General features: G+C 35.8%; 173 protein-coding genes (1 of these 173 cut by a window edge). 114 read left to right on the forward strand and 59 right to left on the reverse strand.

Annotated elements, in window-relative coordinates; translation table 11 throughout:
- Positions 1-449, forward strand: partial view of an agmatinase family protein gene (locus tag ACUTSE_RS01235; RefSeq protein ID WP_259187808.1) — the end only. It extends 634 nt beyond the left edge of the window; 449 of the gene's 1083 nt are visible here — the last part of the coding sequence; its start codon lies beyond the left edge, outside the window; the stop codon is at positions 447-449.
- A 23-nt stretch (positions 450-472) separates the two neighbouring features.
- On the opposite strand, the gene ACUTSE_RS01240 is transcribed toward ACUTSE_RS01235, so the two are convergent.
- A complete protein-coding gene (locus ACUTSE_RS01240) occupies positions 473-634 on the reverse strand; it encodes a hypothetical protein (RefSeq protein ID WP_002990098.1) in 162 nt (53 codons plus the stop codon).
- A 108-nt stretch (positions 635-742) separates the two neighbouring features.
- Here ACUTSE_RS01240 and ACUTSE_RS01245 point away from each other — a divergent pair, with 108 nt between their 5' ends.
- On the forward strand, positions 743-2089 hold the full coding sequence (locus ACUTSE_RS01245) for an FAD-dependent oxidoreductase (RefSeq protein WP_445638928.1): 1347 nt from the start codon (positions 743-745) through the stop codon (positions 2087-2089).
- A gap of 4 nt (positions 2090-2093) precedes the next feature.
- Here the strand turns inward: ACUTSE_RS01245 and ACUTSE_RS01250 are convergent, their stop codons facing one another.
- Entirely contained in the window at positions 2094-3653 is a 1560-nt protein-coding gene (locus tag ACUTSE_RS01250; protein WP_445638929.1) for a helicase HerA-like domain-containing protein, read from the reverse strand.
- 336 nt (positions 3654-3989) lie between these two features.
- Between ACUTSE_RS01250 and ACUTSE_RS01255 the strand changes: the two genes are divergently transcribed.
- From ACUTSE_RS01255 to ACUTSE_RS01265, 3 genes are read left to right on the forward strand one after another with little or no spacing between them, the layout of a single operon-like run.
- Positions 3990-4826 (forward strand): MotA/TolQ/ExbB proton channel family protein, encoded by an 837-nt coding sequence (locus ACUTSE_RS01255; protein ID WP_002990105.1) that lies wholly within the window; start codon positions 3990-3992, stop codon positions 4824-4826.
- Positions 4827-4886: 60 nt separating this feature from the next.
- Complete coding sequence (locus tag ACUTSE_RS01260; protein ID WP_445638930.1) at positions 4887-5516, forward strand: biopolymer transporter ExbD; 630 nt, start codon at positions 4887-4889, stop codon at positions 5514-5516.
- A 22-nt stretch (positions 5517-5538) separates the two neighbouring features.
- Positions 5539-6084, forward strand: a complete 546-nt coding sequence (locus ACUTSE_RS01265; protein WP_002990108.1) for an ExbD/TolR family protein — start codon at positions 5539-5541, stop codon at positions 6082-6084.
- A 103-nt stretch (positions 6085-6187) separates the two neighbouring features.
- Here the strand turns inward: ACUTSE_RS01265 and ACUTSE_RS01270 are convergent, their stop codons facing one another.
- A complete protein-coding gene (locus ACUTSE_RS01270) occupies positions 6188-6664 on the reverse strand; it encodes a glycine-rich domain-containing protein (protein ID WP_445638931.1) in 477 nt (158 codons plus the stop codon).
- A gap of 118 nt (positions 6665-6782) precedes the next feature.
- Between ACUTSE_RS01270 and ACUTSE_RS01275 the strand changes: the two genes are divergently transcribed.
- From ACUTSE_RS01275 to ACUTSE_RS01305, 7 genes are all read left to right on the forward strand, one after another.
- Complete coding sequence (locus ACUTSE_RS01275; protein WP_445639044.1) at positions 6783-6965, forward strand: energy transducer TonB; 183 nt, start codon at positions 6783-6785, stop codon at positions 6963-6965.
- Between the two features lie 371 nt (positions 6966-7336).
- A complete protein-coding gene (locus ACUTSE_RS01280) occupies positions 7337-8290 on the forward strand; it encodes a PstS family phosphate ABC transporter substrate-binding protein (protein ID WP_445638932.1) in 954 nt (317 codons plus the stop codon).
- Positions 8291-8326: 36 nt separating this feature from the next.
- The gene (locus ACUTSE_RS01285; protein ID WP_445638933.1) at positions 8327-10009 is read left to right on the forward strand and encodes a tetratricopeptide repeat protein; all 1683 of its coding nucleotides are present in this window, start codon (positions 8327-8329) and stop codon (positions 10007-10009) included.
- Positions 10010-10111: 102 nt separating this feature from the next.
- Positions 10112-11281, forward strand: coding sequence for a glycosyltransferase family 2 protein (locus ACUTSE_RS01290; protein WP_445638934.1), 1170 nt, complete (start codon positions 10112-10114; stop codon positions 11279-11281).
- 83 nt (positions 11282-11364) lie between these two features.
- Positions 11365-12669 (forward strand): dihydrolipoamide acetyltransferase family protein, encoded by a 1305-nt coding sequence (locus ACUTSE_RS01295; protein WP_445638935.1) that lies wholly within the window; start codon positions 11365-11367, stop codon positions 12667-12669.
- Between the two features lie 185 nt (positions 12670-12854).
- Positions 12855-13241 (forward strand): hypothetical protein, encoded by a 387-nt coding sequence (locus ACUTSE_RS01300; RefSeq protein WP_445638936.1) that lies wholly within the window; start codon positions 12855-12857, stop codon positions 13239-13241.
- A gap of 18 nt (positions 13242-13259) precedes the next feature.
- Positions 13260-13817: a hypothetical protein gene (locus ACUTSE_RS01305; protein ID WP_445638937.1), complete on the forward strand. Its 558-nt coding sequence runs from the start codon at positions 13260-13262 to the stop codon at positions 13815-13817.
- A 32-nt stretch (positions 13818-13849) separates the two neighbouring features.
- Here the strand turns inward: ACUTSE_RS01305 and ACUTSE_RS01310 are convergent, their stop codons facing one another.
- Positions 13850-14356, reverse strand: coding sequence for a DUF1648 domain-containing protein (locus ACUTSE_RS01310; RefSeq protein ID WP_445638938.1), 507 nt, complete (start codon positions 14354-14356; stop codon positions 13850-13852).
- Between the two features lie 182 nt (positions 14357-14538).
- On the opposite strand from ACUTSE_RS01310, the gene ACUTSE_RS01315 reads away from it, so the two are divergent.
- Positions 14539-15459 carry a hypothetical protein gene (locus tag ACUTSE_RS01315; RefSeq protein ID WP_445638939.1) on the forward strand — a complete coding sequence of 307 codons (921 nt, stop codon included), beginning with the start codon at positions 14539-14541 and terminating at the stop codon, positions 15457-15459.
- A gap of 21 nt (positions 15460-15480) precedes the next feature.
- On the opposite strand, the gene ACUTSE_RS01320 is transcribed toward ACUTSE_RS01315, so the two are convergent.
- Positions 15481-16500 carry a helix-turn-helix transcriptional regulator gene (locus ACUTSE_RS01320; protein WP_002990132.1) on the reverse strand — a complete coding sequence of 340 codons (1020 nt, stop codon included), beginning with the start codon at positions 16498-16500 and terminating at the stop codon, positions 15481-15483.
- A gap of 732 nt (positions 16501-17232) precedes the next feature.
- On the opposite strand from ACUTSE_RS01320, the gene ACUTSE_RS01325 reads away from it, so the two are divergent.
- The 4 genes from ACUTSE_RS01325 to ACUTSE_RS01340 all read left to right on the forward strand — a co-directional run bounded on the left by ACUTSE_RS01325 (position 17233) and on the right by ACUTSE_RS01340 (position 23082).
- Positions 17233-18327 carry a slipin family protein gene (locus ACUTSE_RS01325; protein WP_445638940.1) on the forward strand — a complete coding sequence of 365 codons (1095 nt, stop codon included), beginning with the start codon at positions 17233-17235 and terminating at the stop codon, positions 18325-18327.
- A 283-nt stretch (positions 18328-18610) separates the two neighbouring features.
- Positions 18611-20824 (forward strand): hypothetical protein, encoded by a 2214-nt coding sequence (locus ACUTSE_RS01330; RefSeq protein WP_445638941.1) that lies wholly within the window; start codon positions 18611-18613, stop codon positions 20822-20824.
- Between the two features lie 15 nt (positions 20825-20839).
- Positions 20840-22270, forward strand: coding sequence for an RtcB family protein (locus tag ACUTSE_RS01335; protein ID WP_445638942.1), 1431 nt, complete (start codon positions 20840-20842; stop codon positions 22268-22270).
- A gap of 185 nt (positions 22271-22455) precedes the next feature.
- Positions 22456-23082, forward strand: a complete 627-nt coding sequence (locus tag ACUTSE_RS01340; protein ID WP_445638943.1) for a GNAT family N-acetyltransferase — start codon at positions 22456-22458, stop codon at positions 23080-23082.
- 36 nt (positions 23083-23118) lie between these two features.
- Here the strand turns inward: ACUTSE_RS01340 and ACUTSE_RS01345 are convergent, their stop codons facing one another.
- The 6 genes from ACUTSE_RS01345 to ACUTSE_RS01370 all read right to left on the reverse strand — a co-directional run bounded on the left by ACUTSE_RS01345 (position 23119) and on the right by ACUTSE_RS01370 (position 27360).
- Complete coding sequence (locus tag ACUTSE_RS01345; RefSeq protein ID WP_002990143.1) at positions 23119-23628, reverse strand: YfbM family protein; 510 nt, start codon at positions 23626-23628, stop codon at positions 23119-23121.
- Between the two features lie 66 nt (positions 23629-23694).
- Entirely contained in the window at positions 23695-24342 is a 648-nt protein-coding gene (locus ACUTSE_RS01350) for a DUF4272 domain-containing protein (RefSeq protein ID WP_445638944.1), read from the reverse strand.
- 48 nt (positions 24343-24390) lie between these two features.
- Positions 24391-25272 (reverse strand): alpha/beta fold hydrolase, encoded by an 882-nt coding sequence (locus ACUTSE_RS01355; RefSeq protein WP_445638945.1) that lies wholly within the window; start codon positions 25270-25272, stop codon positions 24391-24393.
- Positions 25273-25311: 39 nt separating this feature from the next.
- Positions 25312-25734, reverse strand: a complete 423-nt coding sequence (locus ACUTSE_RS01360) for a MarR family winged helix-turn-helix transcriptional regulator (protein WP_002990148.1) — start codon at positions 25732-25734, stop codon at positions 25312-25314.
- Positions 25735-25867: 133 nt separating this feature from the next.
- Complete coding sequence (locus tag ACUTSE_RS01365) at positions 25868-26800, reverse strand: M48 family metallopeptidase (RefSeq protein ID WP_445638946.1); 933 nt, start codon at positions 26798-26800, stop codon at positions 25868-25870.
- Entirely contained in the window at positions 26800-27360 is a 561-nt protein-coding gene (locus tag ACUTSE_RS01370) for a LemA family protein (RefSeq protein ID WP_002990152.1), read from the reverse strand. Before ACUTSE_RS01370 ends, ACUTSE_RS01365 begins: the two co-directional genes overlap by 1 nt.
- 202 nt (positions 27361-27562) lie before the next feature.
- Here ACUTSE_RS01370 and ACUTSE_RS01375 point away from each other — a divergent pair, with 202 nt between their 5' ends.
- From ACUTSE_RS01375 to ACUTSE_RS01385, 3 genes are all read left to right on the forward strand, one after another.
- Positions 27563-27892: an ArsR/SmtB family transcription factor gene (locus ACUTSE_RS01375; RefSeq protein WP_353100548.1), complete on the forward strand. Its 330-nt coding sequence runs from the start codon at positions 27563-27565 to the stop codon at positions 27890-27892.
- 56 nt (positions 27893-27948) lie between these two features.
- Positions 27949-28404 carry a DUF6428 family protein gene (locus ACUTSE_RS01380; RefSeq protein ID WP_445638947.1) on the forward strand — a complete coding sequence of 152 codons (456 nt, stop codon included), beginning with the start codon at positions 27949-27951 and terminating at the stop codon, positions 28402-28404.
- Between the two features lie 209 nt (positions 28405-28613).
- On the forward strand, positions 28614-29066 hold the full coding sequence (locus tag ACUTSE_RS01385; protein ID WP_445638948.1) for a hypothetical protein: 453 nt from the start codon (positions 28614-28616) through the stop codon (positions 29064-29066).
- 10 nt (positions 29067-29076) lie between these two features.
- Here ACUTSE_RS01385 and ACUTSE_RS01390 read toward each other — a convergent pair whose 3' ends face one another.
- Positions 29077-29727, reverse strand: a complete 651-nt coding sequence (locus tag ACUTSE_RS01390) for a DUF6266 family protein (protein WP_445638949.1) — start codon at positions 29725-29727, stop codon at positions 29077-29079.
- A gap of 557 nt (positions 29728-30284) precedes the next feature.
- Here ACUTSE_RS01390 and ACUTSE_RS01395 point away from each other — a divergent pair.
- From ACUTSE_RS01395 to ACUTSE_RS01415, 5 genes are all read left to right on the forward strand, one after another.
- Complete coding sequence (locus tag ACUTSE_RS01395; RefSeq protein WP_115092552.1) at positions 30285-30680, forward strand: (deoxy)nucleoside triphosphate pyrophosphohydrolase; 396 nt, start codon at positions 30285-30287, stop codon at positions 30678-30680.
- Complete coding sequence (locus ACUTSE_RS01400; RefSeq protein WP_445638950.1) at positions 30673-33567, forward strand: DUF3427 domain-containing protein; 2895 nt, start codon at positions 30673-30675, stop codon at positions 33565-33567. Before ACUTSE_RS01395 ends, ACUTSE_RS01400 begins: the two co-directional genes overlap by 8 nt.
- A gap of 57 nt (positions 33568-33624) precedes the next feature.
- Positions 33625-34461 (forward strand): tetratricopeptide repeat protein, encoded by an 837-nt coding sequence (locus tag ACUTSE_RS01405; protein ID WP_445638951.1) that lies wholly within the window; start codon positions 33625-33627, stop codon positions 34459-34461.
- Positions 34462-34506: 45 nt separating this feature from the next.
- On the forward strand, positions 34507-34917 hold the full coding sequence (locus tag ACUTSE_RS01410) for a cytochrome c (protein WP_445638952.1): 411 nt from the start codon (positions 34507-34509) through the stop codon (positions 34915-34917).
- A 141-nt stretch (positions 34918-35058) separates the two neighbouring features.
- Positions 35059-35598 (forward strand): hypothetical protein, encoded by a 540-nt coding sequence (locus tag ACUTSE_RS01415; RefSeq protein ID WP_445638953.1) that lies wholly within the window; start codon positions 35059-35061, stop codon positions 35596-35598.
- An 877-nt stretch (positions 35599-36475) separates the two neighbouring features.
- Here the strand turns inward: ACUTSE_RS01415 and ACUTSE_RS01420 are convergent.
- The 4 genes from ACUTSE_RS01420 to ACUTSE_RS01435 all read right to left on the reverse strand — a co-directional run bounded on the left by ACUTSE_RS01420 (position 36476) and on the right by ACUTSE_RS01435 (position 43043).
- A complete protein-coding gene (locus ACUTSE_RS01420; protein WP_445638954.1) occupies positions 36476-37846 on the reverse strand; it encodes a RagB/SusD family nutrient uptake outer membrane protein in 1371 nt (456 codons plus the stop codon).
- Between the two features lie 12 nt (positions 37847-37858).
- Positions 37859-40900: a SusC/RagA family TonB-linked outer membrane protein gene (locus ACUTSE_RS01425; RefSeq protein ID WP_445638955.1), complete on the reverse strand. Its 3042-nt coding sequence runs from the start codon at positions 40898-40900 to the stop codon at positions 37859-37861.
- 98 nt (positions 40901-40998) lie between these two features.
- Complete coding sequence (locus ACUTSE_RS01430; protein WP_445638956.1) at positions 40999-42369, reverse strand: ATP-binding protein; 1371 nt, start codon at positions 42367-42369, stop codon at positions 40999-41001.
- The gene (locus ACUTSE_RS01435; protein ID WP_445638957.1) at positions 42366-43043 is read right to left on the reverse strand and encodes a response regulator transcription factor; all 678 of its coding nucleotides are present in this window, start codon (positions 43041-43043) and stop codon (positions 42366-42368) included. Before ACUTSE_RS01435 ends, ACUTSE_RS01430 begins: the two co-directional genes overlap by 4 nt.
- A 164-nt stretch (positions 43044-43207) precedes the next feature.
- On the opposite strand from ACUTSE_RS01435, the gene ACUTSE_RS01440 reads away from it, so the two are divergent.
- A complete protein-coding gene (locus tag ACUTSE_RS01440; protein ID WP_445638958.1) occupies positions 43208-43600 on the forward strand; it encodes a VOC family protein in 393 nt (130 codons plus the stop codon).
- A gap of 97 nt (positions 43601-43697) precedes the next feature.
- On the opposite strand, the gene ACUTSE_RS01445 is transcribed toward ACUTSE_RS01440, so the two are convergent.
- The 3 genes from ACUTSE_RS01445 to ACUTSE_RS01455 form a co-directional block, all read right to left on the reverse strand.
- Positions 43698-43856, reverse strand: coding sequence for a hypothetical protein (locus ACUTSE_RS01445; protein WP_002990180.1), 159 nt, complete (start codon positions 43854-43856; stop codon positions 43698-43700).
- Positions 43857-43983: 127 nt separating this feature from the next.
- The gene (locus ACUTSE_RS01450; protein ID WP_445638959.1) at positions 43984-44508 is read right to left on the reverse strand and encodes a DUF4252 domain-containing protein; all 525 of its coding nucleotides are present in this window, start codon (positions 44506-44508) and stop codon (positions 43984-43986) included.
- Positions 44509-44857: 349 nt separating this feature from the next.
- Positions 44858-45886 (reverse strand): YncE family protein, encoded by a 1029-nt coding sequence (locus ACUTSE_RS01455; protein WP_445638960.1) that lies wholly within the window; start codon positions 45884-45886, stop codon positions 44858-44860.
- A 787-nt stretch (positions 45887-46673) separates the two neighbouring features.
- Between ACUTSE_RS01455 and ACUTSE_RS01460 the strand changes: the two genes are divergently transcribed.
- The 8 genes from ACUTSE_RS01460 (at position 46674) to dnaB (ending at position 55744) form a co-directional block, all read left to right on the forward strand.
- Positions 46674-47459, forward strand: coding sequence for a lipopolysaccharide kinase InaA family protein (locus ACUTSE_RS01460; protein WP_445638961.1), 786 nt, complete (start codon positions 46674-46676; stop codon positions 47457-47459).
- A gap of 232 nt (positions 47460-47691) precedes the next feature.
- Complete coding sequence (locus ACUTSE_RS01465; RefSeq protein ID WP_445638962.1) at positions 47692-48831, forward strand: ABC transporter substrate-binding protein; 1140 nt, start codon at positions 47692-47694, stop codon at positions 48829-48831.
- A complete protein-coding gene (locus tag ACUTSE_RS01470; RefSeq protein ID WP_445638963.1) occupies positions 48832-49845 on the forward strand; it encodes a FecCD family ABC transporter permease in 1014 nt (337 codons plus the stop codon).
- A 74-nt stretch (positions 49846-49919) separates the two neighbouring features.
- The gene (gene tgt / locus ACUTSE_RS01475; protein ID WP_445638964.1) at positions 49920-51050 is read left to right on the forward strand and encodes a tRNA guanosine(34) transglycosylase Tgt; all 1131 of its coding nucleotides are present in this window, start codon (positions 49920-49922) and stop codon (positions 51048-51050) included.
- A 37-nt stretch (positions 51051-51087) separates the two neighbouring features.
- Entirely contained in the window at positions 51088-52161 is a 1074-nt protein-coding gene (locus tag ACUTSE_RS01480) for an LptF/LptG family permease (RefSeq protein WP_445638965.1), read from the forward strand.
- A complete protein-coding gene (locus tag ACUTSE_RS01485; RefSeq protein ID WP_002990198.1) occupies positions 52148-53041 on the forward strand; it encodes a DMT family transporter in 894 nt (297 codons plus the stop codon). Before ACUTSE_RS01480 ends, ACUTSE_RS01485 begins: the two co-directional genes overlap by 14 nt.
- Before the next feature lie 64 nt (positions 53042-53105).
- A complete protein-coding gene (locus tag ACUTSE_RS01490) occupies positions 53106-54059 on the forward strand; it encodes an acetyl-CoA carboxylase carboxyltransferase subunit alpha (RefSeq protein WP_283829527.1) in 954 nt (317 codons plus the stop codon).
- A gap of 149 nt (positions 54060-54208) precedes the next feature.
- On the forward strand, positions 54209-55744 hold the full coding sequence (gene dnaB, locus ACUTSE_RS01495) for a replicative DNA helicase (protein WP_002990202.1): 1536 nt from the start codon (positions 54209-54211) through the stop codon (positions 55742-55744).
- 259 nt (positions 55745-56003) lie between these two features.
- Here the strand turns inward: dnaB and ACUTSE_RS01500 are convergent, their stop codons facing one another.
- The 7 genes from ACUTSE_RS01500 to rsfS form a co-directional block, all read right to left on the reverse strand.
- On the reverse strand, positions 56004-56762 hold the full coding sequence (locus ACUTSE_RS01500) for a superoxide dismutase (RefSeq protein ID WP_445638966.1): 759 nt from the start codon (positions 56760-56762) through the stop codon (positions 56004-56006).
- Entirely contained in the window at positions 56759-57028 is a 270-nt protein-coding gene (locus ACUTSE_RS01505; protein WP_002990207.1) for an acyl-CoA-binding protein, read from the reverse strand. The genes ACUTSE_RS01500 and ACUTSE_RS01505 overlap by 4 nt, the downstream gene beginning before the upstream one ends.
- Positions 57028-57681: a phosphatidylserine decarboxylase family protein gene (locus ACUTSE_RS01510; RefSeq protein ID WP_002990209.1), complete on the reverse strand. Its 654-nt coding sequence runs from the start codon at positions 57679-57681 to the stop codon at positions 57028-57030. The genes ACUTSE_RS01505 and ACUTSE_RS01510 overlap by 1 nt, the downstream gene beginning before the upstream one ends.
- Positions 57682-57684: 3 nt before the next feature.
- The gene (locus ACUTSE_RS01515; protein ID WP_445638967.1) at positions 57685-58473 is read right to left on the reverse strand and encodes a phosphatidate cytidylyltransferase; all 789 of its coding nucleotides are present in this window, start codon (positions 58471-58473) and stop codon (positions 57685-57687) included.
- Between the two features lie 2 nt (positions 58474-58475).
- Positions 58476-59048, reverse strand: a complete 573-nt coding sequence (locus tag ACUTSE_RS01520) for an LUD domain-containing protein (protein ID WP_445638968.1) — start codon at positions 59046-59048, stop codon at positions 58476-58478.
- Between the two features lie 143 nt (positions 59049-59191).
- Positions 59192-61156: an ATP-dependent zinc metalloprotease FtsH gene (ftsH, locus tag ACUTSE_RS01525; RefSeq protein WP_002990214.1), complete on the reverse strand. Its 1965-nt coding sequence runs from the start codon at positions 61154-61156 to the stop codon at positions 59192-59194.
- A 19-nt stretch (positions 61157-61175) separates the two neighbouring features.
- A complete protein-coding gene (rsfS, locus tag ACUTSE_RS01530; protein ID WP_002990216.1) occupies positions 61176-61547 on the reverse strand; it encodes a ribosome silencing factor in 372 nt (123 codons plus the stop codon).
- 102 nt (positions 61548-61649) lie between these two features.
- Between rsfS and ACUTSE_RS01535 the strand changes: the two genes are divergently transcribed.
- A complete protein-coding gene (locus tag ACUTSE_RS01535; RefSeq protein WP_445638969.1) occupies positions 61650-62381 on the forward strand; it encodes a biotin--[acetyl-CoA-carboxylase] ligase in 732 nt (243 codons plus the stop codon).
- Between the two features lie 37 nt (positions 62382-62418).
- Here the strand turns inward: ACUTSE_RS01535 and msrB are convergent, their stop codons facing one another.
- Together msrB and ACUTSE_RS01545 are read right to left on the reverse strand one after the other, a co-directional pair.
- A complete protein-coding gene (gene msrB, locus ACUTSE_RS01540; RefSeq protein ID WP_002990221.1) occupies positions 62419-62811 on the reverse strand; it encodes a peptide-methionine (R)-S-oxide reductase MsrB in 393 nt (130 codons plus the stop codon).
- A 25-nt stretch (positions 62812-62836) separates the two neighbouring features.
- Complete coding sequence (locus ACUTSE_RS01545) at positions 62837-63709, reverse strand: alpha/beta fold hydrolase (RefSeq protein ID WP_002990223.1); 873 nt, start codon at positions 63707-63709, stop codon at positions 62837-62839.
- A 323-nt stretch (positions 63710-64032) separates the two neighbouring features.
- On the opposite strand from ACUTSE_RS01545, the gene ACUTSE_RS01550 reads away from it, so the two are divergent.
- The 23 genes from ACUTSE_RS01550 (at position 64033) to ACUTSE_RS01660 (ending at position 91257) form a co-directional block, all read left to right on the forward strand.
- Positions 64033-64842, forward strand: a complete 810-nt coding sequence (locus ACUTSE_RS01550; RefSeq protein WP_002990227.1) for a M48 family metalloprotease — start codon at positions 64033-64035, stop codon at positions 64840-64842.
- A gap of 70 nt (positions 64843-64912) precedes the next feature.
- On the forward strand, positions 64913-66214 hold the full coding sequence (locus ACUTSE_RS01555) for an MFS transporter (protein WP_445638970.1): 1302 nt from the start codon (positions 64913-64915) through the stop codon (positions 66212-66214).
- Between the two features lie 92 nt (positions 66215-66306).
- Complete coding sequence (locus ACUTSE_RS01560) at positions 66307-67314, forward strand: hypothetical protein (protein ID WP_445638971.1); 1008 nt, start codon at positions 66307-66309, stop codon at positions 67312-67314.
- A 188-nt stretch (positions 67315-67502) separates the two neighbouring features.
- Entirely contained in the window at positions 67503-69974 is a 2472-nt protein-coding gene (lon, locus tag ACUTSE_RS01565) for an endopeptidase La (protein WP_002990232.1), read from the forward strand.
- A 211-nt stretch (positions 69975-70185) separates the two neighbouring features.
- Positions 70186-71208 (forward strand): type IX secretion system protein PorQ, encoded by a 1023-nt coding sequence (porQ, locus tag ACUTSE_RS01570; protein WP_002990234.1) that lies wholly within the window; start codon positions 70186-70188, stop codon positions 71206-71208.
- A 17-nt stretch (positions 71209-71225) separates the two neighbouring features.
- The gene (cmk, locus tag ACUTSE_RS01575; protein WP_002990236.1) at positions 71226-71909 is read left to right on the forward strand and encodes a (d)CMP kinase; all 684 of its coding nucleotides are present in this window, start codon (positions 71226-71228) and stop codon (positions 71907-71909) included.
- Positions 71910-71981: 72 nt separating this feature from the next.
- Positions 71982-73316: an MFS transporter gene (locus ACUTSE_RS01580; protein ID WP_445638972.1), complete on the forward strand. Its 1335-nt coding sequence runs from the start codon at positions 71982-71984 to the stop codon at positions 73314-73316.
- A gap of 457 nt (positions 73317-73773) precedes the next feature.
- The gene (locus ACUTSE_RS01585; protein WP_445638973.1) at positions 73774-74352 is read left to right on the forward strand and encodes a T9SS type A sorting domain-containing protein; all 579 of its coding nucleotides are present in this window, start codon (positions 73774-73776) and stop codon (positions 74350-74352) included.
- A 4-nt stretch (positions 74353-74356) separates the two neighbouring features.
- Positions 74357-81475 carry an RHS repeat-associated core domain-containing protein gene (locus tag ACUTSE_RS01590; protein ID WP_445638974.1) on the forward strand — a complete coding sequence of 2373 codons (7119 nt, stop codon included), beginning with the start codon at positions 74357-74359 and terminating at the stop codon, positions 81473-81475.
- A gap of 35 nt (positions 81476-81510) precedes the next feature.
- The gene (locus ACUTSE_RS01595) at positions 81511-82113 is read left to right on the forward strand and encodes a hypothetical protein (protein WP_445638975.1); all 603 of its coding nucleotides are present in this window, start codon (positions 81511-81513) and stop codon (positions 82111-82113) included.
- Between the two features lie 38 nt (positions 82114-82151).
- The gene (locus ACUTSE_RS01600; protein WP_445638976.1) at positions 82152-82379 is read left to right on the forward strand and encodes a hypothetical protein; all 228 of its coding nucleotides are present in this window, start codon (positions 82152-82154) and stop codon (positions 82377-82379) included.
- Between the two features lie 4 nt (positions 82380-82383).
- Positions 82384-83019: a hypothetical protein gene (locus tag ACUTSE_RS01605; protein WP_445638977.1), complete on the forward strand. Its 636-nt coding sequence runs from the start codon at positions 82384-82386 to the stop codon at positions 83017-83019.
- A 182-nt stretch (positions 83020-83201) separates the two neighbouring features.
- Positions 83202-84053: a hypothetical protein gene (locus tag ACUTSE_RS01610; protein WP_445638978.1), complete on the forward strand. Its 852-nt coding sequence runs from the start codon at positions 83202-83204 to the stop codon at positions 84051-84053.
- A gap of 402 nt (positions 84054-84455) precedes the next feature.
- On the forward strand, positions 84456-84941 hold the full coding sequence (locus ACUTSE_RS01615; protein WP_445638979.1) for a hypothetical protein: 486 nt from the start codon (positions 84456-84458) through the stop codon (positions 84939-84941).
- Positions 84942-84966: 25 nt separating this feature from the next.
- A complete protein-coding gene (locus tag ACUTSE_RS01620) occupies positions 84967-85089 on the forward strand; it encodes a hypothetical protein (RefSeq protein WP_445638980.1) in 123 nt (40 codons plus the stop codon).
- A 354-nt stretch (positions 85090-85443) separates the two neighbouring features.
- Positions 85444-86100, forward strand: a complete 657-nt coding sequence (locus ACUTSE_RS01625; protein WP_445638981.1) for a hypothetical protein — start codon at positions 85444-85446, stop codon at positions 86098-86100.
- A gap of 185 nt (positions 86101-86285) precedes the next feature.
- A complete protein-coding gene (locus tag ACUTSE_RS01630) occupies positions 86286-86633 on the forward strand; it encodes a toxin C-terminal domain-containing protein (protein WP_445638982.1) in 348 nt (115 codons plus the stop codon).
- Positions 86630-87070, forward strand: a complete 441-nt coding sequence (locus ACUTSE_RS01635) for a DUF3885 domain-containing protein (RefSeq protein WP_445638983.1) — start codon at positions 86630-86632, stop codon at positions 87068-87070. The genes ACUTSE_RS01630 and ACUTSE_RS01635 overlap by 4 nt, the downstream gene beginning before the upstream one ends.
- A 389-nt stretch (positions 87071-87459) precedes the next feature.
- Positions 87460-88086, forward strand: coding sequence for a hypothetical protein (locus ACUTSE_RS01640; RefSeq protein ID WP_445638984.1), 627 nt, complete (start codon positions 87460-87462; stop codon positions 88084-88086).
- Positions 88074-88739 carry a hypothetical protein gene (locus tag ACUTSE_RS01645; RefSeq protein ID WP_445638985.1) on the forward strand — a complete coding sequence of 222 codons (666 nt, stop codon included), beginning with the start codon at positions 88074-88076 and terminating at the stop codon, positions 88737-88739. Before ACUTSE_RS01640 ends, ACUTSE_RS01645 begins: the two co-directional genes overlap by 13 nt.
- Positions 88740-88848: 109 nt before the next feature.
- Positions 88849-89475, forward strand: coding sequence for a hypothetical protein (locus ACUTSE_RS01650; protein WP_445638986.1), 627 nt, complete (start codon positions 88849-88851; stop codon positions 89473-89475).
- A gap of 355 nt (positions 89476-89830) precedes the next feature.
- On the forward strand, positions 89831-90352 hold the full coding sequence (locus ACUTSE_RS01655; protein ID WP_445638987.1) for a hypothetical protein: 522 nt from the start codon (positions 89831-89833) through the stop codon (positions 90350-90352).
- A 278-nt stretch (positions 90353-90630) separates the two neighbouring features.
- A complete protein-coding gene (locus ACUTSE_RS01660) occupies positions 90631-91257 on the forward strand; it encodes a hypothetical protein (protein ID WP_445638988.1) in 627 nt (208 codons plus the stop codon).
- Between the two features lie 285 nt (positions 91258-91542).
- On the opposite strand, the gene fumC is transcribed toward ACUTSE_RS01660, so the two are convergent.
- Positions 91543-92934, reverse strand: a complete 1392-nt coding sequence (gene fumC / locus ACUTSE_RS01665) for a class II fumarate hydratase (RefSeq protein ID WP_002990250.1) — start codon at positions 92932-92934, stop codon at positions 91543-91545.
- A gap of 143 nt (positions 92935-93077) precedes the next feature.
- On the opposite strand from fumC, the gene ACUTSE_RS01670 reads away from it, so the two are divergent.
- The 11 genes from ACUTSE_RS01670 to ACUTSE_RS01720 all read left to right on the forward strand — a co-directional run bounded on the left by ACUTSE_RS01670 (position 93078) and on the right by ACUTSE_RS01720 (position 105733).
- Positions 93078-93254 (forward strand): hypothetical protein, encoded by a 177-nt coding sequence (locus tag ACUTSE_RS01670; protein WP_172462211.1) that lies wholly within the window; start codon positions 93078-93080, stop codon positions 93252-93254.
- A 423-nt stretch (positions 93255-93677) separates the two neighbouring features.
- Positions 93678-96515, forward strand: a complete 2838-nt coding sequence (locus ACUTSE_RS01675) for a TonB-dependent receptor (RefSeq protein ID WP_445638989.1) — start codon at positions 93678-93680, stop codon at positions 96513-96515.
- A gap of 67 nt (positions 96516-96582) precedes the next feature.
- The gene (locus tag ACUTSE_RS01680; protein ID WP_445638990.1) at positions 96583-97581 is read left to right on the forward strand and encodes a metallophosphoesterase; all 999 of its coding nucleotides are present in this window, start codon (positions 96583-96585) and stop codon (positions 97579-97581) included.
- Positions 97581-98648, forward strand: a complete 1068-nt coding sequence (locus ACUTSE_RS01685; RefSeq protein WP_445638991.1) for a phytase — start codon at positions 97581-97583, stop codon at positions 98646-98648. Before ACUTSE_RS01680 ends, ACUTSE_RS01685 begins: the two co-directional genes overlap by 1 nt.
- A 784-nt stretch (positions 98649-99432) precedes the next feature.
- Entirely contained in the window at positions 99433-100305 is an 873-nt protein-coding gene (locus ACUTSE_RS01690; RefSeq protein WP_445638992.1) for an SDR family oxidoreductase, read from the forward strand.
- Positions 100306-100479: 174 nt separating this feature from the next.
- Entirely contained in the window at positions 100480-101244 is a 765-nt protein-coding gene (locus ACUTSE_RS01695) for a ParA family protein (RefSeq protein ID WP_002990263.1), read from the forward strand.
- A 24-nt stretch (positions 101245-101268) separates the two neighbouring features.
- A complete protein-coding gene (locus ACUTSE_RS01700) occupies positions 101269-102171 on the forward strand; it encodes a ParB/RepB/Spo0J family partition protein (RefSeq protein ID WP_445638993.1) in 903 nt (300 codons plus the stop codon).
- Between the two features lie 23 nt (positions 102172-102194).
- A complete protein-coding gene (locus ACUTSE_RS01705) occupies positions 102195-102767 on the forward strand; it encodes a DUF5683 domain-containing protein (RefSeq protein ID WP_002990266.1) in 573 nt (190 codons plus the stop codon).
- Between the two features lie 14 nt (positions 102768-102781).
- Positions 102782-103489 carry a 4-hydroxy-tetrahydrodipicolinate reductase gene (gene dapB / locus ACUTSE_RS01710; protein ID WP_445638994.1) on the forward strand — a complete coding sequence of 236 codons (708 nt, stop codon included), beginning with the start codon at positions 102782-102784 and terminating at the stop codon, positions 103487-103489.
- Between the two features lie 28 nt (positions 103490-103517).
- Complete coding sequence (gene lepB / locus ACUTSE_RS01715; protein WP_445638995.1) at positions 103518-105104, forward strand: signal peptidase I; 1587 nt, start codon at positions 103518-103520, stop codon at positions 105102-105104.
- Between the two features lie 2 nt (positions 105105-105106).
- Positions 105107-105733 (forward strand): WbqC family protein, encoded by a 627-nt coding sequence (locus tag ACUTSE_RS01720; protein ID WP_445638996.1) that lies wholly within the window; start codon positions 105107-105109, stop codon positions 105731-105733.
- Positions 105734-105873: 140 nt separating this feature from the next.
- On the opposite strand, the gene ACUTSE_RS01725 is transcribed toward ACUTSE_RS01720, so the two are convergent.
- From ACUTSE_RS01725 to ACUTSE_RS01740, 4 genes are all read right to left on the reverse strand, one after another.
- The gene (locus tag ACUTSE_RS01725) at positions 105874-106962 is read right to left on the reverse strand and encodes a peptidylprolyl isomerase (RefSeq protein ID WP_445638997.1); all 1089 of its coding nucleotides are present in this window, start codon (positions 106960-106962) and stop codon (positions 105874-105876) included.
- Between the two features lie 5 nt (positions 106963-106967).
- Complete coding sequence (gene gldI / locus ACUTSE_RS01730) at positions 106968-107519, reverse strand: gliding motility-associated peptidyl-prolyl isomerase GldI (RefSeq protein ID WP_002990275.1); 552 nt, start codon at positions 107517-107519, stop codon at positions 106968-106970.
- Complete coding sequence (locus ACUTSE_RS01735) at positions 107512-108534, reverse strand: DHH family phosphoesterase (RefSeq protein WP_445638998.1); 1023 nt, start codon at positions 108532-108534, stop codon at positions 107512-107514. The genes gldI and ACUTSE_RS01735 overlap by 8 nt, the downstream gene beginning before the upstream one ends.
- Before the next feature lie 78 nt (positions 108535-108612).
- Complete coding sequence (locus ACUTSE_RS01740; RefSeq protein WP_115092594.1) at positions 108613-109296, reverse strand: Crp/Fnr family transcriptional regulator; 684 nt, start codon at positions 109294-109296, stop codon at positions 108613-108615.
- A 129-nt stretch (positions 109297-109425) separates the two neighbouring features.
- On the opposite strand from ACUTSE_RS01740, the gene ACUTSE_RS01745 reads away from it, so the two are divergent.
- The 9 genes from ACUTSE_RS01745 (at position 109426) to ACUTSE_RS01785 (ending at position 119124) form a co-directional block, all read left to right on the forward strand.
- Positions 109426-111807 carry a heavy metal translocating P-type ATPase gene (locus ACUTSE_RS01745; RefSeq protein ID WP_445638999.1) on the forward strand — a complete coding sequence of 794 codons (2382 nt, stop codon included), beginning with the start codon at positions 109426-109428 and terminating at the stop codon, positions 111805-111807.
- 85 nt (positions 111808-111892) lie between these two features.
- The gene (ccoS, locus tag ACUTSE_RS01750; RefSeq protein ID WP_002990283.1) at positions 111893-112099 is read left to right on the forward strand and encodes a cbb3-type cytochrome oxidase assembly protein CcoS; all 207 of its coding nucleotides are present in this window, start codon (positions 111893-111895) and stop codon (positions 112097-112099) included.
- A gap of 6 nt (positions 112100-112105) precedes the next feature.
- Positions 112106-114289 (forward strand): cytochrome-c oxidase, cbb3-type subunit I, encoded by a 2184-nt coding sequence (gene ccoN, locus ACUTSE_RS01755; RefSeq protein WP_445639000.1) that lies wholly within the window; start codon positions 112106-112108, stop codon positions 114287-114289.
- A gap of 15 nt (positions 114290-114304) precedes the next feature.
- A complete protein-coding gene (locus ACUTSE_RS01760; protein WP_002990287.1) occupies positions 114305-114511 on the forward strand; it encodes a cbb3-type cytochrome oxidase subunit 3 in 207 nt (68 codons plus the stop codon).
- Positions 114508-115494 (forward strand): cbb3-type cytochrome c oxidase N-terminal domain-containing protein, encoded by a 987-nt coding sequence (locus tag ACUTSE_RS01765; RefSeq protein ID WP_445639001.1) that lies wholly within the window; start codon positions 114508-114510, stop codon positions 115492-115494. Before ACUTSE_RS01760 ends, ACUTSE_RS01765 begins: the two co-directional genes overlap by 4 nt.
- Positions 115495-115595: 101 nt before the next feature.
- Positions 115596-117017 carry a cytochrome c oxidase accessory protein CcoG gene (gene ccoG / locus ACUTSE_RS01770; protein WP_445639002.1) on the forward strand — a complete coding sequence of 474 codons (1422 nt, stop codon included), beginning with the start codon at positions 115596-115598 and terminating at the stop codon, positions 117015-117017.
- Between the two features lie 20 nt (positions 117018-117037).
- On the forward strand, positions 117038-117487 hold the full coding sequence (locus tag ACUTSE_RS01775) for a FixH family protein (protein ID WP_002990292.1): 450 nt from the start codon (positions 117038-117040) through the stop codon (positions 117485-117487).
- 7 nt (positions 117488-117494) lie between these two features.
- Positions 117495-118190 carry a sulfite exporter TauE/SafE family protein gene (locus tag ACUTSE_RS01780; RefSeq protein ID WP_445639003.1) on the forward strand — a complete coding sequence of 232 codons (696 nt, stop codon included), beginning with the start codon at positions 117495-117497 and terminating at the stop codon, positions 118188-118190.
- Positions 118191-118725: 535 nt separating this feature from the next.
- A complete protein-coding gene (locus ACUTSE_RS01785) occupies positions 118726-119124 on the forward strand; it encodes a hypothetical protein (protein ID WP_006264885.1) in 399 nt (132 codons plus the stop codon).
- A gap of 129 nt (positions 119125-119253) precedes the next feature.
- Here ACUTSE_RS01785 and ACUTSE_RS01790 read toward each other — a convergent pair whose 3' ends face one another.
- Positions 119254-119700, reverse strand: coding sequence for a hypothetical protein (locus ACUTSE_RS01790; RefSeq protein ID WP_445639004.1), 447 nt, complete (start codon positions 119698-119700; stop codon positions 119254-119256).
- A gap of 268 nt (positions 119701-119968) precedes the next feature.
- Between ACUTSE_RS01790 and ACUTSE_RS01795 the strand changes: the two genes are divergently transcribed.
- From ACUTSE_RS01795 to ACUTSE_RS01865, 15 genes are all read left to right on the forward strand, one after another.
- Positions 119969-120958, forward strand: coding sequence for a cytochrome-c peroxidase (locus ACUTSE_RS01795; protein WP_394358321.1), 990 nt, complete (start codon positions 119969-119971; stop codon positions 120956-120958).
- Between the two features lie 205 nt (positions 120959-121163).
- Positions 121164-121937 carry a 3'-5' exonuclease gene (locus ACUTSE_RS01800; protein WP_002990300.1) on the forward strand — a complete coding sequence of 258 codons (774 nt, stop codon included), beginning with the start codon at positions 121164-121166 and terminating at the stop codon, positions 121935-121937.
- A 15-nt stretch (positions 121938-121952) separates the two neighbouring features.
- The gene (locus ACUTSE_RS01805) at positions 121953-122564 is read left to right on the forward strand and encodes a fumarylacetoacetate hydrolase family protein (protein WP_445639005.1); all 612 of its coding nucleotides are present in this window, start codon (positions 121953-121955) and stop codon (positions 122562-122564) included.
- 39 nt (positions 122565-122603) lie between these two features.
- Complete coding sequence (locus ACUTSE_RS01810) at positions 122604-122924, forward strand: hypothetical protein (protein ID WP_230848058.1); 321 nt, start codon at positions 122604-122606, stop codon at positions 122922-122924.
- A complete protein-coding gene (locus tag ACUTSE_RS01815) occupies positions 122921-124165 on the forward strand; it encodes a CinA family nicotinamide mononucleotide deamidase-related protein (protein WP_445639006.1) in 1245 nt (414 codons plus the stop codon). The genes ACUTSE_RS01810 and ACUTSE_RS01815 overlap by 4 nt, the downstream gene beginning before the upstream one ends.
- Positions 124166-124245: 80 nt before the next feature.
- Positions 124246-124482 carry a 50S ribosomal protein L28 gene (gene rpmB / locus ACUTSE_RS01820; protein WP_002990304.1) on the forward strand — a complete coding sequence of 79 codons (237 nt, stop codon included), beginning with the start codon at positions 124246-124248 and terminating at the stop codon, positions 124480-124482.
- A 27-nt stretch (positions 124483-124509) separates the two neighbouring features.
- Positions 124510-124692 carry a 50S ribosomal protein L33 gene (gene rpmG / locus ACUTSE_RS01825; protein ID WP_002990305.1) on the forward strand — a complete coding sequence of 61 codons (183 nt, stop codon included), beginning with the start codon at positions 124510-124512 and terminating at the stop codon, positions 124690-124692.
- A 7-nt stretch (positions 124693-124699) separates the two neighbouring features.
- Positions 124700-124852, forward strand: a complete 153-nt coding sequence (locus ACUTSE_RS01830; RefSeq protein ID WP_002990306.1) for a DUF4295 domain-containing protein — start codon at positions 124700-124702, stop codon at positions 124850-124852.
- Between the two features lie 135 nt (positions 124853-124987).
- A complete protein-coding gene (gene ftsY, locus ACUTSE_RS01835) occupies positions 124988-125941 on the forward strand; it encodes a signal recognition particle-docking protein FtsY (RefSeq protein ID WP_002990307.1) in 954 nt (317 codons plus the stop codon).
- A gap of 8 nt (positions 125942-125949) precedes the next feature.
- Complete coding sequence (locus tag ACUTSE_RS01840) at positions 125950-126384, forward strand: hypothetical protein (RefSeq protein WP_445639007.1); 435 nt, start codon at positions 125950-125952, stop codon at positions 126382-126384.
- A 2-nt stretch (positions 126385-126386) separates the two neighbouring features.
- Positions 126387-126716, forward strand: coding sequence for a DUF721 domain-containing protein (locus tag ACUTSE_RS01845; RefSeq protein ID WP_002990309.1), 330 nt, complete (start codon positions 126387-126389; stop codon positions 126714-126716).
- A gap of 116 nt (positions 126717-126832) precedes the next feature.
- A complete protein-coding gene (locus tag ACUTSE_RS01850) occupies positions 126833-127267 on the forward strand; it encodes an RrF2 family transcriptional regulator (RefSeq protein WP_115092611.1) in 435 nt (144 codons plus the stop codon).
- A 71-nt stretch (positions 127268-127338) separates the two neighbouring features.
- Positions 127339-129585, forward strand: coding sequence for a nitric-oxide reductase large subunit (locus ACUTSE_RS01855; protein ID WP_445639008.1), 2247 nt, complete (start codon positions 127339-127341; stop codon positions 129583-129585).
- On the forward strand, positions 129575-130288 hold the full coding sequence (gene ric / locus ACUTSE_RS01860; RefSeq protein WP_445639009.1) for an iron-sulfur cluster repair di-iron protein: 714 nt from the start codon (positions 129575-129577) through the stop codon (positions 130286-130288). The genes ACUTSE_RS01855 and ric overlap by 11 nt, the downstream gene beginning before the upstream one ends.
- A 113-nt stretch (positions 130289-130401) precedes the next feature.
- A complete protein-coding gene (locus ACUTSE_RS01865) occupies positions 130402-130857 on the forward strand; it encodes a CopD family protein (RefSeq protein WP_002990313.1) in 456 nt (151 codons plus the stop codon).
- Between the two features lie 4 nt (positions 130858-130861).
- Here ACUTSE_RS01865 and ACUTSE_RS01870 read toward each other — a convergent pair whose 3' ends face one another.
- Positions 130862-131233, reverse strand: coding sequence for a winged helix-turn-helix transcriptional regulator (locus ACUTSE_RS01870; RefSeq protein ID WP_002990314.1), 372 nt, complete (start codon positions 131231-131233; stop codon positions 130862-130864).
- A gap of 139 nt (positions 131234-131372) precedes the next feature.
- On the opposite strand from ACUTSE_RS01870, the gene ACUTSE_RS01875 reads away from it, so the two are divergent.
- Complete coding sequence (locus ACUTSE_RS01875; protein ID WP_445639010.1) at positions 131373-132515, forward strand: MFS transporter; 1143 nt, start codon at positions 131373-131375, stop codon at positions 132513-132515.
- A gap of 66 nt (positions 132516-132581) precedes the next feature.
- On the opposite strand, the gene ACUTSE_RS01880 is transcribed toward ACUTSE_RS01875, so the two are convergent.
- From ACUTSE_RS01880 to recF, 7 genes are all read right to left on the reverse strand, one after another.
- The gene (locus tag ACUTSE_RS01880) at positions 132582-133208 is read right to left on the reverse strand and encodes an SCO family protein (protein ID WP_445639011.1); all 627 of its coding nucleotides are present in this window, start codon (positions 133206-133208) and stop codon (positions 132582-132584) included.
- A gap of 11 nt (positions 133209-133219) precedes the next feature.
- Positions 133220-133999, reverse strand: a complete 780-nt coding sequence (locus tag ACUTSE_RS01885) for a formylglycine-generating enzyme family protein (RefSeq protein WP_445639012.1) — start codon at positions 133997-133999, stop codon at positions 133220-133222.
- Position 134000: 1 nt separating this feature from the next.
- On the reverse strand, positions 134001-135473 hold the full coding sequence (gene nirK / locus ACUTSE_RS01890) for a copper-containing nitrite reductase (RefSeq protein ID WP_445639013.1): 1473 nt from the start codon (positions 135471-135473) through the stop codon (positions 134001-134003).
- 291 nt (positions 135474-135764) lie between these two features.
- Positions 135765-136340 (reverse strand): RNA polymerase sigma factor, encoded by a 576-nt coding sequence (locus tag ACUTSE_RS01895; RefSeq protein WP_002990320.1) that lies wholly within the window; start codon positions 136338-136340, stop codon positions 135765-135767.
- The gene (locus tag ACUTSE_RS01900; RefSeq protein WP_002990321.1) at positions 136337-137443 is read right to left on the reverse strand and encodes a glycosyltransferase; all 1107 of its coding nucleotides are present in this window, start codon (positions 137441-137443) and stop codon (positions 136337-136339) included. Before ACUTSE_RS01900 ends, ACUTSE_RS01895 begins: the two co-directional genes overlap by 4 nt.
- A gap of 63 nt (positions 137444-137506) precedes the next feature.
- Positions 137507-138517 (reverse strand): UDP-N-acetylmuramate dehydrogenase, encoded by a 1011-nt coding sequence (gene murB / locus ACUTSE_RS01905; protein WP_002990322.1) that lies wholly within the window; start codon positions 138515-138517, stop codon positions 137507-137509.
- A 24-nt stretch (positions 138518-138541) separates the two neighbouring features.
- Entirely contained in the window at positions 138542-139624 is a 1083-nt protein-coding gene (gene recF / locus ACUTSE_RS01910) for a DNA replication/repair protein RecF (RefSeq protein ID WP_445639014.1), read from the reverse strand.
- 134 nt (positions 139625-139758) lie between these two features.
- On the opposite strand from recF, the gene ACUTSE_RS01915 reads away from it, so the two are divergent.
- From ACUTSE_RS01915 to ACUTSE_RS01940, 6 genes are all read left to right on the forward strand, one after another.
- Positions 139759-140547: a tetratricopeptide repeat protein gene (locus ACUTSE_RS01915; RefSeq protein ID WP_445639015.1), complete on the forward strand. Its 789-nt coding sequence runs from the start codon at positions 139759-139761 to the stop codon at positions 140545-140547.
- A 1-nt stretch (position 140548) separates the two neighbouring features.
- A complete protein-coding gene (gene ribH / locus ACUTSE_RS01920; RefSeq protein WP_002990325.1) occupies positions 140549-141037 on the forward strand; it encodes a 6,7-dimethyl-8-ribityllumazine synthase in 489 nt (162 codons plus the stop codon).
- Between the two features lie 154 nt (positions 141038-141191).
- Complete coding sequence (gene mutL, locus ACUTSE_RS01925; protein ID WP_445639016.1) at positions 141192-143318, forward strand: DNA mismatch repair endonuclease MutL; 2127 nt, start codon at positions 141192-141194, stop codon at positions 143316-143318.
- The gene (locus ACUTSE_RS01930; protein WP_002990327.1) at positions 143318-144067 is read left to right on the forward strand and encodes a rhomboid family intramembrane serine protease; all 750 of its coding nucleotides are present in this window, start codon (positions 143318-143320) and stop codon (positions 144065-144067) included. The genes mutL and ACUTSE_RS01930 overlap by 1 nt, the downstream gene beginning before the upstream one ends.
- Before the next feature lies 1 nt (position 144068).
- Positions 144069-144893, forward strand: coding sequence for a rhomboid family intramembrane serine protease (locus ACUTSE_RS01935; protein ID WP_445639017.1), 825 nt, complete (start codon positions 144069-144071; stop codon positions 144891-144893).
- 2 nt (positions 144894-144895) lie between these two features.
- A complete protein-coding gene (locus ACUTSE_RS01940; RefSeq protein WP_259190845.1) occupies positions 144896-145930 on the forward strand; it encodes an endonuclease/exonuclease/phosphatase family protein in 1035 nt (344 codons plus the stop codon).
- On the opposite strand, the gene ACUTSE_RS01945 is transcribed toward ACUTSE_RS01940, so the two are convergent.
- Entirely contained in the window at positions 145931-147070 is a 1140-nt protein-coding gene (locus ACUTSE_RS01945) for a multidrug effflux MFS transporter (RefSeq protein ID WP_445639018.1), read from the reverse strand.
- 88 nt (positions 147071-147158) lie between these two features.
- Between ACUTSE_RS01945 and ACUTSE_RS01950 the strand changes: the two genes are divergently transcribed.
- Entirely contained in the window at positions 147159-147932 is a 774-nt protein-coding gene (locus ACUTSE_RS01950) for an AraC family transcriptional regulator (protein WP_445639019.1), read from the forward strand.
- A 220-nt stretch (positions 147933-148152) separates the two neighbouring features.
- On the opposite strand, the gene ACUTSE_RS01955 is transcribed toward ACUTSE_RS01950, so the two are convergent.
- Both ACUTSE_RS01955 and ACUTSE_RS01960 read right to left on the reverse strand, forming a co-directional pair.
- Positions 148153-149328, reverse strand: coding sequence for an MFS transporter (locus ACUTSE_RS01955; RefSeq protein WP_445639020.1), 1176 nt, complete (start codon positions 149326-149328; stop codon positions 148153-148155).
- Positions 149329-149735: 407 nt separating this feature from the next.
- Positions 149736-150224 carry a GNAT family N-acetyltransferase gene (locus ACUTSE_RS01960; RefSeq protein ID WP_445639021.1) on the reverse strand — a complete coding sequence of 163 codons (489 nt, stop codon included), beginning with the start codon at positions 150222-150224 and terminating at the stop codon, positions 149736-149738.
- Between the two features lie 360 nt (positions 150225-150584).
- On the opposite strand from ACUTSE_RS01960, the gene ACUTSE_RS01965 reads away from it, so the two are divergent.
- Together ACUTSE_RS01965 and ACUTSE_RS01970 are read left to right on the forward strand one after the other, a co-directional pair.
- Positions 150585-151148, forward strand: coding sequence for a DUF1572 family protein (locus tag ACUTSE_RS01965; RefSeq protein ID WP_002990334.1), 564 nt, complete (start codon positions 150585-150587; stop codon positions 151146-151148).
- Positions 151149-151245: 97 nt separating this feature from the next.
- Positions 151246-153279 (forward strand): dipeptidyl-peptidase 3 family protein, encoded by a 2034-nt coding sequence (locus ACUTSE_RS01970; RefSeq protein WP_445639022.1) that lies wholly within the window; start codon positions 151246-151248, stop codon positions 153277-153279.
- A gap of 48 nt (positions 153280-153327) precedes the next feature.
- Here the strand turns inward: ACUTSE_RS01970 and ACUTSE_RS01975 are convergent, their stop codons facing one another.
- A complete protein-coding gene (locus ACUTSE_RS01975) occupies positions 153328-154107 on the reverse strand; it encodes an AraC family transcriptional regulator (protein ID WP_445639023.1) in 780 nt (259 codons plus the stop codon).
- An 88-nt stretch (positions 154108-154195) separates the two neighbouring features.
- Between ACUTSE_RS01975 and ACUTSE_RS01980 the strand changes: the two genes are divergently transcribed.
- Entirely contained in the window at positions 154196-155404 is a 1209-nt protein-coding gene (locus ACUTSE_RS01980; RefSeq protein ID WP_002990339.1) for a CynX/NimT family MFS transporter, read from the forward strand.
- 185 nt (positions 155405-155589) lie between these two features.
- Here the strand turns inward: ACUTSE_RS01980 and ACUTSE_RS01985 are convergent, their stop codons facing one another.
- Positions 155590-156834: a T9SS type A sorting domain-containing protein gene (locus tag ACUTSE_RS01985; RefSeq protein ID WP_445639024.1), complete on the reverse strand. Its 1245-nt coding sequence runs from the start codon at positions 156832-156834 to the stop codon at positions 155590-155592.
- A gap of 231 nt (positions 156835-157065) precedes the next feature.
- Here ACUTSE_RS01985 and ACUTSE_RS01990 point away from each other — a divergent pair, with 231 nt between their 5' ends.
- Both ACUTSE_RS01990 and ACUTSE_RS01995 read left to right on the forward strand, forming a co-directional pair.
- Positions 157066-157770 carry a DsbA family oxidoreductase gene (locus ACUTSE_RS01990; RefSeq protein WP_445639025.1) on the forward strand — a complete coding sequence of 235 codons (705 nt, stop codon included), beginning with the start codon at positions 157066-157068 and terminating at the stop codon, positions 157768-157770.
- Between the two features lie 113 nt (positions 157771-157883).
- Positions 157884-158621 (forward strand): toxin-antitoxin system YwqK family antitoxin, encoded by a 738-nt coding sequence (locus ACUTSE_RS01995; protein WP_445639026.1) that lies wholly within the window; start codon positions 157884-157886, stop codon positions 158619-158621.
- A gap of 123 nt (positions 158622-158744) precedes the next feature.
- Here the strand turns inward: ACUTSE_RS01995 and ACUTSE_RS02000 are convergent, their stop codons facing one another.
- Positions 158745-159428 carry a hypothetical protein gene (locus ACUTSE_RS02000; protein WP_445639027.1) on the reverse strand — a complete coding sequence of 228 codons (684 nt, stop codon included), beginning with the start codon at positions 159426-159428 and terminating at the stop codon, positions 158745-158747.
- 168 nt (positions 159429-159596) lie between these two features.
- Here ACUTSE_RS02000 and ACUTSE_RS02005 point away from each other — a divergent pair, with 168 nt between their 5' ends.
- The 3 genes from ACUTSE_RS02005 to ACUTSE_RS02015 all read left to right on the forward strand — a co-directional run bounded on the left by ACUTSE_RS02005 (position 159597) and on the right by ACUTSE_RS02015 (position 164901).
- On the forward strand, positions 159597-160814 hold the full coding sequence (locus ACUTSE_RS02005) for a metallophosphoesterase family protein (protein ID WP_445639028.1): 1218 nt from the start codon (positions 159597-159599) through the stop codon (positions 160812-160814).
- Positions 160815-160822: 8 nt separating this feature from the next.
- On the forward strand, positions 160823-163864 hold the full coding sequence (locus ACUTSE_RS02010) for an AAA family ATPase (RefSeq protein ID WP_445639029.1): 3042 nt from the start codon (positions 160823-160825) through the stop codon (positions 163862-163864).
- A gap of 182 nt (positions 163865-164046) precedes the next feature.
- Positions 164047-164901: an energy transducer TonB gene (locus ACUTSE_RS02015; protein WP_236594061.1), complete on the forward strand. Its 855-nt coding sequence runs from the start codon at positions 164047-164049 to the stop codon at positions 164899-164901.
- A gap of 33 nt (positions 164902-164934) precedes the next feature.
- On the opposite strand, the gene ACUTSE_RS02020 is transcribed toward ACUTSE_RS02015, so the two are convergent.
- From ACUTSE_RS02020 to ACUTSE_RS02065, 10 genes are all read right to left on the reverse strand, one after another.
- Positions 164935-165330, reverse strand: a complete 396-nt coding sequence (locus ACUTSE_RS02020) for an ExbD/TolR family protein (RefSeq protein ID WP_036462946.1) — start codon at positions 165328-165330, stop codon at positions 164935-164937.
- On the reverse strand, positions 165311-166021 hold the full coding sequence (locus tag ACUTSE_RS02025) for a MotA/TolQ/ExbB proton channel family protein (RefSeq protein ID WP_002990356.1): 711 nt from the start codon (positions 166019-166021) through the stop codon (positions 165311-165313). Before ACUTSE_RS02025 ends, ACUTSE_RS02020 begins: the two co-directional genes overlap by 20 nt.
- A 90-nt stretch (positions 166022-166111) precedes the next feature.
- Positions 166112-167263, reverse strand: a complete 1152-nt coding sequence (locus ACUTSE_RS02030; RefSeq protein WP_445639030.1) for an MFS transporter — start codon at positions 167261-167263, stop codon at positions 166112-166114.
- Between the two features lie 122 nt (positions 167264-167385).
- Positions 167386-168363: an ankyrin repeat domain-containing protein gene (locus ACUTSE_RS02035; RefSeq protein ID WP_445639031.1), complete on the reverse strand. Its 978-nt coding sequence runs from the start codon at positions 168361-168363 to the stop codon at positions 167386-167388.
- A 21-nt stretch (positions 168364-168384) separates the two neighbouring features.
- On the reverse strand, positions 168385-169836 hold the full coding sequence (locus tag ACUTSE_RS02040) for an ankyrin repeat domain-containing protein (protein ID WP_445639032.1): 1452 nt from the start codon (positions 169834-169836) through the stop codon (positions 168385-168387).
- Positions 169833-170348, reverse strand: coding sequence for a hypothetical protein (locus ACUTSE_RS02045; RefSeq protein WP_445639033.1), 516 nt, complete (start codon positions 170346-170348; stop codon positions 169833-169835). The genes ACUTSE_RS02040 and ACUTSE_RS02045 overlap by 4 nt, the downstream gene beginning before the upstream one ends.
- Before the next feature lie 161 nt (positions 170349-170509).
- The gene (locus ACUTSE_RS02050) at positions 170510-175354 is read right to left on the reverse strand and encodes a DNA repair ATPase (RefSeq protein WP_445639034.1); all 4845 of its coding nucleotides are present in this window, start codon (positions 175352-175354) and stop codon (positions 170510-170512) included.
- A gap of 118 nt (positions 175355-175472) precedes the next feature.
- Complete coding sequence (locus ACUTSE_RS02055) at positions 175473-177545, reverse strand: flotillin family protein (protein ID WP_445639035.1); 2073 nt, start codon at positions 177543-177545, stop codon at positions 175473-175475.
- A 30-nt stretch (positions 177546-177575) separates the two neighbouring features.
- A complete protein-coding gene (locus ACUTSE_RS02060; protein ID WP_445639036.1) occupies positions 177576-178289 on the reverse strand; it encodes a hypothetical protein in 714 nt (237 codons plus the stop codon).
- A 211-nt stretch (positions 178290-178500) separates the two neighbouring features.
- Positions 178501-180168, reverse strand: coding sequence for a formate--tetrahydrofolate ligase (locus ACUTSE_RS02065; protein WP_445639037.1), 1668 nt, complete (start codon positions 180166-180168; stop codon positions 178501-178503).
- Between the two features lie 1029 nt (positions 180169-181197).
- On the opposite strand from ACUTSE_RS02065, the gene ACUTSE_RS02070 reads away from it, so the two are divergent.
- Positions 181198-181779: a PhnA domain-containing protein gene (locus ACUTSE_RS02070; RefSeq protein WP_445639038.1), complete on the forward strand. Its 582-nt coding sequence runs from the start codon at positions 181198-181200 to the stop codon at positions 181777-181779.
- Positions 181780-181801: 22 nt separating this feature from the next.
- Here ACUTSE_RS02070 and ACUTSE_RS02075 read toward each other — a convergent pair whose 3' ends face one another.
- The gene (locus ACUTSE_RS02075) at positions 181802-182221 is read right to left on the reverse strand and encodes an NUDIX hydrolase (protein ID WP_445639039.1); all 420 of its coding nucleotides are present in this window, start codon (positions 182219-182221) and stop codon (positions 181802-181804) included.
- Between the two features lie 313 nt (positions 182222-182534).
- On the opposite strand from ACUTSE_RS02075, the gene ACUTSE_RS02080 reads away from it, so the two are divergent.
- The 4 genes from ACUTSE_RS02080 to ACUTSE_RS02095 all read left to right on the forward strand — a co-directional run bounded on the left by ACUTSE_RS02080 (position 182535) and on the right by ACUTSE_RS02095 (position 186169).
- A complete protein-coding gene (locus ACUTSE_RS02080; protein ID WP_445639040.1) occupies positions 182535-183128 on the forward strand; it encodes a cell wall assembly protein in 594 nt (197 codons plus the stop codon).
- Positions 183129-183168: 40 nt separating this feature from the next.
- Positions 183169-183546, forward strand: coding sequence for a CD225/dispanin family protein (locus tag ACUTSE_RS02085; protein WP_115092651.1), 378 nt, complete (start codon positions 183169-183171; stop codon positions 183544-183546).
- 10 nt (positions 183547-183556) lie between these two features.
- Positions 183557-183928 carry a DUF2752 domain-containing protein gene (locus ACUTSE_RS02090; protein ID WP_445639041.1) on the forward strand — a complete coding sequence of 124 codons (372 nt, stop codon included), beginning with the start codon at positions 183557-183559 and terminating at the stop codon, positions 183926-183928.
- Positions 183929-184150: 222 nt separating this feature from the next.
- On the forward strand, positions 184151-186169 hold the full coding sequence (locus tag ACUTSE_RS02095; RefSeq protein ID WP_445639042.1) for a S8 family serine peptidase: 2019 nt from the start codon (positions 184151-184153) through the stop codon (positions 186167-186169).
- The last annotated feature ends 414 nt before the right edge of the window (positions 186170-186583 follow it).

A 186583-nucleotide genomic window follows, 5' to 3' on the forward strand; every position in this document is an offset into this window, starting at 1 on the left:
AAAAAATTGTTCAAGTAGGGATTCGCGATTTCTGTGAACAAGAAGTGGATGTAGTGAAAGCATCAGGACGCGTTTTAGTTCATACGGATGCAGATTTGAAAAAAGATGAATTTGAAGGCATGAGCTGGAAAGTAAAATGTGATCAAATTATAGCTTCTCTACCACAAAAAGTAGTGATTAGTTTTGATATTGATGCGTTGTTGCCTTGGTATTGTCCTAACACCGGTACACCAGTACCAGGAGGATTGACGTTTGAGCAAGCGACGTATTTAATCACTAGACTTTCAGAAACCAATAAAGAAATTATTGGAATGGATTTAGTAGAAGTTGCGCCAGGAGAAGATGATTGGGATGGAAATGTTGGAGCAAGACTTTTGTTCCATATGTGCGGAGCATTCGCAAAATCACAAGGATTGGCAGTAGGAAAGGAATTAACATTTGAGAAATAAAAAAATAATCCCTTTTAAAGGGATTATTTTTTTTGATTTTCTTTTACAAAGAAGTTGATTAAGGTTAAAATGATGGCTAATGTAAGTAAGCTATAGACGTACAAGCCACCGAAATCAAAAACAAACTGACAGATATACCAACAACCTGTCAGGAGAATAACGATAATCCAAATTAAATTTTTCATTACTGTTAAGAGTGTGGTTTAAAAGTAGTCGATAATACGTAGAGCTAAAAACACTATTCAAATATTAATTAGGTAATTATAATAAAGATTCAAATATTGAAAGGGGATATGGGGAAAAGTATTGCAATTGTAGGGAGTGGTTTGGTAGGAACTGTGTTGGCGATTGCGCTAAAACAAGAAGGGCATCAAGTGTTTATATATGAAAAAGGAGATGATATTCGCACCATAGATTTTTCAGGACGTTCAATTAATTTAGCTCTTTCTGAGCGCGGATGGAAAATGCTGAAACGCGTCGGACTTGAAGAGAAGGTTCGTCAGTTTGGAATACCAATGCACCAACGCGCAATTCACCATGTTAATCGAGAAGAACACCAACCTTATGGAATCCACGGTGAGGCTATTTGGGCTGTTTCTCGTGGTGGATTAAATAAGAAATTAGTAGAATGGGCAGAAGAAGTAGGGGTTCAGTTTGTATTCAATACGCCGATTTGGAGTGTAGATACGAAAAGAGGTGTGCTGTATACGAGTGAATCTGAATATCAAGAATGGAAAGAGATTCAGCACGATGTGGTTTTTGGAGCTGATGGCGCTTATTCTAAAGTGAGAAGTTGCTTACAAAGACGCAGTAGATTTGAATACCAGCAATCCTATCTACCTATTGGTTATAAAGAATTGGTTATTCCTGCAAAAGCAGCGGGTGTTTTTGCTATGGATGAGCATTCTTTCCACATTTGGCCAAGAAAAGATTTCATGTTAATCGCCTTACCCAATATGGATGGTTCGTTTACTTGTACATTATTTATGCCCTATCAAGGGGAAGTGTCGTTTGAAGCCATCAAAACCCAAGAGCAAGTGATAGCCTTTTTTCAAACCTATTTTCCCGACGCAATGCAATTGATGCCGGATTTAGTGGAATTGTATACTGCAAATCCAGTAAATTCACTTGTTACCACCACTTGTTTTCCTTGGGTGTATAAAGATAAGGTAGCCTTGATTGGAGATGCAGCACATGCTGTTGTGCCTTTTTATGGACAAGGACTTAATGCAGGGTTAGAAGATGTTGATGTTTTATTGGATTGTTTACAGCGAAATCCAGAAAATTGGATGGAAGCATTAAATCAATACCAATACTCTCGTAAGGTTAATGCTGATGCAATTGCCGAATTATCGTACCGCAACTTTAGAGAAATGAGTGAGCTAACAGCAAATCCGTTGTTTTTGTTGCGCAAAAAAATAGAAAGCAAGTTCGCTAAAAAATATCCAGATTTATGGTTGCCTTTATATGATCGAGTAACGTTTAGTAAAGGTAGTTACCAAGAAGCTCTGGCAATTGGCGATGAACAAGCCGCTATTATGGATGTGATTATGGAAACTGAACAAATAGAAGCTGTTTGGGATAGCCCTGAAATAGAAGAAAAATTAAAACAATTGATAAACGAAAATAGAGGATTTTAATCCTCTATTTTCGTTTTTTAGTTGAAGTATTTCGTGTTGATTTGGAAGAACTACTCGATCCATTCATTACTTTACTCAGTAAACTAAAGGCTCCTTTGATAAAAGTAGCACTCGTTATCACTTTTAAGATACTTTTCGTAACTGTACTGTCTTCTTTTTTAGAAGAGGAACTAGATTTCGGCGTTGGAGCTTCTTCTTGCTCTTTGTCTTTTATAGCAGAAACTCGTTCTTCTATTTTTTCAAAAGCACTGGCTGAATCTATCGTTTGATTGTATTTGGATACTAATTTTGAACGAGATAAAATAGCAACAATTTCCCCTTCAGAAAGCACATCCATTCTACTCATCGGTGCTCGCATGGTGCAAACAACTAAAGGAGTTGGTGTTCCTTTTTCATTTAATGCTGTGACTAATGCTTCTCCTGTTCCGAGCTGTGTGATAATCTCATTGGTGGTATAATAGGAGGTAGAAGGGAAGTTTTCCGAAGCAGCTTTGATTGCTTTTCTGTCTTTTTCAGTGAATGCACGCAGCGCATGCTGGATTTTTAACCCTAATTGTGCTAAAACACCATTGGGAATATCCGTTGGATTCTGTGTAATAAAGTAAATTCCCACTCCTTTCGAGCGAATTAACTTAACAATAGTTTCAATTTGGCTTAATAAAGCTTTGCTTGCCTCATTGAAAATCAAATGCGCTTCGTCAATAAAAATCACCAATTCGGGTTGCCCGCTATCCCCTTGTTCAGGCATTTTATTGTAAACTTGAGTCAAGAGATTCAACATAAAAGTGGAGAATAATTTAGGTTTGTCTTGAATATCAGTCAAGCGCAAAATATTGACGTACCCTTTTCCATTCTCGTCATAACGCATCAAATCACTAATGTCAAATGAAGGTTCTCCAAAGAATAAATCAGCTCCTTGTTGTTCTAATTCAATGACTTTTCTCAAAATAGCATTCATAGAAGCTGGAGAGATTTGTCCATATTCGCTTTCAATTTCTTTTTTGCCTTCGTTTGTTAGGTACTGAAGAGTTCGTTTAAAGTCTTTTAAATTGAATAATTCCAGGTTTTCGTCCGCAGCATATTTGAATAACATCGCAACAATTCCGCTTTGTGTATCGTTGAGTTCGAGTATTCGACTCAGTAATATAGGGCCGAATTCGGAGATAGTCGCACGTAAACGCACACCATTTTGTTCTGAAAGTGTGAGTAATTCAACAGGAAATCCACTTGGTTCAAAAGGAATATTCATTTGTTCGTGGCGATTTTTGATAAAATCATTCAAGGTTCCTGGTTCGGCAATACCGCTAAAATCTCCTTTAATATCCATCATGAGCACGGGAATCCCTTTGGCAGAGAGCTGTTCCGATAAAACTTGTATCGTTTTTGTCTTTCCCGTACCCGTCGCTCCAGCAATTAAACCATGGCGATTTAATGTTTTTAAGGGTAGATTTACAAAAGTGTCTGGAACAATTTTTTGATCCAGATTTGCACAGCCAATGGTAATAAAATCACTTTTATGACTATAACCATTAATGATGTCAGTTTTAAAAATCTCTAGGCTCATTTTATATATTTTATATAATTAAAGGTGATTTTGAATCAAATACACAAGTAAACATGAAGAAATACTATAAATATCAAATGTTAAATGTATCTGGCTTGATGAAATAAAGATAGTAAAATTCATTTAGACTTATTATCTTTACCACTGCTTACTATTTTTTAAAAGTTAAGGTAAGTATAAAAAAGTCTTATGTTAAGTCAAGGTTAGCTTATTTTAAAAAAATGAATTTTAATTTTTTTATTTCATCTAAAAACATAAATTTGCGACACTGATGACTTTAAAAAAGTAAAAAAGTAATAAGTAATAATTGAAAAAAAAGAATTAAATTTTAAAAAGATGACAAACGTATCAAACGAATCAGTTGAAAAAGTAGGGTCAAGCTCAGGAGCAAGTAGATTATTTGCATCGTTAGCTGTAGTATTATGTATTGTTTTTGGATACCTTATTTGGCAATTCGTAATGGGTAACCCAGCGAACTTTGAGAATGGAGATCCAGCAGGACATCCACTACCAGGTAACTTTATGGGAATGGTTTATAAAGGGGGACCTGTTGTTGCTGTGTTAATTGGATTATTAACTATGACAATTGTTTTCTCAATCGAGAGATTTTTAGTAATCTCTAAAGCTTCTGGAAAAGGAGATGTTGGGAAATTCGTTAAAGAAATCCAAGTTTCTATCAATGAAGGAAGAATCGAAGAAGCTATGGAAGCTTGTGATGCTCAAAAAGGGTCAGTTGCTAACGTTGTTAGAGCTGGTTTAGTGAAGTATCAACAAATGAAAAAAGAAGGATACAATAGCGAAGAAGCTACTGAAGCTATCCAAAAAGAAATCGAAGAGGCTACAACTCTTGAGATGCCAATGTTAGAGAAAAACATGATTGTATTGGCGACATTAGTATCAATCGGTACATTATGTGGATTATTAGGAACAGTAACAGGGATGATTAAAGCGTTCTCAGCTTTAGCAACTTCTGGTACTCCTGACTCTGCTGCATTAGCAACTGGTATTTCTGAAGCATTAGTTTGTACTGCTACAGGTATTGGTACTTCAACATTAGCGATTGTAATGTATAACTCATTTACTACAAAAATTGATAGATTAACTTATTCAATTGATGAAGCTGGATTTGCTATTACTCAAGCATACAGAAGATTCAAAGGATTAGTAAAATAATTTTAGAATAAGTATTAATTATCTTATATTGAAAAATATAGGAGTTAAAAAGATTTATCAATGGCTAAAGGTAAAATGAAAAAGAAGAGTATGAGCGTAGATATGACCGCAATGTGTGACGTGTCATTCTTACTCTTAACATTCTTCGTATTAACATCGACAGCAAAGCTTCCGGAGCCATTACCAGTAGATACACCCAATTCAACCGTTCAAACGAAATTGCCAGAAAGTAACTTAGCAACAGTTACAATTGGAGGAGAACCAGGTGAAGAAAAGGTTTTCTTCGGAGTTTTAGGTAAAGAAGATCGTATTGCTACGCTTGAAAAAATGGGTAGTCGTTATCAGATTGAGTTTAGTGATAAAGAAAAAGAAGTATTTGCTTATACTGAAGGTATCGGAACTCCTATTAACGAATTGAAGAAATTTTTAAATCTACCTCCAGATGTTAGAAACAAGGTTGGTGCAGACGAACCAGGAATTCCAACAGACTCTGTGAACAATCAATTGAAAGATTGGGTAGAGATGGCACGTATAGTTGCAAAAGAGAGAAATAACAAAGTGTTAGACGTTGCAATTAAGGGAGATGCTGAGGCAAACTATCCTGCAGTGAAAAACGTGATTGATATCTTACAAGCACAACGTGTAAATAAATTCTTCTTAGTTACAGGACTTAGAAACGAAGATTTTTAATCATTAAAAAATTAAACTGTAAATGGCTGAATTAAATACAGGCGGCGGAGGCAATAAGGACAAAAAAGTAAGAAGTAAGAAACAAAATGCCGGAGTAGATTTAACTGCGATGGTGGATTTAGCGTTCTTATTGATTACGTTCTTTATGTTGACCACATCTATGAATAAGCCTCAGTCTATGAATCTTGCGATGCCGGATAAAGAAGCTCCGGAAGATGAGCCAGATACAAAGACCAAGGTAGATGAGAACCGCACAATGACCATATTAATTGGCGGGGACAATAAAGTGAAATGGTATATGGGTATGGTTAACAACCCATTAGAAGGACCAACAGATCAAACGTATGGTAAAGCAGGTATTCGTCAAGTATTGTTAGAGAAAGACAAAGCAGCTTTAGCCTATTCTGGGAAACCAGATCAAGGTTTGATCGTGATCATTAGAGCAAGTGAAAAAGCTACATATCGCAACTTAGTTGATATTTTAGATGAGATGGCTATCTCAGGTATTAAATCATATGCATTAGTAGATATCACGCCTGAAGATCTTGAAATATTAGGTGAGAAGTAGTTAACGTTCTGAGAAATTAAGAAATTATGTCAAAATTAAATATCTTTAAAAAGGATTGGGTTGATATTATCTTCGAAGGACGTAACAAGTCTTACGGAGCATATCAATTGAGATCTGAAAACCCAAAAGTAACAACTGTAGCATTGTTCTCAGGAATTGCTTTGTTCGGTTTAGCATTGGTTTCACCAATGTTAATCGATATGGCAAAGGGTACTTTTGGAAATAATAAGGTGGATAAGTTGGATAAGGTTATCGAAATGGAAAATTTAAATTTACCAGATAACACACCACCCCCTCCACCACCACCACCAGAGGATGTACCACCACCTCCACCACCTCCACCAGCAGATGAGGTAAAATCAATAAACGATACGAAAAAGTTTACTGAACCTGAAATTGCTAAAAAAGAGGAAGTGAAAGAAGAAATCGCTAAACAAGATGACTTCAAAGAAGCAGAGGTAGGTAAAAAAGACCTTAAAGGTGATAAGGATAAAGGAGAAATCAAAATCACTGAGAAAACAGGTGAAGCGGACAAAGGAACAGGTTCAGGTGGAGACGGAGATGGAAACGAAGTTTTCATTGCTGTACAAGTACCAGCTGAATATCCTGGAGGTATGCAAGCGTTTAATAAACAATTTATTCAACGTTTTAGAACTCCAGACATCGATTCAGGTGTGAAATCTATCCGTGTTATCGTTATGTTTATCGTTGAGAAAGATGGTTCTTTAACTGATATCAAAGTTGTACGTGACCCAGGTTACGGAGCTGGAAAAGAAGCAGTACGTGTGTTATCTAACATGCCGAAGTGGAAACCAGCAGTACAAAATGGAAAAACAGTTCGATCACAGTTTACATTACCTATTACAATTCAAGTTCAATAGTAATGTTTAACAATAAATTCAAACAAAAATCGCTAATACAGCGATTTTTGTTCTTTTTTGGACTATTGTTTTTTCTTCTTTATTTGTTTTGTGGGATTGCACTTATCGTTAGTAAGTCATTGCCCTTTCAAATGGAAGACAATCACCGAATCTTATTCGGTGTAGTATTAATAGTCTATGGGTTTTTTAGATTCTACCGTTTGTGGAATACTAATATGGGAAAAGATTAAAGAAGCTCCGAGGTATTCGGAGCTTTTTTTATTCCTAGTTTTTATGTTAAAAACAACTTTTATTTTTTCCTTCTTACAAAGAATATCTATCTTAGACGAAAGAAAATGAGCAAACTAAGTTTTGCTCTAAATTTGTTTTATATGATTCAAAGAAGAAGCGCTGCTAGAATTGGAATTTTAGTTGGTGTTTTAGCAACAACGAGTTTATTCTTTCAATGTAAAGATAAAAACACAACGACTGCTGATACAAATACAGAAGTAGTTTCTCAAGAAGAAACTTTATTAAGCGGCACACTAACCATGGGAGTAGACGAATCTGTTTTTCCAATCGTTGAAGATGTGGCTATTCTTTTTGAAAATGAATATAAAAGAGCCAAATTAAATCTACTGCCTAAATCGGAACGCGAGGTATTGAACTTGTTGTTCTCTGATTCTATTCGCGTGGCGGTTTTGCCGCGTTTGATGACGGAGGAAGAGGTGGAACATTATAAAGGAGTAGTGGCACCAAAGCAAACGCATTTTGCAAGTGATGCAATTGTTTTTGTAATAAGTAAAACGGCTACAGATTCTATTGTTGACTATACTGCTATCTTAAAGCAATTGGAACAAGGTCGCGTGAAAGAAGGCGATTCATTCCTTGTGTTTGATAATTACAATTCAAGCGTTTCTGCCGCATTTAGAAAAGCGACAGGATTTGATTCCTTTCCTAAAGATTATGCATATTTCTTGAATACAACAGAAGAAGTGATTGACTATGTGGTTAAGAACCCTAAAGCAATTGGGGTAATTGGCTTGAATTGGTTGACACAGCCTAATGAAGCGATTCAAAAGCATATTGATGCTGTTAAAGTATTAGCTGTAAAGAATGATGCAGATAAACAATACTACAAACCAAGTCAAAATAACATTGCGGAAGGTACGTATCCTTTAATCCGCAAACTATATGTATGGGATATGCAAGGTAAAAATGGTCTTGGTACCGGATTTGCTTCGTATATTGCTGGATATAAAGGACAGCGCATTGTATTAAAATCAGGATTATTTCCTTTTAATACGCCACCAAGAGAAATTGTAGTGACCAAGGAAATTAAATAATAAAACCACATACTTATAAAACAATAACGATATATTATGAATAAAAAGTATTCTATTTCATTGTTAGCTTTAGCTTTAAGTAGTTCTTTTGCTTTTGCTCAAAGTATTAATGAAGCAAAAACGGCTATCAATGCAGAACAATTTGATAAAGCGAAAGAGATTTTAAAAGATTTAATTGGGAAGAAACCAGCTGATGGGGTTAACTACTTCTATTTAGGAGATGTATTTTTAAAAGAAGATCAATCAGATTCAGCACGTTATTATTTTGATCAAGGACTTTTAGCTAAAACAAAAGGTTCATTAAACTATATTGGTTTAGGTCAAATTGAATTAGACAATAATCGTTCTGCTGAAGCAGTAGCTAATTTCAAAAAAGCAGAAAAAGATATCAAGAAGAAAGATTACAATGAGCAATTGTTAGTTGCAGCGGCGTATTTGAATTCTAAAATGCCAAATGCAAAAGAAGCACAGACAATTGCTGCTGATGTAGTAGCAAAGGATTATAGCAACCCAATGGGACATTTGCTTTTAGGTCGTGCGTTCTTAGAGCAAAAGAATTTAAATGATGCTTTCGCATCTTTTAGAAACGCTTATGATTTAGACAATACTTTAGTAGAGGCTAAATTGCAAATGGCGATGATTACAAAGCGCGCAAGAGCGTATGCGGATGCAATCAAAGCTTGTGAGGAAATCTTAGCTACAACGCCAGGTTATGCACCTGCATATAGAGAAATTGCTGAAATTTCATATATGTGGTCAAAAGCAAATGCACCAAGAGAGAAAGAATTAATTGCTCAAGCAGGAGAGAACTATAAAAAGTTTATCAAAGCAACAGATAATTCAATTGATTCTCAAATGAGATATGCTGATTTCTTAGTGAAGACAGAGAACTATCCTGAACTAGAAAGAGTAGCAACTCAGATGAAAGATATTAAAGGTGTAAATCCACGTATCCACAGATATTTAGGATATGCAGCTTATGAAAACAAAAACTACCAAGTAAGTGTTGATGCTTTAGATAAGTTCTTAAAAGTATACTTGAAAGAGTCAAAAAGCTTAAATGCAATTGGTAGAGATTATATGTATTTAGGTTTGTCTGAAATCGGATTGTCAAACGATGGAGAGAATAAAGAATTATACAACAAAGGATTGAACCATTTGAAAGATGCAATCAATGTTGAAATTGCAATTGCAGGTGAATTCAATCGTTTTGGTTTAGATTTATTTAGAGCTAAAAAATACCAAAATGTAATTGATATTTTGAGTATTTCTGCTGACGTTAAAGAGTCATCAGGGTATATCTACGATAACTACTATGTTGGATATTCTTACTACTTATTGGGATCAACAGATCGTCCAGATAGTGAAGACTTATTGAAAAAAGCAGATGAGTATTTAGCTAAAACAATCGAAGCTTCTCCTTTAACACAAGAAGCTTATTTCTATAGAGCTCGTGCGAATCGCTATATTGATCACGTAGATGCGTATGATAGAATGTTTGAATCATACCAAGGGTTCTTGAAAGTATTAGGAGAGAAGAATGAATTGAAAGATGCTGCAAACAAAGAACAAGTAATTGAGGCACATACTTCAATTGCTACGTATTATGCGAATAAAAACAGAAATGCGGAAGCAGTAGAAGAGTTCAAAAAAGTATTAAATTTAGATCCTACGAATAGTTTTGCTAAAAAAACAATAGAAGCAATCAATAAAGGATAAGGAATTATAATAAAGAAGTAAAAGGCTGAATATCTATAGGTATTCAGCCTTTTTTTTGTGTTATTTCTATTGTTATTTTCTTAATCCTACTATATTTGCCGGATGCAATTATCTATAATTATTTTAAACTACAATGTTCGGTACTTTTTAGAGCAATGTATTAAATCCGTGCAATCCGCGATCGAAGGGATTGAGGCGGAAATTATAGTAGTTGATAATAATTCGCAAGACGATAGTGCGGAGATGATGCAAGCCTTGTTTCCAGAGATGCTCTATTTAGCGAATAAGGAGAATCTCGGTTTTCCCAAAGGCAATAATATTGGAGTAAAACATGCAAAGGGAAAATACATTTGTATACTCAATCCCGATACAGTTATAGCAGAAGATACCTTTCATCAATTGATTGCTCTTTTTGAGCGAAAAGAAAAGTTGGGTATTGTGGGGTGTCGATTGATTGATGGACGTGGAAAATTTCTACCTGAATCCAAAAGAGGAATTCCAACCTATTGGCGTTCTTTGATGAAGATTACAGGATTTTATAAACTATTTCCTTCTCGATCTTTTGCAAATGGCTATTATGCCTCTCATTTACCTCAACATCAAAATGGAACGGTAGAGATATTAGTTGGCGCGTTTATGTTTATGACTCGTGCTTTATACGAAGAATTAGGCGGTTTTGACGAACGATTTTTTATGTATGTAGAAGATACCGATTTATCCTATTCTAGCTTAAAATTGGGGTATGAAAACTATTATTTGGCGGATACGGCAGTTATTCACTACAAAGGAGAAAGCACCAATAAAGATATTGAATACGTCAAGCGATTTCATCACGGAACACAGATTTTTTATGAAAAGCACTTTCGAAAATCCTATGTTTTTGAAGTAATGATGCGCATGGTTACCTTGACATTTTTGTTTGCCAAACAAAAAAAGAAAAGTCCCGTATTAGATGTTGTTGCAGCAACTTGGGTAATCAGCCAAAGTAAAACGTTGAAACAGCAAATTGAAACAGCGTTACAAAAGACTATTTACCAATTCGAAGACCTGGATCAACTGCAAGAAAAAGTGAATCAAATAGGTGAAAGGAATGGAGATTTAATAGAAATTATCTTTGATGGGGATTATTTAACTAATAAAGAGATCATTACCTTTATGCGTGAAAATTATAGATCAGAAATAATTTATAAAATTAAACCTGTAAATTCTTTGTTTTTGATTGGTAGTAATGATAGTAATAGTAAAGGATCCGTGATAATTTTAGAAGAATGATAATTTTATCTTTACGTGGAAAAAGTCCGAAATATTATTAAATTTGTAATCTGAATTAAGAAACACAACCTTAGGTTATAAATATGGCAAAGTTCGAATTGAAATTACCCAAAATGGGAGAAAGTGTTGCGGAAGCAACCATTACAAACTGGTTGAAGAATGTAGGGGATCGCATTGAGGCTGATGAGACAGTATTAGAAATCGCAACGGATAAAGTTGACAGTGAAGTTCCATCAGAAGTAGAGGGAACTTTGGTTGAAATATTATTTCAAGTAGACGATGTTGTTCAAGTAGGACAAACTATCGCTATCATTGAAACTGAAGGAGGAGAAGTTGCTTCAACTCCAGCTGCTACATCAACTCCAACAGTGGCAGCCGTAGAACAAACAGTAAATGTAGCACAAGAAGCTGCTGCACCAGTAGATTTTTCATCTTCTGAGAAATTCTTTTCACCTTTAGTTAAAAATATCGCAAAAGAAGAGGGAATCTCTTTAAGTGAGTTGGAAGCTATCCAAGGAACAGGAAAAGAAGGAAGAGTAACGAAAAATGATATTTTAGCTTATGTTGAACAAAGAGGTTCTCAACCACAAGCAGCAGCTCCAGTAGCTAAAGCAGAGGTTGCTAAACCTACAGCTGCACCAGCGGCTGCAGCTAAAGCAGTACCTGTTTCTGTAAATGGAGGAGACGAAATTGTTGAAATGGATCGTATGCGTAAACTGATTTCAGGTTACATGGTACAATCGGTTCAGACTTCTGCTCACGTACAATCATTTATCGAAGTAGACGTTACGAATATCGTAAAATGGAGAGATAAAGTAAAAGGAGCTTTCGAAAAGAGAGAAGGTGAAAAATTAACGTTCACACCAATCTTCATGGAAGCTGTTGCTAAAGCATTAAAAGATTTCCCAGGAATGAATATTTCTGTTGATGGTGATTTCATCATCAAGAAAAAGAATATCAACTTAGGAATGGCTGCTGCATTACCAAACGGAAACTTAATTGTACCTGTAATCAAAAATGCAGATCAATTGAATTTAGTAGGTATGGCTAAAGCAGTTAATGACTTAGGAAACCGTGCAAAAGCTGGAAAATTAAAACCAGACGATACACAAGGAGGTACATATACAGTTACAAACGTGGGTACTTTTGGTAGTGTATTCGGTACGCCAATCATCAATCAACCACAAGTAGGTATTTTAGCTTTAGGAGCTATTCGCAAAGTACCAGCGGTTATTGAAACACCAGAAGGTGACTTCATCGGTATCCGTCAAAAAATGTTCTTATCACACAGTTATGATCACCGTGTAGTAGATGGAGCATTAGGAGGTTCTTTCGTTAAGCGTGTAGCTGACATTTTAGAAGCTTGGGATATCAATAGAGAAATATAATCTATCCTATATAGAGCAAAAAGGCTTGTCTTTCGACAAGCCTTTTTTTATGGAATAAACCTTGTGGCGCAGAAATATGAGATGAGAAATATCTTTCGAAGTGATGTATTGCTTAACAAATGTTAAAATTAGTTTTTTTAAGATTGTAATATTCTTTATTTTTGATTTTAATTGATATAAAATAAGTGAATTTGGATAAGATAAAGTCAATCAGTAAGACAGGCTTCTGGTTTGTTTTTTTGCCCTTGTTGTTGGGGAGTTTGATTTATGTTATGGCTAGAGATTCATCGATTTATTTTTTACAGTTCCTTCCTGTTAAGTGGAATAAAATTGAATTGCCCTATTGGGTGCAGTATCATCTACCGGATGGTTTATGGGCTTTTGCCTTTTCTTCGCTTGTAGCGATTGTATGGGAAGATGTTCGATCAACGGGATATTATGTTTGGCTGGGGGTGTTGGTGGTTGTATCGATTGGTCTAGAGGTTTTTTATGGCACATTCGATTGGTATGACCTTGTGTTTATTTTGGTCGGAATAGGTGGAGCTTATTGGATTTTTAAAAGAAAGAAATAGAAATTAATATCTAGATATATGAAAAAGAATTTATTTTCGGCTCTTGCAGTCGCTTTTATGTTGGTAATTGCCCTTGCTTCTGGAGGCGATAAATCGGATAAAGCTGATACCACTACGGATCAAATAATGGAAGATGGTACTACAGTTAAATCAAAATGGAAGTATTCAGAGGAGGTTGATAAAATGGAAGGTACCACAACCTATTTTGCAGAATTAACCTCTACAAATAAGATTAATTTTCAGTTCCCATATAAGGGCGGATCAAGACTAGCAATAAATTTACGCAATAAAGGGGCAGGAAATGAAGTTTTTCTTTATTTAGATAAAGGACAAATCATGCCAAGTCTTATGGGAGAAAAGACAATGAAGTTTAAGTTTGATGATGAGAATACAGTTAATTACGCGTATACGACTGCTTCAGGTGCAGCAAATAATTATGTGTTCATTGACAAGAAAAATGAAGTGATAAAGAAACTTTTAAAGGCGAAAAAAGCAATGATTGAGATTGAAGCTTATAATGAAGGCCTAGTTGTATTTGAATATGATACAGAAGGTTTAGTTTGGGATAAAAAATAAAGTAAAAAGGCTTGTCGAAAGACAAGCCTTTTTTATTTAGATGTAATTTGTTTCTTTTTGGTGGGGAGTAAAAAAAGTAAAGGCAAGAGCGAAACTAGTAAGATAATCACTGTAAAATAGGAACCTAACCCTTCACTAGTCCCCAAAGCAGTTTGAATGGTTTGGTATTGGAGATAAAAGAAAATTAGAATAGTAGCTAGGTTTAAAAAACGCATCATTTTAGTCGCTTTGCTGTAGTGTTCTAGAGCATTCTCTTCCGTTATTGTTGTTGGATAGTTGTAGAGATGGGGTTTGTCCTTGAAGACCAACAATAAGACGTAAATGAAGACCGCTATCCCTGTAAATAAAAATATAGAGGATTTAGCTCCAAAGGCATCTGGTTGCCCTGATGCATTAAAATGCGTAGGAATCGTTTCAGGCAATTGATTGTAGTAGTAAAATGTAGTGCCCAAAAGAGTGAGTAAGAGTAGGAAACTAATTCCGTCAATACAACGATCTAGTGGAGTGGGGTGAATTTTTAAAATAGGTTTTTTGGTCATAATGGTGAATATATTTTAATTTTATTAAATTCAAATATAATATAATTAATATATGTTTTAATAAAATTTAAAAAAATGGCAGTATAAGTAAGATGTTATATTTCTTATATGAGGTGTTATTTTGATTTATCTCAGAATGTGGTATCTTGGAATCGTATTTTTTGTTTTTAATTTGAAATCCCATGAAAAAGCATTTGTTTTTGATTCTTGTGATTATGTTATGGGGAAGTTGTGCTTCGTTGTGGGCTTTTCCTATTTATCCACGCACAATAAGTGATGTGTACAAAGAAGCTGATTATGTGGTTTATGGAAAAGTAGTCGGATTTATCGCTGATAGTCCTCCAACTTCAAAAGAAGGTGTCCCACCACCTCCTAGTATGCACGATGGGTTTGCGGTAATTGTTATACACGAAGAATTAAAAGGAGAGATTAAAGAAACTCAAATCTGTATTGCAGATCAACGTTCTTTTATGTGTCCTGAACCTTTTCATTTTGAAGAAGGACAAGAAATACTTTTGTTTTTAAATAAAGATCGGAAAGCAAATTTTTATTGGACGTTTGCCATGTCTTATGGTGGTAAAGAAGTAACTGCGGAGGAGTATTCGTTGTACAAAAAGAAATTACTGGATTTACAAGCTATTTTAGATCAATCAAATCAAGAAATACAAGAACAACAGTATATTGATTGGGTTGTGAATTGCATCAAAGAACCATTAACTCGTTGGGATGGAGTTTTTGATTTGCTCAATGAAAAGGAAGGCGCAAATAAAGAACTTGTGGCTAACCCTTATGTATTAACTCAAAAGCAAAAAGAGGCACTATGCCTGGATCTTTATCAACAACAAGAATTGCGTGTTATGGATTTTAAGTTGATTCCTCATATTAGAGGAACTCAGGATTCAGTACTACTTCAGTTTTTGTTGAACAAAATGAAAAAATTGCCAAATACAGCGGATACAGATGACTTGTTTCTGGATGCAGCCAGCGTTATAGCAGATTTATCTTCTAGAGCCGATTTGAAAAAGCTAAGCAATCAGATTGAAGAAGAAAAACTTTCAAAGAAAGGACGGGCATTGATTCGTCAATTCAGGCAAATCATGTAGATGCCATAGTAGCTTAGTCAGTTATTCCTCTTTCAAATACTGTTGATGCATTTTCTCTACGCGTTTAGCAATCTGTCGTTGTAAATGACGAGGAGAGAGTACGATTATCGCTTCACCAAAACCTAAGATTTCACGTTCTAATTCAAAATTCAACACCACATCCAAACGAATCTTGATTCCTTTTTCATTTTCCTCTAGCAGTTGTTGTGAACTGTGTAGCGGTTTTGTTTTGACATAAGGCGCATGGTATTGATTTACCCATAGAATAACTTTCTGTGCTCGGTCTTGCTCTGTTTTTGTTACACCTAAGGTATCTTCGAAATATCGATCAAAATTAACGCCTTGGTATTCTTTGTAAGGTTCGTTGGCAAGCGCATATACATTGGTAATTCGATCCAGGGCCAAAGTAAGTAAATGCTTTCCTTTGCTGCTACGTGTGATCAAGAACCAACGATTGCGGTATTCTTTCAGTAAATAAGGGTAGTAGAAATTCTTAGACGCTTCTTTTGATTTAAAAGATTTGTATTCAATCAGCAACGTTTGTTTATTCTTTATGGCTTCATATAAAGGGCTAATAAATTTAATTCCCTTCAATAAAGGATTGCCTTCCATCTGAATGTAATTCGGAGCTTGTGTACTACGTGTGAGTAAACTATTGTCTAGTTTTGCAATCACTTCGCTCATTTCATCTACCTGACTAAATCCGTTCAAATGCTTTAATATAGCTACAACTTCTTTGAGCTTTTCCATATCAGCATCGTTAATCGGAGAGTTTTTGATGCTGTATTGTGGGTCTTCATAGGTGTAATATTTGCGGTCCACAACCACAATAGGAGCGTTATATCCCAAGCTATCGCTACGCATGGTTTGTATGTCCATTTGTATGGTACGTTTGCTGATTCCTGTATCAATTCCTTCGTATTCATATAATCCATCAGCAACTTTTTCAATTAAGTCATCTAACGTCCACTTTCTGAATCGATTTTGCAAACATTCATCAAGAATGCGGTAGCGCAATAATGCAAGTTTGTTTGTTGCCATGTAATTTTCTAGTTGGATTATACTTCAAATATAATGTTTTTCTCTTTAACTACGCAGTATATATGCGTAGTAATAAAAAGTACAAAATATTTTTGTTTTTAAATTATTGGTATTTAGTGTTTTATAAAAATATTGAAAAATATTTTAAACTGCGCAGTTTGTTTGCGTAGTTGGGTATGCATCTTTGTACTGTTCGAAAGATACAAACCTTGGAAGCGTTTCAGTATAGCGCGGAAGTAAGGGACAATCGTTTACCTTATCCTGTTTGGTCAAGTAGAATATTGAGGTTCGACTCCTCACTTCCTTTAGATGGATGACTAGTGGTTTAGTATGTATTTGTGTCGTAGGTTCGAATCCTACTATTGCAGTAGCAATATAGCTTAGCTGGTTAGAGCAAGATACCAATTGCCTTAAAAGCAATCTTTAGGTGAAGAAGGAGAACTTCAATAAAAAATCTCCTCTATAAAAAGTTCAGTCAAATAGTGTTTCAGTTTTTAGGTTGGAAGTCTCCGGACAACCCACATAAAAACACCCGATCAACGCTTGTAAAAACAAGTCACGGTGCGAAAGAAGAATCAGGGATGATATAGACAGAATCACTTGCTTGCTGAGTGATCCTAGGTTATACACAAATGATTCAACTTCAAAGCGTACTTCTTTTTCCGCCTAGTGAAGGGAAACCTATTTAGACTGTTCTTATTCAAAATGATTTAAAAAATAAAAAATATAGTTATGAAAAAGTTACAAGTAAAAACAAATCACGTTGCTCTAGTTTTTAACCAAGGAGAGTTGCAAAAAGTATATACCACAGGTCAGTATTGGTTGTGGGGAAATAAAGAAGTAGTAGAGTACAATAAAGCAGAACTATTTCCTATGCGTAGGGATATGGATGCTTTGTTGAAAAATGAAGAGTTATCGGCGATGTTGGAAGTAATCGATGTATTGGATAACGAAATTGTCTTGGTGTATAAAAACCAAGTGTTTCATACCGCATTAAGTGCAGGGCGTTACATCTACTGGAAAGAAGCACAAATGTATGCTTTCGAACGCTTTACAACTACAGAGTTGGAAGTTCCTGCAGCTATTTCGCGTACGATTAGAGGGAAAGGCAACTTGCCTAATTTCTTGAGAATGTATGCGGTTGGGGCAAATGAAAAAGGATTGTTGTTTATCGATGAGCAATTTCAAGGCATCTTGGATGCGGGAGATTATTGTTTTTGGAGAAATGAAATCAAAGTACAGATCATTTTTGTTGATGTACGTCAACAAACGATGGATATGAATGGACAAGAAATTTTGACTAAAGACAAAGTGCAGTTGCGTATCAACTTTAACATCGTGTACCAAGTACGTGATTTACTACTAGCGTATGTAGAAAATAAAGAAGTAGAAAAACAAATGTACAATGCGATTCAATTGATCTTAAGAGAAAAGGTTGGGCGTATGTCTTTTGATGAGTTGATGGAAAACAAAGAAAATGTTTCTCAAGCAATATTGGAAGGGGTACAGAAAGAAGTTGCTGCTTTGGGAATTGCTCTAAAAACCTGCGGAATCAAAGATATTATCCTACCAGGAGATATTCGAGAAATCATGAATCAGGTATTGATCGCCGAGAAAAAAGCACAAGCGAACATGATTACCAGAAGAGAAGAAACAGCAGCTACCCGTAGCTTGTTGAATACAGCTAAATTGATGGAAGAAAATGATATGTTGATGCGATTGAAAGAAATGGAATACATCGAGAAAATTGCAGATAAGGTTGGTGAAATTAGCTTGTCTGGTGGTGGTAATGTATTGAAACAATTGAAAGAAATGTTTGGAAGGTAGTTGATGGTTAAGGGTTAAGGGTTAAGGGGCAACATAACCTATTACTCATAACATAATCAATCGCCACTCCTAACAAAAAATAATAAAAATCAAGGTCAAGTGGGTTTTACTTCTTACACTTTTTGGATAGTCTTTAAACCCACGATTACCTGATTTAAAAACGAATAAGGTTTGCCTTTTCCTATGAATAAAGATAAAAAACTAATTGAGGTCAAACGTGTTTTACTTCCTAGAACCATTTAAATATTAGAAAGACGTGATTACCTAATTAAAATTTAAAAAAATGAAAGCGAATAAGATACAAGTAGCGATTAGAAATCAAGCAATTTATGTTGATAAAACACAACAAACACAAAGCTATAATCCACAAGTATTTGAATTAGTGGAAAATATTAGAAAGTTGGGTTTTGGATTAAGTGAAGAATTATTAACGGTTTTAAAAACAGTAGAATCTTCTTATTATCAAGTGATTTATCAAACGCTACAAAATATATTAGGCACTAAACATAATTGGACTCCTTTAATCAAAGATTGGATAGAACCAACGAATAGAGTTAAACGAAATGCATACTTAACTTTTATAATGAGTTGGTTTGCGACTAAAAAAGATGGAGTTGTTTTAGCTTGTGGACATAGTATTCCTAAGCATACATTTCCATTAGAACGTTACAATGGGTGTCCGTTGTGTGGGACTCCTTTCAAATTTGAACAATTAGCATTACAAGGAGCTGGAAGTAAAATAAAAGTATTGAATTTATGGCAAGAAGAAGAGATAGAAGCTTACTTTACAAGTTTACTACAAGCCAAAACGGCTTTAGATGTCACACAAATTGATTCGCTGCAATTGTTGTTAGATACTTGTGAATTACCCACTGTGACTATTGCCATGAGAGAGACAAAAATGATTGTTATTGATCATTTAATTACAAGAGAAGAAGTGGATCATGCAGGACGATTTTTTCAATCCCCAACAGATATTCTACGTTACTTGTGGTACAAGAAAACGGGCTTTTTACAACTCGTTAAACCTAAAACAATAATCACGCGTGAAGGGAGTAATCATAAGAATTTGAGATACAGTTTAGGCACACAGCGAGAAACTGAACACAAAGTAAAGAACGAATTAAAATTAAAGTATTCCCGTAAAGACTCGATTAAGGTTGCTATTTGGTTAAATACAATGGCATTAGATGTTGAGGAAATGTGCGAAAATATGCATCCCAGAAGAGAAATGTGGGTTCGATTTATTCGAGCTTTACGTCTAGCAGAATACAGTAAGCGAAAGGGATTCGAAAAACTCGCAGAATTAATAGATACTTTTTATAATCAAAGGTATACAGTTATCGCTGGAAGAATTGAATATTATCGATTGAAAGAAATGGATGCGGAACAGACTTTTGTTTTGTTAAAACAACGTCCTGGATTATTTGCCCGTTCTTTATTTTCTAACATGTTGTTCTTTGGTGGAGAAGTTACACTGAATCATTTTGAAGAAGTAGTTCATCAAGTACCTCTAAGATTGCTATTGACTTTACAGATGTATGCTGAAATCTACTTTGATCCAACTGCAAATAGAGTAGTAAAACCATTAGGAGGAGTTAGTAAAATAATTCCAGTGAATCAATTGGTGAAAGTTTTTGATCAAGTTTATTTAGCTTCAATGATTGAACAAGTCACTAGGTTTACTATGGCTGAATTAACAAGGCGATACGCTGCGGAAAAAACAACTGCAAAAACAATGTTTATTGATCCAGTTTTATTCCATATTCCTTTAAGTATTGGAGATAGAAGTGATACCGTTCAAGACTTACCAGTTGCTATAATGGGAACAAAATTTCCATTAGAAGAAAAACAAATTCGTTTGTTTATGCAATGGGGCGCTGGTTTAGAAGCCCAACATTTAGATATGGACTTAAGCTGTCATATTGCGTATGAAAATACAGTTCGATTGTGTAGTTATTTTAATTTAACTACCACAGGATGCAAACACAGTGGTGATATTCAGTTTATTCCGAATCGAATAGGAACGGCTGAATATATTAATATAGATGTTGAAACGTTGCAAAAGGCAGGTGCTAAGTATGTTACATTTACTTGTAATGCATACAGTAATGGTGCAATTACACCTAATTTAGTAGTAGGATGGATGGATTCAAAAAATCCGATGAAAGTGACAAAAAGAACAGGAGTTGCTTATGATCCATCGGCTGTGATTCACCAAGTTAGAATAGTGAATAAATTAAATAAAGGGTTGGTTTTTGGCGTGTTAGATGTTCAAAAAGAAGAGATTATCTGGTTGGAATTAGCTTTTGGAGGGCAGAATATAAAAACGTTAGATGCTGATACAGTGATGACCTTATTAAACAAATTAAAAGTAAAAATGAAAATCGGAGATCTCTTACAGATAAAAGCACAGGCACAAGAAATGGAAATTGTCGATTCAAAAGACAAAGCAGATGAGGTTTACGATGAAGGGTGGAGATGGAATGGGAATTAATTAGAAGAAAGAAAAATGAAACAAAATACACAAATAAACGGAAACGATTTAATCGCATTAGGATACCCAGAAACAGCTTTGTTGGGTATTGCATTAAAAATAAATAAAAAGCGAACAGGGTTAACAAAAGTGGAGATGTTGGCGCACTATAAAATGGTTTTAACTCAGGCTGAGGATTATATCAACCACAAAGTGTTTGGAAAGCTAGCCACTGCCATTATCGAAGGGGTTGGACAACACGTAGAGGAAGAGGTGATCCCGTTAAGAGAAGAGGCTGTTGGATATAGTGTCTATGGATCAGATTATATTGAAGAAGGGGCCATTCGACAAATGGAAACAGCAGTGAAATTACCTGTGGCAGTTGCTGGAGCGTTGATGCCCGATGCGCACCAAGGATATGGATTGCCTATTGGAGGAGTATTAGCAATAGAAAATGCCGTTATCCCTTATGGTGTGGGCGTTGATATTGGATGTCGAATGGCGTTGTCTATTTTTGATATCAAGGGAATTGAATTCTACGGAATGGAAGCCTTATTAAAAGAACAATTGGTGAAACACACGAAGTTTGGTGCAGGACATGGATTCCACGGTCAATACAAGGCGGAACATGATATTCTGGATCGTGGGGAATTCAATTTGAATCCCTTCATTAAGAATTTACAAGATAAAGCATGGGAACAGTTGGGGTCTTCTGGTGGTGGAAATCACTTTGTTGAATGGGGATTGATGGAGTTCATGGAACGTGATGAGGTGTTGAATATCGAAAAAGGAACCTATTTAGCGCTGTTAACACACTCAGGATCTCGAGGAATGGGAGCAACGATTGCAGGACGTTATACGCAGATTGCTAAAGAACAATGCAAATTACCGTATGAAGCAAAGAACTTGGCTTATTTGGATATGAACTCTGAAGCCGGACAAGAATATTGGGCTTTGATGAATCTCGCAGGAGATTATGCATCGGCTTGTCATGAGGTGATTCACGCTAAATTAACCCAAGCCATTGGGGCTGAAGTATTAGCTAAAATTGAAAACCACCATAATTTTGCATGGAAAGAAATGTACCAAGGAAAAGAGGTGATTGTGCACCGTAAAGGAGCTACACCTGCGAGTAAAGGTGTGATGGGAATTATTCCAGGATCGATGACTGCACCCGGATTTTTAGTTCGCGGAAAAGGAGAAGAAGAGGCTTTAAACTCAGCATCACATGGAGCAGGACGACAAATGAGCCGAACACAAGCGATTAAAACGCTAAAATCAAGCGATATTAAAGCCGTTTTATCCGATCACGGTGTAGAACTCATCGGAGCAGGAAAAGACGAAGCACCGATGGCGTATAAAGATATTCATCAGGTGATGGCCGCTCAAGGTGATTTAGTAGAGGTGGTTGCCATGTTTACACCCAAAATTGTCCGTATGGCTGATGACGGAAGTAGAGAGGATTAGTTGATTGTTATGGGGGATCAGTTAAAGGTTAAGGGGAGAATTTCCTGATTTAAGTAATCCTTCTTTAAACGAAAATCCCATCACAAAGAGTAAACCTCACAAAGCACAAATATCACCAAGAAACTCATTTCTCAATTTGTATGTTTTAATTTAGCGCGCTTATTGAAAGTAATAATGTAATCGAAATGAAAATGAATGATAAGCAAGAAACCCCTTGGATTGCATATCCCACTATTTTAGAAGGAGAACAGATTCGACTTATTCCCTTAGAGCTCCAACATTTAGAAGATTTATATCAAAAAGCCGCAGATCGAAAATTGTGGGAATTAGTTCCGACTGATTGTTCTCAACGCGAAATATTTTTTGATAATTATACGCAAGCGATAGCAGCAAGAGATAAGGGAATACAATATCCCTTTGTTATTCAACATAAACAAACAGGGGAAATTATTGGTTCTACCCGTTTTTTTGAGCTGTATCCAGCAGATAAAAAATTAGAAATTGGCTGGACCTGGATTACACAGGAATACTGGGGGACAATCGCCAACTTAGAAAGTAAACTCCTATTGATGAGCTTTTGTTTTGAAGTTTTAGGAGTGAATCGCGTTCAATTAAAAACAAAAGATACCAATATCCGCTCTAGAAAAGCGATTGAAAAAATTGGAGGTATCTTTGAGGGGATTTTGAGAAAAGATAAAATACAAGCAGATGGAACAACTCGTAACGCTGCTTATTACAGTATTCTAGATGACGAATGGAAAAAAGTGAAGTCTAATTTAGAAGCGTTGATAGCACATAAAAAAAATAATTAAAAAACAACAAGCCACTTAATTAAGTGGCTTGTTGTTTTAATTTAAATATGTAATCATAGCTTCTTTGCGATCTGCTGCAGTTTGATAGGCCTTTCGAAGGAGTTGAAGGTGATCTGAAATATAGTCCCATAAATCATTTGCATCTTCTTCCAACCAAAAAGAAGGATAGATATCATTCGCTTCGCATTCTTCAGGTGAAAAGCGTTTTCTCATTTCTTCATCTGTGATTTGATTTAGTGCTTGATTCAACTCTTGTACTTCGGCTACTGTCAAATAACGTGCAGGACCATAGCCTACATCTTGATCTTCATCCAAAGTATGCCGACCAAAAACGAGATGTGCCATCTTTTGATCTTCGTATTCTTTGTGTTTTCCTCCTAAGAGAAAAGCTAGTACATTCCATGTCTTATCTAAATCCACATAAGCCTCATCGATATTGTTTTCATCAAAATCGCTGTAAATGCGTGTTTCAAATAGACTGCTGTCTTGGAGGTAACTTGTTAATTCTACTTCAGTCACACGAAGTAAATTGCCAATCATGCTCATAATTATGTTTTTTGGTGGTTGTGATATTTTGTTATCGAGTTCAGACTTTCAATAGAACGTTCATGCTTAGGTTCCCATTTCGATTTCATCCCAATTCGTCTCTTTGTTTATTAACCATTCTAAAGCACGACGGCGTTCATAAACAAGACCTTCATTGATGGCTGCTTCTTGTCCTTTTAGGCGTTCATCCACACAATACCAATGCAAGCGATAGTAGAAATCCAGCATCGTATAAATATCTTCAGTGGTGTGCATCGTCGTTACTTCTTGTAATCGATGATTGTCTTCTCCTTCTTCTAAATTAGGTAACATCGAGGCCATTGATTCTTCATTCCATTGGGTTTCATCCAGATGAGGAATCATTTTCGTTGCCCACATCAAAGCCCATAACGCTTCCAAATACCAACGAAGGGTATTAATCTCATATTGATCTAAATCCGCTTGTGTTTTAGTTAGGATTTCTTTTTCCCAATCGGATAGATGAGCAGTAAGCTGATTTGCTTCAATCCATTGTTTAATTATTTCTACCGGAGCTTCGAATGAGATATTAATCAGGGCGTTCATCACTGACATGCGACCAATTAATTCGTCTTGGCTGCGCAAATTGGGGTTCTCTAAAATAGGTAACCAATCAATGTAGCGGTAGTTCTTTTTTGCAATACGCGCAATATTAGCTTCTTTGATTGCGATACGCTGTTCTTCCGTAAGATTCATAGCAGTTGTTTTTGTTTGTGATAAAGATAAAAGAAATAAGAAACTTTACTATCCCTGATTTTGGCTAAAAGCATCCAATAGGAGTGCATATCGATCAGCGTGTAAATCGTGTCCCATATTTTCGACCAACATCAATTTTGAATGAGGGATAGCCGCGTGTAAATCCAAACCATGTGCTGGAGGAAAAATAGGGTCAATTGTTCCATGCATCACTAATACGGGGCATTGGATACCCGCTGTAATAGCAGGATTATACGGGGTAAAACCAACAGCTGCTACATGCAGTAAAGTTTGGTTGGGTTTTGGATTTCGATTGAAATCCTCTTCAATTAATTCCTTTTCTTCTTCTGCGTTGAAGGGTACATCCGTACTTGAAATACGTTGAATAAACGCCAGTCTTGCTGCAAGATGATCCGCTTTAGCAGTAGAATAAGAAGGTAGCGGGCTCATCATTTGTTGCATCACTGCTGCCTCCGTTTGTGGTAAAGTTGGGTTGAGCGATGTTGACATGATAATCACCAAAGACAACACACGTTCTTTATGTTGACTTCCTAAAATTTGTGCGACAATTCCACCCATAGAACGCCCCATGAGGTGTGCCTTTTCAATGTGCAAGTGGTCGAGGAGTTGAATCGCATCTTGCGCTAAATCATATAGCGAATAAAAAGGAGGTTCCATTTTTCCCTTTTGTAAAGCAGTCATGAGTTCACCAGGATCCGTAATCGCTGGAGTGGTAAAAGTAGAACAACCCGTATCACGATGATCATATCGAATCACGTAAAACCCACGTTGAGCAAGTTGCTGACAAAAAGGAACGGTCCATCGGGTCATTGAGGTTCCTAAACCGCCAATTAAGAGCACACAAGGATCTTTTGGAGATCCAAAATCTTGGTAGCAAAGGGTTAATTGTGGAGTTTGTATGTTTTTCATTTTTTTATATAAAATTCTAAGTGAGTGTTCATCCTCTCTTTATTTCCCATCAGCAATTTGTCTAAACAAGTCCATAATCGCTTGCAGTTGATTGGCTTTTAGTTTGGGAAGTAATTCCAAGGCAACAGCCTCTGCAGTTACTTTTGCTTCAATGTAAACGCGTTGTCCTGTTTCAGTTAGCACGACATAACTAACACGAGCATCTCGTGCATTGCTCTCTCTTCCCACTAAACCATTTTTTTCCAACGGACTCAGTAAGCGCGTCACCCCTGATGGTGTAAGTCCTATGCGACTCGCCAAGTCAATTCTCCTCGTTTTACCTTCTGCATCGGAGGCAAGCAAATGGAGCAACATAAAATCGGTATAGCTCAAACCGTGTACACTCAAACGATCAAATTTTCGTTGAAGGATGGATTGGGTTTTTGTCAGGTTGAACAACAGTTGTAGTGATTCGTTTATCATTTGAAATATGTTTGAGTAGTCAAATACTTTGCGAAGGTATAAAAAAAATCTACTGGAGTGAAAGCCAAGTAGATTTTTTTTATTTACAACACCTAGGATTGGTGATTTATCTCATGTTGTGATTGGATAAAAATTACATTTTTTCCAAAAAGTCGATGCGTTTTTCGATGGGTGGGTGGGTACTGAAAATAGAACCTATTTCTCCCAGGAATCCCTTGCTATTTGATTTATCGCTATTGTCAATAAAGAGTTCTCTTACTTCGTTATTGGTCGTTTCTAATTTAGAATTACCACTGATTTTGCGCAGGGCACTAGCTAGGGCATGTGCATCTTTGGTCATGCTAACTGCACCAGCGTCGGCCATATATTCTCGACTTCTCGATAGGGCGAATTTAAAAACCATGGAGAAAAAGTAGATGACAAAAGTAACCACCAAAATAACGATAATGATAGCTCCTCCATTGCCTTTTCCTCCTCGTCTTCGTCCTAAACCATTGAATAATCCGCGGAGTAATAAATTCAGAATAACGCCCAAAATTCCCACAAATACAATGGTTACGATGAGTAATCGCACATCGTTATTTCGGATGTGCATGAGTTCATGCGCAATAACACCTTCCAATTCTTTATCATCTAATTTGTCAATAATCCCTCGAGTTAACGTAACCGAATATGATTTCTCATTGATTCCTGATGCAAAAGCATTTAAGGTATCTGTTTCGATAATAAAGAGTTTGGGCATGGGCATTCCCACAGACATGCATAGGTTTTCTGTCAGATTATATACCCGCATATTGTCCTTTCGTTCCAACGGTTTTGCATGTGTTGCCCGTTGAATCATTTGGTTGTGAAAAAAATAAGAAATAACAAACCAAATCCCAACAACTACAAAAACAATTGGAGTTACTTGTAAAATAGGATCATAGGCCATTTCCCAATTCCAGCTAGATAGGTAGCCCAAAATAAAGACAATCCCCAATAGAATTAATAAGGGAAAAGCAAATAAAAGTAGAATTGACTTGGTGTTATTTCGTCTTATTTGTGTATGTAAACCAACGTATGCCATTAAAATTTAATCTCTGGAGCTACGTCAAGTTGAGCTCTTTGTTCTACACCTAATTCAAAGAAAGGTTGTCTGGTCATGTTTTTCATCCCAGCTATAATATTCGAAGGAATTGATTCAATCGCAGTATTTAATTCCTTTGTTGCCGAGTTAAAGTAACGACGAACAGCAGCTAATTTATTTTCAATATCTGAAATTTCGTTTTGCAGTTGCAAGAAGTTCGTATTCGCTTTAAGATCTGGATAAGCTTCTACTGCTACGCGTAATCCTGATAAGGCAGAAGAAAGTTGTTGCTCCGCTTGAATCTTCGTATTGATATCACCTGCTTGCATCGCAGCTGTACGTGCTTGAGTTAATTTTTCCAGTGTATTCGCCTCGTGTTCCATATAACCTTTTACAGATGAAACTAATTGAGGAATCAAGTCATGACGCTGTTTTAATTGTACATCAATATCTGCAAAGGCATTCTCGCGATTGTTTTTTAAAGCGACTAATTTATTATTTGTTGCAATGAACCAAATGACAAGCAATACAATAATTCCAATTCCAATAAAAATTCCCATAGTTTATAATTTTTTGTCTAATGTACGACTTATTAGTTTTTTTTAACTGTTTTAGATGGTAGATAAAGGTATTTTAATGAATAAAATTAGAAGGAATAGAAGTAAAAGCAACACTGCCGAAAGAAAATATTTTTTTTTGGTGTTATAAAAAAATAAATATCTTTGCATCGTAATATTGCGATGATATAAATAAGAGAGACAAATGGGAATTACAAAATCAGAATTATTTAGCGACAAGAAAAACCGCTTAGCAGCCATGTTTAAAGTATTGGGGCATCCTGCACGTTTGGCAATCTTGCAATACATCATCAATCAAAAAGCCTGTATCTGCAGTGATTTAGTAGACGAACTCGGATTAGCGCAAGCGACCATCTCTCAGCATTTAAAAGAATTAAAAACCATCGGACTCTTACAAGGTACAGTAGAAGGAAAATCCGTTTGCTATTGTATTGACGAGGAGGTTTGGAAAGAATTTGAAACGGAATTTGCCGCTTTCTTCGGGCAATCCACGCATATTGACAAATGCTGTTAAGGCATTTTTTTAAAGTAATGTATCGTAATATTGCGATGTAATATAAAACAGAAATTATGAAATTATCAGAAGTAAAACAAGTATTAGCCGGATTGGAAAAAGTAGATTTTCAATTGGAAGATGGGAGTTTTGTACCAGAACATTTTCACGTAACGGAAGTAGGGCAAGTAGATAAAAAGTACATCGACTGTGGTGGCGTGATTCGCACCGAGAAAAAAGTGAGCTTTCAACTGTGGAATGCCAACGATTTTGAACATCGACTAAAAGCAGGAAAGTTGTTGGGAATTATACGATTGTCTGAAAATAAATTAGGTATTGAAGATGGAGAAGTAGAGGTAGAATTCCAAGGTAAAACAACCATTGGCAAATATAATTTAGCTTTTAACGGTACCCATTTTATCTTGGTGAATACCATCACTGCTTGTTTAGCGGAAGATGCTTGTGGGATCAAGCCAGAAGATGTACCACAAACAGCAAGTACTTGTTGTGATCCTAATGGTGGTTGTTGTTAAGGTGAGGGGATTGTGGTTATGAGTGATGGATTATGGGGTACACATTGACATTGTTTAAAAAGAATGACCTTTGATAGAAAATTAGTGCTTTAAAAGAGGGGAATGCTTTATCTTTCATAAGTATTCTCCTTCTTTAATTGAGAGCCATAAAAAAGCAAAAATCAAATCGTATCTTCGTTTCGAATTAAAACAGCCAATCGTCATTATACATGAATCACCCAACTCCTAAACGATCACCGTGGACCACTTACTTTTTACAAGGAATACTCTTTGTGATTTTAGGGTATATCCAAGCGATTCTAGCGATGACTCCATTTAAGGAACAACCATCGAGCAACCTTTCCTTTGACTTTTATACGGATGTCTTCTGGGCCGTTGGTATTACTAGTATACTGTATCTGCTTTTGCTACTTCTGATACAGCGAATCAACCAACAACTGATCCAATTGATCCTCCATGGTTTACTTGTTGCTCTCCTTTGGTTTTGGATCGATTGGGGAATTTTTGAAGATCGAGAAGCAGGCTGGAGTACGTATACCACCAAAGAATCCCTTTACGCAACAGCAGGGTATAGCCTTTGGTGGGTGCTAGGCGGTTGTGGTTTGTTTTTGTTGGGGAGTTGGGGGATTCAGCAAGCCTTGAAAAACAAAATTTCCCTATAAGTGAAACAACTTATGCTTCCCGCATTAGCAAATGATATTGACTGGAACTGTTTCTTTTGTTCGCTGTAGATACCCAAATACTCCAAAGGTGAATGCGTTTATTTTCCCAAGTACTAGGGAGCTGAATTTGACATTGTCCCTCTTGACGTTTGCCGATGTTAAGATAAATAGTACTTGCATCACACACATCATCATAGAGGACAAGGGTTAACTCATCTTCATTATGGGCGAGTATATTCACCAATGCCGAGTCCCAAGTTATGAGTAAGCTATTGTTATCTTGTTGTTGAAGAACCTCAACTGTTGCTGCAGGTAGTGTTCCGATGGCTAGTAACACCCGTTCAATAACAAGATGAGGAACTTGATCTATGACCTCAAGCCCCTGTTTCATTAACAGGGAAATCAATTGTTCTCTACCCGTTATTTTTTTGTTGTTTACGATCGCTTCAGGATAGTAAAGGGTAACCACATTACGCATTTTACTGACAAAGCTAGAAACCAAGCGAAGCTTATCTTGCTGGAGTTGCTGAAGGGGAGAAGCTTTTCGAGGGGGACGATTCGATTTTATGCGCAATAAATCCCTACCTCTCCATTTTACGCCTACAAGGTTGCCAATTTTTCCAGATACTCCCCCTAATATTCCATCTTTTAATTCTGCCATAGCTTGTATTTTTAGCTTGACAAGATAGGGAGAAGCACGATAAAAAAAGTTCACGTATCAAAGGGGATGAAAAAAAATAACAGGTTTATTTGTAGGTGGTTAACTTGGGTTTAAAATGAAAATAGTTGTAATTTTAAAGTAGAAGTGTATACAGATGAGAAAGAAGACAACCTCATCAAAGTAACATCGTTAGGCTTTCTTGGAGTATGGGAGGACATTCCTAGGAGTATCCTTCGACAAAAAGGGTGTTTTGCCTAGTATTCTCCAAGGAATGTCCAAGGAAAGTCGAAGGAAGGGAGGAGGAGAATAAGGAAAAAGAGAAAGGTGTAAGTCGATTACTAATGAAAAAACGAATTAATCCAATATTTTTCTAAGTTAGAAAGAAGAGTATGGTGTTTTTATTAGTGAGGATAAAATGGTATGTTAATTAAATATGTCTAAATTTGATTTATAGAATTCAAATTAATATCTGAAAGAAAGGTCATAATATTTTTTGATTACTTAATTTTATGCGTAGTCTTCTGAATTAAGTAATCAAAAGAGATAAGTTAAATAGTATGAAAAAAGTAGAAGTGGTTGCAGCTATATTAATGCATAATGATGAAATACTTTGTGCACAAAGAGCTGAAAACAAGTTAGAGTATATCTCAAAAAAGTTTGAATTTCCTGGGGGGAAAATTGAAGCAGGAGAAACTCATCAAGAAGCTTTAAAAAGAGAATTACAAGAAGAACTAGATATAAATCCTGAAATCAATGAGCTTTATCTTACCGTAGTCCATCAGTATCCAGATTTTGAATTGACAATGCATAGTTTTGTATGTAAAATGCCTAATAGAAAAATCACTCTAAAAGAACATATTTCATATGTATGGTTAAAGAAAGAAGATTTCTTAGAATTAGATTGGGCTGCTGCGGATTTACCTATTGTGTATAAAATGATGCAAGATGAATGAAAATCTACGCCTTGATTTTATTGAAGGGGTTCATAAAGGGTTTTTGGATAAAAATATCGTGTCTAATTCTACGAATATTCCTAGGCTTTTAACGAATAAAGAGATTCCTAAAGAAAAAGTATTATCTACATTATTACAAGAATTAGATACTTGTAAAGAATTTTTTATTTCTGTTGCCTTTGCTACAACAAGTGGTATTGCTGTATTATTTAATACGCTTATTGCATTAGAAAAAAGAAATATAAAGGGGAAAGTCTTAGTATCTCAATATTTAAATTTCACTCAACCTGAGGCGCTCAAAAAGCTAAAAGCTTTTAGAAATATAGAACTTAAAATTTCTACGGAGAATAATACACATACAAAAGGGTATATTTTCAGAAAAGAAGATCATCATACTATTATTATAGGTAGTAGTAATTTAACAGCTAATGCCCTAACTGTAAATAAGGAATGGAATCTTAAAATATCGGGTTTACATGCGAGTGGTATTGTAAATGATGTTTTGGATGAGTTTCATCGTAATTTTGAAGAGGCTTTAGTGGTAACAGAGAAATATATTGCTTCTTATGAGGAACTATATATTAAACAAAGAGTTATTAATCGATTAGAGTTAAATGAGGCTAAAAGTGAAGTAGTTGTTAAGCCGAATAAAATGCAACAGGCTGCTTTAGAAAATTTAAATAAATTAAGGTTAGCAAACAAAAATAAAGGATTGATAATTTCCGCCACTGGGACAGGAAAAACATATCTATCTGCATTTGATGTGAAAAATTTTAATCCTAAAAAGATGCTATTTGTAGTACATCGTTTAAATATTGCAAATGATGCTCTGAATACATTTAGAACATTATTAGGTGATACTAGAACGTATGGACTTTTTTCTGGTGATCAACGTGCTTTAGATGCAGATTTTATTTTTTCAACAATCCAGACAATATGTAAAGAGGAAAATCTGTTGAAGTTTAAAAAGACGCATTTTGATTACATTATAATTGATGAATCTCATCGTTCAGGTGGAGATTCATATTTACGACTATTGGATTATTTTAGCCCTAAGTTTTTATTAGGAATGACTGCAACGCCTGAACGTACTGATGGGTTTGATATTTTTGGTCTTTTTGATCATAATATTGCTTACGAGATAAGGCTACATACAGCAATGCAAGAAAAGATGTTGAGTGATTTTCATTACTATGGAATTTCTGATTTGTTAGTTGATGATAAGTATAGAGAAGATACTAGAGATTTTAATTTGTTATCGGATAGTGAAAGAGTAAATAAAATTATATTTAACGCTAAACGTTTTGGAAGTGACAGTGGTATCATTAGAGGTTTAGTGTTTTGTTCAAGTAATGTTGAAGCCGCATTTTTATCATTAAGATTTAATGAAAATGGATTTAAAACCCTTGCATTATCAGGTAAAAGTACTGAGTTAGAACGCGTGCAAGCTATTGCTAGATTGGAATCTGAGGACAGTATTGAAAAATTAGATTATATTTTTACTGTAGATATTTTTAATGAAGGAATAGATATACCCAAGATAAATCAAATACTGATGATTAGACCTACTGAGTCTGCAATTGTTTTTGTACAGCAATTAGGTCGTGGGTTGAGAAAAGCAGAAAATAAAGAATTTCTAACTATCGTTGATTTCATAGGGAATTATAAAAATAATTATTTAATTCCTATTGCATTATATGGGGATACTTCTTTTAATAAGGATACCTTGAGAAAACTTATTTCTGAAGGTAGTAAACAGTTGCCAGGAGCCTCTACAATTAATTTTGATGAGATAACAAAAGAAAAAATTTATGAATCGATTGCTACGGTAAATATGACTACGTTAGCTGATTTAAAGAAAGATTATCAATTATTAAAATTTAGATTGGGAAGAATACCTTGGATGGTCGATTTTCTAAAATATGAATCTCGAGATCCATATCAGTTTGTCATTTATTCTAAAAGATCATATTATGATTTTGTTTTTAAGGTTGATGATAGTTTTGATAATGTATTAGATAAGGCTAAATCTGATTTACTCGCTTTGTTTTCAAAAGAAATTAATAATGCAAAAAGAGTTGAGGAAAGCTTTCTGCTGCTAAAAATAATTGAACAGGGTGAAATAGAAATAACAACATTTAAAGAATTAATTCAAAAAGAATTTCAATACTTAGTATCAGATGAAACTATAGAATCATGTATTCGAAATATTAATTTTGAGTTTTATCTTAGACCTAAAAGTTCATTAATCATTCCAACTCCTTGTAATATCTTATTGAAGCATAATGGATCATTTAGATTTAGCAATATGTTTAAGGAGATGTTGAACGATGTATGTTTTAAAGATTTTCTATTAGATTCTATTAACTATTCGATACAAGTCTTTAAAGAAAATTATAAAATAGAGAATTTTAGAGATGGACTAATTTTGTACAATAAGTATAGTCGAAAAGATGTTTGTCGTATTCTTAATTGGACTAAAGATATCAGTAGTACTTTATATGGCTATAGAACAGTAAATGAAATTACCCCTTGTTTTGTAACGTATCATAAATCAAATGATATTGAGGAAACAATTAAGTATAATGATCATTTTATTAATCCTTCAGTTTTTGCATGGGAATCAAGATCTAGACTGAAATTAGAAAGTATTGAAATAAAAAAGATTCTAGATTCTAAGAGAATTCTATTGTTTGTAAAGAAGGAAGACGGTGAAGGAACAGATTTTTATTATATGGGAGATGTAAGAATAATTGAAGGTTCCGTAAAACAAAGTTATATGTCAGATTCAGAATTACCAGTTGTTCATTTTAATTTTCAGTTAGAGCAACCAGTAATTGAGGAGTTGTATGATTATATCACATCTGGATCAGTAAAGGAAAAATAAGTAACGAAGATTGATATAAGTTTTTCATTCGATATTACCCTAACATTTAATAAAAACATGAAATACCTCCCATTTATCCTATTGCTCTTCATCAGTTGTCAACAGATTCAAGGCCAGCAAGACTTGAAACAACCTCCGCTTACTCCAGAGCAAAAGGCCAAGCAAGACAGCATTATAGAGACTTATGCGACGAATAAAGCTCACCGCTATAACTATACCTTAAATCTGAAAGAATGGCAAGATGCCTTGAATGAAGGATTAGCACAAGATTCGACCATTGCCTATTTGTGGCAGCAGAAAGCCATGCCTTATTTTAAAAGTAGAAAATATGAAGTGGGAATGGAGTATATCGATAAAGCGGTACAGTATGACCCAGAGCGTTATTTGGGCTACCGCGCTTTTATCAAATGTGTATTTTCAAAAAACTATCGCGATGCCATTGCTGATTTCGAAACTTGTATGGCCAATTGGGGTGATCGCTATGAGATGGATCACACCTATACTTTTTACATTGGCTTATCGTATTTGCAATTGAATGAATTCGATAAAGCCGAAACCTATTTTAAACGGGCGGTAGCCAAGCAGAAAGAAGTATTCCCCGATGTACATCACTTGGAACTCTTCTATTTGGGTATTGTTTGTTATGAACAAGAGCGCTTTACAGAAGCTATCGCTTATTTTGAACAAGCTGTAGTTAACTACAAAGAATTTTCAGATGCTTATTATTATAAGGGATTGAGTCAGTGGAAAATGAAAGAATCAGAGGCAAAAATCAAAGCAACTTCAGATTTATTTTTCATGTATAACCAACAGGGGTTTTCAATTAATGAAGCCAATGCTATTTATGAACGATATCCGTATCAAATACCTAAACAACAACCTATTTCGGATTAAAAAACAAAAAGTTTAACGTATCTTAGTGGGACGCAATAGCTGTATATGAAGACGAATCGGAAGTATATTGTACAATTTGTTTGGGGTGTTTCGGGCATCCTGATTATGGCTTTGATTTTATTTGGCGGACTTTTTTATTTAGGGGAACAGGAGAGAACACCTGTGGTGATAAATGAAAGTGGTTTTTGCGGAGTCCCGAATCTACCTGAAGACATGCAAAGAGGAAAAGAATTATTTGATCAAAATTGCTTGGCGTGTCATAAACTAGAGATTAACGTACTTGGACCTGCACTAAAAAATACAGACCATTTGGTTGTACATACGTGGTTGTTTGTTGAACCAAATAAAAAAGATCAAGTAGAATATGGATGGATGTTTCATGTTCAAACATTTAAAGACCGAATATCAGAAGCGGAAAGTTTAGCGATTAGTTCCTATTTGAATCAGACAAACTAACAAGACGAAAAGGAGGGGGGCTGAAGAAAAGGAAACTATTTATAAACGTGATTTGGATTAGCTGCCAAAACAGCGCGTAAATTACAAGAACCGTATTAATTTTCACGCCAGAAATACTACCTTTGTAGTAAACCGACTCACATGAAAAAACTATTGACATTAGCCATCGTATGCTTGTTTACCCTAGCGTGTAAACAAAATACACAACAAGAAGCACCTGCCCATCAAGCAACAACCAAAGAAGAGGTTGCCAAAGCGTTTGAAAGTACGGCTGCATTGAAAAAGATAAGCAGCGAATTGCTTGTTCCCATGGAGATTGTTGAACCCGCTTCTAAAGACGTAACAACCAAATACGGATTGGAGTTTGGAGGAAACTGTTATGCATGTGATGTGGTGAACATCTTAATCGATGGAGAGATGATTAATTTGATGAATGCGTGTGATTTACACAGTCAGGTTTCGTATACCATAGAATCAGTGGAAGAAAAAGGCAAGCAAATTAGCATTCGTACCCAATCTCATACGTTTGTATTTGAACAAGTAGATGACTATCCAGTATATAGTTTGAAGGTTATTGGGGAAGAAATTGACGAATCGATGTTTAGAGAAGCTTCTTTTTATACGTTGCGCAGTTTGTTAGAAACATTTGAAGTACACGATTGTGGAGATTTTGAAGGATAAAGAATTATAAAATATAAAAAGCCCTTAGTGAACACTAAGGGCTTTTTATATTTTGCTTTTTTGTTTTTTTGAAGAATTGTCGATTAAAGAAAGAATGCTCTTAACCCATCACCCATCACTCATACCATAAACCTCCCAAATCAATTGGAGAGGAGAAAGTAGAAAAGAGAGAGAAGTAAATTTTCGATTAAAACAGCGTTACTTCTTTAATCGATAAATCTTACGATTTCACAAAAAACAAACCTCACAAAGAACAAGGCTTTCTTTTTTAAAGGGCAAAAAAGAAACAAAAAACCCTTCAACTAACCTAAATAAAGGTCAAATTAGTTTTCAAGGCTGAAAATAAAAGAACTCGCTGTGCTCAAACACCTTTTATTTTTACAGCCTTTTCAAACATTTGACGCTCTTTATTTGACTTGCGTTGGGGTTAGATTATCTTTTATAAAGGTGTTTTTTGCTTTTAAGTAAATTTGTTTTTTGAAGGATTCTCACAAAGTACAAACCTCACAAAGAACAAGGCTTTCTTTTTTAAAGGGTAAAAAAGAAACAAAAAACCCTTCAACTAACTCAAATAAAGGTCAAATTAGTTTTCAAGGCTGAAAATAAAAGAACTCGCTGTGCTCAAACACCTTTTATTTTTACAGCCTTTTCAAACATTTGACGCTCTTTATTTGACTTGCGTTGGGGGTAGATTGTCTTTTATAAAGGTGTTTTTTGCTTTTAAGTAAATTTGTTTTTTTGAAGGATTCTCACAAAGTACAAACCTCACAAAACACAAACCTCACAAAGTGCAAACCTCACAAAGTACAAACCTCACAAAGTACAAACCTCACAAAGCACAAACCTCACAAAGCACAAATCTCACAAAGCACAAACCTCACAAATTAGGATTACTCTGTACTTCTTTCAAGGGAATAGGCAATTGATATAATGGGCTACCAAAAAGCAGTTGTTTACTATCCGTAGCGGCGGCTAAATCTTCTGTATTTCGTTCTAGTGGTTGCCCTAATCGCTTTAAGTCAAAGTAACGATGTCCTTCAAAGGCTAATTCCTTGAATCGCTCCGTTAAAATAACAGATTCATCCAATTCCGTTATCGTGATTTCTTCTCCCATTCGTGCCTCTATTAACGCTTGCATATCGCGTATTCCCAACGCAGTAGCACCTGTTCGGAAATAGGCTTCTGCGCGAATCAGATATACTTCTGCTAGGCGAAATACGGGTAAATCACTGATGCGATTCTCATTTCCTTCCCCGGAGTATTTGGCAATTTGATTCGCCTGCTCTTCTCCAAAGAAAAGTGAGAAACGCACGTCTTCTTCCTCATAGGATTGGATTAGTTTCGTTGAACCATAAAACAAACTCTTTCCCGTATTGAAGTTGTACCATAAGGTATTGGGACGAAGGTCATCTTCATTGTTTCTTGCCAATTTGAAAATCACTTCTGCCGTTTGATTGGCTCTCCATAAGGCGGTGTACTGCTCCTTTGTGGCTAAGGTATATTGTGTCATGACTTTTGTTGCATAGGTAATCGCTCGAGGATACTCTTTTTGGTAAAGGGCAACTCGTGCAGCTAAAGCATAAGTAGCGTCTAGTGAAAATCGAGTCGGTGCATGCGTATTCGTCAAGTGTTCTTCTGCAGCTTGTAGGTCTTTCCATACGAGAGTATAAAAGTCAGCTAGGGGTGTTTTTCCTGGTTTTTGAAATAAATCGGTACTCGTAACATAAGGAATAGTCAAAGCTTGTCCCTTTTTTGCATCAGAATCACCAAAGATGCGATGTAGTTCAAAGTGAACCATAGCACGCAATCCTTTTAATTCTCCTTCCAATATCGCCATGGCTTCCTTATCTTCTGCAGATTCTTGTGGTACGCGATCTTTATTTTCTAATAGTGTATTGATTTTATAAAGGGCATGATAGTAATCCTTCCATGTTTCATGAAGGATTTCATCATCTGAGCTATAGGTCCATCGGTTCAGGTGAACGGCATAACCGTCTACTCCTGTATTCTCACTACTCAATTTACATTCATCTGCCATAATGGATCCCAATAAGGTGGAGTTTTCTAAGTGTAAGTTGTTGTAAATCCCGACTACACCATATTCAAAGTAGCGTACGGATTTGTAAATCTGATCGGAATCCACATTTTCCTTCGGATCAAGGTCTAACATGCGATCACAACTCGTCAAAAAGACAAGTGCGAGTAGAAGAAGGAAGCTGTTTTTTAGGGTATATGTTGTTGTATGCATCTGTATTATCTTTTAGAAAATTACTTTTAAACCTGCTGTGATGGTGCGGGGAAGAGGATATTCATATTGGTACCAATTGTTGTCATCTTCAGGATCTTGTCCTTTCCATTTGGTCCAGGTAATTAAATTCGACCCTTGTGCAAAGACATTCACTTCTTTGATGAATTTACCCGCTCGACCTAAATCAGTGAATTTGTAGTTGACGTTTAAATTTCTCAGTTTCAGATAATCTGCACGTTGTAGCTCACGATCAGTTAAGTATCTGGTATGGCTTGGATGTGGATTACTGCTTTCATCTCCGGGTTTTTGCCAGAAATCTAACATGCTAGTCGATTGGTTGTAAATGCGGTAATTCGGATCCGCTGAGGTACGATAGAACTCTCCCGTATTCAAACGATACATTCCTTTGATGAACGAAAATAACGCACTTACTTCTACGTTCTTGTATCGGAAACTCGTCGTGATTCCACCTTTCCAAGAGGGATCAAAACTCCCTTTCACTAAAACAGCATTTTCTGGATCATAAACATCCGTAATATTGCCTTCTTTGTCTAAATATTGAGGTGCTCCTGTTTGAGTGTTTACACCTGCCCAACGCACCATATAAAAGTGGCCCAATGATTTTCCTACCTGATGGATGGAGTAATCTTCAGTGACGATATCGTCTTCTTCTCCTAAGCTGAGGATTTTATTCTTGTTGAAAGCAAGGTTCAGCCCCATATTCCAAGTGAAATCCCCCTGTCTAATAATATCTCCAGCGATTTTGAACTCTACTCCTCGGTTGCGAATTTTTCCTAGATTTGAAGGAAGGGATTCAAAACCAGAAGTCATAGATAAGGTGCGGTCAATAAATAAATCACTCGTAATTCGGTTGTAGAAATCAATTTCTGCAACGAGGCGATTTTTAAAGAATCCCACTTCAAGACCCAGATCGAAAATGCGATTCATCTCCCAATTGTAGTTGGCATTCCCTGGTGTTGTTGGCACCAATCCCGTTTGTCCATTGTATTGCCCTGGGCCATATAAACGACGGTAACCAAAATCACTAGCGAACCCATTAGCATTTCCAGTTAATCCGTAACTAATGCGCATTCTTGCAGTCGAGATTACTTCGTTGTCAATAAGGAAATCTTCGTATTTCATGTTCCAATTTCCGCCTAATGCATAGAAATACTTGTAGCGATTTGCTGAGGGAACACGAGAAGAACCATCGCGTCTTACACTACCACTCAGGGTGTATTTGTTTTCATACGAATAGCGCAATAAGGCGATTTGAGAAACCAAAAGGTTTTCTGATGCACCACCTTCTACTTTGGGAATAAAATCGTTTTCTGGTGTTCCTGGTGTAATACCTGAAGGGGTTTGATCCAATCCGTGAATTAATCCAAATCCAGTAAATCCGTGGTAATCGTATTTATAGCGATTCATCTCTACTAATCCAATGGCTTCTATTTCATGTTTGTCCCATTGGGTTCGATAATTAAAACCAAAATTACTCATCGTACTGATTTTATTTTGATCGCCTTGGCTGTACATCCCTTGCCCACCTTCTTCAACTAATTCACCAAAATAAGTATCGGGTTTGATGATGTGGGTATTGGAGTATTTGCTATAATCCACCCCAAGCGTTGAGGTTAATTTCAATTCATCCGTTAAGGCATAAGAGAAATTCCCAGAGAGCACTCCTTTTAAACCAATCGTTTTTCGATTCACATCTTGATACATGGCCAATGCATTTGTACCGAATCGATTAGCACCTGGTTGCAATTGCCCATTTTCATCATAAGGATTTTCATAAGGCAAAGCAAAGTAAAGAGAGGCTACAGGGTTGGTTTCGCTGACGTCAAAATCCGATTCCGACTCTTTACTGTTGCTTTGTGCCAAGTTGATAAAAAAATCGGCTTTAAATCGTTTACTTTGGTGGTGAATATTGGAGTTAATATTAAATCGTTCTAAGCCTGAATTATACAAAACACCTTCTTGCTTGTAATAATTGAAAGCAGTATAGTGTTGTGTTTTTTCATTTCCACTGGTTAAACTCAAGGCGTGAGATTGAATAATCCCTTTGCGCAAAATCTTTTTACGCCAATCGATATTGGTTTGTCTGATTTGATTCAACCGTTGTGCATCATTTATATAATCTTCATCCGTTTTGGCAACGGTTGTGCCATTCACTATTTTGTATGGATTTTTTTGAGAATACGCCCAACCTGGTAAATCAGGATCTTGTAATAGTTCCTCAAATTCCAAGCGTTGGTTGGTATTCATCATATCCCATTTGCTGTTGTTGGCTTGTGCAAAACCATATTGGGTTTGATAGGTTACTTGTAAAGGGGTATTGGCCATCCCTTTTTTTGAAGTAATCACAATAACACCATTGGCTCCTCTAGAACCGTATTGAGCAGTCGCAGCTGCATCCTTTAAAACCGTAATATCCTCAAAGTCTTCGGGAGGAAGAGAGGTAAAGGTTTCTGGCGAAATAGGCATGCCATTTAAGATGTAAAGCGGATTGGTATTTTCATCTTGTAAGGACCCAATTCCGCGGATGGTAACACGGCCTGGTGTGCCAGGTTGCCCGGATGGCGAAGCAACATACAAACCTGGAACTTGTCCTTGTAAGGCTTGATCCATTGAGCTAACCTGTAATTGATTGAGCGCTTTTGCTTCAATTTTCCCAACAGCACCTGTTGTTCTTCCTTTTGATTGTTTGGTATATCCCGTTATGATAATGCCGTCTAAGACGTTTTCTTCAATAAGTAAATCGATAGTTTCAGGTAGGCTAGTCCCGTCAATGGTGATGAATTGCTCTTGATACCCCAAATAGGACAATCGCAATTGGATGGTTTCTTTTTCTTCTACTTGTAGATCAAAGGAACCATCCTCTAAAGTGAAACTATATTCTTTTTTGCTCATATTCTCAATCGTCACTCCTGGTAAAGGGAGTAAAGTTTCGGCATCTCGCACTAAAATAGGCGTTTTTTTATCGTGTGCTTGTGCACTCAATAAGCTGAAACAAAAGAGTAAGGTGGCTAAGAGTCTTTTTGTTTTACGCATTGTGGTTTGCAATTAAATTAGAAGACAAACCTAATAGGACGAGATTAAAAGGACTTTAAACCGAGATAAAGGAGAGATTAAAATGAGATTAAAAAAAATTAATCTGTTGCTTTCATTTGTTTGGGTAGGCGGATGGTCACGGTTGTTCCTTGGTGTAGAATCGACTGAACCGTTAAACTACCCTGGTGTAATTCAATAATTTTATAAGCCAAAGACAACCCTAATCCAGTTCCTTTAATCCCTAAAGCATTAGGAGAACGGAAAAAAGGAAGGAATAACTTATCCAAATCCTCTTTGTGGATGCCAATTCCTTGATCTTCAATAAGAATAAGAATATCGTTTGCTGTGGTTTTCAAGGTCAATTGGATGGGAGCTTGATGAGAAAATTTATGGGCATTGAGGATGATATTGGAAAGTGCGAGCTCAAGCAAATGAGAATTTCCATTAAAGTACAACGCATATAATTCTTCTTGTGTTTCTATGGCTAGGTTGAGGTTTACATCCTTTTGGGTAGCAACCAAATGATCGATTAAGGTCCACCAAAAAGCCTCAAAAGACGTTTCTTGCAGCGAATAACGCGCGTTATTTAATTGGGATAACGTCAATAAATTATTGATGATGCGATTGATGTGACTGGCATCTTTGACTATACCTGCCAATACTTCTTGGTATTCGGCTTCTGTACGCGGACTGCGCAACGCAATTTCTGCATTGCCCATCATAGAAGCAATTGGCGTTTTGAGCTCATGAGAGGCATGAGAAACAAAAGATTGCTGATTGTCAAAAGAAGTATGCAAACGCAAAAACAACGTATTGATGGTGTCGCTTAAGGTTTTAATTTCATCCTTGGACATATGGTCAACGGGAATAGGTTGAACTAAATTTTCTACGTCTTTATCCTGAACGTGATTGATGATGCTCTTGATGGGGTTTAATAGGGAATTTGAGAAAATGCGCGATAGTATAAACGTAATGATTAAAGCAATCAAAAGACTAAAAAGCATGATGCTGCGCAATTGTTGCAGCGCTTTTTCTCCATTGTCATTGGTCGCTTTGGCCACTATAATATAGTTTCCGGAATTATCCTCATAGAAAATCCCTACAATGAAATCCCCTTCTTGTTGAAATTGTACTTTTTTATGGGTGTAAATTTGTTGCAGGAGTGCTTTGTCCCAGCGCAATTCTTGTTCAGCAATATAGGTGGGTTCAAAAGAAGAGGTATAAATGCGAATTTGCTCTTTGGGTAAGGTACGTGGAAATTTGCGTAGTACCTCATCGTATTCAGCCTTGGTGAAATTGTCTTCCGCTAAATAATTATGCCCTACAGTAATGGCGCGATCTTCTAATTGGCGAAAGAAATTCTTTTTCCATTGGGTAGCGACAACAAAGTAAATAGAAGTCAGTACCCCTAAAAGCAAGATGGCAAATAAGCCAATAAATTGTAAGGAGAGTCGGGTTCTTATTTTCATTGTTCGTCTTTTAAAATGTACCCCATCCCAATGACGGTTTGAATCAGTGTTGTCTCTTGGTTTTTGTTTAGTTTTCTTCTCAGGTAATTGATGTATACATCGATGAGGTTGGTTCCTCGATCAAAGTCAATACCCCATACTGCCTCTGCAATTTGCGCGCGACTCAAGACGCGGTTTTTGTTGAGGAGAAAGTATTCCAATAAATGATATTCTTTTTGGGTTAAGTTGATTTCAACCTGATCGCGGTATACTTTTTTCTGAAAGCAATTCATAACCAAATTATCAACGGTGTATTCTAAACTGGGAACAGCCATCTTCATGCGACGAGTCAAGGCATTGATGCGCAGTAAAAGTTCTTCATAATGAAAAGGTTTTGTCAAGTAATCATCCGCTCCCATATTGAAACCTTTGATTTTATCATGTAGAGTAGAAAGGGCTGTCAGCATTAATATAGGCGTATCTGATTTGTGTTTTTTGATTTCCTGACAGAGATCAAACCCATTGATGTTTGGGAGAATCACATCTAAAATAATAAGGTCAAATTCGTGTTCCATTGCTAATTTTAGTCCCATGAAACCCTCATAAGCCAAGGTTACTTTATGTTGACTCTCTTCTAATCCTTTGCGAATAAAATTAGACACATTTGCCTCATCTTCAACCAATAATATGTTCATAACTTGTGCATTTTACAACAAAAGTAAAACTTATAAGTGTTTGAAAATTAACATTAAAGAAATTTAATGCTAGGTTAGAAAACGATAAGAATGAGAAAAAATCGGTTTTTTTGTGATTTTAATGCTAGAATCTAGTTGTATCTTTGAGTAGAAAAAGACTAAAAATGATTAAGTACAGCTATACCATTATGTATGTAAAACAGGTTGAAGTAACCGTTGCATTTTACGAAAGTGCTTTTGGATTTGAACGCAAGTTCATTACCCCAGAAGGAGATTATGCCGAATTAATTTCAGGAGATACTACTTTGGCCTTTGCAGCAGAGGAATTGGCACAGACTAATTTATCCAAAGGATTTACAGCTGTGAGTAAAGACCGTGTAATGGGAATCGAGTTGGGGTTTGTAGTAGAAGATGTTGAGCAAGCAGTACAACGCGCAGTAGCGGCTGGCGCTTCACTATATGAGCCAGTAAAGGTGAAACCATGGGGGCAAACAGTGGCCTATGTCACAGATTGCAACGGTTTCTTAATTGAACTGTGTACTGCAATACAAGTATAAAAAGGCAAGGCAATTAACTTGCTATGCGCTGAAAAAGAAATTGTGATGGTCGCACATCACAATTTTTTTTTCACGTGAATGGTATATCGTCTTTCTTTTAGTCTAGTTTGTTTTCTTCTTCTTCATCTTCCTTTTTTGGGCTTCCTCCCATAAACATGAAGATTGCTACGACAAGTCCCACACATACTAATCCAAAGATAATGATCATAAATGTGCCATTAGCAAAATTGTACAGAGGTAAATTCATTAAGTTCATAATACGTGTTTATTTATGTTATTCTGTACTAATTTATGAAAAATAATATTAATATAGTCTGATAAATGTCAGTTGTTTATTGTAAATAATAAAAAAACGCCCCTTTGTTTAAAAGGAGCGTCTGTTTTTATAGCTTGTCTAGGGTATTTCCTAGTGGTAAATTCATTTTCTTGGTTAAGGAGGAAAGTTCTTTTAAACTGAAATTTCCTGTGATGAGAACTAAAACGGTTTCTTTAGTTGGATCCACACTGTCATTGTACATTACCAGTTCTGAAATATTTTGGTTCGTTCCTGTTTGGTCAATGTAAATGATAATTTTAGAATCACTGTCTTTTTTGTTTACTAATTCTTTGAGATTTTTGTCTTTCACATAATCATTGATGGTCGACGTCATCTCTTTTTTTACTTCTTGCGTCTTGGTATTAAAAACGCGTAAGCTGGTTAGTTTCTTGATTAAATCAAAATAGAGCTTTTCTTCGGTGTTCGTTGCTTCTACTTTTACGTTAGCCATCATTTCAAACATCTTCTTGTTGACTACAACATTGTTGATGTTTTTGTTTTTTTCAAATTTTGAAAAGCTGTCCTGACCTAATGTTAGTTGTGCTGAAAGTAACATCAAACAACAGATCAAATAAGGTACGATTCGTTTCATGGTATTCTAATTAGTTGTATCGCTAGTATTTAAGGCTCTCGAAACTTCAGATAAAATAGTTTTACATTCTTGATAAGCAACTTCTGGATTAGAAAAAGTGCCGAGATTGGTTTCTGAAGGTGGTGCTTGTGTTGTTTTGAGATACTGGGATTGTATGACCAATACAAGTAAGCTAACAATCAGTATACCGCCAATGAAGTAAGTGAAATTTTTTTTGTTCTTCATTATTTCTTGCGAACTAAATTAATATTATAGTAAAAATAGAAAATATAATGGAACAATTATAGCTTTTTTGAAATATAATGGAAATAGGGGGAAATAAAAAAGAGTCCCGAAGGACTCTTTGCTATTATTTGTAGTTAGCGTAGAAATTACTTGTTAAGATTCCCGCTGTAAAACTTTGAATCATTTTACCATTTTGGTAGATGGAAACTTTACTTGGATCCATCATATCTCCTGCATCTCCAATGTAAATTGTATTTTTAATTACGTTGAAACCATAGAAGGTAGAAGCCGCATTATAATCTTTTTCTGGAATAGTCAAGACAGGTGCAACTTGTACATTTGTATCATGTGGATTCCATTTGTAAACAGAGTTATTACTTGTGTAGTACAAATCATTATTGTCTAAACGCAAGTTCTTTGCCGCTGAATTTCTCGTAGAGAAGAATTCAGTTACTTTCGTGTCCGTTTGTGCGTCTATTTTATAGAAGAATGATTTATCACTTGTACTTGAAATAGCAAAAACAAAATCACCTAAAGTAACAAGGTCTTTCAACTCTTTTTCTACCGGAATTGTTTTTGTAATGTTCGAGTTTGCGTCAATAACAGCTATCTCACTTTTATCTGCAGAAATATTCTTTTGTACATACAATTTGGTATGCCAAGCTAAAATTTGAGCTATTGGCGCATTGATTTTAATGTCACTAAGGAATTTGTAGTTTGCATCATATATACTAACCGATTGTGTTTCCTCATTCGTAACATATATTTTGTTGTTCGCAAAAGCAATGTACAAAGGCATATTTAAACCTTCTGTAATGGTTCCTTCGTGTTTAAATGTATAGCGATTGAAAATTTCAACTTTATTAGACCCTTTTAATACAACAAATGCTTTGTTGTCTTTGAAAGACATACTGTGAGCTTGATCTCCTAATACTTTGTCTGCGGTTTGTGCAATATTAGCATGATATTTATCGTAAGCAAAACTTGAAAATCCTATGGATGCATCATTAAACTGTAAACCTCCTTGATTTAAAATAAGTAAACCATTGTCAAGGTTTGGCACTTGTGGTACTTCTACAAATGGATCATCCGATGTACTACAAGATGTTGAAAGGATTGATAATGATAGTGCTAGAAATAAAAGTTTTTTCATATTTAGTTGCATAGTATTAGTATTACACAAAAGTGAAAGTTTAATAAAATGTTAATTTTTATCTTTCTCAAAATTAGTTTTTATTCTGAAATAAACAAGAGGTAATCCGTAAAATTTATCGGTCAACTCCTTAATTAACATTGAAATCGCTCATTCTATGTGATTCATTTACTGTAGAAGCGCGTTAGCTATTCGTTTTATACCCAGAAAACTTGTTTTTTAAAGGTGTTATTTTCTACTATTCTCTTAACGCAAATAATAGGATTGTAGTATAAAAGAACAAGAAAATTATTTGATGAAGTTGTCAAAATAGGTTTTTTATTTAACTGTTTTTAACAATATCTCTTCCTTTGCGTGTGAAGAAGGTAGAAAGGATACAAAAGTATTTATTTTACTTTTTAGTTCGGAATGTTTCAAACTAAAGATGTGTTAATGGCAAGGAAGTGTGAAATTAATCACGAAAAACAAATGCTTAGGATTAAAAAAGAATGATATCCGTAAAAGTGAACGAAACGCAAGAGAGGCTAAAAAGAAGAGATGAAGAATGAATAAGATTTATTAAAAAGGATTAAAATAGAGGGTAAGTTTAAGTAAATGAGTGATTTGTAAATGTTAAGTAGAAGGATTTCTTAATTTAATGGTAGAAATTAAAAAAGGATAAAATATAAATTGGGGCTTTTTTTATTTTGTAACTAGTTGTATTGTAGGTGTTTGTGTTGTTTTTGGAGTGAAAACGGGTGTCCTAGAATAGCCGTATCTTAGTATAGAATTAAAAATCAATTAAATTATGACTCAACTAAGGGTAAATCAACGTATTCACCCCTTATATCAAAACCAACAAGAAGAATTAACAAACCTAATTGAAAACTATGATGCATTAACTACGTATCTTTTTAAAGGAAGTAGAAACTCAATTAAACTAGCAACCTTATCTACTGGTCAACGAGTAGCTATTAAATCTTTTAAAATTCCCAATGAATTTAATAAACGCGTGTATAAGTTTTTTAGAAAACCCAAAGGATTGCGATCGTTTGAGCACGCTGAAAAGCTAAAGGAATTGGGAGTAGCTAACCCACAAGCGGTAGCGTATTTTGAATATAGTACGGCCACAACGATTCGGAATACCTATTATATTTCGGAACTCGTCGAGGCGGAAATTACCTATCGCGATTTAATTATGCAAAAGAACTATCCTGATCGGGATGTTATTTTGGAAGAATTTGTTCGTTTTTCTTATGGTTTACATGAAAAGGGAATTAAGTTTTTAGATCATTCGCCAGGAAACACACTGATTAAAAAACAACCAGATGGAACCTATACGTTTTATTTGGTCGATTTAAATCGAATGAAATTTGATCAGGAAATGTCGTTTTCGCATCGCATGAAAAACTTAGCACATCTAACCACCAATATTAATGATATTGAAAAGATGGCAGAGCACTATGCTCGATTAATTGGAAAAAACTCCAAAGAAGTTTTTATTCGTTTATGGTTAGAAACGATCAAGTTCCAATTTAGATTTTACAAAAAGAAAGACATAAAGTTTAAGATTAAACGACTTTATATTAATTAACGTTTCTGGTTTCGGCTATCCTTTTATTTGAAAGGATAGCTTTTTTTTGTGAGGTGGTGAGATTGGTGGGTGGTGAGGTTGGTGGGTGGTGAGGCGGTGAGGTCGACAGCTCTACAGCTCCACACCCTCACACCCTCACACCCTCTCACCCTCTCACCACCTCCACAAAAAAAAACCTTCGCCTTCCAATCGAATAAATAAGTTTATTTTTGCGTAGTAAACACAAGTGTAAATGAAAAAAATAGCTTTTTATTGTTTGGGATTAACCTTGTTGCTTTTGTTCACTGAATGCAAAGACAAGACGGCAGCACAAGTAGAGCAATCCACACCACAATCTCTTATTACGTATGCTAAGGGATTCACCCTAAAAGCCTATGATGGTATCTATGTGGTTCAAATCACCCAACCTTGGGCATCAGCAAAGGAGCAGTTTACTTATGTTTTGAAAAGAGAACAAGCGCAAGTGCCTGATTCTCTCAAACAGTATACACAAATTCAAATTCCCATTCAAACCATTGCTTGTACATCGACTACACATATTCCAGCTATTTCAACGCTAGATGAAGTGCAATCGCTTATTGGTTTTGCAGGACTGGATTATATCTCTACTGAATCCATTCGACAAGAGATTGACCGCGGGCATATCCGTGAATTAGGACAAAATGAAACACTGAATGTAGAAGTGATTGTCGATGCTGCACCTGATGTATTCATGGCATTTGCCATGGACAATGGAAATAAAGCCTTACATACAATTGAACAAGCTGGTATTCCTGTCTTATACAATGGGGATTGGACAGAACAAAATCCTTTAGGCAAAGCAGAATGGATCAAGTTGTTTGGTGTTTTATATGACAAAGAAAAGGAAGCCAATCAATTTTTTGAGGGTATTGTGACAGATTATACGGCAGCTTTAGAACTTGTGAAAAATGAAAAAAGTCAACCGACTGTAGTCAGTGGAGTAATGTATTCTGATGTTTGGTATTTGCCAGAAGGGAATAGCTGGGCAGCTGTGTATTTTAAAGATGCAAAAGCAGATTATCTGTGGAAAGATACACCAGGAGTAGGGAGTTTAGCGCTATCTTTTGAACAGGTGCTTGAAAAAGGACAACACGCTGATTTTTGGATTAATCCAGGACATTATGAATCGTTGAGTGATTTGGCAGCGGCTAATCCACACTATAAAGAATTTGAGGCATTCAAAAAAGGCAATGTATATTCTTTTGCTCCAACGAAAGGAAAAACAGGGGGAGCGCTCTTTTATGAGTGGGGACCGCTTCGACCTGATTTGGTTTTAAAAGACCTCATTCAAATAGTACATCCAGAACTATTACCAGATTATCAACCGTTTTTTTATCGACAATTGCAGTAAATGAGCATACCAAAAGTAAGTTGGGGATTGGGAATTGTATTGGTCGTATTCCTATTGATTGTAAATCTTTCTTGGGGCAGTGTACACATCCCTTTTAAAGAGGTCATTCGCATTCTCACAGGGCAAGAAGGAACTAAAGCCTCATGGGAGTATATTGTGTTGCATTATCGTTTACCCAAGGCTTTTGTCGCTATTTTGGTTGGTATCGCCTTAGCGTTAAGTGGTTTGTTGATGCAAACATTGTTTCGCAATCCTATGGCCGAGTCCTATGTATTGGGAATTAGCGCAGGTGCAGGACTAGGGGTAGCTTTAGTGTTGATGGGAGGTGCACTACTTCCAGCATTTATCGCGCCTTATTTAATGTCTAGTTATACCTTACTTAGTACTGCTATTATAGGGAGTTTACTTTTGTTACTACTTATTTTAGCCGTATCGCATCGAGTAAAAAGTTCTGTTACAGTGCTAATTGTTGGGTTAATGTTTGGAAGTTTTGCCAATGCCATTATAGCGATACTGACCTATTTTAGTGAAGCGGATCAGCTAAAAAAATATGTTGTGTGGATGTCGGGAAGTTTGGGGAATTTAACCCAAGAAATGATACTACTTTTTTTATTTGTTGTTAGTATAGGTGTCGGATTATCCCTATTTTTAATCCGAAGATTGGATGCCTTATTGTTAGGAGATGCGTATGCAGCTTCCTTGGGAATAAACGTGAAGCAAACGAGAAATTTAATTATTATCACCACGAGTTTATTGGCGGGTGGAGCAACAGCCTTTGTCGGGCCTATTGCCTTTATTGGATTAGCTGTACCGCATATGGCGCGTATGCTGTGGAAAACAAACACACATCGTACGTTAATTGGCGCTTGTATGTTGTTGGGGAGTATTTTGCTTTTACTCTGTGATATGCTTACACAAGTACACGCACAGGCGATTTTGCCTATTAATGCCATTACCGCTATTTTTGGTGCTCCAATCGTTATTGCTTTACTATTGAAATACCGTGTTTTTTAGAAAATAGAAAAAAATATTAAAACTAGGCTTGATGACTAGTTTTAAATTATCTTTGCAAGCTGTAAATAGACAATATGAAGTTCGAATTATTACATACTGATGTTCAGTCACGTGCGCGTGCTGGAAAAATTACGACGGATCACGGTGTTATTGAAACGCCTATTTTCATGCCCGTTGGAACGGTAGCAACAGTAAAAGGAGTGCACCAACGTGAGCTAAAAGAAGAAATTAATCCTGATATTATTCTAGGAAATACCTATCATTTATATCTACGACCAAAAGTAGAAATCTTAAAGCAAGCAGGTGGTTTGCATAAATTCATGAATTGGGACCGCAATATTCTAACAGATAGTGGGGGATTCCAAGTATATTCGCTTTCTGCTAACAGAAAAATCAAGGAAGAAGGAGTGAAATTTAAATCACACATTGATGGATCGTATCACTTTTTCTCTCCAGAAAATGTAATGGAAGTTCAACGTGCGATTGGAGCGGATATCATCATGGCTTTTGATGAGTGTACGCCTTATCCATGTGATTACCGTTATGCAAAACGCTCGATGCACATGACGCACCGTTGGTTAGATCGTTGTGTGACACATTTTAATAAAACACCGGAACTATACGGATATTCGCAAGCCTTATTTCCAATTGTTCAAGGAAGTACATATAAAGATTTACGCCAACAATCAGCAGAGTATATTGCTAATGTTGGAGCAGAAGGAAATGCCATCGGAGGATTATCTGTAGGGGAACCTGCAGAAGAAATGTACGCAATGACTGATGTGGTTACTTCTATTTTACCTGAAGATAAACCAAGATATTTAATGGGGGTTGGTACGCCAATTAATATCTTAGAAAATATTGCCTTGGGTATTGATATGTTTGACTGTGTAATGCCAACGCGTAATGCGAGAAATGGAATGTTGTTTACATCTGAAGGAATTATCAATATCAAAAATAAAAAATGGGAGGATGATTTCTCTCCAATTGATGCAATGGGACATACATGGGTAGATACAGAATACTCAAAAGCCTATTTACGTCACTTATTTGCGGCTAACGAATCGCTAGGAAAACAAATTGCGTCTATTCACAATTTAGGTTTCTATATGTGGTTGGTTCGTGAAGCACGTCAACAAATCTTAGCTGGTACATTTGCCACTTGGAAAAATAAAATGGTGAAACAATTGGGGGAAAGATTGTAAAAATCAACAAACGTCAAATAGCAAAAGTAGGGTACAGATGAAAATTATAGACTGGTATATTTTAAAGCGATATTTAGCCACTTTTTTTGTGATGCTCTTGCTATTTGTACCTATTGGTATTGTCATTGACGTTTCTGAAAAGATCAATAAAATCCTAGAGAACAAGGTGCCTATTCAAGCAACCATGATGTACTACTTGGATTTTACGGTCTATTTCGCCAATATGTTATTTCCTATATTCCTGTTTATTTCCATTATTTGGTTTACCTCCAAACTGGCAAATAACACAGAAATTGTGGCTATTTTAAGTTCTGGAATATCTTTTACTCGATTTCTACGTCCGTATTTGATTGGAGCGACTTTAATTTCGTTCTTAGCACTAGCTATGTCCATGTATATCGTGCCTAAAGCAAGTGCCGGATATAATGATTTCCGTTATAAGTACCTGAAGAGAGACGAGGTTCGGGAAAGCCAGAACGTATTCAAACAAATCAATGCCAACGAATTTATCTTTGTAAGTAACTTTAATTATAGTACAAATACGGGGTATAATTTCACCATTGAAGAGTTTGATGGCAATAAATTAGTTTCAAAAATCGACGCTAAACGCATTGAATGGAATGAAGAAACGAAAATGTATGCCTTGTATGACTATTTCAAGAGAGAAGTAGGGGATGCGGGGGATGTTTTAGAGTTTGCTGATTCCAAAGAATTGCATTTGGAATTCGATATTGATGATTTGAGTCCTGTCGTATATGCAGCAGAAACCATGACTTTAGGTCAACTAAAGAGATTTATTGAAAAAGAACGCATGCGCGGATCTTCTAATATCAATGTGCATTTGGTGGTGTTGTATAAAAAATACAGTGTGCCTGTATCGGCCTTTATTTTGACGATTATCGCCGTATCTGTGTCTTCGATGAAACGAAGAGGAGGTATGGGAATTAACTTAGCTATCGGTATTGCGTTAGCTTTTATCTATGTTTTCTTTGATAAGATTTTTAGTGTGTTAGCAGAAGCTTCTAGTATGTCACCGTTGGTGGCCGTGTGGATTCCTAACGTCACGTTCTCAATTTTAGCTATATTTTTATTACGAAATGCTCGCAGATAATGTAAAGAGTAATTTACTGTTACACCTCATTGTTTTCGTTTGGGGGTTTACAGCTATTTTAGGTAATTTAATTACACTAGATGCTCTACCTTTGGTGTGGTACAGAATTGTTATTGCTGTAATCACCTTACTTTTGTTATTCGCTTTTAAACGACAAACATTAAAAGACAGTAAAAAAAATATTACTCAGTTTTTGGCTGCAGGAATTGTTATTGCCTTGCATTGGCTGACTTTTTTCTGGGCCATCAAGGTTTCTAATGTATCTGTAACCTTGGCTTGTTTGTCAACAGGCGCCTTTTTTACTTCCATTCTAGAACCGATTTTCTATAAACGCAAGATTATTGCCTATGAAGTTTTCTTTGGTTTTATCGTTGTTTGTGCATTAGGCTTGATTTTTAGTGTGAGTACGGAATATGTAGAGGGAATTTTATTAGCCTTAAGTGCTGCTTGTTTATCCGCCGTTTTTTCAATTATCAACGGTAAATTTGCACAGCATTCTTCCGCTTCTATTATTACCTTTTATGAAATGGTCGGCGGATTGTTGATTCTTTCTTTATATCTTTTGTTTAGCGGTGGATTTACGGTAGAATTCTTTACCGTTACAACAACAGATTGGCTGTGGTTGTTGGTTTTAGGTACATTTTGTACCGCTTTTGCCTTTATCGGATCGGTGTATGTTATGAAGTATATAACACCGTTTACCGTGATGCTAACCATCAATCTAGAACCTGTCTATGGGATTCTATTAGCCATTTTAATTTTTAAAGACAGTGAAAAAATGAGCCCCGAATTTTATGTCGGTGCCTTGTTAATATTAAGCACAGTAGTACTAAATGCTATTGTTAAAAACAGGAAAAAGATAAAACTTGCCAAAATATAGTATGTCTATATAGAGGAAAATTTTATCTTTGTGATTAGTAATTGAAACTAAAATTTATTCATAAATGGAATATTTAGATTTTGAGCTTCCTATTAAAGAACTTGAGGAGCAGTTAAAAAAATGTACGTTAATCGGGGAAGAATCTGATGTAGATGTATCGACGACTTGCTCACAAATCGAGAAGAAATTAGAAGAGACAAAGAAAACGATATATAAGAATTTGACTCCTTGGCAACGTGTACAATTGTCAAGACACCCAAACAGACCTTATACTGTTGATTATATTAAAGCACTTTGTGGTGATACATTTTTAGAATTATTTGGTGATAGAAATGTAAAAGACGACAAAGCAATGATCGGTGGTTTAGGAAAAATTGGAGATCAAAGTTTTATGTTCGTAGGACAGCAAAAAGGATTCAACACAAAGACAAGACAGTATAGAAACTTCGGGATGGCAAATCCGGAAGGATACAGAAAAGCTTTGCGTTTGATGCAAATGGCTGAGAAATTTAATATTCCAATCGTTACTTTGATTGATACTCCAGGTGCATACCCAGGATTAGAAGCAGAGGAAAGAGGACAAGGAGAAGCTATTGCACGTAATATTTATGAAATGTTCCGTATTAAAGTGCCTATCATCTGTATTATTATTGGTGAAGGAGCTTCAGGTGGAGCATTGGGTATTGGTGTGGGTGACCGCGTAACCATGTTAGAAAATACATGGTATTCTGTAATTTCACCAGAATCATGTTCTTCGATTTTATGGAGAAGCTGGGAATTTAAAGAACAAGCGGCAGATGCATTAAAATTGACTTCTTATGATATGAAAAAGAATAAGTTAGTTGATGATATTATCGCTGAACCATTAGGAGGAGCACACTCAGATAGAGAAGCTACTTTTAATTCAGTGAGAACGTATATTGAAAAAACATACAAAGAATTGGCTAAAACTCCACTAGACAAGTTACTGAACCAACGCATGGAAAAGTACTTCGAAATGGGAGAGTACAAAAGCTAAATGACAAGATAAGAAAAATTAAAAATCCGAGTTTACACTCGGATTTTTTGTGCTTCAATATTTCTGGAATCAAATGAAAATAGTTTATTTTTATTGATTGTAAAGTGAATACGCGAACAGCATATTAAAAAAAGAGTTATTTTCGCATTATGGAAAAAGCAAAAGATATACGTACCTACGCCAGCTCTTTTACTAAAGATGTTATTGCTTTAGAAAAAGGGAAATTACCACCTCAAGTTACTGATTTTGAGGAGGCTGTGCTGGGTGCAATGATGATTGACAAAAAGGGGATTGACGAAGTAATCGATATACTTCAACCAGAAGCTTTTTATAAGGAAGGACACAAGTATATTTTTGAAGCAATTGATCAATTATTCGTTGGGAACCAACCTATTGACTTGTTAACTGTATCGGCTCAACTCCGCAAAAATGCCAAATTAGATATGGCTGGAGGGGATGCCTACCTAGTTAGTTTAACACAAAAGATCAGTTCTTCTGCGCATATTGAATTCCACTCGCGTGTAATCCTGCAAAAGTTTATTCAACGTAGTTTGATTCGTATTTCCAATGAAATTATCGAAGATGCCTACGATGAAACAACCGATGTTTTCGATTTATTAGATAAAGCGGAGGCTAAATTGTATGAGGTTACACAAGGAAATATTAAAAAGAGTTCGGAGACGGCGCAAAGCTTAGTGGCGCAAGCCAAAAAGCGTATTGAAGAGATTAGTACCAAAGAAGGATTGAGTGGGTTACCTACTGGTTTCCATAAATTGGATGAATTAACTTCAGGATGGCAGCCGAGTGACTTGATTATTATTGCTGCACGTCCCGGGATGGGAAAAACGGCATTTGTATTATCGATGGCACGTAATATTGCTATTGAAGCAGGAGCGGGTGTAGCGTTTTTCTCCTTAGAGATGTCTTCCGTACAGTTAATCACGCGTTTGATTTCGTCAGAAACAGGTTTGTCTTCGGAGAAATTGCGTACAGGTAAACTAGAAAAACACGAATGGGAGCAATTGAACGTAAAAGTAAAAGATTTAGAACGTGCACCGTTGTTTATTGACGATACACCTTCCTTGTCTATTTTCGATTTACGTGCAAAAGCAAGACGTTTGGCCTCTCAATATGGAATTAAACTTATCGTAATTGATTACTTGCAGTTAATGACAGCGGGAGGAAGTCAAAAAGGAGGAGGAAACCGTGAACAAGAGATTTCTACTATTTCTCGTAACTTAAAAGCCTTAGCGAAAGAGTTGGATATACCCGTAATTGCCTTATCTCAGTTATCGCGTGCGGTAGAGACTAGGGGAACGTCTAAAAGGCCTTTATTATCCGATTTAAGGGAGTCTGGAGCTATTGAGCAAGATGCGGATATCGTATCGTTTATTTATCGTCCAGAGTACTATAAAATTGAAGAATGGGATGATGAGTTCCGTTCTCCTACAGCAGGACAAGCGGAATTTATCGTAGCAAAACACAGAAATGGTGGATTGGACAATATCCGTCTGAAGTTCTTAGGAATGTACGGTAAGTTTGACAACTTGGATGAAGATGCCCGCATGGAAGGTTTCGCAGGTGGAGATGGCGTATATTCTTCTGCAATTAACGAAGGAGCAAATATGACCCAACATTTACCACCAGCACGTGATGTGTTTAATGATGATGATGTTCCTTTTTAAGGGGTAAGGAGTTATGAGTTACGGGGTATGGGTTATTGGTGATGGTGTGATAGGTGATGGTGTGATGGGTGATGGTGAAAATCGCGTAGTGGCAAATGGCAATTTGCCATAACAGGATAACCTTTTGATTAAAAATACATCAAAAAAGAGAACTTCTTGAATCAGATCAGAAATTTCTGAATCAAACATATAATACAAAAAAGGCGAAAGAATATTCTTTCGCCTTTTTTGTATATATTATTATTTTATGCTTTACTATCTAATCATTCAATCTCTGATTAGCAAATTCCCAATTCAAATGAGGAAGTAACGCTTTGATGTATTTCTCTTTGTCATTTTTATAGGTAGGCAAGTAAGCATGCTCCCATAAATCAATCACTAATAAAGGTTTTCCTAATCGCATAGAAATTGGATTTCCGTTGTTTTCTGTAGTGACCAATGTCAAATTATTGCGATGATCTACTAATAACCACAACCATCCAGAACCTTCAAATTCAACGGCAATTCTCGTTATCTCAGCTTTTAAATTAGCGTAGGAACCAAAACTAGATGAAATTAAGGCAGATAAGCCTGTATTTGGGCTAGTTGTTGTATTCTTGTTGATAGACTGCCAAAAGAAATTATGGTTGTAATAGGCGCCTGCTAAATTCGTTATTTCAGCCTGTGCTGGGGTAACTTTAGTTAAGATAGCAGTTAAACTATCAGTAACGTATGGTGTACCGTGAATAGCTGTGTTTAAACGATTCGCATAATCCAAATGAATAGTCCCATAGTGGAGTGCTAAATCTTCAGGTTTAAACAAGTTTTCAATCTCTTCGTATTGAAAAGAAAGCGAATGCATCTCAAAAGGACCCTGTTTCGTTTTGACTTTTTCTTGACCAAGAACTGATTTCTTCTCTACAACAAAAGTCTCTCTTTTAGGAATCTCAACTTCAATGAGTTCATTTTTCTTTCTACAAGACGATGTCACAAGGACAAGAAAGAGAAACACGAGGTTTACTAACGTACTGTTTTTCATCCTTCGCTTAAAATAGATTGAGCAAGTTTGATATATTCAGCTTTCGCTTGATCTGTGGATAGGTGACTCACCTGAGTCCAGGCATTGAATTTAAATGCTTTTTTCAAATCATGAGACATGTGTTCAAAGTCTTGATGACTTAAACCATTTGTCGCTTGTTTGTAGTACGCGTAAATCCGCAGCATAACATCTGGAGCCAAATTTCTAGCTTCCTTTGAAATTCGGTTGTAGGCTTCTAAAAAGTCTTTATCTAGTTGTTCGCTCATTATTGTTTTTTTGCAATTACCGTTTTGTTTCCAATAGCTTTTTGGTTTAATACCACATCTACTTTTGTTCCAATCGGTAAATATAAATCCACTCTAGATCCAAATTTAATGAAACCAGCATCCGTTCCTTGAATCGCTTGCATACCCGGTTTAGCATAGTTTATAATACGCTTCGCTAATGCACCTGCAATTTGACGGTACATTACTTCTCCGAAAACCTTATTTTCAATAACAACTGTTGTTCTTTCATTTTCTTCACTTGCCTTAGGATGCCAAGCTACTAGGTATTTTCCTGCGTGATATTGACTGTATTTAATCAATCCACTCAAGCCATAACGCGTAACGTGTACATTAATCGGCGACATAAAGATAGAAACCATTAAACGGTTATCTTTAAAATACTCAGGCTCATAAACTTCTTCTATTACAACTACTTTTCCATCAACAGGCGCTACAATAACGTGGTCGTTAGGGGTAATGCTTCTGTTTGGATTTCTAAAGAATTGCAATACTAAGATTAGCAGTGCTAGAATAATAGATGACAAGGTCATTCTTAACCAATCAATCGTTATAACATAATCTAATACTACAATAAAGATTACAGCTACTACTAACGAGAAAAAAATAATTTTAGTTCCTTCTTTATGAAACATGACTTATAAAATTTGAAAAATGATATACAAAAATGGTGAGATAAATAAGATGCTGTCTAAGCGATCTAAGATACCTCCGTGTCCTGGCATGATTTTGCCACTATCTTTAACACCGGCTTCTCTTTTGAAATGAGATTCAATTAAGTCCCCAAGTGTTCCAAATAATCCTACAAAAATAGCACTTGCAATCCAAATATACACATTTAATGATGTAAAAAAGTGATTTAGTACTAGTGATGCAATAATTGCGAATACAATTCCACCTAGTAAACCTTCGATAGTTTTTTTAGGAGAAATGCGCTCGAATAGCTTGTGTTTACCGAATTTCTTCCCCACAATATAAGCAAAGGTATCGTTGGTCCAGACCAAAATTAAAATACCGATAACAATTTGAGGTTGATATCCTTCGGGAGTATAGGGAAGGTGTAAAAAAGCTAAAAAAGTTCCTAGAATATAACCTAGGAATAGAATAATTTTAATTGGTAAGCTTCGATTGGGTTTACGTGTGGTGAATAATTCTGCCGTAATGGCTAGTAAAATTAAAAATGTGATAATCACCAACGTTTGAACTGGAAGCGCTATACGGTCTTGAAAAATAGCTGCTACAGCAACTAAACTCAAACCCACGCAAAGGTATTTTGATAGCTGAATCAATTTAGCAAATTCATAAGCAGCTACAATCATAAAAAATCCAAATAGTATTTTGAAAGTTAGTGCATCATACAAAGTTGCACTTAGAAGCAGAACAATATAGATTACTCCGGATATTGTTCTTTTAACGGTTTCAGACATAATTATAGATCTTCTAATAAAAGTAAATATAAGTTTTTAGGGGATCTGCCATAACTTAAGAAATCTTGATTGGCAGAAGGCTTAAAGCAATTGATTGCTGTAATATTAGTAGGCAATGAACTGCTGTATTTTCTTTTTATTTCACGAAGCCCATCGCTTTTAGTGCGTGTAATTTGGCTTGTTGCCGCAATGATGATAACATTGTCGGGAATTTCATGTGGTTTAAAATCTTTGAGTTGTCTGTCGCAAAATAAAATAGCACCATCATCAGCGATTAAACTTTCACAAGAAGAAACAAAGAAAACGGGTTGTTTGGAATTGACAAAGCGAATGTTGTTGTCTTTCAATAACGAGTGAAATTGGTTTTCATTCGTTAAAGCTTCTTTTTCAAACCAATCATTTTCTAGTAAAACATTGACGAAAGTTTCTTGTAATTCTGTTTGAGTATCACAGTATAAAAACTTACCGCCGTTATTCTTAAAGTTAACAGTGAATAGGTCATCAACAGGCATAACAGTTTCTGGAAGATATTGGCTTCTTTGATCATCAGCCTCTTCGTTGCTTTGTTTTGACATAAATCCGCTAATTAACTTCTTTAGAAAGCTCATACGCTAAGTGTCGTAATGTATAAATTTTATTATTTTCAAAGATAAAAAAAATCTTAACTTAAATGAGTCTTTAAGTTAAGATTTTTATATTGATTCTCAGCAATGCTTGATTAAGCGATTGTGTTTTCTGTATCCGTTTGAGGTTGAATCGTATTTTCCTCTGTTTCTGACTTGTCAAAAGGACGTTTACCAAAGATATTTTCTAAATCTTGTTGGAAAATCACCTCTTTCTCACAAAGTAAATCAGCCAATTGGATTAACTTATCTTTGTGTTCAGTTAAGATTGCTTGCGCACGCTCATATTGACCTTCGATTAATTTTGAAATTTCTTCATCAATAACCTTCGCTGTATCTTCTGAGTATGGTTTGCTGAAGTTGTATTCATTTTGACCCGATGAATCGTAGTATGTAATGTTTCCTAACTTTTCATTTAAACCATAGATGGTAACCATTGCTCTAGCTTGTTTTGCTACTTTTTCAAGGTCACTTAAAGCACCCGTTGAAATTTTGTCAAAAACAATCTTTTCTGCAGCACGTCCACCCATAGTAGCACACATCTCATCTAACATCTGTTCTGTGCGTACAATTTGGCGTTCTGCTGGTAAGTACCAAGCAGCTCCTAAACTTTGTCCACGAGGAACAATAGTTACTTTTACAAGTGGTGCCGCGTGTTCACACATCCAGCTTACCGTAGCGTGACCAGCTTCGTGAATTGCAATTGCATATTTCTCTTCTACTGTAATGATTTTGTTTTTCTTCTCAAGACCACCAATGATTCGATCTACTGCATCCAAGAAGTCTTGCATATCTACTTCTTTTTTGTCTTTACGAGCTGCTGTTAAAGCGGCTTCGTTACAAACGTTTGCAATATCAGCACCAGAGAATCCCGGTGTTTGTTTTGCTAAGAAATCGATATCTAAGTTGTCTACTCGTTTAATGTTGCGTAAGTGAACATTGAAAATAGCCTCTCTTTCCTTAACGTCTGGAAGATCAACATAAATTTGTCTGTCAAAACGTCCTGCACGTAAAAGCGCTTTATCTAAGATTTCTGCGCGGTTCGTTGCAGCTAATACAATCACATTAGTATGAGAACCAAAACCATCCATTTCAGTCAGTAATTGGTTCAATGTATTTTCTCTCTCATCATTTGATCCAGAGAAATTACTTTTTCCACGGGCTCTACCTACAGCATCAATCTCATCAATGAAAATAATTGCTGGCGATTTCTCTTTTGCTTGTTTGAATAAGTCACGTACACGTGATGCTCCAACTCCAACAAACATCTCTACGAAATCAGAACCTGATAAAGAGAAGAAAGGCACTTTTGCCTCACCCGCAACTGCTTTTGCTAGTAACGTTTTACCTGTTCCTGGAGGTCCTACTAAAAGGGCTCCTTTTGGTATTTTACCTCCAATAGAGGTATATTTTTCTGGGTTCTTTAAGAACTCCACAATTTCTACGATTTCTTCTTTCGCTCCTTCTAATCCAGCTACATCGCTAAAAGTTACTTTGATGTCATTCTTCTCATCAAATAGCTTCGCTTTAGATTTTCCAATAGAGAAAATCTGTCCGCCTCCGCCAGCACCACCGCCACCAGTCATTCTTCTCATCATGAATAACCAGAATCCGATGATAATGATAATCGGAAGGAAACTAATAAAATAATCTCCCCAATTGCTTTCAGCTTCAGATTTGTACTCCACTAGTTTACCTTCTCCAGCAGCCTCATCTAATTTCTTTTGAAAAATTTCTGAGTTACCAATTTCAGTTACAAATTGTGGACCTGTACTTTCTTTGCCTAGGATTGATTTTCGTTGTAATTCTTCAAAATCTTTACTCTGTAAAGCATCTTTCGTTAAATATACCTTAGCAACAGAACGATTAAATTCTACTTTTTCTACTTTACCTTCTTTCAGGTAATCGAAAAATTTAGAAAGACTCAGCTGTTTGGAATCTCCAACACCGCTGCCGTTCGATAAAAAGTTTATAACCAATACGATAACCACAATGCTCGCGTACAAAATCCACGGGCTAAATTTGGGTTTGTTTTGGTTTGGTTTTATGTTTCCCGCCATGAAGAATAAATTTTAAAGTTTAGTATTGGCTGTTGATATTCGTAATCTTTGCGTCTCCCCACAAGCTCTCTAAGTTGTAAAATTCGCGGATAGATTTTTGGAACACGTGTACTACAACGTTGATATAGTCCATTAAAATCCATTCTGCGTTAATCTCACCTTCAACATGCCAAGGTTTGTCGTGTAATTCTTTTGATACAATTTTTTGAACGGAACCTGCAATCGCATTGACTTGCGTATTCGAATTCCCATCGCATATAATGAAATAATCACAAGGTGTGTTATCTATTTCTCTTAAATCTAAAATCGTCGTATTTTCCCCTTTTACAGCTTCAATTCCTTTGATAATATTAGCAATCAATTCGTCGTTGTTGATAGTTTTGTTTGTCATTTATTGATTTTATCTAAATTTCTTCAAGTTAACAAAAATATGTTTCCTAATTTTGGGTTCAAATATAGTGAATCGCTTCTGATTAGACTACAATAATTTTATATGAATATCATCAAACTCGATGCCACTGCATCCACAAACGCCTATTTAAGAGAGATGTTAACAAATTGCGATTTGGAAAACTTCACGACAATTGTCACAGAAAATCAATTTGCTGGCAAAGGACAAAGAGGAACAAGTTGGATTTCGGAAGCGGGTAGTAATCTGACTTTTAGTGTGTTGATGAAGAGTGAACCTGATAGTCTTCAAGGGGTTTTTGATCTGAATGTGATGATTGCATTGAGCGTTGTAAGCACCTTGAAAAAAATAACAAATCTGCCATTTTTTATCAAATGGCCGAATGACATTTTGTCTGTAAATAAGAAAATTAGTGGCATATTAATCGAAAATATCATCAAAGCTAAGGGTGAAATATTTTCAATTGTGGGAATTGGTATTAATGTCAATCAACACTATTTCCCGGAGATGAGTAAGGCTAGTTCTTTAGCATTACTAGCAGGAGAGCAATTTGATAAGGATATAATATTACACGCGTTGCTTTTGGAATTAAAAGAGGGGTATGATGCTTTGCAACAGGGTAATGCAGATGCCTTATGGGAAGCGTATAAAACCCATCTGTTTCGAAAAGATAAGATTTCTGCCTTTGAAACTCCAAATGGAGCGCGTTTCAATGGGATAATTCGAGATGTAACGCCTTATGGGAAATTAGTCGTTGAGACGGAAAATCAAGGAGAATTAGCCTTTGGACTAAAGGAAATTCAATTGTTGTATTAGCTCAGAATCAGATTCATCTTATTCTGAGCCTTTGTTTTTATTTTTGATGCGTAATAGAAACGGAGTTGATACAATAACGATGCCCTGTTGTTTCTTGAGGACCATCAGGAAATACATGCCCTAAATGCCCCTGACAATTTGAACAGACCACTTCTACGCGAACCATTCCGTGCGATAAATCCTTGATATACTCAACACTTCCTTCAATAGCTTGATCAAATGAAGGCCAGCCACAATGAGAATTAAACTTCGTTTGGGCATCAAATAAAAGTTGACCACAACCCGCACATGCATATTGTCCAGCTTCGTAAAAGTCGGTATAAGCTCCAGTAAAAGGACGCTCTGTTCCTTTTTCTCTTAAAACGTAGAATTGCTCCTCTGTCAGGATTTCTTTCCACTCTTGTTCTGTTGTATTTTTGTCTTTGTTCATAAGATTTGAATTGATGGTGTTGTGTTTATTCTTGAGTGAAATCTCGAATGCGCTCGATGACTTTTTTATCTCCTAATACCTTGCGATGCCCTAATCCAGAGGTAACCATTAATTGACTGTTTACCGCGTGTTTCTTGATTTGATAAGCCGCTTTAATTGGAACATCAATATCATCTTCGTCGTGTATAATTAACAAAGGGATGTCAATTTGTTCCGCAGCAGTGTGTACACAATAGCTATCCATGGTACGATTGAATTGTTTTTCAAAACGCATTTTGATGATGTCTGCAATTTGTGGTTTCAGCTGAAGTTGTTTGATAAAATCTTCAATAACATCTTGTACAACATCACCACTGCCAATGATAACAGCTTTCTTTGCTTTGAGTCCATCGCGTAAAGCATTCATCGTGGTCATTCCACCTAAAGAATGTCCGACAACTAAATCAAAAGGACCGAATTGTTTTTCAATCTCAAAAGCAGCAGCAATAAATTCTGTTAGATTCGTTTTTGTTTTAGGAGAAAAGCCATGACCTGGTGCGTCAAAACTTACAATATCATATCCTTGTCGAATTAAAATATTGGCAATTGTTACCAATTGCGTACCACGACCATTCCAACCGTGAATCAACAAAGCCTTTTTGTTTGCTTTTTTATTGATACCATACTCATACATTACAATGTCCTTTTTGATGGCATTGACGTATAATTTACTGCGCTTACTTTTGGTAAGCATCTCTTTCTCTCGTTTAGGTGTTTTGAATTTTATAGGAGTGATAAAGAGATTTTGTGCAAATTTAGCCGCTAAGGGAAGCGAAAAAAACTGTAAGAATTTTCCTGTCCAAATAATGGACTTAGGAACTTCTAAGGAATGTTTTGCTTTTTTAGAATTGTCTTGCATGAGTTAAAAACATTTAAAGCAAAAGTACAAAATATATTGGGAGAGGTCTTTTTGGGGAAGTTTTTTTATCTCACTAGGTTTATATTTTGTTTTGGTGTTCGATGAATCTCCACTTCGTTTCGATTTGTTTTTTTTTGTAGGTTGTATTTTCGTAAGATGTTTCTTTAAATATAAAATTTCTCTTTTGTTGAAAGAAAATTTACCGAAGTAGTATGAAGTTCAACAAAAAGCAACTAGCGAAAAAGCAAAAAAGCTTTCCAACAAAAGCTGCTGCTAATTTGTTAAACATAAAAGAATAGTTTTATTTTTGAAGAAAAAATAGAATGAAAAAACTAGTTTTAACTTTAGGCGTTCTTCTTTTGCTAAGTGGTTGTAAGACAAATCCATTTAGTGGAAAAAGTACCATGGCTTTTGTGTCCGATGCTTCTTTATTCCCATCGTCTTTTCAGCAGTATGGAGAGTTCTTGAAAGAGCACAAAGTAATTAAGGGAACAAAAGATGCGAAGCGTATTGAAGATATTGGGAATAAAATTCGAATAGCAGCTGAAAAATGGTTGACAGCGAATGGATATCCTACCTATTTACAAGATTACCGTTGGGAGTACAATTTAGTAGATGATAAAGAGGTAAACGCTTGGTGTATGCCAGGAGGGAAGATTGTGTTCTTCACGGGGATTTTGCCGATTTGTCAAACAGATGCTGGAATTGCAACCGTTATGGGACATGAGGTATCGCATGCTTTGGCAAACCACGGACAACAGCGAATGAGTGCTGCAATGCTGCAACAAGCTGCTGCTTTAGGATTAGATGCTGCTACAGCAAATAGTAAAGAAGGAACAAAACAAGCATTGGGTATGGCCTTTGGTTTGGGGAGCCAGTATGGTGTTATGCTACCTTTTAGTAGAAGCAACGAAACGGAAGCTGATAAAATTGGATTGACGTTAATGGCAATTGCTGGTTATAATCCAGACGAAGCGGTTTCTTTTTGGAGCCGTATGGCTGCAAATAGCGGTGGAGGCGGAGGATCTTCTTTTACGAGCACGCACCCTTCCAATCAAGAACGTATTGATAATCTGAAGAAATTAATTCCGGAAGCTAAAGCAGAAGCTGCAAAATTTGGAGTTACATTTTAAAATAAAATAGAAAAAGCGACCGACTATAGGTGGCTTTTTCTATTTTAGCGAGCTATTTATATTCAACAAGATGAAAAACTTCCAAAAGGGAGATCCTAAACTATTAAATGCATGGGCCTTTTATGATTGGGCCAATTCGGTTTATGCGTTAGTCATCTCTTCTTCTATTTTTCCCTTATATTATGGGATGCTATTCCGTGCGAGAGCTATTAATAGCTATTCGTTTTTTGGCATAGAGATGAACAGTGAGAGCATCATTAGTTACATCACCGCTTTGGGCTTTCTATTGATTGCTATTATATCTCCTTTGCTTTCGGGGATTGCCGATTACCTCGGTACAAAGAAGTTTTTTATGAAACTCTTTTGTGCTATTGGTGCTACTTCCTGTATGCTTCTCTATTTCTTTAGCTTGGACTATTTTGGTTGGAGTTTGCTGATTTATATGATGGGATTGATTGGCTTCTGGGGAAGTTTAGTTTTTTATAATTCCTATTTACCTGATATTGCTTTTGAAGAACAACAAGATCGAATCAGTGCCAAAGGATATGCGCTTGGTTATATCGGAAGTGTACTTTTATTGGTTATCAACCTTGGTTTGGTGATGAATGCTGAAAAGTTGGGATTTGAAGATGCGACTCAAGCCATGCGAATGTCCTTTATTTTAGTTGGGGTTTGGTGGATTGCTTTTAGCCAGATTACCTTTAGAAAATTACCTGATTTTAAAAACGATAAGAAACTAACTCGAGAGATTTTCTTTAAAGGATTTAGAGAATTAAAGAAAGTATGGGGACTTTTGCAGGAACACACGATACTAAAACGCTATTTAGTTGCGTTCTTTGTATATAGTATGGCGGTACAGACCGTGATGATTATTGCTGCTTTCTTTGGAGAAAAGGAAATTGCATGGGCCGATGATCAACAGCGAAGCATGGGATTAATCGTCAGTATCATGCTGATTCAGATTATTGCTATCCTTGGAGCTTTTGCTACCTCTAGCTTGTCTAAGCGCATTGGCAATATTCGAACATTGTGTGTCTTGAATGTACTTTGGGTTTTTATTTGTATCTATGCTTATACTATTATTACGCCCAATGAATTTTATGTAGCTGCGGCTTTTGTTGGTTTAGTGATGGGCGGGATACAATCGCTTTCACGCTCTACCTATGCTAAGCTTTTACCTGAAACAACGGATACAACTTCTTTTTTTAGTTTTTATGATGTGACAGAAAAAATTGGAATTGTGGTAGGGATGTCTATTTATGGGTTGATCAGTGATTTGACAGGGAAGATGCAAAATGCAATTTTGTTTTTAATTCTGTTTTTTATCGTTGGTTTTTTCCTATTATTGCGTGTAAAAGACAAGAAGAATTAAAAAGAAGATTTTTTGTTAATTTATTTTTGTTAAAAAATATTTAAAATCTATTAAAATATATATATTTGAATCTGTAATTAGAATATTAAATTATGAAGAGAATTTATTCGATATTGTTTGGTGCAAGTTTGTTAGCCTTATGTGGTGTTGGAGTTTCGTCATGTAGTAGTTCAGATGATGATTTTGTTGATCCAGAATTCAGAGTACCAGCCTATTTTACAGTTACACTTCCAGATACAACGTTTGTTAAGAAAGAGAAGTTTAATGCATATGTTGATGAAAATGGTGAATTTCAATTCTATATTGATGATTTGATGCAAGGTCATTTTTTTGATATGAAAATTTTGAAATTCCAAGTAGGGAACTTTCCAACAAACATCAATACCTTAGACTATACCTATAGTATTGGCGATAACGGTTTTGAATTTTTCAATTCTACAGACTTAGCAAATCCAAAACGCAATAACGGAATAATTAAGATTACAAATATCGATCGCAATGATATGTTGGTTAGTGGAAACTTCAGCAGTTTATTATTGCCATCACCATTAAATCAATACTTGAAAGAATCGTTTAGAATTACAGGAAAGTTTGAGAATATCCCATACGAGCGTATTGGAACCAATGAAGCGGGTTATATTTTTACCAACATCAATGGAGAAGATATTAAAGATATGGACGTGTTTTCAAAATTTGAAGGCGATATTCTAAACGGTAAGATTGTAATGAATGCAAGAAGTAAATCGATGCGTAAGCGTATGCTAAAGATTAGCTTCGACAAAACACTTCCTATTGGTAATTACGATTATTCAAAAGTAGGCGTAGAATATACCTCAGAAAATGGAGTGGTTTACGTTTCAGATGAGAAAGATGCAGCGTTAGCAGGAAGTTATTTTAAAATCGATAAGATTGAAAACTTAACGATTGACAACAAAAAAACGTACGCAGGTAAATTTACGTTTAAATTAAAATCAAAAGAAGGACAAGTGATTACATTGAACTTTGGGGATTACAAAGCGAAGTTATCCATGAAAGAAGTAATTATCACTGATCCAGGAACAGGAGGCCCAGGAACAGATCCAGGTATCCCAGAACTATAATATTTGATAAATATATAAACTGACATAAGACCTTGCTTTATGCAAGGTTTTTTTATGGCATAAAGATTGAACTACTAAGGTAGTATAAAACTAATAAGTAGCTGAAATGACTGATAGTAAACGACTTGTGTTTTTTGTTGTTTACAGTAATATAGTGGCTACTGACATAATGACGTGATATTTATAATATGGCAAACCAAAAAATAATAACATTAGATAATTTGATGCTTGATGATTTCTTAGACGGTGATTCTGAGTTCATTCCTCTGTTAAGTCAGGAAGATGAAGAAGAAATGAATAATGAGGAACTACCGGTTGAATTGCCAATTTTGCCTTTGCGTAATATGGTTTTATTTCCTGGAGTGGTGATTCCAATTACCGCAGGAAGAGATAAATCAATTAAATTAATTGAAGCAGCAAATAAAAAGGGAAAAAGCATTGGGGTGGTTGCTCAAGTAAATGAGGATATTGAAGATCCAGGTTTACAAGATATTCACCAACAAGGAACCGTAGCGCGAATTATTAAGGTTTTAAAATTACCTGATGGAAACGTAACCGTAATCTTACAGGGAAAAAAGCGATTTGAAATTGTTGAGCTAGTTTCAGAAAACCCATACTTAACTGCAACAGTAAAAGAATGCGATGAAATACGCCCAGAAGGGGATGATCAAGAGTTTTCAGCAGTTGTAGATTCCATTAAAGAATTAGCGGTTGAGATTATCAAAGAAAACCCAAATATTCCTTCAGAGGCTTCTTTTGCAGTAAAAAACATTGAGAGCAATTCGTTCTTAATCAATTTTGTATCTTCTAACCTCAACTTGACGGTAGAAGATAAACAGCGCTTGTTGCGTATCAACGATTTAAAAGAACGCGCGTATGAAACGTTGCGTTTAATGAATGTTGAATTGCAAAAGTTACAGCTGAAAAATACGATTCAAACTAAAGTGCGCATCGACTTAGATCAGCAGCAAAAAGAGTATTTCTTACACCAACAAATGAAGACCATCCAAGAAGAATTAGGAGGCTTTTCAAATGAGGAGGAATTTGAAGAAATGCGCAAAAAAGGCAAAGAGAAAAAGTGGAATAAAGAGGTACGTGAGCGTTTCGACAAAGAATTGATGAAATGGCAACGCATGAATCCGCAGGTAGCTGAATTTGGTATTCAACGTAACTATTTAGAGCTTTTATTAGAATTACCTTGGAGTAAATACTCGGAAGATAAATTTGATTTAAAACGCTCGCAAAAGATTTTAGATAAAGATCATTACGGAATCGAAGATGTAAAGAAAAGAGTTTTAGAACATATGGCAGTTTTAAAATTGCGCAATGATTTAAAAGCTCCAATTCTATGTTTATATGGACCTCCAGGTGTTGGGAAAACATCGATTGGAAAGTCAATCGCCAAAGCACTAGGTCGTGAATACGTGCGTATTTCACTAGGTGGTTTACGCGATGAGGCTGAAATTAGAGGACACAGAAAAACATATATCGGTGCGATGCCAGGGCGAATTATTCAAAGTTTGAAAAAAGCTGGAACATCAAACCCTGTTTTCTTGTTAGATGAAATTGACAAATTATCTGTAAGTAATAATGGAGACCCTTCTTCAGCTTTATTGGAAGTATTGGATCCAGAACAAAATAGCGATTTCTATGATAACTTCTTAGAAATGGGATATGACTTGTCTAAAGTGATGTTCATTGCTACTTCAAATAGCTTGTCAACGATTCAACCTGCTTTGAGAGATCGTATGGAAATCATTGAAATGACAGGGTATACGATTGAAGAAAAAGTAGAAATCGGAAAACAACATTTGTTGCCAAAACAATTGGAAGAACACGGCTTAACAGCGAAGGATTTAACCATTGGGAAAAAACAAATGGAGTTCATCGTAACGCATTATACACGTGAGTCTGGAGTACGTGGATTGAATAAACAATTGGCCCACGTAGCGAGAGGAATTGCAAAACGCATTGTTTTAGAAGAAGAGTATAATCCAAAGGTAACGGAAGATGATATCCGTAAAATCTTAGGTACGCCTCGTTTTGAAGCTGATAAATATGAGAATAACGACGTAGCTGGTGTAGTTACAGGTTTAGCTTGGACAAGTGTAGGTGGTGATATCTTGTATATTGAATCTATTATTTCAAAAGGAAAAGGAGGATTGAGTATTACTGGAAACTTAGGTACAGTAATGAAAGAATCTGCTACAATTGCTCTAGAATATATTAAAGCACATGCAGATGAGTTAGGGATTGATTCAGATGTATTTGAACAGTATAAGATTCACATTCACGTACCAGAAGGTGCAACACCAAAAGATGGACCAAGTGCCGGAATTACGATGTTGACTTCGATGGTTTCTTCCTTTACTCAACGCAAGGTGAAAAAGAATTTAGCCATGACAGGTGAAATTACCCTAAGAGGAAAAGTATTACCTGTAGGGGGAATCAAAGAAAAAATTCTTGCAGCGAAACGCGCTAATATCAAGGAAATTATCTTGTGTAAAGAAAATAGAAAAGATATTGAAGAAATCAAAGAAGACTATGTAAAAGGGTTAACCTTCCATTATGTCGACCGCATGGAAGAAGTATTGGAGATTGCCTTGTTGGAAGAAAAAGTGAAAAAAGCGAAAGATTTCAGCATAGAAAAAGCGAAGTAAGCAGATAGCTTCTCCTTTTATAAAAAGAATAGAAAAGCAGTAGGACTAGTGACTACTGCTTTTTTTATATCCTTGAATGTCCTTAAGTAAGGTTGACGTTTTAAACTTGACCTAAGAGTAAATCGCCAAACTCCTATAAAAAGCTTAGGCTTCCTTTTTTGCGATTGTTTTTGAAAATGTAATATATTAGCAACATAATACCAATGGCTAAATGAAGCATTCAATCGTATGGATTTGTTTACTTGTCTTCCACTTACTGTCGCTAGAGGCGCATAGTCAAGTAGGAGCAGACTATACCTATCAGTTTTTGAATTTACCCTCTTCCCCTAGACAAGCTGCTTTAGGAGGAAAAAACTATGCCTTTACTGAACAGGTGAGTCAAGCCTTTTGGAATCCAGCCGTGATCAATGAAACGATGGATAATCAGCTTGATTTGAGTTTTAGTAAGGTTTATGGCGTTGCCAATTATGGTTCATTAGGGTATTCCAAAACCTTTCGTTCCAAGCGAAATCTATTTGTTGGAGTAAACTTCATCAACTATGGCGATATGGAAGGATATGATGAGTTTGGAAGTTATACCGGAAGTTTTAAAGGAAATGAAGTGGCTTTGACTGTAGGGTCTTCCTATCAAATCGAACAATCCGATTGGTATGTAGGAGCAAATGTCAAGTTTGTGTTCTCTTCGATGGAATCTTATCAGTCTATTGGAGCAGCTATTGATCTAGGTGTACTCTATAAAGACGAAATTGGGCAATGGGACTTTGCCTTAACTGCCAGAAACTTAGGGGCTCAACTGCAAACGTATGCAGATTATCGAGAAAAATTACCATTAGATGTCGCAATTTCTCTTTCGAAAGAATTAGAAAACGTACCTTTGCGATGGCACATTACAATAGATAATTTACAACAATGGGATTTGTCCTTTTCAAACCCCAATAGGGGAACTACGTCTATAGACGAAGAATTCAAAGAAGAAAAGGTCGGATTTTTTAATAATGCACTACGACATTTCATTGTTGGAGTAGAACTTTTTCCGAGAAAGAAGTTTCAAATCCGATTGGGTTATAACTTCCGTAAAGGAGAGGAATTGCGAATTGTTGACAACAGACATTTCGCAGGGATAACTGCGGGCGTTGGTTTACAACTGAAACGCTTTAAATTCGACTATTCTTATGCACGCCAAACCACAGCAGCAAACACTAGTATGTTTGGTGTTCGTATTGATATGAATTAATTGTAAATTTTTCAAATTTGAAAAAGATAACTATAGCGATTGACGGTTTTTCCTCTACTGGAAAAAGTACGTTAGCAAAAGCATTGGCCAAGTCATTAGGCTACATCTATATCGACACCGGTGCCATGTATCGCGCAGTGACACTTTTTGCCATGCGCAAAGGTTTAATCTCCTCTAAGTCTTTTGACGAAGAACGCTTGATTGAACTACTAGATACCTTTGATGTACACTTTGAATACAATGTGTCCAAAGGATATGCTGATATCTACCTGAATGATGAAAATGTGGAAGAGCTGATTCGCACCTTAGAAGTATCTCGATTTGTGAGTCAGATTGCAGCGGTTTCAGCCGTGCGAAAAAAACTAGTAGAACAACAGCAAATTTTAGGTAAAGCAAAAGGAGTTGTTATGGATGGTAGGGATATTGGAACTGTAGTTTTTCCCGATGCAGAATTGAAAATTTTCATGACTGCTACGCCTGAGATTCGCGCAGAAAGACGCTTCAAAGAATTACAAGAAAAAAACAGCACTGTGGTATATGAAGAAGTATTTCGCAATGTGGTAGAACGTGATCAAATTGATACTTCACGCAAAGATTCGCCTTTAGTAAAAGCGGAAGATGCGGTAGAAATAGACAATTCAAACTTGTCAAGAGAAGAACAATTTGATTTAATCCTGCAATTAGTAAAAGAAAGAATTTAAAATGACCCATGAAAAAACGCGCATGGGGCATACGCATGCGGTTTGTTTCTATACACTACACACGAAATAATTATGAATGTAAAACTTAAACTAACGTTTATGAACTTCCTCGAATTTGCGGTTTGGGGAGCGTATCTAACGTCAATGGGAAACTATTTAGGATCTATAGGATTAGGGCCTAAAATTGGTTCGTTTTATGCCATGCAAGGGATTGTGTCTATATTTATGCCTGCTATTATGGGAATCGTGGCAGATCGATGGATCCCAGTTCAACGTTTATTGGGAATTAACCACCTATTAGCGGCACTCTTTATGTTTGCGACGGGGTATTATGGTTATGTTTCGGGTAGTAACGTAGATTTTACAACGATCTTTACCTTATACAGTATTAGCGTAGCGTTTTTTATGCCTACGATTGCTTTATCCAACTCTACGGCTTATACCGTATTGAAGCAAAATCAGTTGGATGTTATTAAAGCCTTTCCTCCGATACGTACATTCGGAACCATTGGTTTTATCATCGCTATGTTATTTGTGAATTTCTTCGGATATACAGATGGAACTTTAGGATTTAACTTCAGTAGTAGCCCTGATTTTATCAGTTTTCAACAAGACTACCACCAGTTTTATATCTCTGGAATTTTAGGCGTAATCCTGTTTTTATACAGCTTTGCATTACCAAACTGTCCAGTGAATAAATCAGATGAAAAGCGCACCTTGGCAGATGCCTTTGGTTTAAAAGCGTTCGCTTTATTCAAGCAAAAGAAAATGGCTATTTTCTTTATTTTCTCTATGTTATTGGGGGTATCTCTTCAAATCACCAACGGATATGCCAATCCTTTTATTACGACATTTAAGCAAATTCCGGAGTATGCAGGTACTTGGGGAGCTAGTAATGCCAATGCGTTAATCTCGCTTTCTCAAATCTCAGAAACCCTGTGTATTTTGTTGATTCCATTTTTCTTGAAGCGCTTTGGAATTAAAGTGGTGATGTTGATGTCGATGATTGCTTGGGTACTGCGCTTTGGATTGTTTGGATTAGGAGATCCTGGAAATGGCGTATGGATGTTTATCTTATCGATGATTGTATATGGTATCGCTTTTGATTTCTTCAATGTATCTGGATCTTTATATGTCGATAATGAAACAAGTGAAGATATCCGTTCGTCTGCTCAAGGAGTATTCATGATGATGACTAACGGTTTCGGAGCAACCATCGGTATGTTCTTAGCACAAGCGGTAGTGAATCACTATGTATACAGCCAAGAAGATTTGGTACTACAAGTAGAAGGATGGAGGCATTCGTGGATTATTTTCGCATTGTTCTCTTTAGTGGTGACTATTTTATTCGCGATTATTTTTAAATACAAACACAAACCAGAAGATGTGAAAAATATTTCACATTAGAGGGATATAACTCGTAAAAAAAAGGAGGTTTCAGTACACTGAAACCTCCTTTTTTTGTTTCAATAAGTTATTGATTAAAAATTCAAAAAATAAACAGAATACCCGTGATAAATAATGTAAATCAAGAATAGGTGTTGTTGTTTAATCCTTATTACTGTTTGATTTTTGTTGAAAAATAAAATTATGTTATACGAAATTAACACTACGTAAATCAGTAATATTGAGTTAAAACAGAGTTAAATTTTGTTATTTTATTATTTTTTAATTGCGTTTACGGTTTTGTATTTTACTTTTAATTTAATAATATATAAAAAATATATTAAATATTATATGTATTGATTGTTAATTAAGCTTAACTTAAGAGCTGTTTTTTAACTTGTTTGCTTACAGCTTTTTAAGTTAATTTTTATATAAGACATTTGCGGGTAATTTACAATGCTAACATATTGTCTTAAAAATGAATAAATTAAGTATTTGGTTGGTTGCCTTTCTTTTTTTTGTCATGGGCCATCAACGGAGTTTTAGTCAAGACTTGGCTAACCTCAAAGGAAAAGAACAAGTCGATAAACTACTGAATCAGACTTGTCCTGCAGATATTCCTACTGTCCAACAATTGAACAGATTTTTTTTACCCAAGGGAGAATTGTGTTTTGAATATGATGCCTCTGGAAATTATATTGGACTCAAAGAATGTCCTGCTTTAGAAGTAGTAAAACCTCCGATTTTCAAGCCCTCAGCAATGAATATGGAAGAGGAAACACAGGAACTAACGTTAGAAGATATCAAGAGCTTGATTAAGATTTACCCTAACCCCACAGCAGGAGTTTTCCAAGTTGTTTTTGAGGAGGAAATCTACGGTAAGATAGGGCAAGTAGATGTCTTTAGTCCCAATGGAGGTAGAATTAAAAGCAAGACACTTTTACCTGGTGAAAACAGAACGACTTTTGATATTAACGGCTATCCTTCTGGAGTGTATGTCTTAAAGTTTACGCTTCATACACAAGAATTTATACATGCTAATCTGATAAAAAAGTAGGGAGATGATGAAGCAGATAAAAAATTATATCGTATGTAGTCTTGTGGTTCTAATGAGCATGTTGACGCACGCACAAACCCAAGAAATAGAACTTGTTTTTGATACTTCGGGGTATAAAACGACAAATTCAAATGGGATAATAGCTGTGCCAAATAAAGGGAATGATACACTTCCTTCTATCAAAGGAGAAGCAAATGTTTCGGCTATGGGAGGGTTAAATTATACCATTCCGATTGATGTTGTTCCAGGAGTAAATAACTTTTCACCTAATCTAGCTTTAGCGTATAATAGTCAGGCAGGAAATGGTATTGCTGGTTATGGCTGGAACATTAGTGGTTTATCGTCCATAGTTATTGGAGGAAAAAGTAAAGAGATTGATGGAATAACAATTGGTGCACAACATGATGGTACTGATCCCTACTATTTAGATGGAGGGCGATTGTTGTCTACGGATGGTATAAACTTTACAACGTTGCTATTTTCAAAAATAAAAATAGTAAAACAAACGGCGGGAGAATATAGTTTCATTATTCAATATCCTAATGGGAAAATTGCCAAATACAAGGAGATACAGGAAGATGTTCACTTAATTAGTGTGATGATTGATTCTTTTGATAATCAGGTAAACTATTTATATGAGATACTAGATAATGTTAGCTATCTTAAAAGCATCACTTATGGAGGAACATCTGAAGAAGCGCCAAAGTATTTTGTGAATTTTAAGTATAGTAATCGCAAAGTAAATCAAGTACTATATTCCAATGGTAAAGCTGCGAATCACAAAAAAGTATTGCAAGAAATTGTAATAGTTATTCCTTCAAATAATTTAACCCCATATAGAACCTATGATTTATCGTATGATTATATTCAAGGAAATACAGTTGAACGTTTAAGAGAAGTAGAAGTTTATAATGAGGAACAACAAAAACTTCCTTCATTAAAATTTAGCTATAATGATAAGGAAGCTTCTGCTATTGTTGAAAAAACAGAAGAAGCGATTCAAGTACATAGCGATAGTAAAAAGTTTGGATCTGTGGTGATTGGCGACTTTAAAGGTACAGGCAATCCTTACCCTGTTTATGAAATTGTTTTACCTGACGACAAAAATGATACCTATGTGAAGTTTTCAGTGTATCCAGAAGAGAATTATAAATTGTGGAGCTCTGACTTATTGGATTTTGCATCCTATAAAAGAAGCCGTGATTTATTTTCAGGTAAGATACTAGTAGATAAGAAAGTATATGATCGGACAGAAAAAGTTATTTCTCCCAATGATATTTTAATTTCAGTAGCTACTGATTATAAAACAAACAAAGATAAGGATTTTTTAACGTTAGATTTCTTTGACTTATCTGAAGGACGAAATAGGTTATTAATGAAAAGTATAAAATTAGATCTACCTTCAAGTCTAAGGCCACATAATGTATCTGGATATAACGGCTTTTATAAGAATCCAGATGATCGATACATTTATATTGGGGATGTAAATAATGATGGGTTAGCCGATTTATTGATTTTTCAAACTGCAGGCATGGGAACAACATCCAAGTACTATTTTTATGAATTAGGTAAAAAAATTAGTACCCTGGCTGATGGACAAAAAATAACCCTTAGTGAAGTAAAAGGAGACTTTTATAGTAATCTCTTTGCTAGAGATTGTCAAGTGTATCCAATTGAATTTGATGGAGATGGTATCCCTGAGTTTTTAACGGTTAGTAAAGAAGGAAGAATGACTTTGCTAAAGTTTAATCCAGAGACATTAGCATTAAAAGAAGTTAGATTTTTGTCTAATAAATTAAGTGATTTTAAGGAAAAGACACCTTTAATTTTTGGAGATTTTAATGGCGATGGGTTGACAGATTTTATGACGCCGGTTAATTTGTATTCGTTAGAAGATTCTAACATAGAAGAAGTGCAGACTAAAATGAATGGCGAGCAACAACTATGGTGGGTGTATACCTCAACAGGAGAGAACTTTAAGAAGGAACAAAAAGATTTTACAACTCAAAAATTGGCTTATATCATTCCTTCTCAACATCATGTGATTCGTAGATATAATACTTGGGATAAGGTTTGGTCAGGAAAAAAGGATAGATACCGTTATACCGAATATGGTTCTTCCAATATCATAGCAATGGATGTTAATGGGGATGGTAAGACAGACTTAGTTTCTTTTAGAAAGTTTGGTAAAATTGAGTATAAAGGAGATAAGATACTTGAATCGGAACTTGATCCTATGTATAGGGTTACTAATTCTAGATCTACTCCTAAAAATGATGCACTTAAGTTTTATATAATAAAGTCAAAAGCAGATGGAGGATTTGAATTAAATGAAAGTATAAGTCTTGTTGATTTATATGGTGATAAAATTTCACCGTTGTCCTTTCTCTATAGTAAAACAGATTACAATGCATTAAATGCCTATAAAAGTAGTTTGGTTATTTATGATCCGCTAATCCAAAATAAAACAGAATATACCATTACGTTAGATGATTTTGTTGAAAGTCAGTTAAAGAAAATAGACAATGGATCAGGTGTGGTACAAGAAATTGAATATAGCCCAATGACAGAAAATTTTTCTACTCGAGGCTATTATGATAGAGGGGATGAATATCAACCATTCAATAAAAATAGTTATTATTATAATGATATAAAATTGCCCTATCCGTATTATGTCCACAAGACAAATGGATCACATTATTTAGTAAGTAAGGTACATAATGTATTTGATAATAAAGTGTTAACTAAAGAATATCAATATTATAATGCTATTCAACATTTAGAAGGAAAAGGCTTTTTAGGATTTCAAAAAACGAAAACGAGTGAAGTTTATGAGGGGATATTAAATAAATCTAACAGTAGAAATTTAAGAATAAGTAGTTCCTCTGAGATTAGTGATACTTCTTCAAGAAACAATGATTTATCTAATACAGGAGGTAGTTTGTCAAGAGATAATAGCTCTGGTACTTCAGATGGACGTAAAGATGCTGGAAAAGGAATTCTATGGAATACGTATACTTATGATTATAAAATGGATAATGCTCTTCAGAGTGAGCAATTTGGAAGCTTTGATGAAACCAAAAATCTACGTTTTACAGAGTATTGGAATGAAAGAAAAGTAAAACCCAATAAAAGTTATAGTATTTTAAAAACGGGAGAACAAATTCAAGATGAATTAACTGGGTTTATTACTCATAAAGTGTATTATTACAATGATAATTGGCTTTTAGAACGAGTTTTACATCTTGGTGGGGAAAATAATAATCAAAAAGAAGAGAAATTTACGTATCTACCTGAATTTACACAGAATGGACATTTTTTCTACGGAAAAATAGGAAAATCACAAGTCATTTCAAAACGCGAGGGACATACGTTTTCAACGCGAGAGGAGTATACCTATAACCAAAATGGCGCTGTTGAAACACTAAAGAAATATGGAAATGGAACGAACCCTATAACGACAAGTTATACCTATTATCCATTTGGTGGAGTCAAAGAAGAAAAATTGACCTATGTGAAAGGTTCTTATTGGGCAGATGATTTAGTAATTGCAGAACCTGGAATTAATTTAGGTGGAAGCACAGTCGTAGAAGGACCTAAAACAGTTGCAGAAGAACCAATTGGAACGTATCAACCTGGCACCATTCGACCAGAACGCCCTATTTTAGGTGAGGAGAAAGAAGAGCTAATTTCGAAATATGAATATGATGCTTCGAATCGTTTTGTGGTAAAAACAACTGCTCCTGATGGATTAATTACTACGGCAACAGTGGATGCTTATGGTAAGATGTTGACCCAAACAGATGCTTTAGGACGTACAACCACCTTTAAGTACGACAGCTGGGGGAATGCCCATACAGTTACCAATTATTTAGGAAAAAGCGTTAAAACTAAAAAAACAAAGAGTAAAGTAGAAGGGGCACGATATGATGTAACCGTAATAGGAGATGATGGCAGTCAATCCATTACGTCGTATGATTTGTTGGATAGACCCATACAAACGAAAACGAAGTCAATCAGTAAAATAGCAAGAGTTTTGGAGCCTGGTGGTCCCGTTATAGAAAAACCAAGAGACTTAGTTGTACAAGAGTCTTCTTCATCAAATACGACTATTATTGGAGAATTTATTCCGAAAGATTTAAATTATTGGGTGGTTACGCGTCAAGTCTATGATATTTATGGTAATGTCATTCAAAGTAGCCAACCTTTCTTGGAAGGGGAGACACCAAAATGGAATTATACTACCTACGACCATTTACATCGACCGATTAAACACGTGGATTTCAATGGAAAAATTACCACGACTTGTTACGAAAAAAACAAGGTCTTGGTAGAAGATGGACATAAAAAATCAGCCAAATGGATTGATGATCAAGGATTGGTGATTAAATCACAAGATCAAGGAGGAACGATTCTATATAAGTATTATGCCAATGGAAGTTTGAAAGAAGCGGATTATGAGGGAATAAAAACACAAATCAGTATTGATGGATGGGGAAATAAAACCAAATTAGTAGATCCTTCAGCGGGGACGTATTTATATCGTTATGACAATATCAGTCGATTGATTAAAACGACTAATCCAAAAGGAGGAGTTACTACCTATACCTACAATAAGTTTGGGCAAATGACGGCAGAAAAGACAACAAGTGCTGCAGAAAATACCCAGATTGATATTGCGTATACTTATGACGAACGCAGTAAATTGCCTTTATCAATTAGTGGAACTTACAATGGACAAAGTTTTACCTATTCCACCGTGTATGATGCACAGTATCGCATCAAAGAGAAAAAAGAGGATACGCCTGCCTTTACGTATAGTACCGTATTTACCTACGATGCTTTTGAAAGAGTTGCAAAAACAAAGGCAGAGACAAGGATAAAAAGCTCGGGAATATCCAGTGAAACGGTGGTCCAAAATGCCTATAGTAATGGGGTCCTGTATAAGCAATCGGATGAGGATAACAAAATGATTTGGCAACTCAGTAGTTTGACTAGTTTTGGAGGAACCAAGCAAATCAATTTTGGAAATGGGTATAAACAAGTGAATACTTACAATGACCAAAGTCAATTCTTAGTAAACATCAAGCACAGCAAGGATAATAATAGTGTTGTGGATTTGGATTATAGCTATGATGTATTGAGAGGTACTTTGTCCACGCGTACAAATAAGATATTTACTAAATCAGAGCAATTTGCTTATGACAATTTAGACCGTTTACTAACGGAAACAGTGAATGGCGTAATAGCAGATCAATATACCTACGACAAAAGAGGGAGAACGACATCAAATTTAGAAGTAGGGACATACAGCTATAAGAATACAGATTATCAGTTACAAAACATTGGATTAAATGCCAAAGGAGCTCAAAAAGCGGCGTCTAGAGGGTTTGCAACCGTACAGTATAATGCATTTAAATCGCCCAATGAAATCTATTTAGAAGGAAAAGGAAGAATCAATTATGATTTTTCTATTCTAAAAAACAGATATGTCGCTTATTTTGGCAGCACAGAGACAAAAGAAAATCAGCCGATTAAGAAGTATTATTCAGCCGATAAATCTTTAGAGATTGTCTTAGAAGGTAATAAAACGAAAATCATTACCTATGTAACAGGAGATGCGTATAGTGCAAACTATATGAAGATAGAAGAGTATAAAGGTAATGTCAGACAAAGCAGTAAGAATTACTATTTACATCGCGATAATCAACAATCGATTGTAGCGATTACAGATAGCGAAGGAAACAATATTGAACAGCGCTATTTTGATGCTTGGGGGAATTTAAGAGCGGCTAAAGTTGCAGGAGTAGATCAAACAATAACGGCTATGGGCTGGGCACCGAGTCTGTTGATTGATCGGGGGTATACAGGCCATGAGCACCTCTATACGGTGGGCTTGATTCACATGAATGGTAGAATTTACGATCCACTATTGAGACGTTTCATGTCTCCTGATAATTATATTCAGGAAGTATACAATACTCAAAACTACAATCGCTATGGTTATGTGCTGAATAATCCGTTACTTTATACGGATCCTAGTGGAGAGTCTTTCTTAGCAATAGGTATTGCGATTGTTAGTGCCGTTATTATTAATGGGATTTCCAATTCCTCTAAGAATATTCCTTTCTTTTATGGATCGGGTAAGGCAGGAACGATTGCAGGTATCACGGCTGTGATTTCTATGGGAATTGGTTCTGCTGTTGGAACAATTGGCAATCAGCTTGTTCGTACTACTGTACAAGCAGGAGCCCATGGTATTGTTGGAGGAGCAGTAAGTGAAATCGAGGGCGGAAAATTTATTTCTGGTTTTGCAGCAGGAGTAGCAAGTTCCTTAATTAGTAGTGGTGTTGAAGCATTAGGGCCAGATGGAACAGGGATGCTGAATTCTAGTCAAACTCAAGCAGTTATGATAGCTGGTGGAGGATTATCTGGTGGTATTTCTTCTACCATTGCCGGTGGTGATTTTTGGCAAGGCATGCGACAAGGATTGATTACTAGTGGATTGAATCATGCAATGCATATGGGGTCTGATCAAGAAGGAAATAAAACAAAAGAGAAACCAGCTAGTAATACGACATTAAGTGAAATTGTCATTCCACTTAGTACAGTGACTATGGATGCAGTAGTAACCTTATCAGCTTCCTCTGTTTTTGTACTAGCTATCGTAGGTTCTTTAGTAAAAGGAGATAGTGATCCAGGGATTAGCATGCCAATGTATAGAGCCATGAGTTATGAAGAATACAATACAACTGGAGGTAGATTATTGGATTTAAAAAAGAAAGGTGAAGGACCACATGTTGCGATAGATCCTGCTTATTCTTTGTCATTAGGTAATAGATTAAATAAAAATGCCTTAAGGGACGGAAGAATTAGGCCCTATGATATAATTGTTGAGTACCAGATTTATATTGATGCATACACAGGATTTTTTGCAAGTCCTTATAAATATACAGCAGATGGTGGTATTACACCAGGAGGCCCTGTTTTTGCAGGTGCAAGATTAGCAGGTTTAAATTATGTCAAATATGAGGGGGGATTTACTAATCTTGGTTTTCCTGGAACTTCAGTACATCTTTTTAATAGTAAAATTAGAAAACATAAAATTTGGCATAGATTCTAAAAAATATGAATGATATAAAAAATAAATTACAACTTATGAGTGGGAGAACTAATCCTAAAAGTGCTTTTCAAGATTTGATTATTTCCCCAAATGGACCTCAAAAATATAGTATCCTCCACAAGGAATTATGTAAGTTTTTTATCACATTATACGATAAGGAAATTGATAAATTAGATTGGTTAAAAAGAGAACTGAGTCAATTAGAGAATCTTTCTATAAAAGTATTTCTCAATGAGGATGATGAATTCAATGAATTATATAATAAGTCACGTTTCAAGTTTGATGCGATTCCAGTATATTTTCAATACAAAAAATATAACGATTATTTTGATTTGTCGTTATTTATTAAAACGATGTTTAATAGAGGTGATGATGCGCTCAGAATTGCATTAGTTCATTTTATGTGTCGTTCTAGTGCTGTATTTACTGCGTTAAAAAAGAACCAAGATACACTGGATTTAATTTTATTAGTTGTTGAATATTTTTACAAATTAGATATGGGTGATGGTGATTTTATAATTGAAGTAAATGATTATGTAAGTTCTGAATGTACTCCAAGAGAAATTGAATGGATGAAGAAAGCTTCACCTGTTTATTTTACTAGTTTCTATAATAGACAATGTTTCATAGAAGATTAATATTTTGGTGTATTTGTGAAAATGTCCACAATACATGAATGATAAAAAGCAGTAGAAAACAATCTTCTACTGCTTTTTTTGCATCTCCATATCAGTTTATGGCAGGAAGTGGATTGGGAGGTCCTATATTTTCAGCAGCTAGAAGTGCTGGATTAAACTATATCAAATATGAAGCTGGAGTGACTAATCTTGGTTTTCCTGGTAACTCAGTTATACTTTTTAATAGTAGTATCAGAAAAAAGCGCATTGTGCATAAATTTAATTAAAAGTATGAATGAAATAAAAGAATTACTTATTTTGATGAGTGGTCGAGGAGATAATAAAAGTGAATTTACCAAATTGTTAATCTCAAAGAATGGATCACAAAAATATAATTTATTGTATACAAGATTATGTGTTTTGTTAACATTGATGTATGATAAGGAAAGTGATAAATTAAACTGGTTAAAAAAGGAGTTTAATCAAATGGTAGATATCACCTCAATTGTTTTTGCTGAAGAAGATGAAGAATTTAATAGTTTATATGCTCAATCAGGTTTTAAGTTTGATGCTATACCTTATTATTTTGAAGAAAAAGAGTACAAAGACTGTTTTGATTTAGCTTTATTTATAATTAATCTTTTTCATGAAACAGATACTATACAGGGAAAGGCTAGAATAATTAATTTTATGTGTTGTTCCAGTGCCGTATTTACAGCGTTAAAAAAGAACCAAGACACCCTTAATTTACTTGTGTTAATAGCGGAGTCTTTTTATAAATTTGATGTAGCCAATGGAACTTTTATACATAATGTAAATGATTACATTACGTTTGAATGTACACCAGAAGAAATTGAATGGATGAAGAAAGCTTCACCCGTTTATTTTGGTAGTTTTTATGATGAAAAACGCTCCATTGACGATTAAATCGCGGTAGAAGTAGAAGAATAAAACAAAGAGAAAAAAGCAGTAACATACTATTTGTTACTGCTTTTTTTAGTTAGTAGGTAGTAGATACCTTTGTTTATTTCGTATATCATTAAAAACAAAACCTTGATTATTGATTGATCCGTATTTTGCTGTAACTTAGCAATCAACCCCAAGGAGCTATGATTGCTGGTGGAGGTTTATCTGGTGGTATTTCTTCTGGAGGTGCATTTGATGTTTTTGGATTAAAAGAAGTTTTTTGGAATTTTTTCTCAGGTAATGATAATGTGCCTTATAATTTTAAAATTGGTGTAGCAGCTTTTAAAGGAGGAGGAAAAACAGATTTTAATGTTCCTAAAGGTTTTAAAGAAACAAAGCAATTTGGATATCAACATGGACAAAAAGTCTATCAGGATAAAGGAAAGTATTTTTCATATGATGTTGGAAGTGGAAATGGTTTAGGTTCTCATAATGGAGGGGTTTGGAAAGTATTCGAAACGAGTGGAAATAAATTAAGGCGTATAGGTACAGCAGATGAAAATTTTAAAATTTTAAAAAATAGAATGAAGTACAGTTATCACAGTTTTCTTGAGATTTATTATAATCGAAAAAAATATGAATTAGAGGATAAATTTATTTGGAGCAGATATTATCTAGATGATTATTCTTTTGATAGAAGAGTAGGTTTTGTAACTGAGTTTGTCAAAGATGATTTGAAAGGAGAGTTTTTGTTAGAGATAAAATTTTGGGAAAATACTCAAATGATATTAAATTTTTTAAAAGGAATAAAAGAGGAGAGTTATATTATAGAAGAATATAAAGGAGGAGAAGCTCCTGGTATACTTATTATTCAAGATTGTAATCTAAATAATGTATTTTTTACTCAATTAATGCAGTTTCATTATAATTTTGAATTAGCAGAGTCTCCTAGTTTAAATATTAAGTTATTACTTTTTATTGATACAATATTTTATTTAAAGGTGTATGATTTTTATGATGACAGAGGTTTTCTTGTTAATTTCTATTTCAAATAGAATAGCAAGAATCTAAATTAAATAAAGAGAAAGAGTTTCTAAGGGATATAGAACAAAGATAAAAAGCAGTAACATACTATTTGTTACTGCTTTTTTTAGTTAATTGGTAGTAGATATCATTGTTTATGTTCATGTACTATTAAAAACAAATTCTTTATAATTCAATCGTATTTTGCTGTAAATTAGCAATCAGCCCTAAGCAATATTGATCGTGGGTGGTGGTTTATCTAACAGTATTTCTCCTACCATTGCTGAAGGTGACTTTTGGTAAGGCATGTACCAGTTTATATTATATAAAAATTGAAGCTTGAGTGACTAATCTCGGTTTTCTTGGTAACTCGGTTATACTTTTTAATAGTAGTATCAGAAAACAGCGCATTGCGCATAAATTTAATTAAAAGTATGAATGAAATAAAAGAATTACTTATTTTGATTAGTGGTCGAGGAGATAATAAAAGTGAATTTACCAAATTATTAATTTCAAAGAATGGATCACAAAAATATAATTTATTGTATACAAGATTATGTGTTTTGTTAACATTGATGTATGATAAGGAAAGTGATAAATTAAACTGGTTAAAAAAGGAGTTTAATCAAATGGTAGATATCACCTCAATTGTTTTTGCTGAAGAAGATGAAGAATTTAATAGTTTATATGCTCAATCAGGTTTTAAGTTTGATGCTATACCTTATTATTTTGAAGAAAAACAATACAAAGACTGTTTTGATTTAGCTTTATTTATAATTAATCTTTTTCATGAAACAGATACTATGCTGGGAAAGGCTAGAATAATTAATTTTATGTGTTGTTCTAGTGCCGTATTTACAGCGTTAAAAAAGAACCAAGACACCCTCAATTTACTTGTATTAGTTACGGAGTCCTTTTAAATTAGATATAGCTGATGGAACTTTTATGCATAATGTAAATGATTACATTACGTTTGAATGTACACCAGAAGAAATTGAATGGATGAAGAAAGCTTCCCCCGTTTATTTCGGTAGTTTTTATGATGAAAAACGCTCCATTGACGATTAAATCGCAATAGAAGTAGAAGAATAAAACAAAGAGAAAAAGTAGTAACATACTATTTGTTACTGCTTTTTTTCGTTAGTAGGTAGTAGATACCTTTGTTTATTTCGTATATCATTAAAAACAAAACCTTGATTATTGATTGATCCGTATTTTGCTGTAAATTAGCAATCAACCCTAAGCAATATTGATCGCGGGTGGTGGTTTATCTAGCGGTATTTCTTCTACCATTGCCGGTGGTGACTTTTGGTAAGGCATGTACCAGTTTATATTATATCAAATATGAGACTGGAGTGACTAATCTCGGTTTTCTTGGTAACTCGGTTATACTTTTTAATAGTAGTATCAGAAAACAGCGCATTGCGCATAAATTTAATTAAAGGTATGAATGAAATAAAAGAATTATTGCGTTTGATGAGTGGTCGAGTAGATAATAAAAGTGCTTTTCAAGATTTGATTATTTCCCCAAATGGACCTCAAAAATATAGTATCCTCCACAAGGAATTATGTGAGTTTTTTATCACATTATACGATAAGGAAATTGATAAATTAGATTGGTTAAAAAGAGAACTGAGTCAATTAGAGCATCTTGCTATAAAAGTATTTCTCAATGAGGATGATGAATTTAATGAATTATATAATAAGTCACGTTTCAAGTTTGATGCTATACCTTATTATTTTGAAAAAAAAGAGTACAAAGACTGTTTTGATTTGTCGTTATTTATTAAAACGATGTTTAATAGAGGTGATGATGCGCTCAGAATTGCATTAGTTCATTTTATGTGTCGTTCTACTGCTGTATTTACTGCGTTAAAAAAGAACCAAGATACGCTGGATTTAATTTTATTAGTTGTTGAATATTTTTACAAATTAGATATGGGTGATGGTGATTTTATAATTGAAGTAAATGATTATGTAAGTTCTGAATGTACACCAGAAGAAATTGAATGGATGAAGAAAGCTTCACCCGTTTATTTTGGTAGTTTTTATGATGAAAAACGTTCCATTGACGATTAAATCGCGGTAGAAGTAGAAGAATAAAACAAAGAAAAAAAGCAGTAACATATTAGTTGTTACTGCTTTTTTAGCAAATAGATCAATAAGTAAATGACATTACTTATTCTCATGCACCAGTAACAAAAACAAATCCTTTATTATTCAACCGTATTTTACTGTAACTTAGCAATCAATCCCAAGGAGCTATGATTGCTGGTGGTATTTCTTCTGGAGGCGCATTTGATGTTTTTGGGCTTAAAGAAGCCTTTTGGAATTTTTTATCAGGTAATGATAATGTGCCTTATAATTTTAAACTTGGAGCAGCAGATTTTAAAGGAGGAGGAAAAACAGATTTTAATGTTCCTAAAGGGTTTAAATTAACTAAGGAGTTTGGTAAATCGCATGGGCAGGCTGTTTATAAAAAAGGACAATACTATTATTCAAGAGATATTGATTCTCATAATGGAGGAGTTTGGAAGGTTTTTGAAGCGAAAGGTAAACACTTACATAGCATTGGAGCAGCAGATGAAAATTTAAAAAATTTTAAAGGATGATTTTAAAGGAATATGATAATAAAATAATTAAAACCTTTGGAGTGAAATCGTATTTAACACTTCATAATTTAGCTAATGTAGAACGAATAAGTTTTAAAAGTAATGATATTGAAGAGATTTTAAATGAAGCATTAAAGTTAGTGAACAATCTTTTTGGCGAAAATGAAATTTTGGCACGAATTACTTTTTGGGATAAGAATTATAAATGTCTATTCCCTTTAAATCGTATTCTACTTGATGAAAAAGAAGACTGTCTGATTGGTCTATATAGATTTCAGATTTCAGATTTCAAATTTCAAGAATTAATTAGATCTCATTTGAATTACGAAAAAGGGTTAGATCCTTATTTAAATATCACAGTGTATTTTTTTAATTTGGATTTAAAGATTATTTTAAATATTTATGACGATAGAGGAGCAGATTACTTAAAAATATAACTATAGGAGCAAAAATACTTCTTCAAGAAATATTGAAAAATAAGTATAGGCTATGGCAACTTCAAGAGGAGAATGTGGACAGGTATTGTGAGTCAATGGATTTACAATCATGACGAAAGAATCACAAGGTATAGCAAAAGGATTGACAGATTTTGTATTAGACCTATTCAATGATAGTTGCTGATAAAAAGAATAGTTTTCAACCAGATAAGGAAGTAAATTTCTCAAGGAATATAGTATAAGAATAAAAGCAGTAACCCGCTATGCGTTACTGCTTTTTTAGTTAATTGATAGTAGATATTATTGTTTATCTTCATGTACTATTAAAAACAAATCCTTTATTATTCAACCGTATTTTGCTGTAACTTAGTACTCAAACCCAAGCAACTATGATTGCTGGTGGTGGTTTATCTGGTGGTATTTCTTCTACCATTGCAGACGGTGATTTTTGGCAAGGTATGCAACAAGGATTGATTACTAGTGGTTTGAATCATGCAATGCATATGGTTGTAGAAGGTGATAAAATAAAACATGCTTTAGAAGATGCCGCTTTGGATCCTTTTACTGATTTTACAAAAATACCTTCAGAAGAATGGACTAAAGAATTTGCTGAAAAAGTTTTTCCAGGTTTATCTAAATCATCTGGAAATCCTAATTATTCAATAAAAGGGCAATTGGAAGATGATAAGGGAAGACCAGTCAATGGAAAATCACATTATACTTACTATGAAAAAAATGGTAACTTTACTATTACCTCTAAAAATGCAATTTCATTATCCAAAAATATTTTTTTATCTTATTACACCCTTGCAAGTACTATTGGACATGAATTAGTTTATATGACCCATTATTTTTCTGGGGACTACCAAACATGGGCAAATAAGTATGGTCGTGAGGGAGCAAGAGTAATTAGTGAAATCTTTGCATATGATTTAAATAAAGGAGGATTTCTTTATAATGCACAAGAACATACAAAATATATAAACATGGCAAAAGAGAATAAATGGAGCTATTAATAAATAACAGGATAAAAAAAGTGACACAACTCGTTTTCCTTTTTTTATTTCTTCCGTTTGGATATGGACAAATTGGAGTAAGAGTAGAGATCTTAAATTCAGAAGTAATAGATGGAGATATACTTGAAATAAGAATTAGTAATCAAACAGATCAATCAATTTTTCTTCCATGGGATGTGTCCATACTCTCTTATGAAGTATTAATAGTAGATTTTGAGCGAACATCTGTCTTCGTTCCTAAAATAGTATTAAGAAACTTAAATACAGAAGAACAAATTCCCTTTGTAGGAGAAGGAACTTCAATGCAAGGAGGAAATTTTAATAAGTTTGATACCTGGAAGAAAATAGTAGCAAATAAAAAGGAAGAAGATTTTATTCTGCTCAAGAAAGGAGAAGAAAAGGAAATATCAATCCCATTTAAGTTATTATGGTCTGAAGATGCGGATAACTTTTATAAGTATAAGGTTAGTGAACCTGTCTATAATTTGAGTTTAAGTTATCAATTAAATACAGAAGGGATGAATAAGTTTATAGATAAAAAGGTTTTAAAACAGCTCAGTAAAAAAGGATATGTTCCTTATTTTGAAGAAATCCAATCCAATCAAGTACTTGTACATATCAAGGAAGAAAGTTTTGTCTGTTTATTTAACTAGTTTCTATAATAGACAATGTTTTATAGAAGATTAATATTTTGGTGTTTTTGTGAAAATGCTCACAAGGCAAGAATGATAAAAATTACATAGAACAAGCAAAACTAAACGAATGGGAAAGATAATTTTATTTATGTGTTTGTTTTCGTTTGCTTTTGGAGTAAGCCAAGACAAGAAAACAAAAGTATATTTTGAGATTGAACAAAAAGAAGTACGTGATAGTACGTGGTTGCGTATAAAGTTAGTGAATAATTCTCAGGAGAATATTTGGATCGCGTTGGATACAGTTACTAGCAATCAGACAAAGAATTTTCTTTGTACAAATTCATTTTATAAAGGTTTAGAGATGAAAGAGACTCTAACAAGTCATTTAAAAGGAGAATCGAGTTATGCGACGATGTTAGTCTCTGCTCAAAATTTCGATTGTTTTGATGGTAGAGAAAGTAAAATAACAAGTAAGAAGAACTTAATTTTAGTGAAAAAAGGAAATGAAATTGTTTTTCCTTATTTCTTTACTTTAAAAAAAATGCAAAAAGAGAATCCTGTTTACTATAGAGAGCATACAGTAGAGGATATTGTAAGAAAAGAAGGACATGTTACTTTAGAATTGATATATTCAATGAGTAGTTTATGGCTTGATCAGTATGTTGACAAAGAACTTCTTCAAGAATTGTCAAAGGAGGATTATGTTCCTTTTGTAAATAATATAAAATCCAACAGTATTAAATTTGTTTATTGATAGCAATATCTAAAAGCTTCTTTGGTTGTAGTTACAATCTACGAAACAAAAAATAATAGTTATAAAAAAAGCAGTAGAAAACAATATTTGGAGGTCCTGTTTTTGCTGATGCTAGACAAGTCGGTTTAAATTATATAAAAATTGAAGCAGGAGTTAGAAATCCTGGGTTTCCAGGTAGCTCTACAAAACTTTTTAATCGAAGTATACGTACACATAGAATTAAGCATACTTTTAAGTGAAAAATGAAGAAATAAAAGAACTATTGATGTTAATCACTCGTTTAGAGAATGATTCTACATTTGCTAAAAACCTGCTTATGTCTCCTAATGGAGTTCAAAAAAACAGAATGCTTTATATGAAACTATCAAGTTTATTAAGTAATTTATATGATAAAGAACAAGATAAATCAGATTGGTTAAAACGAGAGTTTAGACAATTGCAGAACAATAATTTAGATATATTTCAAAATGAAGATAGAGAATTCAATAGGTTATATGCAGAATCATATTTTAAATATAATTCCATTCCTTATTATTTTGAACGCAAAAAATACAAGGACTATCTTGACATAGCTTCGTTCATGATCAACCTTTTTCATGAAACAGATCCTATAATTGACCAAGCGCGTATCATTAATTTGATGTGTTGTTCTACCGCTATGTTTACAGCGTTAAAAAAGAACCAAGACACCCTCAATTTACTTGTATTAGTAGCGGAGTCCTTTTATAAATTAGATATAGCTGATGGAACTTTTATGCATAATGTAAATTGTTACCTTACGTTTGAATGTACGCCAGAAGAAATTGAATGGATGAAGAAAGCTTCACCTGTTTATTTCGGTAGTTTTTATGATGAAAAACGTTCCATTGACGATTAAATCGCAATAGAAGTAGAAGAATATAACAAAGAGAAAAAGCAGTAGCGTATGGTATGTTACTGCTTTTTTAAGCTAGTAGGTAGTACATATCATTGTTTATCTCGTAGCCCATTTAAAATAAGTTCTTGATTATTGATTGATTCGTATTTTACTGTAAATTAGCAATGAATCCCAAGCAACGTTGATTGTATGAGAGCTTGAGGCATATCATTCTACTGGTGAACGACCGCGATTAATAGTACATATTAAGGTTTTATAAATGAAGCAAAATTAAACGGATGGGAAAGATAATTTTACTTATTAGTTTGTTTTCACTTACAATAGGATTAAGTCAAAATAAGAAATCGAACGTATATTTTGAGATTGAACAAAAAGAAGTACGCGATAGTACGTGGTTACAAATAAAGTTGGTGAATAATTCTCAGGAGAATATTTGGATTGCGTTGGATACGATATTAGAAAATCAAACTAAGTTACAGTTCTGTAAAACTGAATTATGCAAAGGCATTAAAATACGAGAAAATTTAAAAAGTCAGGAAGAAGATCCCCCAATTTATACTATAGTATCTACATCAGCCCATGATTCCGAATACTACAGTCAAATAAATGAAAGTATACAAGACAAAGATAGAATTGTTTTAATTCCGAAAAATAAGACGCTGATAGTACCCTATTTTTTTACACTAAAAAAAGTACAAGAACCAGATAATCATAGTTTTATTGAGTATGATATAAGTGAGGCAAAAAATAGAAAAAGTAACATTACTTTTAGTATCAGTTATAGTATGCCTAAAAAATGGATGGATAAATATGTGTGGAAAGAGCTTTTACTTGAACTGAAAAACAAAAAATATAGCCCTTATAATGAAGTAATTCAGTCAAATAGGGTGAAGTTAATCTATTGATAGAAAATATAAACTTGTGATATAAAAAACATAAAAGCAAGTTGATGTAATCATAATGAAAAAGCAGTAGAGAACTATTCCCTACTGCTTTTTAAGTTTAAGAAGTTATGGATTACAGCCACTGATTATATCATCGCCTCACCATCTATCTCACCTAGTTTATATTTGTTTTGGTGTTCGATGAATCTACACTTCGTTCCGATTTTCACTTCGTTTCGATTTTCACTTCGTTTCGATTTCACCATCTCACCATCACCATCACCTCACCTCATCATCATCTTACCCTTAATTCCCAATCATCTTCTTCGGATCTACCCAAAGATCAAAATCTTCTGGTGTTACATAGCCCAGACGAACAGCCTCTTCTTTTAAGGTTGTACCATTGGCGTGAGCGGTTTGTGCAATTTCAGCTGCTTTATAGTAACCAATTTTTGTGTTTAGAGCTGTAACTAACATTAAAGAGTTATCTACGAGTTCCTGAATGCGTTTGTGGTTAGGTTCAATTCCTTGTGCACAATGTTCATCAAAAGAAACACAAGCATCACCTAATAATTTAGCTGATTGAATAAAGTTAGCTGCCATCACCGGTTTAAATACATTCAATTCATATTGTCCTTGTGTACCGCTGAATGAAATCGTTACATCATTCCCCAATACCTGAGCAGCTACCATCGTTAATGCTTCACATTGCGTTGGATTTACTTTACCAGGCATAATAGAAGACCCAGGTTCATTGGCTGGAATGATAATCTCTCCGATTCCAGAACGTGGTCCAGAAGCTAGCATGCGAATATCATTGGCTATTTTATAGAGCGATACCGCTAATTGTTTCAGTGCACCATGCGTTTCTACAATCGCGTCATGAGCCGCTAAAGCCTCAAATTTATTTGGAGCCGTAACAAAAGGTAGCTTTGTAAAATCCGCAATGTGTTTAGCCACTACGACATCGTAGTTAACAGGTGTATTTAATCCCGTTCCTACAGCCGTTCCACCCAGAGCCAATTCCGCTAGGTGAGGAAGTGTGTGTTGTAAAGCCTTTAAGCCGTGTTCCAATTGAGCAACATAACCAGAGATTTCTTGCCCTAACGTTAAAGGTGTCGCATCCATTAAATGCGTACGTCCAATTTTTACCACGTCTTTGTATGCTTTTGCCTTAGCAGCTAAGGTGTTTTTTAGTTGAGTAACCCCAGGAATCGTCGATTCAATTACTGCTTTATACGCTGCAATATGCATAGCCGTAGGGTAGGTGTCATTAGAAGATTGTGATTTGTTGACATCGTCATTGGCTTTCAATACCGGTTCTCCTTCTCCAATACCAAATCCAGCTAAAACCTGTGCGCGATTGGCAACCACTTCATTGACATTCATATTGGATTGTGTACCCGATCCCGTTTGCCAAATAACCAAAGGAAACTGATCATCTAATTTTCCGGCAATAATCTCATCACATACCTGAGCAATGGCATCTCTTTTCTCTTGACTCAATACCTGTAAATCAAAATTAGCATAAGCCGCTGCCTTTTTTAAATAAGCAAAAGCTTCGATAATTTCGTGAGGCATGGATGCCTCTGGGCCAATCTTAAAGTTGTTTCTTGAACGTTCCGTTTGGGCACCCCAATATTTGTCTTTTGGTACTTGTACTTCCCCAAGGGTGTCTTTTTCTATTCTATAGTCCATGATGTGATTTGTATTTAAAATTACCTTAAAGGTACTGAATTATTTAGTTTGATTCTAAAGAAGGTATAAAATAAAATAAGAGGTATTGCTAAATCGAGAAAAGGGTGTATATTTGGGACGTATACAAAAAAATCCGGAATAAAATGTTTGAATTTCAACAGTATTTAGGTTTCATCGTTGCCATGACCGTTATTACAATGGCGTTTTGGCTTTTGATATTCTTAATTGGTTTCGCTTGCTACTGGGCAACTGGAGGCGCAATGGAGTTATTAAAAGAGAAGAAAGCTAAAAAACAGCAGTTAGAAGAAAGTCAAATGTAGAATTTGATTTTACGAAATAAAAGAGGTCATGCGATGCATGGCCTCTTTTTTTTATGAGGAAAGAGGAATGGGTTATGAGGTATGGGTTATGAGGAATGGGTTATGAGGTATGAGGTATGGTTATGAGGTATGGGTTATGAGGCTCAACAAACCTCACAAAGAGCAAACCTCACAAAGGGCAAACCTCACAAAGAACAAACCTCACAAAGAGCAAACCTCACAAAGAACAAACCTCACAAAGAGCAAACCTCACAAAGAGCAAACCTCACAAAGAGCAAACCTCACAAAGAGCAAACCTCACCCATAATCTCATAACCCCTTCTTAACACAACAAACAAAACCAAAACACAATCATAATGATATAGAAACACAGTTTCGTAGGGGGAGGACTAAGTTTGCCTAAAACTATTCAATGTTATCATTATGAAAGTAAAGTACTTATTATTCTTTTTTACCCTTTGTTTTGCGTGGACCTTACACGCGCAAAATGCAGATAAAAAACACGGAATTGTATCCGGTAGAGTGATTGACACAACAGATAAAAGTTCACTTCCAGGAGCAGCCGTATTATTAAATAAAGGAAAACAATACACCATCAGTAATAGCAATGGTTATTTTGAGTTTTTAAATATACCTGTAGGTACTTACACCTTATCTGTTAGTTATATCGGATATGCGCCTATTGAACAAGAAGTAGAAGTAACAGCAGGACAGAATACCGTAATTAATTTGAGTTTGTCTACAGATGCACAAACCTTAGAAGGTATTGTGATTGTCGGAGATCGCCTCAAAGGACAAGCCAAGGCATTAAATCAACAGATGAACAATGCCAATGTAACCAATGTCATCTCTGCGGATCAAGTGGGGCGTTTTCCAGATTCAAATATTGGAGATGCCTTAAAACGCGTACCGGGGATTACCATGCAAAATGACCAAGGTGAAGCGCGTAACATCGTAATCCGAGGATTGGCTTCTAGCTTAAACTCCGTAACTTTAAATGGAGATCGCGTTCCTTCCGCTGAAGGAGATAACCGAAATGTACAGATGGATTTAATTCCTTCGGATATGATTTCATCCATTGAAGTAAATAAAACCTTAACCCCAGATATGGATGCTGACGCCATTGGAGGTTCTGTAGATTTGATTACCCGTGCTTCCCCTTATGGAGAACGTATTGCAGCAACACTAGCAGGAGGATATAACCCTATCAGAGAAAAGGGAAATTACATCGGAAGCTTTGTGTATGGAAATCGCTTTTTAGATTCTAAATTAGGAATGATTTTCAGCGGATCGTACAACAGCAATAATTTTGGTTCAGACAACGTAGAAGCCGTTTGGGATCAAGATGAACACGGTAATGTTTACATCAGTGAATACGACATCAGAAAATACGATGTACAACGCGTACGCCGCAGTTTCTCAGGTGCATTTGATTATAAAATCAATGAAAATCACACGATTTATGCCAGTGCGATGTACAATTGGAGAGATGATAGAGAAAATAGATACCGCGTGCGTTACAGAGGGATAACACCAGAATACGATGCGGAGAACAACATCATCGGGTACAAAGGAGATATCCGTAGAGAAACAAAAGGAGGAATCGATACGAATCGCAATAAAAATGCACGTTTAGAAGATCAACGCGTACAAAACTATGCCTTAAGCGGAGAGCATTTATGGTCGAGTAATTTAGATATGGATTGGTCGGTAAACTATGCACGTGCTTCAGAAGACCGTCCAGGGGAGCGCTACTTGGATTTTCAAAATAAGAAAGTAGCCATGGTAGAGAATTTGTCAAATGGAGATTTTCCTTTAATCACTGCAGCAAAAGATACACCCGAAAACTTTAGCTTTAGAAAACTAACAGAAAACCACAACTTTACAAAAGACAGTGAGTTTGGAGCGAAATTGAATTTCAGAATCCCGTTTTCTGTGATTGAAGATCAAAAAGGACGTTTGAGATTTGGAGGACGTTTACGTCTAAAAGACAAAGAACGCGATAATATGTTCTATGAATACACGCCAATTGCACCAAATGCAATCGGAAATTTAGCAGAAGTACCGCATAATTTTTATGATGGAAAAGACTTTCAAGCAGGAAGTAGATATGTTCCAGGTTATTTTGCTGCTAAGCAATATGTAGGTGGTTTAGATTTAAACAATGCAGCTTTGTTTGAAAAAGAAGCAAAACCAGAAGAATACTTAGCTTTAAACTACAAAGCCAAAGAGAAAATTTACGCAGGATATATCCGTTGGGATCAAGATTTTAATGCAAATTTATCCATGATTGTGGGAGCTCGTGTTGAACATACAAGTATTGATTATACCGGAAATCACATTGTAGATGAAAGTGATTTAGTAGGAGAAGTAAACAACACAAACAGCTATACGAATGTGATGCCGAGTTTGACATTTAAATACCAAACAGATACAGATTGGATTTATAGAGCTGCGTTCACTACAGCATTAGCTAGACCCGATTATTACGCCTTGGCTCCTTATATCAGTGTAATTTCTCAAGATAATGCAATTGCTGCTGGAAACCCAGATTTGAAAGCCACCTATGCCTACAATTTTGATTTAATGGCAGAAAAGTATTTCCAATCGGTAGGGATGTTCTCTGCGGGAGTGTTTTACAAAAATTTAAATGACTTTATTTATACCTACCGTTCAGATTCATTCAACCAAGATAATTTCAATGCGGCTTTCCCTGATCAAGTGAATCCAATTCAAGCGGGTGAAAACTGGAAATTTATGCAACAACGCAATGGAGATCAAGTGAATTTATTCGGGGTTGAGGTAGCATTTCAAAGACAGTTAGATTTTATCCCTGGTAAATTCTTTAAAGGATTGGGAATCTATGTGAATTATACCTATACGCACTCAGAAGCAAAAGGAATTACCAATGCAGATGGAGAGGTTAGAAAAAATATGGAGTTACCTGGATCAGCTCCTCACATGTTTAATGGATCGCTTTCATGGGAAAATGAACGCTTTTCTGCTCGTGTTTCCTTAAATTATGCTTCGGATTACTTAGATGCATTAGGAGGAAATAGCTTTGAGGATAGCTACTACGACAAGCAATTGTTTTTAGATGCAAATGCATCCTATAAAATCACGTCGTATTTACGCGTGTTTGCTGAGGCAAATAACTTGACCAATCAACCGTTGAGATATTACCAAGGGGTGAGTAATCGCGTAAAACAAATGGAATACTACCAACCTAAATTTACCTTAGGGGTTAAATTTGATTTATAATATAAACCATACACAAGAAAATTACAGCGAATAGTTTTATTGGCTGTAATTTTTTCATTTACAACACATGAAGAAAATACTTTATACTTTAGTCTTACTTAGTTTCACAGGATTAACTCAAGCACAGACGGCTTTTGAATACGAAAAAAGTACGGGTTATTCCGGACAAGATATTCCGAGTTTAGTACATCAAGAAGATAGTTTTAATTTCCTTGTTCTAGGAGATTTTGGACGCGTAGGGGATTACTATCAAAAAGAAGTAGCTCGAGAAATGGGAAATGCCATGGTGGTGCTGGATGGTGAATTTGTTGTTTCTGTGGGAGATAACTTCTATCCGAATGGCGTAGCGAGTACGCAAGATTATCATTGGACCTCTTCTTTTGAACAGGTATACACTAACCCATCGCTTTATGCGGATTGGTATGTTGCTTTAGGTAATCACGATTATTTAGGGAATGTTCAAGCACAAGTTGATTATACGAAAATCAGTAGACGTTGGAATATGCCTGATCGTTATTACAGCAAAACGTTTAAATTGGAGAATGGAAAAAAACTATTGTTGGTGGTGATGGATACCAATCCATTTATTGAGAATTACCGCAAGAGTTCGAAGTATGGAGATTTAAAGGAACAAGACACGGAAAAACAGATGCAATGGCTAGAGCAAACCTTAGGACAAGCAGATGCAGATGTGCAATGGAAAATTGTGGTAGGACATCATCCCATGTACAGTGGAGGAAAGCGAAAAGTAAATAAAGATACCCAAGGATTCGAACAACAATTCGCTGCGTTTTTTGACCGCCATCAAGTTGATGCTTATATCTGCGGACATGAACATGATTTGCAAATTATTAAACCAAAAAATCGCTATACCACGCAATTCTTATCTGGGGCTGCGAGTGAAGTTCGCCCTTCAGGAACCATGGAACACACTGTTTTTGCAGCCGCTGAACCTGGATTTATGGCTTTTTCTATCTTGAATACTAGTTTGACCGTTCAAGTGGTAAAAGCAAACAAAGAAGATGCAGAAGTAATATATACCCACACCATTCAAAAGAAAAAATAATGAAAAATAAAGCAATATACTTCTTATTTAGCTTGGCATTATTGACCAGCTGTAAAGATAAATTAGCACCTGTTTCACCAGATGCTATTCAACCTGTAGTAGTGACGGAACAAACGGTTTTTGATACTGATGATCCCGCTATTTGGATCAATAAACAAGAGCAAGCAAAAAGTTTAATTATCGGAACAGATAAGGAAAATGGCGGTGGACTCTACGCTTATGATTTACAAGGAAAGATTGTACATCAATACGTCGATATGGCACGTCCAAATAACGTGGATATTGCGTATGATTTTCCGTATCAAAACCAGAAGATTGACGTTGCAGTAGTAACAGAGCGCAACGCCAATGCGATTCGCATTTTTAAATTGCCTGAATTAACTCCTATTGATGGAGGAGGATTAAAGGTGTTTGAAGGGGAAACAACAGAAGAGTATAATGAACCGATGGGGATTGCTTTGTATGAAGGAAAAGAAGGAGGAACAACGGTATTTTACGCGATTGTAGGCCGTAAAAACGGACCTGCTGAAGGGTATTTATGGCAATACCGTTATCAAACCAATGCAGCAGGAAAGGTAGAATTGCAATTGGCACGCAAATTCGGTGCTTATAGTGGAAAAAAAGAAATTGAAGCCATAGCGGTAGATCAAGAGTTGGGCTATGTGTATTATTCCGATGAAGGAGCAGGAGTACGCAAGTATTATGCTGATCCAGCAAAGGGAAATCAAGAACTTGCCTTCTTTGCACAAACCGATGCCAAACGCGACCATGAAGGTATTGCGATTTATAAAAAAGAAGCAACAACAGGATATATCGTGGTGTCCAATCAACAAGATAATTCCATCTTAATTTACCCAAGAGAAGGAGCCTCCGATAATCCACACGAACATCAATTGATAACTACAATCCCAGTTGCAGCAATTGAATGTGATGGATTGGAAATTACAGCTCAAGGACTCGATCCTAAATTTCCGAAAGGAATGTTGGTAATGATGAGTAATGGAAAAGTATTCCATTATTACGATTGGGTGATGATTCAAGAAAAAATTGAAGAAGCAAAAAAATAGAGCTAAATAAAAAAAGACATCCCTCCAGATGTCTTTTTTTATTTAGGGGAGAAGGTGAGATTGGTGAGGGGGTGTGAATGTGAGGCGATGAGAGGATGTGAAAAAACTGTAGTGGCAAATGGCAATTTGCCAAGTAACAAGATAAATTACGGAAACAAAGGATCTATTTCCGGATGAGTTTTTCAAACAGTTTACAATTAAAATAAAAACCACTTTGCTTTAATAAGGCTATTGCGTACCGTTCCTTTGATTTTTCTTGGAGTATCCTTGGAGTATCCTTCGACTTTCCTTGGAGTATCCTAGGAAAAAAGGGGGTTTTGTCGAAGGAATGTCCTAGGAAAGTCGAGGCAATCTCCTAGGAAAGTGGAAGCAATCTCCTAGGAAGACTTATGAAAGGTAAAAGAAGAAAGAGGAAAGGGCACAATCTTCTCATCACCTCACCATCTATCTCACCTAGTTTATATTGGTTTTGGTGTTTGATGAATATATCTCACAGATTTTATATTGGTTTTGGTGTTCGATGAATCTACACTGCGTTTCGATTTCACTTTCTCACTTTCTCATCACCTCACCAATCTCACCGCCTCACCATCTATCTCATGGGTTTATATTTATTTTTGTATTCGATGAATCTACACTGCGTTCCGATTTCACCACTCTCACCACTCTCATCGCCTCACCAATCTCACCAATCTCCCCCCTCAAATAAAGTTTTTCAACCGCGATAAAAGAAAATCAACTTCCTTTTTTGTATCTTTAGAAGATATCAAAAAGAAAACAAGTTATGAATTATACAGAAAAAATGTTGCCACCAACGACATTGAAAGATAAAGTAGTGATTGTTACTGGAGGAGGAAGCGGATTAGGAAGATCCATGTCGGCTTACTTTATGGAAATTGGTGCGAAAGTCGTGATTACTTCCCGTGATTTGGACAAATTAAAACAAACAGCCAAAGAACTAGAAGAACAAACAGGAGGGGAGTGTTTCCCTGTAAGCTGTGATGTGCGACACTATGACCAAGTTGAACAGATGCTACAAGCAGTATTAGATAAATGGGGAAAAGTAGATGTGTTACTCAACAATGCAGCGGGTAATTTCATTTCACCAACAGAGCGCTTATCTTCCAATGCTTTTGATACCATTGTAGATATCGTATTAAAAGGGACAAAAAACTGTACGTTGGTTTTAGGAAAACATTGGATTGAACAAAAACAACGCAATACAGTCGTTTTAAATATTACGACAACTTATGCTTGGACCGGATCAGCCTATGTGGTGCCTTCTTCTGTTGCAAAAGCAGGGGTTTTGGCGATGACGAGAAGTTTGGCTGTAGAATGGGCTAAATACGGGATGCGTTTCAATGCAATTGCGCCAGGGCCTTTCCCTACAAAAGGAGCTTGGGATCGCCTATTACCAGGTGATTTGAAAGAAAAATTCGACCTGACGAAAAAGATTCCACTGCGAAGAGTTGGGGAACACCAAGAGTTAGCTAATCTAGCAGCTTATCTGATTTCAGACTTTTCAAGTTACATCAATGGAGAGGTAATTACCATTGACGGAGGGGAATGGCTACAGGGAGCAGGAGAGTTTAATATGTTAGATCAAGTTCCTGAAGCAATGTGGGATATGTTAGAAGCCAATGCACGCAAGAAATAAAGCAAGGTGTAAAGGACAAGATAAACGAAGTTAAATTAAGGGTATTCTTTTGGATAATAAGAGATTACCCTTTTTTTAGGTCAAAGTTGTCAATTGAGAATGTTAATAAAATAGATTTTATATACAGATAATTAATTGTATTTTTACCACTCAAAAATTTTTGATATTAAGAAAATGGGGAAAATTATAGCTGTTGCAAATCAGAAGGGTGGCGTAGGTAAAACGACTACTTCTGTTAACTTAGCTGCTTCTTTAGGAGCGCTAGAGAAAAAGGTGTTGCTCATTGATGCCGATCCTCAGGCTAATGCTACTTCTGGTTTAGGAGTAGATGTGGAAGCTGTGGAGGTAGGAACCTATGAAGTTCTTGAGCATAGTTGTACGCCTGCTGAAGCTGTTGTGGATTGTACAGCCCCCAATGTATACTTGATTCCTGCTCATATTGACTTAGTTGCGATTGAAATCGAACTAGTTGATAAAAAGAATAGAGAATATATGCTGAAAGAAGCATTACAATCAATTAAAGATAAGTATGATTACATCATTATTGATTGTGCGCCTTCTTTAGGATTATTGACATTAAATGCACTTACTGCTGCGGATTCTGTCATTATTCCAATTCAGTGTGAATACTTTGCATTAGAGGGATTAGGTAAGTTGTTGAATACCATTAAAAGCGTACAGCGCATTCACAATCCTAAATTGGATATTGAAGGGTTGTTGTTGACCATGTATGACTCGCGTTTACGCCTGTCAAATCAAGTGGTAGAAGAAGTACAAAAACACTTCAATGACATGGTTTTTGACACCATTATTCAACGTAACGTAAAATTAAGTGAAGCACCTAGCTTTGGTGAAAGTATCATAAATTACGATGCAACAAGTAAAGGTGCTACAAATTATATTAATTTAGCGGAGGAAATAGTAAAAAAGAATCACTAAAAAATAGGAGAGGAAAGATAAACTATGGCAAAAGCAATAAAAAAACAAGCTTTAGGGAGAGGATTGTCAGCGCTGTTAAAAGATCCTGAGAATGACATTAAGTCAATTGACGATACAAACGCAGACAAAGTTGTGGGTAATATCATTGAATTGGATTTAGAAGCAATTGAAATTAATCCTTTTCAGCCTCGTACAAATTTTAATGAAGAATCACTACAAGAGTTAGCGAGTAGTATTCGGGAGTTAGGTGTGATTCAACCTATTACGGTTCGAAAAATTGACTTTAATAAATATCAGTTAATTTCGGGGGAAAGAAGGTTAAGAGCTTCTAAAATTGCTGGCTTATCCACGATTCCTGCTTATATTCGCATCGCAAATGACAATGATTCGCTTGTTATGGCTTTGGTTGAAAATATCCAACGCCACGATTTAGATCCAATCGAAATCGCCATGTCGTATCAACGTTTGATGGAAGAAATTAGCTTGACACAAGAACAAGTAAGTGATCGCGTAGGAAAAAAGAGATCTACGATTGCTAACTATTTGCGTTTGTTGAGGTTAGATCCTATTATTCAAACGGGGATTCGAGATGGTTTTATTACGATGGGACACGGACGAGCAATCATTAACATCGATGACTTAGACGTACAAACGGATATTTACCATAAAATTATTGCCGAGAATTTATCTGTTCGCGAAACAGAGGCTTTGGTGAAAAGATATCAGGAAGGGGATACAGTACCAGCAACTGTAAAAGCTCAACCGAAGGCTCAACCAGTGGTGCCAGAGACGTATAGACAGTCATTTGGTCGATTTTTTGGTGCAAAGGTCGATATTAAAGCAAGCCATAGTGGAAAAGGAAAAATTACGATTCCTTTTTACTCGGAAGAAGATTTAGAGCGTATTATCAAACTTTTAGAAAAGTAGTGAGAAGTAGATTTTTATTGATAATGATTTTCAGCCTGCTTTTTCAAGTAGCAAGTTTTGCACAAGAAGAAGAAGGAATTGAAAAAGAGAGTAAAAAAGAAAAAAGAAAAAGAGAGGCCGCTTATAAGCCTCTTGATCCTGTTGCACCCTCTCGTGCGGCATTCTATACTACAATTGTTCCTGGTTTAGGACAGATTTACAACAAAAAATACTGGAAAGTTCCACTCGTATACGCTGGAATTGGAATTCCTGTTTACTTTTGGGCTGATAACCAACGCAATTACAATCGTTACCGCAACGAATATAAAAATAGACTTCAAGGGAAAATTGATCAAACAGATGAAACCCTTGCGGGATTGGATGATCAACGATTACTGGATGGACAGAATTTTTATCGTAAAAACAGAGATTTATCTGTTGTTATTGCTGTAGGATTCTATGTATTGAGCATTGTAGACGCTAACGTAGATGCGCATTTGATGCAATTCAACGTCAACGAAAACTTGACCATCAAACCCGTAATTGAATTAGACCAAAAAGGACTGATTCAACAGCAACAGTACCAATACGCGATTAATGTACAATATCGCTTTTAATCTGTACAGAACTTATGAATATTGCATTACTAGGCTACGGTAAAATGGGTAAAATCATTGAGCGAATAGCCATTGAAAGAGGACATTCAATTGTCTATATCAAACAAAGAGAACAGTCAACTGGAAATCTAGAACAAGCAGACGTGGCCATTGATTTTAGTGTGCCTTCTATTGCTGTTTCGAACATAAAAGAAGCGCTAACAGCTCAAGTTCCCGTGGTATGTGGAACGACAGGTTGGTTAGAACATTATAGTGAAATCGCTGATTTTTGTAAAGAGAAAGATAGTGCTTTCTTGTATGGATCTAATTTTAGCTTAGGGGTGAATATCTTCTTTGAATTGAATGACTACCTAGCTAAAATAATGAAGAATTTTGAGCAATATGGTGTTTCCATGCAAGAAATTCATCATACCCAAAAGTTAGATGCGCCTAGTGGAACGGCGATCACCTTAGCAGAAGGGATTTTAGCAAACTCTAGCTATGAAAGCTGGACGTTAGATCCTCAAGCAACGGAAAAGCAAATACACATTGATGCAGTAAGAGAAGATCAAGTGCCAGGTACACATACCGTGCGTTATGATTCTAGTATTGATCAAATAGAAATTAAACACACCGCTCATAATCGCGAAGGATTTGCTCTAGGAGCTGTTGTCGCAGCGGAGTGGTTAAAAGATAAAAAAGGTATTTTCTCCATGAAAGATGTGCTTAATTTGAAAAAATAAGTAAATTGGGATTTAAAATAAAAAGAGTATGACGATAGCACAATGGTTAATTTTCATCTTGCTTATTCAAGTTGTTCATTTTATAGGAACTTGGAAGCTATATGTAAAAGCAGGAAGAAAAGCTTGGGAAGCAGCTGTTCCAGTATATAATGGAGTAGTATTAATGAAAATTATCAATCGCCCTTGGTGGTGGGTAATCTTGTTGTTTATTCCAATTGTAAACTTGATTATGTTCCCTGTAGTTTGGGTTGAAATATTGAGAAGCTTTGGTAAGAAATCAACATTAGACACGATTTTAGGGGTGGTAACCTTGGGATTATACGTAGCTTTCATTAATTATGTAGGCGATGTACAGTACCGTGAAAATCGATCACTAAAACCGGAAACAGAATCAGGAGAGTTTGTAAGCTCGATTTTATTCGCTGTAGTTGTGGCAACCGTAATTCACACGTATGCTATTCAACCCTATACCATTCCAACCTCATCTTTAGAGAAAACCTTGTTGGTGGGAGACTTTTTATTTGTGAGCAAGTTCCACTATGGAGCAAGAACACCAATGACAACAGTTGCCTTGCCGATGGTACACGATACGATTCCATTTACATCCAAAAAATCGTATTTAAATAAGCCACATTTGCCTTATTTTAGATTGCCAGGTTTCCAAAAAGTACAACACAACGATATTGTTGTGTTCAACTGGCCTGTCGATACCATTTATAAATTTAATGACCCAGTGAGACGCCCTGGAGTTATTAAACCCATCGACAAAAAAACCAACTATGTAAAACGCGCTGTTGGTTTACCTGGAGAGAATTTATCGGTTAAAGAGGGTGTTGTTTTTATCAATGACAAAGAATTACAACTCAACGATAGAGCAAAAATCCAATATAGTTATTTAGTAGAAACTGATGGTACACTTGATTTAAGAGCAATTATTAAAGATAGAAAAATAAGTGATTTCGCAACTTATGTTGAGCGTCCACAATATGGCGTTTACTTTCGATCTTTAACGGATGCAGATATTGAATACCTAAAAACTTTTAGTGGAGTAAAAGCGATACATAAAAGCCCAGGAGAGAAGGAACTTCCTGGTTTAAGATCAGCGAAAAATTTTATTTTTCCTCACAACCAACCAATGTGGACTGAAAATAACCTAGGACCTATTCACATTCCTGCAAAAGGGGAAACCATCGCCTTGACGGAAGAGAATTTACCGATGTATAAACGTGCAATTCGCGTGTACGAAAACAACGATTTACAAGTCAAAGACGGACAGATCTACATCAACGGACAAGCTACGGATCAATATACCTTCAAACAAGATTATTACTTTATGATGGGGGATAATCGTGACAATTCTGAAGATAGTAGAATGTGGGGATTTGTACCCGAAGATCATATTGTAGGTAAACCTGTATTTGTGTGGATGAGTTTGGATCAAAATATACCATGGTCTAAAGCTTTTGATAAAATCCGTTGGGAACGCATGTTTATTACAGTAAATGGCAATGGAACACAAGTATCTTATTTCCCTTATTTCATTGTTATATTAGTAGGATGGGGCGGATACAGTTTATACAAAAGAAGAAAAGAAAAAAAGAATTCTAAGTTTTAATAATGTCGAATACAATTATACTACATCCGACTTATTTTCCTTCTATAAGTCACTATGTAGCGATGGCGCAAGCAGAAGAGCTTGTTTTTGAAGTAGAAGATAATTTTCAAAAGCAAACCAATAGAAACAGAATGTATATTCACAGTGCAAATGGAATGCAAATGCTGAATATACCCATCAAGCACAACAAAGAAGGAATACACCAAAAGTTTAAGGAGGTTGAAATTGAATATGCCTTTGGATGGCAAAAGCAACACTTTAAGAGCTTAGAAGCCGCTTATCGTACTTCTCCTTATTTTGAGTATTTTGAAGATGATATTCGTTCTCTTTTTGAGAAGCAACACAAGTATATGTTGGATCTAAATTTAGAGATTCACGAAATTGTAACTGAATGTTTAGGTGTAGATTGGAAATACCGCAAGACAGAAGAGTATCTAAAAGAAGTTTCAGCCGATGTAATTGATTTTAGAACGTTAGCCAACGGCAAGAAAGATGAAAATCAATTCGAACCTTATATCCAAGTCTTTGATGATAAGAATGGATTTTTAAACAACTTAAGCATATTGGATTTGTTGTTTAATGAAGGAAGAAGCGCAGTTGCTTATTTACAACGTCAACACATAAAATAAAAAAAATCCTCCGTTAAAGCGGAGGATTTTTTTATTTTAAGAGTGATGGGTTAAGGGTTAAGGGTTGTTGTGTCATAACCATAATCTCATAACTATAATCTCATAACCATAATCTCATAACTCATAACCATCACATATCACTATTTTCTATCAGCAGTTTCATATAATTTCATCTGAAACACTAAGTCTGTATTAGGAGGGATAGGACCAGCTCCACGCTCGCCATAAGCCATATGAGCAGGAATGAAGATAATAGCAGTATCTCCAAAATTCATTTGCTCAATACCTTCGATAAAACCTGGGATTAAGCCTGTTTTAGCTCCAAAGGTAAAAGGAATTGGGCTATATCCATTCATGTCTGCTCTGCGTTGATCAAATGCATCAAATTCCTGCGTTAAAGAAACAATGCTAGAATCAAATAAAAGTCCATTTTCAAAGAACCCTGCATAGTCAACAAATACTTCTTGACTGATTGCTGGTTTTTTACCTGCACCTTTTTCAACAATTACATAAGACAAACCTGAATCAAGTTTTGTTGCTTTGCTTTTTAAATCAGCAAATTGGCTTGCATATTTTTGTTGCGCACCTGCTAATTTATCTTCTTTTTCTTTTTTCTCTTTAGCTGCTTCTTCGAAGTAGTTTTTGAACACTTTTACAGCATCAAATTTTTTCGCTTCTTTTCCTTGACGGATAATTTTCACACTTTCGATTACGTCATCTTTTACAATGCTGTTTACTACATCCATTCCTTTTACTGTGTAACCGAAAACAGAGTGTCTGTTATCTAAAAACTGAGTAGGTTTGTGTGTAATAAAGAATTGACTTCCATTCGTAAAAGGACCACTGTTAGCCATAGATAAAGTTCCTGGTTTATCGTGAGTTAATTCTGGTGAAAACTCATCTTTAAACACATAACCTGGACCACCAGCACCTGTTCCGGTTGGATCTCCACCTTGGATTACGAAATCGTTCTCTACACGGTGAAATTTAATTCCATCATAATATTGTTTGCCTTTGTATTGTTCATCGACAAAAGGGTTTTTTCCTTCAGCTAAGCTCACAAAGTTTGCCACAGTTACAGGCGCCTTTTGATACGCTAACTCAACGATGATATGACCTTTGTTTGTTTGAATGTCTGCGTACAAACCATCAGGTAAATCTGATTTTTGCGTAGTACAAGACGACACTAAAGCGACTAAACTTAAAATTAGACTCGTCATTTTTTTCATTTTTATTAATTAGATTTTTTGATTGATTCCAGTGAAATAATGAAAATTAAAGGTTGGTTTTTTGCAATAGCCTTTTGATCCCCTAAATAGCTATACGCTAAACTAGAGGGACTTAATACCTTGATGCTTTCAGTCGGTTTTAAAATTTTTAAGCTATGGCGCAAAACCGGTAAGATATCCTCTTCATCAACTTTATAGGTCAATGTGCCGATTTCTTTTTGCGTATAGATAACGCTGTCATTCGCTTGACGTATTTCATACGTATATTGAACGATATCGCTCTTCTGAGGAAGGACAGAATCCTTAACCGCTCTTTTTAAGTAAGTAAACCAAAATCCTGAATTCGAGTGAATATAGGTATTGGCTTCGTCCTTTGTTCTGTATTTGGTAAAGATATCTTCTTCGCTTTCTCTCAATTCAATATTGCGATCAATCGAAAGCTTTGTTTCTACTGAACGCGAATTAGAAATAGGTTTTCGAGCATCTTGTTTCTCTTGACAACTCGTCATAAGAAAAACGCTAGCAAGAAGAGTGAAGCAAAGCGTATACTTAAACATAAAAATCTTGTTTGTGTTGTTTTACAATGTCGATATAGCGTTGAATTGTTTCATCCAGTGAAAGGGTAGATTTACCTCCTGCTGCATTGATATGTCCCCCCCCTTCAAAATAGGTACGAGCGAATAAATTCACATCTAAATTACCTGAAGAGCGGAACGAAATCTTAATAATTCCTTCTTCTTTGCGTTCAATGAAAAAAGCAGTTAAATCAATTCCACTAATAGAAAGTCCGTAATTAACTAACCCTTCCGTATCTCCTTTTTGATGAGAAAATTCATGAAGATCGTCCTCATTTAAATAAAGATAAGAAGCTTGCGTATCGGGAATCAAATGCAGATGCTGTAATGCTCGTCCCATTAACTGTAAACGGTTGAATGAACTATTGTCAAACAGCGCATGGTGAATCTTTGGGTTGTCAATTCCTTTCTCAATTAAGGCAGCCACTACTTGGTGTGTTTTCGCTGTTGTTTTCGGGAATCGGAAAGAACCAGAATCAGTAACAATTCCAGTGTAAATACAAGTTGCTGCCTCTTGGTGAACCAAATCAGTCAAATCCATTTGTTCTAAAAGCGAATACAACAATTCACAGGTTGATCCAAAAGACGTATCAGAAAAGGTTAATTTGGCGTAATCTCCAGGCATTTGATGATGGTCAATCATGACAAAATCATTGGGTAAGCTTGCTAAAAAAGCGCCCATTTCATCTCCTGTACGAGATAAGATATTGAAATCTAGCGTAAAAATACAATCGCTATTTTTTAGTATATGTTGACCTGCAGGTTTATTAAAATCATAGATTTTGATTGCTGCAGTACCAGGCATCCAAGCCAAAAAGTTTGGATACTCGTTGGGAGAGATAATTTCTACCTTATGTCCCAATTGTTTTAATACGTGATATAGACCTAAAGAAGAACCAATAGCATCACCATCGGGGTTGCGATGTGGGATGATTGCAAAGGTCTTTGCCGGTAAACTAATAAGTTGTTTTAACGTATCTATTGATGTATGCTTCATAATGCGAAAATAAGTTATTTTGCATCATTTGCATAAAAATATAGATGAATTTAATAAAATTAAAATAACAGTTCGCATTTATTCCGCCAATGCACGGAGCTCTCTCTTATCTAAAAGAATAATGTCTTTTCCTTTCAGTTGAATAATGCCATCTTTTTTCAATTCCGATAATAAACGAATACAACTTTCTGTAGCCGTTCCGACCATATTCGCTAAATCTTCACGGGATAATTTGATGTTTAAAGCTTGAGTCTCTGAAGAAGATCCTCCTAAGTCTTCCAATTTCAACAGCATAATCGCTAAGCGCTCTTTTACCGTTTTATGGGTTTGATTCGCTAAGTCTTGATCGGCATCTTTTAAGTGTGTGCAGATATCTCGCGTAACCAACAAAGAAAATTTGTTGTTCTCCGTAAAATTGTCCAACATTTCTTTTTTAGGTATAAAACACACCTGCATATCTTCTAAGGCAGTAGCAGAAAGATTAGAAGCCTCCTCATTAATAATCGAACGTTGCCCCAATAGGTCTCCTCTTTTTGCCAATTTGACAATCGAGTCTTTTCCGTTTGAATTTAATTTTGTTAATTTACAGAATCCCTCTTTGATACAATAAACCCCATTTAAACTTTCGCCTTCCGAAAATAGATTCTCTCCTTTTTTAATAATAAAGTGGGTTTTTGTTTCTGAAATAGCTAGTAACTCCTCTCTAGTTAAAGCTTTTAGAGAACTGAATTCTCTAATCATACATTGCTCACATCTTCCCATACCTATATAAACTATTTTTTCATGCAGTTGGTAAAATACCTCTGCAAAGATAGTGCTATTTACTGATAAATGTCATAATTTTTAGGAGAATTAACTAAGACCTTTGTACAAGGTAAATGAGCAAATTTTATGGATAAAAAAGCGTGTTTTCATTGTGGTAACAGTGTTACTGCCTTTAATCGTATAGACTACGATGAGAAAATGTTTTGTTGTAACGGTTGTAAAACTGTCTACGAAATCTTTAATGAAAACGATTTAACCTGTTATTATGACCTGGAATCTACACCAGGAGCTACCCCCGAAGAGATAAATGGAAAGTACGATTTCTTGAGTAATCCAGACATCGTATCGAAATTGTTGGAGTTCAATGAAGGTGATACTGCTATTGTATCGCTGTATATTCCGCATATTCACTGTAGCTCTTGTATTTGGATTTTAGAAAATCTACATAAATTAAATCCTGGAGTATACCGTGTTTTGGTCAACTTCCCGGAGAAGAAAGCTACAATTACCTTCAATACGGAAGCTATCGATTTAAAAGAAATCGTTCTCTTGCTTTGCCGTATAGGCTATGAACCTTATATCAGTTTAAAGAATTACGAAGAAAAACCCAATAGTATTGATCGCAGCTTGATCTATAAAATTGGAGTTGCCTTTTTCTGTTATGGAAATGTCATGATGTTGTCTTTTCCAGAGTACTTTAATATTGATGATATCTGGATGGATCAATACAAGAATTTCTTCCGTTGGTTGATTTTATTCTTGTCGTTGCCTGTGTTTTTCTATTCGGCATCACCTTATCACAAAGCCGCTTGGACGGGAATCAAAACAAAAAACTACACCATTGATATTCCGATGTCCTTGGGAATCATCGTCATGTTTATTCGAAGTACGGTTGATATTGTTTTTGATCTAGGTCCGGGGTTCTTTGATAGTATGACGATGCTGGTTTTCTTTATGTTGTTAGGAAAGTTATTTCAACAACGTACCTATAACTTCTTGTCTTTTGAACGCGATTACAAATCATACTTTCCAATTGCTATTACCAAATTGACAAAACAAGGAACAGAAGAACCGATTCAAGTATATGATGTGGAACAAGGTGATCGCTTGTTAATTCGCAATCAAGAGCTTTTGCCAGTGGATTCTATCTTATTGTCAGAACGCGCTTTTATCGATTACAGTTTTGTAACGGGAGAAGCTATTCCGGTAGAAAAGAAATCAGGAGATAAGCTTTTTGCAGGAGGGAAACAAATGGGAGAAGCCGTGGAAGTAGAGGCGATTAATAAGGTCTCTCAAAGTTATTTGACCCAATTATGGAGCAATGAGGTATTTCAAAAACGAGTGGATTTGAAATACAAAACGATTACCGATACAGTAAGTCACTATTTTACTCCAGCCTTATTGACAATTGCCGTGTTGGCATTTACAGGATGGGCTTTTGTGGATTTAAATAGTGCTTTTAATGTGGTAACAGCTATTTTAATTGTGGCATGTCCATGTGCCTTAGCATTAACTGCACCATTTACGTTGGGAAATGCCATTCGTATTTTGGGGCGTAAAAAGTTCTTTTTGAAAAATGTAACGGTTGTAGAGCAAATGGCAAAAGTGGATACACTCGTTTTTGATAAAACAGGAACCATTACCACCAATGCACAATCGACAATTCAATATGAAGGAGTAGAATTAGATAAAGAACAACAAGCGGATATCAAAAATATGGTTCGCGCATCGAATCACCCTTTGAGCCGAAAGCTCTATGCTTTTTTACAGGCAAAAGTCGTAATCAAGCCCACGCAGTTTGAAGAAATTGCTGGAAAGGGAATTGTTGGAGAAATCAATGGGAAAGACTATAAGATTGGTTCTGCAGCCTTAGTGGGAGCAAAGGTAACAGAACGCTTAAATGAAACAGCAGTATACATTGCAATCGATGGACAGTATGTAGGAAAATTCATTTTTGAAAATCACTACCGACCAGGGTTGGAAGAGTTGTTTAAAGGCTTGAGTCAACACCAATATAAATTGAGTATCCTTTCTGGGGATAATGAAGGAGAAAAAGCCTACTTGGAATCTGTTTTACCTCTAGGAACTGCTTTGGCCTTTAATCAAAAACCAGAAGAGAAATTGGAGTATGTCAAAGCATTGCAAGACAAAGGAGGGAATGTAATGATGATTGGCGATGGATTAAATGACGCTGGAGCTTTAGCGCAAAGTAATGTAGGAGTATCCGTGTCAGAGAATGTAAATGTCTTTACACCGGCCAGTGATGCAATCCTAGATGCTAGTGTCTTTGATCAGTTGTTGGGGTACCTTCAATTTTCTAAACAATCTGTTAAAGTTATCAAAATCAGCTATGTACTTGCTTTAACGTATAATGTGATTGGTATTACGGTGTCCATTATGAATATGATGTCACCTTTGTTAGCAGCAATTTTGATGCCAATTAGCACGTTTACAATCATTAGCTTTGTTACTTTATTGACAAATTATTATGGAAAAAAGATAAAATAAAAAAACTAATTATTAGGTTTTTGGTGATATTTATCATAGTTTTAGGTAAAATATATTGTTAACTTTGTTTTAATAATTATCAGGTATGAGTGTTATATATTTCTTAATTAGTATCAGTGTTTTCGTAGCAGGGATCTTTCTCTACATTTTCATTCGATCCGTGAAAAGTGGTCAGTTTGACGACGCTTATACGCCTTCTGTTCGTATGTTGTTTGATGATGAGCTGAAAAAAACGAAACCTAAAGAGGAGGAAAAAGACAAAAAAATTAATCAAAAAGAAAATCAAATATAAACAACTATGGAAGTGCAACAATTTTATTATGACAACAAAATTGTAAAGAAATTCCTTTACGCGTCGATCTTTTTCGGGGCTATTGGTATGCTTGTAGGATTACTATTAGCGGTGATGTTTATATTTCCTAACTTAACGGATGGAATTCCTTGGTTAAGTTACGGAAGACTACGTCCGCTACATACGAATGCAGTTATTTTTGCTTTCGTTGGAAATGCAATCTTTGCAGGGGTTTACTATTCTTTACAGCGTTTGTGTAAGTCAAGAATGTACAGTGATGTTTTGAGTAACATTCACTTTTATGGATGGCAAGCCATTATTGCTGCTGCAGCAATTACTTTGCCTTTAGGTTTTACTACTTCAAAAGAGTATGCTGAATTAGAGTGGCCAATTGATATCGCAATTGCGGTTATTTGGGTTACCTTCGGTATCAACATGATTATGACAATCATCAATCGTAGAGAACGTCATATTTATGTTGCTATCTGGTTCTACTTAGCAACTTTCGTTACAGTAGCAGTATTACACATCTTTAACTCATTAGAGTTACCGGTACACGGATTAAAATCATACTCTGTGTATGCTGGGGTTCAAGATGCACTGGTGCAGTGGTGGTACGGACACAATGCCGTGGCCTTCTTCTTGACAACACCATTCTTAGGATTGATGTATTACTTCTTGCCAAAAGCGGCGAATAGACCAGTATATTCATACCGTCTATCTATTATCCACTTCTGGTCTTTAATTTTCTTGTATATCTGGGCTGGACCTCACCACTTATTATACTCAGCTTTACCAGAATGGGCACAAAACTTAGGAGTAGTTTTCTCTGTGATGTTAATTGCACCATCTTGGGGAGGTATGATCAACGGATTACTAACGTTACGTGGAGTTTGGGATAAAGTGAGAGTAGATCCTGTATTGAAATTCTTCGTAGTAGGTATTACGGGATACGGGATGGCAACATTTGAAGGGCCAATGTTATCGTTGAAAAACGTAAACGCGATTGCACACTATACGGACTGGATCGTAGCTCACGTACACGTTGGAGCCTTAGCATGGAATGGTTTCATGACTTTTGGTATGGTGTACTGGTTAATCCCAAGAATGACAAAAACAGAATTATACTCTAAAACATTAGCGAATTTCCACTTCTGGATCGGAACATTAGGTATTATTCTTTATACGATTCCTTTATATGTAGCAGGGTTCTCTCAACACTTAATGTGGAAAGACTTTGATCCATCAGGAACATTAAAATACGGAAACTTCCTTGAAACAGTAACGGCTATTATGCCAATGTACGTGATGCGTGCAATTGGAGGTTCGTTCTACTTAATCGGATTATTCGTGTTAATTTACTTAGTGTATAAAACAGTAAGAGCTGGTAAACCAGTTGAAGACGAATTAGCTGAAGCACCAGCATTAAAAAGAATTTCTGCTTCTCGTTTAAAAGGAGAAGCTTGGCATACTTGGTTAGAAAGAAGACCAATCCAATTTACAATCTTAACAACAGTTGCGATTTTAATTGGGGGTATCGTGCAGATTGTTCCTACAATCTTCGTGAAATCTAATATTCCAACAATTTCAAGTGTGAAACCATATACTCCACTAGAGTTAGAAGGTAGAGACTTGTATATCCGTGAAGGATGTGTGGGATGTCACTCGCAAATGATTCGCCCATTCCGTTCGGAAGTAGAACGTTACGGTGAGTATTCAAAATCTGGAGAATATGTATATGACCATCCATTCTTATGGGGTTCTAAACGTACAGGACCAGACGTAATGCGTGTAGGACAGAAATATTCAGATATCTGGCATTTCAACCACATGTATAATCCACAATCAACATCTCCAGGATCGATTATGCCAGGATATAAATGGTTGTTCGATAACAAACAAGCGGATTTCTCTCGCATTGAGAAGAAAATGAGCGTAATGAGAACGTTAGGTGTTCCTTATACAGATGAAGATATTGCAAATGCAAGACAATCAATGAAGGAACAAGGAGAACAAATTGCGTTAAATTTCCAAACAGATCCGGATTATAAAGATTCATATTTAGCTAGTGAAAAAGCAGCTAAAGAAAATGGACAAGAGTTCGTTCCGATGAGCGAGCGTGAAATTGTAGCTATGGTTGCTTACCTACAACGTTTAGGTACAGACATCAAAAATAGAGTTGAGGAATAATAAAAAAGGAGCATTATGTTGAAATTTATTAAACATACAATGGAAACTATAGGCGGGATTGAGATTTACCCGATTATCTCCCTGCTGATTTTCTTTACCTTTTTTGTAGGCTTGTTTGTATGGGTATTTACCTATAAAAAAGAGACGATTGAGGAATTGAGCAATATGCCGTTTCTAGATGATGAAAAGCACAATGTTGATCCTAATTCAAAAAAATTATGAAAAAGTATTTTCCAGTATATGTAAGAGTTCCATTACTATTCTTGCTATTTTATGTATTAGTAGAATGGGTAGCAGGCGGAACAGCACAAAGACCTGCTTTCGTAGATCACCCTGCAGTGCTTATTTTGTTGGGATTGTTTTTATTCGCTTTAATAGCAGTAGAAATAGTTGCATTAGCAACCAATAGAGTACTAAGACGATTGATGACGCCTGAAGAAATCGCAGAGAAAGAAAGAGAAGACAACCTTTCATTTGCGGATAGACCTTGGGTGAAGAGATTAATGCAGAAAATGACTCGTACTAAAGGTATTAGTGATGAAAATGAGTTATTACTAGAGCATGACTACGATGGTATTAAAGAGTTAGATAACGAATTACCACCATGGTGGGTAGGTTTATTCTATATTACTGTAATATTCTCTGTTGTTTACTTATTGAGATTCCACGTATTTGGAGGCGACAACCAAATTGTAGAATACGAAAAGTCAGTGGCAATTGCTAAAGAACAAATTGAAGAATACAGAAAGACTGCCGCAGATTTAATCTCAGCAGACGAGGCACAATACTTAACGGATGAAAGCTCGTTAGCAGCAGGTAAAAAGATTTTCGAAATGAACTGTGTGGCTTGTCACCAAGCTGACGGTGGTGGAGGAATCGGACCGAACCTAACGGATGATCATTGGATTTTAGGTGGAGGTGTTAAAAATATTTTCCACACGATTGCTAAAGGAGGAAGACCTGGTAAAGGAATGGTGGATTGGGAAAAAACATTAAAACCATCTGAAATTGAAAAAGTAACATCCTATGTTATTTCATTAAATGGAACAACTCCGGCAAGCCCGAAAGAGGCAGAAGGAGATATCATTTGGTCTAAAGCTGAAATAGATGGAGCAAGCGGAGACGCTGCCGAAGCGACAGAACCAGCAACGGAAACAAATGATGATGCTTCAACTGCTGATGCAGCTGAAGTAAGTCAAGAGTAATCCCTTGACAAAACAAAAAAAACTAATAAACATATAAGAAAAAAGGAGTTGAGTGAGTATTTTACATGCTCAGCTCCTTTTTATAAAACACACACAAGGCTATGGAAAATGGAAATAATGAGAGTTTTAGAGACTCGATAAGTACCATTGACAAAGATGGTAAAAGAGCTTGGATTTATCCGAAAAAGCCATCCGGTCCATTCTACAACAAAAGAAAAATAGTTAGTTATTTACTGCTAATTTTTTTAATAGCTGCACCCTTCATAAAGATTAACGGAAATCAATTGTTGTTATTTAATGTTATTGACAGAAAATTCAACATTTTTGGCTTCCCATTTTGGCCACAAGATTTTTATTTGGTCGTAATTTCAATGATTATCGGTGTTGTTTTTGTAACCTTATTTACGGTTTCATTCGGTCGTATTTTCTGCGGTTGGATATGTCCGCAAACTATTTTTATGGAAATGGTTTTCAGGCGTATCGAATATTGGATTGACGGGGATAGAGGGGCGCAAATGAGATTAGACAAACAACCTTGGAATGCGGAGAAAATACGCAAGAGACTCTTGAAGTGGTTCATTTTCTTTGTGATTTCTTTTATCATTGCCAACGTTTTCTTATCCTATATTATCGGAAGTGACGCTGTGCTGTTAATGGTAGAAGATGGGCCATTTGTGCACATGGGGAATTTTATCGGTTTGATCATTTTTACCTGTGCTTTCTATTTTGTCTTTACTTGGTTCAGAGAGCAAGTATGTGTGATTGCCTGTCCTTATGGACGTTTACAAGGGGTTTTACTCGATAATAAGTCCATTATTGTTGCTTATGATCACGTAAGAGGAGAAAGCACAAACGGAAGAGCAAAACTGAAAAAAAATATTGACAGAAAAGCAGAAGGTTTTGGTGATTGTATCGACTGTAAACAATGTGTGAACGTTTGTCCAACAGGAATTGATATTCGAAACGGAACGCAATTAGAATGTGTGAATTGTACAGCTTGTATTGACGAATGTGATTTCGTAATGGAAAAAGCAGGCTTCCCTAAAGGGTTAATTCGCTATGCGTCTGAAGAAGAAATTGTAGAGAATAAAAAATATCAGTTTACACCGAGACAAAAAGGATATACTGTGGTATTGTCTGTTTTAGTTGTCATCTTAATTGGACTGATATTCTTGAGAACGGATGTTGAAGCAAGAGTGTTGCGTGTTGCAGGAAAAACGTTTGAACACAAAGGTGCGAATATCTCTAACGTATATACGTTTAAGATTATGAACAAAACGATGAATGACTACGATAATTTGACTTTTAAAGTGAAAAATCCAGAAAGTGCAGAAGTGAAAGTAGTTGGTAAGGATATCATCGAAGTTAAAAAAGAAAATTATAGCGAAGGGGTGTTGTTTATTGAAATTCCTCAAAAGGATCTCGATGGATATAGTACGAAAGTGACCATTGAGGTGTATGATGGAGATCGTTTGATTCAAACAACGAAAACCAACTTCTTAGGCCCGCGCTTATTGAATTAAAAATTAAAAAATAGTTAGGTATGAAATTTAATTTTGGAACAGGAATCGTAATAGCTATAGGCTTATTTATGATATTCATTTTACAATATGTCATTCGCGTTCAAGTTGATGCGAAATACGATAATCAATTGGTAACGGAAAATTATTACCAGCAAGAAGTTGAGGTGGATTCACGTCGTGAGAGAGAAATGGAAGCACTAAAACTCGAAGAACAAGTTACAATATACAGTACAAGTGAAGGAATTAAATTTACGTTTCCTTCTAGCTTTGACTATAACAAAATACATGGAAAAATATTCCTATACAGACCGTCTAACCAGCAATTAGACTTTGATACTCTCATATCATTGTCTTCTTCCAATTTGCTCATACCTAACACAAATCTGGTAGACGGTCGTTGGGATATTGTGGTTGAATGGAACTATAATGATGTATCTTATCGAAATGTAAAACAACTAACGATAAAGTAGAAAAAATTTGATTTCGGCACTTATTTTTGGCTTAGTAAGTAGTCTGCATTGCATCGGTATGTGTGGACCCATTGCTTTAATGTTGCCAATTAGCCAACATAATCCAGTTTTAAAAATTAGGCAGATGTTCACCTATCACATAGGAAGAATAGCTGCCTATTCTTTATTAGGTGTTGTTTTTGGTTTGTTTGGTAAAGGTTTGTTTTTGGCAGGATTTCAACAACAGTTATCCATTGTTGTTGGGATTATCATGATTGTGTTGGCACTTGTTCCATCCAATCGAATTGGTAATTTCAACGTGTTGAAACCGCTGTATCGATTTGTAAACTGGATCAAATCTTCGCTGGGAAAACAGTTTAAAAAGAAGTCACCCAAAGCGTTATTTCTCATTGGTTTTTTTAATGGATTCTTACCTTGTGGAATGGTGTATGTTGCCCTATTTGGCGCTTTAGCAACCCAAGATGTAGTAATGGGAATGGCTTATATGGCCTTATTTGGGGTAGGAACAATTCCCTTGATGAGTTTGGTGATTTATTTTAAAAATTTGTTCTCTGATGGATTCAGAAGAGGGATAATGAAATACTATCCCGTTGTTATTGTGATTATTGGAATGTTATTCATTATAAGAGGTTTGGGGTTAAACATCCCTTATTTATCCCCAGATACCTTGAATTTATTCGTGCGAGGGGAGGCGATGTGTTAAATAAAACTTAATTATGTGACTTTTGCCTCAATCGCTTGTCTTAAGTATAGAACAACAGGAAATACGAAAGTTTATTAGCTATGAAAAAGAGTGTCAACTGTTGTTCAAATTGCTATAGAAAAAGTCAAAAAAAAGGAAAGCACATGCTTTCCTTTTTTTTATATATACTGGTTCGTTCGAATTCTTGTATGAATGGTGTAAGTGTTGGTTAACAAAGGAGCCTTTGGTAGGGTTTTATTTCTTTTTGAAGAGATAAAAATGAATACTATATGTTCATAAATTTCTATTTATAGGTGATTATCATAAAATTTTGAATTATTTGTTTGGTTTATTACTTTTTTTGGTGTTAATTTTTTAGTTTTATAATTGATTATTCATTCTATTTTTAGTGTATTTTTTATTATTTAATACAAAATATGGATAAATAAATGTTTGAATGGTATAATATTAATGGATTGCTAAAAATAAGAGGCTGTTTTTTAGCTTGCGTAATAATGCTTAAATTCACATAGGAAAAAATTAAAATTTGTTGTTTATGAAAGCAAAAGTACAGTATAACGATTTCAAAGGTACTGTAGCTGCAGACATATCAGATATGATTGCAGTTAACAAAGGAAATTACATCAGCAGTATTGGGGAGTACTTCGGTGTAGATCAGGAGCGTTTTAGAGTTGTAGGGGTATCACTACAAGGAATTCAAGATTTTGAATTAACGATGCTTTGTGTTGACAAAGAAAAAAGCACTCCATTCAAAGATCATTTAGTGAAAATGCAATTTGATCTTGATGCAGAAGGCCAAAAACAAATGTTAGGTTTGTTATTTAAAAGATTGAATGTCGTTCTTTTCGATTCAGGAGAAGAAGATTTTAACAGCGACAATTATGATGAGATTGTAAATTATGCAGATCATCACCAAAAAGAATATTTGGATTAATAAGTGAATTAATTGTATCAAATAAAAAGGTTCTTGTTTTACAAGAACCTTTTTTTATTTGTAGTAAATCCTTTGTCACATCCTGTTTCGTTCAGTAAGCAAAGGAACTTTTGTTTTTTTTAGTTGAGATTAGTAATTGTCTTTACGCCAGATAGCTACGTCCGCTAGAATTTTATCTGTATCAGAATGAACGCTTTCTAAGTAATTTTCTGTATATAGGGTGTAAGTAACTTTATCTAAACGCAATTTTACTTTTGCGTTATTGATTACTTTCACTGAAATCTGTCTTGATGAATCAACAAATAATTGGTGACGCTTCGAGGTTTGATCTTCTTCTAAAGTTAGAAAAATCGGTGCTTGTACTCCATTTAGCTTCATGTCTTGCTGATAAACTAACGTTGCTTTACCGTCTTTGTAAGTAAAGTAGTAGTTCTTAAACATAAACGTTTTTGCAGTAAATACTTTTGTTTTGCTTTTATCTAAAGTGTAAGGCGAAGAAACTATAGTTTCAGTAGTTTGACAGCTCTGTACAAGAGGCGCCAAGGCTAATAGGGTAAGAAGAAATAGTTTTTTCATAAGCTTATTGGTGTAATTCTATAAGACCAAAATAGTATAATAATTCAATAAAACAAAATAATTTTTAAATAATATTAGTTTTTAAGCTGTTTTTAGTCCGAAAGTAAAGGTGTTTTAATCGGAAAAGGTGATGAATTGGTAAAAACTGCTTTTTAACTAGAAGTGATATATATCAGCCTTTATCAAAAAAATGAGGCGTAATTTAATACTACAAATTAAAGTAGTGTGAATTATGAGTAAAAAAGTTATTTTATTTGCTGTTTTATCAATGATTATCGGCTGTAAAAAGGATAAATCAAATGCGTTTGAATTTGTTCAAAAAGGTAATTCTGAATTGTTTACGCAAGCGCAAACGTTTTTTCAGCCCATTTCATCGGTAGAAGTACCTGCCTTAGATTCTGCAAAAGTAGCCTTAGGGAAGCATTTGTATTTTGATACCCGTTTATCCAAAGAGGGCAATATCAGCTGCAATTCTTGCCATAACTTGAATACATACGGAGTAGATAATCTTGCTTTTTCTCCTGGGGATGATGGTTCTTTAGGTGGACGTAATTCTCCAACCGTTTTTCACGCAGCACTTCATAGCATGCAATTTTGGGATGGTCGTGCGAAAGATGTAGAAGAACAAGCAGGAGGACCGATTTTAAATCCAGTAGAACACAATATTAAAGATGAAAAGGAATTAGAAGAACGCTTGCGTAAAGTGGACTTATACAAAGAAATGTTTGCCGCAGTATATCAAACGGATCAACAACCGATCACCTTTAAAAATATAACCAATGCTATCGGTGCTTTTGAGCGTACATTGATGCCTGCAAGCCGATTTGATGCCTATTTAGAAGGAGATCGTGATGCCTTAACAGCACAAGAGCAAAAAGGACTAGAAGCATTTATGACAGTGGGTTGTACCACTTGTCACAGCGGTGTGGCTTTAGGTGGTCAAATGTTTCAAAAGTTCGGACTTTATGGTGATTATTGGGTAGAAACAAAATCAGATAAAGTGGACAAAGGATTGGCCGATTTAAGTAAAAAAGAAACTGAAAATTATTTCTTTAAAGTGCCTGGGTTGAGAAATATCGCCCATACAGGACCTTATTTCCACGATGGATCGGTACAAGATTTGAAAGAAGCAGTTCGCATTATGGCGAGTTTACAAACGAATATTACCTTGACGCAAGAACAAATAGAGGATATCACTGTGTTTTTAGGTAGTTTGTCTAGTGATATCCCAGAGGAGGTGAAAAAATCACCGTTTTAGGTAGTAGTGCACGTTTCGTGTTTTGGTTAAAGTAGGTTGCAAAAGCTGTTCTATTCTGGAACAGCTTTTGCTTTTTTAGGCGTTTTTAGCCTCTTTATCTGCGCGTTAGGTTATTCTCATATAAGGAAACTAAAACTAAACCCTTGGATTTGTATTGGCTAAACTTTTACATTTGTTATATTTGTAGATAAATAAACCAAGAAATATGGAGTTGAAATTACATAGACCTATTTGTTTTTTTGATTTAGAAACAACGGGAGTAGATGTTGCAAGGGATAGAATTGTAGAAATAGCTATTTTGAAAGTCTTTCCTAATGGAAATAAAGAAAGTAAAACCTGGTTGGTCAATCCAGAACGACCAATTCCAGAAGCATCTTCTAAAATCCATGGAATTACGGATGAGAAAGTAGCAAATGAACCTACATTCAAAGAATTAGCACCCTTGGTTTATCAGATGATTAAAGATTCAGATCTAGCTGGATTTAATTCCGATCGATTTGATATTCCTTTACTAGCGGAAGAACTACTACGTGCGGGCGTGGATTTTGATTTAGGTAATCGCGTGACAGTAGATATTCAAACCATATTCCACAAAAAAGAAGAACGCACTCTAAGTGCTGCATATAAATTTTACTGCAACGAAAGCTTGGAAAATGCACATTCAGCAGCAGCAGATACAAATGCAACCTATGAAATCTTAAAAGCACAATTGGATCGTTATGACGATTTAGAAAATGATATGCGTGCGTTGTCTGAATTTACAACAAGAAAGAAAAGCGTTGATTTTGCTGGCTTTATTGCTTTGAATGAAGACGGTCAGGAGGTTTTTACTTTTGGAAAACACAAAGGAGTCTTAGTAGACGAAGTGCTTGAAAATGAACCAGGATATTATGGATGGATTCAAAATGCAGATTTTCCACTGTATACCAAAAAGGTTTTAACTGCTCTTAAGTTGAGAAAACTCAATAATAAACTATAATTAAAGAAAAGGAAGATGAAAATTATCTGTGTAGGAAGAAATTATGTCGAGCATATCGCAGAATTAAACAACGAAAGACCAGATGAACCCGTACTGTTTATTAAGCCAGATTCAGCGCTGTTAGCGAAAGATTTTCCGTTTGTTATTCCAGATTTTTCTCAAGATATTCATTACGAAGCTGAAGTAGTGGTGAAAATTACGAAAGTAGGGAAGTACATTGAGCCTAAATTTGCGCATAAATACTATGATGAAGTTTCGCTTGGAATTGACTTTACTGCTCGTGATATTCAAACGAAATTAAAAGAAAAAGGACTACCTTGGGAAAAAGCAAAAGCTTTTGATAATTCTGCTGTGGTAGGAACTTTTATTGCTAAAACGGAATTTGAATCTCTGGTGGATTTACCCTTTTCGTTTCAACAAAATGGACAAGTTGTACAGCAAGCAACTACGGCACAAATGATTTGGAACATCGATGAATTAATCGCAGAAGTGTCTAAGTATTTTATGCTGAAAAAAGGAGATTTGATTTTTACAGGTACGCCTGCCGGTGTGGGCAAAGTAAATCCTGGAGATATATTAGAAGGATTTTTAGTAGATAGGAAAGTTTTTCATTTAACTGTAAAATAATTAGTTATGGCCCTTTTTTATGATGTAAGATCGCTATACATGAAGCATAATAACGCAGAGGAACTCGTTGCGGAAGAGCTTGTTTTCTATGTAGAACAAATGACAAAGCGATTAGAAAAGATGAAAAAGCACATAGATGCGAAAAACTATGAAAAGCTTCAAAAACATGTGAAAGTGCTGCAACCTATGGTAGAAACACTGGGAATGGATCAAGCATTTGAAGAATTCAACAGTATTCAGGAATGGATCGAGCAAAAAGGGAAGACTAAAGAGATTAAAGAAGTGTATAAATTACTGCGCAAACACATTCGTTCAGCAGTAAAAGAGATTAAAAAAGACTATCATATCGTGGTGCAATGAGAGCAAGTATCATAACCATTGGCGATGAAATATTGATTGGGCAAATCATCGATACAAATTCTAATTATTTAGCCAATTATTTGGATAAGCTGGGATTTGAAATTGTTGAAATGCTGTCAATTGCTGATTCGGAAGAAGCAATCAAAGAAGCGATGAACAGACAGTTGAATCGCGTCGATGTTGTGGTGATTACCGGAGGACTTGGTCCAACGAAAGACGATTTGACGAAACAGGTTTTTTGCGACTTTTTCGACGATGTTTTAGTTGAAAATGAAGTTGTATTTGCCCATGTTAAAGCGTTGATAGAAGACTATTTTAAGCGCCCTATATCGGAGCTGAACCGCAAGCAAGCCTTAGTGCCATCAAAGGCTACAGTCCTATTTAATGCATTGGGAACTGCACCTGGGATGATGCTACAACGCGATCAAACCTATTTCATTTCATTGCCAGGCGTGCCTTTTGAAATGAAAGGGATTGTGGAGAAAGAATTAACTCCGTTGTTAAAAGAGCGATTTACCTTGCGATTTAACGTACACAAAACAATTGTCGTTTACGGTATTGGAGAGAGTTTATTAGCCGAATATCTTTCGGAATGGGAAGATAATCTACCTGCAGCGATACAATTGGCTTATTTGCCAAGTAGAGGAAGAGTACGGCTGCGTTTATCTTCTACAGGAACGGACAAATTGGCGATTGAACAATTGCTAAACGAACAGATTGAAATGATCCCTTCGTTAGTGAAAGAAAACATTCGCGCTTATGAAGATTTAAGTCGCTCGGATGTAGTGATTGAAAAATTAAAAGCAGAAGGGCTGACCATTGCTTGTGCAGAGAGTTGTACAGGTGGACGTTTAGCCGTGTTATTTAGTGAAAAAGAAGGCGCTTCGGCGTTTTTTAAAGGCGGTATGGTAACGTATGCTACAACGTCTAAAATAGATGTATTAGGCGTTAAAAAAGAAACGATAGAAACGCATAGTGTCGTAAGTGAGCAAGTTGCTTGCGAAATGGCTGAACAAGCCCGCCAAAAGTTTCAGTCGGATATTGCTGTTGCTACCACAGGAAATGCTGGGCCTTCGAAAGGGGATTCTGCAGCAGCTGTAGGTACTGTATACGTAGGAATTGCCTCTGAAAAAGGCACCTACGCCGTAAAGTATGAATTAGGTCAACCTAGAGAACAAGTGATTGAACGTACAATTAGTAGGGCTTTAGAGTTGGTTTATAAGGAAATATTAAAAAAATAGTCAAAACATTTTGTTTAATAAATTTCTTTTTCTTTACTTTGCACCCTGATTTTGAATATTGAAATAAAAGATTAGATATAATGTCAAGAGTTTGTGAAATTACCGGAAAGAGAGCGATGGTTGGAAACAACGTCTCTCACGCGATGAATAAAACTAAAAGAAAGTTTTCTGTAAACTTAATTAAAAAACGTTTTTACATTGCTGAAGAAGACAGATGGGTAACATTAAAATTGTCTACCACTGCATTAAAAACAATTAATAAGAAAGGTATTACTGCTGTTTTGAAAGAAGCAAGAGTAAAAGGATTAGTAAAATAATTCGGACCATAAAAAACAAGGAAAACGATGGCAAAGAAAGGTAATAGAATCCAAGTAATCTTAGAGTGTACTGAACATAAAGCATCTGGTTTACCAGGTACTTCAAGATATATCACAACTAAGAACAAGAAAAACACACCTGATAGATTGGAAATTAAAAAATTCAACCCTATCATGAAAAAAGTAACAATTCATAAAGAAATTAAATAATTAAGTCATGGCAAAGAAAACCGTAGCTACTTTAAGAACATCTTCTAAGAAGTTGACTAAAGCAATTAAAATGGTTAGATCTCCAAAGACAGGTGCTTACACATTTGTTGAGTCTGTTATGGCTCCTGATTTTGTAGATGAATTCTTGAGTAAAAAGTAATTTACCATTAAATATCTTGAAAAAAAGCTGCCTGATACAGGTAGCTTTTTTCATTTTTATATAGTTTAGTTATAGCAACTGCTATAAGATGATATACTTTTATTCTTTATATTTGTACAAACTAATAGGAACGTTATGAGTTTTTTTAAAAGAATATTTTCTTCAGAAAAAAAGGAAACTTTAGATAAGGGATTAGAGAAATCTAAAACGTCTTTCTTCTCTAAATTAACCAAAGCAGTAGCTGGGAAATCTAAGGTAGACGACGATGTTTTAGATAATCTAGAAGAGGTATTAGTTACTTCTGATGTTGGAGTAAATACAACATTAAAGATTATTGAGCGCATTGAAGCAAGAGTTACCCGTGATAAATACGTTGGAACAGAGGAATTAAATCAAATCTTAAGAGAAGAAATCGCAAGTTTGTTGTCTGAAACGGCTTTGGGTGAATCGACAGAATTTGAAATTCCAAAAGATAAAAAACCATATGTTATTATGGTTGTTGGAGTAAATGGTGCTGGAAAGACGACGACCATCGGAAAATTAGCTTATCAATTTAAAAAAGCGGGATTGAATGTGGTTTTAGGTGCAGCAGATACGTTTAGAGCAGCTGCTATTGACCAATTACAAGTTTGGGCTGATCGCGTAGGTGTGCCTATCGTTCGCCAACAAATGGGAAGTGATCCTGCATCGGTAGCATTTGATACGTTACAATCAGCTGTAACGCAAGGAGCCGATGTTGTAATTATTGATACAGCAGGACGTTTACACAATAAAGTGAATTTAATGAATGAGCTTTCTAAAGTGAAACGCGTAATGCAAAAAGTAATTCCAGATGCCCCTCATGATGTAATGTTGGTTTTAGATGGTTCTACTGGACAAAATGCGTTTGAGCAAGCAAAACAGTTTACCGCTGCAACAGAAGTTACTTCATTAGCTGTTACTAAATTAGACGGTACAGCAAAAGGAGGAGTGGTGATTGGTATTTCAGACGAATTTAGAATCCCTGTTCGCTACATTGGAGTAGGGGAAGGAATTGAAGATTTACAAGTGTTCAACAAATACGAATTCGTCGATTCGTTTTTTAAATAAAATAAAGGATGCGCAGTTTACACGTTTTTTTTAGCTTATGCCTTATTGTCGTTTTACAAGCTTGTCAATCTAAAGCAGATACTGAAGCAGTAAAACAACACATCTCAGGTTATTGGGAAATTGAAAAAGCTCAACTACCAGATGGGACAGAAAAAGATTATACCATTAACTCGACCATTGATTATTTTGAATGGAAAGAAGATCAAACAGGGGTTCGCTTTAAAGTTGTTCCTCAATTTAATGGAGAGTATTTGACCAACGATATGCCAGAAGCATTTGTAATGCAAGAGAAAGACGGTGCAGTTTGGTTGCAGTACAAGACTGATTTTGCTACGTGGGAAGAACGCGTAATCAAAGTGAGTGAGGAAAAGATGGTGATGGAAAACGAAAACAAAATCAAGTATTTTTATAAAAGAGCACATCCGATTCAAATTAAAGAATAACCGTGAATAAAAACAATCCTTATAACCGCAATAAAATTAGTCCTCGTGTTCGAGAAGGCAAGGGGATATCTGAATTGTTACAGCTGTTTAGAACAGAGAACAACTTGGATCAAGGATTGAATGAGTTTGACGTATACGAAGCTTGGAAAGCAGTACTAGGGCCTGGTATTATTTCATACACCCAAGATGTGGCTTTTAAACGTGGAACGTTGTATGTCAAATTATCGTCTTCTATTGTTCGGGATGAATTGAGTTACGGAAAAGATAAAATTGTGAAGATGTTAAACGAAGAATTAAAACGAGAGCTTATCACAGCTATCGTTTTGAGATAAAAATAACAAAGCGACAAAGATGAAAATTTCTTGTCGCTTTTTTTAAATTTAAATAAAAGACTTTTTTGTCTTCTATTAGAAAAAATAGTTTATCTTTGTAGAGTAAAATTGAAGGTATGTTTTCAAAAGCTTGTGAATACGCGATTCGTTCGGTTGTTTTTATTGCAGTATCATCACTGGAAGAAACGCGTGTAGGGTTTAAAGAAATTGCAAAAGAAATAGATGCTCCAGAAGCATTTGTTGCTAAGATTTTACAGAAGTTAGTCAAAGGCGGGATCATTGAATCAATCAAAGGAGCAGGAGGGGGATTTGAAATACCCGTGCAGGAACTGGAGCATATTAAACTGTGTGAAGTCGTCAATGTTATAGATGGTGATTCGATTTATAAAGGCTGTGGATTAGGCTTAGCACAATGTTCCGAGACGCATCCTTGCCCGGTGCACTTTAAATTCAAATCGATTCGCAATGAACTAAAGCAAATGTTAGAAACAACGTCCTTGAAAGAGTTAGCCAATGGTACCAAGTCTGGTGATACTTTTTTAAAGATATAAGTGTAGGAGGGAACGGGATTCCCTTTTTTTAGAATTAGATAAAGGATAAAAAAGTCTTCTATTTTAATGGTATGAATATAAGTCAAAGAAAATTATGGATAGCCTTTACGGTAGTAATGGTATTCTCCTTCGGGGTACTCGGTTATTTTGGTATAGAAATTTATCAAGAAGCACCTCCGGTGCCTACAGAAGTTAGAACGAATGACGGACAAGTAGTGCTTGTTGCAAGTGATATTAAAGATGGCCAGAATGTTTGGCAAAGTATTGGAGGGCAAGAAGTAGGTTCTATTTGGGGACATGGAGCTTACGTTGCCCCTGATTGGACCGCCGATTATTTGCATAGAGAAGCGCTGTTTTTGTTGGATTATTATGCACAAGAGGAATACGGCAAAACATACGAAGCAGCAAGCAAAGAGGAACAGGCATTCTTGCAAGCGCGTTTACAAGGGATGATTCGCTCGAATACCTATGATAAAGCAACAGGTGTTTTAACGATTACGCCAGAAAGAAATCAAGCGCGTTTATATCTTGAAGAGTACTATAGCAAGTTATTTACCGATGATCCTGCTTTTGATCAGTTGCGCAAAGATTATGCAATTCCCAATAATTCCATTAAAGATGTCGCTCGAATGAAGCAGATGAATGCTTTCTTCTTTTGGGCAACATGGGCAACAGTAACGAATAGACCTGATAGCGAGGTAAGTTATACGCATAACTGGCCCGCAGATGATCTAGTGGGAAATAAAGCGACAACGCCTTTATTAGCTTGGTCAGGGGTGAGTATTATTCTGCTGATTTTCGCTGTAGGTGTTCTGGTGTACTATCACGTAGCCTCAAAGAGAGAAGAGGAAGAATTAGTCCCTGTAGATGATCCTGTTTCTAATGGGGTAACCACAAAGAGTATGACGAGACTCAAAAAGTATTTTTGGGTAGTCAGTTTGCTGATGTTACTTCAAGTGGGATTGGGAATTATCACGGCACACTATGGGGTAGAAGGACAAGGTTTGTATGGTATTCCTTTGGATCAAATACTGCCTTATTCTGTTACGCGAACGTGGCATACGCAATTGGCTATTTTTTGGATTGCAACCGCTTGGTTGGGTACAGGATTATATATTGCACCAGCTGTAGGAGGAAAAGATCCCAAGTACCAAGTGTTTGGTGTAGACTTTTTATTTGTTGCCTTGCTGATTATTGTGCTAGGGTCTATGATAGGACAGTGGTTTGGTATCATGCAAAAGTTAGATCTCGTACAAAACTTCTGGTTTGGACATCAAGGATACGAATATGTTGATTTAGGGCGTTTTTGGCAACTCTTTTTGTTTGTGGGGCTCTTCTTATGGCTAGCGCTTATGATTAGACCTTTAATCCCTGTTTTAAGAGCGAAAGGGAGTCAACGCAACCTCATTGTACTGTTTCTTATTTCTTGTGGCGCAATTGCCTTGTTTTACGGTGCAGGATTAATGTGGGGGAGACAAACGAACCTAGCAATAGCAGAATACTGGAGATGGTGGGTCGTACATCTATGGGTAGAAGGATTCTTTGAAGTATTTGCAACAGTTGTATTGGCTTTCTTATTTGTGCGAATGGGCTTGATTAAAACCAAAACAGCAACAAATGGGGCTCTGTTTTCTACGATTATCTTTATGTCAGGAGGAATTATTGGAACGTTTCACCACTTGTATTTCTCCGGAACACCAACGGCAGTGATGGCATTAGGAGCAACATTCAGTGCATTGGAAGTAGTGCCATTAACACTCATTGGATATGAGGCGTATGAAAATTATAAAATCTCAACGCATAAGGGATGGTTACAAGATTATAAATGGCCTGTTTACTTTATGGTAGCCGTAGCGTTTTGGAATTTCTTGGGCGCAGGAGTGTTCGGATTTATTATAAACCCACCAATAGCACTGTACTATGTTCAAGGATTAAATACAACGCCACTACATGGACATACGGCTTTATTTGGCGTGTATGGTATGTTGGGAATCGGATTGATGTTATTTGTCTTACGCAGTATGTACAGAGAAGTACAATGGAATGATAAATTATTGAAAATAGGCTTTTGGGGACTGAATTTAGGTTTATTACTCATGGCGTTATTAAGTCTGTTGCCTATCGGTATATGGCAGGCAATCGAAAGTATTCAACACGGCATGTGGTATGCACGTTCAAGTGAGTTAATGCAATTACCTGCGATGAATACCTTAAAATGGTTAAGAACAATTGGAGATGTAATATTCACTATAGGGATTTTTGCAATCGTCCTATTCATATTTAAATTAACATTAAAAAAAAGCAAGCATGAAAAATAGAACAATAGGCTCATTTGTAGCAGAAGATTTTAGAACAGCAGCAATCTTCAATAAATATGGAATTGATTTTTGCTGTAAAGGTGGACGTACTCTAGATGAAGTATGTGAGAAAAAAGCAGTAGATGCGGAAGAATTGATGGGTGAATTAGAACGTCTATTAAGTCAACAAGCGGAAAATAATATTGATTTTAGACATTGGCCGTTAGATTTATTAGCGGATTACATTGAAAAAACACATCACCGTTATGTAGAAGAAAAGATTCCTGTGCTCTTACAGTTTTTAAATAAGCTAAGCAAAGTTCACGGAGAGAGACATCCAGAACTTTATGAAATCAATGAGTTGTTTATTGGCTGTGCACAAGAGCTAAGTCAACATTTGAAAAAAGAAGAATTGGTATTATTTCCTTTTGTGCGCAAAATGGTATCAGCAACGATTACGGGACAACCGATTGAAGCTCCTCATTTTGGGACTGTTGAGAATCCAGTAGCGATGATGATGCATGAACACGATGGGGAAGGCGAACGATTCCGAAAAATTGCAGCTTTGTCCGATAACTATACTCCTCCAGCAGATGCTTGTAATACTTACAAGGTAACGTATGCCATGTTGAAAGAGTTTGAAGAAGACTTACACAAACACATTCATTTAGAAAATAATATTCTGTTTCCTAGTGCAATTGTATTAGAACATAAAATGAACTAACAAATAAATGAAATGGCAGCAGAAGTGTCTCCCTAAAACGAGGCACTTCTTGTTTTAAAAATAAAATATTCTCCTTATTTTAGTAGGAACAGTTTAGTTGTAAAGCATACATTATGAGTGAAATCCATCTTTTATTAATTCTCCATTTGCTCGGCGCTACCATTTGGGTAGGTGGACATATTTTGTTGTGTGTTATTATATTACCTCAAGTTTGGAAGGAACAAGCCGTGGAGAAACTATTTGCTTTTGAAAGTAGATATGAATGGATAGGTATGCCTGCCTTATTGGTGATGTTGATTACAGGTGTGCGTATGGCGTACCTTTACAATGTAAAAATAGCAAATTGGTTTGCTTTTGAAACCCCAATTGAACGCGTTATATCACTTAAATTAAGCCTGTTAATTGGTATTGTTATACTTGCATTAAGCGCCCAGTTTTACGTATTGCCTCGTTTGAAAACGGATATTAAAAAATTGCCGCTAATGGCCTTTCATATGATTACGGTAACCCTGATTAGTTTAGCTATGTTAATCTTGGGGAGTTTTGTGCGATACGGTGGGATTGCATAATCACTTATTTTGTTTCTTCTTGAAACGCTCGATGCTTTGCGCCCCATTGTTCTAAAGCTGGCCATATCGGAAGTAAATCTTGTGCAATAGAAGTCAAGGTGTATTCTACACGCGGTGGGACTTCAGCAAATACTTGTCGATGAATGAGTTGATCCGTTTCTAATTCTTTTAATTGAAGCGTAAGCATGCGATCCGTGATCCCGTGAACTTTTTCTTTTAATTCGCTAAAGCGCAATACTTCATATTCCGCTAGTGTGAATAAAATCATCATTTTCCAACGTCCGCCTATTTTACAAATCGTATAGATCGCATCACAATTCGTGGTGATGAAATCTCGATTGATACTATTGGTTGAATTTTCTTTTCTCTTTGCCATGACTTACAAAATTGTTAGTTACTCACATTAGAGGACGGACTAGTTTCCGAATCCTTCTCGTTTTATTTTTGTCCAAAATCAATACAAGGCAACTACGGATGAATTGCGTTGTCTGTACAAAAGTATAACGATTATTTTTATGAAAAAATATGCTTATGTAGGTGCTCTAGGTTTATGGAGCATTATTACAACTGAATTTGGTGTAATTGGTGTATTACCGCAAATTGCATCTCATTATCAAATCTCAATTGATCAAGCGAGTTGGTTATTGAGTGGTTTTGCTTTAGTTATCGCCTTGTTTGGGCCTTTTATGACTATTCTTACCGCTCGTATGGATAAAAAGAAAATAATGCTGTTCGCTATAGCACTATTTGCCGGTACTAGTTTCTTTTCTATTTTTCTACCTTCTTTTGGAATTTTAATGCTATTGCGGATGATTCCTGCTTTGCTTCAGCCAGTATACATAGCCAATGCATTAGCTGTAGCGGTAAATACTAGTCCAAAAGAAGAAGCAAGTAATCGAATGAGTATCGTTTTTAGTGGAATCACCATTGCCTCTTTTACGACAATACCTTTAGCGACCTATTGGACAAATGTAGTGGGGTTACAAGCCATTTTTACGATCCAAACGATAATCAGTACCCTTGCATTTGTTGCCATCTATTTCGTATTACCTGCTGTTGCTGGAGAGGATAACAAGATTACTGTCGGAACATTAAGCGTTTTGAAACAAGCTTCCTTTCTGCGTAGTGCCCTTGTAAACTTATTTATTATTGCAATGTGGTTTAGTGTATATAGTTATTTTGCTGATTACCTCAACAAAGAAAAAGGAATGTCGGGAGTAGAGGTAAGTAGTATGATTTTACTTTTCGGTGTAGTGGGAGTAGTAGCCATGTACTTGGGCGGTAAAATGCTAACCAAAGGTGTTGTTTTTAGTAATGCCTTTTATGTACTAGGTGCTGCTTGTATAGCTGTATTGCTTTATGCATCAGGGAGTAATCTATTGCTTACAACTGGTTTAGTCGTTATTTGGAGTTTGTTCTATACGCCTGTTTTTCTTCAGGTTACTGCTTTTTTACAACGTACAACGGCAATCCCTTTTGAATTAGGGAGTAGCCTTGCTACTTCTTTGGGAAATCTTGGTATTGCGCTGGGAACTTTTGTAGGAGGAAAAGTGATAGCAAATTATGGGTTGCATTATGTACCCTTAGTTATGCTTGGATTTGCAGGAATAAGCTTGATTTTTATTTTGTTGGTCTTTAGGAAAAACAAGTTACAATAGAAATACTGCTCTTGCTATATCAGTAGCAATGTAGAGCAGTATATTCTCGAATTAATAATTAACATCTTATGGAATTAAAGCAATTTGCTTTTCAATTTCTTTAATCGTCGGTTCATAATCAATACCAAGACCTTCTTGTTGATAATCGAGTTCGCCTTTTGTATTAAATACACTGATAATATTAGAATGAGAAAAATCAATAGGTGATATTTTCTTGTAGTTGACCGCTAATGTAGCTGCAAATTCTCGGGTATTATCTTCTGAAGAACGCAGGAAAAGCCATTGATTGCCGTCCATTTTATTCTCTTTGGCAAAAGCCTTTAATCGCTCTGGCGTGTCCACTTCGGGGTCAATACTCACCAAAACATATTTTACTTTCTCTTTGTTTTTGCCAGTCACTTTGTCTTCAATATGTCGCATATCTGCTACCAATCGAGGACAAGCGGCTTTGCAAGAGGTGTAAATCATCACCATAACCAAGACATTTCCTTGAAGTTCTTTGAGTTCAATCGTTTTCCCTTCCTGAGTGGTCCAGGTAGAGGGAAGATTGTAAATCGATAAATCAGAGATCTCCTCGGTTGTGGTATTTGTTGTTGTCATAGTAGCCGAATCCTGTTCCGCTGTGTTTGTTTTTTTACAGTTGTAAAACAATACCGTGATACAAGTAAGTAAAAAGAGGGAAAACTTTTTCATAAGTATATTTTTTAAAGGTCTTTCGCACATCTAAAACCTAAGTTTTTAGTCGTAAAATTAGCTCGTAAGCTTCCTCTAAAACCATAGCGCATAAAGGCCGCATAATCCATTAAATCCGAAGCATTGATAGAGGCACTACCACAAAATAGATTCTCGTCATTGCCTTTGTCTTTTCGACTTTCTCCAGATAAGAAAATAGAGTTGTAATCAAATACCCATTCCCAAATTAAACCGTGCATATCGTAAACGCCCCAGTAGTTTTTTTGTGTACTTCCAACCGGGTTGAGGTAGGTTTTTGGCGTTTCATACCACGCTAAGATATATTGGTTATAGGCTTCTTTTTCTCGCGCATCGAGCTGTTGTGCATCCGCCATAGCTACATATTCCCATTCATCCAAAGTTGGAAGTCGTTTTCCTTGGCATTCACAGTATTTTTTAGCTGCAAACCAAGAGATATTCGTTACAGGGGCTTGCGGGTTTAAGTCCCCAAAATCCAAATCGCCCTTCCAATGTGATAAATAACTCTTTGAAGCAAATAAGGCTTTGATTTGGGAGCGTTGATAAGTAGGATGCTGCTTTAAGAAAGCCAAATACTGTGCATTTGTCACCGCAAATTGATCCAATTGAAAAGAACCAACCCGTACATTGCCTTCTTCCGTACTGCCATAGAGTGGAACAAACACACCGCTGCGAATGGTTTGCATCGGTGTTGCTTGTTGAGCATCTGCCAATTGGACGGACAAGATGCTCAACAAACAAAGTAAAAAATGAAGGGGATGAGAAATCATCATATTATCTATTTTTTTGAACCATTTGAGGGGTTACAACCGTTTTATTATTTCCCCAACTATTGTACACATAAGTCAATACATCCGCGATTTCTTGATCACTTAGATTTTGACTCGTCATGATGGAGTTGTATTTAATTTTATTTACTGTAATTTCTCCTTCTAAACCGTTAATCACTGTTTTTATCGCTCGGCTGACATCTGCATTTAAGTAATCAGATTTAGCAAGAGGAGGGAAGATTCCTTCAATTCCTTGACCTTCTGATTGGTGACAAGCAAAACACGTTCTTGTAAATACGTTTTTTCCATCTGTCATTTGTTGCGCCAGTGTTTTATTTTCAATCGGGGCTTTCTTATTTGTATCAGCTGGCATGGTTTGGATCGTTCCTCCTTCAGGTAAATATATACCTTCTTTGATCTTACCAGCAAAAACTTTTTCGTTTTCGTCTCCTTCAACTTTTAGCATCCCCAAGGCCCCTTTGTTAAAGGCTCTAAAGATGGAGTGATCGACTAAGACAAAAGTACCTGGAGTATTCACCTTAAACTCTACGATGGCAGCACCTCCTGCTGGAATAAGGGTGGTCTGTACATTTTCATTAATTAAATCCCCACCTTCTACATGTACGCGATCAAAAATCTCTCCAATGACGTGGAAAGAACTAACTAAGTTAGGACCACCATTTCCGACAAACAAACGTACAGTTTCACCTACTTTAGCTGTGATGGCGTTGTCATTAACCAATCCATTAACATGGCCATTGAATACAACATAATCAGGTTGTTCTTTGACAGCTTTATTCATATCAAAAGGCTGAAGTCCTTTTTCTCCATAATTACCTTTGGTGTAAAAATCCCCTTGCATGATGTAGTATTCTCTATCAACTGGAGCAAGACCACCTTCCGGTTCTACGAGGATAAGTCCATACATTCCATTGGCAATATGCATACCTACTGGAGCTGTCGCGCAATGATAAACATAAAGACCAGGATGGAGTGTTTTAAATGAAAATGTTACCTCGTGCCCAGGAGCTACCAAAGAAGAAGCTGCCCCACCACCAGGACCTGTTACTGCATGTAAATCGATGTTGTGCGGTAGTTTGTTGTCTGGGTGATTTTTAAGTGTAAATTCAACTTCATCTCCCACACGGGTACGGATAAAACTACCCGGTACTGTACCGCCAAACGTCCAATACATGTATTTTACGCCATCGACCATTTCACCTTCTTGTTCCAGAATTTCTAAATTGACATTTAGTTTAGTCGCCGCTCTTTTTCCTACGGGTTTAGGTACAAGAGGAGGAGCAGTTAATTCAGCCTCTCTTTCTCCATGTGCAACTAAGCGTTCTGCCCAATCAGCATCCATAACAATGTTCTTTGATTCCTTTTGAGAGCATCCTCCCAAACCTAGTAGACCTAAAGTCAATACAATCGCTCCAAGTCCTCTTTTTAAATTCCGTGATTTTGTATCCATAATCATCACTTTGTTAGTTCATTTTAGTCTATCAAATATAAAGGACATTTTTGTCTTCTATGTTGATATTTATCAGGTTTTGGGAAAGGCTTTTTTTAGGAAAGGCTTTTTTTGCTTTTGTGTGTGTTTGCTTTTTGTTTGAATAACCGATGCGATACTTCCTTCGTCAGTATGACATACTGTGTGTATAGTAAGGTGTGGATAGATAGGATTGCAAAAAAACTTCACATAAAAAAGCGAATTTCTCGAAAAAGCAAAGAAGCAAAAAAGCAAAAAAGCGCCTTCTCAAAAAAGCACTTAAATCGAAAAGTTTTGATCGATTTGTTTCAGGATAATTTCAGCCAATAACTTTTTCGCACGCATAATTTTGATTTTTACATTATTCAGCGGTTCGTTGAGAATACTGGCGATTTCATTATAGGAAAGTTCTTGGAAAAACCTCAACTCAATAACTTCTTGGTAATGAGGTTTTAAAAGACGAATATAGTTTTTGAAAATTTCTAAATTCTGTTCGCGAATTAATTCATCTTCAATGGTTTCAGAGTCATCAATAATATTGTTGTATTGTTGTTCCTCATCCGTAATGTCCACGAAATGTAGGTTTCTTCTTTTGCGAATTAAGTCGATATGCGTATTTTTCGCAATCGTTAATAACCACGTATTAAAAGCAAATTTATTGTCATAGGACTCAATGCTACTAAAGGCTTTCGAGAAAGTTTCAATGGTAATATCTTCAGCATCCGTTTCATTTCCGGTCTGTTTGAGGATGAAATGGTACACTTCCGACCAATATTGATTTAATAGCGAAGTAAAAGCAGTTTGATCTCCTTTTTTAGCAGCTTCTATTGTGTGACTTGTTGCGCTTGTTTTCAAATTTTCTTACGTGTGATAAAGTGTTTAAACGCAAAATAATGACCCGATAGTATGTGAGTAAACTCAAAAAACGGAATGAACCACACCAAGTCTTTTTCATTGAAATTCTTCAAAAGTTTTGCAAAGTAGAAGATACTGATAAAATATCGGAAAACAAATACCCCCACTACAATTTCCCACTGATATAAATGGAGGAGTAGGAAAGTCAATAGAATATAAAATACCAAAACACTAAAATGGTAGAATCTCAATTTTAGCTGATTGAAAAGCCCGATTCGCTTAAAAAGTAAGTCGTTTTTTCGTTGCAGTTGAAAAGCAGATTTCCAAGAAGCCTGTTGGTGTAAGGTATTCATACTTTCAGGGGCAAGGGTAATCGCTGTATTTGATTTTGTTCCAATCTGTCTAATAAACTCTTGCTCTTCCCCTTGACTGATTTTCATCTCTTTGATGAAACCATTCACTTGATAGAATAGCGTTTTCTTGTAGGCTTGATTCAAGCTATTACCGTATAACGGTTTGCCTAATTCTGTCCAAATGAAGTTGTGAAGGGTATGAAGAAACAATTGGAATCTTTCGTATTTATTGCTGAGGCTTTTTTTCTTTTTCGCCAGTGAGGTATGGGCAATAACAACTTGTTTTTTCGTTGTGAAAAGGGCTGTCATGCTGGCAATCCAATGCGGTGAATCCGGAAGCGCTTTCGGTTCTGTGAATAAAAGATAGTCATAAGACGTGGTCTTAATTCCTAACGTTAAAGCGTATTTCTTATTTCCCCAAAAGGCTTCATTATTCTCTACATTGACCAATTTAGCAAAACGATGTTGGGCAACAAATTGTTCTAAAATAGGTAAACTCTCATCTTCGGAAGCATTGTTTACAAGGATAAGTTCATACGATGAATACTCCTGTAAAAGCATGGCTTCAAGGAACTGAGGTAGTTCGGCCTCATTATCTTTGATATACACCACCACCGAAACAGGCAGTTGCTGTTCGTTGGCTTTGCTCTTTAATGAGCTATTAAAGGCGATATTGCTGTATAAAACAACATAATAAAGCGCGTGAAATAATAGAATACCAATCAGTATGTAAAATAAGATGGTTAGCATGGTGTATGAACTATATTAAGCAAGAGGCAAAGGTATCAATAATCGCTTTTTTGTGCAATATATCTAAAAGATATTCACTTCAGCTTCTAGGTGAATATTAAAAATCTTAAAAACCTCATGCTGAATGGTTTCGGATAATTTTTTTAACTCGATGCCTTGTGCATGACCATAGTTAACTAAAACTAAAGCTTGTTTACTATGTACACCAGCATCGCCAATTCGATAGCCTTTGTATCCGCTTGTTTCAATTAACCAACCTGCTGGGATTTTAATGTGATCCTCGTCAATAACATACGAAGGCAGGGTTGGATACTTTTTTACTAGAATATCAAATAACGCTTTGGATACAATCGGGTTTTTGAAAAAACTACCGCTATTGCCTAATTCTGCTGGATTAGGTAATTTACTACTGCGAATAGCAATGACAGCTTGACTAATGTCTTGAATTGTTGGAGATGTGATGCCCATTTGCTCTAACTCTCCCTTAATTGCACCGTAATTGGTGTGTAAAACGTGATTTTTCTTGCTTAATCGATAAACCACAGATAGGATAATGTATTGATCTTTCGCCGCTTTTTTGAAGATACTTTCTCTATAGTCAAATTGACAATCAGCATTGGTGAATTCTTCAATTTCCAAGGTTTGAATGTGTAAAGCTTTGCAGCTTACCATGGTATCTTTAATCTCAACGCCATAAGCACCAATGTTTTGAACAGGTGTTGTGCCGACATGCCCAGGAATTAAAGATAGATTTTCTAATCCTCCATAATCTCTTGCAAGCGTCCATTGCACAAAATCATGCCATACTTCACTCGCCTGAGCTTCTACCCAAACAAAATCTTCCTCTTCCTTTATAACTTCAATCCCTTTGATATTTAACTTGATTACCAGTTGTTCAACATCATGCGTCAATAACATATTGCTTCCTCCACTTAACACAAAATAGGGCTCTTGAGGAAAGGATTGAATCAGGTGTTTCAGTTCGGTAATCGAATTGACTTGTGTAAAGCGTTTCGCTTGAACATCAATGCCAAAGGTATTGTAAGGTTTTAAAGAAATATTTTCTTGAATCATAGCGTATGAATTGAAAGCAGTTTGTTATTCTATGGTAAAGATTTTGAAATCTTGATTAATCGAATTTAAGAGTGATTCCGTTCGATCCAAATGGGTATCTGTAATAAACATTTGCCCAAAAGTATCTAAGTTAACCAGCTCTAAAATTTGACGTACTCGTAGTTCATCTAATTTGTCAAAGATATCGTCAAATAGCAAAATAGGCGGTATGTTATGCTGTTTCTTTAAAAAATCAAATTGAGCAAGTTTCAGGGCAATTAAAAAAGATTTCTGTTGTCCTTGCGAACCGAACTTTTTAATTGGACTTCCCTTGAGTAAAAAAACGAGATCATCTTTGTGTATCCCTACGGATGTATATTGCAACGCACGATCTTTTTGAATGTTTTGATCAAAAAGTTCTCGCATGCTATGATGTTCTAATTGTGATTCATATAGTAAATGTACATCATCTTTGTTTCCTGTAATCAATTGATGGTATTGATTAAAAATAGGAATAAACTCATGCAAAAAATCACGACGCGTTTCGTAAATCGGTTGGGCAATCGTTTCAATTTGCTCGTTGTAAATCTCCAGTGTATCTCGATCAAAGTAATTGTTGCTGACAAAACTTTTTAATAAAGCATTGCGTTGTGTAATCAATTTTTGATGTTGAATAAGCAATTGCAAATAATTGCTGTTCATCTGAGAAATAACACTATCTAAAAATTTGCGTCTCGTTTCACTTCCTTCAATAATCAAATCACTATCGGAAGGAGAGATAATCACGAGTGGAATAAAACCAAAGTGATCTGAAAAACGCTCGTAATTTTTATTGTTGCGTTTGAGTATTTTTTTTTGCCCTTTTTTTAAGCTACATAAAATGTGTTCACTTTGTTCATTTTTTTCAAACAGACCATCGATAACAAAGAAATCAGCCCCATGTTTGATATTCTGAACAGCAATAGGATTAAAATAACTACGGCCATAGGCAATATAATAGATTGCATCTAATATATTGGTTTTACCAACGCCATTTAATCCAATAAAACAGTTGATTTTAGCGTTAAATTCAAAAGATTTATCTTCAATATTTTTGAAATTGAGAAGATCTATTTTTTTTAAATACACGAGAATATAGGTGTTTTTAACGAGTGAGTGATAGTATTATCTAATTTGGTTGCAAATTATCAAAAATATTAATAGTAAGCACTTTTATATTACAATAAAAATCATATTTTTGCCTTTCATTAAACTTTTTATACATGGCAACTTATAATAAAAGAGGTTATAAAGCTCCAAAACCGGAAGACGAAACGGTAGATAACGAATTTGATCAGTATGGTTCAGTTGATACTTCTAAGAGTACTACGGCAGAGGTATTTAATTCCTTAGATCAAGGAGCAAATAAAATGGAAGGTTGGGTAGCGAGAAATCAAAAAGCAATTTTTGGTATCGTTGGAGCCATTGCTTTAGTGACTATTGGTTATGTTGGATATAATAAGTTTGTAGTTGAGCCTAAAAACGAAGAAGCAGCGAATGAGATGTTTCAGGCACAATCTTACTACAATGACGCTTTTACTAACGAGGCTGAAAGACAAAATTTATTGAACTTAGCCTTGAATGGTGGAGAAGGTAAATTAGGATTTTTAGGTATTATCGATAACTATAAAGGTACTGCATCTGCTAATTTAGCACATTATTATGCAGGAACAACTTACCTAAATCAAGGAGACTATAAAAAAGCAATTGAGCAATTAGAACAATATAAATTAGGATCAGAAGCGGTTATTGGTGCTTCAGCATTGGGTGCTATTGGAGATGCTTTCTCTGAATTAGGACAACATGCAGATGCATTTGAGTACTATAAAAAAGCAGCTGATCACAATAAAAATAGCTTCACTACACCTAGATTCTTATATAAAGCTGGACTTGCAGCTTTAGAAGATGGAAAAAAAGCAGAAGCTTTAAAAATGTTTAACGAGGTTAAGAATAACTATTCAACGGCTGCAGAAGCAACGTTAGTAGAGTCTTTAATCGGTCTTGCTCAATAATATGGCAACAGCGAATAAAAACTTATCGGCTTACGATAAAACAACATTACCTTCGGCAACAAATATGAAAGTGGGAATCGTCGTTTCAAATTGGAATGATACGATTACAGAAGGATTATTTGACGGTGCCAAAAGAACACTTTTAGATTGTGGTTTACAAGAAGAAGGGTTAATCCGTTGGGATGTACCAGGAAGCTTTGAATTAGTTTTCGGTGCAAAACGAATGATTGAACGCTTTGAAGACTTAGATGCAGTTATTGTAATTGGCTGTGTAATCAAAGGAGAAACCATGCACTTTGAATTTGTTTGTGAAGGTGTTACACACGGAATTAAAGATTTAAATTTAATAGCAGATATTCCTGTCATTTTTTGTGTACTTACAGATAACACAATAGAACAGTCACTCGCTCGAAGTGGTGGTGATATGGGGAATAAAGGGGTTGAGGCCGCGGTCACTGCCTTGAAAATGATTGCTTTAAATAATCTATAAAAGAAAAAAGATAAGCCTGTGTAAAAGCAGGCTTTTTTTTATCATACGAAATTGAAAAGTGAAAAAATAGTTAAGGAAGTAATTCCCCTATTTATTTAATTAAATTTGTATGGATAGAGTTCAACGTTTTAATCAAAAAAACTTCCTTTTTTAAATGTCTAATATTATTCGATTATTACCAGATCACGTAGCCAATCAAATTGCCGCAGGAGAAGTGGTGCAACGACCAGCTTCTGTTGTGAAGGAATTGATAGAAAATGCGGTGGATGCTGAGGCAACGGAAATCAAGTTGGTGCTAAAAGAAGCAGGAAAAACGTTGATCCAGGTAATTGATAATGGAAAGGGAATGAATGAAACAGATGCTAGAATGGCTTTTGAACGCCATGCTACATCTAAAATATCCAAAGCAGAAGATTTATTCGCCTTAAATACAAAAGGATTTAGAGGAGAAGCCTTAGCGTCAATCGCTGCTATTGCACACGTTGATCTAAAAACGTGTTTGCACAATAGCGAATTGGGAACGCACCTCGTGATTGAAGGATCGAAAGTAATGTCACAAGAAGTGGCAGTAACACCTCCAGGAACTGTGTTTTCAGTAAAAAATCTTTTCTTTAATATTCCTGCTCGTAGAAATTTCTTAAAGTCAGATAATGTTGAATTGCGCAATATTGTGGATGAATTTGAACGCATTACCTTGGTACATCCAGGTATTAGTTTTACCATGATTCACAATGGCAGTGAAGTATTCAACTTACCGAGTTCAAACTTGCGTCAGCGCATCGTTAACGTATTCGGAACAAGAACCAACGAAAAGTTAGTTCCAATTGAAGAAATTACGGAAATTGTAACCATCCGCGGATTCATAGGGAAACCAGAGTTTGCTAAAAAAAGCCGTGGAGAACAATTCTTTTTTGTCAATGATCGCTTTATTCGAAGTGGTTATTTGCATCATTCTGTTTTAGCTGCTTATGAAGGATTGCTGAAGGATGGTACACAACCGACTTATTTTATTTATTTGTCTGTACCGCCAGATTCGATTGATATCAACATCCATCCAACAAAAACAGAAATTAAGTTTGATGATGAACAAGCGCTTTATAGTATTTTGCGCTCCGCAATTAAACACAGCTTAGGACAGTTTAACGTAGCGCCTGTGCTCGATTTTCATCGAGATGAAGGATTAGATGTTCCTTATGAATTTAAAGACAGAGAAGCAGAAACACCTTTAATCGAAATCGACACACATTATAATCCGTTTAGCAATGAATTGCTAAATCCTGAAGAGGAGATTTTTAATCCTTTTAAACAAACACCAGTAAATACAACGAATGGTTTACCTTCGGATTTTGTAGCAAGGGGATTCAATCCCTTTGAAGAAAGTTCTTTTTTGCGAAAAGAGGAAGAACCTGAAGAACCGATAGCGCCAGATGAAGAGGAGGAAGCTGAGGTATTTGAAAGTAAATTGACCACGGCTAAATCAACGATTGACTTTTCTTCGTTTAAGCAAGAAGGAAGAAAAGCAGATGAAGCTGTTTTCTTTGCTAGCAAATCCAATAAAACAGAAATTAAAAAGTCTTCTGCAACAGAAGTAGGGGCTTGGCAAGAAGTTTTTGAGGGACTGAAGGGCAAAGGAAGTGATATTGATATTAGTGGCTTGACATTCGAAGAGGAAGAGGTAACGGGAAGTTTGTTTGACGAAAGTACAGAAACTACCTTGGCTTCTCGTACGTTTCAGATTCAACGAAAATATATTGTTAGCCCGATTAAATCTGGAATGGTGGTCATCAATCAAGGACGCGCACACCAGCGAATCCTCTATGAGAAATTCATCGGAAATATTGCTAAATCCAATGCCGTTTCTCAACAGCTACTCTTTCCCTTAACGCTATATTATGCTCCATATGAAGTGGTCTTGTTGAAAGAAATTCGACATTCACTAAAACAAATGGGCTTTGATTTTGAAGATATGGGAGAGGATCATGTAATTTTATCTGGATTACCTGTAAATGTAGCCGAAAGTGAAGCGCAAATTGTGTTAGACGATTTGATTATGAGCTTCCAAGAAGGAATTCCTGAAACAAACTACATTCAAACGGAACGCATTGCTAAAACATTGGCACAAAGTTTGGCTGTAAAATCAGGGACAATTTTAAATGAAACAGAACAAGAAGATATTGTGAATTCTTTATTTGGTTGTAAAGAGCCCAACATCTCACCATTTATGAAACCTACTTTTATTACCATGAAAGTAGAAGATATTGAACGAAAATTTATACTGTAATGAGAATATCAGAAGGAGTAAAACAGTTATTGATTATAAATATCCTATTTTTTATAGGGAGCATGTTCGTTCCTGCTACCTATGATTATTTAGCGATGTATTATTTTGACAATGCCAAGTTTCAAGTTTGGCAACCGCTGACGTATATGTTTATGCATGGTGGAATCATGCACATCTTTTTCAATATGTTCGCGTTATTCTCATTTGGATCAACCTTAGAAATGATTTTTGGAACGAAAAGACTATATGTCTTGTTTCTGATTTCAGGACTAGGTGCCGCTTTGCTACACATGGGAGTGAATTATTATTCCGTATCAAATGGCGTTAGTCAATTGGTTGCAGCAGGTTTCCCAGAATCTGAAGTCTATAACCTATTGAAAAGCGGTATGTATGATAGACGCTGGGAATCTCACCTTAGTTCGGCTGATTTTGGCGCAATGATTTCTGCCTTTAATACTCCTGTAGTAGGAGCTTCTGGAGCAGTGTATGGATTCTTAGTAGCCTTTGCTTATATGTTCCCTAATGCAGAATTGATGATGATGTTTATTCCCGTACCAATCAAAGCGAAATACTTTGTACCTGGAATCTTAGCGATTGACTTAATCGGTGGATTAACAGGTGGATTCAGTATTTTTGGTGGTGGAACAGGAATTGCACACTTCGCTCACGTAGGAGGTGCTTTAACAGGCTTCTTATTGGTGAGGTATTGGAAACAAAACCAGTTTAAACAAAACCGTTGGGATTTGTAACATGAAAGGATTTGAGGATTTAAAACGAAACATCAAATTAGGGGATAAGGTACAACTACTGATTATCCTCAATATTGTTGTCTTTATTTTGTTATACGGACTCTCTGTTGTTTCTTCAAGTGTGTACCACAGTGTGTTTCCGTATGTCGCTTTTGTAGCGGAGGGAGTTGCATCATTGGGGCGCTTTTGGACGTTTATTTCCTATTCTTTTGTACATGCTACGATTTGGCATCTACTCTTGAATATGATTATGCTGTTTTTTGTCAGTAATCTATTCTTTACGTTTTTTACCACTAGACAATTTTTATTTGTTTACCTAGCAGGAGCGTTAGGAGGAAGTATTTTATACTACATTAGTGCTCTTTTCTTCGCTATGGGTTCTGGCTTGGTTGGAGCCTCTGCTGCGGTTATGGCTCCACTTATTGCAGTGGCTAGTTTTGCTCCGCAGATGGAAGTGCGTTTAGCGTTGCTAGGGCGTATAAAAATGATTTATATAGCGGGGTTTATTATCCTTATTGATTTGTTTCAACTGTCTTCTAGCAATGTTGGAGGGCATTTAGCCCATCTTGGTGGTGCCTTAGTCGGCTTTGGATATATCTTCTTGCTGAAAAGAGGAACAGATCTAGCTAAACCAAGGAAGCGAACAGCAAAAAATAAATCGACGTTTAAGAAGGTTTATGTCAATAAAACAGTAGAGAAAAACGTTACTAAGGAAGAGACCTCACAAAAGGAAATTGATGCCATTTTGGATAAGATCAGTAGGTCGGGATATGAAAGTTTGAGTAAAGAAGAAAAGGATTTTCTTTTTCGTCAAGGAAATAAATAAGTATGAAGAAACTATCTTGGTTTAATAAAGTTATATTTTTCTTTAATGTTCTAGTTGCAATCGGAACATTATTGGGCTATGTATTGCCTTTTTTAGCACCCAAGTTGTTTCCATTGTTATCTGTTTTTACGCTGATTCTCCCTTCTCTTTTATTGCTGAATTTCTTCTTCTTACTGTATTGGGCCATTCAAGTAAAAAAACAGGTGGCATTATCTGTGGTAATTCTATTACTCGGCTTTACTTTTATTACGAAGTTTTATAAAATAACAGGAAAAGAAGAAGCTACGGAACCAGAAGATATTGTATTAATGACGTATAACGTTCGTTTGTTTAATTTGTTTAAGTGGATTCCCGATGAATTTGTTCCTCAGAAAATTAAGGAATTTGTCGATCTACAAGACCCTGATATTTTGTGTTTGCAAGAGTATTCCAAAAGTGCAGGATTGAACTTTAAGCAATATCCTTATAAATATGTGGTTTCTCACGGAGATAAGATTAAAACAGGACAAGCCATTTATTCTAAACATCGAATTATCGATAAAGGAGAAATTAATCTCCCTAATTCAAATAACAATGTCATTTTTGCGGATGTATTAATACAAGCAGATACCATTCGCGTTTATAGTATTCACTTGCAGTCAGTGAGTATTAGTCCTGATATTCACGAAAAGTTAGATGAGGAAAAATCAAAACGCATTTTCAAACGCATAGCGAGTGCCTTCAAGGAGCAACAAATGCAGTCTGAGTTGATTCAGTCGCACATGAAAGACGCCACGCACCGCAAAGTAATTTGCGGTGACATGAACAATAGCGCCTTTTCGTATGTATATAGCAATATTAAAGGGGAACTAAAAGATGCCTTCATTGAGGCAGGTAGTGGATTCGGAAAAAGCTACGATTTTCCGTATTATCCAATGCGTATAGATTATGTCTTCGTTGACCCAAGTATTCAAGTGAAGTCCTTTAAAACCTATAGTGATTTTAAAAATTCCGATCACTTTCCTATTGTTACGCGTTTAGCTTTAAACGAACGATAACTATTGACGTTGTTTGGGTAAAGTCAAGGCTAGAATAAAGGCAATACTCGAAAATAAAACCAATACCCATCCAAAGTGGTGAAGTAAACTACTGCTGTATAGCCCTAAACCAATCAAGATATAGTACAACAACCCGAATAAAGCTCCTGCGGATCCAATAGCGGTTTTGTAGGATATCAAAGCTTGACTTAAAATGTTGGGAATAGCAATACCAAATGCAGCTACAACCAATAAAACAGGAAGTAAAAACCACATCGAATGCAGTAAGAGGCAAACAGATAGTGCACTAACTAATGCTAATACAGCTGATGCAAGGATAAGCCTATTGCTAGAAACACCTTTGCTAATGCAAACCTTATTAAAGTAACTTCCCGCAAACGATCCTAAGGCTAACACAATACCACTATAGCCATAAACGGAAGCATCGTATCCATTAGACTCAAAGATAAATGGAGCAAACGAATAGTAGCTAAAGAGCAAGACATTGTAACTCATCACCAACAAAGCGTAACGCCAAATACGTAGATCTGTGTACATTTGTTTAGCGAGTTGAATAACAGTTTGAGCCGTAATTTTATCTTGGGTTTGTTTTGTTTCTGGTAGTTGAAAATAAGCTTTGACAACCAAAAATAAGGCGAGTATAGCAAGGAGAGCAAAAACGCCAACATGCCCAAATGTAGAAACGGTTATTCCACCTAATAATAATCCAATAACCGGACTGATGGATAACGCAATACCCATGATAGAAAATACCTTGCTCAGTTCTACGCCTGTATATACATCGCGCATCATGGTTTGGGTAATCACAGATCCTACAGCAATACCAAAGGCAGCGAGAATACGTGCAGCCAATACCAATTCGAAAGTTGGAGCGAGTAAAGCGAGTAAAGAAGCTACCATATAGGTGGTTAAGCCCCAAATCATCGCTTTTCTTCTTCCGATATAATCACTTTGAATTCCCCACCAAATTACACCTAGTGCAAAAGCAATAAAATAAGTGCTGATGGTAAGCAATGCTTGTGTATCGGTTACTTGATAAGATTGAGCAATATGGGGTAACGCTGGACTATAAATGGTTTCAACAAATTGCGGAAACATCATTAAGAGCACCATAAAGCTCAATTGTACTTTTGTTTTCATTTCTATTATTATTTCTGATGCAAAATTCCGATGAATTTCCCTTATCTTTATAACAGGATAAAAGCAAAAAATATCAAAAAACGGACAAATGGCGTATTTGAATAAAGAACAACAGCTGAATTTACTGCAAATTGACCAAGAAGTAATTGGGTTAGCTTCGGATTTAGTTCAACATGATTCGGGATTCCACCAACATCCAGAACATGCGCAAATTCTCTACGCTCCGAGTGGTTGTATGACCTTATTGACGCGTAATCGCCAAGTTATTTTGCCTCCTCAAAAATTGCTTTTTATTCCCGCAGAACTAGAACATCGGGTTACTTTTCGCAATGTTGTCGCCTATCGCTCGATTTACTTGGATATGCGCAAGCTTAAACTGGAGCACATGGACTTACAAGTACGAGTGGTATCTCCTTTATTAGCGGAGGTGATTGAACGTATTTGTTGGTGGGAGTGGGAGGGTGAACCGACACCAAAACAACAACATATTTTACGTGTGTTTTGGGATGAATTTGAAGAAGCAAAAGAAGAGTCATATGCATTGGAAATTCCTACGGATTATCGTTTGCAATCGTTCATGACGTCTTTTATGTTAGAAAAAAAAGTACCTCCTTTTTTACATGAATTTGCACAGTATGTAGGAGCGAGTGAAAAGACCATCACGCGTATATTCAAGCGAGAAACCAATATGACTTATCAAGCTTGGCGTCAGCAATGGCGTGTTTATCGTGCCATAGAACTCCTCGCAGAAAATACTAGTATATCCGAAGTTAGCCACCAATTGGAATTTTCTTCCGATAGCGCTTTTATTGAGTTCTTTAAAAACCATACGGGTACAACACCAGCGAAGTATTTTTTGTAGGTTATGAGTTAAGGGTGAGGCGATGAGAGGGTGAGGAGGTGAGATAGAAGATGAGGCGATGATGTAAAATCTCGTAGTGGCAAATGGCAATTTGCCAAGTAACTAGATAATTTGTTTGATTAAGAGTGAATCAAAATGAATCAAATTAAATCAAATCACAAACCTCACAAAAAAACAAACCTCACAAAGAGCAAAAAACAAACCTCACAAAAAGCCCCCCTTAGTTTGTTTTGAATTTTCTAGAAAACATATAGCATAAACTCAGTATAATAATAGCTGAACTGATATACATGATAGTTGGAATGTGCTCAAGATGATCTTTGTAGTACCAACCTGCAGCAAAGGCACCACCACCAATTCCCGCTTCTAAGGCGATATACATAGTAGAAACAGCTCTTCCTCTTTGATCAGGTGTACTGAAATCAATCGTCCAAGCATTTAAAGCTGGAGATAAAATCCCCAAGGCAATACCATACATGAAAGCACCTAAATACAAACCATTAACAGTTTGGAAGAAAGCAATGATGAGGAGTGAAATAAGCAATAAAACCAATCCGATATTAATGATGAGTACGCGCCCATATTGATCAGATACCTTCCCTGCAAAGAAACGTACCAATAGAGAGGATATCGTGAAAATCATAAAGAAGATTCCTTTGTTTTCCAATCCTAAGTGCCCCGTCCAATCTGGAATTAAAGTCAGGATTACCCCATAAGCAATATAGGATAGAAAGGTCACTAAAGCAGCTGGTAAAACATTGAAATCAAATAAATCTTTACGGGAAATTTTAAAGAGTGAAAAAGAAAATTTTTCTTTAACCTTTAATGTCTCCTTCATGTTGAGTAAGATGAGGATAGACAAGAGCGCAAATAAAGCAGAAGTATAAAACAAGAAGTTCATCGAAGTATAAATCTTGATGGTACTTCCAATTGCAGGACCAATGGCCATACCTGTACTGAAGCAAATGCCGTGTAATCCCAAGGCCTCACCCCAGCGTTCTTTTGGAACGATATCAGCTACATATGCTGCAGTGGCTGTGGGTTTAAATCCCGTTGAAAAACCGTGTAGTAATCGCAAAAACAAAAAACCAGAAACGGTAGTCAAAATAGGATAAAGCAAGCTACAGACAAAACAAACAATGGATCCAATAGCCATAATGGGTACTCGACCAATTTTATCCGTCAATTTTCCGCTGAAAGGTCTTGAAATTCCCGCTGTAATCGTAAACAATCCAATGATTAAACCTTTGTATTCTGCTCCACCTAAACTTGATAAATAATCAGGTAATTCAGGGATTAACATATTAAAACTAGCAGAAAATAACAAAGAACTTAAACAAACCAACATGAATTGCAGGTTGTATATGGGGTGTACGGAACGGGAGAGTAAAGACATAGTTGAATTCAATTGCTGCAAATTTATTGGAATAAATCGGGATGGGCAATTATTTTGATTGACGGTTTAGAGGTTTGTGCTTTGTGAGGTTTGCTCTTTGTGAGATTTATCGATTAAAGAAGAATCAATCATCATCATCTCGTAATCCGCATCCAGTATGTCACCCCGACGAAGGAGGGGTCGCATCCTCCGAATCCATAATAGGTTGTGAGGTTTGCTTATCATCTAACCCACTCTCCGTCCCATAATCCACGATCAGTATGTCACCCCGACGAAGGAGGGGCCGCATCCGTTACTTAACGTCTCGCTAATCTCGCTAATCTCACCAATCTATCTCATAGGTTTATATTTGTTTGCGTATTCGATGAATCTGCACTGCGTTCCGATTTCACCGCCTCATCCTTTTCCTACAGCAGAAATTCAAAATAACTCTTATTTCCCTCTTCTTTGACAAAAGTAAAGTTCATGCGTTCCATCATGCGTACTGATTTTTCATTAGCTGTTTGAGCAATCCCTACGATTCGTTGAATCTGCGGTTCTCTTTGTTTAATAAGCTCGATTAATCCCCAGGTTCCTTCTGTTCCATATCCTCCTTTCCAAAACGCTCGACCAATAGAAAAACCAATTTCGACAGAGGTTGCATCAAGTAGGGTATAAACAGCAGTTCCCATTAATTGATTCGTTTCGGTGTGTACAAAGGCACAACGAAATTTTTTTCCGCTCAGATTTTCTTGTTCGACTTGTTCTAAGTAGGTATCAATTTCATCTCGCGTTTCAAAGGGAGGAGTTGTTCTATATTGCATGGCATCTTTATCAGAGTAAATCTCAAATAAAGCCTCTTTATCTGCTGAGTCTAATAGGCGAAAAAATGTTCGCTCTAGTTCTAGTAGTATCATTTGAATGGGTGTTTCTTACAAAGTTCGGTATTTCTGAATGAAATTATTCGTTCGTGTTGCTCTTTATTTTGACTAGTTGTACCACGGATATAATAGCACGAATGAAAAGAAACATAAAAAAATGCCCTATACGAAATTTGGGGGGCGTATAGGGCAAAAGTAGTATGAAAAAAAGTTTCTAATAGAAATACAACTATTGTGCCAAATTTTTATTTGTAAGGAAAAAAGAAAAGTAAAAGGATGATTATCGCGTTTAAATTGCTGACTGGCGTTGGTATAAAAGAGGTCATTTTTTTGAGTAAATCGATGGATATTTTTATAAAATGAAGTACATTTAGAAAGAACAAAACCTAATAAAGCATGACTATACAAGAAGTACAAGGCATTCGCAAACAATTTGAGTATTATCGTACGTTAGCCGACAAAACGATATTACTCCTTTCTCAAGAAGAATTGAATTGGCAATACAATGAAGAAAGTAATTCTATTGCTATGTTGATGCGTCATATAACTGGAAATTTAGCCTCCCGTTTTACAAATTTTTTCACAGAAGATGGGGAAAAAGAATGGAGAGATCGCGATGGTGAATTTGCAACAGGCGTTTATAATAGACATGAGTTAATCACGAATTGGGATAAAAGCTGGACCATTTTGTTTACCGTTCTAGATTCGATTACTGCAGAAAATGTAGAAGCAGTGGTGAAAATCAGAAACCAAGATCATACCGTCGGAGAAGCATTATACCGTCAACTGGCTCATTATCCTTATCATATTGGCCAAATTGTATTTATTGGAAAACTCATCAAAAATGAAGCTTGGCAATCCCTGTCTATTCCCCGAAATAAATCCAAAGATTACAACCAAGAAAAATTTAATAATCCAAATGCTGACACGCATTTTACTGATGATTATTTAAAAAAATAAAAGGAAAAAAATAGAATTAGTTTTTTTGAGGATAATAAAATACGGAGGGTATAACCATATTTTATATATTTGTTGAAAGACGATTAAAGCATTAATTATGAAATTAAACACAATGGCATGTATTGTATTGGCTTCGGCAATGGCATTATCATGTGGAAAAAACAAAGAGAAAGAAGGAGAACAAACGGTGGGAGCAGTTGAAAATTTTGAATATAGTGTAGATCAATTTGCTGATATTGAAGTATTGAGATATCAAATTCCTGGTTGGGAAGATTTGACATTAAAAGAAAAAGAATTGGTGTACTATTTGAGTCAAGCAGGATATGCTGGACGCGATATTATTTGGGACCAAAACTACAAACACAACTTAGCAATCCGTCAAGCACTAGAAAGCATTTATGTAAACTATGCGGGGGATAAAGAAACAGAAGACTGGAAAAACTTTGTAGTCTATGTAAAAAGAGTGTGGTTCTCTAACGGTATTCACCACCATTATTCTAATGATAAAATCAAACCAGCTTTTACAGAAGCGTATTTCAATACATTGTTAGAAGCAACTAAAACAAACTTAGATGCTGGTATTGTGGCTATTTTATTCAATGATGTTGACAATAAAAAAGTAAACTTAGACTTAGCTAAAGGCTTAGTAGAAGGATCAGCTGTTAACTTCTATGGAGACGGAATTACAGAAGCAGAAGTAGAAGCTTTTTACAATGCAATGAAAAGCCCAGATCCTTTACGTCCACTTTCAACAGGATTAAACTCGAAAGTTGTAAAAGAAAACGGAAAACTAGTTGAAAAAGTTTGGAAAAGCGGTGGAATGTACGGTCAAGCGATTGACAAAATCATTTACTGGTTAGAAAAAGCAGTAACGGTTGCTGAAAACCAAAAACAAGCAGATGCATTAAAATTATTAATCAAATACTACCAAACAGGTGACTTAAAAACATGGGACGATTACAACGTTGCATGGGTTGGAGCAACAGATGGAAATATTGATTATAACAATGGATTTATTGAAGTATACAACGATCCATTAGGACACAAAGCTTCGTATGAAAGTGTAGTGCAAATCAAAGACTTCGATATGTCTAAGAAAATGGAAGTTTTATCTAAAGAAGCACAATGGTTTGAGGATAATTCTCCATTAATGCCAGAACACAAAAAGAAAAATGTGACTGGAGTGACGTATAAAACGGTTATCGTAGCTTCAGAATCTGGAGATTCATCACCTTCTACGCCAATTGGAGTGAACTTGCCAAACGCAGATTGGATTAGAGCAGAACATGGTTCTAAATCAATCTCTTTAGGAAATATCATCGACTCATATAACCACGCAGGTGGATCAGGTAAACTAAAAGAGTTTGCACATGATGAGGAAGAAGTAAAATTAGAAGAACAATACGGTGAGTTAGCTGATAAATTACATACGGCTTTACACGAAGTAATCGGACATGCTTCAGGGCAAATTAACCCAGGTATTGGTCAACCAAAAGAAACACTAAAAAGTTATGCTTCTACTTTAGAAGAAGGACGTGCTGACTTAGTAGGGTTATTCTATTTATACAACCCTAAATTACAAGAAATAGGATTAGTAGACGATTGGAAAGCTGTGGGAATGGCTGCTTATGATGGGTATATCCGCAATGGATTAATGACGCAATTAGTGCGTTTAGAGCCAGGAGCTGATATCGAAGAAGCACACATGAGAAACCGCCAATGGGTGAGTGCATGGGTTTTCGAAAAAGGAAAGAAAGACAATGTAATTGAAAAAGTGGTGCGCGACGGAAAAACGTATTTCAATATTACGGATTATGAAAAACTACACGCTTTATTCGGTGAATTACTAAAAGAAACGCAACGCATTAAATCTGAAGGAGATTACAATGCTGCGAAACAATTAGTAGAAAACTATGGAGTGAAAGTGGATCAAGCGATTCATAAAGAAGTATTAGAGCGCAATGCAAAATATAATTCAGCTCCATATAGAGGATTTGTAAATCCTTATATTGTGCCTGTTACAAATGATAAAGGTGAAGTTACAGATTACGTAATTAAACAACCTAAAACGTTTGAAGAGCAAATGTTATACTACGCAAAAGAATACAATTTCTTGCCTGCAGTAAACTAAAACATACGCAAAAAGCCAACTCCACGGAGTTGGCTTTTTTTATGTGCTTTATTTCAGTCCTGATTCAAAATATTCACTCGGGCGTTTACCTAATAATTTGGTAAAAACATTGCTATAGGATTGGGCACTACTATACCCAACGCGAAAGGCAATCTCACCAATGTTGAGGTTTCCCTCACTCAGGAGTTCTAGTGATTTAATCATGCGAACCATTTGAATGTATTTCGCTAAACTAATACCAGTTTCTTTTTTAAATTGACGTTCTAAGGTACGGATGCTCACAAAACCTTTGGCCGCTAAATCTTCAATAGCAATTGGCTTGCCGTAGGCTTGATGGATATAAGCCGTTACGGCGAGTAAATTAGTCGATTTAGGTACTGGTGTAATCAAAGGGATAGATTCTTGTATAAAAGAAGGAAGTTCTTCTAAAATAGCCAGTAAAAACGTTTGCTCACTTTGACGGTATTCCATATTCAACGACCATTTCTCGGTATACATAATCATCTCGCGCAATACAGCAGGAACAGAAAATAAATACAGATCATCGTAAAAAGGAGGCATTCCATCGGTATTAAAATAGAGCGTTCGCAACGAAACAGACTCCGAAGCGGACGTGGTTTTATGGGGTAGATCTGAAGGAATCCAAGCAGCGTGATTTTGGGGTAACAAGAATTGATTGTTTGTGGTATGCAAGTATTGATAACCCGACTCAACAAAAACAAGCTGTGCTTTGTGATGCTGATGAAATTCATTGTTGTGTTTCCAGTTTTCTGCATGCCAAACAAATCCGTTTTTTTTGATTTGATCGACTAATTCAGGTCCATACATGCTTGTCGTTTTAGTTATGATATATGGCGAATATAATCATTTAATTCCGTTTAATTTTGCTCTTGTAAAACAAACGCACAAAATTAATATGAGTAATTCAATTGATAAAGAGATCGAGAAAGTTTCAAAAACGAAAGAAATCTTGATGCTGCTAGGGGTTATATTTATTGCGTCTAATCTTCGTGCTCCGCTAACTTCTGTAGGGCCTGTTATTGGTGAAATAAGTAAATCCCTAGCTTTGTCTAATACCACAGCTGGTTTAGTAACTACTATTCCCTTGATGGCTTTTGCTTTTTTATCGGGTATTGTTCCTAAGTTTTCTCGAAAATACGGAATGGAATTGGTTCTGCTAATTTCTTTAGTGTTGTTGAGCATTGGTTTGTTTATCCGCCCGTTGGGAAATATTGTTTCTCTTTTTTTAGGTGCTGCTTTAGTTGGAACTGCTATTACAGTAGGAAATGTGCTAATGCCAGCCTTTATTAAAAATAATTTTCCTCATAAAGTAGGAAGTATGATGGGAATTTATTCCGTTGCCATGAATCTAACAGCAGCTTTAGCCGCTGGATTTAGTATCAGTTTAGGATCGTATACCACAATGGGATGGAAAGGATCTATCGGTATTTGGTTGGTTCTTTCTTTGGTGACGATTTTTGTATGGATTCCACAAGTCAAGAAAAAGAAAGTAGATCCAATCAAAGGAAATTTTGCAGTTGAAGAGCAAACAGTGAATCTCTATAAATCAGGATTAGCTTGGGCGGTTACGGTGTTTATGGGAGTACAATCACTCTTGTTTTACTGTTTAGCTGCCTGGTTACCGAAAGTAATGCAAACTTGGGGGATGTCGGTTGAGGATTCAGGATGGATTTTATCTTATGTACAATTTGCACAATTACCCATGACGTTTATTGGAGCGATTATCGCAAGTAAAATGAACAATCAAAAACTGTTAGCACTTGTCGTTGGAGTGTTGTTTATGGTGGGAATTAGCGGAATTTTAATCTTCCGTACAGAATATATCATCTTGTGGTGTGTCCTGATAGGATTAGCGAGTGGTTTAGCCTTTAGCTTGTCGATGTTGCTCTTTGTCTTACGCACTAGAAGTACAGTACAATCGGCAGAATTATCGGGAATGGCACAATCTTTCGGTTATCTAATTGCTGCTTGTGGACCTCCTATTTTTGGCGCATTATTTGACTTATCCAAAGACTGGATGTATTCGCTGCTATTTTTATTAATCATGTCAGCTACACTTCTAATTTCTGGTATTATTGCCGGAAGAGATACCTGGGTGAAATAAAGAAAAAAATAGATATAAAAAGGAAGCTGATACGCTTCCTTTTTTTAATCTATAAAGTTGATGGGTTGGTAATACATAGATGTTGTATAAAAAATGTATAAGGTGAATTAATAATTAATTTATACACAGGGGTAAATCTAGACAAAATAATTGAAAGATTTATTTTTTCACCTTAAATAACTTGATTATTTTCTTATAAATTTAAATTGTTCTTGCGTTTTCGAGGTTTTGATATACAGCAAATAAGTCCCTTTTGGCAAATGATGCACATCAATTTGATATAATCCATTCTGTTGGGTTACGGGACTCGTTTGTTTTTTTCCTGCTAGATCAAAAACAGTAAAAGAGGCTTCAGATTCCAGTTGAACAAAGAGATAATCGCTAGTTGGATTGGGGTAAACAGCAAAATTTCGCTCTTCAAAAGAAGTGGTACTTAACGTTTCAATATTTACCTTGTCTTTTACCGTATAGGTTTCTTTACAGCTGGTTACTGTTAAGGTTACAGTGAATTCACCTAATTGTTGGTAGCGGTGTAACGGATTGAGTTCTGTTGAAGTAGTATCATCTCCAAAGTCCCAGCTAATTTGTTGTACATTGGGTGTCGTATTGGTGAACTGCACACTTGGAGCATCTACGATTTCATAGGTAAACCCTGATTTGTTGTAGTGTACACCAATATACCATTTTTCAAAATCATCATAGACAACCTCTTTTACAATGCGTTTGATATTACGGGCTTGTTCTGCAGTTATTCCAGTATTGTAGGTAAGTAGTGTCGGATCTTTTTTAAAGAGTACTGTGTAAAAGGTATAAGCAGCAACCATAGAACCTAGTAAAGACGGATGTGATTCATCTCTGCTGTACAGTTTGTACGTTGGATATTGTTCACGTACTTTTCGCCATACTCGTCCTACTGGAGAAACTTCTGCTTTATTTTCCAAGGCCATAGCCATATAAGTTTCATAGATTTTATCATCCATGATTTCATAGGTACACATCTGGGCCATCCCTTGGTTGCACAAGTTTTCTTCTCCATTCTCGCGCCCCCAAGTCATGTAAAACAAAGTTTTCGCACAAGGAGAGGAGTTTTTAATGCGGTCATTTAGTATAAGTGCATAAGGTGCACTGTAGTTACTTCCCAGAGCAGGGCGTAAACTCTGTTCTTGTAAAACTACATGGTCCCAAGCTTTACTGTTGATTTTGGCTGTTACAGCTTCATTGTACATGTGATCTTGAAAAGTAGAACCGCCAGGAGTGTGTTCTTGATAGTCCAAAATATCTCCTGTAGATTCAGCCATGTCTTTAATTAATTTGGGGATATCTCCTGTATACGTATAGCTATTCCCAATAAAAAGAACTTGTTTTCTTATTTGTGCATGGGATAAAATAGCGGTTAGAATAAACAGAAGAAATAGGTACAGGTGTTTCATAATTTGCAGTTATTTTTGGTTGGATAAAATTATTAAAAAAATGTTAACAACAATTGACTGTGTTAAATTAAATGAGGGCAATTTGTAAGGTAATTCTTTTATTATAGGAGAATTGATTGCAAGAACCCTTTAGTATCTGTTAAATGTGTAGGGGTAAGTCCTACTTAAATCGTATCTTTGAAGAATAGGGCGCTTCAAAATTCCCTTGTATTAATTTAAAAAAGTATAGAGATGAAAGTAGAAATATGGTCAGATGTGATGTGTCCTTTTTGTTATGTAGGAAAGAAACATTTTGAAAATGCCTTAGCACAATTGCCTTTTAAAGATAAAATAGAAGTAGAGTGGAAGAGTTTTCAATTGGATCCTACGTTACCTGTAGAAGGGGCTTCAGAATCAACCCTTGATTATTTAGTGAAGAGAAAAGGAATGCCGAAAGAGCAAATCGAAGGGATGATGCATCATTTAGATCAATCGGGGGCTGCAGTAGGAATTGAGTTCAGACAAGATATTGCTATTCCAGTAAACACGTTTAGAGCACATCGCTTGATTCACTTGGCACAAAGTCACGGGAAAGGAAATGAAATGGAAGAAGCGTTGTTTTTCGCCCATTTTACAGCAGGTAAAAATGTAGGGGACCTTGAAGTATTGACAGATTTAGCAACGAGTATTGGTTTAAATAAAGAAGAAGTAGTTGCTTTATTGCAAAGTGACGAGCAAACGCAAGAAGTGAAAAACGATATTGAAGAAGCACAAGCGTTGGGAATTTCAGGAGTGCCATTCTTCGTTGTAGATCGCAAATACGGTATTTCAGGTGCACAACCTATTGATACGTTTGCAGAAGCATTAACACAAGCTTACGAAGAAAGCCAACCTAAATTCGAAATGAAAGGGGATCAAGATGCGAAGGCTTGTGGTCCTGATGGATGTGAAATTTAATGTGAATGAATTCTTTTTGCATAAAAAATAGAAGGCTGATGATTCATCAGCCTATTTTTTTAGATACAAATCCAATGAAATCAACTCTAAAATGCCAACTGACCTAAACAAGTATGAAAAGAATTTTAGTTATTGTAGCAGTCGTATTTTTCTTACTTAGCTGTAAAGAAAGAGAAATTAATTTCAATCAACTCGAGTCTAGAGCTGGAGTGTATTTCGAACTGAATCAACAAACTCCTTATACGGGGATTGTCAAACGATATGATGAAAACGGCCTTTTAAAAGAAGAAGCCTATTTGCAAGAAGGAAAACTCGATCGTTTTTTTATCTCCTATCATGAAAATGGACAAATAGAGGAAGAAGTGAAATTTAACGACGGAAAGAAAGAGGGGGAAGCTTTTGTTTATTATGAAGATGGGCAAGTGAGAAAACAATCCCATTGGAGTGAGGGATTGCAAATTGGCGTTTTTAGAGAATATCACCCAAATGGAGATTTAGCTGTTGAAACCCCATTTAAAGAAGGAAAGGAAGATGGATGGCACCAAGTATTTTTTGAAAATGGACAACTTTATGAGGAAGGCCTTTTTATAAAGGGAAAGAAACAAGTTTTTTTTATTGGGTATTTTGACAATGGAAAAATACGAAAAGAAGTCAACTGGGAAGAGGGGGTAAAAGAAGGTTTGTATAAAGACTACTATAATAATGGCAATTTAAGTACTGAAGCTAATTTTATTAAGGGAAAAAAAGAGGGTATTGTCAAAGAGTATCATGCAACCGGAACCTTGATGATTGAATCCCTATGGGAGAATGGAGAGCAAGTAGAAATTATAAAAATATACGAAGACGACTAGTCAAACTCAACGTACTATAGCATAAGTTTGATGAGTCAAACAAAAGTAAAAAAACCGTTGTCTTACAATATGAATTTGTTTAAGACAACGGTTTTTGTTTTGACAGGAGTCGGTATGTTTTAGTTAGGCTTTATCTCCAAGTATTTGTCTTTCTTCCTGTATCAGGTTAAAAACCTCTGTAAAATCGCGTTTGATGTTGGGATTTTGCGTAAATTCACTTGTTGATAACAGCATAATCAAAAATTCTTTATTTGTCATGTTGTTGGCTTCTTGTGCCTCTCTTAGTACCGTTTCTGATAATATTCTTGAGTCAAGCAAACTGTATTTCCACTGCCCTTTTTCTTTAAAAAAATGAGCGGGTTGTAAACCAAAAATAGTTCCTGTAGCTGTGTTTTCTTCAATTTCTAAATTAGAAAGTACAGCACTAGAAAGTACCTCTATCTTTTTATCATCCACTGCTGAGTTTAAAAATAAGATTTCAACAAACTTTTTCGTATCCATAGTCAGTAAATCCTCATCACTTAGCAATAACAAACCATTGGCGATATTCATTTGATCGACTAAAGTTCCTTCTATGTTTTTTGTTTTAACAGCAGTTAATATTCCTTCATAATATTCAATAGACTCTTGATCTAAATTGTCGTATAAAGAGGTTCCGTCTTTATTCATGAAAGCACTGTTTATCTTGTCATAAACAATATTAATCTCATCATAGGCAACTGCAAGAGCTACGGGGTCTAGGGCGTTTTTATTTTTACAAGACACAACTAGTATCAAGGCAAGTAGGAAAGGTGCAATCTTTTTCATCGTTTTAATTTTTGCACGAAATTAGCTATTTAACATTAAGAAAGCGTTATTTATCCGTTTTATTGTATGTTTTGTCTCAACCAAATTTTCCCTTCAGAACTGATAACTAAAAACACTAGCGATTCCCCGATATAACTTTTATCTTTGAGAAGTAAACAAAAGGGAAGCATGAAAGTTAAGCTATTACATACGGCAGATTGGCATTTAGGCAAACGGTTGGATAATTTCTCAAGAATCGAAGAACAAAAAGAAGTATTGGATGAAATCTGTCAAGTAGCAGATGAACAAGAAGCAGATATTATCTTGATTGCAGGTGATTTATTTGATACGTTTAACCCACCTATCGAAGCAGAAGATTTATTTTATAAAACCCTTCGCCGTTTAACGCGTAATGGGCAGCGTCCTGTTTTGGCTATTGCCGGAAATCACGATAGCCCCGAGCGAATCGATGCACCAGATCCTTTAGCACGTGCTTGTGGAATTCTTTTGGTTGGATTGCCCAATACCGTTGTTCAACCCGTAGAAGAAAATGATGCTTTTACATTAACACAGTCCGTAGAAGGTTTTGTGGAGCTTAAGTTAGCACATCTCCCTTTTCCGATTCGCATCATACACACACCTTATGCCAATGAGGTGCGATTGAAAAAAGCGTTGAATGTAGCAGATAAGACAACGGCTCTAAATGAAGTGTTGGGGAGTAATTGGCAAACCTTAGCTTCGGAGTACTGTGATACAGCAGGTGTTAACCTCTTAATTTCTCATTTGTACATGATGAAAAAAGGAGGAGAAGAACTGGAGGAACCTGATGGAGAAAAACCATTAAAAATTGGAAATGCAGATCTGATTTATAGCGATAGTATTCCAACGCAGATTCAATATACCGCTTTGGGACATTTGCATCGAGCCCATCAAATAGGTGAAGCTGATCGCCCAGTTGTCTATGCTGGAAGTCCGTTGTGCTATAGTTTTAGCGAAGCAGGACAAGAAAAATACACTATGCTAGTTGAGGTAGAACCTAATCAACCGGCAACTTATAAGAAAATTCCTCTTGTCAAAGGACGTCCATTGACGAGAAAAAAATGTTATGCTGTAGATGAAGCAGTCGAATGGTTGCAACAAAATCCAACACATTTGGTCGAGCTAACCTTAGTGAGCGATACCTTCTTACAAGCAGATGATATCAAGCGAATTCACCAAGCACACGATGGAATTATTACCATTATTCCTGTTGTGAATTTAGCCAATCAATCTGAGGAGAATAAAAGAAAGCAAGTCAACCTAGAGCAAGATATTCAAGGACTTTTTGCCGATTATTTTAAACAAAAAAACAATGGACAAGAACCCAATGATGAAATCATGGATTTGTTCAATGAAATTATAAATTAAGAAGAACCATGATACCCATTAAATTAACGCTAGAAGGTTTTTATTCCTATCAAGAAAAACAAGTCATTGATTTTACGCAGTTAATTCAAGCTGGTTTATTCGGGATATTTGGAAAAGTAGGATCAGGTAAATCTTCTATTTTAGAAGCCATATCATTTGGATTATATGGTGAAAGTGAACGATTAAATGCTCGTGATAATCGAGCTTATAATATGATGAACTTAAAATCAGACCGCATGAGTATTGATTTTGAGTTTCTGAATTTTAAAGAAGAAAAATACCGTATATACAGAGAGTTCAGACGTAATTCTAAGCGTTTTGATGATGTAAAACGAGGAGATGCAGTCTTGTATCAGTGGAAAGAAGAGCAGTGGATTCCGCTACCCGATTTAAATATGGAAGGGGTAATTGGATTGAGTTATGAAAACTTCAAACGCACCATCATTATTCCGCAAGGAAAATTCAAAGAGTTTATTGAATTAGGAGGAAAAGATAGAACCAAGATGATGCAAGAAATCTTTGGTTTGGATCGTTTTGATTTAACGGGAAAGACCAAAGCTTTATATAGTACAACTCGTCAGCGCTATGACCATTTACAAGGTCAGCTGCAGCGTTTTGCTTTGCTTACAGTAGAACAGATTGAAGAGAAAAAAACGCAACATAAAGCGGAAGAAGTACAATTAACAGAGCTAACGGCAACGTTTAAAAAAGAACAAGAGCTCTTTCAGCAATTGAAAGCAGTGAAAAGTGATTTCGAAACGTTCGAAATCAGTAAAAAAGAATTAGAAACATTAGAAGCGCAAGAAGTTCAAATTCAGGCACAACAAAAGGAATTAGAACAATATGAACAAGTAGATAAGGCCTTTCGCTCCGTATTAAAAGAACAACAACAAAACAAAGCGAAGTTAGTTGAGAAACAAGCTGTTTTAGTAGAGCAAATCAAGGTTTTTCAAGAAAAGAAAACACAGCACACACAAATCGCTGGAGCATTGGTAGCTGTTGAAAAACAATATGCAACGATTGAGCAAGAAAAGGCAAGACTCCGAGAATTGCAATTAATTCAAAGTATTAAACTAACGGAAGAATCTCAAAAAGCCTTAGGTGAGCGCTTGAAAAAGGGTAATGAAGTTGTGGTGCAAACCAAAAAAGAACTACAAGATATTCAACAGGCGATTGTAGGAATTGAGCAACAAATACAACGTTTAAAAGCCAATCGAATGGATGCCATGCGTTTGATGGCTTTGGATAAATGGTTTACGGATTGGGCGTATGTACAGCAAAATAACAAAGAACTACAAACCAAAAAGACACAAGTACTAGGAGAAATTCAACAGCTGAGTAGTGCCTTGGAAAAGCTGGATTTCACCACGGAAGAAGAATGGCATATAAACTTGGCTAAACAAAGAGAGCTCAGTCAAGGAATTCAAATGCTGCTTACTCAAGAATTGGATCAATTGCGTGTGTCTCAACAGTTGGCGCATTATGCAACTGCTTTAAAAGAAGGAGAAGCCTGTCCTTTATGTGGAGCTTTGGAACATCCTACAATTTTAACGAGCGAAGATGTATCGAGTTTAATTGCCGAATTAGAACGTAAACAAGAGAAACTTCGACAAGAAGCGCTGGAGCTAAACCAAAGAGAAAGAGAAGTACAAGCCTTGGTGGATAAACGACATCTTTTGATGGTTCAAGAACAAGAAGTCAACCAACAAATAGGAGAAAAACAGAGCCAATTACAGCAATTGGAAATGACTTTTGTTTGGACTGAAATTGAAAAAGGCAATAAAGCTCAATTAGAGCAAGTCAAACAAGAAGCAATTCGAGTGAACGGAATACTTGAACAGTTGGAAAATCAACAACAACAAGGAATAAAAAAGGCAGAAAGTACTCGAGCGAATGTAGATTTATATACGGCGAAATTAGCTGCGATCGAATTAGATCAGGCGAGAATGGAAGCAGAGATTGAAGCCAAAGCGAAGCAAATTCAATTGTTGAACCTCAACGAAATACTAGCACAAGAGAAAGAAAAGATTGCCCAAGAGATTCAAAGTAAAGAAGAAGAGATTGCAAGCGTAGAAACAAGTTATCGCTCATTGACACAACAACTACAACATGTAACACCTGTTTTAGCTTCTTTGGAAACGGAACAGAAGAACAGTCAACAGGCAATAGAAGAGTTGACCAAAACAGTAGAAGGGATAGAAAGGCAAATCCATCAATTACTTCAAGCGTTTCATTTAGAAGAGGTGGCAGCAGTAGAACAAATTCTCGCTAAAAATATAGACATACAGGCAAGAAGAACCATGATTCAAGCGTTTATATTAAAGTTAGAAGTATTGCGCAACCAAGTGAAGCAATTAGCAGCTAAATTAGAATCGCTTGCTTTTGACCCTGTGCGTTTTCAAAATCAAACCACAGTTGTAGCGACCTTAGAACAACAAGTGAAAGAGCATACAACGTTGGTGGCAAAACTAGCGGGAGAGATTGAACGATTGGAACAAGAGTACAAAGAGAAAGGGGCACTATTACAAGAGTTTGATCAAGTGGAAAAGCGATTGAAAAATATCAATCTATTGGATAATATGTTTAAAGGCGCGGGATTTGTCAACTATGTATCGAGTATTTACCTGAGTAACCTTTGTGATATAGCGAACCAACGTTTTCATCGTTTAACAAATAATCAGTTGAGTTTGCAATTGAATGAAAATAACGATTTTGAAATTATTGATTATTTAAATAACGGAAAGGCACGTAGTGTGAAGACCTTATCGGGGGGACAAAGTTTTCAAGTATCCCTATCTTTGGCTTTAGCATTAGCCGAAAGTGTACAGAGTTTATCTAAATCCAATAAGAACTTTTTCTTTATTGATGAAGGTTTTGGAACACAAGATACAGAATCGGTTAATATTGTTTTTGAAACGTTGAGCAGCCTGCATAAAGAGAATCGCATCGTTGGAATCATTTCCCATGTGGATGAATTACAAGAGCGAATTCCGTTGTCTTTGTCCATTGTGAAAGACGAAGAAAAAGGAAGTAGAGTGGTAACTTCTTAAAAAGAAGTGAAGAAAAAGAGTAGAATCAAAAAAATAAGTACATTTGTTAGAACAAATGAATGAATTAATAGCATCGAGTAACTGATATGAATGTAAAATATACAAAAGAGGAAAAAACGTCAATCGTTATAACCTTGGGAATTACCCTATTGTTTTTCCTTCTTTTATTTTTTATCAAATTTATGGATAGTCACACGTCGTATACCAGTTTTGGTGGAGGCGGAGGTGGTGGAGATGGTGTTGCTATCTCGCTAGAGGGAACGCCTGGAGATCATTTGACAACTTCATCTAAACCTGTTGAGGTTGTACAGGAAGAACAACAAATTGCAAAAGCAGAACCGGTAGAAGAAAATAAGGTGTTGGCGTATGAAAAAGGAGAGGAAACTACGGTTGTTGTAAATAAAAAGGACGAAACGAAAAAGGCGAAACCCGTTGTTGAAAAACCATTGGAGAATGTAGCTAAAAAAACGACCGAAAAGAAAACAGAAGCAACAGAGAAAAAAGCGGCTACACCAGCTAAACCAGATGTTTCTAACACAACAAAAGATGCAATTAGTAGCTTTATGAATGGTGGAAGCGGTTCTGGAGGTGGTGGAACGACAGGTTCTGGAAAAGGAGGCTTATCGACTAATGGTGGATATTATGGTACAGGGACTGGAAATGGTACAGGAAGCGGAAGCGGTGTAGGAAGTGGAACAGGATCCGGTATCGGAAGTGGATCTGGCGGTGGAGTAGGAAATGGCCATGGAGATGGTAGAGGTGACGGAGTCAATTATTCTCTTGATGGACGAAGCGCAACAGTCAAAGCGATTCCTAAATACACATGTAACGAAATAGGAACAGTAGTTGTTGAAGTTTGGGTGGATCAAGCAGGAAATACAGTAGAAGCTAGAGCTGGTGTAAAAGGAACAACTAATACCGCTAGCTGTTTACTAGAGCAAGCAAAGATTGCTGCTTTACAAACCAAATGGCAAGCCAATGATAAGGCTCCTGCAAAACAAGTAGGAAAAATAGTATATCAGTTTAAACTAACATAAAAAAAAAGGAACGATGAAAATCGCTCCTTTTTTTTATTGCTTTTGTGTAGCTATTACAAACTTAATGTTGTTTTTTACACCAATCTGTAAAACGTCTACAAGTTCTTGAATTTGCGAATTAAATGGGATTCGAATAACAACCGATTGATCGGTATTTCCTCCTAATTCTGCTAATAAAGTCTGTTCTAATGCCTCGTATGGGACTTCAGTCTTATTAATGAAAAAACGTTTATCTTCTGTAACCGATATGGTCAAGTGCTGTTTATTCGTCTTTTCATTTGATGCTGCTTTTGGAAGCATCATTTTTATCACATTGGGATTTGCTAATGTTGATAAAATAAGAAAGAATAAAAGCAAGAAGAACATAATGTCACTTAAAGAGGAAGTCGCAATTTCCGCTTTAAAGCGTTTATTTCTTTTGATTGCCATTTGGTCTTTGTATTGCATTAATAAAATCTAAAATCGTTTGTTGTGTATTCAACAAATAAGTATCAATAGACGAATTCAGCAAGTGATACGCTGCATACGCTATAATACCAACAACTAAACCAGAACCACTACTAATCATTTTCTCATATAGTCCTCCTGAAATATTAGCAATACTAATATCCTCTGAAATACTAATGTTGTAGAAAATACGGATAACCCCTAAAATTGTTCCAACGAAACCTAAAGTAGGAGCAATACCGGCAATTAATCCCAGGTGGCCCATCTTCTTTTCCATTTTTCCAATTTCAATAGTCGCTAAGCGCTCCATATTGGCTTCGATTTCAGTAATCGGTCTTCCAATTGAATGTGTACCTTCTAGAATAACTTTCGTATACGAATTATTGTCTCTTGACAAGGTTAAATCAACAGAATCCATTTGACCTTTCTCCAATAGGTTGAGTGTATTGGGAAGTACAGTTGCATCGTATTTCGTTTGTTTTCTGATATACAAATACCTCTCGATGGAAAGATATATCGTATAGATAAACAAAAGGATAATCGGAATCATAAAGATTCCTCCTTTAAGAACAAAATCTAACGCAGAAATTTGACTTTCTTGAGTTACTACTTCGTTTAAATCAGTTACGGCAGTAGTAATTGCATCTGGTGAAGCTTGCAAAAATGTAAACATTAATGATAGTTTAAAATATGATCAAATATAAAAATAAAAATGAACAATCGTATGGGGTTTAGCGATTCAATTGTTACAGAATTTATAAATTTAGTTCGAAGTATCTAGCTTGATAAATCGATTTAAAAGCGTAATGGACAAACCGAAAAGGGCAATAATAGCAAAAGCAGTCTGTAAAGAAGAGTGCTGTGCGATAAAACCAATCACGGGTGGTCCTAAAAAGAATCCAATAAAACCAATGCTCGTTACTAATGTTAACGCTTGTTGTGGGGGCATTATTGTACTATTTCCTGCTAAATGATAAACCATAGGAACAACTGCCGAAACACCAAATCCAACAATCATAAACGATAAAATGGTTGTATACACATGGGGAAATAAAACCGCAGCACCTAAACCAATAAAAATAAGTAAACCACAAACGGATAAAGTTTTGCGCTCTCCATATTTTCGTACGGTATAATCCGAGATAAAACGACCACTAGCCATGGTAAACATATAAGCCGTTAAGCCATATCCTACTAATTCAATAGGAGCTAAGGCGATGTGTTTCATGTATTCACTAGACCAATCGGTCATAGTTCCCTCTGTCACCATCGAAAAGAAGGCGAGTAAGCCTAGAACGGTTAAATTCTTATCGGGCCAATTCCATTTTTTTTGTGTTGTAGCTTGTTCTTTTTCTAGCGGAGCCGCATCGGGTGTTAAAAATTTAAACAAGAATAGTGAGGCTACAATACCTACCGAGGAAAAGTAAATGAAATGATCGAAAGGCGGAACGTAACTGCTGATCATTTCGGCACCTAACCAAGAAGCTGCAAAACCTCCAATGCTCCAAGTACCATGGAGAGATCCGATAATTTGTCCTTTGTATTGTTTGGATACATTAATCGCTTGGGTATTGATGGAAATATTGGTGAGGTTACTAAAAACACCAAATAGAACCAAGTTTATTTTCAATTGCCAAAGGATGTCCCAATAGCCAATACCGACCAGTAAGACAAAATAAGAAAGTAAGAAATACAAGGTAGAACGTTTACTTCCCAATTTAGCAATAATAGAACCTGCAAAGGGCAAGGAAATTAAAGTCCCAATTGAAATGTACAACAGGACAAAGCCCCAAGCCGAATCATTTACTTCAAAATATTCTTTGATGGTAGGAATTCGCGAAGCCCATGAGGCAGAGACTCCACCAAAAAAGAAGAATAAAACCGTAACAGCTATTCGAGCCAAATGTTTGGACATAAAGTTGAATTAGAGGATTGTAAATGCGTTTGTTTTAGGAGACAAAGGTATAAAAAAGAAGAACGACCTGTTGCTCAGATCGTTCTTGATTTTTATGTACTCTTTATTTTTTTCTACTGCATTTAATTGGTTGCCCCAGCCATTAACAGTTGTTCAACAATTTCAGTAAAGCCTTTTTCGCTGGCATAAGCCATTGCACTTTTGCTGCTATCATCTACTTGGTTGAGGTTTGCACCCGCATCAATCAATAAAGCCGTGAAGTCATTATGGCCTTGATAAGCAGCTACAATCAAGGGTGATTCACTATAGGCATTTAAGGCATTGATAGCCGCTCCTTGGTCCACTAATAGTTTAGCGATAAATCGATTGCCAATTGCTGCGGCATAATGTAAAGGTGAATTTCCATTCAGTAGGCTACTATTAATATCAGCTCCAGCTTGGATCAATTGCTCCACCACACCAATATTGGAGTTTTGAACGGCTAATACGAGAGGAGTTTGCCCCTCATTGTTCACTTCATTAATTGTTGAGGTATCTTGTTTGAGCAAGGCTTTTACCGTTTCACTTTGTCCATTGTAGACCGCTTGATGTAAAGGAGTATTGCCGTTATCATCTTTTTGACTAACACCTGCTGTTCTAGATAAAGCAACAACTAAATCTCGTAATCCCGCCGCCGTTGCATAATCCAAAGCATTAAAACCTTCGTTGTCTTTGATGGTTTGATCCGCCCCTTGACTAAGGAAGAAAAGTGCAGTTTCTGTTTTTCCTGCTTTAATAGCATAAAGCAAAGGTGTTTTTCCTTCTTTATCCGTAGCATTGATATCCGCTCCGCCTTCTATTAATAAGGTGATGATTTCTTTATTGCCATTTTCAGCAATGCGGTGAATGGGGGCCTGACTATTGTTGTTTGCTTGGGAAACATCAGCTCCTGCTTGAATAAGCAATTGAACCAAATCCCTCGCCCCCTTGATACAGACATAATATAGCGGGGTATTCCCCAATGCATCTCGTTTATTAATATTGATACCGCCCTTTTTCAAAAACGCTTCAATAACTCCTTTTTGTCCTGCTTTACAGGCATTTAAAAACATAGTATCCATAGCAATTGTATTCCGTTTGTATTACATCTTGTTGAGGATCACCTTAACAAGGGCTTCATTATTTTGTTCCACAGCTAAATCTAATGCTGTTTTTCCTTGATTATTCACTTGATTGATTATCGACGCATTCGCATCCAATAGCAAAGTTCCAATTTTTTTCGCAGACATCGCATTGTGATTTAGTGCTGCGTACATCAGAGCCGTATTACTTTCTTTATCGAGTAAGCTAATATCCGCATCGTTATCTAATAATAGTTCGATAATATTATCTCGATCTTCATTGCCTGCAAAGGCAAACAACATTAAGGCTGTTTGTCCGCTGTTATTGGTTTGATTGAGATTACAATCTGCATCAATCAAATCTTCCACCATGGAATTCATTAACCCAGAAAGTTGTTGGTTGCGAACTAAGTGCATCAACGCAGTTGTTCCATCGTGCTGGTGAATCGTATCATTGACTTGTAAATCACTGTCTAACAACAATTGAAAAATCTGACGAATCACACGATCGGTTTGCCCCCCTTGTACACCACGATCTAAATTGTAGATTGCTTTTTCTAAAAGATAGTAAACGGCTGTCGTCCCATTGGCTCCTGATTTTAGGTTAACATCTACCTGATGTTTCAACAAGAGTTCAACCATTTCTGGATTAGGGTATTCACAAGCTAGCATTAGCGCCGATCTTCCATTCGCATCAAAGAGTTGATTGATATCCTCTCCGTTATTCAACAGTGCTTGTACGGCTTGTAAATCGCGATTAAGTACAGCTTGATTTAAGTCCATGCCTCCCGTGACTAAAGCTAAGGCATCTCCACTGAGAATGGCAGCAATTTCTTTGACATCTGCACTTTGTGCATAGTAAATCGGTGTGCGATCAAAGATATCTTTGTCTTCTGGATCAAGAAGTTGATGCGCTAGAATCACTTGAATGGTTTTTCCCGTTGCTTCAACTACGCCTTCAATATTTTTGCGATGAACCAAGCGATAGCACAAGACATGAAGCAAGTTTTTCCCTTCTTCTCCAACCTGATCTACTTTGATGTCAGTATCTGCCATGGCTTGAATGAAAGGATAACAAGCCGCTTCTCCTGCTTTCCAATAGGCAGGAATCCCTTCTTGATTTTTCTTTTTGGGATTAACTCCTGCTTTGATCAAAGCCATCGTACAATTGTAAATCGCTTCAGCCAAAGCTGCATAATCTTTTTCATTGGTATGAGCTTGTACCAAATAGTGTAAAGGCGTTTGATCTCTATCGTTTGTTCGGGGTTTTATTCCTTCTTGATGTAAGTAGTTAATCGTATCTAAATCGAGATAACGCGCAGCCAAATGGTAAAGTGTATCTCCTGTTGTTGTACTTATTTTTTTGTCTTCTAGTAACTGAATTTGTTCCAATACATTCACTTTTTCTCCTCCTCGAGAGAACTTATTGCGCACATAGCAATCTTCAATTCCTTTAAATATCGTTTCATTCATTCGCTTTCCTTTTTATTTTGTTGGGCTAATGCTATCGCCTGATTTATATTTTGATAATGGTGTTTTTCGATTAGTTTAGGCACATGAAGGAGAATTTCATCCCATTGTTCCAGTTGAACTAAACAGTCAATTTTGATACGCCATAAGTTATCCCATACTTGTAGAGGAAAATGATCTGTATAAAATTGATTAATTGGCTGTAAGTAATCCTTGTTTTTACCTTGCCTTGCTTTAATTTTAGCTAGGATGGCAGAATCAGCAGAAGGAATCTCTTTCAGTTGATTAGAGGTTAATGCAAATGCTTGATCCAATAGGAGTAGAGCCGTATCAGGCAATTCAGCAAAATAAAGACACAACGCTTTGTTGTATAAGTTGGCGAGATTTTCAGGTTGTTGACTGACTAGTTGATAGGCTTCCAAATACCGTCCTTGTATCAGTAGGAGCACAAGGGAAGCATCGTCGTTGTTTTCTATCAGCGATGCATTTGGACGCTGAGATTTTCCTAAGAGCATAAATTTTTTTATTTGAATAAGTTTGTTTACTAGTAAATATACCATTTTAAAAAAAGCCACACAATTACACCCTGCGTTTTTGTTAGCAGATTTAGCACTAAACAGAAGAGAAGTAAAGCAAATAAAAAAAGCGATTTGTAACTATACAAACCGCTTTCGAATTATTTTATTTTGATTGCCTGGGCAATGCTTGCTAAATTTTGGTTGAAATCCATCAGCTGATTAACGACTTGAGCTGCTTGATTATCTTGACCAGCAAAACTCAATTTGTTCTGCTTGACAAATATGGTTTTGATGTTCTCCCAACGTTCACGCTCCGTTGGGGAAAGTTGATTGGCCAATTCTTTTAATTTTAATAGATTCGCTTCTGTATCGGAAGTTAAGGTTTGCGATTCATTTTCATAATGCGTCAACATCAACTCCTCAATTTCTTTCTCATTCATTAAAGGAACAATTTTGCTAATCATCTTGTTCATATCGCGATAAGAACCTTGTAATTTAAATGCAGGTTCTGTGCGATAGGCATTATCCATACTTGCACTGATAATGTATTGTTGGTTCACCTGAATGACCAAATCGCGAATAATGATCGATTTTTTCAATACGGCAGTAAATGTTTCAATTTCTTGCGCACTAAAATTACCTTCTAAGGAAAGCGTTTCTTCCGATTGAGTTTCGATATGGGCAATTAGGCGATAGAAATCATCCAAGCTCGTACTGCTCAATTGTTGTAAATACGGATTTTCCGCAATTGCATTTTCCAACAAACTCAGTTTGAACAGATGTTCTGTACTGCCAATTACATCTCCTAAATTATACGTATCTGCTCGGTTGGCTAACATATCGGGAATTTGAAATTTCTCTCCTGATTCTGTATAAGGGTTTCCCGCCATGATAATACAGAAGCGCTTGCCTCTCAAATCATACGTTTTACTTTCTCCTTCAAAAATTCCATCCATTTTACGTTGACCATCCGCCAATGAAATGAATTTCTGTAAAAATTCAGGACTACAATGCTGGATGTCATCTAGATACAACATCACATTATCTGCCATTTCAAAAGATAAATTTATTTTCTTTAATTCCTCTCGAGCACCTGACGTTTTTGCTTCATCTGGATCAATAGACGTAATGGAATGACCAATCGTTGGTCCATTAATTTTGACAAAATGCAAACCTAGCGTATTCGCTAAATATTCCATTAAGGTTGTTTTTCCATATCCTGGAGGAGAAACCAAAAGCAACATCCCCATACGAGCTGTGCGTTTATTTTCTCCGTGAACGCCAATTTGCTTGGCTAAATTGTTTCCAATTAAAGGGAAATAAACCTCATTAATCAATTTGTTTCGCACAAAAGACGTCAAGACGCGGGGTTGTAGCTCATTGATTTTTAAACTTCGTTTGTATTCGCTGAGTAACTGTTCTTTTGTTGCTATAAAGGCGCGGAATAAAGGCACAGTTGTCGCTTCAAAAGATACCAGCTTATCCATGAAGAGATGATAATCCAAGGTATAAGTATCTTGAACAATAAGAGGGTGATTGCCTTTTAATGTTTTTAATACGATGCGATCCTGACTCTCTTTGATGGTATAATTATACTGTTTTTCAAAAAGAAGTAAATTACAGGCTTCATCCATGTATTTGCTTAAAACAGCTGATTCAGGATGATGCCCTAAATAGGAGTACAGCCAATTTTGAATCAAATAGAAACGATCTAAAGGAGATAAAAACTCCTCCTGAATATCATTTTCAAAAGTAACGAGTGCATTCTTTTGCTGTAAAAAAGCAATAAACTCTTTTTTGAGTTGATGCGCTTGTTGAGATTTAGTAAAATAAGTTCCATCAGTAAACTCCTCAAATAAATATTGCGTAACTGCTTGCTTTGATTCTACTAATTGCAAAGGAGATTTCCATTGCAGATATAAATCATCCAACTGCTGTAAAATATACTGATAGTTTGCACTAGCAGGGAAAACCTTTTGTACCGCAGTGGCACTGTTGATTTGTTTAATGAGTGTTTCTTTTAAAGAAGCCTCTAACTGATGCCAAAAGAACTGAGCAGATACCCGAATAGCAGGAGCATAGGTAAGAATACCTAGGTCTTTTTTTAGTTGTAAAAGGGCTTGTGTAATCTCCAAGGCATCAAAATCATGCACTCCTTTCAGGTAGCCTTCGCCATAATTTTGTTCTGCTCTCAGCTTAATCGCTTCTTGTAATTCTTCAATCCCTGAATTTGCAAGAGACTGCATCACTTGATACGCTAAATACTCCGCTCTGTAAACTTGATTGTTTTCAGAAACAAGATCCTGATTCCAAATCTCTTTATAGGAATAAATGCGATCCTCTTTGATCAGAGAAGTGAAGCTAGTACCCGTTAGGTGATAATACAACAAATCATTTTTTCGAATGATGGTTAAATCTAACGGTTGCTTGTTCACAGCGAATTTATGTGAACCTAAACTGATGATATTTTCACCATCAACAAATAAATCCTGCTTATCTCGTAAAGTTCGAAGAGCATCTTCCTGACTTGTTTTTACGCTGTTTTCTAGATTTTCTGCTTTTGAAACATCGCCTAATTCGCGTAGTTCAATAATCAGTTGACGTACTTTATCTACCATCAAATCGGAAGAAAAGAAAGCCAAGATGTCTTCTTTTGATTTAAAAGAAGCTGATTTATTTTCAATGTTTTTTAAGATGCGAATACCAATCTGCTCTAAAGCTTGGGTGCGTCTATTGATTTGTTCAACTAATTGCGTTTTTCTCGTGTCAAAAGCTTTGGACACTTCTTCGCGTTTGTCTGCAATTTTTAAGATGAATTCGTCAAAATCTGCAAATTTACTCTCGAGTTCTTCTACCTGAACGCTGACTTTGGAATGGTACTCATCGCATTTTTCAGGAGAATTGGAAAGCTCTAAAAAATTGATGATACTTTGATCTAGTAAAGTCAATTGAGCGTGAAATTCTGCAATAGATTCATTGGTTCGCAATGCATCGATTTTGCGTTTTAATTGCGCACGTACCTCATTCAACGAGGCAAAAATAACCGAGATTTTAGCTATTATCTTGGTCGCTTCCGTGGTATCTTCAATTTTTAAACTGTTGAGAATATCAATGAGTAATTCCAGTTCTGCAGAGATGGATTTACAACTTTCATCAATCGCATGTGCATCGATTACTTTCGTTACTCCATTGACTTTTTCTTTTTGTTGAAGTACTTTTTGTTCATACGGAACTAACGCCTTTTCCTCTAAGAGGAATGCAATCGTTTTATCAGAAAGGGTTTCATTTGTTTGTCCTAATTTTTCTTGATACCCTTCTAAAACAGTAACATCAATGTATTTGATTTGACGGGAACTAATGATAGCTCCAAGGAGTTTTCGATTCTCAGCGAGTAAATGAACCAAGCTTTCTAGGGTATCGCCTTTAGCATTAGTTACATTGAATAGTTGTTTGTCAACAACAGTCTTCAATTCCACTAAACGAGCAGCAGCCTTTTTGCGTTGTTCTTGAACTTTTTCAAATTCGTCAATTGCGGTATTGGCAATTCCTTTGATTTGTTCTAAAGGTTCATTTAAATGCTTCGTCTCTGAGGTATTAATCCAAAAATAAGCATCAATAACATCATTCGCCTTTTTGGCAATGTCGCCATATAGGCCTTCATAGGAATCTTCTTTGTCGATGAGGTGAATAATCTCTTGACATTCAGCCATCGCTTTTACCAGATCCTTATTGCCTATTTTGTAGAGTTGATTTTCTTTTTGCTCCTTGTTTTCAATTAAAGTCGCCGTATAAGGTGTTTGCCAGATTTGAACAACATGGTGTTTTACCGCATCATTTTCAGAGCGAAAATAGATGAGTTTACCATCGTTAAACAACGTAAATCCACTACAAACAATAGGGGTTTCGATTTGTTGTTTAATAATGTTATACGACATCAGTGTATAAATGTGCTGTTCGGCCTGGTAAAAAATATACAAGAAATCCTCTCCATTATGAGAAGGAATCTGTTTGATAAATTCAAGATCTTTGATGTTGTTGTCAAAAATTTTGTACTCACCACTTTGTAAATAATAACCATTGGAAAAAATAATTCCTTGACTATCTGGAAGTAATATACCCGTGTGATTCAACGCGGATACATTGATTACTTGTTTGGTTTTGGTATTAAAGATAAAGGCACGAAACTCTTCTTGATACGGCTTGATGCGAATAGCAATAAAGTTTCCTAAATCCGCATAGTAGTAGTCCGCATCATCCAGCTGTTGATCAATATTCTTTACTGGTTCAGCGTAAATTCCCTGACCATTACTCGTATTGTCTTCAATCTTAAAGGTAATATCCCCACCAACGGCTTCTATAAAGACTTTATCTTGAATGGAAACATGGGGATGAACGCCTAAGCGTCTGTTTTCAAGCGTTGTTTTGTTCCATGTAAACTCAAACTGTGGACTTTTAACTACTTCGTGAATGCTGCGATCATCTTGATAAATCAGTTGATCATCTTTAATCAACCATTTAAAAGCCTTTAAGCTATCTACATTTTTGCTGGTTTGGAAAACCATATAGAGGTAATTCTCTGTTTTCTTAAATCGGCTAAAAATAGAGTCTCTATAGTATTTATATAAATTTTGGTAATCGTTGATAAAGTTTGCATCGCTAATAAAATCCAACGGTTGAGGTACAAACTGATTGTTTTCAAAGCGATAGATGCTAAATACATCACTGAGTTCAATAGTTGTTTTTAATCCAAAGTGAACATTATACCCAAAAATACAGATGTTGTCAAAGGCAATAATACCTCTGGCAGTACAATTGTTTGCTGTGGTAATGCGTTGGTTGGCGATAAGCTTAAGATCTACAGCTGTGAAAACTTCTTTTCGGTCATCATTAAGTGCTTGTAATCGTTGAATTAAATCACTTTTCTGCTGTTGAAGTCTGCGCTGTATAATCTCATACGTATTTGAATCCAAAGATTCTATAGGTTGTTTTTCTAATTCAGCCATATATAAAGGATACTTTGTATTAACCTAGTCTAGCTAATACGGAGGTAAATTAAAAATAGAGTAGAGGAGTAGCGAATAAAAAGTCACTCTTTTTTACAAAGAGTGACTAGAATAGCTATTATGATAATTTCTTATTTCCTATACCTAAGCGCTGTACAGCATCGGAGATTGTCCCCAATAAACTTTGATTTTCATCTGTAGCATTATGTTGCATTTTCATTATTAAAGCTGCAATACTCAGATTTTTAAGGTCTTCTGTTGTTACGTTAAACTGTTGCGCATAATATTTAATATTGTCAAATAAATCGCCTTGGTTGATGGACGTTCCATCGCCTAAGAGAGCCGTTTTAATATCTTGTACATTCTGACTCTTGTCAACCAATTGATCAAATCCTTTGGCACGGCTTACCTGGTTGATAATATTCTCAAAGAACATCGTTTCACCACCCACAATATCGATTTTTGCTGTTTGTAGCGCAGTAGAAAGGACATCTGCTTGAGATTTAGCAATATCTTTTTGAATGTTTAATGCAGCTAGTTCTACTTCTTTCTCTTTTTGAAGTTGTAACTTGAACTCTTCGTGTTCTTTTCCAACACCGTCCATTTGCTTCATCGCATCTGCTTTCTCTTTTAATCCATCTGCATCTGCAATCGCTTTTTCTTTGATTACTTCTGCTTCTGCCAAGCCTTCTTTGCGTTTTGCTTCTGCTTTCGCCGCGATTCCTTCTGCTTCAGCTGTAGCAATGCGTTGAATTCTTGCCGCTTCAACAATACTTTCTTGCTCAATTGCTTCCGCTTTTGCTTTGATTACTTCCGCTTCAGCAAGTCCTATAGTAGCATCTTCACGCGCTTGTGCATCTGCTAAAATCTTACGTGCTTCAGCCTGTTTGATTGATGCTTCTTTTTGTGCTTCTGCTTCAATCAACATTTGTTGTGAAAGTTGTTCTTGCGCAAATTTCTTCGCTTCTGCTTCCTTAATTGTCTTGATTAAGTTTTCTTCTGCAATTTTACTCGCATGGGTAATACCTACTTGTTTCTCTCTTTCAACTTCTCTGAAAGCTTCCACATCTTTGATGCCTTGTTGCTCTTCAACTACACCTTTTTCAAGCTGTACTCTTTCGCGAATAACATTCTGAATTGTTTTCTTTTCTTCTTCTACTGCGCGCTCTTTATTAATTTGAGCTAGAGATACAATACGCTCGCGTTCTGTTTGCTCTAAAGCACGGTCTTTTTCAACGCGTTCCGTTTCAACTGCATCAGTACGCTCTTTGTTCTTCGCCGCAATAATAACCTGACGAAGTTTGTTTTCTTCTAATATTGCTAAACTCTCTTCCGTTGAGATACGTACACTTTCAGATTTTAAACGCTCTTCTTCGCGTACTTTTTGAATCTCAGCTTCTTCACGTGATTTGATGTTGTCAACTTCTCTGCGTTGTTTCTCTTCTTTTTCTGACAATTGTCTTTCTAATTCAAGAATCGCCTCGCGAGCTTCAACATCTTGTTTTTTGATTACTTTTTGCTCATCACGGCGAATCAAGTTCGCATTGATGTTTTGTAAAGCTGTTAATTCCGTAATTTTTTTAATCCCTTCAGAATCTAGAATATTCTGTGGATCTAAATAGGATAGATTAGTTTGTTCTAAGTAGTCAATCGCACAGTCATCTAAAATATAACCATTTAAATCACGACCAATAATATTGATAATCTCATCTCTAAATTCACGACGAGCTTCATATAGTTCAATAAACTCAAATTTCTTTCCTACCGTTTTTAGGGCTTCAGAAAACTTCGCTTCAAAAATGTTGCGCAGAGTTTCTACATCACTTGCACGTTCACAACCTAAGGTCTGTGCAACGTTAATCACATCGTCAATGGATTTGTTGACGCGGATAAAAAAGGCCACCTTGATATCGGCACGGATATTGTCTTTACAGATTAATCCTTCTTTTTGCATACGGTCAATTTGAAGCTTTTTCACGGAAATATCCATGATTTCCATTTTGTGAAATACAGGAACAACATAGATCCCTTTATTAAAAGCAACTTTGGTACCGCCAATACCTGTTCTAACAATTGATTTTCCCTGCGGTATTTTCTTGTAGAAAGTAGCGAGTACAGCAAAGAATAATAGAATTAATAGAAATAAAGCACCAACGATGATTGCTATTATTGTTCCTAATCCGAAGTCCATAAAATTTGTGTTTAGTGATTGATAAAATGATTACATGCGTTTGACCACATAATATAGGTTGGTTGTTTTTGATCTTTCTATTACGTAAACTCGATCTCCAAATTGGATGGGTTCCCCATCCCAGCTGGCTACCATGATTTTGATAGGATCTTGATCGACCACTAGCTGCATAATCCCGTGTTTATCTGCATCAATACTCGATTGCATTAACCCTTCGCGACCAATGAAATCTATAGATTCATCTCCGTGATAGCCTGTCTTTTTTAGAAAATTACCCAAAGGAAGGGTAACGTAATGCGTGAGAATAATAGCTATGATAGCCAAGGGAATCAGTATGATAATAGACCAATTGCCAAATTTGATGATATGCGGTGATAGTGTAGTTAGTAAAGAACCTGCCCAAGTGAAAAATTTAAAAATAGTCAACACCATCATAAAAGGCACTTGGCCTACATTCATATAATGGAGGATCTTCATAAATAGATTCGGCTCATGGGATAGGGTAGGTTCGTCAATATCTGGATCTTTATCGTGTAGAATATCCACGTGATTTTGTTGTAAGTCAAAATTAGTATCTACATCAACATCTACGTCTACATCTACATCCGGTTGGGCGTCTATACCTATTCCATCTAATCCCCCCATAAGGGCTGAAAATAACCAATAGATGACTGATATAATCATCAAAACGGTCATGATGGCGTTAGAAACAGGGAAAAATAAGTGGTGAATTATATCTTTCATTAAAAATAGGTGATATACGTATTTTTATACGCTATTTTTTCTAAATTTTCTCAAATATAATGAATATAGTTTTTAATTGTTAATGACAATTTGTTAAAAATTAAATTATAAATAAGAGTATGGGTTATTTGTTTAATTCCTAGTTTAGGGAATAAAAAAAAGCGAAAAATTCAATTTTTCGCTTTTTTAATTAGGGTATAAAGGATGAGAATTAGCTTAAACCTTCAACTAATCCATCTACTAAGTCAATTTTTGTTGCTTGTGGTACTTTAGGAAGTCCAGGCATACGCATAATATCACCAGCAATAGCCACGATAAATTCAGCACCGTTATTAATCACAAGATCATTAATAGCAATAGTAAAATCTTGTGCTACTCCATATGCGCTAGCATCTGCTGAAAACGAATATTGTGTTTTGGCAATACAAACAGGAAACAAATCGAGTTTTGTTCCTTTGATTTGATTTAATTTTTTCTGTGCAATAGGGCTAAAAGTAACCGCAGTTGCTCCGTAGATTTTTGTTGCAATCGCTTTTATCTTATCAGCAATTGTCAAATCATCCGAATAAGGGAACTGTAATGGCTGACTAGGATTGGTTTCAATCATCTGTATGACTTCATTTGCTAAAGCTATAGCACCTGTTCCTCCCTCAACAAAAGCATTGTTTACCGCAAAACCTAATCCATTTGCACGACAATAGTCTTCAACTAATTGGATTTCTTCTGAACTATCTGTCGCATATTTATTAAACGCAACCACGATACTTTGTCCAAATGAGCGCAAGTTTTCTACGTGTTTTTGCAAGTTCTCTAATCCCTTTTTGATTCCTTCAATATGTTTGTCCTTAATGTTCTCTAAAGCCACACCACCGTGCATTTTTAATCCTTGTGCAGTAGCAACCACAACTGTTAACTTCGGTTGTAAGCCAGATTTTCTACATTTAATATCAAAGAATTTTTCCGCACCTAGGTCTGCTCCAAATCCAGCTTCTGTAATTACATAATCGCCATAGCTCATCGCCATTTTAGTCGCAAGCACAGAATTACATCCATGGGCAATATTAGCAAAAGGACCTCCGTGAATAAATGCAGCTGTATTTTCAGTGGTTTGAACCAAATTCGGATTTAAGGCATCTTTTAGCAAAACAGTAATAGCTCCAGCTACACCTAAATCTTTTACCGTAAACATACTGCCATCATAGCGATAACCTAAAAGAATGTTTTCAATGCGTCTGCGTAGATCATCAATATCAGTTGCCAGACACATAATCGCCATAATTTCTGATGCAGGTGTAATATCAAAACCACTTTCTTGAGGTACACCATTGGCATTTCCTCTTAGCCCTGTCGTGATATAACGCAAGCTGCGGTCATTGACATCCAATACTCTTTTCCATAAAATTTCTTTGATGCCATTAGCTTCCGCTCTATTTTGATAGATGTAGTTGTCTAGTAAAGCACTTAAGGTATTATGTGCAGAAGTAATCGCATGGAAATCCCCTGTAAAGTGCAAGTTGATATTTTCCATCGGCAATACTTGAGCATAACCACCACCAGCTGCACCACCTTTCATTCCAAAACACGGACCTAAAGAAGGTTCTCTTAACGCAACAACCGCATTTTTTCCAATTTTGTTTAATCCAAGGGCTAAACCAATAGAAACAGTAGTCTTCCCAATTCCCGCTTTTGTAGGAGTAATGGACGTAACCAAGATTAAATTTGATTTTTTTTGTTGCTCTTGTTGTTGGGCTTCTAGTTGAACTTTCGCCATGTTCTTGCCATACGGAACTACATACTCCTCTGGTAATTGGATATTTTTAGCAATTTCGTAAATGTTCTTTAATTCACTTTCTCTTGCAATCTCAATATCTGTTTTCATAGTAAATAGAAATGTGTTGTTATGCAGTAAAGTTAAGTCTTTTGATAGAATATTGAAATAGGAGGGATGGTTTGTTTTTGTGAGGAGGTGAGGTGGTGAGGTGGTGAGGTGGTGAGGAGGTCAGGCGGTGAGGAGGTCAGGCGGTGAGGATGAACGTCCCCCTTTCTCATCGCCTCACCAATCTCACCAATCTCACCAATCTCACCGCCTCACCCTTAACCCATACCTCATAACCATACCCCCCTTACAAATTAAACACAAGTAAAGAGTTAGCAGTAGTTTTGTTGAACATTCCTTCGACTTTCCTTGGACAATGCTTGGAGTATACTAGGAAAATAGACCCTTTTGTCGAAGGAAAGACGAAGGAAAGTCGAAGGAATCTCCAAGGAAGGTGGAAGAAAAATCGAAGGAAAATCGAAGGAACCCCGTCCAATAATAGAAAAAGTGAATGATGAGGGGGGAGAAGGCGAGGTTTGTACTTTGTGAGGTTTGTGCTTTGTGAGGTTTGTACTTTGTGAGGTTTGTACTTTGTGAGGTTTGTGCTTTGTGAGGTTTGTGCTTTGTGAGGTTTGTACTTTGTGAGGTTTGTACTTTTTGAGGTTTGTACTTTTTGAGGTTTGTACTTTTTGAGGTTTGTACTTTGTGAGGTTTGTACTTTGTGAGGTTTGTACTTTGTGAGGTTTGTACTTTGTGAGGTTTGTACTTTGTGAGAGGTTTGTCTTCACCCATAACCCCTTAACCCATAACCCATAACCCTTAACCCTTAACCCATAACCCATACCTCATAACCTTAAAGTAAATTTTCTAATTAAAACAGAGCTCCTTGCTTTAATCGATAAATCTTACAACTTCACGAAAAAGCAAACCTCACAAAGAGCAAAAAACAACCCTCACAAAGCACAATCCTCACGATTATCAAATTACAACCATTCCAGTGTATTTCTTTTTAATATAAAGGAGTTTTATTGTTTTTTATAAATAGATATTTAAAGTTATATTTGCACTTTTAAATTATATTCTATACGTATTATGAAAACAGAAGCGGAGTTAAAAGACAGAAGTGGAAATAAATGTGAACTATGTGAATCTACAGGACCATTAAAGGTTTATGAGGTTCCGCCTGTGGCTGCTAATGAAGCAGATAAAGAAATTTATATTTGTGCGACTTGTTTAGATCAAATTGAGAAAAGACAAGAGTTAGATAGCAACCATTGGCAATGTCTAACGACGTCAATGTGGAGTGAGGTACCTGCTGTTCAAGTAGTCGCTTGGCGTATGTTGAACCGTTTTAGACAAGAAAGCTGGGCTGCGGATAATTTAGAAATGATGTACTTGGATGATGAATTGATGGAGTTTGCTAAAGCAACAGGAGATCATACAGGAGATGGTTCTGTTGAATTACACAAAGATAGCAATGGAAATATTTTGACAGCTGGAGATACTGTTACTTTAATCAAAGATCTAGATGTAAAAGGATCTTCGTTAAATGCAAAAATTGGTACAGCTGTTCGCAATATCAGATTGGATCCAAATAACGTAGAGTATATAGAAGGTAAAGTGGATGGACAAATGATTGTTATTCTTACCAAATATGTAAAGAAACAAGGATAGAAAAATAAAAAAATCTCAGTTGTTACTGGGATTTTTTGCTTTTTAACCACAGCGGAATACTGAATTCTTCTAAAAGGTGAGCCAAAGGAACCTGATGATAGTTCTCATAGGTTAACCATTTAATCTCTTCTAATTCTGCATGAGGAGTAAAATCTGTCGGAGTTAGAGTTAGTTGAAAGATGGTTGCGTGAACCAGAGTATTAGCTTCATTCACTGCTTGGGTTTGATGTGTGCCCAGATGATGAATTTCGCTTGGATCGAGGGTAAGGTTGAGTTCTTCTTTTAATTCACGGAGCAAGGCTTCAATTGGTTCTTCTCCAGGTTCAATTTTACCGCCAGCCATCATATAATAACGGGATCCTTTTTTTCGAACAGTTAAGAGTGCTCCATGGGAATCAATAATCATTGCTGAAGCAAGGTAAATCGTTTGGACTGTTGACATAATACAGATTTTACCTTCAAAAGTAAGGGAATTTTGCCACTAGAAGAAGAAAGTGAATCGAAGGTTTTAAATGAATATTCACGAAATGACTCCATTAGATTTGTTAAATCTGAAGGAGTATGTGTTTTTTTTAATTGAAAATCATAATTTTATAGTATGATTAAAGAAAAAAATAAGAATGTTTACAGAATTGTTTTTTGTAAAAGAAAAAATTTTATCTTTATTCAATCAAACAAGATCCTCAACTATGGGAGAGGTTTTGTATAGTTTAATTTAATTTAAGTTGAAAATAGAGCCTATATTCAGGGCGAAAATGAACAGTACAATGGTAAAACAAGAATTTACTGCATTATTTAAAGGGTACAAAATTCCTAAGGAATTAAAGAGCTTATTAGAGTTTCAAGTATCCGAAAACATTCCCTCTTATTATTCAAATGCGATTTATTTAATGACAGAAGAAACCCCACTGATTGAAAGTTTTTCAACAGAAGAGGAGTTTCTTAAAGCATTTATTCCTTTTGCTGAAGCAAATAGCTCAGGAAGTATCTATGCTTTTTGGATTAATAACAAAGAAGTAGATGATTTAACTCAAGCTCCGATCGTTGCCTTTGGTGATGAAGGTGGTGTTTTTGTCGTTGCTAAAAATATTCAAGAATTATTGCAGATAGCCGCGTACGATGTGGAAGCTGTGGTATTTGAAGATGAATTTTATTTTCAAGATAAAGAAGTATTAGAAGAGGAAGGAGAATTTAATTCTGCTGAATTCTGTACAGAGTATTTGGATTGGTTGCGTACAGAAGCAAAGTTAAAACCAATCTTGACAATCGAGGGTGTAGATGCTGTCGTTGATCATGCTCAAACAATGTATCAAGAAAAGTTAGAACAGTATATCAAACGTTTTGTTTAGAAAGAACAAAAAGTAGTATATTGCGTTAAAATTTTAAGAAATGGAACAAAGTAACTTCAATCAGAATTTTGATGCTTTTTCAAATCAAGCACAAAATCAAATGCAACCAAAACCAAAAAATTATTTGGCTTTATCGATTATTTCAACAATTTTTGGTTTTTGTAGCTGTATTGGACTTTTCGTTGGTATTGTAGCTATCGTAATGTCAACGCAGTCTACTAAAAAGTATGAGCAAGGAGATTATGAAGGAGCAGTGAAAGCTGCGAAAAATGCCAAAATTCTCAGCTTGATTGTATGGGGTATTTTTGTTCTTAACCTCGTTTATTCTTGGTATAATATCCAACAAATGGGAGGATGGGATGCTTATATGGAGTCAGTTCAAGAAGCAATAGGAATGATGCAAGGAGGAGGAATGTAAGATTTACATTATGCAGATTTTTTATCGGATTCTTTTTTACGTCCTACTTCCTATCGGAATTGTAGTTGCCGTAAGTAAAGGATTGAGTTATTTTCCTGCGGTTGTAACCTGCTCAATAAAAGACTATACTGGATGGGATTGCCCAGGGTGTGGTGGACAAAGAGCAATTGACGCAATCATTAAAGGAAAATTTAAAGATGCATTCTACTATAATCAGCTGATATATCTTTACCTAGGAGTCATGCTCTATATATATGTACTCTTTGTGGAAAGCTATATCCTGAAAAACAAAAGATTTATGCAGCGATTTGGATTTAGCAATACGTTTGCATTTCTCTTTGTAGGAATAATACTCTTCTTTTTTATTATAAGAAATATATAAAAAGGTTCGATTGTTCGCAATCGAACCTTTTTTGTTTAAATCATATGGATTCAATCGTTTCGTTGTTTAAAATCTTTTATTAGTTTGTTGATATTGAGTTTTGTGTATTTGTTTTCTGCTAGATTTTTAATTAAATAGTTTTTTAGTTAAAATTAGCATTATTATTGGTTTTATGCTTAACTTTCACGACCTAAAATTAGAAACAACCAAAAGACAGAATTTATGAAAAAAAATACCTTGTTGTTATTCAGCTTGTTTTCCTTGTGGGGAGTGAGTATGAATGCGCAAACGGAACAAATTCGTAAAAAAATTATTTCTACTTACGATAAGTTGAATGTAGAAGAAGCTAAGGCTTTTGAAAAAGCGAGAATTGAAGAGAAAGAATTCGCTTATAAAATGGCTAAAGAAAACAATAAACCAATTTCAGGAATTACAGAAGATGGTCGAGTGTTTTCTTTACAGCGAATTAACGAAAACGGTTCGTATATATACTATTCTACAAGTAATGCAGGAAGTAGAAAAACAACAAGAGTAAATGATATAGCACCAGGTGGAAGTTTAGGTTTAAACTTAGATGGAACAGGAATGCTTGTAGGAGTATGGGATGGTCAACCAGCTTTAGATACTCATGTGGAATTTCAAGGAGATACAGGTGGAAGTCGTATGACATTGAGAAAGCCTTTGCTCAACCTCGGTACAGCTTCCCAAGATGAGCGTTTGAGTTTTGAGCGTGGACGATCACATGCTACACACGTATCAGGAACAATCGCTGCAAAAGGAGTCAATGCTTCTGCAAAAGGAATGGCACCAGCTGCGCGAATAATTAGTTATGATTGGGATAGAGATACGCAATATATGCGTCAAGCTGCAAGAACAGATGCATTATTGGTATCAAATCACTCCTACGGATATACAGCAATTGATGATTTTGGGCGTGCAGTACTCGCAGTGAACGATTTCGGAACGTATGATTTTACAAGTGAGGATTTTGATAAACTTACTTTTGAATATAAATATTATCAACCGGTTGTTGCAGCTGGAAATGATAGAGATAATTTTAGAATCATAAATCCTGCTAAGAATGGAAATGATTTACTTACTGGATCTGCGGTAGCTAAAAATACTATTGTTGTAGCAGCAGTTGAAGAAGTAGCGAATTATACGGGGCCTGCAAGTGTTGTGATGTCGTCGTTTAGTAACTTTGGACCTACGAATGATTTTCGTATTAAACCCGATATTTCATCTAAGGGGGTAAGAGTGTTTTCAAGTAATTACCAATTACCAACACCAGTGACAGGAGTGCCTAGAACTAATTTGTATTCGAATTCTAGTGGTACATCCATGGCAGCTCCTTCAGTGACAGGTGTAATTGCTTTATGGCAACAATGGGCGATGGAGAAAAATGGTAATGCATTCAAGTCAGCTACAATTCGTGCGTTGATGGCACATACAGCTGATGAAGCTGGAAGTGCAAAAGGACCAGATCATAAATTTGGATGGGGATTAATCAATGCAAAAGGGGGTGTTCAAATTCTGGAAGGAAGCAAAGTGAGTGGTGTTGTTTTAGAAGAGAATGTATTAGTGCAAGGAGCAACATATGAAAAGCAATTTTCAGTAGGGGAAAGTGGAATCAATGTTATTGTTACAATTGCTTGGACTGATCCAGAGGGTTCATTAACGAATGGAGATAACTCAGATGAAACTTATGCAAAGAATAACCCTTCTTTAGTAAATGATTTAGATCTACGTGTATTTAAAGACGGAGTGGAGTATTTACCTTGGAGATTAAATAAAGATTTTAGAAATCTAGTCGCTCAAAAAGGAGATAATAACGTTGATAATATTGAGAAAATTGAAATTGAAGGAGCGGAAGCTGGTATTTATACAGCGAAAGTAACGCATAAAGGTGTATTAAGAGGAGGAAGCCAAGAGTATTCAATCATCATGAGCCGTAGCGACTTCAATAATTTATCTACTGAAGAGTTTGAGTTGACTGATTTATCTTTTGCTATTTGGCCAAATCCGGTAGTGGATCAGTTGAATGTAACGATTCCAGAAGAGGTTAATGTAAAAGGTATGTCTATTCAGGTATTTGATATGACGGGCCGTTTGGTACAAAGTTTATCAACACTATCCTCAAATCAAGTAGAAGTAAATATGAGCGGATTGTCTTCAGGTACTTATTTTGTAAAAATAAAAGGCAATGGCTTTGACAAGACAGAGCGTATTGTAAAAAAATAAACAAGTAGTTAAACAACTATAAGAAGAAGGAGAGCTGTGCTCTCCTTTTTTTGTGCTTTTATTTTTTAAAGAAGTTTTTATCTTTTTATAAGTGGGCACATTTCTATGTGCCCTTACCTATATATAAGGAGAGCATCAAAACCACAAAATCTTTTCCCGCCCGTACGGGCACATGGCAATGTGCCCCTATGCTCGAACCACTTTTTTCAAAAGACCCCCTTCTTTTACTTGATGCATTCCTCAAAAATTCCCCTTGCAAAAAGGCAAAAAAGCAAAAAAAAGCAGCATCACGGCTTCACACGATCCTAATCCATGAAAAAGTCAAAAAAAACTTTGAGTTGTAACGTGTATGATAATAGGGAGTTGCGACCATTATCAAAAATACTTTAAAAAAAAGGTGGTGTAAAGTTTGGG

The organism is Myroides sp. TSA_177.3, assembly GCF_052691955.1.

What these genes read in the sequence shown, in the direction of transcription:
- ACUTSE_RS01240 (WP_002990098.1), bottom strand. Translation starts at nt 634, where the DNA reads ATGAAAAATTTAATTTGGATTATCGTTATTCTCCTGACAGGTTGTTGG.
- ACUTSE_RS01245 (WP_445638928.1), top strand. Translation starts at nt 743, where the DNA reads ATGGGGAAAAGTATTGCAATTGTAGGGAGTGGTTTGGTAGGAACTGTG.
- ACUTSE_RS01250 (WP_445638929.1), bottom strand. Translation starts at nt 3,653, where the DNA reads ATGAGCCTAGAGATTTTTAAAACTGACATCATTAATGGTTATAGTCAT.
- ACUTSE_RS01255 (WP_002990105.1), top strand. Translation starts at nt 3,990, where the DNA reads ATGACAAACGTATCAAACGAATCAGTTGAAAAAGTAGGGTCAAGCTCA.
- ACUTSE_RS01260 (WP_445638930.1), top strand. Translation starts at nt 4,887, where the DNA reads ATGGCTAAAGGTAAAATGAAAAAGAAGAGTATGAGCGTAGATATGACC.
- ACUTSE_RS01265 (WP_002990108.1), top strand. Translation starts at nt 5,539, where the DNA reads ATGGCTGAATTAAATACAGGCGGCGGAGGCAATAAGGACAAAAAAGTA.
- ACUTSE_RS01270 (WP_445638931.1), bottom strand. Translation starts at nt 6,664, where the DNA reads ATGAAAACTTCGTTTCCATCTCCGTCTCCACCTGAACCTGTTCCTTTG.
- ACUTSE_RS01275 (WP_445639044.1), top strand. Translation starts at nt 6,783, where the DNA reads ATGTTTATCGTTGAGAAAGATGGTTCTTTAACTGATATCAAAGTTGTA.
- ACUTSE_RS01280 (WP_445638932.1), top strand. Translation starts at nt 7,337, where the DNA reads ATGATTCAAAGAAGAAGCGCTGCTAGAATTGGAATTTTAGTTGGTGTT.
- ACUTSE_RS01285 (WP_445638933.1), top strand. Translation starts at nt 8,327, where the DNA reads ATGAATAAAAAGTATTCTATTTCATTGTTAGCTTTAGCTTTAAGTAGT.
- ACUTSE_RS01290 (WP_445638934.1), top strand. Translation starts at nt 10,112, where the DNA reads ATGCAATTATCTATAATTATTTTAAACTACAATGTTCGGTACTTTTTA.
- ACUTSE_RS01295 (WP_445638935.1), top strand. Translation starts at nt 11,365, where the DNA reads ATGGCAAAGTTCGAATTGAAATTACCCAAAATGGGAGAAAGTGTTGCG.
- ACUTSE_RS01305 (WP_445638937.1), top strand. Translation starts at nt 13,260, where the DNA reads ATGAAAAAGAATTTATTTTCGGCTCTTGCAGTCGCTTTTATGTTGGTA.
- ACUTSE_RS01310 (WP_445638938.1), bottom strand. Translation starts at nt 14,356, where the DNA reads ATGACCAAAAAACCTATTTTAAAAATTCACCCCACTCCACTAGATCGT.
- ACUTSE_RS01315 (WP_445638939.1), top strand. Translation starts at nt 14,539, where the DNA reads ATGAAAAAGCATTTGTTTTTGATTCTTGTGATTATGTTATGGGGAAGT.
- ACUTSE_RS01320 (WP_002990132.1), bottom strand. Translation starts at nt 16,500, where the DNA reads ATGGCAACAAACAAACTTGCATTATTGCGCTACCGCATTCTTGATGAA.
- ACUTSE_RS01325 (WP_445638940.1), top strand. Translation starts at nt 17,233, where the DNA reads ATGAAAAAGTTACAAGTAAAAACAAATCACGTTGCTCTAGTTTTTAAC.
- ACUTSE_RS01330 (WP_445638941.1), top strand. Translation starts at nt 18,611, where the DNA reads ATGAAAGCGAATAAGATACAAGTAGCGATTAGAAATCAAGCAATTTAT.
- ACUTSE_RS01335 (WP_445638942.1), top strand. Translation starts at nt 20,840, where the DNA reads ATGAAACAAAATACACAAATAAACGGAAACGATTTAATCGCATTAGGA.
- ACUTSE_RS01340 (WP_445638943.1), top strand. Translation starts at nt 22,456, where the DNA reads ATGAAAATGAATGATAAGCAAGAAACCCCTTGGATTGCATATCCCACT.
- ACUTSE_RS01345 (WP_002990143.1), bottom strand. Translation starts at nt 23,628, where the DNA reads ATGAGCATGATTGGCAATTTACTTCGTGTGACTGAAGTAGAATTAACA.
- ACUTSE_RS01350 (WP_445638944.1), bottom strand. Translation starts at nt 24,342, where the DNA reads ATGAATCTTACGGAAGAACAGCGTATCGCAATCAAAGAAGCTAATATT.
- ACUTSE_RS01355 (WP_445638945.1), bottom strand. Translation starts at nt 25,272, where the DNA reads ATGAAAAACATACAAACTCCACAATTAACCCTTTGCTACCAAGATTTT.
- ACUTSE_RS01360 (WP_002990148.1), bottom strand. Translation starts at nt 25,734, where the DNA reads ATGATAAACGAATCACTACAACTGTTGTTCAACCTGACAAAAACCCAA.
- ACUTSE_RS01365 (WP_445638946.1), bottom strand. Translation starts at nt 26,800, where the DNA reads ATGGCATACGTTGGTTTACATACACAAATAAGACGAAATAACACCAAG.
- ACUTSE_RS01370 (WP_002990152.1), bottom strand. Translation starts at nt 27,360, where the DNA reads ATGGGAATTTTTATTGGAATTGGAATTATTGTATTGCTTGTCATTTGG.
- ACUTSE_RS01375 (WP_353100548.1), top strand. Translation starts at nt 27,563, where the DNA reads ATGGGAATTACAAAATCAGAATTATTTAGCGACAAGAAAAACCGCTTA.
- ACUTSE_RS01380 (WP_445638947.1), top strand. Translation starts at nt 27,949, where the DNA reads ATGAAATTATCAGAAGTAAAACAAGTATTAGCCGGATTGGAAAAAGTA.
- ACUTSE_RS01385 (WP_445638948.1), top strand. Translation starts at nt 28,614, where the DNA reads ATGAATCACCCAACTCCTAAACGATCACCGTGGACCACTTACTTTTTA.
- ACUTSE_RS01390 (WP_445638949.1), bottom strand. Translation starts at nt 29,727, where the DNA reads ATGGCAGAATTAAAAGATGGAATATTAGGGGGAGTATCTGGAAAAATT.
- ACUTSE_RS01395 (WP_115092552.1), top strand. Translation starts at nt 30,285, where the DNA reads ATGAAAAAAGTAGAAGTGGTTGCAGCTATATTAATGCATAATGATGAA.
- ACUTSE_RS01400 (WP_445638950.1), top strand. Translation starts at nt 30,673, where the DNA reads ATGAATGAAAATCTACGCCTTGATTTTATTGAAGGGGTTCATAAAGGG.
- ACUTSE_RS01405 (WP_445638951.1), top strand. Translation starts at nt 33,625, where the DNA reads ATGAAATACCTCCCATTTATCCTATTGCTCTTCATCAGTTGTCAACAG.
- ACUTSE_RS01410 (WP_445638952.1), top strand. Translation starts at nt 34,507, where the DNA reads ATGAAGACGAATCGGAAGTATATTGTACAATTTGTTTGGGGTGTTTCG.
- ACUTSE_RS01415 (WP_445638953.1), top strand. Translation starts at nt 35,059, where the DNA reads ATGAAAAAACTATTGACATTAGCCATCGTATGCTTGTTTACCCTAGCG.
- ACUTSE_RS01420 (WP_445638954.1), bottom strand. Translation starts at nt 37,846, where the DNA reads ATGCATACAACAACATATACCCTAAAAAACAGCTTCCTTCTTCTACTC.
- ACUTSE_RS01425 (WP_445638955.1), bottom strand. Translation starts at nt 40,900, where the DNA reads ATGCGTAAAACAAAAAGACTCTTAGCCACCTTACTCTTTTGTTTCAGC.
- ACUTSE_RS01430 (WP_445638956.1), bottom strand. Translation starts at nt 42,369, where the DNA reads ATGAAAATAAGAACCCGACTCTCCTTACAATTTATTGGCTTATTTGCC.
- ACUTSE_RS01435 (WP_445638957.1), bottom strand. Translation starts at nt 43,043, where the DNA reads ATGAACATATTATTGGTTGAAGATGAGGCAAATGTGTCTAATTTTATT.
- ACUTSE_RS01440 (WP_445638958.1), top strand. Translation starts at nt 43,208, where the DNA reads ATGATTAAGTACAGCTATACCATTATGTATGTAAAACAGGTTGAAGTA.
- ACUTSE_RS01445 (WP_002990180.1), bottom strand. Translation starts at nt 43,856, where the DNA reads ATGAACTTAATGAATTTACCTCTGTACAATTTTGCTAATGGCACATTT.
- ACUTSE_RS01450 (WP_445638959.1), bottom strand. Translation starts at nt 44,508, where the DNA reads ATGAAACGAATCGTACCTTATTTGATCTGTTGTTTGATGTTACTTTCA.
- ACUTSE_RS01455 (WP_445638960.1), bottom strand. Translation starts at nt 45,886, where the DNA reads ATGAAAAAACTTTTATTTCTAGCACTATCATTATCAATCCTTTCAACA.
- ACUTSE_RS01460 (WP_445638961.1), top strand. Translation starts at nt 46,674, where the DNA reads ATGACTCAACTAAGGGTAAATCAACGTATTCACCCCTTATATCAAAAC.
- ACUTSE_RS01465 (WP_445638962.1), top strand. Translation starts at nt 47,692, where the DNA reads ATGAAAAAAATAGCTTTTTATTGTTTGGGATTAACCTTGTTGCTTTTG.
- ACUTSE_RS01470 (WP_445638963.1), top strand. Translation starts at nt 48,832, where the DNA reads ATGAGCATACCAAAAGTAAGTTGGGGATTGGGAATTGTATTGGTCGTA.
- tgt (WP_445638964.1), top strand. Translation starts at nt 49,920, where the DNA reads ATGAAGTTCGAATTATTACATACTGATGTTCAGTCACGTGCGCGTGCT.
- ACUTSE_RS01480 (WP_445638965.1), top strand. Translation starts at nt 51,088, where the DNA reads ATGAAAATTATAGACTGGTATATTTTAAAGCGATATTTAGCCACTTTT.
- ACUTSE_RS01485 (WP_002990198.1), top strand. Translation starts at nt 52,148, where the DNA reads ATGCTCGCAGATAATGTAAAGAGTAATTTACTGTTACACCTCATTGTT.
- ACUTSE_RS01490 (WP_283829527.1), top strand. Translation starts at nt 53,106, where the DNA reads ATGGAATATTTAGATTTTGAGCTTCCTATTAAAGAACTTGAGGAGCAG.
- dnaB (WP_002990202.1), top strand. Translation starts at nt 54,209, where the DNA reads ATGGAAAAAGCAAAAGATATACGTACCTACGCCAGCTCTTTTACTAAA.
- ACUTSE_RS01500 (WP_445638966.1), bottom strand. Translation starts at nt 56,762, where the DNA reads ATGAAAAACAGTACGTTAGTAAACCTCGTGTTTCTCTTTCTTGTCCTT.
- ACUTSE_RS01505 (WP_002990207.1), bottom strand. Translation starts at nt 57,028, where the DNA reads ATGAGCGAACAACTAGATAAAGACTTTTTAGAAGCCTACAACCGAATT.
- ACUTSE_RS01510 (WP_002990209.1), bottom strand. Translation starts at nt 57,681, where the DNA reads ATGTTTCATAAAGAAGGAACTAAAATTATTTTTTTCTCGTTAGTAGTA.
- ACUTSE_RS01515 (WP_445638967.1), bottom strand. Translation starts at nt 58,473, where the DNA reads ATGTCTGAAACCGTTAAAAGAACAATATCCGGAGTAATCTATATTGTT.
- ACUTSE_RS01520 (WP_445638968.1), bottom strand. Translation starts at nt 59,048, where the DNA reads ATGTCAAAACAAAGCAACGAAGAGGCTGATGATCAAAGAAGCCAATAT.
- ftsH (WP_002990214.1), bottom strand. Translation starts at nt 61,156, where the DNA reads ATGGCGGGAAACATAAAACCAAACCAAAACAAACCCAAATTTAGCCCG.
- rsfS (WP_002990216.1), bottom strand. Translation starts at nt 61,547, where the DNA reads ATGACAAACAAAACTATCAACAACGACGAATTGATTGCTAATATTATC.
- ACUTSE_RS01535 (WP_445638969.1), top strand. Translation starts at nt 61,650, where the DNA reads ATGAATATCATCAAACTCGATGCCACTGCATCCACAAACGCCTATTTA.
- msrB (WP_002990221.1), bottom strand. Translation starts at nt 62,811, where the DNA reads ATGAACAAAGACAAAAATACAACAGAACAAGAGTGGAAAGAAATCCTG.
- ACUTSE_RS01545 (WP_002990223.1), bottom strand. Translation starts at nt 63,709, where the DNA reads ATGCAAGACAATTCTAAAAAAGCAAAACATTCCTTAGAAGTTCCTAAG.
- ACUTSE_RS01550 (WP_002990227.1), top strand. Translation starts at nt 64,033, where the DNA reads ATGAAAAAACTAGTTTTAACTTTAGGCGTTCTTCTTTTGCTAAGTGGT.
- ACUTSE_RS01555 (WP_445638970.1), top strand. Translation starts at nt 64,913, where the DNA reads ATGAAAAACTTCCAAAAGGGAGATCCTAAACTATTAAATGCATGGGCC.
- ACUTSE_RS01560 (WP_445638971.1), top strand. Translation starts at nt 66,307, where the DNA reads ATGAAGAGAATTTATTCGATATTGTTTGGTGCAAGTTTGTTAGCCTTA.
- lon (WP_002990232.1), top strand. Translation starts at nt 67,503, where the DNA reads ATGGCAAACCAAAAAATAATAACATTAGATAATTTGATGCTTGATGAT.
- porQ (WP_002990234.1), top strand. Translation starts at nt 70,186, where the DNA reads ATGAAGCATTCAATCGTATGGATTTGTTTACTTGTCTTCCACTTACTG.
- ACUTSE_RS01580 (WP_445638972.1), top strand. Translation starts at nt 71,982, where the DNA reads ATGAATGTAAAACTTAAACTAACGTTTATGAACTTCCTCGAATTTGCG.
- ACUTSE_RS01585 (WP_445638973.1), top strand. Translation starts at nt 73,774, where the DNA reads ATGAATAAATTAAGTATTTGGTTGGTTGCCTTTCTTTTTTTTGTCATG.
- ACUTSE_RS01590 (WP_445638974.1), top strand. Translation starts at nt 74,357, where the DNA reads ATGATGAAGCAGATAAAAAATTATATCGTATGTAGTCTTGTGGTTCTA.
- ACUTSE_RS01595 (WP_445638975.1), top strand. Translation starts at nt 81,511, where the DNA reads ATGAGTGGGAGAACTAATCCTAAAAGTGCTTTTCAAGATTTGATTATT.
- ACUTSE_RS01600 (WP_445638976.1), top strand. Translation starts at nt 82,152, where the DNA reads ATGATAAAAAGCAGTAGAAAACAATCTTCTACTGCTTTTTTTGCATCT.
- ACUTSE_RS01605 (WP_445638977.1), top strand. Translation starts at nt 82,384, where the DNA reads ATGAATGAAATAAAAGAATTACTTATTTTGATGAGTGGTCGAGGAGAT.
- ACUTSE_RS01610 (WP_445638978.1), top strand. Translation starts at nt 83,202, where the DNA reads ATGATTGCTGGTGGAGGTTTATCTGGTGGTATTTCTTCTGGAGGTGCA.
- ACUTSE_RS01615 (WP_445638979.1), top strand. Translation starts at nt 84,456, where the DNA reads ATGAATGAAATAAAAGAATTACTTATTTTGATTAGTGGTCGAGGAGAT.
- ACUTSE_RS01620 (WP_445638980.1), top strand. Translation starts at nt 84,967, where the DNA reads ATGCATAATGTAAATGATTACATTACGTTTGAATGTACACCAGAAGAA.
- ACUTSE_RS01630 (WP_445638982.1), top strand. Translation starts at nt 86,286, where the DNA reads ATGATTGCTGGTGGTATTTCTTCTGGAGGCGCATTTGATGTTTTTGGG.
- ACUTSE_RS01635 (WP_445638983.1), top strand. Translation starts at nt 86,630, where the DNA reads ATGATTTTAAAGGAATATGATAATAAAATAATTAAAACCTTTGGAGTG.
- ACUTSE_RS01640 (WP_445638984.1), top strand. Translation starts at nt 87,460, where the DNA reads ATGATTGCTGGTGGTGGTTTATCTGGTGGTATTTCTTCTACCATTGCA.
- ACUTSE_RS01645 (WP_445638985.1), top strand. Translation starts at nt 88,074, where the DNA reads ATGGAGCTATTAATAAATAACAGGATAAAAAAAGTGACACAACTCGTT.
- ACUTSE_RS01650 (WP_445638986.1), top strand. Translation starts at nt 88,849, where the DNA reads ATGGGAAAGATAATTTTATTTATGTGTTTGTTTTCGTTTGCTTTTGGA.
- ACUTSE_RS01655 (WP_445638987.1), top strand. Translation starts at nt 89,831, where the DNA reads ATGAAACTATCAAGTTTATTAAGTAATTTATATGATAAAGAACAAGAT.
- ACUTSE_RS01660 (WP_445638988.1), top strand. Translation starts at nt 90,631, where the DNA reads ATGGGAAAGATAATTTTACTTATTAGTTTGTTTTCACTTACAATAGGA.
- fumC (WP_002990250.1), bottom strand. Translation starts at nt 92,934, where the DNA reads ATGGACTATAGAATAGAAAAAGACACCCTTGGGGAAGTACAAGTACCA.
- ACUTSE_RS01670 (WP_172462211.1), top strand. Translation starts at nt 93,078, where the DNA reads ATGTTTGAATTTCAACAGTATTTAGGTTTCATCGTTGCCATGACCGTT.
- ACUTSE_RS01675 (WP_445638989.1), top strand. Translation starts at nt 93,678, where the DNA reads ATGAAAGTAAAGTACTTATTATTCTTTTTTACCCTTTGTTTTGCGTGG.
- ACUTSE_RS01680 (WP_445638990.1), top strand. Translation starts at nt 96,583, where the DNA reads ATGAAGAAAATACTTTATACTTTAGTCTTACTTAGTTTCACAGGATTA.
- ACUTSE_RS01685 (WP_445638991.1), top strand. Translation starts at nt 97,581, where the DNA reads ATGAAAAATAAAGCAATATACTTCTTATTTAGCTTGGCATTATTGACC.
- ACUTSE_RS01690 (WP_445638992.1), top strand. Translation starts at nt 99,433, where the DNA reads ATGAATTATACAGAAAAAATGTTGCCACCAACGACATTGAAAGATAAA.
- ACUTSE_RS01695 (WP_002990263.1), top strand. Translation starts at nt 100,480, where the DNA reads ATGGGGAAAATTATAGCTGTTGCAAATCAGAAGGGTGGCGTAGGTAAA.
- ACUTSE_RS01700 (WP_445638993.1), top strand. Translation starts at nt 101,269, where the DNA reads ATGGCAAAAGCAATAAAAAAACAAGCTTTAGGGAGAGGATTGTCAGCG.
- ACUTSE_RS01705 (WP_002990266.1), top strand. Translation starts at nt 102,195, where the DNA reads ATGATTTTCAGCCTGCTTTTTCAAGTAGCAAGTTTTGCACAAGAAGAA.
- dapB (WP_445638994.1), top strand. Translation starts at nt 102,782, where the DNA reads ATGAATATTGCATTACTAGGCTACGGTAAAATGGGTAAAATCATTGAG.
- lepB (WP_445638995.1), top strand. Translation starts at nt 103,518, where the DNA reads ATGACGATAGCACAATGGTTAATTTTCATCTTGCTTATTCAAGTTGTT.
- ACUTSE_RS01720 (WP_445638996.1), top strand. Translation starts at nt 105,107, where the DNA reads ATGTCGAATACAATTATACTACATCCGACTTATTTTCCTTCTATAAGT.
- ACUTSE_RS01725 (WP_445638997.1), bottom strand. Translation starts at nt 106,962, where the DNA reads ATGAAAAAAATGACGAGTCTAATTTTAAGTTTAGTCGCTTTAGTGTCG.
- gldI (WP_002990275.1), bottom strand. Translation starts at nt 107,519, where the DNA reads ATGTTTAAGTATACGCTTTGCTTCACTCTTCTTGCTAGCGTTTTTCTT.
- ACUTSE_RS01735 (WP_445638998.1), bottom strand. Translation starts at nt 108,534, where the DNA reads ATGAAGCATACATCAATAGATACGTTAAAACAACTTATTAGTTTACCG.
- ACUTSE_RS01740 (WP_115092594.1), bottom strand. Translation starts at nt 109,296, where the DNA reads ATGGGAAGATGTGAGCAATGTATGATTAGAGAATTCAGTTCTCTAAAA.
- ACUTSE_RS01745 (WP_445638999.1), top strand. Translation starts at nt 109,426, where the DNA reads ATGGATAAAAAAGCGTGTTTTCATTGTGGTAACAGTGTTACTGCCTTT.
- ccoS (WP_002990283.1), top strand. Translation starts at nt 111,893, where the DNA reads ATGAGTGTTATATATTTCTTAATTAGTATCAGTGTTTTCGTAGCAGGG.
- ccoN (WP_445639000.1), top strand. Translation starts at nt 112,106, where the DNA reads ATGGAAGTGCAACAATTTTATTATGACAACAAAATTGTAAAGAAATTC.
- ACUTSE_RS01760 (WP_002990287.1), top strand. Translation starts at nt 114,305, where the DNA reads ATGTTGAAATTTATTAAACATACAATGGAAACTATAGGCGGGATTGAG.
- ACUTSE_RS01765 (WP_445639001.1), top strand. Translation starts at nt 114,508, where the DNA reads ATGAAAAAGTATTTTCCAGTATATGTAAGAGTTCCATTACTATTCTTG.
- ccoG (WP_445639002.1), top strand. Translation starts at nt 115,596, where the DNA reads ATGGAAAATGGAAATAATGAGAGTTTTAGAGACTCGATAAGTACCATT.
- ACUTSE_RS01775 (WP_002990292.1), top strand. Translation starts at nt 117,038, where the DNA reads ATGAAATTTAATTTTGGAACAGGAATCGTAATAGCTATAGGCTTATTT.
- ACUTSE_RS01785 (WP_006264885.1), top strand. Translation starts at nt 118,726, where the DNA reads ATGAAAGCAAAAGTACAGTATAACGATTTCAAAGGTACTGTAGCTGCA.
- ACUTSE_RS01790 (WP_445639004.1), bottom strand. Translation starts at nt 119,700, where the DNA reads ATGAAAAAACTATTTCTTCTTACCCTATTAGCCTTGGCGCCTCTTGTA.
- ACUTSE_RS01795 (WP_394358321.1), top strand. Translation starts at nt 119,969, where the DNA reads ATGATTATCGGCTGTAAAAAGGATAAATCAAATGCGTTTGAATTTGTT.
- ACUTSE_RS01800 (WP_002990300.1), top strand. Translation starts at nt 121,164, where the DNA reads ATGGAGTTGAAATTACATAGACCTATTTGTTTTTTTGATTTAGAAACA.
- ACUTSE_RS01805 (WP_445639005.1), top strand. Translation starts at nt 121,953, where the DNA reads ATGAAAATTATCTGTGTAGGAAGAAATTATGTCGAGCATATCGCAGAA.
- ACUTSE_RS01810 (WP_230848058.1), top strand. Translation starts at nt 122,604, where the DNA reads ATGAAGCATAATAACGCAGAGGAACTCGTTGCGGAAGAGCTTGTTTTC.
- ACUTSE_RS01815 (WP_445639006.1), top strand. Translation starts at nt 122,921, where the DNA reads ATGAGAGCAAGTATCATAACCATTGGCGATGAAATATTGATTGGGCAA.
- rpmB (WP_002990304.1), top strand. Translation starts at nt 124,246, where the DNA reads ATGTCAAGAGTTTGTGAAATTACCGGAAAGAGAGCGATGGTTGGAAAC.
- rpmG (WP_002990305.1), top strand. Translation starts at nt 124,510, where the DNA reads ATGGCAAAGAAAGGTAATAGAATCCAAGTAATCTTAGAGTGTACTGAA.
- ACUTSE_RS01830 (WP_002990306.1), top strand. Translation starts at nt 124,700, where the DNA reads ATGGCAAAGAAAACCGTAGCTACTTTAAGAACATCTTCTAAGAAGTTG.
- ftsY (WP_002990307.1), top strand. Translation starts at nt 124,988, where the DNA reads ATGAGTTTTTTTAAAAGAATATTTTCTTCAGAAAAAAAGGAAACTTTA.
- ACUTSE_RS01840 (WP_445639007.1), top strand. Translation starts at nt 125,950, where the DNA reads ATGCGCAGTTTACACGTTTTTTTTAGCTTATGCCTTATTGTCGTTTTA.
- ACUTSE_RS01850 (WP_115092611.1), top strand. Translation starts at nt 126,833, where the DNA reads ATGTTTTCAAAAGCTTGTGAATACGCGATTCGTTCGGTTGTTTTTATT.
- ACUTSE_RS01855 (WP_445639008.1), top strand. Translation starts at nt 127,339, where the DNA reads ATGAATATAAGTCAAAGAAAATTATGGATAGCCTTTACGGTAGTAATG.
- ric (WP_445639009.1), top strand. Translation starts at nt 129,575, where the DNA reads ATGAAAAATAGAACAATAGGCTCATTTGTAGCAGAAGATTTTAGAACA.
- ACUTSE_RS01865 (WP_002990313.1), top strand. Translation starts at nt 130,402, where the DNA reads ATGAGTGAAATCCATCTTTTATTAATTCTCCATTTGCTCGGCGCTACC.
- ACUTSE_RS01870 (WP_002990314.1), bottom strand. Translation starts at nt 131,233, where the DNA reads ATGGCAAAGAGAAAAGAAAATTCAACCAATAGTATCAATCGAGATTTC.
- ACUTSE_RS01875 (WP_445639010.1), top strand. Translation starts at nt 131,373, where the DNA reads ATGAAAAAATATGCTTATGTAGGTGCTCTAGGTTTATGGAGCATTATT.
- ACUTSE_RS01880 (WP_445639011.1), bottom strand. Translation starts at nt 133,208, where the DNA reads ATGAAAAAGTTTTCCCTCTTTTTACTTACTTGTATCACGGTATTGTTT.
- ACUTSE_RS01885 (WP_445639012.1), bottom strand. Translation starts at nt 133,999, where the DNA reads ATGATGATTTCTCATCCCCTTCATTTTTTACTTTGTTTGTTGAGCATC.
- nirK (WP_445639013.1), bottom strand. Translation starts at nt 135,473, where the DNA reads ATGATTATGGATACAAAATCACGGAATTTAAAAAGAGGACTTGGAGCG.
- ACUTSE_RS01900 (WP_002990321.1), bottom strand. Translation starts at nt 137,443, where the DNA reads ATGCTAACCATCTTATTTTACATACTGATTGGTATTCTATTATTTCAC.
- murB (WP_002990322.1), bottom strand. Translation starts at nt 138,517, where the DNA reads ATGATTCAAGAAAATATTTCTTTAAAACCTTACAATACCTTTGGCATT.
- ACUTSE_RS01915 (WP_445639015.1), top strand. Translation starts at nt 139,759, where the DNA reads ATGGCAACTTATAATAAAAGAGGTTATAAAGCTCCAAAACCGGAAGAC.
- ribH (WP_002990325.1), top strand. Translation starts at nt 140,549, where the DNA reads ATGGCAACAGCGAATAAAAACTTATCGGCTTACGATAAAACAACATTA.
- mutL (WP_445639016.1), top strand. Translation starts at nt 141,192, where the DNA reads ATGTCTAATATTATTCGATTATTACCAGATCACGTAGCCAATCAAATT.
- ACUTSE_RS01930 (WP_002990327.1), top strand. Translation starts at nt 143,318, where the DNA reads ATGAGAATATCAGAAGGAGTAAAACAGTTATTGATTATAAATATCCTA.
- ACUTSE_RS01935 (WP_445639017.1), top strand. Translation starts at nt 144,069, where the DNA reads ATGAAAGGATTTGAGGATTTAAAACGAAACATCAAATTAGGGGATAAG.
- ACUTSE_RS01940 (WP_259190845.1), top strand. Translation starts at nt 144,896, where the DNA reads ATGAAGAAACTATCTTGGTTTAATAAAGTTATATTTTTCTTTAATGTT.
- ACUTSE_RS01945 (WP_445639018.1), bottom strand. Translation starts at nt 147,070, where the DNA reads ATGAAAACAAAAGTACAATTGAGCTTTATGGTGCTCTTAATGATGTTT.
- ACUTSE_RS01950 (WP_445639019.1), top strand. Translation starts at nt 147,159, where the DNA reads ATGGCGTATTTGAATAAAGAACAACAGCTGAATTTACTGCAAATTGAC.
- ACUTSE_RS01955 (WP_445639020.1), bottom strand. Translation starts at nt 149,328, where the DNA reads ATGTCTTTACTCTCCCGTTCCGTACACCCCATATACAACCTGCAATTC.
- ACUTSE_RS01960 (WP_445639021.1), bottom strand. Translation starts at nt 150,224, where the DNA reads ATGATACTACTAGAACTAGAGCGAACATTTTTTCGCCTATTAGACTCA.
- ACUTSE_RS01965 (WP_002990334.1), top strand. Translation starts at nt 150,585, where the DNA reads ATGACTATACAAGAAGTACAAGGCATTCGCAAACAATTTGAGTATTAT.
- ACUTSE_RS01970 (WP_445639022.1), top strand. Translation starts at nt 151,246, where the DNA reads ATGAAATTAAACACAATGGCATGTATTGTATTGGCTTCGGCAATGGCA.
- ACUTSE_RS01975 (WP_445639023.1), bottom strand. Translation starts at nt 154,107, where the DNA reads ATGTATGGACCTGAATTAGTCGATCAAATCAAAAAAAACGGATTTGTT.
- ACUTSE_RS01980 (WP_002990339.1), top strand. Translation starts at nt 154,196, where the DNA reads ATGAGTAATTCAATTGATAAAGAGATCGAGAAAGTTTCAAAAACGAAA.
- ACUTSE_RS01985 (WP_445639024.1), bottom strand. Translation starts at nt 156,834, where the DNA reads ATGAAACACCTGTACCTATTTCTTCTGTTTATTCTAACCGCTATTTTA.
- ACUTSE_RS01990 (WP_445639025.1), top strand. Translation starts at nt 157,066, where the DNA reads ATGAAAGTAGAAATATGGTCAGATGTGATGTGTCCTTTTTGTTATGTA.
- ACUTSE_RS01995 (WP_445639026.1), top strand. Translation starts at nt 157,884, where the DNA reads ATGAAAAGAATTTTAGTTATTGTAGCAGTCGTATTTTTCTTACTTAGC.
- ACUTSE_RS02000 (WP_445639027.1), bottom strand. Translation starts at nt 159,428, where the DNA reads ATGAAAAAGATTGCACCTTTCCTACTTGCCTTGATACTAGTTGTGTCT.
- ACUTSE_RS02005 (WP_445639028.1), top strand. Translation starts at nt 159,597, where the DNA reads ATGAAAGTTAAGCTATTACATACGGCAGATTGGCATTTAGGCAAACGG.
- ACUTSE_RS02010 (WP_445639029.1), top strand. Translation starts at nt 160,823, where the DNA reads ATGATACCCATTAAATTAACGCTAGAAGGTTTTTATTCCTATCAAGAA.
- ACUTSE_RS02015 (WP_236594061.1), top strand. Translation starts at nt 164,047, where the DNA reads ATGGATAGTCACACGTCGTATACCAGTTTTGGTGGAGGCGGAGGTGGT.
- ACUTSE_RS02020 (WP_036462946.1), bottom strand. Translation starts at nt 165,330, where the DNA reads ATGGCAATCAAAAGAAATAAACGCTTTAAAGCGGAAATTGCGACTTCC.
- ACUTSE_RS02025 (WP_002990356.1), bottom strand. Translation starts at nt 166,021, where the DNA reads ATGTTTACATTTTTGCAAGCTTCACCAGATGCAATTACTACTGCCGTA.
- ACUTSE_RS02030 (WP_445639030.1), bottom strand. Translation starts at nt 167,263, where the DNA reads ATGTCCAAACATTTGGCTCGAATAGCTGTTACGGTTTTATTCTTCTTT.
- ACUTSE_RS02035 (WP_445639031.1), bottom strand. Translation starts at nt 168,363, where the DNA reads ATGGATACTATGTTTTTAAATGCCTGTAAAGCAGGACAAAAAGGAGTT.
- ACUTSE_RS02040 (WP_445639032.1), bottom strand. Translation starts at nt 169,836, where the DNA reads ATGAATGAAACGATATTTAAAGGAATTGAAGATTGCTATGTGCGCAAT.
- ACUTSE_RS02045 (WP_445639033.1), bottom strand. Translation starts at nt 170,348, where the DNA reads ATGCTCTTAGGAAAATCTCAGCGTCCAAATGCATCGCTGATAGAAAAC.
- ACUTSE_RS02050 (WP_445639034.1), bottom strand. Translation starts at nt 175,354, where the DNA reads ATGGCTGAATTAGAAAAACAACCTATAGAATCTTTGGATTCAAATACG.
- ACUTSE_RS02055 (WP_445639035.1), bottom strand. Translation starts at nt 177,545, where the DNA reads ATGGACTTCGGATTAGGAACAATAATAGCAATCATCGTTGGTGCTTTA.
- ACUTSE_RS02060 (WP_445639036.1), bottom strand. Translation starts at nt 178,289, where the DNA reads ATGAAAGATATAATTCACCACTTATTTTTCCCTGTTTCTAACGCCATC.
- ACUTSE_RS02065 (WP_445639037.1), bottom strand. Translation starts at nt 180,168, where the DNA reads ATGAAAACAGATATTGAGATTGCAAGAGAAAGTGAATTAAAGAACATT.
- ACUTSE_RS02070 (WP_445639038.1), top strand. Translation starts at nt 181,198, where the DNA reads ATGAAAACAGAAGCGGAGTTAAAAGACAGAAGTGGAAATAAATGTGAA.
- ACUTSE_RS02075 (WP_445639039.1), bottom strand. Translation starts at nt 182,221, where the DNA reads ATGTCAACAGTCCAAACGATTTACCTTGCTTCAGCAATGATTATTGAT.
- ACUTSE_RS02080 (WP_445639040.1), top strand. Translation starts at nt 182,535, where the DNA reads ATGAACAGTACAATGGTAAAACAAGAATTTACTGCATTATTTAAAGGG.
- ACUTSE_RS02085 (WP_115092651.1), top strand. Translation starts at nt 183,169, where the DNA reads ATGGAACAAAGTAACTTCAATCAGAATTTTGATGCTTTTTCAAATCAA.
- ACUTSE_RS02090 (WP_445639041.1), top strand. Translation starts at nt 183,557, where the DNA reads ATGCAGATTTTTTATCGGATTCTTTTTTACGTCCTACTTCCTATCGGA.
- ACUTSE_RS02095 (WP_445639042.1), top strand. Translation starts at nt 184,151, where the DNA reads ATGAAAAAAAATACCTTGTTGTTATTCAGCTTGTTTTCCTTGTGGGGA.